Annotated in this window: 204 protein-coding genes and 2 pseudogenes (2 of these 206 cut by a window edge); 119 read left to right on the top strand and 87 right to left on the bottom strand. The window is 72.5% G+C overall.

Annotation, left to right across the window (positions count from 1 at the left end; all coding sequences use genetic code 11):
• The 4 genes in view from AB0B39_RS10010 to AB0B39_RS09995 are tightly spaced (at most 60 nt apart) and all read left to right on the top strand, a layout consistent with a single transcriptional unit that may run on beyond the window.
• Positions 1-96, top strand: partial view of a TetR/AcrR family transcriptional regulator gene (locus AB0B39_RS10010; protein ID WP_234588875.1) — the 3' portion only. 516 nt of this gene lie to the left of the window's left edge; only the last 96 of its 612 coding nucleotides appear in the window; its start codon lies beyond the left edge, outside the window; it ends in the stop codon at positions 94-96.
• 53 nt (positions 97-149) lie between these two features.
• Positions 150-2,936, top strand: a complete 2,787-nt coding sequence (locus tag AB0B39_RS10005; protein ID WP_357574049.1) for an AAA family ATPase — start codon at positions 150-152, stop codon at positions 2,934-2,936.
• 60 nt (positions 2,937-2,996) lie between these two features.
• Positions 2,997-4,145, top strand: a complete 1,149-nt coding sequence (locus tag AB0B39_RS10000) for an acyl-CoA dehydrogenase family protein (RefSeq protein WP_357574048.1) — start codon at positions 2,997-2,999, stop codon at positions 4,143-4,145.
• Between the two features lie 16 nt (positions 4,146-4,161).
• Positions 4,162-4,626 (top strand): MaoC family dehydratase, encoded by a 465-nt coding sequence (locus tag AB0B39_RS09995; protein ID WP_357492377.1) that lies wholly within the window; start codon positions 4,162-4,164, stop codon positions 4,624-4,626.
• A 264-nt stretch (positions 4,627-4,890) separates the two neighbouring features.
• Here AB0B39_RS09995 and AB0B39_RS09990 read toward each other — a convergent pair whose 3' ends face one another.
• From AB0B39_RS09990 to AB0B39_RS09980, 3 genes are all read right to left on the bottom strand, one after another.
• Positions 4,891-6,087, bottom strand: a complete 1,197-nt coding sequence (locus AB0B39_RS09990; protein ID WP_357574047.1) for a cellulose binding domain-containing protein — start codon at positions 6,085-6,087, stop codon at positions 4,891-4,893.
• 270 nt (positions 6,088-6,357) lie between these two features.
• On the bottom strand, positions 6,358-7,368 hold the full coding sequence (locus AB0B39_RS09985) for an acetylxylan esterase (RefSeq protein WP_357492373.1): 1,011 nt from the start codon (positions 7,366-7,368) through the stop codon (positions 6,358-6,360).
• Positions 7,369-7,382: 14 nt separating this feature from the next.
• Positions 7,383-8,417, bottom strand: coding sequence for a substrate-binding domain-containing protein (locus AB0B39_RS09980; RefSeq protein WP_357492371.1), 1,035 nt, complete (start codon positions 8,415-8,417; stop codon positions 7,383-7,385).
• A gap of 316 nt (positions 8,418-8,733) precedes the next feature.
• Here AB0B39_RS09980 and AB0B39_RS09975 point away from each other — a divergent pair, with 316 nt between their 5' ends.
• The 7 genes from AB0B39_RS09975 to AB0B39_RS09945 all read left to right on the top strand — a co-directional run bounded on the left by AB0B39_RS09975 (position 8,734) and on the right by AB0B39_RS09945 (position 19,244).
• Complete coding sequence (locus AB0B39_RS09975; RefSeq protein WP_357492369.1) at positions 8,734-11,124, top strand: glycoside hydrolase family 3 N-terminal domain-containing protein; 2,391 nt, start codon at positions 8,734-8,736, stop codon at positions 11,122-11,124.
• Positions 11,125-11,133: 9 nt separating this feature from the next.
• A complete protein-coding gene (locus tag AB0B39_RS09970) occupies positions 11,134-12,126 on the top strand; it encodes an ABC transporter permease subunit (protein WP_357492367.1) in 993 nt (330 codons plus the stop codon).
• Positions 12,123-13,061 carry a carbohydrate ABC transporter permease gene (locus tag AB0B39_RS09965; RefSeq protein WP_357492365.1) on the top strand — a complete coding sequence of 313 codons (939 nt, stop codon included), beginning with the start codon at positions 12,123-12,125 and terminating at the stop codon, positions 13,059-13,061. Before AB0B39_RS09970 ends, AB0B39_RS09965 begins: the two co-directional genes overlap by 4 nt.
• A 45-nt stretch (positions 13,062-13,106) precedes the next feature.
• Positions 13,107-14,750 (top strand): extracellular solute-binding protein, encoded by a 1,644-nt coding sequence (locus AB0B39_RS09960; protein WP_357492363.1) that lies wholly within the window; start codon positions 13,107-13,109, stop codon positions 14,748-14,750.
• Positions 14,751-14,846: 96 nt separating this feature from the next.
• Positions 14,847-16,379, top strand: a complete 1,533-nt coding sequence (locus tag AB0B39_RS09955) for a xylan 1,4-beta-xylosidase (protein WP_357574046.1) — start codon at positions 14,847-14,849, stop codon at positions 16,377-16,379.
• Positions 16,376-17,062, top strand: a complete 687-nt coding sequence (locus AB0B39_RS09950) for a hypothetical protein (RefSeq protein WP_357492359.1) — start codon at positions 16,376-16,378, stop codon at positions 17,060-17,062. The genes AB0B39_RS09955 and AB0B39_RS09950 overlap by 4 nt, the downstream gene beginning before the upstream one ends.
• Before the next feature lie 43 nt (positions 17,063-17,105).
• Complete coding sequence (locus AB0B39_RS09945) at positions 17,106-19,244, top strand: alpha-glucuronidase (RefSeq protein WP_357574045.1); 2,139 nt, start codon at positions 17,106-17,108, stop codon at positions 19,242-19,244.
• 46 nt (positions 19,245-19,290) lie between these two features.
• On the opposite strand, the gene manD is transcribed toward AB0B39_RS09945, so the two are convergent.
• Positions 19,291-20,499 (bottom strand): D-mannonate dehydratase ManD, encoded by a 1,209-nt coding sequence (gene manD / locus AB0B39_RS09940; protein ID WP_357492355.1) that lies wholly within the window; start codon positions 20,497-20,499, stop codon positions 19,291-19,293.
• A 309-nt stretch (positions 20,500-20,808) separates the two neighbouring features.
• Between manD and AB0B39_RS09935 the strand changes: the two genes are divergently transcribed.
• The 3 genes from AB0B39_RS09935 (at position 20,809) to AB0B39_RS09925 (ending at position 24,116) form a co-directional block, all read left to right on the top strand.
• Complete coding sequence (locus AB0B39_RS09935; protein ID WP_357574044.1) at positions 20,809-22,164, top strand: PHB depolymerase family esterase; 1,356 nt, start codon at positions 20,809-20,811, stop codon at positions 22,162-22,164.
• A gap of 33 nt (positions 22,165-22,197) precedes the next feature.
• Positions 22,198-23,610, top strand: a complete 1,413-nt coding sequence (locus AB0B39_RS09930; RefSeq protein WP_357492351.1) for an endo-1,4-beta-xylanase — start codon at positions 22,198-22,200, stop codon at positions 23,608-23,610.
• A gap of 107 nt (positions 23,611-23,717) precedes the next feature.
• Positions 23,718-24,116 (top strand): MerR family DNA-binding protein, encoded by a 399-nt coding sequence (locus AB0B39_RS09925; RefSeq protein ID WP_357574043.1) that lies wholly within the window; start codon positions 23,718-23,720, stop codon positions 24,114-24,116.
• Here AB0B39_RS09925 and sthA read toward each other — a convergent pair.
• The 3 genes from sthA to AB0B39_RS09910 all read right to left on the bottom strand — a co-directional run bounded on the left by sthA (position 24,113) and on the right by AB0B39_RS09910 (position 27,473).
• Complete coding sequence (sthA, locus tag AB0B39_RS09920; RefSeq protein WP_234583724.1) at positions 24,113-25,516, bottom strand: Si-specific NAD(P)(+) transhydrogenase; 1,404 nt, start codon at positions 25,514-25,516, stop codon at positions 24,113-24,115. The genes AB0B39_RS09925 and sthA overlap by 4 nt on opposite strands.
• Positions 25,517-25,635: 119 nt before the next feature.
• Complete coding sequence (locus AB0B39_RS09915) at positions 25,636-26,274, bottom strand: response regulator transcription factor (protein WP_357492346.1); 639 nt, start codon at positions 26,272-26,274, stop codon at positions 25,636-25,638.
• On the bottom strand, positions 26,271-27,473 hold the full coding sequence (locus AB0B39_RS09910; RefSeq protein WP_357492344.1) for a histidine kinase: 1,203 nt from the start codon (positions 27,471-27,473) through the stop codon (positions 26,271-26,273). The genes AB0B39_RS09915 and AB0B39_RS09910 overlap by 4 nt, the downstream gene beginning before the upstream one ends.
• Positions 27,474-27,620: 147 nt before the next feature.
• On the opposite strand from AB0B39_RS09910, the gene AB0B39_RS09905 reads away from it, so the two are divergent.
• Together AB0B39_RS09905 and AB0B39_RS09900 are read left to right on the top strand one after the other, a co-directional pair.
• Positions 27,621-28,379, top strand: a complete 759-nt coding sequence (locus tag AB0B39_RS09905; RefSeq protein ID WP_357492342.1) for an ABC transporter ATP-binding protein — start codon at positions 27,621-27,623, stop codon at positions 28,377-28,379.
• Entirely contained in the window at positions 28,376-30,910 is a 2,535-nt protein-coding gene (locus AB0B39_RS09900) for an ABC transporter permease (protein WP_357492340.1), read from the top strand. The genes AB0B39_RS09905 and AB0B39_RS09900 overlap by 4 nt, the downstream gene beginning before the upstream one ends.
• 64 nt (positions 30,911-30,974) lie before the next feature.
• Here AB0B39_RS09900 and AB0B39_RS09895 read toward each other — a convergent pair whose 3' ends face one another.
• Complete coding sequence (locus AB0B39_RS09895) at positions 30,975-32,585, bottom strand: ricin-type beta-trefoil lectin domain protein (RefSeq protein ID WP_357492338.1); 1,611 nt, start codon at positions 32,583-32,585, stop codon at positions 30,975-30,977.
• 95 nt (positions 32,586-32,680) lie between these two features.
• Positions 32,681-33,103, bottom strand: coding sequence for a DUF2000 domain-containing protein (locus AB0B39_RS09890; RefSeq protein WP_357492336.1), 423 nt, complete (start codon positions 33,101-33,103; stop codon positions 32,681-32,683).
• A gap of 50 nt (positions 33,104-33,153) precedes the next feature.
• Between AB0B39_RS09890 and AB0B39_RS09885 the strand changes: the two genes are divergently transcribed.
• Positions 33,154-34,017, top strand: a complete 864-nt coding sequence (locus AB0B39_RS09885) for an AraC family transcriptional regulator (RefSeq protein WP_357574042.1) — start codon at positions 33,154-33,156, stop codon at positions 34,015-34,017.
• Here AB0B39_RS09885 and AB0B39_RS09880 read toward each other — a convergent pair.
• On the bottom strand, positions 33,979-34,812 hold the full coding sequence (locus tag AB0B39_RS09880; RefSeq protein ID WP_357574041.1) for a helix-turn-helix transcriptional regulator: 834 nt from the start codon (positions 34,810-34,812) through the stop codon (positions 33,979-33,981). The two genes, AB0B39_RS09885 and AB0B39_RS09880, sit on opposite strands and share 39 nt — an antisense overlap.
• Positions 34,813-35,146: 334 nt before the next feature.
• Between AB0B39_RS09880 and AB0B39_RS09875 the strand changes: the two genes are divergently transcribed.
• On the top strand, positions 35,147-36,730 hold the full coding sequence (locus tag AB0B39_RS09875) for a DHA2 family efflux MFS transporter permease subunit (RefSeq protein WP_357492330.1): 1,584 nt from the start codon (positions 35,147-35,149) through the stop codon (positions 36,728-36,730).
• A gap of 65 nt (positions 36,731-36,795) precedes the next feature.
• Here AB0B39_RS09875 and AB0B39_RS09870 read toward each other — a convergent pair whose 3' ends face one another.
• The 4 genes from AB0B39_RS09870 to AB0B39_RS09855 form a co-directional block, all read right to left on the bottom strand.
• On the bottom strand, positions 36,796-37,248 hold the full coding sequence (locus tag AB0B39_RS09870) for a DUF5709 domain-containing protein (RefSeq protein WP_007461315.1): 453 nt from the start codon (positions 37,246-37,248) through the stop codon (positions 36,796-36,798).
• A 114-nt stretch (positions 37,249-37,362) separates the two neighbouring features.
• Positions 37,363-38,247, bottom strand: a complete 885-nt coding sequence (locus AB0B39_RS09865; RefSeq protein ID WP_357492328.1) for an alpha/beta hydrolase — start codon at positions 38,245-38,247, stop codon at positions 37,363-37,365.
• Positions 38,248-38,361: 114 nt separating this feature from the next.
• Complete coding sequence (locus tag AB0B39_RS09860) at positions 38,362-39,330, bottom strand: sigma-70 family RNA polymerase sigma factor (RefSeq protein WP_357574040.1); 969 nt, start codon at positions 39,328-39,330, stop codon at positions 38,362-38,364.
• Positions 39,327-40,340, bottom strand: coding sequence for a YafY family protein (locus tag AB0B39_RS09855; RefSeq protein ID WP_357574039.1), 1,014 nt, complete (start codon positions 40,338-40,340; stop codon positions 39,327-39,329). Before AB0B39_RS09855 ends, AB0B39_RS09860 begins: the two co-directional genes overlap by 4 nt.
• Positions 40,341-40,404: 64 nt before the next feature.
• Between AB0B39_RS09855 and AB0B39_RS09850 the strand changes: the two genes are divergently transcribed.
• The 3 genes from AB0B39_RS09850 to AB0B39_RS09840 are packed head-to-tail and all read left to right on the top strand — an operon-like array spanning position 40,405 to position 43,477.
• Positions 40,405-41,538 (top strand): epoxide hydrolase, encoded by a 1,134-nt coding sequence (locus AB0B39_RS09850; protein WP_357574038.1) that lies wholly within the window; start codon positions 40,405-40,407, stop codon positions 41,536-41,538.
• Positions 41,535-42,692, top strand: coding sequence for a winged helix DNA-binding domain-containing protein (locus tag AB0B39_RS09845; protein WP_357574037.1), 1,158 nt, complete (start codon positions 41,535-41,537; stop codon positions 42,690-42,692). The genes AB0B39_RS09850 and AB0B39_RS09845 overlap by 4 nt, the downstream gene beginning before the upstream one ends.
• A 14-nt stretch (positions 42,693-42,706) precedes the next feature.
• On the top strand, positions 42,707-43,477 hold the full coding sequence (locus AB0B39_RS09840; RefSeq protein WP_357492318.1) for a DUF2071 domain-containing protein: 771 nt from the start codon (positions 42,707-42,709) through the stop codon (positions 43,475-43,477).
• Here AB0B39_RS09840 and AB0B39_RS09835 read toward each other — a convergent pair.
• Positions 43,471-44,448, bottom strand: coding sequence for an aldo/keto reductase (locus AB0B39_RS09835; RefSeq protein ID WP_357492316.1), 978 nt, complete (start codon positions 44,446-44,448; stop codon positions 43,471-43,473). The genes AB0B39_RS09840 and AB0B39_RS09835 overlap by 7 nt on opposite strands.
• Before the next feature lie 166 nt (positions 44,449-44,614).
• Between AB0B39_RS09835 and AB0B39_RS09830 the strand changes: the two genes are divergently transcribed.
• From AB0B39_RS09830 to AB0B39_RS09800, 7 genes are all read left to right on the top strand, one after another.
• Positions 44,615-45,217: a dihydrofolate reductase family protein gene (locus AB0B39_RS09830; RefSeq protein WP_357574036.1), complete on the top strand. Its 603-nt coding sequence runs from the start codon at positions 44,615-44,617 to the stop codon at positions 45,215-45,217.
• 210 nt (positions 45,218-45,427) lie between these two features.
• A complete protein-coding gene (locus tag AB0B39_RS09825; RefSeq protein ID WP_357574035.1) occupies positions 45,428-46,792 on the top strand; it encodes a hypothetical protein in 1,365 nt (454 codons plus the stop codon).
• Between the two features lie 43 nt (positions 46,793-46,835).
• Positions 46,836-48,062, top strand: coding sequence for a MoxR family ATPase (locus tag AB0B39_RS09820; RefSeq protein WP_357574034.1), 1,227 nt, complete (start codon positions 46,836-46,838; stop codon positions 48,060-48,062).
• Complete coding sequence (locus AB0B39_RS09815; RefSeq protein WP_357574033.1) at positions 48,059-49,297, top strand: VWA-like domain-containing protein; 1,239 nt, start codon at positions 48,059-48,061, stop codon at positions 49,295-49,297. The genes AB0B39_RS09820 and AB0B39_RS09815 overlap by 4 nt, the downstream gene beginning before the upstream one ends.
• Positions 49,298-49,362: 65 nt before the next feature.
• Positions 49,363-50,226, top strand: coding sequence for a hypothetical protein (locus tag AB0B39_RS09810; protein WP_357574032.1), 864 nt, complete (start codon positions 49,363-49,365; stop codon positions 50,224-50,226).
• A 112-nt stretch (positions 50,227-50,338) separates the two neighbouring features.
• The gene (locus tag AB0B39_RS09805; protein ID WP_357574031.1) at positions 50,339-51,769 is read left to right on the top strand and encodes a cellulase family glycosylhydrolase; all 1,431 of its coding nucleotides are present in this window, start codon (positions 50,339-50,341) and stop codon (positions 51,767-51,769) included.
• Between the two features lie 272 nt (positions 51,770-52,041).
• Complete coding sequence (locus tag AB0B39_RS09800) at positions 52,042-53,031, top strand: phosphotransferase (protein WP_357574030.1); 990 nt, start codon at positions 52,042-52,044, stop codon at positions 53,029-53,031.
• 93 nt (positions 53,032-53,124) lie between these two features.
• Here AB0B39_RS09800 and AB0B39_RS09795 read toward each other — a convergent pair whose 3' ends face one another.
• Positions 53,125-54,069: a DJ-1/PfpI family protein gene (locus tag AB0B39_RS09795; protein ID WP_357574029.1), complete on the bottom strand. Its 945-nt coding sequence runs from the start codon at positions 54,067-54,069 to the stop codon at positions 53,125-53,127.
• 52 nt (positions 54,070-54,121) lie between these two features.
• Here AB0B39_RS09795 and AB0B39_RS09790 point away from each other — a divergent pair, with 52 nt between their 5' ends.
• From AB0B39_RS09790 to AB0B39_RS09765, 6 genes are all read left to right on the top strand, one after another.
• Positions 54,122-54,682 carry a DJ-1/PfpI family protein gene (locus tag AB0B39_RS09790; protein WP_357574028.1) on the top strand — a complete coding sequence of 187 codons (561 nt, stop codon included), beginning with the start codon at positions 54,122-54,124 and terminating at the stop codon, positions 54,680-54,682.
• 163 nt (positions 54,683-54,845) lie between these two features.
• The gene (locus tag AB0B39_RS09785) at positions 54,846-57,515 is read left to right on the top strand and encodes a carboxylate--amine ligase/circularly permuted type 2 ATP-grasp protein (RefSeq protein ID WP_357574375.1); all 2,670 of its coding nucleotides are present in this window, start codon (positions 54,846-54,848) and stop codon (positions 57,513-57,515) included.
• A gap of 98 nt (positions 57,516-57,613) precedes the next feature.
• Positions 57,614-59,392, top strand: coding sequence for an N-acetylglutaminylglutamine amidotransferase (locus AB0B39_RS09780; RefSeq protein WP_234583762.1), 1,779 nt, complete (start codon positions 57,614-57,616; stop codon positions 59,390-59,392).
• Positions 59,393-61,228 carry a prolyl oligopeptidase family serine peptidase gene (locus tag AB0B39_RS09775; RefSeq protein ID WP_357574027.1) on the top strand — a complete coding sequence of 612 codons (1,836 nt, stop codon included), beginning with the start codon at positions 59,393-59,395 and terminating at the stop codon, positions 61,226-61,228.
• A gap of 17 nt (positions 61,229-61,245) precedes the next feature.
• Positions 61,246-61,791 (top strand): hypothetical protein, encoded by a 546-nt coding sequence (locus AB0B39_RS09770; protein WP_357574026.1) that lies wholly within the window; start codon positions 61,246-61,248, stop codon positions 61,789-61,791.
• A gap of 107 nt (positions 61,792-61,898) precedes the next feature.
• Positions 61,899-62,453, top strand: a complete 555-nt coding sequence (locus AB0B39_RS09765) for a dihydrofolate reductase family protein (RefSeq protein ID WP_357410352.1) — start codon at positions 61,899-61,901, stop codon at positions 62,451-62,453.
• Positions 62,454-62,468: 15 nt separating this feature from the next.
• Here AB0B39_RS09765 and AB0B39_RS09760 read toward each other — a convergent pair whose 3' ends face one another.
• On the bottom strand, positions 62,469-65,510 hold the full coding sequence (locus AB0B39_RS09760) for a BTAD domain-containing putative transcriptional regulator (protein WP_357574025.1): 3,042 nt from the start codon (positions 65,508-65,510) through the stop codon (positions 62,469-62,471).
• A gap of 59 nt (positions 65,511-65,569) precedes the next feature.
• On the opposite strand from AB0B39_RS09760, the gene AB0B39_RS09755 reads away from it, so the two are divergent.
• The gene (locus tag AB0B39_RS09755) at positions 65,570-66,337 is read left to right on the top strand and encodes an alpha/beta hydrolase (RefSeq protein ID WP_357574024.1); all 768 of its coding nucleotides are present in this window, start codon (positions 65,570-65,572) and stop codon (positions 66,335-66,337) included.
• A 490-nt stretch (positions 66,338-66,827) separates the two neighbouring features.
• Here AB0B39_RS09755 and AB0B39_RS09750 read toward each other — a convergent pair whose 3' ends face one another.
• Positions 66,828-67,469: a GNAT family N-acetyltransferase gene (locus AB0B39_RS09750; protein WP_357574023.1), complete on the bottom strand. Its 642-nt coding sequence runs from the start codon at positions 67,467-67,469 to the stop codon at positions 66,828-66,830.
• 172 nt (positions 67,470-67,641) lie between these two features.
• On the opposite strand from AB0B39_RS09750, the gene AB0B39_RS09745 reads away from it, so the two are divergent.
• The 4 genes from AB0B39_RS09745 to AB0B39_RS09730 all read left to right on the top strand — a co-directional run bounded on the left by AB0B39_RS09745 (position 67,642) and on the right by AB0B39_RS09730 (position 73,266).
• Positions 67,642-69,495, top strand: coding sequence for an adenylyl cyclase (locus AB0B39_RS09745; protein WP_357574022.1), 1,854 nt, complete (start codon positions 67,642-67,644; stop codon positions 69,493-69,495).
• 193 nt (positions 69,496-69,688) lie between these two features.
• Positions 69,689-72,076, top strand: coding sequence for a discoidin domain-containing protein (locus AB0B39_RS09740; RefSeq protein ID WP_357574021.1), 2,388 nt, complete (start codon positions 69,689-69,691; stop codon positions 72,074-72,076).
• A 231-nt stretch (positions 72,077-72,307) separates the two neighbouring features.
• Positions 72,308-72,802 (top strand): hypothetical protein, encoded by a 495-nt coding sequence (locus tag AB0B39_RS09735; protein ID WP_357574020.1) that lies wholly within the window; start codon positions 72,308-72,310, stop codon positions 72,800-72,802.
• A 101-nt stretch (positions 72,803-72,903) separates the two neighbouring features.
• A complete protein-coding gene (locus tag AB0B39_RS09730; RefSeq protein ID WP_357574019.1) occupies positions 72,904-73,266 on the top strand; it encodes a hypothetical protein in 363 nt (120 codons plus the stop codon).
• Positions 73,267-73,394: 128 nt separating this feature from the next.
• On the opposite strand, the gene AB0B39_RS09725 is transcribed toward AB0B39_RS09730, so the two are convergent.
• Complete coding sequence (locus tag AB0B39_RS09725; protein WP_357574018.1) at positions 73,395-73,733, bottom strand: hypothetical protein; 339 nt, start codon at positions 73,731-73,733, stop codon at positions 73,395-73,397.
• A 181-nt stretch (positions 73,734-73,914) separates the two neighbouring features.
• Between AB0B39_RS09725 and AB0B39_RS09720 the strand changes: the two genes are divergently transcribed.
• A complete protein-coding gene (locus tag AB0B39_RS09720; RefSeq protein ID WP_357574017.1) occupies positions 73,915-74,262 on the top strand; it encodes a hypothetical protein in 348 nt (115 codons plus the stop codon).
• A gap of 235 nt (positions 74,263-74,497) precedes the next feature.
• On the top strand, positions 74,498-75,052 hold the full coding sequence (locus AB0B39_RS09715; protein ID WP_357574016.1) for an HDIG domain-containing metalloprotein: 555 nt from the start codon (positions 74,498-74,500) through the stop codon (positions 75,050-75,052).
• On the opposite strand, the gene AB0B39_RS09710 is transcribed toward AB0B39_RS09715, so the two are convergent.
• Complete coding sequence (locus tag AB0B39_RS09710; protein ID WP_357574015.1) at positions 75,040-75,510, bottom strand: NUDIX domain-containing protein; 471 nt, start codon at positions 75,508-75,510, stop codon at positions 75,040-75,042. The two genes, AB0B39_RS09715 and AB0B39_RS09710, sit on opposite strands and share 13 nt — an antisense overlap.
• Positions 75,511-75,522: 12 nt before the next feature.
• Positions 75,523-76,272 carry a helix-turn-helix transcriptional regulator gene (locus AB0B39_RS09705; RefSeq protein WP_357574014.1) on the bottom strand — a complete coding sequence of 250 codons (750 nt, stop codon included), beginning with the start codon at positions 76,270-76,272 and terminating at the stop codon, positions 75,523-75,525.
• Positions 76,273-76,466: 194 nt separating this feature from the next.
• Here AB0B39_RS09705 and AB0B39_RS09700 point away from each other — a divergent pair, with 194 nt between their 5' ends.
• Complete coding sequence (locus AB0B39_RS09700; protein WP_357574013.1) at positions 76,467-76,628, top strand: hypothetical protein; 162 nt, start codon at positions 76,467-76,469, stop codon at positions 76,626-76,628.
• Positions 76,615-77,868: a helix-turn-helix domain-containing protein gene (locus AB0B39_RS09695; RefSeq protein ID WP_357574012.1), complete on the top strand. Its 1,254-nt coding sequence runs from the start codon at positions 76,615-76,617 to the stop codon at positions 77,866-77,868. Before AB0B39_RS09700 ends, AB0B39_RS09695 begins: the two co-directional genes overlap by 14 nt.
• Positions 77,869-77,941: 73 nt before the next feature.
• Here AB0B39_RS09695 and AB0B39_RS09690 read toward each other — a convergent pair whose 3' ends face one another.
• A complete protein-coding gene (locus AB0B39_RS09690; RefSeq protein ID WP_357574011.1) occupies positions 77,942-78,850 on the bottom strand; it encodes an alpha/beta hydrolase in 909 nt (302 codons plus the stop codon).
• The gene (locus AB0B39_RS09685; RefSeq protein ID WP_357574010.1) at positions 78,843-79,310 is read right to left on the bottom strand and encodes a hypothetical protein; all 468 of its coding nucleotides are present in this window, start codon (positions 79,308-79,310) and stop codon (positions 78,843-78,845) included. The genes AB0B39_RS09690 and AB0B39_RS09685 overlap by 8 nt, the downstream gene beginning before the upstream one ends.
• Positions 79,311-79,573: 263 nt before the next feature.
• On the opposite strand from AB0B39_RS09685, the gene AB0B39_RS09680 reads away from it, so the two are divergent.
• The 4 genes from AB0B39_RS09680 (at position 79,574) to AB0B39_RS09665 (ending at position 82,579) form a co-directional block, all read left to right on the top strand.
• Entirely contained in the window at positions 79,574-79,936 is a 363-nt protein-coding gene (locus AB0B39_RS09680; protein WP_255786965.1) for a MarR family transcriptional regulator, read from the top strand.
• Positions 79,933-81,366 (top strand): MFS transporter, encoded by a 1,434-nt coding sequence (locus tag AB0B39_RS09675; RefSeq protein ID WP_357574009.1) that lies wholly within the window; start codon positions 79,933-79,935, stop codon positions 81,364-81,366. The genes AB0B39_RS09680 and AB0B39_RS09675 overlap by 4 nt, the downstream gene beginning before the upstream one ends.
• A 33-nt stretch (positions 81,367-81,399) precedes the next feature.
• Positions 81,400-81,693, top strand: a complete 294-nt coding sequence (locus tag AB0B39_RS09670; protein ID WP_234583779.1) for a DUF1330 domain-containing protein — start codon at positions 81,400-81,402, stop codon at positions 81,691-81,693.
• Positions 81,694-81,805: 112 nt separating this feature from the next.
• Positions 81,806-82,579, top strand: a complete 774-nt coding sequence (locus tag AB0B39_RS09665; RefSeq protein WP_357574008.1) for a hypothetical protein — start codon at positions 81,806-81,808, stop codon at positions 82,577-82,579.
• A gap of 8 nt (positions 82,580-82,587) precedes the next feature.
• Here the strand turns inward: AB0B39_RS09665 and AB0B39_RS09660 are convergent, their stop codons facing one another.
• The 5 genes from AB0B39_RS09660 to AB0B39_RS09640 form a co-directional block, all read right to left on the bottom strand.
• Positions 82,588-82,983: a hypothetical protein gene (locus AB0B39_RS09660; RefSeq protein WP_357574007.1), complete on the bottom strand. Its 396-nt coding sequence runs from the start codon at positions 82,981-82,983 to the stop codon at positions 82,588-82,590.
• A gap of 48 nt (positions 82,984-83,031) precedes the next feature.
• Entirely contained in the window at positions 83,032-83,928 is an 897-nt protein-coding gene (locus AB0B39_RS09655; RefSeq protein ID WP_357574006.1) for an alpha/beta hydrolase-fold protein, read from the bottom strand.
• Positions 83,929-84,074: 146 nt separating this feature from the next.
• A complete protein-coding gene (locus tag AB0B39_RS09650; RefSeq protein ID WP_357574005.1) occupies positions 84,075-84,941 on the bottom strand; it encodes a metallophosphoesterase in 867 nt (288 codons plus the stop codon).
• Positions 84,942-85,008: 67 nt separating this feature from the next.
• The gene (locus AB0B39_RS09645) at positions 85,009-85,293 is read right to left on the bottom strand and encodes a hypothetical protein (protein ID WP_357574004.1); all 285 of its coding nucleotides are present in this window, start codon (positions 85,291-85,293) and stop codon (positions 85,009-85,011) included.
• Positions 85,287-85,598 carry a hypothetical protein gene (locus AB0B39_RS09640; protein WP_357574003.1) on the bottom strand — a complete coding sequence of 104 codons (312 nt, stop codon included), beginning with the start codon at positions 85,596-85,598 and terminating at the stop codon, positions 85,287-85,289. The genes AB0B39_RS09645 and AB0B39_RS09640 overlap by 7 nt, the downstream gene beginning before the upstream one ends.
• A gap of 187 nt (positions 85,599-85,785) precedes the next feature.
• Here AB0B39_RS09640 and AB0B39_RS09635 point away from each other — a divergent pair, with 187 nt between their 5' ends.
• Positions 85,786-86,637 (top strand): alpha/beta hydrolase, encoded by an 852-nt coding sequence (locus AB0B39_RS09635; RefSeq protein ID WP_357492244.1) that lies wholly within the window; start codon positions 85,786-85,788, stop codon positions 86,635-86,637.
• 82 nt (positions 86,638-86,719) lie between these two features.
• Here the strand turns inward: AB0B39_RS09635 and AB0B39_RS09630 are convergent, their stop codons facing one another.
• Genes AB0B39_RS09630 through AB0B39_RS09605 form a run of 6 tightly spaced genes read right to left on the bottom strand, consistent with a single transcriptional unit; the run spans position 86,720 to position 92,338 of the window.
• Positions 86,720-87,736, bottom strand: a complete 1,017-nt coding sequence (locus AB0B39_RS09630; RefSeq protein WP_357574002.1) for a methyltransferase — start codon at positions 87,734-87,736, stop codon at positions 86,720-86,722.
• 42 nt (positions 87,737-87,778) lie between these two features.
• Positions 87,779-88,408, bottom strand: coding sequence for a hypothetical protein (locus AB0B39_RS09625; protein ID WP_357574001.1), 630 nt, complete (start codon positions 88,406-88,408; stop codon positions 87,779-87,781).
• Positions 88,405-89,811, bottom strand: a complete 1,407-nt coding sequence (locus tag AB0B39_RS09620) for a selenium-binding family protein (protein ID WP_357574000.1) — start codon at positions 89,809-89,811, stop codon at positions 88,405-88,407. Before AB0B39_RS09620 ends, AB0B39_RS09625 begins: the two co-directional genes overlap by 4 nt.
• A gap of 15 nt (positions 89,812-89,826) precedes the next feature.
• Entirely contained in the window at positions 89,827-90,558 is a 732-nt protein-coding gene (locus AB0B39_RS09615; protein ID WP_357492236.1) for an ABC transporter ATP-binding protein, read from the bottom strand.
• Positions 90,531-91,364: an ABC transporter permease subunit gene (locus AB0B39_RS09610; RefSeq protein ID WP_357573999.1), complete on the bottom strand. Its 834-nt coding sequence runs from the start codon at positions 91,362-91,364 to the stop codon at positions 90,531-90,533. Before AB0B39_RS09610 ends, AB0B39_RS09615 begins: the two co-directional genes overlap by 28 nt.
• Positions 91,361-92,338 (bottom strand): aliphatic sulfonate ABC transporter substrate-binding protein, encoded by a 978-nt coding sequence (locus AB0B39_RS09605; RefSeq protein ID WP_357492232.1) that lies wholly within the window; start codon positions 92,336-92,338, stop codon positions 91,361-91,363. Before AB0B39_RS09605 ends, AB0B39_RS09610 begins: the two co-directional genes overlap by 4 nt.
• 191 nt (positions 92,339-92,529) lie before the next feature.
• Between AB0B39_RS09605 and AB0B39_RS09600 the strand changes: the two genes are divergently transcribed.
• Together AB0B39_RS09600 and AB0B39_RS09595 are read left to right on the top strand one after the other, a co-directional pair.
• Positions 92,530-93,717, top strand: coding sequence for an LLM class flavin-dependent oxidoreductase (locus tag AB0B39_RS09600; RefSeq protein WP_357573998.1), 1,188 nt, complete (start codon positions 92,530-92,532; stop codon positions 93,715-93,717).
• Between the two features lie 77 nt (positions 93,718-93,794).
• Positions 93,795-95,252 (top strand): hypothetical protein, encoded by a 1,458-nt coding sequence (locus AB0B39_RS09595; protein WP_357573997.1) that lies wholly within the window; start codon positions 93,795-93,797, stop codon positions 95,250-95,252.
• Positions 95,253-95,287: 35 nt separating this feature from the next.
• On the opposite strand, the gene AB0B39_RS09590 is transcribed toward AB0B39_RS09595, so the two are convergent.
• Entirely contained in the window at positions 95,288-95,692 is a 405-nt protein-coding gene (locus AB0B39_RS09590; RefSeq protein ID WP_357492226.1) for a hypothetical protein, read from the bottom strand.
• Positions 95,693-96,089: 397 nt separating this feature from the next.
• On the opposite strand from AB0B39_RS09590, the gene AB0B39_RS09585 reads away from it, so the two are divergent.
• From AB0B39_RS09585 to AB0B39_RS09555, 7 genes are all read left to right on the top strand, one after another.
• On the top strand, positions 96,090-96,392 hold the full coding sequence (locus AB0B39_RS09585) for an urease subunit gamma (protein WP_234583798.1): 303 nt from the start codon (positions 96,090-96,092) through the stop codon (positions 96,390-96,392).
• The gene (locus AB0B39_RS09580; RefSeq protein ID WP_357492224.1) at positions 96,389-96,739 is read left to right on the top strand and encodes an urease subunit beta; all 351 of its coding nucleotides are present in this window, start codon (positions 96,389-96,391) and stop codon (positions 96,737-96,739) included. Before AB0B39_RS09585 ends, AB0B39_RS09580 begins: the two co-directional genes overlap by 4 nt.
• A complete protein-coding gene (locus tag AB0B39_RS09575) occupies positions 96,736-98,439 on the top strand; it encodes an urease subunit alpha (protein WP_234583799.1) in 1,704 nt (567 codons plus the stop codon). Before AB0B39_RS09580 ends, AB0B39_RS09575 begins: the two co-directional genes overlap by 4 nt.
• The gene (locus AB0B39_RS09570; RefSeq protein WP_357573996.1) at positions 98,439-99,245 is read left to right on the top strand and encodes an urease accessory UreF family protein; all 807 of its coding nucleotides are present in this window, start codon (positions 98,439-98,441) and stop codon (positions 99,243-99,245) included. The genes AB0B39_RS09575 and AB0B39_RS09570 overlap by 1 nt, the downstream gene beginning before the upstream one ends.
• Positions 99,235-100,014, top strand: a complete 780-nt coding sequence (ureG, locus tag AB0B39_RS09565) for an urease accessory protein UreG (RefSeq protein ID WP_357573995.1) — start codon at positions 99,235-99,237, stop codon at positions 100,012-100,014. The genes AB0B39_RS09570 and ureG overlap by 11 nt, the downstream gene beginning before the upstream one ends.
• A complete protein-coding gene (locus tag AB0B39_RS09560) occupies positions 100,014-100,730 on the top strand; it encodes an urease accessory protein UreD (protein ID WP_357573994.1) in 717 nt (238 codons plus the stop codon). The genes ureG and AB0B39_RS09560 overlap by 1 nt, the downstream gene beginning before the upstream one ends.
• Before the next feature lie 165 nt (positions 100,731-100,895).
• The gene (locus AB0B39_RS09555) at positions 100,896-101,228 is read left to right on the top strand and encodes a cupin domain-containing protein (protein ID WP_357573993.1); all 333 of its coding nucleotides are present in this window, start codon (positions 100,896-100,898) and stop codon (positions 101,226-101,228) included.
• Positions 101,229-101,244: 16 nt separating this feature from the next.
• Here the strand turns inward: AB0B39_RS09555 and AB0B39_RS09550 are convergent, their stop codons facing one another.
• Complete coding sequence (locus tag AB0B39_RS09550; RefSeq protein ID WP_357573992.1) at positions 101,245-101,709, bottom strand: MarR family transcriptional regulator; 465 nt, start codon at positions 101,707-101,709, stop codon at positions 101,245-101,247.
• A gap of 96 nt (positions 101,710-101,805) precedes the next feature.
• Between AB0B39_RS09550 and AB0B39_RS09545 the strand changes: the two genes are divergently transcribed.
• The 6 genes from AB0B39_RS09545 (at position 101,806) to urtE (ending at position 108,149) form a co-directional block, all read left to right on the top strand.
• The gene (locus tag AB0B39_RS09545) at positions 101,806-102,888 is read left to right on the top strand and encodes a substrate-binding domain-containing protein (protein WP_357573991.1); all 1,083 of its coding nucleotides are present in this window, start codon (positions 101,806-101,808) and stop codon (positions 102,886-102,888) included.
• A gap of 404 nt (positions 102,889-103,292) precedes the next feature.
• Positions 103,293-104,537 carry an urea ABC transporter substrate-binding protein gene (urtA, locus tag AB0B39_RS09540; protein ID WP_234586789.1) on the top strand — a complete coding sequence of 415 codons (1,245 nt, stop codon included), beginning with the start codon at positions 103,293-103,295 and terminating at the stop codon, positions 104,535-104,537.
• Between the two features lie 75 nt (positions 104,538-104,612).
• Complete coding sequence (gene urtB, locus AB0B39_RS09535; protein ID WP_234586787.1) at positions 104,613-105,500, top strand: urea ABC transporter permease subunit UrtB; 888 nt, start codon at positions 104,613-104,615, stop codon at positions 105,498-105,500.
• A complete protein-coding gene (gene urtC / locus AB0B39_RS09530; RefSeq protein ID WP_357492207.1) occupies positions 105,497-106,684 on the top strand; it encodes an urea ABC transporter permease subunit UrtC in 1,188 nt (395 codons plus the stop codon). The genes urtB and urtC overlap by 4 nt, the downstream gene beginning before the upstream one ends.
• Entirely contained in the window at positions 106,681-107,457 is a 777-nt protein-coding gene (gene urtD / locus AB0B39_RS09525) for an urea ABC transporter ATP-binding protein UrtD (RefSeq protein WP_357573990.1), read from the top strand. Before urtC ends, urtD begins: the two co-directional genes overlap by 4 nt.
• A complete protein-coding gene (urtE, locus tag AB0B39_RS09520; protein WP_357573989.1) occupies positions 107,457-108,149 on the top strand; it encodes an urea ABC transporter ATP-binding subunit UrtE in 693 nt (230 codons plus the stop codon). Before urtD ends, urtE begins: the two co-directional genes overlap by 1 nt.
• An 18-nt stretch (positions 108,150-108,167) precedes the next feature.
• On the opposite strand, the gene AB0B39_RS09515 is transcribed toward urtE, so the two are convergent.
• Entirely contained in the window at positions 108,168-109,202 is a 1,035-nt protein-coding gene (locus AB0B39_RS09515) for a LacI family DNA-binding transcriptional regulator (protein WP_357573988.1), read from the bottom strand.
• 130 nt (positions 109,203-109,332) lie between these two features.
• Between AB0B39_RS09515 and AB0B39_RS09510 the strand changes: the two genes are divergently transcribed.
• The 3 genes from AB0B39_RS09510 to AB0B39_RS09500 all read left to right on the top strand — a co-directional run bounded on the left by AB0B39_RS09510 (position 109,333) and on the right by AB0B39_RS09500 (position 112,964).
• Entirely contained in the window at positions 109,333-110,280 is a 948-nt protein-coding gene (locus AB0B39_RS09510) for a LamG-like jellyroll fold domain-containing protein (RefSeq protein ID WP_357492201.1), read from the top strand.
• 37 nt (positions 110,281-110,317) lie between these two features.
• Positions 110,318-112,402 carry a PQQ-dependent sugar dehydrogenase gene (locus AB0B39_RS09505; RefSeq protein ID WP_357573987.1) on the top strand — a complete coding sequence of 695 codons (2,085 nt, stop codon included), beginning with the start codon at positions 110,318-110,320 and terminating at the stop codon, positions 112,400-112,402.
• Positions 112,403-112,493: 91 nt separating this feature from the next.
• Positions 112,494-112,964, top strand: a complete 471-nt coding sequence (locus tag AB0B39_RS09500; protein ID WP_357492197.1) for a molybdenum cofactor biosysynthesis protein — start codon at positions 112,494-112,496, stop codon at positions 112,962-112,964.
• A 53-nt stretch (positions 112,965-113,017) separates the two neighbouring features.
• Here AB0B39_RS09500 and AB0B39_RS09495 read toward each other — a convergent pair whose 3' ends face one another.
• Entirely contained in the window at positions 113,018-113,395 is a 378-nt protein-coding gene (locus tag AB0B39_RS09495; protein ID WP_357492195.1) for a nuclear transport factor 2 family protein, read from the bottom strand.
• Between the two features lie 186 nt (positions 113,396-113,581).
• Between AB0B39_RS09495 and AB0B39_RS09490 the strand changes: the two genes are divergently transcribed.
• Positions 113,582-115,126, top strand: coding sequence for a SpoIIE family protein phosphatase (locus AB0B39_RS09490; protein WP_357573986.1), 1,545 nt, complete (start codon positions 113,582-113,584; stop codon positions 115,124-115,126).
• A 10-nt stretch (positions 115,127-115,136) separates the two neighbouring features.
• Here the strand turns inward: AB0B39_RS09490 and AB0B39_RS09485 are convergent, their stop codons facing one another.
• The 5 genes from AB0B39_RS09485 to AB0B39_RS09465 all read right to left on the bottom strand — a co-directional run bounded on the left by AB0B39_RS09485 (position 115,137) and on the right by AB0B39_RS09465 (position 118,249).
• Positions 115,137-115,532 carry an ATP-binding protein gene (locus AB0B39_RS09485; protein ID WP_357573985.1) on the bottom strand — a complete coding sequence of 132 codons (396 nt, stop codon included), beginning with the start codon at positions 115,530-115,532 and terminating at the stop codon, positions 115,137-115,139.
• A gap of 29 nt (positions 115,533-115,561) precedes the next feature.
• On the bottom strand, positions 115,562-115,894 hold the full coding sequence (locus tag AB0B39_RS09480) for an STAS domain-containing protein (RefSeq protein WP_357492189.1): 333 nt from the start codon (positions 115,892-115,894) through the stop codon (positions 115,562-115,564).
• 181 nt (positions 115,895-116,075) lie between these two features.
• Positions 116,076-116,912, bottom strand: coding sequence for an oxidoreductase (locus AB0B39_RS09475; protein WP_357492187.1), 837 nt, complete (start codon positions 116,910-116,912; stop codon positions 116,076-116,078).
• Positions 116,913-116,946: 34 nt separating this feature from the next.
• Positions 116,947-117,279, bottom strand: a complete 333-nt coding sequence (locus AB0B39_RS09470) for a nuclear transport factor 2 family protein (RefSeq protein WP_234586754.1) — start codon at positions 117,277-117,279, stop codon at positions 116,947-116,949.
• Between the two features lie 163 nt (positions 117,280-117,442).
• Entirely contained in the window at positions 117,443-118,249 is an 807-nt protein-coding gene (locus tag AB0B39_RS09465) for an SAM-dependent methyltransferase (RefSeq protein ID WP_357492185.1), read from the bottom strand.
• 150 nt (positions 118,250-118,399) lie between these two features.
• Here AB0B39_RS09465 and AB0B39_RS09460 point away from each other — a divergent pair, with 150 nt between their 5' ends.
• Positions 118,400-118,786, top strand: a complete 387-nt coding sequence (locus AB0B39_RS09460) for a DUF2267 domain-containing protein (RefSeq protein WP_357573984.1) — start codon at positions 118,400-118,402, stop codon at positions 118,784-118,786.
• An 83-nt stretch (positions 118,787-118,869) separates the two neighbouring features.
• Here the strand turns inward: AB0B39_RS09460 and AB0B39_RS09455 are convergent, their stop codons facing one another.
• Both AB0B39_RS09455 and AB0B39_RS09450 read right to left on the bottom strand, forming a co-directional pair.
• Positions 118,870-121,701, bottom strand: coding sequence for a ricin-type beta-trefoil lectin domain protein (locus AB0B39_RS09455; protein ID WP_357573983.1), 2,832 nt, complete (start codon positions 121,699-121,701; stop codon positions 118,870-118,872).
• Between the two features lie 250 nt (positions 121,702-121,951).
• A complete protein-coding gene (locus AB0B39_RS09450; protein ID WP_357573982.1) occupies positions 121,952-122,785 on the bottom strand; it encodes a copper resistance protein CopC in 834 nt (277 codons plus the stop codon).
• Between the two features lie 102 nt (positions 122,786-122,887).
• On the opposite strand from AB0B39_RS09450, the gene AB0B39_RS09445 reads away from it, so the two are divergent.
• The 3 genes from AB0B39_RS09445 to AB0B39_RS09435 are packed head-to-tail and all read left to right on the top strand — an operon-like array spanning position 122,888 to position 125,555.
• Positions 122,888-123,364 carry a hypothetical protein gene (locus tag AB0B39_RS09445; RefSeq protein ID WP_357492177.1) on the top strand — a complete coding sequence of 159 codons (477 nt, stop codon included), beginning with the start codon at positions 122,888-122,890 and terminating at the stop codon, positions 123,362-123,364.
• Positions 123,365-123,369: 5 nt separating this feature from the next.
• Entirely contained in the window at positions 123,370-124,737 is a 1,368-nt protein-coding gene (locus tag AB0B39_RS09440) for a hypothetical protein (RefSeq protein WP_357492175.1), read from the top strand.
• 50 nt (positions 124,738-124,787) lie between these two features.
• Positions 124,788-125,555, top strand: a complete 768-nt coding sequence (locus AB0B39_RS09435; RefSeq protein WP_357492173.1) for a nucleotidyltransferase domain-containing protein — start codon at positions 124,788-124,790, stop codon at positions 125,553-125,555.
• A gap of 66 nt (positions 125,556-125,621) precedes the next feature.
• Here the strand turns inward: AB0B39_RS09435 and AB0B39_RS09430 are convergent, their stop codons facing one another.
• The 4 genes from AB0B39_RS09430 to AB0B39_RS09415 form a co-directional block, all read right to left on the bottom strand.
• Positions 125,622-127,016 carry an FAD-dependent oxidoreductase gene (locus AB0B39_RS09430; RefSeq protein WP_357492171.1) on the bottom strand — a complete coding sequence of 465 codons (1,395 nt, stop codon included), beginning with the start codon at positions 127,014-127,016 and terminating at the stop codon, positions 125,622-125,624.
• A gap of 187 nt (positions 127,017-127,203) precedes the next feature.
• The gene (locus AB0B39_RS09425; protein ID WP_357573981.1) at positions 127,204-127,980 is read right to left on the bottom strand and encodes a methyltransferase domain-containing protein; all 777 of its coding nucleotides are present in this window, start codon (positions 127,978-127,980) and stop codon (positions 127,204-127,206) included.
• Between the two features lie 158 nt (positions 127,981-128,138).
• Positions 128,139-129,863, bottom strand: a complete 1,725-nt coding sequence (locus AB0B39_RS09420; protein WP_357492167.1) for a hypothetical protein — start codon at positions 129,861-129,863, stop codon at positions 128,139-128,141.
• A 212-nt stretch (positions 129,864-130,075) separates the two neighbouring features.
• Positions 130,076-131,638 (bottom strand): bifunctional NAD(P)/FAD-dependent oxidoreductase/class I SAM-dependent methyltransferase, encoded by a 1,563-nt coding sequence (locus tag AB0B39_RS09415; protein WP_357492165.1) that lies wholly within the window; start codon positions 131,636-131,638, stop codon positions 130,076-130,078.
• A 74-nt stretch (positions 131,639-131,712) separates the two neighbouring features.
• Here AB0B39_RS09415 and AB0B39_RS09410 point away from each other — a divergent pair, with 74 nt between their 5' ends.
• Positions 131,713-132,306 (top strand): helix-turn-helix transcriptional regulator, encoded by a 594-nt coding sequence (locus tag AB0B39_RS09410; RefSeq protein ID WP_234586726.1) that lies wholly within the window; start codon positions 131,713-131,715, stop codon positions 132,304-132,306.
• Positions 132,307-132,439: 133 nt separating this feature from the next.
• On the opposite strand, the gene AB0B39_RS09405 is transcribed toward AB0B39_RS09410, so the two are convergent.
• From AB0B39_RS09405 to AB0B39_RS09380, 6 genes are all read right to left on the bottom strand, one after another.
• Positions 132,440-134,407 carry a discoidin domain-containing protein gene (locus AB0B39_RS09405; RefSeq protein WP_357573980.1) on the bottom strand — a complete coding sequence of 656 codons (1,968 nt, stop codon included), beginning with the start codon at positions 134,405-134,407 and terminating at the stop codon, positions 132,440-132,442.
• Positions 134,408-134,563: 156 nt separating this feature from the next.
• Entirely contained in the window at positions 134,564-134,743 is a 180-nt protein-coding gene (locus AB0B39_RS09400) for a hypothetical protein (protein WP_357573979.1), read from the bottom strand.
• Positions 134,744-134,762: 19 nt separating this feature from the next.
• Positions 134,763-135,641: a carbohydrate ABC transporter permease gene (locus AB0B39_RS09395; RefSeq protein WP_357573978.1), complete on the bottom strand. Its 879-nt coding sequence runs from the start codon at positions 135,639-135,641 to the stop codon at positions 134,763-134,765.
• An 11-nt stretch (positions 135,642-135,652) separates the two neighbouring features.
• Complete coding sequence (locus tag AB0B39_RS09390; protein WP_357492155.1) at positions 135,653-136,627, bottom strand: sugar ABC transporter permease; 975 nt, start codon at positions 136,625-136,627, stop codon at positions 135,653-135,655.
• A gap of 71 nt (positions 136,628-136,698) precedes the next feature.
• Positions 136,699-138,021, bottom strand: a complete 1,323-nt coding sequence (locus AB0B39_RS09385; protein WP_357492153.1) for a carbohydrate ABC transporter substrate-binding protein — start codon at positions 138,019-138,021, stop codon at positions 136,699-136,701.
• A gap of 167 nt (positions 138,022-138,188) precedes the next feature.
• Positions 138,189-139,166: a substrate-binding domain-containing protein gene (locus tag AB0B39_RS09380; protein ID WP_234586712.1), complete on the bottom strand. Its 978-nt coding sequence runs from the start codon at positions 139,164-139,166 to the stop codon at positions 138,189-138,191.
• A gap of 117 nt (positions 139,167-139,283) precedes the next feature.
• Between AB0B39_RS09380 and AB0B39_RS09375 the strand changes: the two genes are divergently transcribed.
• Positions 139,284-141,107: a glycoside hydrolase family 35 protein gene (locus tag AB0B39_RS09375; RefSeq protein ID WP_357492151.1), complete on the top strand. Its 1,824-nt coding sequence runs from the start codon at positions 139,284-139,286 to the stop codon at positions 141,105-141,107.
• A 125-nt stretch (positions 141,108-141,232) separates the two neighbouring features.
• Here AB0B39_RS09375 and AB0B39_RS09370 read toward each other — a convergent pair whose 3' ends face one another.
• Positions 141,233-142,552 (bottom strand): hypothetical protein, encoded by a 1,320-nt coding sequence (locus tag AB0B39_RS09370; RefSeq protein WP_357573977.1) that lies wholly within the window; start codon positions 142,550-142,552, stop codon positions 141,233-141,235.
• Between the two features lie 201 nt (positions 142,553-142,753).
• Between AB0B39_RS09370 and AB0B39_RS09365 the strand changes: the two genes are divergently transcribed.
• The gene (locus AB0B39_RS09365) at positions 142,754-143,734 is read left to right on the top strand and encodes a DUF2804 domain-containing protein (RefSeq protein ID WP_357573976.1); all 981 of its coding nucleotides are present in this window, start codon (positions 142,754-142,756) and stop codon (positions 143,732-143,734) included.
• Between the two features lie 4 nt (positions 143,735-143,738).
• On the opposite strand, the pseudogene AB0B39_RS09360 reads toward AB0B39_RS09365, so the two are convergent.
• Positions 143,739-145,337: pseudogene (locus tag AB0B39_RS09360) on the bottom strand (sulfatase-like hydrolase/transferase); the annotation flags it as partial.
• Positions 145,338-145,699: 362 nt separating this feature from the next.
• A pseudogene (locus tag AB0B39_RS09355) lies at positions 145,700-146,380 on the bottom strand (CDP-alcohol phosphatidyltransferase family protein); the annotation flags it as partial.
• 93 nt (positions 146,381-146,473) lie between these two features.
• Here AB0B39_RS09355 and AB0B39_RS09350 point away from each other — a divergent pair.
• From AB0B39_RS09350 to AB0B39_RS09320, 7 genes are all read left to right on the top strand, one after another.
• Positions 146,474-147,457 (top strand): dehydrogenase, encoded by a 984-nt coding sequence (locus AB0B39_RS09350; RefSeq protein WP_357573975.1) that lies wholly within the window; start codon positions 146,474-146,476, stop codon positions 147,455-147,457.
• A 2-nt stretch (positions 147,458-147,459) separates the two neighbouring features.
• Complete coding sequence (locus AB0B39_RS09345) at positions 147,460-147,858, top strand: 6-carboxytetrahydropterin synthase (protein WP_357573974.1); 399 nt, start codon at positions 147,460-147,462, stop codon at positions 147,856-147,858.
• Positions 147,859-147,920: 62 nt separating this feature from the next.
• On the top strand, positions 147,921-148,949 hold the full coding sequence (locus AB0B39_RS09340; protein ID WP_357493411.1) for a glycosyltransferase family 4 protein: 1,029 nt from the start codon (positions 147,921-147,923) through the stop codon (positions 148,947-148,949).
• Entirely contained in the window at positions 148,946-149,770 is an 825-nt protein-coding gene (locus AB0B39_RS09335) for a class I SAM-dependent methyltransferase (RefSeq protein WP_357573973.1), read from the top strand. The genes AB0B39_RS09340 and AB0B39_RS09335 overlap by 4 nt, the downstream gene beginning before the upstream one ends.
• A gap of 64 nt (positions 149,771-149,834) precedes the next feature.
• Positions 149,835-150,773, top strand: a complete 939-nt coding sequence (locus AB0B39_RS09330) for a lysylphosphatidylglycerol synthase transmembrane domain-containing protein (RefSeq protein ID WP_357493408.1) — start codon at positions 149,835-149,837, stop codon at positions 150,771-150,773.
• 57 nt (positions 150,774-150,830) lie between these two features.
• Positions 150,831-151,565: a GTP cyclohydrolase II gene (gene ribA / locus AB0B39_RS09325; RefSeq protein WP_357573972.1), complete on the top strand. Its 735-nt coding sequence runs from the start codon at positions 150,831-150,833 to the stop codon at positions 151,563-151,565.
• Complete coding sequence (locus AB0B39_RS09320) at positions 151,562-152,269, top strand: dihydrofolate reductase family protein (RefSeq protein ID WP_357573971.1); 708 nt, start codon at positions 151,562-151,564, stop codon at positions 152,267-152,269. The genes ribA and AB0B39_RS09320 overlap by 4 nt, the downstream gene beginning before the upstream one ends.
• Here the strand turns inward: AB0B39_RS09320 and AB0B39_RS09315 are convergent.
• Together AB0B39_RS09315 and AB0B39_RS09310 are read right to left on the bottom strand one after the other, a co-directional pair.
• On the bottom strand, positions 152,236-152,748 hold the full coding sequence (locus AB0B39_RS09315; RefSeq protein WP_357573970.1) for a hypothetical protein: 513 nt from the start codon (positions 152,746-152,748) through the stop codon (positions 152,236-152,238). The genes AB0B39_RS09320 and AB0B39_RS09315 overlap by 34 nt on opposite strands.
• Positions 152,741-154,108 carry a molybdopterin-dependent oxidoreductase gene (locus AB0B39_RS09310; RefSeq protein WP_357573969.1) on the bottom strand — a complete coding sequence of 456 codons (1,368 nt, stop codon included), beginning with the start codon at positions 154,106-154,108 and terminating at the stop codon, positions 152,741-152,743. Before AB0B39_RS09310 ends, AB0B39_RS09315 begins: the two co-directional genes overlap by 8 nt.
• Before the next feature lie 236 nt (positions 154,109-154,344).
• On the opposite strand from AB0B39_RS09310, the gene AB0B39_RS09305 reads away from it, so the two are divergent.
• Entirely contained in the window at positions 154,345-155,409 is a 1,065-nt protein-coding gene (locus AB0B39_RS09305; protein WP_357573968.1) for an NAD-dependent epimerase/dehydratase family protein, read from the top strand.
• Positions 155,410-155,731: 322 nt separating this feature from the next.
• Here AB0B39_RS09305 and AB0B39_RS09300 read toward each other — a convergent pair whose 3' ends face one another.
• On the bottom strand, positions 155,732-157,225 hold the full coding sequence (locus tag AB0B39_RS09300) for a hypothetical protein (protein WP_357573967.1): 1,494 nt from the start codon (positions 157,223-157,225) through the stop codon (positions 155,732-155,734).
• Positions 157,226-157,370: 145 nt separating this feature from the next.
• On the opposite strand from AB0B39_RS09300, the gene AB0B39_RS09295 reads away from it, so the two are divergent.
• The 3 genes from AB0B39_RS09295 (at position 157,371) to AB0B39_RS09285 (ending at position 159,447) form a co-directional block, all read left to right on the top strand.
• Complete coding sequence (locus tag AB0B39_RS09295; protein WP_234591555.1) at positions 157,371-158,045, top strand: glycosyltransferase family 2 protein; 675 nt, start codon at positions 157,371-157,373, stop codon at positions 158,043-158,045.
• On the top strand, positions 158,042-158,722 hold the full coding sequence (locus tag AB0B39_RS09290; RefSeq protein WP_357573966.1) for a DUF2064 domain-containing protein: 681 nt from the start codon (positions 158,042-158,044) through the stop codon (positions 158,720-158,722). Before AB0B39_RS09295 ends, AB0B39_RS09290 begins: the two co-directional genes overlap by 4 nt.
• A gap of 134 nt (positions 158,723-158,856) precedes the next feature.
• Positions 158,857-159,447: a class I SAM-dependent methyltransferase gene (locus AB0B39_RS09285; RefSeq protein ID WP_357574374.1), complete on the top strand. Its 591-nt coding sequence runs from the start codon at positions 158,857-158,859 to the stop codon at positions 159,445-159,447.
• An 11-nt stretch (positions 159,448-159,458) separates the two neighbouring features.
• Here the strand turns inward: AB0B39_RS09285 and AB0B39_RS09280 are convergent, their stop codons facing one another.
• Together AB0B39_RS09280 and AB0B39_RS09275 are read right to left on the bottom strand one after the other, a co-directional pair.
• Positions 159,459-160,472 carry a HAMP domain-containing sensor histidine kinase gene (locus tag AB0B39_RS09280; RefSeq protein WP_357492125.1) on the bottom strand — a complete coding sequence of 338 codons (1,014 nt, stop codon included), beginning with the start codon at positions 160,470-160,472 and terminating at the stop codon, positions 159,459-159,461.
• Positions 160,465-161,157, bottom strand: a complete 693-nt coding sequence (locus AB0B39_RS09275; RefSeq protein WP_007461060.1) for a response regulator transcription factor — start codon at positions 161,155-161,157, stop codon at positions 160,465-160,467. Before AB0B39_RS09275 ends, AB0B39_RS09280 begins: the two co-directional genes overlap by 8 nt.
• Positions 161,158-161,358: 201 nt before the next feature.
• On the opposite strand from AB0B39_RS09275, the gene AB0B39_RS09270 reads away from it, so the two are divergent.
• On the top strand, positions 161,359-164,142 hold the full coding sequence (locus AB0B39_RS09270) for an Hsp70 family protein (protein WP_357573965.1): 2,784 nt from the start codon (positions 161,359-161,361) through the stop codon (positions 164,140-164,142).
• An 18-nt stretch (positions 164,143-164,160) separates the two neighbouring features.
• On the opposite strand, the gene AB0B39_RS09265 is transcribed toward AB0B39_RS09270, so the two are convergent.
• Complete coding sequence (locus tag AB0B39_RS09265; RefSeq protein WP_357573964.1) at positions 164,161-164,592, bottom strand: Rieske (2Fe-2S) protein; 432 nt, start codon at positions 164,590-164,592, stop codon at positions 164,161-164,163.
• Between the two features lie 189 nt (positions 164,593-164,781).
• On the opposite strand from AB0B39_RS09265, the gene AB0B39_RS09260 reads away from it, so the two are divergent.
• The gene (locus tag AB0B39_RS09260; protein ID WP_357573963.1) at positions 164,782-165,354 is read left to right on the top strand and encodes a nucleosidase; all 573 of its coding nucleotides are present in this window, start codon (positions 164,782-164,784) and stop codon (positions 165,352-165,354) included.
• 27 nt (positions 165,355-165,381) lie between these two features.
• Here the strand turns inward: AB0B39_RS09260 and AB0B39_RS09255 are convergent, their stop codons facing one another.
• Complete coding sequence (locus tag AB0B39_RS09255) at positions 165,382-166,557, bottom strand: low temperature requirement protein A (protein WP_357497326.1); 1,176 nt, start codon at positions 166,555-166,557, stop codon at positions 165,382-165,384.
• Between the two features lie 171 nt (positions 166,558-166,728).
• Between AB0B39_RS09255 and AB0B39_RS09250 the strand changes: the two genes are divergently transcribed.
• From AB0B39_RS09250 to AB0B39_RS09230, 5 genes are all read left to right on the top strand, one after another.
• Entirely contained in the window at positions 166,729-167,589 is an 861-nt protein-coding gene (locus AB0B39_RS09250; RefSeq protein ID WP_357497324.1) for a S1 family peptidase, read from the top strand.
• A 94-nt stretch (positions 167,590-167,683) separates the two neighbouring features.
• Positions 167,684-168,700, top strand: a complete 1,017-nt coding sequence (locus AB0B39_RS09245) for a sugar kinase (RefSeq protein ID WP_357573962.1) — start codon at positions 167,684-167,686, stop codon at positions 168,698-168,700.
• 1 nt (position 168,701) lies between these two features.
• A complete protein-coding gene (locus tag AB0B39_RS09240; RefSeq protein ID WP_357497320.1) occupies positions 168,702-169,439 on the top strand; it encodes an IclR family transcriptional regulator in 738 nt (245 codons plus the stop codon).
• Entirely contained in the window at positions 169,436-170,044 is a 609-nt protein-coding gene (locus AB0B39_RS09235) for a bifunctional 4-hydroxy-2-oxoglutarate aldolase/2-dehydro-3-deoxy-phosphogluconate aldolase (protein ID WP_357573961.1), read from the top strand. The genes AB0B39_RS09240 and AB0B39_RS09235 overlap by 4 nt, the downstream gene beginning before the upstream one ends.
• A 236-nt stretch (positions 170,045-170,280) precedes the next feature.
• The gene (locus AB0B39_RS09230) at positions 170,281-173,991 is read left to right on the top strand and encodes a S8 family serine peptidase (protein ID WP_357497316.1); all 3,711 of its coding nucleotides are present in this window, start codon (positions 170,281-170,283) and stop codon (positions 173,989-173,991) included.
• A gap of 101 nt (positions 173,992-174,092) precedes the next feature.
• On the opposite strand, the gene AB0B39_RS09225 is transcribed toward AB0B39_RS09230, so the two are convergent.
• The 5 genes from AB0B39_RS09225 to AB0B39_RS09205 are packed head-to-tail and all read right to left on the bottom strand — an operon-like array spanning position 174,093 to position 179,696.
• Entirely contained in the window at positions 174,093-174,650 is a 558-nt protein-coding gene (locus AB0B39_RS09225) for a GNAT family N-acetyltransferase (protein ID WP_357497314.1), read from the bottom strand.
• Positions 174,640-176,694: a penicillin acylase family protein gene (locus AB0B39_RS09220; RefSeq protein ID WP_357573960.1), complete on the bottom strand. Its 2,055-nt coding sequence runs from the start codon at positions 176,692-176,694 to the stop codon at positions 174,640-174,642. Before AB0B39_RS09220 ends, AB0B39_RS09225 begins: the two co-directional genes overlap by 11 nt.
• Positions 176,691-177,494 carry an ABC transporter ATP-binding protein gene (locus AB0B39_RS09215; protein WP_357497310.1) on the bottom strand — a complete coding sequence of 268 codons (804 nt, stop codon included), beginning with the start codon at positions 177,492-177,494 and terminating at the stop codon, positions 176,691-176,693. Before AB0B39_RS09215 ends, AB0B39_RS09220 begins: the two co-directional genes overlap by 4 nt.
• 26 nt (positions 177,495-177,520) lie before the next feature.
• On the bottom strand, positions 177,521-178,549 hold the full coding sequence (locus tag AB0B39_RS09210; protein ID WP_234582549.1) for an iron chelate uptake ABC transporter family permease subunit: 1,029 nt from the start codon (positions 178,547-178,549) through the stop codon (positions 177,521-177,523).
• A 43-nt stretch (positions 178,550-178,592) separates the two neighbouring features.
• On the bottom strand, positions 178,593-179,696 hold the full coding sequence (locus tag AB0B39_RS09205; RefSeq protein WP_357573959.1) for an iron chelate uptake ABC transporter family permease subunit: 1,104 nt from the start codon (positions 179,694-179,696) through the stop codon (positions 178,593-178,595).
• Between the two features lie 73 nt (positions 179,697-179,769).
• Between AB0B39_RS09205 and AB0B39_RS09200 the strand changes: the two genes are divergently transcribed.
• The 6 genes from AB0B39_RS09200 to AB0B39_RS09175 all read left to right on the top strand — a co-directional run bounded on the left by AB0B39_RS09200 (position 179,770) and on the right by AB0B39_RS09175 (position 187,101).
• Entirely contained in the window at positions 179,770-180,804 is a 1,035-nt protein-coding gene (locus tag AB0B39_RS09200; RefSeq protein WP_357573958.1) for an ABC transporter substrate-binding protein, read from the top strand.
• Positions 180,805-180,808: 4 nt separating this feature from the next.
• The gene (locus AB0B39_RS09195) at positions 180,809-181,666 is read left to right on the top strand and encodes a siderophore-interacting protein (RefSeq protein ID WP_357573957.1); all 858 of its coding nucleotides are present in this window, start codon (positions 180,809-180,811) and stop codon (positions 181,664-181,666) included.
• A 134-nt stretch (positions 181,667-181,800) separates the two neighbouring features.
• Complete coding sequence (locus AB0B39_RS09190; RefSeq protein WP_357574373.1) at positions 181,801-183,339, top strand: aspartate aminotransferase family protein; 1,539 nt, start codon at positions 181,801-181,803, stop codon at positions 183,337-183,339.
• Positions 183,340-183,365: 26 nt separating this feature from the next.
• A complete protein-coding gene (locus AB0B39_RS09185) occupies positions 183,366-184,643 on the top strand; it encodes a SidA/IucD/PvdA family monooxygenase (protein ID WP_357573956.1) in 1,278 nt (425 codons plus the stop codon).
• Entirely contained in the window at positions 184,640-185,260 is a 621-nt protein-coding gene (locus AB0B39_RS09180; RefSeq protein WP_357573955.1) for a GNAT family N-acetyltransferase, read from the top strand. The genes AB0B39_RS09185 and AB0B39_RS09180 overlap by 4 nt, the downstream gene beginning before the upstream one ends.
• A 101-nt stretch (positions 185,261-185,361) precedes the next feature.
• On the top strand, positions 185,362-187,101 hold the full coding sequence (locus AB0B39_RS09175) for an IucA/IucC family siderophore biosynthesis protein (RefSeq protein WP_357574372.1): 1,740 nt from the start codon (positions 185,362-185,364) through the stop codon (positions 187,099-187,101).
• 81 nt (positions 187,102-187,182) lie between these two features.
• On the opposite strand, the gene AB0B39_RS09170 is transcribed toward AB0B39_RS09175, so the two are convergent.
• The gene (locus AB0B39_RS09170) at positions 187,183-188,232 is read right to left on the bottom strand and encodes a S66 peptidase family protein (RefSeq protein ID WP_357573954.1); all 1,050 of its coding nucleotides are present in this window, start codon (positions 188,230-188,232) and stop codon (positions 187,183-187,185) included.
• A 324-nt stretch (positions 188,233-188,556) separates the two neighbouring features.
• On the opposite strand from AB0B39_RS09170, the gene AB0B39_RS09165 reads away from it, so the two are divergent.
• The 3 genes from AB0B39_RS09165 (at position 188,557) to AB0B39_RS09155 (ending at position 192,106) form a co-directional block, all read left to right on the top strand.
• Complete coding sequence (locus AB0B39_RS09165; protein ID WP_357573953.1) at positions 188,557-190,890, top strand: beta-L-arabinofuranosidase domain-containing protein; 2,334 nt, start codon at positions 188,557-188,559, stop codon at positions 190,888-190,890.
• A gap of 152 nt (positions 190,891-191,042) precedes the next feature.
• Positions 191,043-191,777: a hypothetical protein gene (locus AB0B39_RS09160; RefSeq protein WP_357497292.1), complete on the top strand. Its 735-nt coding sequence runs from the start codon at positions 191,043-191,045 to the stop codon at positions 191,775-191,777.
• Positions 191,774-192,106, top strand: coding sequence for a transcriptional regulator (locus tag AB0B39_RS09155; protein ID WP_234582541.1), 333 nt, complete (start codon positions 191,774-191,776; stop codon positions 192,104-192,106). The genes AB0B39_RS09160 and AB0B39_RS09155 overlap by 4 nt, the downstream gene beginning before the upstream one ends.
• 30 nt (positions 192,107-192,136) lie before the next feature.
• On the opposite strand, the gene AB0B39_RS09150 is transcribed toward AB0B39_RS09155, so the two are convergent.
• Positions 192,137-192,601 carry a MarR family transcriptional regulator gene (locus AB0B39_RS09150; RefSeq protein ID WP_357573952.1) on the bottom strand — a complete coding sequence of 155 codons (465 nt, stop codon included), beginning with the start codon at positions 192,599-192,601 and terminating at the stop codon, positions 192,137-192,139.
• A gap of 135 nt (positions 192,602-192,736) precedes the next feature.
• Between AB0B39_RS09150 and AB0B39_RS09145 the strand changes: the two genes are divergently transcribed.
• Positions 192,737-193,297 carry an NAD(P)H-dependent oxidoreductase gene (locus AB0B39_RS09145; RefSeq protein WP_234582539.1) on the top strand — a complete coding sequence of 187 codons (561 nt, stop codon included), beginning with the start codon at positions 192,737-192,739 and terminating at the stop codon, positions 193,295-193,297.
• Positions 193,298-193,351: 54 nt separating this feature from the next.
• Here AB0B39_RS09145 and AB0B39_RS09140 read toward each other — a convergent pair whose 3' ends face one another.
• Together AB0B39_RS09140 and AB0B39_RS09135 are read right to left on the bottom strand one after the other, a co-directional pair.
• Positions 193,352-194,272, bottom strand: coding sequence for an RNA polymerase sigma-70 factor (locus AB0B39_RS09140; RefSeq protein WP_357573951.1), 921 nt, complete (start codon positions 194,270-194,272; stop codon positions 193,352-193,354).
• Positions 194,269-195,459, bottom strand: a complete 1,191-nt coding sequence (locus AB0B39_RS09135) for an FAD-dependent oxidoreductase (RefSeq protein WP_357573950.1) — start codon at positions 195,457-195,459, stop codon at positions 194,269-194,271. Before AB0B39_RS09135 ends, AB0B39_RS09140 begins: the two co-directional genes overlap by 4 nt.
• Positions 195,460-195,592: 133 nt before the next feature.
• Between AB0B39_RS09135 and AB0B39_RS09130 the strand changes: the two genes are divergently transcribed.
• Positions 195,593-196,864 carry an MFS transporter gene (locus AB0B39_RS09130; RefSeq protein WP_357497287.1) on the top strand — a complete coding sequence of 424 codons (1,272 nt, stop codon included), beginning with the start codon at positions 195,593-195,595 and terminating at the stop codon, positions 196,862-196,864.
• Between the two features lie 16 nt (positions 196,865-196,880).
• Here the strand turns inward: AB0B39_RS09130 and AB0B39_RS09125 are convergent, their stop codons facing one another.
• Positions 196,881-197,366 (bottom strand): GNAT family N-acetyltransferase, encoded by a 486-nt coding sequence (locus AB0B39_RS09125; protein ID WP_357573949.1) that lies wholly within the window; start codon positions 197,364-197,366, stop codon positions 196,881-196,883.
• A gap of 152 nt (positions 197,367-197,518) precedes the next feature.
• On the opposite strand from AB0B39_RS09125, the gene AB0B39_RS09120 reads away from it, so the two are divergent.
• On the top strand, positions 197,519-198,178 hold the full coding sequence (locus tag AB0B39_RS09120; protein ID WP_357497283.1) for a fasciclin domain-containing protein: 660 nt from the start codon (positions 197,519-197,521) through the stop codon (positions 198,176-198,178).
• Between the two features lie 173 nt (positions 198,179-198,351).
• On the opposite strand, the gene AB0B39_RS09115 is transcribed toward AB0B39_RS09120, so the two are convergent.
• Positions 198,352-199,425: a LacI family DNA-binding transcriptional regulator gene (locus tag AB0B39_RS09115; protein WP_357573948.1), complete on the bottom strand. Its 1,074-nt coding sequence runs from the start codon at positions 199,423-199,425 to the stop codon at positions 198,352-198,354.
• Positions 199,426-199,518: 93 nt separating this feature from the next.
• Here AB0B39_RS09115 and AB0B39_RS09110 point away from each other — a divergent pair, with 93 nt between their 5' ends.
• The 10 genes from AB0B39_RS09110 (at position 199,519) to AB0B39_RS09065 (ending at position 211,957) form a co-directional block, all read left to right on the top strand.
• A complete protein-coding gene (locus AB0B39_RS09110; protein WP_357573947.1) occupies positions 199,519-200,235 on the top strand; it encodes a cupin domain-containing protein in 717 nt (238 codons plus the stop codon).
• A 241-nt stretch (positions 200,236-200,476) separates the two neighbouring features.
• A complete protein-coding gene (locus AB0B39_RS09105; protein ID WP_357573946.1) occupies positions 200,477-201,439 on the top strand; it encodes an ABC transporter permease in 963 nt (320 codons plus the stop codon).
• 23 nt (positions 201,440-201,462) lie between these two features.
• Positions 201,463-202,467, top strand: a complete 1,005-nt coding sequence (locus tag AB0B39_RS09100; RefSeq protein WP_357497276.1) for an ABC transporter substrate-binding protein — start codon at positions 201,463-201,465, stop codon at positions 202,465-202,467.
• Positions 202,468-202,471: 4 nt separating this feature from the next.
• Positions 202,472-203,266, top strand: coding sequence for an ABC transporter ATP-binding protein (locus AB0B39_RS09095; protein ID WP_234582529.1), 795 nt, complete (start codon positions 202,472-202,474; stop codon positions 203,264-203,266).
• 39 nt (positions 203,267-203,305) lie between these two features.
• Complete coding sequence (locus tag AB0B39_RS09090; RefSeq protein WP_357497274.1) at positions 203,306-204,457, top strand: Gfo/Idh/MocA family oxidoreductase; 1,152 nt, start codon at positions 203,306-203,308, stop codon at positions 204,455-204,457.
• Positions 204,454-205,608, top strand: coding sequence for a dihydrodipicolinate synthase family protein (locus AB0B39_RS09085; RefSeq protein ID WP_357573945.1), 1,155 nt, complete (start codon positions 204,454-204,456; stop codon positions 205,606-205,608). The genes AB0B39_RS09090 and AB0B39_RS09085 overlap by 4 nt, the downstream gene beginning before the upstream one ends.
• Complete coding sequence (locus AB0B39_RS09080; protein ID WP_357573944.1) at positions 205,605-206,408, top strand: sugar phosphate isomerase/epimerase family protein; 804 nt, start codon at positions 205,605-205,607, stop codon at positions 206,406-206,408. The genes AB0B39_RS09085 and AB0B39_RS09080 overlap by 4 nt, the downstream gene beginning before the upstream one ends.
• Positions 206,401-207,606, top strand: a complete 1,206-nt coding sequence (locus tag AB0B39_RS09075) for a hypothetical protein (protein WP_357573943.1) — start codon at positions 206,401-206,403, stop codon at positions 207,604-207,606. Before AB0B39_RS09080 ends, AB0B39_RS09075 begins: the two co-directional genes overlap by 8 nt.
• Positions 207,607-207,662: 56 nt before the next feature.
• Positions 207,663-208,607, top strand: a complete 945-nt coding sequence (locus AB0B39_RS09070) for an acyltransferase domain-containing protein (RefSeq protein ID WP_357497268.1) — start codon at positions 207,663-207,665, stop codon at positions 208,605-208,607.
• 347 nt (positions 208,608-208,954) lie between these two features.
• On the top strand, positions 208,955-211,957 hold the full coding sequence (locus AB0B39_RS09065) for a S8 family serine peptidase (protein ID WP_357573942.1): 3,003 nt from the start codon (positions 208,955-208,957) through the stop codon (positions 211,955-211,957).
• Positions 211,958-212,005: 48 nt separating this feature from the next.
• On the opposite strand, the gene AB0B39_RS09060 is transcribed toward AB0B39_RS09065, so the two are convergent.
• The 4 genes from AB0B39_RS09060 to AB0B39_RS09045 form a co-directional block, all read right to left on the bottom strand.
• Entirely contained in the window at positions 212,006-212,761 is a 756-nt protein-coding gene (locus AB0B39_RS09060) for a hypothetical protein (RefSeq protein ID WP_357573941.1), read from the bottom strand.
• A gap of 55 nt (positions 212,762-212,816) precedes the next feature.
• Positions 212,817-213,242, bottom strand: coding sequence for a pantetheine-phosphate adenylyltransferase (gene coaD / locus AB0B39_RS09055; RefSeq protein ID WP_357497262.1), 426 nt, complete (start codon positions 213,240-213,242; stop codon positions 212,817-212,819).
• Positions 213,239-213,772, bottom strand: a complete 534-nt coding sequence (locus AB0B39_RS09050) for a DUF6817 domain-containing protein (protein WP_357497260.1) — start codon at positions 213,770-213,772, stop codon at positions 213,239-213,241. Before AB0B39_RS09050 ends, coaD begins: the two co-directional genes overlap by 4 nt.
• A 163-nt stretch (positions 213,773-213,935) precedes the next feature.
• Positions 213,936-217,400, bottom strand: a complete 3,465-nt coding sequence (locus AB0B39_RS09045; protein WP_357573940.1) for a ThuA domain-containing protein — start codon at positions 217,398-217,400, stop codon at positions 213,936-213,938.
• A 220-nt stretch (positions 217,401-217,620) separates the two neighbouring features.
• On the opposite strand from AB0B39_RS09045, the gene AB0B39_RS09040 reads away from it, so the two are divergent.
• The gene (locus tag AB0B39_RS09040) at positions 217,621-218,859 is read left to right on the top strand and encodes a hypothetical protein (protein WP_357573939.1); all 1,239 of its coding nucleotides are present in this window, start codon (positions 217,621-217,623) and stop codon (positions 218,857-218,859) included.
• Between the two features lie 50 nt (positions 218,860-218,909).
• Positions 218,910-219,257, top strand: a complete 348-nt coding sequence (locus AB0B39_RS09035; protein ID WP_357573938.1) for a DUF6193 family natural product biosynthesis protein — start codon at positions 218,910-218,912, stop codon at positions 219,255-219,257.
• A gap of 41 nt (positions 219,258-219,298) precedes the next feature.
• Here the strand turns inward: AB0B39_RS09035 and AB0B39_RS09030 are convergent, their stop codons facing one another.
• Positions 219,299-219,940, bottom strand: a complete 642-nt coding sequence (locus tag AB0B39_RS09030; protein ID WP_357573937.1) for a hypothetical protein — start codon at positions 219,938-219,940, stop codon at positions 219,299-219,301.
• 170 nt (positions 219,941-220,110) lie between these two features.
• Between AB0B39_RS09030 and AB0B39_RS09025 the strand changes: the two genes are divergently transcribed.
• Complete coding sequence (locus AB0B39_RS09025) at positions 220,111-220,458, top strand: hypothetical protein (RefSeq protein WP_357573936.1); 348 nt, start codon at positions 220,111-220,113, stop codon at positions 220,456-220,458.
• Between the two features lie 30 nt (positions 220,459-220,488).
• Here the strand turns inward: AB0B39_RS09025 and AB0B39_RS09020 are convergent, their stop codons facing one another.
• Positions 220,489-221,412, bottom strand: a complete 924-nt coding sequence (locus AB0B39_RS09020) for a maleylpyruvate isomerase N-terminal domain-containing protein (protein WP_357573935.1) — start codon at positions 221,410-221,412, stop codon at positions 220,489-220,491.
• Between the two features lie 190 nt (positions 221,413-221,602).
• On the opposite strand from AB0B39_RS09020, the gene AB0B39_RS09015 reads away from it, so the two are divergent.
• Complete coding sequence (locus AB0B39_RS09015; protein ID WP_357573934.1) at positions 221,603-222,085, top strand: hypothetical protein; 483 nt, start codon at positions 221,603-221,605, stop codon at positions 222,083-222,085.
• A gap of 61 nt (positions 222,086-222,146) precedes the next feature.
• Here AB0B39_RS09015 and AB0B39_RS09010 read toward each other — a convergent pair whose 3' ends face one another.
• The 4 genes from AB0B39_RS09010 to AB0B39_RS08995 form a co-directional block, all read right to left on the bottom strand.
• The gene (locus tag AB0B39_RS09010; protein WP_357573933.1) at positions 222,147-222,680 is read right to left on the bottom strand and encodes a GNAT family N-acetyltransferase; all 534 of its coding nucleotides are present in this window, start codon (positions 222,678-222,680) and stop codon (positions 222,147-222,149) included.
• A 95-nt stretch (positions 222,681-222,775) separates the two neighbouring features.
• Positions 222,776-224,011 carry a cellulose binding domain-containing protein gene (locus AB0B39_RS09005; RefSeq protein ID WP_357573932.1) on the bottom strand — a complete coding sequence of 412 codons (1,236 nt, stop codon included), beginning with the start codon at positions 224,009-224,011 and terminating at the stop codon, positions 222,776-222,778.
• Positions 224,012-224,205: 194 nt separating this feature from the next.
• Positions 224,206-225,477 carry a sigma-70 family RNA polymerase sigma factor gene (locus AB0B39_RS09000; protein WP_357573931.1) on the bottom strand — a complete coding sequence of 424 codons (1,272 nt, stop codon included), beginning with the start codon at positions 225,475-225,477 and terminating at the stop codon, positions 224,206-224,208.
• Positions 225,477-225,863, bottom strand: a complete 387-nt coding sequence (locus tag AB0B39_RS08995; RefSeq protein ID WP_357497239.1) for a YciI family protein — start codon at positions 225,861-225,863, stop codon at positions 225,477-225,479. The genes AB0B39_RS09000 and AB0B39_RS08995 overlap by 1 nt, the downstream gene beginning before the upstream one ends.
• Positions 225,864-226,277: 414 nt before the next feature.
• On the opposite strand from AB0B39_RS08995, the gene AB0B39_RS08990 reads away from it, so the two are divergent.
• Positions 226,278-226,721 carry a DUF5980 family protein gene (locus tag AB0B39_RS08990; protein WP_357573930.1) on the top strand — a complete coding sequence of 148 codons (444 nt, stop codon included), beginning with the start codon at positions 226,278-226,280 and terminating at the stop codon, positions 226,719-226,721.
• A gap of 54 nt (positions 226,722-226,775) precedes the next feature.
• Here AB0B39_RS08990 and AB0B39_RS08985 read toward each other — a convergent pair whose 3' ends face one another.
• Positions 226,776-227,595 carry the 3' portion of a LysR family transcriptional regulator gene (locus tag AB0B39_RS08985; protein WP_357573929.1) on the bottom strand. The gene runs 146 nt beyond the window's last position, so 820 of the gene's 966 nt are visible here — the last part of the coding sequence; the start codon falls outside the window, past its right edge; its stop codon occupies positions 226,776-226,778.

Raw genomic sequence — 227,595 nt, 5'->3', positions numbered from 1 at the left:
ATGCTGCGTTACGGCCTCGGGCTCGGCGTGGACCAGGCCCGCGCGGTGATGTCCCGGACGGTGGGCGCGCTGCTGGCCGAGGTCACGACCGACTGATCCCGGCTCGTCCCCTCTTTCCATCCGGTGACCGATGGGTAACACTGGGACGCATGGTTACTGCATACTCAGTGCAAATAACCGTGTTGCGCGGCCGGGACGACCAGTGCCGGGCCATCCGGGCTCTGCTCGACGGTGTGCCCGGCGGCGGCGGGGCTCTGCTGCTTCACGGCGAGCCGGGCTCGGGCCGGACGGCGCTGCTCTCCTACGCCCACCGGTACGCGAAGGACTGCACAGTCCTCGCCGGGGCCGGGCTGCCCGAGGAGGCCACGCTGCCGTACGCCGGCCTGCAACGCCTGCTCGATCCGGTGCTCGACCGGGCCGCCGCCCTGCCCGAGCCGCGCCGGCACCTGCTGCGCCGGGCGTTGGACGGCGAGGGCTGCCCGCCCGAGCGCCGGCTGGCCCTGTCGGTGGCCGTCCTCGGTCTGCTCGCCGCGGCCGCCCGGGAGCGCCCGCTGCTCGCCACAATGGACGACGTCGACCGGGGTGACCCGCAGACCGCGCAGGTGCTGGCGTTCGTCGCCCGCCGGCTCCGGCACCTGCCGGCGGCCGTCCTGCTCACCGCGGACGTCACCGCCACCGTCGACGGCATCGCGGCGCACCGCCTGCCGCCGCTGGGCGAGCGGGACAGCATCGCCGTCCTGGCCGACCGGCTACCCGAGCGACCCGCCGCGCCGGTCGCGGCCACGCTCGCCGCGGTCGGCGGTGGCAACCCGCAGGCTCTCGTGGACCTCGCCGAGGCGCTGAGTCCCGGGCAGTGGCGCGGGGAGGAGCCCCTGCCGGCCGCGCCGCCGGCGGATGGCGCACTGGCCCGCGCCTACCGGGCCCGGCTCGACCGGTTGCCGCCGGATACCCGCCGGATGCTGCTGCTCGCGGCGCTCGACGACTCGGACGAACCGGCGACCTTCGTGCGCGCGGCCGACGCCGCCGGCCTGGCAGTCGAGGTGCTCGCACCGGCCGAGGCCGCCGGGCTGGTCCGGGTCGAGCCCGGGGGAGTCACGTTCGCGCAGCCGCTGGCCCGCACGATGGTCGCGGCCGGTGCCCCGCTGGCCCAGCGGCGCGCGGCGCACCGGTTGCTCGCGGAGGTTCTCGACCCGGACGGGCAGCGGCTGCTGCGGGCGATGCACCTCGCCGCCGCGACGGCGGGCACCGACCCGGCCCTCGCCGACGAGTTGGAGCGAGCGGCGGCCGGTGGACGCGACAGCTGGGGCGTGGCGTCGGCCGCGCTGTGCCGGGCCGCCGCGCTCAGCGACCACCCGCGCGACGCCGCCGCGCGCCTGCTCGCCGCCGCCCGCTACGCCTGGACCGCCGGGCAACCCGGCGAGGCCCGACTCCTGCTCGACCGCCTCCGCGCGACCTGCGCGGACCCGACCGTCACCGGCCACGCCGGGCTGCTGCGCGGCGAGCTGCAACTGCGCTGTGACGACGCCGCCGGCGCGGCGGCCACGCTGGTGTCCGCCGCGCGTGCGGTGGCCGGGACCGACCGTGCCGTGGCCATGGAGGCGCTGGCGCGGGCCGGCGAGGCCGTGTGCTTCGCCGGTGACCAGTACCGGTACGCGGAGGTCGGCCGCCGGGCGGCGGCTCTGCGGCACCCGAACGACCCGCCGGCCGTGGAGCTGACGGGCTGCCTCGTCACCGGGGTGGCCGCCACGCTGCGGGGTGACCACGAGCGGGCCGGGCCCGCGCTACGCCGAGCCGTCGTGCTGGGCGGCCGGTTGGCCGGGCCGGCGCTGACCCCGACCGCGCTCAGCTGCGCGGCGGCGGCCGGGCTGGTGGTGGCCGTGGACGGCGCCGCGCACCGGCTCGCCGAGCGCGCCGTCGGGTTGGCGCGGGAGCGGGGCGAGCTGTCCATGCTGTCCCGGGCGTTGGAGCTGCGCGCGGTCGCCGAGTACTGGCTGGGGCGGCACGAGGCGGCGGCGGAGACCTCCCGTGACGGGCTGCGGGTCGCCCGCGCCACCGGGCAGTTCAACTGCGCCAACGTCCACCTGGGCATGCTCGCCGTGCTGGCCGCCGTCCGGGCCGACCGGGAGGCCAGCCTGCGATGGATCCGCGAGATCGGCCCGACGCCGACGCCGGGCAGCCGACCACACGCGCTCGCCGGGTGGGCGCTGGCCGTGCTCGACCTCGTCGACGGTCGGCACGCCGAGGCGGCGGCCCGACTGGCGTCGCTGGCCCGGCTCGGCACCGGCCGGGGTCAGGTGCTCGTCCAGGTGATGGCGACCCCGTACCTGGTGGAGGCGGCGGCCCACCTGCCGCACCGGCCGGCGGCGACGGCCGCGCTCGCCGCCTTCGACAGGTGGGCGAGCAGCACCGCGAGCCCGCTGCGGCGGGCGCTCTCGGCCCGGTGTCACGCGCTGCTCGCGCCCCGGGGCGGCGTCGAGGCGGAGCAGGAGTTCCGGACCGCGCTGCGACTGCACCCGACGGAGGACGGCGCGTTCGAACGGGCGCGCACGGAGCAGCTCTTCGGTCAGGAGCTGCGGCGCAGCCGGCGTCCGCGGGACGCCCGGGGGCACCTGCACCAGGCCCGGGAGACGTTCACGTTGCTCGGCGCGGATCGCTGGGCCGAGCAGGCCACGGCCGAGCTGCGTGCCGCCGGGGAGTCGGTCGGTCCGCCGGACCTGCCGGCGGCGCGGTTGCTGACCGGTCAGCAGCTGCGGATCGCGCAACTGGTCGCCGAGGGCGCGACCAACCGGGAGATCGCCGCCCGGATGTTCCTGTCCACCCGCACTGTCGACCACCACCTGCGCAACGTCTTTCACCGGCTGGGCATCCGCTCCCGTACCGAGCTGGCCCGTACCTTCGCCGCCGAGCCGCACGCCGGTCTGGCCTCCGACAGGTGAGCGCGCAACGGGGACGGTCCGGTCTGGACGGCGTAAACTATCACCGCTAGTTTATCCGTCATGGAGCTCACCCTGTCCGCCGAGCAGACGGCGGTCCGTCAGCTCGCCGCCGAGTTCGCCGACCGGGAGTTGACGCCGCACGCCGCCGCGTGGGATCGGCGCGAGTCGGTCGACCCGGCCATCGTCGGCAAGCTCGGCGACCTCGGCTTCCTCGGGCTGACCATCCCCGAGTCCGACGGTGGCTCCGGCGGCGACCACCTCGCGTACTGCCTGGTCCTTGAGGAGCTGGGCCGGGGCGACTCGGCCGTGCGTGGCATCGTCTCCGTCTCACTCGGCCTGGTCGCCAAGTCGATCGCCGCCCACGGGTCGGCCGCGCAGCGGGCCGAGTGGTTGCCCCGGCTCTGCTCCGGGGCCGTGCTCGGCTGTTTCGGGCTCACCGAGCCGGACAGCGGATCCGACGCGGCCGCGTTGCGCACCCGCGCGGTCCGCAACGGCGACGACTGGCTGCTCACCGGCACGAAGACGTTCATCACCAACGGCACGACCGCCGACGTCGCCCTGATCTTCGCCCGCACCGGCGGTCCCGGCCACCGGGGGATCACCGCGTTCCTGGTGCCCACCGACAGTCCGGGCCTGACCCGCCGCGAGATCCACGGCAAGCTCGGCCTGCGCGGGCAGGCCACCGGCGAGCTGCGTCTCGACGACGTACGGGTGCCCGACGCCGCCCGCCTCGGGGCCGAGGGCGCCGGCTTCCGGCTGGCCCTGGCCACCCTCGCCAAGGGACGGATGTCGGTGGCGGCCGGCTGCGTCGGCATCGCCCAGGGGTGCCTCGACGCGGCGGTCGGCTACGCCGGGCAGCGGACCCAGTTCGGCAAGCCGATCGCCGGTCACCAGCTCGTCCAGCAGCTGCTCGCGGCCATCGCCGTCGACACGGCGGCCGCCCGCCTGCTGGTCTGGCAGGTCGCCGACCTGATCGACCGCGACCAGCCGTTCGCCACCGAGGCGTCGATGGCGAAGCTCTTCGCCAGCGAGGCCGCCGTCCGCGCGGCCAACAACGCGGTCCAGGTCTTCGGCGGGTACGGCTACATCGACGAGTACCCGGTCGGCAAGTACCTGCGCGACGCGCGGGTCGCCACCCTCTACGAGGGCACCAGCCAGATCCAACAGCTCCTGATCGGACGCGCGCTCACCGGCGTCAACGCCTTCTAGCTCAAAGGACATCCGGATGCGAGTCTTCACCTCTGTCGACGAGCTGACCACCGCGGTCGGCGAGACCCTCGGGCCCGGCCCCTGGCAGCGGATCGAGCAGGACCGCGTGAACCTCTTCGCCGACGCCACCGACGACCACCAGTGGATCCACATCGACCCGGTGCGCGCGGCGGCCGGACCGTTCGGCGCCACGATCGCGCACGGCTACCTGACCCTGTCGCTGTTGCCGGCGTTGGCCGGTCGGCTGTACCGCGTCGAGGGGGTCGCGATGGGAGTCAACTACGGGCTGAACCGGGTGCGCTTCCCCGCGCCGCTGCGGGTCGGCGCCGCCGTGCGGGCCACCGCCGTCATCGCTGAGGTGTCACCGGTCAGCGGTGGGGTGCAGATGGTCACGGCGGTGACGGTGGAGAGTGACGCCGGGGGCAAGCCCGTGTGCGTCGCCGAGACGGTGAGCCGCCTCTACGGCGAGGCGAGCCGCTGACCGGTGCGGGGGCGGGCGACTTCTGTCGCCGCCCCCGCAGCCCGTCGTCTGTCCGGCCCCGAGCGGCGCCGCGTTGGTTGCGCCGCCGCTGCTTGCGCTGCGCTGCCTGGCGTTACCGGCGCGGGGTCAAGGACCACCAGCGGGCCCTTTGCTCTGCTTCAACCGACGCAACAGTGAGAGCCCGTTTGTGTTGCGTGGGTTGAAGCAGAGCAAAGGGTGTGGGGAAGGTGTGCCCGCCCCCGCGTCCCGCTGCCGGTACGAAGGTCAGGCGACCGCGCAGGCGGTGCCGTTGAGCGCGAAGGCGGACGGCCGGCCGGTGTTGCCGGTGTGGGTGGCCTGGAAGCCGATGTCGACAGACGTGTTCGGGGCGATGGTGCCGTTGTACGAGACGTTGCTCGCGGTCACCGCCCCGCTCGACGGGGAGTAGCTGGCGTTCCAGCCGCCGGTGATGGTCTGGCCGCTGGGCAGGGTGAACGTCAGCGCCCAGCCGTTGACCGCGCTGCTACCGATGTTGGTCACCGACACGGCAGCGGTGAGCCCGTTGTTCCAGGCGTTGACCGTGTACGTGACCCGGCATCCCCCGGACGGCGCGGTCGTGGGCGGTGCCGTGGTCGGCGGCGCGGTCGTGGGCGGTGCCGTGGTCGGCGGTGCAGTGGTGGGTGGCGCGGTGGTCGGTGGCGCGGTGGTCGGCGGCGTGTCGCCGCCGATGCTGCCGGGCACCGTGCGCAGCGCGTCGTACCAGGCGACGGCCATCTTGCGGTAACCCGTGGCGTTGGGGTGTACGCCGTCGGCCAGGTCGCTGAGCGTCAGCGCGCGGTACATGTCGACCAGGTGGACGCGCTTGCCGGCGGCGGCCCGGGTCTGCACGATCCCCGGGATCGCCGCGTTGTAGCCGCGGACCTGGGTGTCCGCGCCGGACTTCGGGATGATCGTCGCGACGAACACGTCCGCGTTCGGTGCGGTGTTGGTGATGCGATCGACCAGGGTGGCCAGGCGGGCCGGAGCGCCGGACGTGTCCCCGTACATGTCATTGGTGCCGATGTGCAGCAGCACGGTCCGCGGGTTCGTGGCGCGCAGCCAGTTGACGATGTTGGCGTCGATCTGGGCGATGGTCCAGCCGGAGTGGCCCTCGTGGTCGTGGTCACCGAGACTCGCCGGGCCGTTGAACCCGGAACCGACGAAGTCGATCCGGTATCCGCCGGAGACGAACCGGTTCCAGAGTTCGATGCGGTAGCCACCGGCGACGTTGAAGCCGTCGGTGATCGAGTCGCCGAGGGGCATGACACGTACCCCGCCGTTGGACTCGGCGCTCGCGGGCGTCGTCGCCACCGGGACGGCGGCGGTCATGGCCGCGACGGCGGCCAGGGCCGCCCACCACAGTCGGGCCCGGCGGGGCCTCGACGTCGGCGCGGTGGTGGCGGGCGGTGGGGGGACGGGGTTGCCAAGGGTCGGTTTGCTCATGGGGCTTCCTCAGGTGGTGGGAGCACGACAGCGGCGGCCCACCGACGAGGCGGAACCGCGCGGTACGCGAGAGTGAGCTGCGCGAGGACCAGGAACCCGGACGTCATCACACCGCTGGTCGAACGCTCTGGTCATCGACGGTCGGAGGCGACGGATCGATGAGCCCCGGCCGGGATGTGCCCTGCACCCCGCCTGGACGCACCATAGCTTGTTATCGCTAACACCGGCAATGGATCGAACGTCGACGATGCTCGGGAGTGGACGAGGCGGTCAGTCCCGGCCGGTCGTGTCGGTCGGCGCGAGCCGCGCGGCGAGCCAGCGCAGCTGCCGCCGGACGTGCACGGCCTCGCCGCCCTCGTGGCCGTTGAACGGGTAGACGTGCATCTCCCGCTCGGGCGGGACGGGTTGTCCGGCCGCGGCGCCGTACTGGTTGTAGGCGGCGAAGCCGGTGCTCGGCGGGCAGACGGTGTCGCGCAGGCCGATCCCGAAGTGCGCCGGCGCGGTCGCCCGCCGGGCGAAGGTCACCCCGTCGACGTAGGACAGAGTGTGTCGGACCGCGTCCTCGGCCTCCCGGTGCACCGCCAGGTAACGGCCGATCTCACCGTACGGCGAGACGTCGCTGAGTGTGATGGCGCGCTGGACGTCGCAGAGGAACGGTGCCGTCGCCAGCACCGCCGCGAGGTCGTCGACGAGGCCGGCCACCGCCAGGGCCAGGCCGCCGCCCTGGCTGTTGCCGACCACGGCGATCCGGTCCGCGTCGACCCCGGGCAGGGCGCGTACGGCGTCGACGGCCCGGACCGCGTCGGTGATCAGACGTCGGTAGTGGTAGTCGTGCGGGTCGAGGATTCCCGAGGTGGCCGGCCAGGGGCCGCCGGGCCTGCCGTGCGGGTCGGCCGTGTCACCGGCGCCGTGCTGCCCCGCCTGGCCCCGGTTGTCCATCAGCAGGTGCGCGTACCCGGCGACCGGCCAGGTCAGCCGCTCGTGCGGCAGGCCGCGTCCGCGCCCGTAGCCGGCGTACTCCACCACGGCCGGCAGCGGTCCGGGTACGCCCGCGGGGCGGGTGTACCAGGCGCGCACCGGGTCACCGCCGAAGCCGGCGAACGTGACGTCCCAGGAGTCGAGCAGGCGGAGGTCGGTGGGCTCGGGGCGGACGTCCACCAGCACCGGACGGGCGGCCGCCTCGGCGAGGGTGTTCCGCCAGAACCTGTCGAAGTCCGCGGGCTCGGCGACGGTCGGCACGTATCGCGCAAGCTCGTCGAGGGCGGGGTCGGAGTACGGCACGGGTCCTCGCAGGGTCAGGGCTGCTGGGCGGGGGGTGCGGTGCTCTCCCGGACGACCAGCTCGGTCACCAGGTCGATCCGGCTGGTCGCCGGGCCATTGCCGGCGATCAGGTCGAGCAACATCTGGGTGGCGATGCCCGCCATGTCGCGCAGCGGCTGGTTGATGGTGGTCAGCGCCGGATAGGTCCAGGTGGCGACGGGCAGGTTGTCGTACCCGATCACGGAGAGGTCCTCGGGGACCCGCAGGCCGCACTGCCGGGCGGCCCGGAGCACCCCCATGGCCTGGGTGTCCGAGCCGGCGAATATCGCCGTCGGCCGGTCCGGCCGTCTCAGCAACTCGAGCCCGTGGGCGTGCCCGGCGCCGGCCGAGAAGCTGCCGTAGCGGACCAGCTCGCGGTCGACGGTCAACCCGATCTCCTCGTGCGCGTGCTGGAAGCCCGCGGCGCGGGCCCGGCTGCACAGCACGTCGGGCGGCCCGGAGATGACGGCGTTTCGTCGGTGACCCAGCTCCAGCAGGTGGCGAGCGGCGAGCAGGCCGCCGTTCCAGTTGTTCGACCCGACGGTGGGCACGGAGGCCGAGGTCGCGCTGTCGGTGTCGATCACGACGAACGGGACGCCCTGGCGGCGCAGCTGCTGTTGCTGCGTCTCGGCCAGGTGGCACAGGACGAGCAGCACGCCCAGCGGGCGTTGGCTGAGCAGCGTGTCGAGCCACCGTTGCGGTGGCCGGTGCGCGCCGTCGAGTTGGGACACCGCGAGGCCGATGCCGGCGATGCTGGTCACCGCCTCGGCGCCGCGCAGGACCTCCATCGCCCAGCCGGTGTCGAACTCGTGGAACACCAGATCGATCCGCCCCGCGCCGGACGACCGCCGCGCACGGCGCTGGTACCGGTGCCGGTCGAGACTCTCCTCGACCCGTGCCCTGGTGCCGGCGGCGACATCCTCGTGGCCGTTGAGGACCTTGGACACCGTTGCCACCGACACGCCGACGTCGTGGGCGATCGTCGCGATGGTGGTGGAGGCGGGTGGGTCGAGCGGGCGGTGCTCTGTCATCGCAGCCTCATGCAGCGTCGAAATTTTCGGAAGACCTTAACACGACCAGCCGGTCATGACGGTCGATGTGGCCGCAGGTCGGGCGCGGCCGCAGCGGTTCTGGGGCCCGGTCATGACTGAGCGCTATGGGCGGTGCCACTGGCCGTACGAAGGAGCCGCCTCGCAACCAATCGAGCCCCTTGACTACATCCCGGCGGTGGACTTAGGTTGCCGAAAAGGTTGCTTGGGTTTCCGGAAAGTTTCGGATCGCACACCGTCCGCCACGGACCGGTCCCACGAGGGTGCGGGAACGTGGCCGGAGCTAAGGGGTCTCGGCATGAGAAGTCAGCTGCCCGCCGACGGCGAACCGGCGTCGCGCGACGCCACACCCTGGCGGGACGCGCGGCTGTCACCGGCCGAGCGGGCCGAGGCGCTGCTCCCGCTGATGTCGGTGCAGGAGAAGATCGCCCAGCTCGTCGGCGTCTGGGTCGGCGCCGACGCCTCCGGCGAGGGCGTCGCTCCCCACCAGTCCGACATGGTCGCCGAGACGCCGGCCTGGGACGACGTCATCTCCCACGGGCTGGGCCAGCTCACCCGGCCGTTCGGCACCGCGCCTGTCGACCCGGTGCTCGGCGCCCGGTCGCTGGCGGCGTCCCAGGCACAGATCGTCGCCGCCAGCCGGTTCGGCATTCCCGCCCAGGTGCACGAGGAGTGCCTCACCGGGTTCGCGGCCTGGCAGGCCACCGTCTACCCGACCCCGCTGGGCTGGGGCGCGTCCTTCGACCCCGACCTGGTCCAGGAGATGGCCGGCCGGATCGGCAGGTCCATGCGCGCCGCGGGCGTGCATCAGGGGCTCGCGCCAGTCGTCGACGTCACCCGCGACTACCGCTGGGGCCGCACCGAGGAGACGATCGGGGAGGACCCGTACCTGGTGGGAACGACCGGCGCGGCGTACGTGCGGGGCCTGGAGAACGCCGGCGTGGTGGCCACCCTCAAGCACTTCGCCGGCTACTCGGCCTCCCGGGGTGGCCGCAACCTCGCCCCGGTGTCGATGGGACGCCGCGAACTGGCCGACGTCATCCTGCCGCCGTTCGAGATGGCCCTGCGCCTCGGCGGCGCGCGGTCGGTGATGAACTCCTACGCCGAGATCGACGGCATGCCGGCCGCCGCCGACGAGCAGCTGCTGACCGGGCTGCTGCGCGACGAGTGGGGTTTCACCGGCACCGTCGTGGCCGACTACTTCGCCGTACGGTTCCTGCAGACCCTGCACGGTGTCGCCGAGGGCGCGGCCGACGCCGCCCACCTGGCCCTGCGCGCCGGGATCGACGTCGAGCTGCCCACCGTGGACGCCTTCGGCGGCGCGCTGGTGGAGGCCGTCCGCGCCGGCGAGGTCGACGAGGCGCTGATCGACCGGGCGTTGCGTCGGGTGCTGATCCAGAAGATCGAGCTCGGCCTGCTCGACGAGGATTGGCGCGAGTTGCCCGAGGACGTCGCGGACCTGCGCCTCGACGACGAGGCCAGCCGGGACGTCGCCGTACGCCTGGCTCGCGAGTCCGTCGTCCTGCTGCGCAACGACGGTGTCCTGCCGTTGCCCATCGCGAGCCGGGTCGCCCTGGTGGGTCCGGTCGCCGACGATCCGATGGCCATGCTGGGCTGTTACTCCTTTCCCAACCACGTCGGCGTCAACCACAGCGACCACGGCATGGGCCTGGACATCGCGTCGCTGCGCGAGGAACTGGCCCGCCGCGTCCCCCTGCTCACCCACGAGCCGGGTTGCACCATCACCGGCGAGGACACCTCGGGCATCCCGGCCGCGGTCGCCGCGGCCAGCGCGGCCGACGTGTGTGTGCTCGCCGTCGGCGACCGGGCGGGAATGTTCGGCCGGGGCACCTCCGGTGAGGGCTGCGACGCCGCCGACCTGCGCCTGCCCGGGGTGCAGGCCGACCTCGTCCGGGCCGTCCTCGCCACCGGCACTCCCGTCGTGCTGGTGCTGATGACCGGCCGGCCGTACGCGCTCGGCCCGGAGTTCGACACCGCAGCGGCCGTGGTGCAGGCGTTCTTCCTCGGCCAACTCGGCGCTCAGGCGCTCGCCGAGGTGCTCATCGGCGCGGTGAACCCGTCCGGGCGGTTGCCGGTCAGCGTCCCGCGCGACGCCGGCGGCCTGCCGGGCACCTACCTGTCGCCGCCGCTCGGGCACCGCAGCAAGGTGTCCTCGATCGACACGACAGCGGCGTACCCGTTCGGCCACGGCCTGAGCTACACCAGCTTCGAGTGGTCCGACGCCACGGTCGTGTCGCCGGCGGACGGGACCGAGGGCGGGACGACCGCCTGGCCGGTCGACGGCGAGGTACGGGTGCGGATCACCGTCCGCAACACGGGTGACCGGGCCGGCACCGAGGTGGTGCAGCTCTATCTGCACGACCCGGTGGCGCAGACCACCCGCCCGGTGAACCGGCTCGTCGGCTTCGCCCGGGTGCCCCTGGAGCCCGGGGCGGAGGCGCACGTGACGTTCGGCGTACCTGCCGACATCGCGTCGTTCACCGGTCGGTCCGGCCGGCGCATCGTCGAGCCCGGCGCGGTGGAGCTGCGGTTCGGGCGGTCGAGCGGGGAGATGGCGGCGGCCGTGGCGCTGCTGCTGACCGGGCCCGAGCGCCAGGTCGGCCACCAGCGGGCACTACTCACGTCGGTGCGGGTCGAGCCCCTGGTGGCCGTACCGCACTCCGCATAGGAGGCGAGGATGACATCCGGAACGTTACGGCCACCGCCACCGGCGCCACCCGGCGCTCCGGCGGAGGCCGCCGTCGGGGCGCCCCGCGCGCCGCGCCGTCGCCGCACCTGGCGGCAGGCGCTGCGCCGGGACTGGCAGCTCTACTCGCTCGCCATCGGGCCTCTGCTGTTCTTCCTCGTCTTCCGGTACCTCCCGATGATCGGCAACATCATCGCGTTCCGCCGGTTCAAGCCCGGCGGCAGCATCTTCGGTGAGTACTGGGTGGGGCTGCGGTACTTCCGGATGTTCCTCGCCGACCCGACGTTCTGGGACGTCTTCACCAACACGCTGGTGCTCGGGACGCTGACCCTGCTGTTCTGCTTCCCGCTGCCGATCGTCCTGGCGCTGCTGCTCAACGAGGTGCGCGCCCGTCGCCTGCGGCGGTTCGTCCAGTCCGTGTCCTACCTGCCGCACTTCCTGTCGATCGTGATCGTGGCGGCCATGGTCATGCAGTTGACCTCGGTCGACGGCACCATCAACCAGATCGTGCAGGCCACCGGCGGCGACGCGGTGCCGTTCCTGCAACGGGCCGAGTGGTTCCGGACCATCTACGTGTCGTCCGAGGTCTGGCAGACGGTCGGCTGGGGCACCATTCTCTACCTCGCCGCGCTCACCACGGTCGACGACGACCTGTACGAGGCGGCCCGGATCGACGGCGCCAACCGGTGGCGGCAGACCTGGCACGTGACGCTGCCGGGCATCCGCCCGACAATGGTGACGTTGCTGATCCTCAACATCGGCAGCTTCATGGCCGTCGGGTTCGAGAAGATCCTGCTGCTCTACAACCCGCTGACCTATCCGACCGCCGACGTTCTCTCCACGTACCTGTTCCGGATGGGCTTCGGGTCCAGCAACTTCAGCTACGCCGCCGCCATCGGGCTGTTCGAGGCGGTCATCGGGCTCACGCTGGTCCTGACGGCGAACCTGATCGCCCGCCGCACCGTGGGGACGAGCCTGTGGTGACCGTCGACGCGGCCGACACGGCCAGCGGCAGCGACCTGCCCGCGCGTGCGCGGCCGCGCGGAATCCGCCCGACCCGGGGCTACCGCGTGTTCCAGGCGTGCAACGCGGTAGTGCTCACCATCGTCGTGGTGGTGACGCTGTTCCCGTTCGTCAACGTCGTGGCCCGCTCGCTCAGCGACGAGCAGTACATCATCGCCGGCAAGGTCAACCTCGTGCCGCGCGGCTTCAACCTGGACACCTACCGGCTGGTGCTGAACGACTCGCTGTTCTGGACGAACTACCGCAACACCGTCTTCTACACGGTCGTCGCCACTGTCATCTCGATCGTGCTGACCACCTGTTACGCCTACGTGCTGTCCAAGAAGCACCTGCGCGGCCGTACGGCTCTGATCGGTATCGCGGTGTTCACCATGTTCTTCACCGGCGGCCTGATCCCCAACTACGTGCTGGTCACCAGCCTGGGCATGAAGAACACCGTCTGGGCCATCGCGGTGCCCAACGCGATAAACGTGTTCAACCTGCTGGTGATGAAGGCGTTCTTCGAGAGTCTGCCCACGGACCTGGAGGAGGCCGCGGCCGTCGACGGGCTCAACACGTACGGCATCCTGCTGCGCATCGTGCTGCCGTTGTCGAAGGCGATCGTCGCCACGATGGTGCTGTTCTACGCCGTTGCCTTCTGGAACTCCTGGTTCGCCGCCTTCCTCTACATGGACCAGCAGGAGCTGTGGCCGGTGACCGTCTATCTGCGCAACCTGATCGCGGGGGCCACCGGCGCGGAGAACGTCGGCGTCATCGCCGAGGCCGACGAGGTGCAGGCCGACGCGACGCTCAAGGCCGTGACGATCGTGCTCACGACCCTGCCGATCCTCGCTGTCTACCCCTTCGTCCAGCGGTACTTCGTCCGCGGCGTGATGCTCGGCGCCGTCAAGGGCTGACCGGCACGTCCACCATTTCCCTTCACCGAACCCGAAAGGACCGCCATGCTCCACCGATCGTGGCGCCGCGCCGCGACAGCGGCAGTAGCCGCGCTGCTCGCGGCCAGCAGTATCGCCGCCTGTAGCGAGGACTCGTCCGACGCCAAGGACCTGTCGGAGAACCGGGCCGGTGCGATGGCCGACTACGGCATCGGCAAGCAGTTCAAGGCGAGCGAGCCGGTTTCCTTCTCCATCCTCTACAACAACCATCCGAACTACCCGCTGCGCGAGGACTGGCTCTTCTGGAACGAGCTGAAGTCGCGGGCCAACGTCACGCTCTCGCCGGTCGCCGTGCCGCTGAGCGACTACGAACAGAAGCGCAGCCTGCTGATCGGTGCCGGCGACGCTCCGATGATCATCCCGAAGACGTACCCCGGCCAGGAGGACGCCTACGTCTCCTCCGGGGCGGTCCTGCCGGTCAGCGACTACCTGGACCTCATGCCGAACCTCCAGGACAAGATCTCGCGGTGGAACCTCAAGCCCGAGATCGACACGCGACGTCAGGAGGACGGCAAGTTCTACCTGCTGCCCGGCCTGCACGAGAAGCCGTGGCAGGACTACTCGCTGGCGATCCGCACCGACATCCTCGACGAGCTGAAGCTGAGCCCGCCGAAGACCTGGGACGAGCTGTACACGGTGCTCAAGGCCATGAAGGCCAAGTACCCGAACGTGTATCCGTTCTCCGACCGGTGGAGCAAGCCCAACCCGGCCGGCAACCTGCTCAACATCCTGGCCGTGTCGTACGGACTGCAGGGCGCGGGCTGGAACTTCCAGCACACCTCCTGGGACGCGAACGCCAAGAAGTTCGTCTACACCGGCGCCACGGAGCAGTACAAGCAGATGCTCCAGTACCTCAACAAGCTGGTGTCGGAGAAGCTGCTCGACCCGGAGAGCTTCACCCAGACCGACGAACAGGCCCGGCAGAAGCTCGCCAACAGCAAGTCCTTCGTGATCAGCGCCAACGCGCAGGCGGTCGTGAACGACTACCGGCCCGACCTCGCCAAGACCAACCCCAAGGCGAAGATCGCCAAGATCCCGCTGCCGATCGGGCCGGCGGGTGAGGTCAACCCCGCCAGCCGGTTGGAGAACGGCGTGATGATCTCCTCGAAGGCCCGCGAGAGCAAGAACTTCGTGGCGATGATGCAGTTCATCGACTGGCTCTGGTATTCCGACGCCGGTCAGGAGTTCGCCAAGTGGGGCGTCGAGGGAACGACGTTCGTCCGGGACGCCGCCGGCCAGCCCAAGCTCGCGCCCGACGTCAACGTCATCGGCCTGAACCCGAAGGCACCCAAGCATCTGCAGAAGGACTTCGGCTTCTACAACGGCGTGTTCGCCTACGGTGGCAAGCCGGAGCTGGTGCAGGGCTTCTTCTCCCCGGAGGAGCAGGAGTTCCAGAAGGTGCTGAACGCCCGTCCGCCGGTCGCGGTGCCCCCGCCGCACCCCCTCAGCGACGAGGAGCGCGAGCAGGCGTCACTGTGGGAGACACCGCTGAAGGACGCCGTCTACCAGGCGACCCTGCAGTTCGCGCTCGGCCAGCGCGACCTCTCCCAGTGGGACGCCTACCTGGCCGAGTTGAAGGGCAAGAACATGGACGCCTACCTGACCATGGTCAACAAGGCGTACGACAGGTACCAGAAGGACCACGGCTGACCGTCGGCCGGTCCGGTCGTGCCCGTCACGACCGGACCGGCCGCGCACCGTCAGCCGCGCACCGCACCGGCCGCGCACCGCACCGAAGAGGACGAGATGACGCGCATGACCGTGTCGGCGGATCCGCAGGGCCGCCTGTCCGATGCCTGGCGCTTCGCCGTCGGCACCGGCCGTTTCGAGTTGGCCCTGCGCCGCGACTACCAGGACTCGCTGGCGCTCATCCAACGCGACATCGGGTTTCGGCACATTCGCGGGCACGGGCTGCTCAGCGACGGTGTCGGTGTGCACCGCCCGTACGAGTACGCCGGCGAGCGCCGGGTGCACCACTCGTTCACCTACGTCGACCAGGTCGTCGACGCGTACCTCGACCTGGGCATCCGCCCCTTCGTGGAGCTGGGGTTCATGCCCAGCGGCCTCGCGTCGGGCGACCAGACGGTGTTCTGGTGGCGGGGCAACGTCACGCCACCGGAGTCCCACAAGGAGTGGGCCGACCTGGTCCGCGCCACGGTCGCCCACCTGGTCGACAGGTACGGGATCGACGAGGTCCGTGGCTGGCCGATCGAGGTGTGGAACGAGCCGAACCTCGCCGACTTCTGGGCGGGCGCCGACCGCGACGCGTACCACCACCTGTACGAGGTGAGCGCGCACGCCGTCAAGGAGGTGGACGCGTCGTTGCAGGTCGGCGGCCCGGCGATCTCGCCCGGGGCGGACGGGTGGCTGGCGCCGTTCGCCGAGTTCGTCACCGAGCGGCAGGTGCCCGTCGACTTCGTCAGCCGGCACGCGTACACCTCCGGCCCGGCGCGGCACGTGCCGTTCGGCACCCACCAGTCCCTCGCCCCGGCCACGGATTTGCTCACCCAGTTCGCCGCGCCGCGCCGGCACCTGGCCGGCACCGCGCTGGCGGACCTGCCGGTGCACATCACCGAGTTCAACTCCTCCTACCGGCCGGACAACCCGATCCACGACACGGCGTTCCACGCCGCCTACCTCGCACCCGTGCTGGCCGCCGGCGGCGACCTCGTGGACTCCTTCGCGTACTGGACCTTCAGCGACATGTTCGAGGAGGCGGGGATCCCGACCGCGCTGTTCCACGGCGGGTTCGGCCTGCTCACCCACCGCCAGATCAAGAAACCCACCTACCACCTGTACGCCTTCATGGCCCGCCTCGGCCCGGAGGTGCTGGCGCGCGGCGACGACCACCTGGTCACCCGCCATCCCGACGGGCGGGTGGCCGTGCTGGCGTGGGCGCCGGTGGACGTCACCGGACGGTCACCGGCACCCGACCGACACCCCCTGGCGCTGTCGATTCCGCTCGGCTCGCCCGCGACGACCTCGGCGTTCCTGCTCCGCTCGTCGGTCGGCGAGGAGGCCGGCAACGCCTGGGCGGCGTGGGCCGAGATGGGCCGCCCCCGCTCGCCGGGCGTCCGGCAGCTCGACGCGCTGCGGGAGGCGGCGGAACCGTCGCGGACGCACCGTGCCCTGCCGGTCGCCGCCGGCCGGGTCGAGGTGGACCTCACCCTCAGCCGGCACGAGGTCACCCTCCTCGAACTGACTCCGGTGGTGGACGAGACCCCGCCGTGGTGGGACGCCGACGGCCTGCTGGGCGCCGAGCCGGGGGACGACCGATGAGCACCGCGCACGCCTGGCGGCAGTTCGGCGACGGGCCGCTGTCCCGGTTCGCGTCCCGCGTCTACACGCTGCTCGTGGTCGAGGTGCTGCTCCTGGTCACCACACTGCCCGGCCTGCTCCCGCTGCTGCTGCTCGGCCGCGACCCCAGCAACCTGCCGCTTGTCGCGCTCCTGCTGCTGCCGGTCGGTCCGGCGGTCTGCGCGGCCCTGTACGCCCTGCGCCACCAGCGGCCCGACCTGACGGACCTGCGGCCCGCCGCCCTGTTCTGGCGGGGCTACCGGAGCAACGCCACGGGCGCGCTGCGGGTCTGGGCGCCGACGTTGCTGTGGCTAACCGTGCTCGCGCTGAACCTCGCCTATCGAGATGCGGTAGGCCTCGGGAGGTGGTGGGTGGTGCCGCTGGTCCTGATCGCCGTCGGGGTGACCCTCTGCGCCGCCAACGCGCTGGTGATCACCTCACTGTTCGAGTTCCGCACCCGCGACGTCCTGCGCCTGGCCGTGCACTTTCTCGTCCGTACCCCCGGGGTCACCGTCGGCAACGCCCTGCTGCTCGCCGCGGCGGCCGGGGTCACCGCGGTCTTCTCCGAGGCCGTCCTGGTGCTGCTCGCCTCGGTCGTGGTGCTGGCGGTCCTGCGCGTCGGCGACCCGATGATCCACCTGATCCGGAAGGAGTTCACCGCATGAGCCTGCCCGCGACCGCCGAGGTGCGCTTCGGCCGGGAGGACGCGTGAACGCGCACGAGTCGATGCACCTGGAGGAGCCGGTGTTCGTGGCGGAGCCGGGCGACATCGAGGAACCGCGGGTACACCCCGCCTGGCTCCCACCGGAGGCGTTCCGCGCGCTCGGCGCGCGCCGCGTCCTCGTGCACGGCGACGGGCTGCTCGTCGACACCGTCCTCGACGAGGTGACCCGTGCCTGCGCGCGCTACGGCGGGCGGGTCTGGCATTCGCCCTCCTGGGACGTCGACGTCGACCTGGTGCTCACCCTGCGCGACGCCGACGAGCTGCCCAGCGCCGCGGTCGAGGCGGCGCGGTCGGCGGGGGAGGCGGCGCTCGTCGACCTGGGCGACGGTGCGACGCTCGGCGACGAGGGGTTCCTGCTGGCCCGTGCCGGCGAGACGACTGTGGTGCTCGCCGACGCGCCCGCCGGCCTGCTGTACGGGCTCTTCCACGTCGTACGGCTCTGCGCGGCGGCCTTCGACCCGGCCCGCCCACCCGAGCTGCACCGGCCCGCGCTGCGCCGCCGGATGTTGAACCACTGGGACAACGTGGCCGTGCACCCGGTGATGGGTCAGGTCGAACGGGGGTATGCGGGCGGCTCGATCTTCTGGGCCGATGGCCGTCCGCGCGGGGACCTGGCCCGGATCCGGGAGTACGGGCGGCTGCTGGCCGCCAGCGGGATCAACGCGATCTCGGTGAACAACGTCAACGTGGGTCACGCCGAGGCGCTGCTGCTCACCGACCGGCTCGGCGACGTGGCGCGGATCGCGGACGTGCTGCGCCCGTACGGCATCCGGGTACACCTGTCGGTCACCTTCGCCGCGCCTGTGGTTCTCGGTGGACTGTCGAGCGCCGATCCGTTCGACGAGGAGGTACGCGCCTGGTGGGCGGCCACCACCCGGCGGGTGTACGAGCGCATCGACGACTTCGGCGGCTACGTGGTGAAGGCCGACTCGGAGGGGCAACCCGGCCCGTTCACCTACGGGCGCGACCACGCCGACGGGGCGAACCTGCTCGCCGAGGCCCTCGCCCCGTACGGGGGAGTGGTGCACTGGCGGGCGTTCGTCTACAACCACCACCAGGACTGGCGGGACCGCTCCACCGACCGGGCGCGGGCGGCGTACGACCATTTCGCCCCGCTCGACGGGCGGTTCCGCACCAACGTGGTCCTGCAGGTGAAGTTCGGCCCGGTGGACTTCCAGACGCGGGAGCCGGTCTCGCCGGTGCTCGCCACCATGCCGGCCACCCGGATCGCTGTCGAGTTGCAGGTCACCCAGGAGTACACGGGTCAGCAGCGGCACGTCTGCCACCTCGGGCCCTGCTGGAGCGACGTGCTGCGCTTCGAGCCCTGGGGCCCGGGCGGGCGGACGATCGCCGACCTGGTCACCGGGGAGGCCGGCAAGGGCGGTGGCCTGGTCGCCGTCGCCAACACCGGCGACGACCCCTTCTGGACGGGGCACCCGCTGGCCCAGGCCAACCTGTACACGGTCGGCCGGCTCGCCTGGGATCCGCTGCTCGACCCGACGGCGGTCCTCGACGAGTGGATGACGTTGACGTTCCCGCCGTCGGCGACGGCCGAGCCGGAGCTGGTACGACGGACACTGCACGAGATCATGGACGACTCGTGGCGGACGTACGAGCGGTACACCGCCCCGTTGGGCGTCGGCTTCATGGTCCATCCCGGCGACCACTACGGCCCCGACGTCGACGGGTACGAGTACTCGCGGTGGGGCACCTACCACTTCGCCGACCGGGACGGCGTCGGCGTGGACCGCAGTCGCGCCTCGGGCACCGGCTTCGCCGGCCAGTACCCGCCCCACTGGGCGCAGGTGTACGAGTCGCCCCGCACCTGCCCGGACGAGCTGCTGCTCTTCTTTCACCACGTCCCGTACACGCACGTCCTGCACAGCGGCTCCACGGTCATCCAGCACATCTACGACACCCACTTCGCGGGCGTCGAGGAGGTGGCGGTGATGCGGCGGCGGTGGCAGACCCTGAACGGGATGATCGATCCGGCCGTGTACGAACGGGTGGCCGAGCGCCTCGACGAGCAGCTGCGCTGCGCCACCGAGTGGCGGGATCAGATCAACACGTACTTCTTCCGCAAGTCCGGGGTGCCCGACGAGCGGGGGCGGCGCATCCACTGACCCGGCCGGCCCGGCCGGGCCGGCCGGAGCATCGGCGCCGGCGCGCTCACCAGGGGTGCACGGTCCCGTCCTCCAGCCGGTTCACCGGCAGGTACGCGGGCGCGTACGGGTAGCGGGCCGCCGCCTCCTCGTCGATGTCGACGCCGAGGCCGGGGGTCTCGGCGGGGTGCAGGTAGCCGTCGGCGTAGTGGTAGCCGTGCGGGAACACCTCGTCGGTCTGCGCGGTGTGCCGCATGTACTCCTGCAGGCCGAAGTTGGGGATCGAGATGTCGAGCTGGAGCGCGGCGGCCATACACACGGGCGACAGGTCGGTGGCGCCGTGTGAGCCGCTGCGGACGTGGTGCAGCGCGGCGAGGTCGAAGATGCGACGCAGGTGGGTGATGCCGCCGGCGTGCACCACCGTGGCCCGGATGTAGTCGATGAGCTGTTCCCGGATGAGCTGCGCCGCGTCGAAGACGCTGTTGAAGACCTCGCCCACGGCGATCGGGGTGGTGGTGTGCTGCCGGATCAGCCGGAAGCCCTCCTGCAGGTCGGCGGGGACCGGATCCTCCATCCAGGTCAGCGCGTAGGGCTCCAGGCTCTGGCCGAGCCGGGCCGCCTCGATGGGCGTGAGCCGGTGGTGCACGTCGTGCAGCAGCCGCAGGGTGGGGCCGAACTCGTCGCGGACCCGGGCGAACACGGTGGGCACGTGGGCCAGGTAGCGCGGCGTCGACCAGGTGGCCTCGCTGGGCAGCGCCGCGTCGGCCGGCTCGTAGAAGAGCTTGTCGGCGCTGACCCCGTACGTCTTGGGCAGGCCCGGCACGCCGCACTGCACCCGGACCGCCCGGTAGCCGAGGTCGACGTAGCGGGCGACCTCGACCAGGACCTCCTCGACGGTTTCGCCGTTGGCGTGGCCGTACACCGTGACGCCCTCGCGGGACCGGCCGCCGAGCAGCTGGTAGACCGGCAGGCCCGCCACCTTGCCCTTGATGTCCCACAGCGCGGTGTCCACCGCGGCGATCGCGCTCATCGTGACCGGCCCGCGCCGCCAGTACGCGCCCTGGTACAGGTACTGCCAGGTGTCCTCGATCCGGGCCGGGTCCCGGCCGATCAGCAGCGGCGCCACGTGGTCGCGCAGGTACGACGCGACGGCCAGCTCCCGGCCGTTGAGGGTGGCGTCCCCGACGCCTGTGACGCCCTCGTCAGTGACGATCTTGAGGGTGACGAAGTTGCGGCCCGGACAGGTCACGATGACCCGGGCGTCGACGATCTTCACTCGATCTCCTTCGTGCCCGCGGGAGTCGCGTGAGGACGCTCGCAGGGGGTGCGTGCGAGGGCGGTCTGCCTATCGGGAACGTGCCGATAATATCCCGCCGGCTGCCGGTGGTGAATGGTGTTGCTGAGCGGGGAGTGCGTGCAGGTGACGGCCCAATCCCTTGCACCGAAAGGTTTCCGGGAACCTTGACAATCGAGTGCGCTCGATCGAAGCTGACATCGGTCACGCGAGCCGCGGTCACGGTCGGGCGAAGGGCAGTCCTCGACTCACCCCCCTTCCATGCGCCATTCTCCCGAGGAATCGCGAACCATGACACTGAAGACAAGGCTGCTCGGCGTCCTCGCGGCGGTCGCGACAGTCGCCGCCGCGGCGCTGACGTTCGCCAGCCCCGCGTCGGCCGCGACGCTCACCCAGGTGACCGGCTTCGGCAACAACCCCACAAACCTCCAGATGCACCTGTACGTCCCGGACCGGGTCGCATCCCGGCCAGGAATCCTGCTCGCCCTGCACTACTGCACCGGGACGGGCCCCGCCTTCTACTCCGGCACGCAGTACGCGTCGCTCGCCGACCGGTACGGATTCATCGTCATCTACCCGTCCGCGACCCGCAGCAGCAAGTGCTGGGACGTGGCCTCGCCGCAGGCGCTGCGCCGAGGTGGCGGCAGCGACCCGGTCGGGCTCATCTCGATGATCGACTACGTGAAGCAGCGGTACTCCGCCGACCCGGACCGCGTCTTCGCCACCGGCACCTCGTCGGGCGCGATGATGACCAACGTCATGCTCGGCGACTACCCGGACGTGTTCGCGGCGGGCGCGTCCTTCGCCGGGGTGCCGTTCGCCTGCTTCGCCACCGGGGGCACCTCGGAGTGGAACAGCGAGTGCGCGAACGGGCAGTCCATCAAGACCGCCCAGCAGTGGGGTGACCTGGTCCGCGGGGCGTACCCCGGCTACACCGGCCGGCGACCGCGGATGCAGATCTGGCACGGCACCAGCGACGAGACGCTGCGCTACCCGAACTTCGGCGAGCAGATCAAGCAGTGGACGAACGTGCACGGTCTCAGCCAGACCCCGACGTACACCGACTCCCCGCAGTCCGGGTACACCCGCACCCGGTACGGCAGCAGCGGCCCGATGGCGCCGGTCGAGGCGATCAGCATGCAGGGCGTCACGCACAACATCCCCGTCGACGCGGCCCAGGTGATCCGCTTCTTCGGGCTGGACGGCACGCCGCCCCCGACGACGGCGCCCCCGACCACGCCGCCCCCGACCACGCCTCCGCCGACCACGCCTCCGCCCACGACGCCGCCTCCGACGACTCCGCCGCCGACCACGCCGCCGCCGGGTGCGGGTGCGTGCCGCGTCGGATACACGGTCAACGCCTGGAACTCGGGTCTCACCGCGAGCGTGATCATCACCAACACCGGGACCGCAGCCGTCAACGGGTGGGCGCTGACCTTCACGCTGCCCAGCGGCCAGGCCATCACCAACGGCTGGAACGCCACCTACTCCCCGACGAGCGGAGCGGTCACCGCCCGCAACGTCTCCTACAACGGCACCATCGCGCCGAACGCGTCGGTCGAGATCGGGTTCCAGGCCACCCACACCGGCGGCACCGGCAAACCGTCGTCGTTCGCGCTCAACGGGGCCACCTGCGCCGTCTCCTGACCACCCACCACCATCGACAAACGGAGTCGCACGATGAGCAGAACGAAATGGAAGGCGGCATCGAGAGCCGCGATCGCGCTGACCGGCGCGGGCGCTCTCGCCGCCGGCATGGCAATGGTCCTGGTGACGCCCGCGTCCGCCGGGACCACCCTGGGCGCGTCCGCGGCGGAGAAGGGCCGCTACTTCGGTACGGCGGTGGCCGCGAACAAGCTCTCGGACAGCACGTACACCACGATCTTGAACCGCGAGTTCACCATGGTGACGGCCGAGAACGAGATGAAGATCGACGCGACGGAGCCGCAGCAGGGCCAGTTCCGCTACTCCCAGGCGGACCCGATCGTCAACCACGCGCGCAGCCACGGCATGCAGGTACGCGGTCACACCCTGGCCTGGCACGGCCAGCAGCCGGGGTGGATGCAGGGCATGGAGGGCACCGCGCTGCGTAACGCGATGCTCAACCACGTGACGCAGGTGGTGACCCACTACCGGGGACAGATCTATTCCTGGGACGTGGTGAACGAGGCGTTCGCCGACGGCAACTCCGGAGGACGCCGCGACTCGAACCTGCAGCGCACCGGCAACGACTGGATCGAGGCCGCGTTCCGCGCTGCCCGCGCCGCCGACCCGGGCGCGAAGCTCTGTTACAACGACTACAACATCGACAACTGGACCTGGGCCAAGACCCAGGGCGTCTACAACATGGTGCGGGACTTCAAGTCCCGTGGTGTGCCGATCGACTGCGTGGGCTTCCAGTCGCACTTCAACAGCGACTCGCCGTACGTCAGCAACTACCGCACCACGCTGTCGAGTTTCGCGGCGCTGGGCGTGGACGTGCAGATCACCGAGCTGGACATCCAGGGCGCTCCGGCGAACACCTACCGCAGCGTGACGGAGGACTGCCTCGCGGTGGCCCGCTGCAACGGGATCACGGTGTGGGGCATCCGCGACAGCGACTCGTGGCGGTCCTCGCAGACCCCGCTGCTGTTCAACAACGACGGCTCGAAGAAGGCCGCGTACGACGCGGTCCTCGCGGCGCTGAACAACGGCACCCCGCCACCCACCACGCCCCCGCCCACGACCCCTCCACCCACCACTCCGCCGCCCACGACCCCGCCGCCCACCACTCCTCCGCCCACGACCCCGCCTCCGGGGCAGGGCGGCTGCACCGCGACGGTGACGGTGAACCAGTGGACCGGTGGCTTCGTGGCGAACGTACGGGTGACGGCCGGCTCGTCGGCGCTCAACGGTTGGACCGTGACGATCGCGTTGCCGTCCGGCGCGACGGTCACCAACGCCTGGAGCGCCACCAACAGCGGTAGCACCGGCACGACGACCTGGAGAAACGTGTCGTACAACGGTCAGGTCGGCGCGGGACAGTCCACCGAGTTCGGGTTCCAGGGCAACGGCACCGCCGGCAGCCTCAGCCCGACCTGCGCGGCGGGCTGACGGAGCCCCGGCCGGTGCGGAGGTCGGCCCGGACCCTCCGCACCGGCCGGCACGTCCCGGTCGAGTCCGCTATCTCCGGGCGGCGACGGGAGCGAGTCGGCCTTGGCGTGCACGAGACGGCGGGTCGTGTCCGACTCGTCCGAGTCGATGGCGATCAGGTCCCAGTCCTGGCCGAGCAGCACGGCCCGCCCGCCCGGTGCGAGGACCCGGCGGGCCTCGTCGACGGCTCGCGCCGGGTCGTCGAGCAGGTGGCCTCGATCCTGCGCGCGAAGCAGGCCGGCCTGTCACCGCCCGACATCGGTGCGTTCCTCGCCGCGCACGACCCGGCCGCCCGCAAGGACGTTCTGCGCCGCAACCACAGCGCGCTGCACGCCAGGATGGCGGTGCTGCGGTCGGCGCTCGATCTGCTGAAGGCCGGGTTGGACTGCACGCACGAGGACATCTCGACCTGCCCGAACTACCGCGCCCACCTCACGGAGCTGGTGGACGTCGGCGTCCCGGGCTAACCGTCGATGCGGGTGATGTTGCGGATCTTGTTGGACGCGTCCAACGCGGCCACCTTGTACGCCTCGGCCAGGGTCGGATAGTTGAACACGGCGTCGACCAGGTAGTCGATCGTGCCGCCGCAGCCGATGACCGCCTGACCGATGTGGACGATCTCGGTCGCCGCGGTGCCGAACACGTGCACCCCGAGCAGCCGGCCGTCCTCGGGGGAGACGAGCAGCTTCAGCATCCCGTACGAGTCGCCCACGATCTGGCCGCGCGCCAGCTCGCGGTAGCGCGCGACGCCCACCTCGAAGGGCGTCGACGCGTCGGTCAACTCGGCCTCGGTCTGGCCGACGAAACTGATCTCCGGGATGGTGTAGATGCCGATCGGCTGCAGGCCGTGCATCTCCCGGATCGGCTCGCCGCAGGCGTGCTGCGCGGCCAGCCGGCCCTGCTCCATCGAGGTGGACGCCAACGCCGGGAAGCCGATCACGTCGCCGACGGCGTAGATGTTGTCGACCGGGGTGCGGTAGTTGGCGTCGACAGCGATCCGGCCGCGCCGGTCGGCCTGCAACCCGGCCGCCTCCAACGCCAGGTCGTCGGTCTGGCCCTGCCGGCCGGCCGAGTACATGACGGTGTCCGCGACGATCTTCTTGCCGCTCTTGAGAATGCACAGCGCCGCCGTCTGGTGCTTCTCCACCGCGGCGACCTCCTCGCCGAAGCGGAACGCCACCGACAGGTCGCGCAGGTGGTACTTCAGCGACTCGACGATCTCCTCGTCGCAGAATTCCAGCATCCGCTCGCGGCGCTCCACGACTGTCACCTTGGTGCCGAGGGCGGCGAACATCGACGCGTACTCCATGCCGATCACACCGGCGCCGACCACGACCATGCTGCGGGGGACAGCCTGCAGGTTGATGACGCCGTCGGAGTCCACGATGGTCCGGTCGTCGAAGTCGACGCTGTCCGGGCGGGCCGGGCGGGTGCCGGCCGCGATGATGGCCTTGTCGAACGTCACCTTCGACTCGCGCCCGGAGCCGGCGTCGACCCAGATGGAGTGCGCGTCCGCGAAGCGTCCGGTCCCGGTGATCATCGCGACCCGGTTGCGGGCGAGCTGGTTGCGGATGACGTCGGTCTGTCGGGTGATCACATGCTGGGTGCGGGCGGCCAGGTCGCTGACCGTGATCTCCTCCTTGACCCGGTAGCTGCTGCCGTACAGGTCGCGCTGGCTCAGGCCGGTCAGATAGAGCACGGCCTCGCGCAGCGTCTTGGACGGGACGGTGCCGGTGTTGATGCACACCCCGCCGATCATGTCGCGGCGGTCCACGATGCCGACCCGCCTGCCGAGCTTGGCGGCGGCGATCGCGGCCTTCTGACCGCTGGGTCCGGAGCCCAGCACCAACAGGTCGTAGTCATACACGATCGCTAGCGTCGCAAGATGTCGCCGTCGACGCCAGAGTCCGGACGCGAGCGTTACTTGTCTGCCACCACGCGGACACCGCCGTTCGCCGCAGGCCGGCCAGCTCCTGCGAAAGAGGCCTAGCCGACGAGGCGGCGTTCCCAGGCCCAGGCGGCGATCTCGACACGGTTGCGGGCCGGGAGCTTGGTCTGCACGCTGGCGAGGTGGGTCTTGACGGTGCCGACGGCGATGAAGAGCCGACCGGCGATCTCCGCGTTGGTCAGGCCCCGGGCGACGAGCTTCACGACGTCGAGTTCGCGCGGGGACAGGCCGGCGTCGTCGCGCGGCGCGGTGGGCGGGCTGAGGTGCTCCAGCAGTCGTACGGTGATGGACGGGCTGATCAGCGCGTCACCGGAGACGGCAGCGCGGACCGCCTCGACGAGCAGCGCCGGGCCGGAGTCCTTCAGGAGAAACCCGCAGGCGCCGTTGGACAGCGCGGTGTGCACGTACTCGTCGAGGTCGAAGGTCGTCACCACGACCACCCGCACCGGGTCGGCGACGCCCGGCCCGGCGAGCAGCCGCAACGCCTCCAGGCCGTCCAGGCGGGGCATCCGGATGTCCAGCAGCACCACGTCCGGGCGTAGCCGCCGGACCATCTCGACGGCGGCGACCCCGTCGGCGGCCTCACCGACCACCGCCATGTCCGGCTGCGCTGAAATGATCATGCCGAAGCCGGTGCGGACCATCGCCTGGTCATCCGCGATCAGCACCCGGATCATCGGGTCACCGCCGACCGCAGCGGGAACGCGGCGTCGAGCACCCAGCCGCCGGAGATCCCCGGCCCGGCGGTGATCGTGCCGCCGAGGGCGCGTACCCGCTCGGTGAGGCCCAGCAGGCCGAAGCCGTGCCCCCGGGCGGGAGCGGTACGCGGGGTCGCGCCGTCGTCGGCGACCCGGACCAGGAGCCAGTCCGGCGTACGACGCACGGACACGGCCACCGACCGGGCGTCCGGGGCGTGCTGGCGGGCGTTGGTGAGCCCCTCCATCACCACCCGGTACGCCGAGGTCGACACCTCCACCGGCAGCTCGTCGAGCGGGCCGTCGACGTACAGCCGGGCCGGCGCGTTGGTGGTGTCGTTGTGGCCCTCCACCAGGGGTGCGAGATCGGCCACGCCGGCCAGCGGGGCCAGCGGCGCGTCCGGCGGGGCGTCCGGATTGCGCAGGACGCCGACCATCCGTCGCATGGAGGCCATCGTCTCGGCGCCGGCCCGCTCGATCTGCTCCAGGGCGACGATCACCCGTTGCGGGTCCTGCTCGGCGACGAACCGGGCACCCTGCGCCTGGACCACGATGCCGGTCACGTGGTGGGCGATGAAGTCGTGCAGGTCGCGGGCGAACTCGGCGCGCTGCTCGGCCCGTACCAGCGCGATGGCCCGCTCCCGCCCGGCGGCGACGACGCGCAGGTAGATCCCGACGGCGGCGGCGCCAACCGCGGCGAGCGCCTGGAGCAGCCCGAAGATCACGTAGACGTAGTCGGCGCCGGCGCGCAGCGGCAGCGCGGCGGCGGCGAGCGCGACGAGCACCGCCGCCCACGGCGCGAGCCGCGCGGCGGCCCACCGGGTCACCACGAACACCACAGCGATCATCCCGGCGGACTCGGCCAGCCCCCAGCTGCCGCCCAGCAGATAACTGCCGCTCGCGCTGAGCACCAGGAAGCCGAAGGTGACAGCGAGTGAGACGGTGCCGAGCGCGAGCGCCGCGAGCGGCAGGGTTCGGGACCCCTGCCGGTGCACGGGCAGCCAGACCACGGCGGTCAGCAACGCCAACCCCACCTGCAGGAGGGCGCGCAGGGCGTCGGCAGCGCTCGCCCCGCTGTAGAGGCCGTACCGCAGGTCGAAGGCACCGAGCAGGGCCAGCGCCGCCAGACCGGCGAGCTGACCCAGGCGTACCCACCATGTCGAGAATCCCGGCGCGTTCATCGTGACCCAGCGTAGCCAGACGACCGGCGCGGGCAGATCGGCCGAAAGACAGACCCGGCGCGGGCGTTCCCCGACCGCGGGCCGATGCGGCTCCCACCCGGCGCGGGCGAGGCTTCCCCTGTCACATCGCAGCCCCTGGAGGAACCCATGACAACCCACGCCCCGCCGCCGACCGGGCAGGCCGCCGTCGCCGCGGTCGACCTGGTCAAGGTGTACGGCAGCGGCGACACCGCGGTCCGCGCCCTGGACGGCGTCTCGGTCGGCTTCGGCCGGGCCGAGTTCACCGCGATCATGGGCTCGTCCGGGTCGGGCAAGTCGACGCTGATGCACTGCCTCGCCGGCCTGGACACGGCCACGTCCGGCCGGGTCCTGCTCGGCGGCACGGAGTTGACCGGTCAGTCCGACCGCACGCTGACCCGCGCGCGCCGCGACCGGATCGGCTTCGTCTTCCAGTCGTTCAACCTGCTGCCGCAGCTGACCGCCGCGCAGAACATCACCCTGCCGCTGGACCTCGCCGGTCGCGAACCCGACCGTGACCTGCTCGCGCGCCTCGTCGACGTGCTGGGCCTCGGGCAGCGGCTCGGGCACCGGCCCAGCGAACTCTCCGGCGGCCAGCAGCAGCGGGTGGCGCTGGCCCGGGCCCTGGTGTCGCGGCCCGAGGTCGTCTTCGCCGACGAGCCGACCGGCAACCTCGACTCCCGCTCCGGGGCGGAGGTCCTGGGCATCCTGCGCGACTCGGTACGCGACCTGGGGCAGACGGTCGTCATGGTCACCCACGATCCGATCGCGGCCGCGTACGCCGACCGGGTGGTGCTGCTCGCCGACGGCCGGGTCGCCGGCGAGATCGACGAACCGGACCAGGGCTCGGTCACCGACGCGCTGCGCGAGCTGGCGGTTCCCGCGTGAGGGCCACGGTGCTGCGTACCCAGGTGAGCGCCGCGGCCCGACGCCCGGGGCGACTGATCCTGACCGGCCTGGCGATCCTCGTCGCGTCGTTCGTCGTCTTCGGCACCGTCCTGGCGCAGGACATCACCGAACGGACCGCGCGGGACAACCTCAGTGGCACGCCGGCCGCCACCGACCTGGTCATCGGCGACCCGCAGCAACCCCCGCCCACCGTGGCGGCGCTGCGTGCCGTCCGCGCCGTGGCGGGTGTCACCGAGGCGGTGGGCCGGACGACGCTCGGTGTCTCCCTCGCCGGGGGCTACCTCAACCTGCGCAGCGACCCGGGCGCCGGCCCGCTGGCCACGGTCCGCCTGGTCCAGGGCAGCTACCCGGACCGGCCCGGCGAGATCGCGGTGACCCGCCGTACGGTCGAGCGGCTGGGGTTGGCGGTCGGGACCGTGACCACCGGCACGGGCGGTGACCTCACCACCGGCGCCCCGCTCACCGTCACCGGCCTGGTCGACACCCCCGACGACGACGGCTACAACGCGTACGCCCCGGACGACGCGGTCGTCGCCTGGGGTCACCTGAGCACCGTGGAGCGGATCGACCTGCGTGCGACTGCCGGCACGGCGCAGGCGGTTCGTGACCGGGTGACAGCGGTGGTCCCGGCCGATCAGCCGGTGCGCTCCGGCGCCGAGGTGCGTGACGCCGAGGCCGACGCGGCGGCCGAGCAGGTGGGGAGACTGTTCGCGCTTGTCGGAATGTTCGTCGCGGTCGCTGTGGTCGCCGCGGCGCTGGTGGTCACCTCGACGTTCCGCATCGTCTTCGCCCAGCGGATGCAGCATCTCGCGCTGCTGCGGGCGGTGGGCGCGGGCCGCAGCGGACTGGTGGTCGCGCTGACCGCCGAGGGCGCCCTGACCGGGCTGGTAGCGGGTGTCGTGGGGGTCGTCGGCGCCCTCGCCGCCGGGCAGGTCCTCCCCGTGGTCCTGCGCGCCTCGGGCATGGCGGTCTCGTCGCCCGGCCTGTCGCCGGGGGCGGCGGTCGCCGTGGTGCTCGGCGCGGTGGTCCTCACCGTGGTGGCGGTCCTGGCGCCGGCGTTCTCCGCCGCCCGGGTCTCGCCCCTGGAGGCGCTGCGGGCGGCGAGCGTGACCGCCGGGCGGCGCGGCATTTCAGCGCCGCGTCTGGTGTCCGGCGGGCTGCTGGTCCTCGGCGCGCTGCTGGCCGGCGTCGTCGCGGTGCGGCGGTTGCCGACGCCGGGCCAGGAGTCCTACGACCCGAGCACGCCGCTGTTGCTGCTGGTCACCTCGGGAGCGCTGGCGTTCTTCGCCCTGGTCGCCCTCGGGCCGCTGCTGGTGCGCCCGGTGCTGGCCGTGGCGGGTTGGCCGCTGCGCCAGGTCGGGCCGCTGGGGCGGCTGGCGGTCGGCGGGATCGGTGGCACGCCCCGGCGGGCCGCCGCCGTCTCCGTCGTGGTCGCGCTCGGCGTGACCCTGATCTCCGGGGTGGTCATCGGCGGAGCGTCGATGCGGGTCGTCGCCGATCGGGACATGGCGCTGTCCGCGCCGGCCGACTTCGAGGTGTCCTCCGGTGAGGGTGCCACCCTGCCGGTCGCCGTGGTGACGAGGGCGCGGGCGGCGAGCGGCGCGCTGACCCGGGTGGTGCCGTACCGGATGGTCCACGACGTCGCGCTGATGCGGGGCGCCGATCGGCTCGGCGACGGCGAGTCCGGGTACTCGACGACCGACCTCGACATGTCGGCGCTGCCGACCACCGCGGCCCTGGACGTGGCGCAGGGCACCCTCGCCGACCGGGGACCCGGCCGGGTCGTGCTCGGTGACTGGGTCGCCCGCGACGCCGGGCTGCGGGCCGGTGACACCGTCACACTGGCCCGCGAAGGGCGGACTGTCGACGTACGGGTGTCGGCGGTCCTGCCCGACCGTGGCCCCCTGTACGCGGGCATCGTCGTCGACCGTGCCGACCTGGACCGGATCGGCGGGCCGACGGCGTACACCGGTCTGCTGGCCGACGCGGCGCGGGCGGGTGAGGACGGTCGTACCGCCGGGGTACGGGCGCTGCGGCAGGCGATCGGGAACGGCGCCGGCCTGGGCATCGGGGTGCTCGCCGACGAGCGGGACCGCAACGACGCGGTGCTGAACGCCCTGGTCTGGATCACTGCCGGCCTGGTCAGCCTGACCGTGCTGATCGCTGTGGTCGGCGTGGGCTCCACGACCGCGCTGTCGGTCGTCGAGCGGGTCCGCGAATCCGGGCTGCTGCGCGCCGTCGGCCTGTCCCGGGCGGGGCTGCGCACGATGCTGACCGTCGAGTCCGGTCTCTACGGGGTGATCGGGGCGAGCTTCGGTCTGCTGCTCGGCGTCCCGTACGCCTGGTTGGCGGTGCGGGCGCTCGGGCTCAACGCGCCGCTGTCGCTGCCGGTGCTGTCGCTGGTCGGGCTCTTCGCGGCGCTGGTCGGGCTGACCGCGCTGGCCGGCGTGCTGCCGGCGCGGCGGGCGTCGCGGGTCAGCCCGGTGGTGGCGCTGGGCGTCGAGGGCTGAGCGCGCCCAGGTGCGGGGCGGGCCGGCGTCGAGAGGGTCTCGGCGCCGGCCCGTCGCGGCGCGGTCAGTTGGGGTTGCTCGCGTGGGTCAGCGTCTCCCAGGCGACGAAGAGGTTGTTGGTGCCGGCGGGTCGCTGTTGCAGCGTGAGGGTCTGCGTGTTGGTCATGACATTGCCCAGCCGGTTGCTCAGCGCGTTGAAGCCGACCTCGGTGACGGGGCCGAGGCCCCGGGTGAGGGTGCCGCCGCAGAGCCAGGAGGGTGCCGCCTCGCCGAGTTGGTAGCGCGAGTGCAGGCCGAGCGCCTGCCGCAGCCGCTCACCGACCTGCGGGTACAGGTCGCGGCCCTGGATGCGCGAGGTCTCCGCGACGTGCGAGATGGCGGAGATCCCGTACCCGGTGTGGACGAAGTCCCGGCAGGTCTCCTGCGCGAGGCCGGCGACGAAGGTGGACTGGCCCTGCCAGTAGCCGATGATCTCGCTGCTGGTGTCCAGGCCGCTGCCGGGCACGGTGTACGGCAGCGCGCCGTCGCTGGGCAGGTAGATGAAGGCGCGGGCGCGGTTGAGGAAGCGGGTGACCGCCGCGTCGTAGGCGGTGCGGTCCTCCAGGAAGACGGCGATGCCGACGGCGGCCTCCATCATCGTCAGTTCCCAGTTGCCGTTGCTGTTCGACCCGTTGCGGACGACCGGCAGGTAGACGGTGCGCAGCATGGTGGCGAACCGGTTGGCGTTGGGCCAGCTCCCGTAGGTGTACTTGATGATCTCGGCGGCGCGGGGCCAGGTCGAGGCCGCCCAGCCGGTCTGCAGGGGTCCGTTGCTGCCGGTGTGCGAGGTGATCGTCGCCGACCAGGCGTCCATGATCTGGATCGCCTTCTGCGCGTACCGGGAGTCACCGGTGAGGTACCAGGCGAGCGCGTCGGTGTACGCCGCGATGGCGTCCTCGCGCTCGTCGGTGCAGCCGTTGTTCGGGTTGGAGTAGGAGCCGCACTCGACGACGGCGCGGGGCGCCGGGGTGCGCGAGAGCGAGGCGTACCGGCTGCTCATCATCTGGTTGTACGCCGCCGCCCACGGCTGCGCGCCCGCCTGCACCCGCCCCCGGACGAAGTCGAGCTGGCCGCGGCTGACCAGCACCCCGGGGTGGGTGAAGCCGCTCGACGGCGGTCCAGTGGTGCCACCGCTGGGCAGGGTCCAGAGCTGGTTGGCGCTGCCGGTGCAGCTCCAGATCTGCAACGGCGTGCCGTCGGCCGAACTGGGGCCGGTCGCGTCGAGGCACTTGCCCGAGGTCGGGTTGACCACCTGTCCGGCGCTGGACGACCACTGCTGCGCGCCGGTGCCGTTGCAGTCGTAGATCTGCACCCGGGCGCCGTTGGTGGTGCTGGCGGCGGCGATGTCGAGGCACTTGCCCAGGGCTCTGATCGTGCCGTCGTCGGCCACCGTCCACTGCTGTGCGGTGGAGCCGTTGCACGTGTAGAGCTGCACGGCTGTGGAGTTGGCCGGGTTCGCTGCGGCCACGTCGACGCACTTGCCGCCGTAACCCGTGATGGCGCCCGTGGTGGCGGCCGTCGCGGGGGAGGCGCCGACGAACAGCCCGGTCGGCACGGCGAGCAGGGCCGCGGCGAGCGCGGCGGCGAACCTGGTACGGGGGTGGCGGGGCGCGAGCCCGGCCAATCGTCGCGCCATGTCGGGGTCCTTCCGGGCGGCGAAGACAACTGTAAAGTGTGTTAATCATTACAGTCGTACCCATTGATATCAATGTCTTCGCCGCGACGGTGCGCTCACGGATGCATGGCCGCGCCCTTGAGGACCTTGTCGACCACGGCGCGCGGCGCGTGCAGGGCCAGCCCCACCAGGTCCAGCTCTTCCCGGCCGACCGCCTGCACCGCCGCCCGGTTGTCCCGGTCGTTGCCGGTGGCGAACAGCTCGGACGTGAAGATCGCCAGGCGCAGCCCGCGGGTGAGCGCCCGCGAGTGCGCGGCGGTGAGGGTGGCCCGGTCACCGGCGAAGACCAGCACCGGCTGACGGAACATCGGCAGGTACGAGGTGCCGTCCGCGTCGCGGTACTCCTCACCGAGCAACTCCGGCTCGGTGCTCGCGACACCACTGACCAGGAAGGCGGTGACGTTCAGCCGCTGCCAGCCCGCCAGGTCGTTGCGGAGCAGCACGGCGATCTTGGTGGGGAAACGGATCGGTTCGGTCATGCCGTCGAGCCTGCCCGCCCGGCGCCCGGCCGTTCTTGTACGTTCTTAGCGTGGTCACCCGACCGACCGGCGCACAGGTCAGCGCGTGGCGACCCGCTGTCGCCGGGGTCGCCGAGGTGTTCCACGCCCACTTCCCGGATCACGCGTACCCCCTGCACACCCACGACGTGTGGACGCTGCTGATCGTCGACGACGGCGCGGTCCGCTTCGACCTGGACCGGCACCGCCACGGCGCGCTGCGCACGTCGGTCACGCTGCTGCCGCCGCACGTGCCGCACGACGGCCGGGCCGCCACGCCGAACGGCTTTCGCAAACGGGTCCTGTACCTCGACACCACGGCGCTCGACGCCGCGCTCGTCGGTCCGGCGGTCGACCGGCCGGACCTGGCCGATCCGCGCCTACGGGACCGCATCCACCACCTGCACCGGGTGCTCGCCGCGCCGGGGGACGAGTTCGAGGCCGACAGCCGGCTCGCGCTCATCCTGGACCGGCTGCGCCAGCGGCTGCGCCCGCGCTCCCCGGCCGGCGACCCGCCGGCCGCGCCCGGCCTCGCCGTACGACTACGCGAGCTGCTGGACGCCCGGACCGTCGAGGGCCTCACGCTGCGCCAGGCCGCCGAGCTGCTGCACGCCCACCCGACCCACCTGGTCCGGACGTTCACCCACACGCACGGGCTGCCGCCGCACTCGTACCTGACCGGTCGTCGTGTCGAACTGGCCCGCCGTCTGCTCCTCGCGGGGCAGCGCCCCGCCGAGGTCGCCGTCGCGGCCGGGTTCTTCGACCAGGCGCACCTGACGCGCCACTTCCGGCGGCACCTGGGCGTCAGCCCGTCCCGCTACGCGGCCCCGCGCGCGCTCCTGGCGAGCCGGCCGCGATCAGACGAGCTGGCCGCCGATGACGGACAGCAGGCGTAGCTTCTCGTCGCTCTCCGACCCGGGCGCGGCGGTGAAGACCAGCAGCGTCTGGGACCCGTCGGGATCCACGAGCGTCTGACAGTGCAGCTCCAGCGGGCCCACCTCGGGGTGCCGGAGACGCTTCGTCGGGCAGGGGGCGTCGGGCACCGGGTGCTCCCGCCACAGGCGGGCGAACTCCGGGCTGCGAGCCAGCAGGTCGTCGACGAGCGTCGCCGCCCGCGAGCCCCGGCCGTCGCGGGTGTACGACGCGTGCAGGTGCGCCACGAACAGTCGGCTCTGCGTCTCGTGGTCGTCGCCGGGGTGCAGCTGTCGCGCCGCCGGGTCGGTGAACCAGCGGTGGTGCGCGCTGCGCGCCAGCCCGGTGTACCGGGTCTCGTCGCCGAGCAGGGCGATGGCCGGCGCGGTCTGCACCAGCGTCTCGCCGAGGTGGTTCACCACCTGGGCGGGAGTGTCGTGCATCCGGTCGAGGATGCGCATCATCCCGGGGTTGACGTGGTCGGCCCGGACGGCGCGGTGCGGAACGGCGTGACCGGCGAGTCGGAACAGGTGGTCCCGTTCGGCGAGCGACAGCCGCAGGCCGCGGGCGAGGGCGGCCAGCATCTGCTCGGAGGGGTGCGGCCCGCGCTGCTGCTCCAGTCGGCTGTAGTAGTCGGTGGACATACCGCTCAACGCGGCGACCTCCTCGCGCCGCAGGCCACCGGTGCGTCGGCGCTGACCCCGGGGCAGACCCACGTCCTCGGGTTGCAGCGCCGCACGTCTGGTGCGCAGGAAGCTGGCGAGCTGGGCGCGGTCCACGGCATCTCCTTCTGCCACCCGGGGTGGATCGGTGTGGGCCGGCGGTGCACCGGCACGTCGGGTGCAACAGCCGGGGCCGGCCGCGCTGTTCCGCGGACGTTCCCGTGCCGGGTCGGTCCGCCGGCTGATCGACACCCCGACTACCGGTTCCAATCGGGCGGCCGATCGGTTCCGCCACGTGGTCGTCACGAAATCCGGCCGCAATCCGTCACAGTCCCCGGATAGTCTGCCTCCGCGCGTCGTCGCCCCGGCACGTCGCGTCCCGCGCCTGGTCGGCGTGGCATACGCCGCCACCGCCCACCTTCCGCCGGATCAACCGACCTCAGGAGAGTCAGTGACACAGCAATCCGTCGCGACATCGGACAAACTCGACGCCGCGGTGCTCAAGGTGGCGGGCGTCGTCGTCCTTGGCGCGATCATGTCGATCCTCGACGTGACGGTGGTCAGCGTCGCGCTGCCCACGTTCCAGACCGAGTTCGACGCGTCCTACGCCCGGGTGGCCTGGACGATGACGGGCTACACGCTCGCCCTGGCCACGGTGATCCCCCTCAGCGGATGGGCGGCCGACCGGTTCGGCACCAAGCGCCTCTACATGGTGGCGCTCGCCCTGTTCACGATCGGGTCCGGCCTCTGCGCCACCGCCGACTCGATCGGCCAACTGATCGGCTACCGCGTCCTTCAGGGCCTCGGCGGCGGCATGCTCATGCCGCTCGGCATGACGATCATGACGCGCGCGGCCGGGCCGCACCGGATCGGCCGGCTGATGGCGGTCCTCGGCATCCCGATGCTCCTCGGCCCGATCGGCGGCCCGATCCTCGGCGGCTGGCTGATCGACACGGCGAGCTGGCACTGGATCTTCCTGATCAACCTGCCGATCGGTGTCGTCGCCCTCATCTACGCGCAGCTGGCGCTCCCGAAGGACGCCCCCGAGCCGTCGGAGTCCTTCGACTTCCTCGGCATGCTGATGCTCTCCCCGGGCCTCGCGCTCTTCCTCTACGGCGTCTCGTCGCTGCCGGAGGCGGGCACCTTCTCCGCGACCAAGGTGTGGGCCCCGATGCTGGTCGGCGGCGCGCTGGTGGTGGCGTTCGTGCTCTACTCGTTCAAGCCCCGGCACCCGCTGCTCGACCTGCGGCTGTTCCGCAACCGCAACCTGACCATCGCCTCGGTGACGCTGTTCGTGTTCATCATCGCGTTCATGGGCGCCGGCCTGCTGTTCCCGAGCTACTTCCTGCAGGTGCGCGGCGAGTCGACGCTGGCCGCCGGCCTGCTGATGGCGCCCCAGGGCCTCGGCGCCATGATCACCATGCCGATCGCCGGCACGCTCGCCGACCGGGTGCCCATCGGGCGCACCGTCCCGTTCGCGCTGGCGTTGATCGTCGCCGGTTTCTTCGGCTTCACCCAGGTCGACGCGCAGACCTCGTACTGGCTGCTCGGTGGGTCGTTGTTCGTGATGGGCCTGGGCATGGGCGGCACGATGATGCCGATCATGACCTCGGCGCTGCGGACGTTGCAGGCACAGGAGGTGGCGCGCGGCTCGACGCTCGTCAACATCCTCCAGCAGATCGGCGGTTCGGTCGGCGCCGCGGTGATGTCGGTGATCCTCACCAACGAGCTGAACGGCTCCCGGCCGATCCCCGGCGCGGTGGACCCGAGCGGCAAGCCGATCACCGAGGCCGGGCTGGCCATCGCCGCCCAGCAGCGGCCGGAGCTGCTCCAGCAGATGCCGGTGGATCCGTCGATCATCGAACGTGGTCTCGACTTCGCCGCGCGGTCGTTCGCCCACACGTTCTGGGTGGCGTTCGCGCTGGTGCTGGCCACGTTCATCCCGGCCGCCCTGCTGCCGCGCCGGCGCACGCCCGCGCAGCCGCTCGGCGACGAGCAGGCCGAGCTGGCCAAGGCGCCGGTCGTCATCCACTGACCGACGCGCTCGACCACCCGCCGCGCTCGGCACCCATCGTGGTGTCGAGCGCGGCGGTGTGTCGATCAGCGCAGCGGACCGTCGCCCGGCCCGTCGGGGTCCTCGATTACGTGGACCGCCGCCTCCTCGGCACTGGCGGCACCCGCGTCGATCCCGGCGTCCCACGCCACCGACTCGGCCTCGTCGTCCTCGCGGACGCCCTCGTCGTACTCGACGAGACGGCCCGCGCGCGCCTCGGTCTCGTACCCCCGGCGGGTCAGCTCGTCCTCGTCGTCGCCGCCCTCGGCGTACGGGTCGACGTCCGGCTCCTCCTGGGCGAGGTACTGATCCAGCGACTCGCCCGCCCGCTCCTCGGCGGGGGTGGTGCCGAACCGGTTCGCCGCCGTCCAGTGGTCCGCGGCGACGATGCCGGTGTCGAGGGGGTCGCCGACACGGTCGTCGTCCAGGGTGTCGGAGGCGTCCAGCACCCCGTCGTCCTCGGCCACGTTCCACTCGTCGACGGAATCCGTCTGGCTCACGGCGGTATCTCCTTCGTCACGGCGCAGCGAAGTGCCAAGCCTATGACCGTCCAACGCCGCCGCCCCCCGGGGTCTGCCCGCTGTGACGAACGGACCTCGGGGCGCGGCGCGCGCTCAGCGCTTCAGCAACTCCGCAACGGCGTCGGTGAACTCCGTCGGCTGCTCGACGTGCGCGAAGTGCCCGCTGCGCTCCAGCACCACCAGGCGCGAGTCCTTGAGGCCCGCGTGCAGCTCCTCGGCGTACCGAGGGCCGCAGATGAAGTCGTACGCGCCGACGATCACCACGGCCGGCACGGTGATCTCAGCGAGCCGGTCGCGTACGTCGAAGGGCGTGGGGTCCTGCGCGCCGGCCGGCGCCGCCGAGATCCGCACGGCCGCCTGGAACGGGACGAACTCGGCCTGCCGACCCCAGAAGTCCGCGAAGTACACCGGAAGGGCGGCGCGCAGGGCGCTTCCCAGGGACTCGTCGTCGGTGGCGGCCCCGATCTGCGCGAAGGCGGCCGGGATCTCCGCCGCCTCCGGGCGGTCCGGGTGCCGCTGCGGGTACGCGGCGAGGTTGGCCATCGCCTCGGCCCAGAAGTCGGCGCCGGTGACGGGTGAGGTGTCGTACAGGGCGAGGCCGGCGACCCGGTCCGGGTGGTCCAGGGCGTACCGCTGGATGACGAATCCGCCGTACGAGTGGCCGAGGAGGTACACCCGGGGCTCGCCGAGGTGCGCGATGACGGCGTCGAGGAACCGGACATACGTGACGAGGCGATAGTCGTCGACGGTGTCGAGCCGACCCGACGCGCCGGTGCCGACCGGCTCGACGTACACCATCGTGAAGTGCTCCTCGAGGCCCGGCGTCCGCAGGTAGGCCCACTCGATCCCGGGGCCGCCGGAGTGCGCCACACACACCGGGCCGCTGCCGGCGACGTGGTAGACCTGCCGGACGCCGTCAACGGTGAAGGTGTGCGTGCCCGGTGCGAGGGCGTCGACGTCGTGGCCTGTGGAACCCATGAATCATCTCCCGATCCGTGACCCGCGCGGCGTGTGCCCGCCGCGCGGCTGGTGACTGACACGGACCAGATGCACGGGTCGAGGAGAAAGTTCGCTCGGTCGGCGAACGTTCTGTCAGACCAGCGCCGGGACGGGGTGAAAGAGGGTGATCCGGCGGACCCGGCCCCGGTGCAGTTGCTGCAACCACAGCGCGCCGGGTGGGCAGTGCTCCGGGTCGTCCGGCGGGCTGATCAGGTCGGTCTCCCAGATCAGCACGTCGCCGCTGGCGACCACGTTGCGCAGCCGCTGGCGTACCCCGGCTTCCAGATCGGTGGTCATGCCGCGGATCGCCAGGTCACGGCCGCCGCGGGGCCCACCCGGCACGACCATCTCGGCGTGCGGCCACCAGCTCTCGTGCACGACCCGGTCGAAGTCGCCCCGCATCGCCGTGGCGATCATGTCGCGGCCCTCACGCCAGCGGGCGTCGCCGGCCGCGCTGACATCGGCGTGCGCGGTGGTCGCCGCCGTCCGCAGGCCGCCGGCGAGGGCCCGACGGGCGTGGCTGAGGCGGCTGCGGACGGTACCGACCGGCACGCCGCACACGGTCGCGATCTGCTCGTACGAGGAGGCGTCGCTGAAGTACCGCAGCAGCGTGACCAGCCGGTCCGGCTCGGACAGCTCGCCGATGGCGTGCCACACCCAGTCGCGCAGCGCGCCGGAGTCCAGGGCCTCCTCGGGGGTGGGGCTGGTAGCGGGCTGGGCGAACCACTCCGGCTCGGCGACCGGGAGGGTGCGCGGCCCGCGCCGGGTCGTCCGGGCGTTGTTGCGCACGATCGTGCGCAGCCACGGGCCGACGGCGGCCGGGTTGCGGACCTCGCCGATGCGCCGCAGTGCCGTCACCATCGCGTCCTGCACCGCGTCCTCGGCGTCCGGCCCGTAGCCCAGGACGCCCAGCGCCACGGCCCGCATTCCGGCCTCGTGACGGGTCAGCAGCGCACCGAGCGCCGCCGCGTCTCCCGCCTGCGCGAGCGCGACCAGCTCCGCATCACCCTGCGTCACGTCCAGTTCCTCCCCGAACCGCCCGTTCTGAACGCTTCTGCTCATTCAAGCGTACGGCGGACCGGCGTGCCCCCGGGGCGGCCCGTCTCCGCAGCCTGCGGGCCGGCGGCGCGGGTGGCCCGGACCCCGATCTGCCGCAGGTACGCGATCAACTCCGGCGGCTCGTGCACCTCGATATCGCAACCCAGGGTCAGCAGGCGCCAGGCCAGCCACTCCAGGGTGTCCGCGTCGCTGCGCAACCGGCACGAGGTGGCGTCGATCGGCTCCAGGTCGACCCCGGCGCCGCCGAGCGGGCCGGCGACCCGCTCTACCGGTGCGTGCAGCGTCACCACCGCCCGGTGGACGGGCGTCAGCTCGAGCAGCTTCTCCGCCATGAACGACGCCGCGTCGGTGGCCGGCAGCCGACGGGCGGCGACCCGGGTCCGGGTGACCCGCGGGTCGGTGATCCGGTCCACCCGGAAGATCCGCCAGTCGGCGCGATCGTTGTCGTAGCCCACCAGATACCAGCGCCGGCCCGCCGACACCAGCTTGTACGGCTCGACGAGCCGTTCGCCGTCCACGCCGTCGCGACGGCGGTAGGTGAACCGCAGTTGCGCGCGGCTGTCGACGGCGGCTGCCAGGGCGTTCAGGTGTTCGGGGTCGACGGGCGGCGGACCCCAGGTGAGCAGCGGTTCGGTGGCCGCCCCCAGCGCCCTGACGCGCTGTCGCAGCCGGGACGGCAGCACCTGTTCGAGCTTCGCCAGCGCCCGTACCGAGGCCTCCTCGATACCGGCCACCGCGTGACCGGCGGCGGTCCGCAGACCGACCGCGATCGCCACCGCCTCCTCGTCGTCGAGCAACAGTGGTGGCATCGCCTTGCCCGCGACCAGGCGGTAGCCGCCGATCACGCCCATCGTCGCCTGCACCGGGTAGCCGAGGTCGCGCAGCCGCTGGACATCGCGGCGAATGGTGCGCAGGCTGACGCCGAGCCGGGCGGCCAGTTCGCTGCCGGGCCACTCCCGGGACGTCTGCAACAGCGACAGCAGGCCCAGCAGTCGGGCGGGGGTGTCGGACATGGCCTCCACCATGCCAGCGATGTGTGCCAGATCCTGACCTATATCGGCCCTAGCGTTTCCCGGCATGACGCCGTTTCGCATCGACATTCCCGAGTCCGACCTCGACGACCTGCGCGAGCGGCTCGCCCGCACCCGGTGGCCCCGCCCGCTGCCCGGCGCCGGCTGGGACCGAGGGGTGCCGGTGGACTACCTCCGCGAGCTGACCGGGCACTGGGCACACGGTTACGACTGGCGGGCGCACGAAGCGCGCCTGAACGATTTTCCCCAGTTCGTCACCGAGATCGACGGCCTGGACGTGCACCTGCTGCACGTACGCTCGCCGGAACCCGACGCGCTGCCGCTGCTGCTGACGCACGGCTGGCCCAACTCGGTGGTCGAGTTCACCGAGCTGATCGGCCCGTTGACCGACCCGCGTGCCCACGGCGGTGACCCCGCGCAGGCGTTCCACGTGGTGGTGCCGTCGGTGCCCGGCTTCGGTTTCTCGCAGGCGCCACCGGCCGGGTTCACGATCGACCGGCTCGCCCGGATGTGGGCCGAGCTGATGGCCCGCCTCGGCTACGACCGCTACGGCACCCAGGGCGGCGACCTCGGCGCGTACGTCGCGCCCCGGGTGGCGGCGGTGGCGCCGGAGCGCGTGGTGGGCGTGCACATCGACGGCGGATTCGGCTTTCCGACCGCCGCCGACGAGCCCGACCTGAGCGAGGCGGAACGCGCCGAGTGGGAACAGATGCAGCGGTGGATGAGCGGTGGGGTGGACCACCACGCCCTGCTGCGGGCCGCGCCACAGACCGTCGCGTACGCCTGGACCGATTCGCCGGTCGGGCTGCTGGCCTGGATGATGCAGAAGTTCAAGGAGTTCACCATGACGGTACCGACACCCGAGCAGGCCATCGACCGGGACCATCTGCTCACCAACGTGAGCCTCTACTGGTTCACCGGCACCTCGGGAACCTCCTCGTGGCCGATGTACGAGCGGCTCACCCTCGCCGACGACGGCGGTTTCGCCTGGCCCCGGGGTCAACGGCGGGTGCCGTCGGGCGTCTACGGCGGCGGGACCGCGCTGATGCGCCGCCTCGCCGCACGGGACAACACCATCGTGCACTGGCCGCAGGGCAACCCGGGCAGCCACTTCGTGGCGATGGACGAGCCGTCGGCGCACGCGGCGGACATCCGCGCCTTCTTCGCGAGCCTGCGATGACCGACCTGAGCTGGGCGCAGGTGGCCGCCCGGCGTCTGGCGCGGCACCGGCTCACGACTCCGACACCGGACACCACGCCGGACGTCGACCGCGTCGCCGACGTGGTGTCCGTGATGTGTGGCGCGCACGCCCAGGTCGCCTCCGCCGCCGAACTGTCCGTCGGGCTCCGCGCCCCCGGCGCCACCCGGGCCCTGGTGCGCCAGGCGCTCTGGCGGGACCGCACAGTGGTCAAGACCCGTGGACCACGCGGGACCGTGCACCTGCTCGCCGCCGCGGACCTGCCGATGTGGACCGGCGCGCTGAGCGCGATGCCCACTCCGCCCCGGGAGCGGAGTGTGGCCCTGTTGACTCCCCGGCAGACCGAGCGGGTCCTCGCGGCCATCGCCGAGGCGCTGGCCGAGGCCGAGCTGACCACCGCCGAGCTGACCGAGGAGGTCGTCGCCCGCACCGGCGAGTGGGCGGGCGAACGGGTCATGGAGGCATTCCAGGACAGGTGGCCCCGATGGTTCGCGGCGATGGGGCAGGCAACCCGCAGCGGAATCGTCTGCTTCGGCCCGAACCGGGGCCGCGCCGCCACGTACACCAGCCCGAACCGCTGGCTACCCGGGTTCGCCCCGATGGCCGGCCGGGCCGCGCTGGCCGACCTCGTGCGTCGCTACCTGTACGCGTACGGTCCGGCCACGCCGGCCCAGTTCGCCCAGTGGCTGTCGGCGCCCCGGCCCTGGGCGACATGGCTGTTCACCCTGCTGGACCTGACCGAGGTGACGGTCGAGGGCACGCCCGCGTGGGTGGCCGCCGACGACACCGACTTTCCGGACGACCCGCCGTCCGGGTTGCGGTTACTGCCCTACTTCGACGCGTACGTGGTCGGCTGTCATCCGCGCGACCGGCTCTATCCCGGTGCGGCCGCCGAGCGGGCGTTGGCCGGTGGACAGGCGGGTAACTATCCCGTGCTCCTGGTGGACGGGATAGTCGCCGGAGTGTGGCACCAACGCCGCTCCGGCCGCACCACCCGCGTCACGGTCGAGCCGCTGCGGGCCCTCGACGCCCGTCGGCGGCGAGAGTTGGCCGTGGAGATCGAGCGGGTCGGCCACATCCTGGAGGGGGACGCCGCACTGACCGTCGGGACGGTGCGTGTCGGTCCGCACGCCTGAGTCAGGATGAGGGGGTGGACATCGAACCGGTCGACGACGCGCCCCGCCGAACGTTCGTCCCGACGGTCCTGCGGCAGCGCTGGGAGGACCTCACCTTCCTGCACTGGGCTGTCGCTCCGGAACTCGTCGCGCCGCTGCTGCCCCCCGGCACTCGTCCGGACACGCTGGACGGCGTGAGCTTCGTCGGGCTGATCGGCTTCCGGATGGTCGGGCTGGGCTTCGGTCGCGGCCCGGGGGTGCCGTACTTCGGCACGTTCGCCGAGACGAACGTCCGGCTCTACTCGGTCGACGACACCGGCCGACGGGCGGTCGTGTTCCGCTCGCTCGACGCGTCCCGCCTGGTGCCGGTGCTGGTGGCACAGGCGACGCTGCGTCTGCCGTACCTCTGGTCGTCGATGCGGTTGGACCGCGACGGCGACCGACTCACCTACCGCTGCCGGCGTCGCTGGCCCGGTCCTGCGGGTACGACGAGCCGGATGGCGGTCCGGGTGGGGGAGCCGATCGCCGACCCCACCCCCCTGGACCACTTCCTCACCGCCCGGTGGGGGCTGCACACCCGGGCGTACGGTCGCACGCTGCACCTGCCGAACTGGCATCCCCGCTGGCCGCTGCACCGGGCCGAGCTGCTGCATCTGGACGACGGGTTGGTCGCCGCCGCCGGGCTGCCGGCACCTGTCGGACCGCCGGTCAGCGTGCTCTACTCGCCAGGTGTCGGGGTGCGGTTCGGCCCGCCCGTGACGGCCCGGCGGCCCGGTTGGAGCGCCGGGCCGCCGGATGCTCAGTAGCGCCCGCCCTCGGGTGCGGGCAGCGCGTCGAGGTCGGCCAGGTCCTCGGCGCCGAGCCGCACGTCGCCGGCCGCGCAGTTGTCCACCAGGTACTTCGGTGTCTTGGTGCCGGGGATCGGGATGACCCGGTCGCCCTGGGCGACCACCCACGCCAGCGCGACCTGCGCGGGAGTGACGCCGGCCCGGTCGGCGATCTCCCGGACCCGGGCGACGATGGCCAGGTTGGCCCGCAGCGCGTCCTGTTGGAAGCGCGGCAGGCCGCGTCGGAAGTCGTCGGCCGGCAGGTCGTCGAACGACGAGAACCGGCCGGTCAGAAAGCCCCGGCCCAGCGGGGAGAACGGCAGGAAGGCGATGCCGTGCGCGACGCAGTACGGCAGAACCTCGGCAAGCGGGTCCCGGGTCCACAGCGACAACTCGGACTGCACCGACGCCACCGGGTGCACGGCCTGGGCCCGCGCGATCTGGTCCACGGTTACCTCGGACAGGCCGATCTGCCGCGCCTTGCCCGCCGCGACGACCTCCGCCATCGCGCCCCAGGACTCCTCGATCGGCACCTCGGGGTCGACGCGGTGCAGCTGGTAGAGGTCGACATGGTCGGTGTCGAGGCGGCGCAGGCTGTCGTCGATCGCCGTGCGGATGTGCTCCGGCCGGCCGTTGTTGCCGATCTTCGGTGAGTTGCCGGGGCCTCCGGTCAGGGACGTGGCCACCAGCCCGACCTTGGTCGCCAGGACGGCCCGCTCCCGGTGGCCGTCGGCCAGCGCCCGCCCGACCAGTTCCTCGTTGGTGTACGGCCCGTACACGTCGGACGTGTCGATCAGCGTGGCGCCCAGGTCCAGCGCCTGGCGGATCACCGAGATCGAGGTGTCGTCGTCGCGGGGGCCGGTGATGTCGTATCCGTGGCTCATGCCCATGCACCCGAGACCGATGACGCCGACCTCGGGCCCTGCGCTGCCCAGCGTGGTGGTTCTCATGGGCACCACGCTACGACCGCTGCCGCCCGGCGGCATCCGGCGGCGGTCGAACGCGGTCGGAAAGAGTTCGGCGGGCGTGTCGAGGACGGCAGCGCCTGCTTCGACCACGGGGTGAGGGCCGGGCACGACCGGCAGGCTGACACCGCAGAGACCAGGGAGTGGACCGATGACGAAGGTGACGACCGGGGCGACGATGTCGTTGGACGGCTACATCGCGGACGCCTCCCACGGCGGCTTCGAGCACCTCTTCCAGTGGTACGGCAGCGGCGCCGTCGAGACGCCCACGGCCAACCCCGAGATGACGTTCCGGACGTCCGCCGCGAGCGCCCGCCACCTGCGGGACCTCACCGCACGTACCGGCGCGTTGGTCGTCGGCCGTCGGCTGTTCGACATGACCGGCGGGTGGGGCGGCCGGCACCCTATGGATGTGCCCGTCGTGGTCGTCACGCACACCGTGCCGCAGGGCTGGGAGCCGGAGAACGACTCCTTCGTCTTCGTCACCGACGGCATCGTCAGCGCCATCGACCGTGCGAAGGCGCTCGCCGGTGCCAAGGAGGTCGGCGTCAACGGCGGCACCATCGCGGCCCAGGTCGTCGAGGCTGGCCTGCTCGACGAGGTGCACGTCGACCTCGTCCCGGTCGTGCTCGGCGCCGGCATACCGTTCTTCGCCGGCCTGACGATCGCGCCACTGCACCTCGACGGCCCCTTCCGCGTCGTCGAGGGCGACGGCGTCACGCACCTGGCCTACCGCGTACGCCCGGCGGCCTGACCACCTCGGGGCCGGCCGGCCTGGGCCGGCCCCGCACCGTACGCCGGCGTCGAGCGTGACCGGAATTGGTGTGGCGTGCTGGGGCGTCGCCACCCAGTGACGATGGCGACGCGGCCATGGCGGAGCCGGCGTCCCGGCGGTATGCTCCGGCGTGATGATCACTTCCTCTCTCTTCAGATTGGGGGTCCGATCCGCGAACGGTGAGTGCTGATGCACTCCCGGGCCGCGAATGCGGATTCTCGACTGTCCTTCTGGCGGTGCGTGCGCGAGTTCGCCGTGCCGCCGTCCATGATCGAGCGTGCGACAGCTCGGCGTCTGGTCGGTGACTGGGCCGGAGCATGCGCCGCCGCCCGCGTCGACCCCGACATCAACCTGCGAGCCGTGGCCGGCCGCCACGGGCGGGAGCTGGCGGCCCGAGTCCGGGCCGACCTTCGTCAGCTGGCCCCGGATCTGCTGCGCTGGCATCTGCCGAGGACCGCTCCCGACGGTCTGCTGCGCCCGAGCCTGATCGTCCCGCTGGCCCGGTACGGCCAGGAGCGGCCCGGCGGTGGCGCGGTGCACCTGGTGGCCCGGACACCACCGGCGTGGGCCGATGCCGGGCAGCGGATCAGCCTCGGGTTGTGGGACGGGACGCGCGACGGATCCGGCGCCCATCCCCACCCCGACCGGCGGTTCCGGCTCGACCTGCACCGCCACCTGTGGGACGCGCGTCGGGCGGGCGAGTTGCGGACCCGATCCGGTGCGGACCGGCTGCCGTGGGACACCCCGCCCTCCGTCGTCCCCGGCGAGTGGGGAGAGGCGTCCGGGCACGCGACGGACCGATGGGCGGCCGAGGCCGCGCTTCTGCTGCGGGTCGAGGGGCGTACCGGCGGAGCTGTCGCGGTGCGGCTCGGCGGCGGGCGTCGGCTGGTCCTCGAGGTGGCCCCTGGTGGGCACGACGGGCCGCCTTCGGCCCGGGCCTTCAGGTCGGACGACGGGCGACTGCCGGTGCTGCCCGACGCGGCGACGTGGGTGCTGCCCGACCTGGCGCTGCTGCGTGCCGGGCTGATCGAGGCGGATCGGCTGCATCCCCTGGTCGCGTCGGCACTGGTGCCTGAGCATCAGGTGTCGAGCGCACCGGCCACGCCGGACCCTGCCGCGCTTCCGCGCGTGGTGCTGTGCCGGGGCGCTCATCATCGCATCGGCCTGGTCGACGGCGTGCTCACCGCGCTGGATCACGACGCGGCAGAGATCCGCCGGGAGGAGTTGCTGGCGGCGCTCACCGGGTCGCCGCTGCCCTGCCTGCGGGAGATCGACGAGGCGCACCGGCAGCCGGAGTGCCTGCCCGACGTGCGGGCCCGCCTGGACCACGGGGACACCGCCGGGGCACTGGCCACCGTGGAGGCGCTGCTCGGCCCCCGGGCGCTGCTGCGGGACGGCGCCCTGCGCGACGAACTCGAGACCGCCGCGCAGCGGCGGATAACCCACGGCCTGTTCCGGGCCGGCCTGATCGGGGCCGAGCCGGGCCACACCTCCGCGGAACCTCGCCGCGTCGGCGTGCGCCGCCGGCGCGCGCGGCACGCGACACACCGCTGACCGCGGTACGCCAGCACTTCACCCACCACGACCTCACAAGGTGATGACCATGTCTGCAACCAGTCCTCAGCTCGACGTCGCCGAAGATCTGCTCGCCCTGCTCGGCGCGACCACCACCGAACCCCGTTCCGACGACCAGTTGGCGGCCCTGACCCTGACCGTGGCCGCCGACCTGCCCGTACTCCTGTGGGGTGAGCCCGGCATCGGCAAGACGGCGGCGCTGACCCACCTCGCCGCCACCCTGGACCTGCCCCTGACCACAGTCGTGGCGAGCGTCCACGAGCCGTCCGACTTCTCGGGACTGCCGATCATCGGCGCCGACCCGGCGACCCAGGGCGTCCCGATGGCCCCACCGGACTGGGCCGTGCGTCTGGTGCGGGCCGGTCGAGGGCTCCTGTTCCTCGACGAACTGTCCACCGCCCCGCCCGCCGTTCAGGCCGCCCTGCTGCGCCTCGTGCTGGAACGCCGCGTCGGTGCCCTGCGGCTGCCGCCCGGCGTACGGATCGTGGCCGCCGCCAATCCACGGTCGTCGGCGGCCGACGGATGGGAGCTGAGCCCGCCGCTGGCCAACCGCTTCGTCCACCTCCAGTGGAGGCACGACCACGAGGTCGTCGTGCGCGGACTCGGTGGCACGTGGCCCCGCGCGGCGCTGCCCCGGCTCGACCCGGCGCTGCTGCCGGAGGCCGTCGCCTTCGCCCGCCGCGCGGTGTGCGGACTGCTGGCGGTCCGCCCGGATCTCGTGCACCGGCTGCCCGCCACCGACGTCGCCCGGGGTGGACCGTGGCCGTCGCCGCGCAGTTGGGAGATGGCGCTGCGGCTGACCGCCTTCGCGAGCGCGGCCGGCGTGTCCCGCGAGGTGCTGTCCACGCTGGTGCGGGGCACGGTCGGCGACGGTCCGGGGCTGGAGCTGCTGGCCAGCATGGACCGGATGGACCTTCCTGATCCGGAGGACCTGTTGGCCGACCCGGCGGCGGCCGTACTGCCCGAACGGGGTGATCTGCGCCAGGCGGTGCTGGACGCCGTCGTGGCGGCGGTCCGCAACCGCCCGGAACGGTCGCGCTGGGACGCGGCGTGGGCGCTGCTGGCCCGGGCTGTGGAGACCGGTGCGCCGGATCTGGTCGTGGTTCCCGCGACCACCCTCGCCACACTGCGCCGCGAGGACTGGGACGTCCCGGACACGATCGAACGCCTCGGCGGGGCGGTGTCGCTGTCCCGGCGGGCCGACCAGGCCGCAGCGCGCGTCGCGGCGGCCGCCGGGGTGCGACGGTGAGCGCCCCGAGCACGTTCCGCCTGGACGTCGACAAGCTGTACGCGGCCCGGCTGCACGCCGCCCGCGCACGGCCCTACCTGGCGACGGCGTTGTTCGCCCTGCACCCGGTGGCGTCTTCGCAGGTGCCGACAATGGCGGTGGACCGGTACTGGCGCTGCTACGTCTCGCCCGCGTTCGTGGACCGCACTCCGCTGGAGGAGTTGGCCGGGGTGTGGGTGCACGAGGTGTCGCACCTGCTGCGCGACCACCACGGTCGGGGTGACCGGGTCGCCCGGGCCCGGGGGCTGACCGGCCCGGGGGAGCGGCTGCGGATGAACATCGCCGCGGACTGCGAGATCAACGACGACGCGTTCGGTGACGGGTTGACGATGCCCGAGGGTGCCGTCCAGCCGGCATCGCTCGGGCTCAACCCGGGGGAGCTGATGGAGGACTACCTGCGCCAGTTCGGGCTGGGACCGCGTACGCAGGATCTGGTCTGGTTGGACTGCGGCAGCGGCGCGGACGGCCTGGACCGGCGGTGGGACCTGGGGCCGGACGGCGCGCACGGCCTCAGCGAGCAGGAGCGGGACGCGGTGCGGCACCGGGTGGCGGAGGGCATCACCGGACACCCCGGTTCCATTCCCGGGGGGTGGCGGCGGTGGGCGGAGCAGGCGTTTCACCCGCCGCAGCCGTGGCGGGACCTGCTGGGCGCGGCGATCCGCTCCGCGGCGGTGGCCGCCGGGGTCGGCTCGGACCACACCTACGGGCGGCCGTCCCGGCGGTCCGCCAGCCTGCCCGGTGTGATCCTGCCCAGCCTGCGCCGTCGACCTCCGACGGTCTGCGTCATCGTCGACACGTCCGGGTCGGTCAGCGACGCCGAACTGGGCAGTGCGTTGCTCGAGGTGGCGGCCATCGCCCGGGCCCTGGGCGGCCGGCGCGACCTGGTGAGCGTGCTGCCGTGCGACGCCGCGGCCCGGGTCGTGCACCCGCTGTGCCGCGCGGAGGAGATCCCGCTGATCGGTGGCGGCGGCACGGACCTGCGCAGTGGCTTCGCCCGGGCGCTGCGGGCACGCCCTCGACCGGACGTCATCGTGGCGTTGACCGACGGGCAGACGCCCTGGCCGTCGGCCCGCCCGACGTCGCGGACGGTGGTCGGCCTGTTCCCTCGCGGCCGGGCGTCGTGGAGCGAGGAGGAGGACCGCGTACCGAACGCGCCGCCGCAGTGGGCGCGGGTGGTGACCATCGGGGCGACCTAGAATCGACGAGTCTCACTGCTTTTGGCGGTGTGGGCTGGGGGCGACCACGAAAGGCGGTGCGCACGATGGGACCGGACGAGCGGCGACGGTTGTTCGAGCAGGCGCGGGAGCGTTCGGCGCGACAGGAGACCTGGGCGGAGGCGGACCGGTTGTGGGTCCGGGTGATCGAGGCGTACCGGGAGGCGGTGCGCGGACCGGGTGGGGTCCGCGAGGACCAGCAGCAGTTGGCGCGGGCGCTGTGGCGGCACAGCATGCTGCTCTCGGCGCGCGGCCGGGCCGCCGACGGGATGGCCCCCGGCGGTGAGGCGGTGGTCGTCTTCGAGCGGGTGTACGACGCCGTGGCGGCCGAGGGCGGGAACGTGGCTGCCGCACCCCGGGACGACGCCCTCGCCGAGCTGATCACCGCGCTCGTGGACCTGGCCGAGGTCTCGTTCGCCGCCGGTCAGCCCGCCACGCGCCGGGACCTGCTGGAACGGGCCGTGACCGTGGGTCTGACCTCCGCCGGGAATCCGCCGTCCGCCGGGCCCCGCACCCGCGAGGCGATGGGCACCGCCTACCACAACCAGGCGACGGCGCTGCTGCACCGGCACCTCACCCGGCCGTCGTCGGGCGCCGGCGCCCAGGAGGCGGCGCTGGCCGCGTCGCGGGCCTGCGAGCTGCGCCAGGGGCTGCTCGATCTGGCGCGTCCGCTGACCTTCTGGGAGATGGCCAACACCTACGGGGTGTACGCCCAGTGCCTCGTGCTGATCGGCGACCTCGACCGGGCGGCAATGGTGCTGGCGATGGGCAACCGCTTTGTGGAGACGCTGGGCCCGGCCGCCGCGGAGCCCGCCCAGAAGCTGCGGGTCGCGGCCGAGATGCTGGCCCGGGAGAAGGGTGGGTCGGGAGGATCTGCCGGTTCGCGGCGGTGGGGCTGGCGGCGGGGTTGACCTACCGGGCCTCCGCGCGCCCCGGCTTGCATGACATCGTCGTTGATCGATACTCTGCGTGAAGGCGCCGCCCCGCCTCGGACCATCACCGTCGAAGAGAAGCGGGTTCCGCATGCGCACACTGAGACTTGTCACGTCGCTGGCCGTCGCCGGCCTGCTCGCCGGCGCGGTGGCGATGATCGCCACGCCGGCCAGCGCGGCGACTGTCGTGTTCTCCGTGACCAACAGCTGGGGCAGTGGCTATCAGGGCCAGGTCACGGTCACCAACGACACCTCCGCGCCGATCAGCAGTTGGCGGGTCGAGTTCGACCTGCCGGCCGGCACGAGCATCAGCCAGTCGTGGAACGCCCAGCAGGTGACCTCGGGCAACCACTACACCTTCAGCAACGTGTCGTGGAACGGCACTCTCGGGGCCGGCGCCTCGACGTCGTTCGGCTTCCTCGTCAACGGCTCCGGAACTCCGGTGAACTGCACCGTCAACGGCAACGGCGTGTCCTGCACCGGCGGCACGCCGCCCACGACGCCGCCGCCCACCACCCCGCCCCCGACGACCCCGCCCCCGACCACTCCGCCCCCGACGACCCCGCCCCCGACCACTCCGCCGCCGACGACCCCGCCCCCGACCACTCCGCCGCCGACGACCGGCACGCCGGTGCAGCGGTACGGGCAACTGCGAGTCTGCGGCACGACGATGTGCGACAAGAACGGCGCGCGGGTGCAGCTGCGCGGCGTCAGCAGCATGTGGCTCAACTGGGAGACCGCTCCGTACGCCGAGAACCTGTCCGCGCTGACCTGGATGCGCGACAACTGGAACCTCCAGGTGATTCGGGCGGCGATGGGCGTGGAACCGGCCGGGGCGTACCTGAGTGACCCGGGCCGGGCGCGGGCGCAGGTGGAGACGATCATCAACAACGCGGTCACCGCAGGGGTGTACGTGATCGTCGACTGGCACGCGCACGAGGCGCAGAACAACCAGTCGCGGGCGGTGGCGTTCTTCGGTGACCTGGCCCGCCGCTACGGTCACCTGCCCAACGTGATCTGGGAGACGTGGAACGAGCCGTTACAGTTCAGCTGGACCGGCGTCATCAAGCCGTACCACCAGGCGGTCGTGTCCGCGATCCGCGCCGCCGACCCGGACAACATCGTCGTGCTCGGCACGCCGACGTGGTCGCAGGACGTGGACGCCGCGGCGGCCAGCCCCGTCTCCGGCACCAACCTCATGTACACGCTGCACTTCTACTCGTGCACCCACGGCGGGTCACTGCGCGCCAAGGGCGACGCGGCGATCCGGGCGGGGCTCGCGTTGTTCGTCACCGAGTGGGGCGCCAGCAACGCCGACGGCGGCCTCGACGGCCGGGCCTGCCTGCCGGAGGCGCAGTCCTGGATCGACTGGATGAAGGCGAACGGCATCTCCTGGACCGCCTGGAAGCTGGACGTCGGCACCGACACCACGAACCTGCTCAGCCCCGGGGCGCCGGTGACCGGCGGGTGGAGCAACTACCTGCACGGCCACGCGCCGTTCGTGGTCGCCAACATGAGGTGACCCCGTAGCGCGCTTGATCAACTCCAGATCGCCGATGTCGGGGTATCCGAGCCAGTGGGATGCCCCGACATCGCCGATCCCGTGTCGATCACCCACGCGCGGCCCTCGCCGGGGCGGTCGCTTTGGCAGGCGATATGCCTGTCAGTCATATTCATACCTGTGCGGTATACGGCTCTCGAACCGTGGCGGGTCATCCGATGCAGTCGTCGGGACCGTTCCTTCGCCGGTGCCGAGCGAGCGGCATCCGCCGGCTCGGTGACCGGATACGACACATGACCGAATCGCAGGCGCCGATGTTGGAGATGCTGTGGGAGCCGCACGACCCTTGCCACGCGCTCGACGAACGGTTCGGCTTCGGTGACGCAGAGTCGGCCGGCCGTTGGGTCGCCGCGATGCTGAAGGAGCACTGGGGCGTTCGCATCGACTCCTGTGAGCGAATAGTCATGAGCGGGGGCAACGCGATAGCTTGGGTCGGCGTGCCGTCCGGCCGACTGCTCGCGAAATGGTCGGTGGTGCTCGAGCGATTTCCGCGTTTGATGGAGACGGCGCGTCTCACGTGCTGGCTCCATGGTCGAGGGCTGCCGGTTTCGGCGCCGGTTCCCGCACGAGATGGCCGCCTCCAGGTCGAGGTCGACGGTGTCTCGATGGGCCTGCAGCGCGAGGTCGTGGGCGACCTCCTCGACACCACGGATCTCCACCAGGTGCGGGCGGCCGGAGTCCTACTCGCCCAGTTGCAGGACGCGCTGGCCGCATACCCGGACGCTGATCAGCTTCTCTTCTCCGCCGTTGCGTTCAAGCCGTTGACGGCCCGGGTCACCGACTGGCTGGACTCCCACGCGGACCATCTGCCGATGGCCGCTCGTGACACGCTGCGCGGGCTGGTCATCAGCGCGCCGCCCGACCGGCTTCCCCGCCAACTCGTCCATTTCGACATCCGCTCCGCCAACATCTTGTGGGCACACGGCGAGGTCGCTGCGATCCTCGACTTCGAGGAGGCCCAGCATGATCACCGAATCGTCGAGCTGGCCCGCGCGGCGGTCCTGCTCGGCACCCGCTACCACGACTGGGGGCCGGTGTCGGCCGACGTTCGCGCGGAATTCCTTACCAGCTACCAGTCCGAGCGTCCGCTGACCCCGGCCGAGGCGGGCTGGTTGGACATCCTTCTGCTCTGGCAGGCCCTGGCGATGGTGCCGCCGGGCGACGACCCGACCGGGTGGGGACCGTCCGTCCTGAGCCAGCTGAGCAAGGAAACCGCAGAGTAAGGCGGCGAGCTGCTCGCCGCGCTGGCCGCCGGCCGACTGTCAGGCACCACGCGCCCCTACCGGGGTCACCGGATCCAACCCCGGAGCGTCAGTTCAGGGCGTGAAAGCCCGTCGGTACGCGGTGGGAGTGGTGGCGAAGGCCCGCTGAAAATGCGCACGCAGGTTGGTGGCCGTGCCCAGCCCGGTGCGGCGGGCGACCTCGTCGACGCTGATCCCGTTGTCCTCCAGCAGGGTGCAGGCGGCGCGCAGCCGTTGCTGGATCAGCCAGGCCCGCGGACCCATGCCGAACTGGCTCTGGAACGCCCGGTGCAGTGTGCGGGTGGACATCACCGCCTGTCTCGCGAGGTCCGCGACGGTGATCGGCTGCCGCAGGTTGCTGCTCGCCCAGGCGGTGACCGCGGCCAGCTCGTCGCCCTCACCCGTCACCCCGACCGGGATGAACTGCGCCTGGCCGCCCGCTCGGTGCAGCGGGGTGACCATGTGACGGGCCCGTTCGATGGCGACCGCCTGCCCATGGTCGCGGCCGACGAGGTAGAGGCACATGTCGAGGCCCGCGGCGAGTCCGGCGCTGGTGAGCACCTGGCCCTCGTCGACGTAGAGGGCGTTGGCGTCGACGAGCACCCCGGGGTGTTCGCGGGCGAGCGCCTCGGCGTGCACCCAGTGGGTCGTCGCGCGGCGCCCGTCGAGCAGGCCGGCCTGAGCCAGCGCGAACGCGCCGGTGCAGATCGACGCGATGCGCGCCCCGCGACGGTGTGCCAGTCGCAGCGCCTGGAGAGCGCGCGCCGGTGCCGGGCCGCGGCGGAATCCGGGCACGATCACCGTGTCGGCGTCGCCGAGGGCGTCGAGCGTCGCCGCGACTGTCAGGTTCAGGCCCGCGGTGGTGGTGACGACCTGACCCTCGTCCAACGAACACACAGTCGTCGCGTACCGGCCGTGACCCTCGTGGCCGAAGACATGCGTCGCGATGGTCAGGTCGAAGGCCACGACCCCGGGGAGAGCGAGAACGGCGACCCGATGCGTGGCGGAACTCTTACGCATGATGGCAAGGATGCCACTCGTCAGCTCCTGGTCGACGAGTGATCCTGACCGGGTGCGAATTGACATCGTGGTGTTCGACGGCTTCGACGAACTGGACGTCTTCGGGCCTTTCGAGGTGCTCTCGATCGCCGGGTTGGACGTGCGACTGGTCGCCGTCGAGCGGCCCGGCCCGGTCACCAGCATGCGTGGGGTCGAGCTCCGGGTCCCCGACGTGCTGGGTCCGGCCGACGGCGTGATCGTTCCCGGCGGCGGGTGGCTCAACCGGGCCGCCGAGGGCGCCTGGGCGCAGGCGCAGCGCGGTGAGCTTGCGGCGAAGCTTTCCGCGCTGGCGCCGTCGACGCGGTGGATGGCGTCGGTGTGCACCGGCGCGCTGCTGCTCGCGGCTGCCGGCCTGCTGACCGGCCGCCGGGCGACCACCAACCGCAACGCGTACGACGAACTGCGCGGCTACGACGTGACGGTCCTCGACGAGCGCGTCGTCGACGACGGCGACCGTGTCACGGCGGGCGCGCTCACGGCCGGGCTCGATCTGGGACTGTGGCTCACCGAACGGGAACTCGGCGCCGCCACCGCCAACCGGGTCGCTACCGCCATCGAATACGCCCGCGCCTGAGGCTTGCGGCGCGGTGTCCGAAGAGGATCAGCGGCCACCCGCATGGTCGACCCTCTGCCGGTAGAACGGCGCGTCACCTTAACGCGCCGGAAACGCTCCCGGTACCAAGCCTGGGAACGCTCGTCGGACAGTCGAGACCACCGACACGCGAACCGGGGTGACCATGGTCGACAACACCACGAACGCGGCGACGTACGACGGGCCGGTGGGCCGGTCCGGCAACGGTCGGGCCGCGCCCACGCCCCGGCCCGCCCCGGCGACGGCGGTGCACGACGACCCGGCGGACCTCGCCACCATCGGCGTGGAGGAGGAGTTCCACGTCGTCGACCTGCACACCCGGGAGCTGGTGCCCCGGGCCGGGGAACTGCTCGACCGGCTGCCGGCCACGTCGTTCACCGCCGAACTGCACCGCAGCGTGGTGGAGACCAACACCGAAGTCTGTCGCACCCTGGACGAGATCCGCGCCGAGCTGACCCGGCTGCGCCAGTCGGCGGTCCAGGTCGCCGACCGGGCCGGACTGGGCATCGTGGCGGCCGGCACGGTGCCGCTGCGCGCCGACGGCGACCCGAGCGTCACCCCCACCTCGCGCTACCGACGGATGCTCGACGAGTACCAGATGCTCGCCCGGGAACAGCTGATCTGCGGCGCGCAGGTGCACGTCGGTGTCTCGGACCGGGACCTGGCGGTGGCCGTCACCCGGCGGGTGCAGCCGTGGCTGCCGGTGCTGCTCGCCCTGTCCACCAGCTCGCCGTACTGGATGGGTCAGGACAGCGGCTACGCCAGCGTCCGGTCGCTGGTCTGGCAACGCTGGCCCACGGCCGGCGACCCGGGCGAGGTGACCAGCGCGGCCGACCACGAGGCCCTCGTCGCCGAGCTGATCTCCTCGGAGACCATCACCGACCCCGCCATGATCTACTTCGATGTCCGGCCGTCGGCGCACGTGCCCACCGTGGAGCTGCGCATCACCGACGCCAACGCCGACGTGGAGACGATCGTCCTGCTCACCGGGCTGTTCCGGGCGCTGGTGCGCCGGGAGGTCGCCGCCCTGCGCGCCGGAGTCGAGCGCACCGCCGTCCGCCCGCCGGTGCTGCGCGCCGCCGTGTGGCGGGCCGCCCGCTCCGGGCTGGAGGGCGACCTGCTCGACCTGCCCCGCTCGGCGCGGCCGGTGCCGGCCGCCGAGGCGGTCGGCCGCCTGGTGACCGACCTGCGCCCGCAGTTGGAGGCGACAGGTGACGCCGAGCAGGTCCGCGAGCTGACCCGGTACGCGCTGGAGCGCGGCAGCTCCGCGGCGCGGCAGCGACGGGCGTACGAGCGGCGGGGCCGGCTGGCCGACGTGGTCGACCTGCTGCTCGACGAGACGCGGGGCCGGGCGGCGCGTACGCCCCTGCCCGGTGTGCCGCCACCGCCCGCGCTGTCCGCGTACGCCGACGCGGGCGACGAGGTCTTCGGCCCGGACGGGCCGGAGCCGACGTTCCGGCCGCTGCTCGCCGCCCTGCGCACCCTCGGCGCCGCCGGCCTGCGCCAACGTGAGCACGACCGGGACGAGGAGCAGCGCGCCCGGGGCGTGACCTTCAGCGTGGCCGGTGAGGCCAGCACCCGGCTCTTCCCGGTCGACCTGGTGCCCCGGGTCGTGCCCGCCGACGACTGGCGGGCGCTGCGCGCCGGCCTGGTGCAGCGCGCCCGCGCGCTGGACACGTTCCTGCGCGACGTGTACGCCGACCGGGCGGTGGTCGCCGACGGGATCGTCCCGGCCTGGGTGGTGGAGTCCTCGCCGGGTCTGCGTCCCACCGGCGCGCTGATGAGCCGGCGCGGCGCGCGGGCCCAGGTGTCCGGAACCGATCTCGTCCGTGACCCGGACGGCGGCTGGTACGTGCTGGAGGACAACCTCCGGGTGCCCTCGGGCATCGGCTACGCCGTGCAGAACCGGCGGCTGACCCGTGCGGTGCTGCCCGAGCTGCCGGTGCCGGACGACCTGCTGCCCGCCGACGAGACACCCGCGATGCTGCGCCGGGCGCTGCTCGCCGCCGCTCCCGCCGCCGCCGACGACCCCGCAGTGGTGGTGCTCAGCAGCGGCCCGGGCGACCCGGCCTGGTTCGAGCACCGGCTGCTCGCCGACGAGATGGGCGTGCCGCTGGCCGAGAGCGGCGACCTGCTGGTGTCCGACGGCCGCGTCCACCTGGTCTCCGAGGGCCGCCGCAGCCAGGTCGACGTGCTCTACCTGCGGATGGACGAGGACGCGTTGCTGCACGCCCCGGGCGCCGACGGCGTGCCGCTGGGCTGGCCGCTGCTGGCGGCGGTGCACGCCGGGCGGCTCACGCTTGCCAACGCGCTGGGCAACGGCGTCGGCGACGACAAGGCGTTGTACGCGTACGTGCCCCGGCTCGTCGAGTACTACCTGGGGGAGAAGGCGCTGCTCGGCGACGTGCCGACGTACCTGTGCGGGCTGCCCGAGCAGCGGGCCGAGGTGCTGGGCCGGCTCGACGAGCTGGTGCTCAAGCCTGTCGACGGGTACGGCGGCGACCGCGTGGTGATCGGCCCCCGCGCCGAGGCCGAGGAGCTGGACGCTGTCCGGGAGCAGATCCTCGCCGCGCCGCACCGGTGGATCGCCCAGGAGGTGGTCGCTCTCACCACCCACCCGGTCTTCGACGGTACGGCGCTCGCGCCGCGTCACGTCGACCTGCGGGCCTTCGTGTTCCTCGGTGAGACGGCCGAGGTGGCCCCGGTGGCGCTGACCCGGGTCGCGCCGGCCGGCAGCATGATCGTGAACTCCTCGCGGGGCGGCGGGTCGAAGGACACCTGGCTGCTCGGCGGAACCGATCAGCCCCCGGCGTAACTCACGCTTGATGAAGATGACATCGGGACGCAACCCGGTCCGCCAAGCCTGGACCGGTCAGCGGCCCGAGCGGACCGAGCCGATGAGAGGTGTGTGCCATGTGCGGTATCGGAGGCGAATTCCGCCTCGACGGGGCGCCACCGGATCTGGCGGCGCTGGAACGGATGCTGCCCGTCCTGTCCTCCCGCGGCCCGGACGGCGAGGGACGGTGGCAGCACGGCCCGGCGGCGCTGGTGCACCGCCGGCTGCGCATCATCGACCTGTCCGACGCCGGCGCCCAGCCGATGGTCGATCCCGAGTTGGGCCTCGCCCTGGTCTTCAACGGGTGTATCTACAACTACCGGGAGCTGCGCGACGAGCTGACCACCGCCGGCTACTCCTTCCGGTCCACCTCGGACACCGAGGTGATCCTCAAGGCGTACCACAGGTGGGGGACGGCCTGCGTCGAGCGGTTCTACGGGATGTTCGCGTTCGCCCTTGTCGACATGGCCACGAACACGCTGGTGCTGGCCCGCGACCGGCTCGGCATCAAGCCCCTCTACCTGGCCGAGACGCCCGGCCGGATCCGCTTCGCCTCGACCCTGCCGGCGCTGCTCGCCGCCGGTGACGTGGACACCGACCTCGACCCGGTGGCGCTGCACCACTACATGAGCTTCCACTCGGTGGTGCCACCACCGCGCACCATCCTGGCCGGCGTCCGCAAGCTGCCCCCGGCCACCGTGCGGGTGATCACCGGCGACGGCCGCAGCACCGACACCGTCTACTGGCGGCCGGAGTTCACCCGCGCCGCCGCCCCGGTCATGTCCGCCGGGGAGTGGCAGGAACGGATCATGGCGGCGCTGCGCACCGCCGTACGCCGGCGGATGGTCGCCGACGTGCCGGTCGGTGTGCTGCTCTCCGGCGGCCTGGACTCCAGCCTGATCGTCGCCCTGCTCGCCGAGCAGGGCCAGACCGGCCTCGCCACCTTCAGCATCGGCTTCGAGGCGGCGGCGGGGGAGAGCGGCGACGAGTTCCACTACTCCGATCTGGTGGCCCGCGAGTACGACACCGACCACCACCAGATCCGCATCGGCGCGGCCCGGTTCGTGCCGGCCGTGCACGAGGCCATCGCGGCGATGAGCGAGCCGATGGTCAGCCACGACTGCGTGGCGTTCCACCTGCTCTCCGAGGAGGTCTCGCAGCGCATCACAGTGGTGCAGTCCGGGCAGGGCGCCGACGAGATCTTCGCCGGCTACGACTGGTACCCGCCGATGGCCAACGCGGCCCGCGCGGACGCCGTCGAGGCGTACGCCCGGGTGTTCTTCGATCGTCGCCACGACGCGCTCGCCGGGCACCTGGCGCCGGAGTGGATGCTCGACCACGACGCGAGCCTGGAGTTCGTCACCGCCCACTTCGGCACGCCGGGCGCGGACACCGCGCTCGACGCGGCGCTGCGCCAGGACAGCCTGGTGATGCTCGTCGACGACCCGGTCAAGCGGGTCGACAACATGACGATGGCGTGGGGGCTGGAGGCCCGGGTGCCGTTCCTCGACCACGAGGTCGTCGAGCTGGCCGCCGCCTGCCCACCGGCGCTCAAGCTCGCCCAGGGCGGCAAGGGCGTGCTGAAGGCCGCGAGCCGGGGCATCGTGCCCGACGAGGTGATCGACCGGCCGAAGGGCTACTTCCCGGTGCCCGCGATCCGGCACCTGTCCGGCCCGCTGCTCGACGACGTCCGGGACGCGCTGACCGCACGACCGGCGCGCGAGCGCGGCCTGTTCCGCAAGGACTACCTGGAGGAGTTGCTGGAGGCGCCGAACGCCCGGCGGACCACGCTGGGCTCCAACGCGCTCTGGCAGCTCGGGCTGCTGGAGCTCTGGTTGCAGCGGATCGGGGTTTAGATGAGCGTACGGATGGAGGTGCCGCGCCGGGTCCGTCCCGTACGGCACCGGCCGGCGGTGGCCCCGCCTCCCGGCGAGGACTTCGCGCCCGCGCCGTCACCGGACGGCCGACGGGTGGCGTACCTGTCCGACCGGGCCGGAACCCCTGCCGTCTGGGTCCGCGACGTCGACGCGGCCGAGGCCGTCGCGCTGCCCAGCGGCGACGAACCGGTCCTGGCGGTGAGCTGGTCCCCGGACGGGCGATGGCTGGCGTGCGTCGTCGCGCCCGGCGGCGCCCCCCGCACCGAGCTGTGGGTGCTGAGCCCCGACGGCACGCAGCGCCGCCAGGTCGCCGGGTTCGGCCGCCGCAGCGCCGCCCTGGCCGGTTGGCTGCCCGGCGGCGCGCTGCTGGCGGTCACCGAGACCGCCGAGCGGGGTGCCGCAGTGCTCGTCGACGCCGACAGCGGGCACCGGCGGGTGCTCGCCGAGGGCGACCTGCTCACCCTCCTGGACGTCAGCCCGGACGGCGGGTCGGCCCTGCTGCAACGCGGTCCGCGAAACGCCCGCTGGCTCGAACTGCTGGACGTGGCCACCGGCGACCGGGTACGCCTGCTGCCGGACACCGGTCGGGGCAGCACCGACCAGGGCTGGTTCGGCCCCGACGGGACGAGCGTGCTGGCGCGTACCGACGCGTTCGCGGAGCTGGCCGCACTGGTGCGCGTCGACCTCGCGCGCCCGGATCGGGCCCCGACGCGGCTCGCGGCGCGTCCGGACGCCGAGCTGGAACACGTCGCGCTCAGCGCCGACCGGCGCCGCGCCGCGCTGTCGTGGAACACCTACGGCGGGCGCAGCGAGTTGAGTCTGCTGGATCTCGCCAGCGGCGTGCAGCGGGCCGTCGCCGCCCCGGGCGAGGTGCTCGACGGCGCGGTCTTCGCCGCCGACGGCGGCCTGCTCTGCGTCACCGCGCAGGGGCCGGTGCAGCCGCGGGAGGTCTGGCTGGTCGACCCGGTGACCGGCACACCCCGTCCGCTGCGGCCGGACACCGGCGCCGCCCGTACGGGGGACAGCGGTGTCGCCCCGCAGCTCGTCGACCTGCGCGCCCGCGACGGGTTGCCGCTGTCCGGCTGGCTGTACCGCCCGCCCGGCCCGGGTCCCTGGCCGACGGCGATCAGCCTGCACGGTGGCCCGGAGGCGCAGGAGCGTCCCGGCTACAACCCGCTGTTCCAGGCCCTCGTCGCGCAGGGCGTCGCCGTGTTCGCGCCCAACGTGCGGGGCTCGTCGGGCTTCGGCCGCACCTTCGTCGCCGCCGACAACCTCGCCGGCCGCTACGGGGCCATCGCCGACGTGGCGGCGTGCGCCGACCACCTGATCGACAGCGGTGTCGCGATCCCGGGCCGGCTCGGCTGCCTGGGCCGCTCCTACGGCGGCTACCTGGTCCTCGCGGTGCTGGTGAACTTCCCGGGGCTGTTCGCCGCGGGTGTGGCCGAGTGCGGCATCTCCGATTTCCGCACGTTCTACGCCGGCACCGAGCCGTGGATCGCCGCCGCGGCCGTCAGCAAGTACGGCGACCCGGTGCGCGACGCCGACCTGCTGCGGGACCTGTCCCCGATGACCCGCATCGACCAGCTCGACGTGCCGCTGCTGCTCATCCACGGCGCCAACGACACCAACGTGCCGGCCGGCGAGTCGGCCCAGGTGGCGCAGGCCCTCGCCGCGCGGGACGTCCCGCACGGGCACCTCGTGCTCACCGGGGAGGGGCACGACTTCCTGGCCCGCGACAACGCCGAGGCGGCGCGTACGGCCACCACCGCCTGGCTCACCCGGCACCTCGCCGTGGCGGCGGCCACCCTCGGCTGAGGCGTTATCCTGCGCCGGTGGACGTCACGGCGCAGGGTGAGCGGCTGGCCGCCGACCTGGGCCGGTGGCTGGCCGACGTGACCTTCGTCGACCTGGACGCCGACGAGGTGACCGCGCTGATCATCGACGCGGTGGCGCGGTGGGGGCAGGAGCACCGCTGGCGGGTCTACCGGCGCGCACCCAGCGTCGTGCCGCTGCCGCCGCCCATGCACCAGCGGCACTCCGTCCTCGACGTGGCGTGCGCCCGACCGGACGGCCCACCGGTGGTGATCGAGGTCGACCACACCGACCGGGCGCGTACGGTGCAGAAACTCGCCGTCGAGGCCGACGCCGGCCGAATCCCGATCTGGGTGCGCTGGGGCGTGGGCCGCTTCACCGCGCCGCCACCGCCGGTGCGGATGGTGACCGTCGAGGTGACCCGCCGCGCCGGGCCGGCCGGGCGCGGACGTCTGCACAGCCGCACCGGCGACCGGCCCGCGCCCGCGCACTCGTCAGGCGGCGGCACGGCGGCCCCGCAGGCGCTGCCGATCCCGCTTACCGACCCGCTGACCGACCCGCTTTAAGGACCCGCTTTCGGCCCCTCGCAAGGGGACCTGAAGCGAATCGTAAGCGGGGCTCGGCAGAGTTCTGGGTGTCACCGGAGCACACGACACACACCCAGGAGATTCCGATGCGCAAGCTCATCAACTCGACCTACCTCACCCTCGACGGCGTCATCGAGAACCCGATGTGGACCGCGCCCTACTTCGACGAGGAGGCCGCCGCCTTCGCCGGATCGCAGACCGAGGACGCCGACGCGCTGCTGATGGGTCGGGCCACCTACGACGGCTTCTCCCAGGCCTGGCCGACGATGGACGAGAGCGACCCGAGCACCGGCGCGGCGTTCTTCAACAACGTCAAGAAGTACGTCGCCTCGACCACCCTCACCAACCCCACCTGGAACAACACGGAGGTGCTCCAGGGGGACCTGGTCGAGGCGGTCGCGAAGCTCAAGGCCCAGGACGGCAAGGACATCGTCCAGTACGGCTACGGCTCGGTCACCGCGCAGCTGGTCAAGGCGGGCCTGATCGACGAGGTCCGGTTCTGGATCCACCCGGTGCTGGAGGGCGGCGCCAGCCTGAGCACCCCGCTCACCGACGTGAAGGCGACGTTCGAGCTGATCGACACCCGGGTGCACAAGAGCGGCGTGATCATCGCCTCGTACCGGCCGAAGTCGGCGAGCTGAGCGGCTGAGCGGCGATCAGAGCTGGGCCCGGGCCTCGCCCGGGCTCAGCTTCGCGCCCTCGGCGGCCAGCGCGTCGAACCGTTCCCGGCCGAGCGCGGCGAGCACCCGTTCGGTCACGCGGTCGGTGTCGTCGCGCTCGGCGGGCGCGGCCGGAGTGCCGGCGGCCTGCCGGGCGGCGGCCGCGGCGCCGAGCAGGCGGGCCGCGACCTCGGGCGAACGCACCGCCGACGCCATCCCTTCCAGTGGGCCGAGCGCATCGCGTGCGGTGGCCATCGCCTCGGCGACGTCGAACGCCTCGAGGTGCAGGGCCAGCGCGGCGGCGGGGTCGCCGCTCTGCTCGAGGGCGTAACCCAGCTCGACGAGGACCATCGGCAGGTAGAGCGCCGGCTGGGCCTCGCTGCGCCCCTTCTCGGCGAGGCGGGTGAGGTGGGTGGTGGCCAGGTCGAGCTTGCCGTCGCGGCGGGCGGCGAAGCCCAGGCCGAGCTCGGCGAAGACGATCGCGCTCGGCGAGCCCTGTTCCACCGCCAGCTGGTACGCGCGTTCGGCCAGCTCCCGGGCCTGCGCGTAGTCGCGGGTCTGCACCGCGAGCCAGGCCAGCCAGGACAGCTTGCCGCCCACGTGCGGCCACAGCCCCAGCTCCTCGGCCCAGCGCAGCCCTTCGCGGTGCAGGGCCGCCGCGCGTTCGTACTCACCGCGGATCTCGGCCAGCCCACCCACCCAGTCGCTCGCCTGCAGGCGGCCCCACCGGTCGTCCACCTCGGCGAACAGCGCGGTGCTGCGCGTCGCCGCGCTCTCCAACGCGGCCAGGTCACCGCCGGCGTGCGCGATCATCGCCCGGGAGCTGAGCACCGCGGCCTCGGTCCACGGATCGGTGGTGGCGGTGGGCAGCAGCTCCGACGCCAGCGGCAGGTCGCTGCGCTCGAGTACCGCGTTCGCGGCGAACCAGACGGCTCGGGCGTCGGTGACACCGGCGAGGGCGGCGCGCACCTCGGCCGCTGGGATCTGCTCGCCCTGCAACAGCGCGAAACCGGTCCGCCAGGCCGCGGCGCGGCTCTCCTGCGTCGGGTCGCCCGGCGTCGCGAGGGCCCGCCGCGCCTCGGTGAGCCGGCCCCGCAGGTACCAGTACCAGCTCAGCGCGACGGCCAGCCGCAACCCGCCGCCGTGCGCCAGCGCCGCGCGCAGGTTCACCGTCTCCGCGTCGAGCAGCGCCAGCCACCGCTGCTGCTCGGGGCCGCGCAGCTGCGGGTCGGCCTGCTCAGCCAGGTCGGTGTAGTACGCGGCGTGCCGCGCCCGGGTGTCGTCGGCGTCGACCAGGTGCTCCAGGCAGAACGCGGCGACCGACTCGAGCAGCCGGTAACGGGGGCCGGCGCCGGTGTCGTCCAGCACCACCAGCGACCGGTCCACCAGGCGGGCCAGTGTGTCGAGGTCGGTCCGGCAGACGACCTCGGCCGCCTCCGGGGTGCAGCCGTCGCCGAACACCGCGAGCCGGGCCAGCACCGCGCGGTCGCCGTCGTCGAGCAGGTCCCAGCTCCAGCCGATCACCGCGGTCAGCGTCCGCTGCCGCGCCGGCACGTCACGCTGCTGCGTGGTGAGCAGCCGGAACCGGTCGTCGAGCCGGTCCACCACACCCCGCAGGCCGAGCGCGCGGACGCGGGTCGCGGCCAGCTCCAACGCCAGCGGCAGGCCGTCCAGGCGACGGCAGAGCTGCGCGACCGCCGCCGCGGTGTGCTCGTCGAGACGAAAGCCGCGGTGCTGGGCGGCGGCGCGGGCGGCGAACAGCCGGGCCGCCGCCGAACGCCGGACCGCGTCCGGGTCGCTGTCCGAGGGCAACGACAGCGGGGGTACCTCCCAGAGCAGCTCCCCGGTCAGGCCGAGCGGCTCCCGGCTGGTGGCCAGCACGCGCACCCCGGGCGCGTCGCGCAGCAGCCGGGCCACCAGCGCGGCGACCGGCTCGATGACGTGTTCGCAGTTGTCCAGCACCAGCAGCAGGTGCCGCGACCGCAGCGCCGCGACGAGTCGGTCGGTGGCCGACAGGCTCGTGCCGGCGGCCTCGCGCACGTCCAGCGCGCCGAGCACCTGCTCGGCGACGCCCGGGTCCCCGGCCGGCAGTGGCGCCAGTTCGACCAGCAGAACGCCGTCCGGAAAGGACTGGGCGCGGGCGCTCTCGGTGGCCAGTCGGGTCTTGCCGACGCCGCCCGGCCCGATCAGCGTGACCAGGCGCTGCGCGGGCAGCAGGGCCCGCAGCTCGGTCAGCGCCTCGGCCCGGCCGACCAGCTCGTCGAGCTGGGCCGGCAGGCTGTTGCGGATGATCGCGGCCTTGGGCGGCGCGCTCAGGCCGGCGTCCTGTTCGAGGATCCTGCGGTGCAGGGCGACCAGTTCGGGGCCGGGGTCGAGGCCCAGCTCGTCGGCGAGCCGGTCCCGCAGGTCGGCATAGCTGTCCAGGGCCTCGGACTGGCGGCCGGCGGCGTACAGCGCGCGCAGGTGCACAGCCCGCAGGCCCTCGCGCAGCGGGTGTCGTGCGACCAGCTCGGCCAGGTCGGCCGCGACGAGGTCGTGCTCACCCCGGGCCACCCGGGCCTCGGCGAGCCGCTCGTGCACGGCGAGGCGCTGCTCGGCGAGTCGGGTCGCCTCGGCGCGGACGAACTCGGCGTCGGCCACGTCGGCGTACGCCTCGCCACGCCACAGTCCGAGCGCCTCGGTCAACCCGTCGACGTCGGTGTGCCGGGCCAGCTCGGCGAACCGGTCGGCGTCGACCGTGTCGGCCCGCAGCAGGTAGCCGGGAGCGCGGGACTCGACCAGGTCGCGGGCGCCCGGCTCGGCGTCGTTGAGCGCCTTGCGCAGCTGCGACACCCGCACCTGGAGGGCGCCGGCGGGGTTGGCGGGGGAGTCGTCACCCCACAGGTCGTCGATGAGCCGGTCGGCCGAGACGACCTGGTTGCGGTTGGTCAGCAGGTCGGCCAGGAGGGCGCGCACCTTGGCGCCGGGCACCACCACCGGCTCGCCGGCGTCCGTGGTGACGGCGAGCGGCCCGAGCACCCCGAACTGCACGGCGGACATCCTATCGCCGGTAAGGCGACCTGAAGCAGACCGTAAGCGGGCCGGCGCACCGTGTGGGCATGGAGATCTATCACGAGACACATGGCAGTGACGAGGGCCGGCCGCTGGTGCTCATCCACGGCGCGCTCTCGGGCATCGGCACCTCGTTCGGCACGATCCTGCCGTTGCTGGCGAAGTCGCGGCGGGTGATCGCCGTGGAGTTGCAGGCGCACGGCCACACCCCGGACGTCGACCGTCCGCTGACGGTGGAGCACTTCGCCGCCGACGTGGTCGAGCTGCTGGACCGGCTGGGTGTCGAGCGGGCGGACGTGTTCGGCTGGAGCATGGGCGCGGCGGTGGCGCTGCGGCTGGGGACCGACCACGCCGAGCGGGTCGGGCGGCTGGTCCTCGCCTCGGTGAGCTTCGAGGACGACGGCCTGCACCCCGGGCTGCTCGACGGGATCCAGGATCTGCGGCCGGAGCACCTGCACGGCTCGGAGTTCCACGAGGAATACCTGCGCACCGCGCCGGACCCGGCGGGCTGGGCCAACCTGGTCACCAAGATGAAGGTGCTGGACGCGAACCTGCCGCGCTGGACGCCCGAGCAGATCAAGGCCCTGGCCGCGCCCGCCATGATCGTGCTGGCCGACTCGGACATCGTCCAGCCCGAGCACGCGGTGCTGATGTTCCGGCTGCTCGGGGGCGGGGTGCCCGGCGACCTGACCGGTCTGCCGGCCTGCCGGCTGGCCATCCTGCCGGGCACCACCCACACCACGATCCCGCAGCGCGCCGAGTGGCTGGCGCCGATGATCGACGAGTTCCTGACCGAGGCCAGCTCGCAACGCTAGAGCGCGCTCATCTCCGCACCTCGCCCCACAAAGTCGATCATGGACTTGTGGTGGCCGTTCTGGCGGCAAATGTCTGTCTCGTGCACCACCACAACTCCATGATCGACGGGTCGGGGAGGGCTATCGCTCTTCGGGGGAGCGTCGGAGTCGCAGCCAGCTGCGGCGGGGGGTATCTGGGGATGGAGAGTGGAGGACGGCGGACGTTCGGGTCGCGCCCTTTGCTCTGCTTCAACCCACGCAACAGTTTGGGTCTCCCGGTGTTGCGCGGGTTGAAGCAGAGCAAAGGGCGCGATGGGCAGGTGCCATCCACTAGCTGCTGCCGTGACATCAGGGGCGAAAGCCGCGTGCCGGCCCGCCCAGAAGCGCAAGACCGTGGGAGTGGGCGGGTCAGGTCTGGTCGGGGGCAATGAGTCGATAGGCAGGCTGCTCGGCGGGCTGGCGCGATGATCGACGAGTTCCTGAGCGACGTGTGACACCAGCGCCGGAGTGGCTACTTCTCGAGAAGCAGCGCTTCGGCGCCCACCGGTCGGAAGCCGGCCGCCTGGAAGGCACGCACGCTGCGCGCGTTGCCGGCGGCCTGCTGCGCCCAGACCGGCTGGCCGTCGGGCACCAGGTGCCGGGCTGCCGTCGCCAGCGCCCGGCCCAGGCCCCGGTGGCGAACGTTCTCGTCGACCTCGATCGCCGCCTCCCAGCGACCCGCCACGCCACGGCCGAGGACTACCACGCCGCCCTCGGCCGCCCAGACGCGCACGTCGTCGCGACGCCTGCGCGCCCTGGCCTCGCGGGGGTGATCGGTGTCGGTCAGCTCGCGCAGCGCCAGCGGGGGCGCTCCGGCGAGCGGGGCGGCGACGGTCAGCAGGTCGATGGTGTCCGTCGACCGTCCGGTGCGGTCGAGCAGCGCAGCCAGGAAGCGCGGATTCATCGTGGCTGCCAGCGAGTCGCAGTCGAGGGCGGCCAGGGTGCGGCGGACCCAGTCGGGGTCCTCGTCGGTGAACACCACGGAGTGGGCGGTGAACGCGATGACTCCGGCGTCCCGGGGGCTGTGCTGCGGCACGATGGTGGTCCCGCCGTCCGGGGGCGGGAAGTGCCCGCGTGCTGCCGCGTCCAGGACGTCGGCCAACGTGCTGCCCACGATCGTCGCCTCCTCGGGTTGCGCGCCACCGTCCATTCTCGCCGGGCCGGCCCGAAGTTCGCCGCCCTGTGGTCATGGCGTGGGGCCGCCGGACCGGGTAGAAACACCAGAGAGCGCTCTCACGCCCCAGCTGCGCCGGGAGTACCACCCGGTCGCGGAGAGGACGAACCACATGACAACCCCGTCCCGACGTATCCTCCTGCTCGCCCTTCTGGTCACCACCGCCCTCGCGGCGAGCGGCACCCCTGCCACCGCCGGCCGCCCGACGCACGGCGCACCCGACTTCGGACCGAACGTGACGATCTTCGACCCGACCATGCCGGTCGGCGAGATCCAGCAGACCCTCGACGCCGCGCACGCCCGCCAGGTCGACAACGAGATGGGCACCGAGCGGCACGCCTACCTGTTCAAGCCGGGCGCGTACGGCACTGCCGAACAGCCGTTGCAGGCCAAGGTCGGCTACTACACCGAGGTCGCCGGCCTGGGCGCGTCGCCCACCGACGTCGCCGTCAACGGCAAGATCGAGGTCTACAACCGCTGCCTGGCCGACGGCGGCACCGGCAACTGCCTCGCGCTTGTCAACTTCTGGCGCACCCTGTCCAACCTCTCGCTCACCGTCAACGCCGCCAGCCAGGACGGCTGCCGGTCGACGGCGAACTTCTGGGCGGTGTCCCAGGCGGTCTCGATGCGCCGGCTGAACATCACCGGTGGCGGGCTGTCCCTGATGGACTACTGCACGGCCGGCCCGCAGTTCGCCAGCGGCGGCTTCATCGCCGACTCACGGCTGCCGGCCACCACCAACGGCTCCCAGCAGCAGTGGCTCACCCGCAACAGCGAGGTCGCCGGGTGGTCCAACGCGGTGTGGAACCAGGTCTTCGCGGGCGTCGAGGGCGCACCTGACGACGCCACGTTCCCGGACCCGCCGTACACCACCCTCGACACCACGCCGGTGAGCCGGGAGAAGCCGTACCTGTTCGTCGACGGCAAGGGCCGCTACAACGTGCGGGTGCCGTCGGCGCAGCGCGACAGCCGGGGCGTCTCGTGGGCCGACGGCCTGACCCCCGGGCGGACTCTTCCGATCGACGACTTCTTCATCGCCAAGCCGTCCGACCCGGTGCAGGTGATCAACAGTCAACTCGCGCGCGGCAAGCACCTGCTGCTCACCCCCGGCGTGTACGACATCGCCCGCAGCATCGAGATCCGCCGGGCCAACACGGTGGTGCTCGGCATCGGCCACGCCACCCTCACCGCGGTGAACGGCGCCGTCCCGCTCGACGTCGCAGGAGTGCCCGGTGTGATCGTCGCCGGCGTCACGATCGACGCCGGCACCGTCGAGTCGCCGGTCCTGCTGCGGGTGGGCCGTCAGCACGGCCGCGACGCCAGCAGCCCGGCCAACCCGACCACGCTGTCCGACGTGTACTTCCGCGTCGGCGGCCCGCACATCGGCCGGACCAACACGGCGCTGGAGGTCAACAGCGACAACGTGCTCATCGACCACACCTGGGTGTGGCGTGGCGACCACGGCGTCGAGGGCTTCACCGAGGGCGTCAACGGCGACACCGACCGCTGGCGCACCAACACCGGCCGCTACGGCGCTGTCATCAACGGCGACCACGTGACGGCCACCGGCCTGTTCGTCGAGCACTTCCAGCGCTACAACACCGTCTGGAACGGCGAGCACGGCACCACGATCCTCTACCAGAACGAGCTGCCGTACGACCCGCCGACGCAGGCTGACTGGATGAACGGCCCGGTCGAGGGCTACGCCGGCTACAAGGTCGGGGACCGGGTGCGCCACCACGACCTCTACGGCGGCGGGGTGTACGTCTTCAACCAGAACAACCCGTCGATCCACACCGAGAACGGGTTCGAGGTGCCGAACCGGCCAGGTGTGCGGCTGCACCACATCATGACCGTCAACCTCAGCGCGGGCACCATCGACCACGTGGTCAACGGTGTCGGCGACGCGGCCGACACGACGAAGGTCGGCGTGCCGGTCTACATCGCGCAGTACCCGGCGTCGTAACGCTTCCGGGCGTACCACCGAAAGGGCCGGCGCCGGTGTGCGGCGCCGGCCCTCCGCGTGTGCCCGACCGTGACGCTCGGTTCCTTCCGATCCCCTGACTTACATTTTCATCGATCAGTCGCACTCTTGCGGGACGGCATCCACTGCTGCCACGATGGCCGTCAATGCCTTCCGTCCCGAAGGAGTGGTCCCCATGGCGGTCTCCCGCCGCAGGTTCGTCACGTCCGTGTTGGCGGGCTCCGCCCTCGCTGCCGCCTCCACCACCGAGCTGCTCACCACCCTCGCCAGCCCCGCGTCCGCCGCCAGCCCGGTCGGGGACGTGGTGGGCAAGGTGACGGTCGGCTACCAGGGCTGGTTCAGCGCTCCCGGCGACTCCGCGCCCATCGGCGGCTGGTGGCACTGGAGCCGCGACCGCTTCCAGCCGCCGTCGCCGTCCAACACCACGATCGTGTCGTGGCCGGACATGCGCGAGTACACGCGCAGCTATCCCACCGCGTACCCCAACCTCGGCAACGGCTCGCCGGCCACCCTCTTCTCCTCCTACGACCAGCAGACCGTGGACACCCACTTCCGCTGGATGCAGGAGTACGGCTGCGACACCGCGGCGCTGCAACGGTTCAACCCGACCGGCGACGAGGGACCGACGCGCGACGCGATGACGCAGAAGGTCCGCTCGGCGGCCGAGCGCTACGGCCGCAAGTTCTACATCATGTACGACGTCACCGACTGGCTCACCATGCAGTCGGACATCAAGACCGACTGGACGACGAAGATGTCGGCGCACACCGCGTCGAGCGCGTACGCCCGCCAGAACGGCAAGCCGGTCGTCTGCATCTGGGGCTTCGGCTTCAGCGAGCCCAGCCGGCCCTTCACCCCCGGGCCGTGCCTGGAGGTCATCAACTGGTTCAAGGCGCAGGGCTGCTACGTCATCGGCGGCGTGCCCACCTGGTGGCGGCAGGGCATCGAGGACTCCCGCGCCGGCTTCCTCGACGTCTACCACGCGTTCCACGCCATCTCGCCGTGGATGGTCTACCGGGCCCGGACGGTGGAGGAGCTCGACTCGTACTACAACAACGTCAACGTCGGCGACATGGCCGACTGCGCGGCACGCGGCATCGACTACCTGCCCTGCGTGATGCCCGGTGACCTGGCCGGGGGGCACCGCAAGCACGGCGACTTCTACTGGCGGCACATCTACAACATGGTCCGACTCGGCTCGCAGGGCCTGTACGTGTCCATGTTCGACGAGTACAACGAGGGCAACCAGATTGCCAAGACGTCCGAGACGCAGGCCACCACCCCGGCCGGCGCAAACATCCGGGCCCTGGACGAGGACGGCGTGGCCTGCTCGTCGGACTACTACCTGCGCATCACCGGCGACGGCGGCCGGATGCTCAAGGGCCAGATCGCCCTCACCGCCGTACGTCCGACCCCGCCGACGGTCGGCACCCCGCCGCCGGCCAGCGGGAACCTCGCCGCCGGCCGGTCCACCTCGGCGAGCAGCCAGAACGGCTCGTTCGCGGCGTCGAACGCGGTGGACTCCGACGCCAACAGCTACTGGGAGAGCGGCGGTGGCTCGTTCCCGCACTGGTGGCAGGTCGACCTCGGCGCCAGCCAGCAGGTCAACAAGCTCGTGGTGCGGCTGCCCGCCAGCTGGGGCGCGCGGACCCAGACCATCACCGTGCAGGGCAGCGTCGACGGCAGTTCCTTCTCGACAATCGCCGGGGCCTCCGCGTTCGCCTTCGACCCGGCGACGGGCAACACCGTCACGCGCACGCTGACGACCACCACGGCCCGCTACGTCCGGCTGAGCATCGCCGGCAACACCGGCTGGGCGGCGGGCCAGCTCTCCCAGGTCGAGGTGTACGCCGCCAGCGGCACCACCGACAACCCGCCGAGCACGCCGAGCGGCCTCACGGTGACCGGCAAGACAGCGAGCAGCGTGTCCCTGGCCTGGACGGCATCCACCGACGACAAGGGCGTGACCGGCTACCAGGTACGCCAGGGCGGCACGGTGGTCAGCACGGTCACGGGCACCACGGCGACCGTGAGCGGGCTCGCCGCGTCCACCGCGTACACCTTCACGGTCGTGGCACGCGACGCCGGCGGCAACACCTCGGCGGCGTCGAACGCGGTCACCGTCACCACCGACGCCCCGGCCAACTCCGACCTCGCCCGCGGCCGATCCACGAGCGAGAGCAGCCACGTCCAGAGCTACGGCTCGGGCAACGTGGTCGACGGCGACGCGAACAGCTACTGGGAGAGCGCCAACAACGCCTTCCCCCAGTGGGTGCAGGTCGACCTGGGCGCGACACGCACTGTCGGGCGGGTGGTGCTCAAGCTGCCGCCGTCATCGGCCTGGGGTGCTCGGACGCAGACCGTCGCCGTGTCGGGCAGCACCGACGGGGGCAGCTTCGGGACGCTGGTCGGGGCCGCGGGGCGGACGTTCGACCCGTCGACGGGCAACCAGGTGGCGCTGACCTTCAGCGCCGCGCAGACCCGCTACGTGCGGATCACGGTGACCGGTAACACCGGCTGGCCGGCCGGGCAACTGGCGGCACTGGAGGTGTACGCCAGCTGACCGGACGTGGGGCGGCCGCCGGACGCCGACCGGCGGCCGCTCCTTCCGTCAGCGCCGGACACCCACAGGGCTGTCCGAGAACCCCGGCCAGGTCAGGCCAAGCCGCTACGCGGCCGCCTCCGGCGAGCCTTGCCCCGACGGAGAACCTCGGGCAGGGGCGAGCCTGCCCGACCGAGGAAACCCCCCAGCGCAGGGGAGCGTGAGCAGCCAACAACCAGGCACAATCCGACCGTGCCGATCACGATCAACAACTACCGAGAACTGTTCGCCAACATCCGCAAGCGCCCCAGAATGTGGCTCATCCGAGAAGATTTCGCCACCGTCGTGGCCTTCATCGAAGGGTGCAACCAGGCATACGCAGGGAACTTGCTGACCGGATTCCAACCATGGCTAGTGACGCAAGCCGGCTGCCTCGACAACCACGTCTGGTGGAGCATCGTCGCTCACCTAACCGAACCCACCGGTCCCAAGAACTTTCGCGACATGGACCACGACCTCGACGCCCGCACCGTCGAGACCCTGTTCGACCTACTCGACGAGTTCCTGGAACTACGCGATGAGCACGACGGCCTGAACCGTATTTTCGCCGCTCACGAGCAGTGGCGCCGCCTCCGCGAACAGAACGGATGCAACGCCACCGACGCACCTACCTGCCCCACCGTCTCATGGCCCAGAGCCGCAAGCCGGATCAAGCCAAATAACCCCAGCCTTGACATCGACCATTGAGACTCGTCCGATAGGGCGCTCCACCTTGCCCCGTCCGGGGAGGCTGGACGGTCTGGCGACTGCCCGACGAGGAGATCCGCCACCACTGGCACACTCCCCACATGACTTACGACCTGGCGGTGTGGGAGGGCGAGCAGCCCGCAGACGATGTCGAGGGCGGGCGCATCTTCAGCCAGATCTACGACGACTACATCGACGCGGACCACGATAGGCCGCCGACTCCTCGCATCCGGGCCTACGTCGACGCGCTGCTCGACCGGTGGATCGACATGACCGAGGACGAAGAGGATGTGAGCCCTTGGTCGGACGGCCCAATGATCAATAACGCTTCGGGACCGATCATCTACTTCGGCATGCGCTACAGCATGTGTGAGGAGGTGTCTGCCGAGGCAGCGAGGATGGCCGCGGACCGAGGTCTGATCTGTTTCGACGTCCAGTGGGACCGTCTCCGACCGGGCCAGTAACGAGTCTCCCTAGCGGGCACCACGGGCACGAACTGTCAACGCGTCAGGTTCCCTCGGGGGGCGATTCCGGCATTTGGGCCGGTTGAGCACGCTCTTCCAGACTGACGGTGCGGTGAGGGTGGCCGTTACTAGAGAGTGTGCAGGTCATCGATGGTCAGCTTGATCGCGCCGGCCTCTTCCCAGACCGTCACCTGCAAGGTCATGTCGCTTCGCCCTTCCTCCTGAGACCACAGGTCGACATCGACTTTCCAAACGTCGTGGCCAGCAAGGAAGTAGGCGTCGACGTGGTGCCACGCCTCGGGCGGCATTGGGATGAACGTTGCGGGGTACTCGCGGGCCCAGACGCCCAGGTCGTGGCCCGACCGCGAGTAGTCCCGCGCTAGGCCGTCGAAATCGCCAGCGGCAATCCGTTCGACCACCTGCTCGATGATGGGCCTGAACCGGGCTGGAAGATCCGCAGCAGTCACCGGTCGAGTATGAGAAGCGGGGACGACGGCTGTACACCCATCCGTACAGCCAAGCCGGCCGACAGACCGGAGCGAGAAGCGGCAGCGGCCGACAGACCGACCAGGTCAGCCGCAGCAGCGGACGCCCGTCGATAGACCGCATGATCTTTAAAATGTGGGGGTCCGGTGGAAGGCTCCTAGCGTGACCAGCAGCTACATCGAAGGCACGGGGCTTGACTTAGACGAGGTCAACCGCTTGTTCCAACGGATCCTGGTTGCGGACCGCGCCTACGAGGCGGCGGCCGACCTCTGGGAGGAGGTGGGGCCTCCGGAACTCGACGACGCGCTGAGGATGAGTCTGTACCTCCAGTGGGCGGCGTTCACTGACTGGGTGGAACTCAAGCCAGAGGAAGAGGAGAAGGCGAGCCTAGAGATGGTTCGTGCGGCTCAAGAGTGGCTGGCTCTGGACCTCGCGGACGACGCGGCGTTGGACCGGTACTTCGATCACTGGCTTTACGCGGTTCTTGGGTACGCTCGCAGGTCGGCATGACATCGGCTGCGCATCGCCTCGGCCCCGACGTGCCAGTCCGCATCTGGTCCACAAGAGGTCGACGGACGGCGAGGGAGCGGTGAGAGGTGTCGAGAGGCGTTTCCGCTGTTAGGAGCTGACTTTGGCACGTCGCAGGATCACCCATCTTGGTCTCGTAATGCGTAGGCCACCGCACCTTCTTATCAGGGCGTTTCTAGGGCGTCAGGGGCGCCGGCCAGGGTTCTAGACTTCCCGCGTGAGTCCGTCCTTCGGGTTAGCCGAGACAACTTCGCAGCGTCATCTGCAAGATGCCCTACCCCGTCGCTGGCTTCATGTGAAAGCAGTGGCGGCGAAGGCGGAAGGGCTTGCGCGCCTGGTCGGAGATGATGCGGAGTTGCTAACGGCGGCTGCTTGGCTGCACGACATCGGGTATGCCCCCGACGTCGCCGACACGGGCTTCCACGCGCTTGACGGTGCGCGATGGCTTCGGAGTCATGGCTTCGGAGACCGTGTCGCTGCTTTGGTTGCCCACCACTCCTGCGCTGTCTATGAGGCAGACGAGCGCGGTCTGGGACAGGCTCTAGCCAATGAGTTCCCGCGCGAGGAGACGGCGACCTCGGATGCTCTCTGGTACGCGGACATGACGACTGGCCCGGACGGGCAGGATCTCACCGTCGATGAGAGGCTGGCGGAGATTCGGCAGCGCTACGGGCCGGACGACGTCGTGACGCGGTTTTGGCAGAGAGCTGAGCCAATGCTCCAAGACGCCGTACGCAGGACCGAACGTCGCCTGTCAGCTCAGCCGATGTAGGGGACCGGGCGCCGCTGCAATCCGTGGTCGACCCTGAGCCGCATCGAAGGGTGCATCGGGAGTCGGTCCAGATGGTCACGGGCCACCCACACCACGGACGAGGACTCATTGCTGGTCGTCGGATCACCGGAAAGGTACTGGGCGCGGAAGCAGATCGAGAACTGCTGCCGTACCTCGCCGTCGCTGTACTCCACCACGTGCCGAGGGTCGGAGTAGATCCCGACGATCTCGGTCACCTCGACCTCGATGCCGGTCTCCTCACGCGTCTCCCGCACGGCTGTCTCGGCGATGTATTCGCCGAAGTCCTGAGCGCCGCCCGGCAGCGCCCAGAGGCCGTTGTCGGTCCGCTGGATGAGCAGCACCCGGCCCTGGCCGTCCTGGACGAAGACCGTCACTGCGACGACGATCCTGTTCGGCCTGGGAGCTTTCGGGTTGTCGAAGTGCTCGATCCGCGCCATGGCTCCAGCCTGTCAGTGTTCAGGCCACACAGCCCGCTTCTGCCCGAGCACGCGGTTGAAGCTGGCGACGTAGCTGTCGAAGAGGTCCCCGCCGCCGAGACGTCGCAGGTGGAGCACCGGTGAGTACGCGGCCGGTGTGCCGTAGAGATGAGTGTTGACCAGCATCTCGTCGTCGAAGCGGTAGATGGAGTTGTAGAGAATCGTGTCGTGGAAGTAGATCCCGACGTTGTCCAGATCCCGAAGCTCCTTGTAGAAGGCCAACGCGTTCAGGATCTTGTTGGACATCGCTGGGCCGATGCCCTCGGCGTTTCCACGCTCGGCGATGTGCACGCCCTCCGGGTCGCCGAATAGCAACTCCACCTGCGCTCCGGCCAAAGCCTTCTCGCGCAGGGTCGCGATCCAGCGGTGGTTGAACTCGGGCAGAAACAGCCCTCCGTAGACCAGGACACCAACCTGCCGGGTGGCCTGCTCCAGAAGCCGCTGCCAGAGATCGGTCGGAACGGCTCCGCGACGCGGGTAGATGTGGACCAGTTCTGACTGGCTGATCTGCACGGCTCGCTGCGTCGGAAGCGCATCCGGCCAGAGATACGACTCGCTCTCCTCCAGTAGCTCAGCGATGGAGTGGCGATAGCGCGGGTACGGGATGCGAGCCTGGGTGACCCACCGCTCGACAGTCTTCGGGTCGACACCGACTCTCTCGGCAAGTGCCGATGCCGTCAGGCCCTTCTTGAGCATCCCGTTGCGAAGGCGGTCGTTCGGCATCGCGTCTCCTGCTCACTCGGCTCGGGGACGGCATCGGGGACGACTCACCCTAGCAAGGACGTCCCCATTCGTCCGTAACTCACGGTGAAGTCGTCATCACGAGTTCGCAGAGCCTGAATTCACAACACGTGCCATCCAGGTAGGACGCGACGAGCCAACGTGATCGCCGCGCCGATGGCCTTATGGAGGTGGCTATGCGCGGCGACGAGACGGCGAGCAAGGGTGAACAGGTTGAGGCGAGCGAGCGGGAGGCTGCCAAGCAGCGCCTCCTGGATCAGGCCGAGGCGGAGCGTGTACCTGTGGACGACACGACCCGTGCGGTCCCGGACCGGCGGTGGCAGCGTGAGCAGCGATGACCTCCCCATCGGTCGCCGGGTGGCCGGTTGGCGGGTGCGACGGTCGATGACGCAGCAGATGCTTGCCGATCGGTTGCGCAGGTCGAAGAGCTGGGTGGACAAGGTCGAGCGGGGCGTCCGGCCTCTGGATCGGTACTCGGTGATCCAGGAGGTGGCCGGCGTCCTGCGGGTCGATCCAGAGGTGCTGCTCGGTCAACCGCCCAGCGCCCCGGCGAGCACACCGGCCGGAGTGGACGACATCCGAGCCGCCCTCGCGCGCTACGACACCCCGCCGACCTCGCTACACATGCATGAGCTGAGGCGTCAGATCGGGCACGCCTGGTTGGCCTACCAGCACGCGAACTACCCGCAGTTGGTGCGGGCGGTGCCGAGCCTGCTCGACGCCGCCCAGGGCGCGGGGTCGCCGGAGGTGCTGACGCAGGCGTACCGCGTCACCGCTCTGCTGCTGGTCAAGCTCGACGAGGCCGACCTCGCCTGGCTGGCCGCCGACCGGGCCATGGGTGCTGCCCAAGACGCCCCAGTCCTCGCGGCGACAGTGGCTGTCGCAGTGGCTCAGGCGCTGCGCGCGTCGGGCCGGGACCGCCTGGCCCTGTCGGCGACCCTGACAGCGGCCAACCGAACCCTTCCACCGGCACTCCACGTGGGTGATCAAGAGGTTTGCGGCACTTTTGGAGATCAAAGTCGACCCGAACCTCTTGATCAGCGGGGCGGGAGCGAGGGCGGGGGACAGCGCCGGGGAGACCGTCGAACCTGGGCGGTCGGTGGGACGTTGCTGGTCCAGGCCGCGCTGGCCGCCGCTGGGTGCGGCGAGCACCGCCGCGCAACCGAGCTGATCGACCGGGCCGCGGGCGTCGCCGTCGACCTGCGGGGGTACGACGACTCGTGCGGCACCAGCTTCGGGCGGCCGGTCGCCGTCGACATGGCTCGGGTGCTGGTGGCGGCGCAGCGGGGTGACGCCGACAGCGCACTGGCACGGCACACGACGATCGTTCGACGGGAGGTGTGGCGGCGGTTGCCGGCCGAGTATCGGGGCGCCTACCTGCTCGACGCCGCGCGGATTTACCTGCACGCCGGTGATCTGCGCGGGGCGGCGCGAGCGCTCGTCGACGCGGACAGTGTCGCGCCGGCCGAGGTTCGGTGGCGGCCGTTGGCGCGTACTCTCATCGCCGATGTCGCCCGTGCCAAGCCGGCGCCGGCCGGCGTGGCCCGACTGGCGACGCTGGTCGGGCTTACCCGGTGACGGACGTGCGTCGGCTTCCATCCGCCACGCCGTCTCGACCTTCGCCAGGAGGCGGGCTCCTGCGGGGTCGCCCTCAGTCCTGAGGGCTGAGGAAGTCGGTGATGAGAGTAGCGAGCTCCTGTGGGCGTTCGGCGACCATCGCGTGGCTGGCGCCGGCGAGGTGCCGCACCCGCAGAGACGGGTTGTCCACAGTGGCAAGCCGATCGGCGGTGACCTTGCGGTACGCCTCGTACAGGCTGTGGAACGGCTGTTGTTCGGGCAGGTCCTCGGTGGCGAGGACGAGCAGCAGCGGGCAGCGGGCGTCGCGGTAGGCGGGCATCAGGTCGAGGGAGTCCATGGCGTCCCGGAGCTGCCGGGTGAGGTCCGGGGCGGGCCGCAGCTGGCTGCGGCCGTCGTCGCCGGGCACGAGGTTGCGTTCGAAGGCCGCGACCCAGTCGTCGGGTGCGGCTCCGTAGCGCTGGGCCATGGCCCGCTGCCCCGCACGCATGGCGGCCACCTGTTCAGCGGTTAGCGGTTCGGCCAGCATCGCGGCCATCCCGTCGAAGACGGCCCGCAGCTTTGCCAGCTCGGTCTCGGCCTGCTCCGGATCCAGCCCGGCGAGCTGGTCCGGACGGTTGAGCGGCGGATTGCCGTCGAAGCTGACGACGCCGGGGCACTCCGGGTGACGCTGCGCCCAGAGGGTGGCGAGCATGCCGCCGAGGGAGACGCCGACCACCGCTGGGGACGTGAGGCCGAGGTGATCGGTGACGGCGGCCAGGTCGGCCAGTACGTCGTCCCAGCGCCACGGGCCGTCTCCAGACCGGCCGTGACCACGCAGATCGACGGTGACCACCCGGTAGGTCGGGCGCAGGTGCTCGGCGAGGGTGGTCATCTGGGCGAGGTTGCCGCCGGCGCCGTGAAGGAGCAGCAGCGGTTGTCCGGGTCCATCGAAGTCGCGGATCGCGATGGGCACGGACCCGGAGTCGACAAAGGTTTCAGGCACGTCGGGTTCCTTCGTTGAGCAGTCGGTCGCGTACGGAGGTCGAGCGCACGCCGCCTTCGGGGTGGCGGGCGAGCTTGTCGCGGGAGACCAGGTCGTGGACGCCCTGGCGGGTGATACCGAGCATGGCGCCGGCCACCGCGTACGACACGGATTCGGCGGTCGGGTGGCCGACACGTCGCGCGACGGCCTGGCCGAAAGGACTGCGCCACCAATCGATGGGCGGGTCGAACGGTCCGTCCCCCGGGTAGAGGGTGGAAATCGCGCGCATGATCACGCCGACGGCGGCCCGGTCGTCGCCGCTGACGATCGTGGCGGCCCAGGATCGCGCCCGCTCCCGGATGACGGCGCGCAGCGGGTCGATGGCGTCGTGGCCGTCGACCAGGATTTCGAGGGGGTCGAGCAGGCGGATGTCGATCAACCGGATGAGATGCTCGGTCAGTTCCTCGTCGGTTGGCGCCATGCTGCCTCCTCCGCCGCTACTTGACGCTCATCGTCAAGTACTTGACGTCGAGCGTCAAGCACGGTGGCGTGAGCACGGTGGGCGGTGCGGTCGACCGGCGCCCCGTTCACCGACGACTGACACGGCATTTCCATAAAGGCTGAATATAAAACTGCTATGCTTCGCGTGTGAGTCATCACGACACCACTGCTGAGGCGTCCGCCGCTATCGGGGCAGCCCTCTACGCCCTGGCCACCAGGGCCGCGAGACGCCTGCCCCGGGACATGAGCCTGACGTCCGCCGCCACCCTGGCCACCCTGGACCGGACCGGCCCGCGGCGCATCACCGATCTGGCTGCGGTCGAGGGCGTCACCCAGCCCGCGATGACCACCCTGGTCCGGGTGATGGAGGAGTCCGGCCTTGTCGAGCGGCGCAGCGACCCGTCCGACAAGCGGGTCACGCTGGTGTGCCTGACCGAGGCCGGCGCCTCCTATGTCCGGACGCGCCGCCAGGCGGGCGTCCACGCGTTCGAGCGGTTGATCGGCGAGCTGACCGGCGACGAGGTCGAGGCGCTGGTGGCGGCCCTTCCGGCGCTGAAGCATCTGGCAGAGCTCGAAAGCCAGGACCGTGAAGGGTCGAGGCGGTGACCGGGCAGCCGGTCGGCGGGGGCGCGGTGCAGGCGGTCCCGGTGGCGCGGTCCGAAACGCCGCTGCTGGTCCCCGCCCTGGTGTTCATCGCTCTGGTCGTGGCGGCGGTCGCCAGCCTCGGGACGCCGCTCATCACCAGCGTGGCGACCTCGTTCCACGTCTCGCTCGGCAGTGCGCAGTGGACGCTGACCATCGCGCTGCTCAGCGGCGCCGTCGCCACACCGGTCCTGGGCCGGCTCGGAGCCGGCCCGCACCGGCGGGCCACCATCCTCGCCACGCTGGCTGTCGTCGTCGCGGGCAGCGCGCTCACCGTGCTGCCGTTGCCGTTCGCGTGGCTGCTGGTCGGCAGGGCGGCCCAGGGCGTCGGGCTCGGGCTGACGGCGCTGATGATGGGCGTGGCCCGGGACCACCTTCCGGAGGAGCGCGGCGCGGCCGTGATCGCCCTGATCTCGGTGGTCTCGATCATCGGGGCCGGCGTCGGCTACCCGCTGGCCGCACTGCTCGCCGAGCTCGGCGGGGTACGGGCCGCCTACGGCCTCGGCCTGGTCGTCACCGCCGCCGCCCTCCTGACCGCGTGGCGCTCCATGCCCGAAGCCCCCGAAGGCCGCTCCGCCCACGTCGACGTGACAGGCGCTGTCGTCCTGGCCGCTGCGTTGCTCCTGGTGCTGTTCCTCGCCGGCGAACGCAATCTGTGGAGCAGGCACCTCGCCGTGGCGGCGGGCCTCGCCGTCGTCGCGGTGGTGCTGCTCTGCGTCTGGGCCGTCATCGAGCTGCGCAGCACGACGCCTCTGGTCGATGTGCGGGCGGTGCGGCACCCGGCGGTCGCCGGGGCGAACCTCGCCATGTTCGTCGGCGGGATCGGCATGTACCTCCTGCTCACGCTCATCACCCGGTACGCGCAGACGCCGCACGGCGCCGGTTACGGCTTCGGGCTGACGACCTTCGTCGCCGGGCTGGTCCTCATTCCGTTCTCGGTGCTGGGGTTCGTCGCCGGCAAGCTCACGCCACGGGTCCGGACGCGGATCGCCGACCCCCTGCTCCTGGCCGGCAGCGCCGTCGTGGTCGGCGGCGGGTTCGCCCTGTTCGCGGCGACCCGGTCGGACCTGATCGAACTGTTCGTGGCGATGGGCGTGCTCGGCTTCGGCGTCGGCGGCTTCTCGGCCGCGATGCCCGGCGTCATCCTGGCCGTCACCCCCAAGAGCGAAACGTCCAGCGCCATGAGCTTCAACTACGTCGTCCGCAGCGTCGGGTACTCCCTGGGCAGCGCCATCGGCGGCCTGATCCTCGCCGCGGGCACCGGCCCCGGCCACCGCTTCCCCGACGACAGCGCCTACACCACAGCGGCGCTGGTCGGCATCGGCGCCATGGCGATCACCACGCTGACGAGCCTCGCTCTCGCCCGCCGACGCTCGTCCGAGACCAACCCGTAAGCCAGACGCACTCATCCCCACACTGGAGGTTCCATGCCCAAGGGCTACTGGGTCAGCGCCTACCGCACCATCTCAGACCCGGAGAAGCTGGCTGCCTACAACGCGCTGGCCGCTCCGGCCGTCGCGGCCGGGGGCGGTCGGGTCCTCGTCCGTGGCGGTCGGGTCGTGGCGCATGACGCCGGAATCGCCGAGCGCACCATCGTGATCGAGTTCGACAGCTTCGCGCAGGCCGTCGCGGCGCACGAGAGTGCGGCCTACCAGGAGGCGCTTGTCGCCCTCTCCGACGCCGTCGAGCGCGACTTCCGCATCGTCGAGGGCATCGACTGACCGACCGAGATGTCGGCGCGGGCGCCATCCTGCCTGGTCCAAATCGGTTGTTCACTCGGTAGCCGCTGGTTACGGTGCCTCGCGTGCCTGGCGCGGATTGGCGGTGAGGCGAGTGGCGAAGAACAAGCCGCCGTTCAGGATGAAGGCGATGCTCAGGCTGGAACGCGGCACCGCGACCGCCGCCGACACTCTGCGCCGCTACGCTCCGCTCGCCGACGAGCTCGGCGCTGACGGGATCGACATCGACGTCGACCGCGCGGACCTGCTGCTGTCGGGCTACCGGGTCGCCAGGAACGAGGAACGCGCCATGCACGCCCTGGCGCAGCCGCTGCTGCACCGCTTCGGCTGGCGCGATCAGGATTTCCGCTACTCGCGCAACGTCCGCTACGCCGAGACCGACGTACCCCCGTCCGGGCCGCCCGCCACCCGCCTGGTGATCGATCGGGCCGACCAGGAGCTGGGCTGGGAGGGCGCGACCCACGGCTCCGGCCTCACCCCCGACCGCACCCTGGACATCGGGCCGACCGAGGCCGAGGTTGTCGCCCGGCTCTTCGTCACCGTTCCGGCGGACACGATCGCCGGGAGCGTGCAGGAGCTGGGGCCGTGGCTGACCCGCGTCGAGCCGGCCGCCGTCAGCGTGGACCCGGGCCGTGCGGCCCTGCTCTACCTCGCCCGCGCCGACCTGCGCACCGAGGCGGAGAGGCTGGGCATGGGCCCGGTCGAGACCGGCCGCATCGAGGCGGACGCCGAGCACGTCATCGAGACCGCGACGGCCACCGACGGCACGACCCTCTGGCTGCGCCGGGGCACCGACCCGGTCTCCCGGCACTGGCCCGGCATCATCGAAACCCGAGAGCTGGTCATCCGCGACTCCTACCCGGACTAGTCAGCTCACTACCCGCGGAACCACCCGATCGCCGGCGCGCTGGAATGGTCGGGCCGCAGCTCCCAAGGATGATCGCGGTGCCAGGCAGCAGCCGCGTCGGCATCAACCGGACCATGGGCACAAGCGGGCGTGTGTACGCACCCAGGCCCACCCACCACTGCCACAAAATCGCGGTGCTCCGCCCACTCCGCTCTTGCCTGCTCCTCGGAGATCGCATGGAGCACGTAGCAGCGCCGTTCCTGATCAACGGGACAGTCGCGCTCGTCCGCAACGGCGATGAACCAGTACTCCCGGCCGTCGAGCAGCGCGAGACCATCCAACGGTCCGTCGTAATAGTCGGCGAACCACAGCATCTGCACGCCGGTCATCTCCGTCAGACCGTCCAGCACGGATGGCTCATGCACCGATGCACCGTATACAACGCCCCGAGGGCCGGCGGATGGTGCTACGGGTCAGCCGGCTAGCGCGGCGCCGATCGCCCGCACCTGCGCCGGGGCGACCGACGCCCAGTAGTCGCCGTCGTGGCAGCCCACCCCGATGGTCACCACCTCCGGGTCGGGCAGCCGGTCCCGCAGTGTCTCGACCGCGCCCGCGAACGGGTCGGCCGCGCCGATCGCGATCCGCACCGGCAGGCCGGCGAACTGCGCGGCGCGGGCCGTCACGTCGTACCGGGCCCACTCGTCGGGACCGTCGAACGCGCCGGCGTTGACCCGCTCCGCGTCGGCGTACGAGCGGAAGATCGCCGGTGATGTGGCAACCACCGTCCGGAACCGGTCCGGATGGGTCAGCGCGGCGAGCAACGCGCCGTATCCGCCCATCGACCAGCCGGCCACCGCGACCCGGTCGGTACGCAGGCCGCGCCCGGCCAGCAGCGGCAGGAACTCGTCGACGAGCATGCCGAGCGGGTCGTCGGTGGCGTGCGGATGCCAGTAGCCGTCCCCGCCGTCCGGTGCGGCCAGCGCGAACGGGGGCACCCCTGCCGCGAGCGCGCCGGCCAGGAACTCGGGATACCGGGCGGCGGTGACGGCGGAGCGGGCGTCGGCCGCGTACCCGTGCAGGGCCAGGCAGACGGGTAGCCGGGCGCCCGGGGCGTACCCGGGTGGGTAGGAGATGGCGAAGGCCACCTCCCGGCGGCGTGCCGCCGAGCAGAAGCTGCCGGTGACCGGCGGTTGGGGTGTGCCCTGCGGCGCGGTCGGCGGTGCGGCGTCGCAGCGACCCAGCGCGTGGTCGAGCACCGACCGGCCGGGCAGCACCTCGGCGTCGACCAGGGCGATGCCGGCCGCGCCGAGCGCGGTGACGCCGCCGCCGGCGGCCACCAACTGGAGGATTCGGCGTCGACTGATCGGCATCCGGTCACCGTAGTCGCTGCGCTCAGCTCAGAGGGGTGTTGAACTTGAGGTTCGGTGGCGGCTGTTGGCGCGTACCCTCATCGCCGATGTCGCCCGCGCGCAGCCGGCGCCGGCCGGCGTGGCGCGGCTGGCGTCGGTGGTCGGCCTCACCCGCTGACGGACTCGCGTCGGCGCAGGTCCTCGGCGGGGTTGATGGTGCGGACGGGGTCTGGGACCGGGCCGCGTCGCCGCCACTCACGCGGGTAGCCCAGCGAGACCTCCTCGAACCGGACGCCGTCGTAGAACGTGGTGCGGGGGATGTGCAGGTGCCCGTAGACCATCGTGGACGCGCCGAAGCGTAGGTGCCAGTCGCGGGTGCGGACGGTGCCGCACCACTGGGCGAACTCCGGGAACCACAGGACGTCGGTGGGTTCGCGCACCAGCGGGTAGTGGTTGACCAGCACGGTCGGCAGCGCCGGGTCGCGCTCGGCCAGCCGGCGTTCGGTCTCGGTGATGCGGGCGTCGCACCACGCCTCCCGGCTCGGGTACGGGTCGGGGTGCAGCAGCGCCTCGTCAGTGCAGACCACCCCGGCCGCGTACGCCAGGGCCAGCGACTCCTGTTTCGTGCTGGCCTGGGGGACCCGGAACGTGTAGTCGTAGAGCACGAAGAGCGGGGCGATCGTGGCGGGCCCGCCCTCGCCGTCCCACACCGGGTACGGATCCTCCGGGGTGACGACTCTCAGGCGCCGGCACAGCTCGACCAGCTCGCGGTAGCGGGTCTCGCCGCGCAGGTGCTCCGGGTCGCCGGGTGGCGTCCACAGCTCGTGGTTGCCGGGCGCCCAGACCACCCGGGCGAAGCGGTTGCTCAGCAGGCCGAGAGCCCACTCGATGTCGGCGAACCGCTCGGCCACGTCACCGGCGACGAGCAGCCAGTCGCCGGGGTGGTCCGGCCGGAGCTCCTGGACGAACGCGCGGTTCTCCGCGTAGCTGATGTGCAGGTCGCTGACGGCTCGCAGCCGGGGCGAAGGGCTCACGCATCGAGGCTAGGCCGCCGCGGCCGGATCGGGGCACTCCGATCGGGTCGCGTCGCCGGCCGACCGCTCAGCAGAACCAGCCGTCCTGCACCCAGCCGCGTCGGTTGATGTACCCGTAGGCGAAGCCGTAGACGTAGCCGCCGCTGCGGGGACCTTCGACCAGGAACGTCTGACCCGCGTAGAGGGTGCCCATCCATGCGCCGTTGGGCTGCGTGCGGACGAACAGGTCACTCGCGCACACCGTCTCCCGCTGACCGATGGTGCCGTTGGCGGCCTGCGCCGGCGCCGGTGCGGCGAGGGTCGCGGCGACGATCCCGGCCAGCACGCCGGCCGTCACCCGGGCCCTCACCATGAGTCGTACCCGCCGATGCACTCGGAGCGCAGGTAACCCCAGTCGTTCGGGCTGAAGTCGAAGGTGGCCGCCCACCCGTTGTAGACCGGATGCGCGCCCGGGGTGTGGCCGATCTTGTTGCCGTAGACGAGCGTGCGCTTCAGGCCGGTGGGGCCGCCGGCGGAGTCGTAGTTGGCGTAGAAGCTGGCGCTCTGGCAGATGACTATGGCGTGCCGTGGCACCACCGGGTCGGCCTGCGCCGGCGTGCCGCCCAGGGCGGCCACCGCCGCTCCGACGGCCAGCGCCGCGGGGACTTTTCGAAGCATGCCCACCTCCCGTACGCCGAAACTTTCCTACCGGCGACCCTACCGACGAGGTTGATAAATGTCGATGCCGGGACCGGCCGTCCGGAGCGGGCCGGCGGGCCTGGGCGACGGCGCTCGGCCGCATATCCGGCGACCCGACGGGAAAGCGCGGGGCGTCCGACAGCCCATACCGGAGCAGGAGAAAAACATGCCTTTCATTACCGTGGGGACGGAAAACTCCGCACCCATCGACCTGTACTACGAGGACCACGGATCCGGTAAGCCCGTGGTGCTCATCCACGGCTTCCCGTTCAACGGGGCAACGTGGGAGAAGGAAACCAGCGTGCTGCAGAACGCCGGATACCGGACGATCACCTACGATCGACGCGGTAACGGCAACTCGGCGCAGCCGGCCTTCGGCTACGACTACAACACGTTCGCCGCGGACCTCGACGTGCTGATGACCGAGCTGGACCTCAACGACGCCACCCTGATCGGTCACTCGATGGGCACCGGCGAAGTCGTCCGCTACCTGGCCAACTACGGCTCCCAGCGGGTCAGCCGAGCCGTGCTGCTCAGCCCGCTGCAACCGATGTTGGCCAAGGCCGACGACAACCCCGAGGGCGTCGACCGCAAGCTCTTCAAGGGCTTCCAGGACGCCATCATCAAGGACCGCTTCGCCTATCTGACGTCGTTCTGCGACGCGTTCTTCAACCCGGACCAGAACATGGGCAAGCGGGTCAGCGAAGAGGCGTACCGGGCGCACTGGCAGATCGGCGCCATGGCCTCCGGCAAGGCCACCCACGACAGTGTGGACGCCTGGCAGGAGGACTTCCGGCAGGACCTGCCGAAGATCAATATTCCGGTGTTGATCGTGCAGGGTGACCAGGACCGGGTGCTGCCCTACCCGGTGACCGGCCAGCGGCTCGGCCCGATGATGCCGACCGGCACGCTCATCACGCTCAAGGGGGCGCCGCACGGCATCCCGTGGACGCACGCCGACGAGGTCAACAAGGCGATCATGGACTTCATGAAGCAGCCGGCCAAGGCTCGCGCCTGAGGGGTACCGGTAGCCGATCGGACGCCAGCGTCACGATGACGCTGCGGCACCCGACCCTCTCCGGGTCGGGTGCCGTCGGCGTTCAGGGCCGGCGGGCCACGACAGCGCCGTTGGCGCCGGGGGCGTCGAATGGCACGGTACGGACGTCGACGAACCCGGCGTCGGTGAGCCACGCGCCGTACTCGGCCGCCGAGTAGTTCCGGCCGCCCTCGGTCTCGACAAGCATGTTCATGCCCATCAGAGCGGCCTCCGGTGGCCCGGTGCGCTCATCGTTGAGCAGCAGCTCGCAGACGACGATGGCACCACCGGGCGGCAGCGCCGCGTGACAGCGGGCCAGCAGCGCGCGGTTAGTCGGCTCGTCCCAGTCGTGCAGGATCATGCTGAGCAGGATGACGTCGTGCCCGTCCGGCAACGCCGGATCGGCGAGGAAGTCGCCGGGCACCGCGTCGATGCGATCGGTCAGACCGGCCTCCGCGATCCGCTCCCGCGCCCGTACGCAGACGTGCGGCAGGTCCAGGACTGTCGCCCGCAGCTCGGGCAGCCGGCGGCAGAACTCGATCGGGAACGCGCCGGCCCCGCCGCCCACGTCGAGCAGCCGGCGGTGCCCGGAGAAGTCGTACGCCTCGGCCAGCGCGCTCGCCGTGAAACTCGACGTCGAATACATGGCATCCCAGAACTGCGCCAGCATCAACGGATCCTCGGTGTCGAACATGGACTGCTGGGACTCCGGGTCCCAGGTCAACGGCCGATCGGTGCGCAGCGCCTCGCCGATGCGGTGCCACGGCAGGTAGGTGCGCAGGTCGGAGTAGCGGATCTGGGCGCCGAAGTAGTAGGGCCGACCCTCGACCAGGAACTGCTCGGCCAACTCGGAGTTGCGGTAGCCGTCGCCGGCCTTCTCCAACAGGCCGAGCGAGGCGCACGCGGCGAGCAGCAGGTCCGCCGGCCGGTCCGGCAGCCCGAACTCGGCCGAAGCCTGCTCGACTGTCATCGTCCGTCCACCGGCGAGCCGGGTGAACAGACCGAGGTCGACGCCGGCCGCGAGGGTCTTGAACCCCCACACGCCGGCCACCAGCTGCATGAGGGGAGTCGGGGTGACCATGGCGACATGAGATCACACATCACGCGTTTCCACGATGGACTGTCACGCCCGGATCAGCGTCACCAACCCCGCGGCCACCAGCACGCCCGCCCAGAGCCGGTCGACGTTGAACCACGCCCGACGCAGCACCCCGACCCCGAGCACCTGGTAGACCAGCACCGCCACGACCAGAGCGGTGCCCAGCATCGCCACTGTGTGCACGCCCGCCGCGGCCAGCCCGGGCAGCGCACCGAGCGGCGCGGCGGCCAGGTGCCCGGAGTGACCTCCGGGCACCGGCTCGGCGACCAGCACCGGCAGCAGCATCAGCCCGGCGCCGTGCGCGGACGACATGAGGAACGACCATCCGGTGAGCTGCGCCGCCGACAGCCGCATCCCCGCCCAGCGGAAGTGCCGCTCGGAGAGCAGCCGCCACAACCCGAAGCCGACCAGCAGCAGGCCGCCGACCACTGCCAGGGCGGTGCTCGCCGTCACCGACCTGGTAGCGGTGACCAGGGCCGCGACGATCGCCACCGAGGCGAGATGCCCCGCCGCGATCGGCGGCAGGGCGCGCAGCAGCGCCATCCGGCTGCGCTCCTGCAGGCCCCGGGCCACCGCGAACAACCACCCCATCGCCGGGTTCAGACCGTGGAACGCGCCGAGCGCCGCCAGCGTCGCGAGCGTCCCGAGGGTCACGGGAAGCAGTACGAGTCGGAGGACGCGTCCCCACCCTGCAATCGCGTCTGGTGCACGCGCAGCCCCCGGAACTCGTCGCCGTGCGGGAAGAACCGCACGTCGGGGGTGAGGCCACCGGCGTCGACATCCACGTCGAGCTTGGCCAGCCAGGCGCCCACCCCGTCGGGATAGAACTGGTCGTCCCACGAGCCGTAGAGGGAGTTGCTGACGTAGACCCGCCGCCCGTCGCGGCTCACCTCGACCATCTGCGGCCCACCGGCGAGGGCCTCGTCGGGCGCGGACGGGTGCGCCGCGCGCCGGACGATCCCGCCGAGGTGCACCGAGCCCGTCTGCACCGGGTGCAGCGGGTCGCTGACGTCGTACTGGCGCAGCTCACCCGTGCCCCAGCAGGAGACGTAGAGGAATTTGTCGTCCACCGACAGGTCGATGTCGGTCACCAGCGGCGGCACCGCGCCGAACGGCTTGAGCAGGTCGGGCAGCTCTGCCGGGTCGGCCGGCTCGGCCGGAATGTCGATCACCTTGGTGACCGCCCAGGCATCCCCGTCGCGGTGCCACAGCCAGATCGAGGCGGACAGGTCCTCGACGCTGATCACCACCCCGACGAACCCGTACGACTTCGTCGGATCGTGCGCCGGGCGCAGCTCCAGCGGCATCTGGTACTGATCACCCAGGTCGACCCGCTGCACGTGCCGGCGTTTCGCGAGGTCCCAGAAGTGGATGGCGTGACCGTAGCGCCGGCCCAGCAGCAGCTCGCCGACGATCCCGTCCTCGATCATGGACGGGGTGCCCCACTCGCTGGTGACCAGCACGTCCTGGGTGAGGTGCCACCACACGTCGTACGCCAGGAACTGCGGGCCCCGGTCGGCCTCCCACGCCCCGCGCACGTCGAACGTGGTGTGGTCCAGGATCGCGATGCCGCCCGGGCCCTCGGCGCCGTCCGCGCCACCGAGGGCGGAGAGGTAGATGCCGTCCGGGCCGCAGTGCACGGTGTGCGGCCGGGAGTAGCCGGCCCGCTTCGCCAGCTCCTCCGGCCCGATCACCTTGACAACCTGCGGCTGGCGCGGGTCGGGCTGCGTGTCGATGACGTGGATCCGCGACGAGCGCAGGCCGGGCACGATCAGGTAGCGCCGCTCGACGTGCGGGTGCGGGGCGGTGGGGCAGAGCGCGCTGCTGCACGCGTTCCACCCGAAGTGGTGCACCTCGTCGCCGAGGTGGGGCAGGTCGGTCCAGCCGACGACCCGGCCGTAGTCGGGGGAGTCGGGGTCGGTGTCCAGCACCGCGATGGCGTCGGGGCGGCTGGCCGTACGGTCGAAGGCCGCCACGTAGGCGAGCTTCTCCGCCGGGGCGGTCGCGGCCTGCGACGGTGACGGGTAGAAGGTGGGGTCGGGCGTCCAGCGGGTCATCGTGTCTCCGCTTCCTCAGGTGGTGGGAACGCCGAGTCGGTCGAGCAGGTGGCGGCGCAGCGCGCCGAAGCCCGGGTCGTCAGGCGTACGGGTGGGTGCGAGGTCGACGGGCAACTCCGCGGCGATGCGGCAGTCGTCGAGGAGCAGAATCCGGTCGGCGAGCAGCAGTGCCTCGTCCACGTCGTGGGTGACCAGCAGGGCCGCGAAGCCGTGCTCGGCGCGCAGCCGGCGCAGCAGCACCTGCATCCTGAGCCGGGTGAGCGCGTCCAGGGCGCCGAACGGCTCGTCGAGCAGCAGCAGGTCCGGTTCGCGGACCAGGGCGCGCGCGACGGCCACCCGCTGCGCCTGCCCGCCGGACAGCTCGGCCGGCCAGGCCCGGTGCCGCTCGGCCAGGCCGACCTCGCGCAACGCCCGGTCGATGCGCCCGGCGGTGTCCGGGCCGGACAGGCCGAGCCCGACGTTGGCCGCCACCCGCTTCCAGGGCAGGAGCCGGTGTTCCTGGAAGACCACTGCGGCGGTGCCGTGCACGACTGTCTCGCCGCTGGCGTCACCGTCCAGGCCGGCGAGAACCCGCAGGAGGGTGCTCTTGCCGGAACCGCTGGAGCCCAGCAGGGCCACCACCTCGCCCCGCGCGATGGTGAGGTCGACCCCGGCCAGCACGACCGTCGGCCCGAACGCCCGGTGGATCGCGTGGGCGGTCAGCACCGGCGTCGTGCCGATCAGGTGGCCCGCAGTCCGCGTCGCCATGTCAACATCCTCCTCTCCGCAACGCGCAGGGCAAGGTCGGATATCAGCCCGAGCAGCGCGTAGACGAGCAGGCCGAGGACCACGACGTCGGTCTGGCTGAACTCCCGCGCCTCCATCATCAGAAAGCCGATGCCGGTCTGGGCGTTGACCTGCTCGCCGACGACGAGGCTGAGCCAGGCGGCCCCGATCGCGAGGCGCAGGCCGAGAAAGAGCGACGGCAGCGCGCCGGGCAGCACCACGTGCCGCAGCCGGGCGGCCGGCCCGAGCCCGCAGGCGCGGGCCGCCTCCACCAACCGTTCGTCGATGTCCCGGATGCCGGCGTAGGTGTTGAAGTAGATGGGGAAGAACGCGCCCAGGGCCACCAGGCTGATCTTCAGCGACTCGCCGATGCCGACCCAGATGATCAGCAGGGGAACGAGGCCCAGGTGCGGCAGCATCCGGGCCATCTGCACCGGCGGGTCGACCAGGTCGTCGCCGAGGCGCAACAGCCCGGCCACCGCGCCCAGGACCAGCGCCAGGACGCCGCCGATGAGCAGCCCCGCCCCGGCCCGGGTGAGGGAGTCCACGAGGTGGACGGCGAGCGTGCCGTCGCGGGACAGCCGCCAGCCGGTGGCGAGCACGTCGCTCGGCGCGGGCAGCTTCTCCGGCGCCAGCACGCCGGTCCGGGCGGCCAGCTCCCAGCCCAGCACCAGCACGACCGGGCTGACCAACCGCCGCCACCGCCGCGCCGGCCGGGGCCGCCGGGGGTCGGGCGGAGCGGCGGCAGCGGCCTCCGGCGGCGTTTCCAACAGCTGTGTACGGCTCACTGGAACACCGCGCTGAAGCGGTCGTCCACCCGGCTCCTGATGTCGACCGGTCCCGGTATGAGGTCCAGTGCGATGAAGCTGTCGGTGATCGCCTGGAGCTCGTCGCCGATGGCCGGGGTGACCGGGGCGAGCGGCTTGGCACTGCGGTCCAGGGCGCGACTCGTGACGTCCTCCGGAATCTTCAGCTCCGGCGCGAGCGTGCGGGCCCGCTCCTGCGGGTTGGCGATGCCCCAGTCGGTCACCTCGCGGTAGCGCTGCAGGAAGGCCCGGATGTCGTCCGAGCGCTTGGCGACCGCGTCGGGGGCGGCCAGCACGTACTCGCGGTTGCTGGCCAGGCCTGTCGCGTCCGCGAGCACCCGCACGCCCGGCTGCTCGGCAAGCGCGAAGTACGGGTCCCAGATCACCCAGGCGTCGACCTGCCCGCTGTCGAACGCGGGTCGCCCCTCGGCCGGCTTGAGGTACTTGACCTTGATGTCCTGCAATGTCATCTTGTTGGCCTCCAGCAGCCGGACCAGCAGCCAGTGCACGTTGGAGCCCTTGTTGAGGGCGACCGTCTTCCCCTTGAGGTCGGCGAAGCTGCGGTAGCCGCTGTCGGCCTTGACCAGCACCGCCTCACCCTGCGGGATCGGCGCCGAGGTGCCGATGATGGAGAACGGGATCTTCCCGGCAGCGGCGAAGACGGGTGGCGCCTCGCCGACCTGTCCGATGTCGATCGACCCGGCCTTGAGCGCTTCGGTGAGCGCCGGCCCGCTCTCGAACAGCGACCACTCGACGCCCGGTGTCTCGCCGCGCGCCTTGACCAGACTCAGCCCTCCGAAGCGCTGATAGCCGATCCGCAGCTTGCCCGCGCTGCCTCCGGCGTCGGCGGACCCGCCGCAGGCGCTCAGGGCGACTGCGGCAAGCAGGACCACTGCGGTGAACGCGGCTGTCAGCAGGCGGCGACGCGGGGGATGACTCGGCGAGGGGGTGCGCATGGCGGCTCCTTGGGTCGGGCAGGTGTGCCGGGCCGCATCGACCGGCGTGGGGTGGCGTGGGCGGTAGCCTACTAACCCGATAGGTTTTATGGGTAGGCTGTCGGCGGGATCGTCCCACCCCTCAGGAGGTGCCGCCTCACCGCGCGCGCCGCCCGCACCCGCTCCGCCGCGCACTGGAGGAAAGAGCCCCGATGACCCTCACCTTCCACTGGTTCCTGCCCACCAACGGCGACAGCCGCGACATCGTCGGCGGCGGCCACGGCGTGCCGACCGGAGCCGCCGGAGGCGCCCGCCCGGCCAGCGTGGCGTACCTCGGGCAGATCGCCCGCACCGCCGAGCAGCTCGGGTTCGTCGGGGCGCTCACCCCGACCGGTGCGTGGTGCGAGGACGCCTGGCTGTCCACGGCGATGCTCACCGAGGTCACCGAACGCCTGAAGTTCCTGGTGGCCTTCCGGCCCGGCCTGACCTCACCCACCCTCGCCGCCCAGATGGCCTCGACGTTCCAGCGGCTGTCCCGGGGCCGCCTGCTGCTCAATGTGGTCACCGGCGGCGAGTCGCAGGAGCAGCGGGCGTACGGCGACTTCCTGGACAAGGACGCCAGGTACGCGCGGGCCGACGAGTTCCTGCACGTCATCCGCGCGCTGTGGCGGGGCGAGACCGTCGACCACCACGGCACGCACCTGCGGGTCGAGCAGGCGCGGCTGCACCGGCTGCCCGACCCCGTGCCGCCGGTCTACTTCGGCGGCTCGTCCGCCGCCGCCCTGCCGGTGGCGGTCCGGCACAGCGACGTCTACCTGACCTGGGGCGAGCCGCCGGCCCAGGTCGCCGAGAAGCTGGACCGGGTGCGGGCGCTGGCCGCCGACGCCGGTCGGGACCTGCGCTTCGGCATCCGGCTGCACGTCATCGCGCGCGACACCGCCGACGAGGCGTGGGCACAGGCCCGCCGCCTGCTCAACGGCATCGCCGAGGCCGACATCCGGGCCGTGCAGGACGGGCTGCGCCGCAGCGAGTCCGAGGGGCAGCGCCGGATGCTCGACCTGCACGGCGGCTCCCGCGACAGCCTGGAGGTCTCGCCCAACCTGTGGGCCGGCGTCGGACTGGTCCGGGGCGGCGCGGGCACCGCGCTCGTCGGCAGCCACCGCGAGATCGCCGACCGGATCGCCGAATACCACGCGCTCGGCATCGACGAGTTCATCCTCTCCGGCTATCCGCACCTGGAGGAGGCGTACTGGTTCGGCGAGGGCGTGCTGCCGATCCTGCGCGAGCGCGGACTGTGGCGGCACCCCGACGGCCAGCCGGGGCCGGCGGACGACGTCGACATCCCGTTCGCCGGGACGTCGACACCGCGCCCGGCCCCGGAGCCCGTGGCGGCCCGCTGACCGGCCCACCGCCGGGACCGTCGGACTTGTCGTGCCGTGCTATCACGGAGGCACATCCGCGAGCTGGTGGTGATCGCGTGGACGAATGGGCAGCCGACGCGCCCGCACCCGACGACAGGCAGCTGCCTCGACGCGCAGTTCGTCCGCCGCGCGTCGTCCTGTTCCGCGAAGACCTGATCGAGGTCGCGGACGACAGTCCGGTATCCCGGGAACGGTGGTCCGCATCGTCCGCCGACGATGACCTGCTGTTCGTTGACGACGAGCCCGACAGCACGAGGGCCGACGTCGTCGACTGGTCGGACGAGGGCGACCCGGTCGACGCGGCCGAGGCCGCCGACGGACCGTACGCCGTCCCGTGGTGGGTCACCCATGGGGAGCACATCGACGCGACGACGCGGTCCAACCGCAGGGAGCATGGGAACCGGCTGCACGGCATCGTCGCGGGCTACGACACGTTCTGGGACCACGTCGACGTTGATCCGCAGTCGGTGGTCCCCACCGTACGGGACGCGAAGATCGCGCTGGCCTGGCGGGACGTCTCGCTGCAGTTCCTGCGGACGCCGGGACCGCTACCGCTCCTGTTCGGCGCGGTGGTGGCCGCCGTCGCGGCGTTCGCCATGGTCGGCGGGCCGCTGGCTCACCGGCTGGTGGCCGCCGCCACGAGCCTGTCCGTCGGGGTCGTCCTCGCCCTGGCCGTCTCGCGCCTCGCCGTCCCGTATCGCGGGGCGGCCGTCGGCGGCGGTGCCGCGGTCGCGGCGTGCGTCGCGGCGTCGGCCGTCCCCACGATCCAGGCGACCCGCTGGTACGACGTCCTGGTGGGGCTCGCCTTCGCGGGCGCTGGCCTGCTCTTCGTCGCGCTGTGGCCGGTCGTGCGGGCGTGGCGCGTCGAGCGGGAGCACTGGACCCGCCCCGACGTGGCCCTGATCGCCGCCCTCCTGGAGTTCGCCGACCACGTCGAGTCGGATCCGGCACCACCGGAGCGGCGTCGTGTCGTGGAGGCACTGGACCGCGCCGCCACCACGTTCGAGTTCGCGTGGCATCGCGTCAACCGGACGGGTGTCGACGCCACCGACCGGCAGCTGCGGGCCTGGGCCGGCCGGATCCGCGCCGAGACACGGGAGCTGCAACGGTGGTACGCGTTCGACGCCCCGTCGAAGGTCTACCTGCTCCTGCGTACCTACCTGCTCATCCAGGCGATCGTCAACCGCTACTCCCTCGACGACCACGAGGAGGGCTGGGTACGGCACGGCAGCTGGCGCCGGCCACCGACATCGGCGATCGCCCGGCTGTGGGTACGCGGCAAGCGGTCCGGTCGGTACGTGCGCCAATGCCTGCTGGCCGCCGTTCTCGCCAGCGTCGCCCTGCTGCTGCTCGCGGTCACGGTGTGGAGCGCCGTGCCGACCTTCGTCGGCGTGCACATCTCCCGCGACCTCGGCTCGGCGCTGAACTTCGACCCGACGATGCGCGTGTTCGTCGCCACGATCAGCGTGTCGTTGTTCGCCGTGGCCGGGCGCGCGTTCACCCACCGGCGCTGAACCGACCGGCCGGTGCGTGCCCGACAGGCCACGTCCTAGCCGGAACGCCCGACCCGGGCACGGGCGATCCGGCGTGCGGCGAGGCTCACCGCCGTACTGCCCACCGCCATCCCGACCAGCACCAGAACCGCCCCGACGACCCACAGCCCGCTGTCGTCGCGCGACGCGGCCTGGCGTGACCAGGCGGCGGTGAAGGCGACAGTCATCACGGGGGCCACCAGCCACGGGCTGAGTCGCCACGCGGCCAGGGCGGCCAGCAGCACGAGCGTCAGCACGCAGCCGATCACCTGCCACGGCTCGTACGGGCCGCTTGTCGCGCCGGTCCGCGCGTCGACCGTGTAACCGGTGTCCCAGCCCAGCCAGAGCAGCCACACCCCGACCGTGGCCACCGCCAGGAACAGCGCACCGAACAGTGCGTGCGTACGCCTCGTCGCCGTCATCGGGCGATCATCTCCCGCCGTGACCCGGGCGGGAATGAGTACCCGTACCCCGTCGACGGCGTCAGGCGCCCGGTGGCCGACGCGACGTAGCCCGCGTACGCCTGGGCGGGGTTGCCGCCGTAGCCGGGGCGTCGCCGCCGATCCCGAACGGACTGTTGCCCCGGCCGGTGACGATCCTCTACGGTCTGCTCAAGCGGTGGGCGGTGCGGTCCGCATCCGACCGGACACCGCCGGATGCCCGTCGCGCGGGCCGGGATGGTGGAGTCCCGGGCCACCCCGTCGACTGTGGTTCCGGCGGTCGTGTGACTCCAGCTCGTCCCCGGGTGGCTGCTGCCCGGCGCGGCTCCGTACGGAGCCGACGGCGAGCCGGACACGCCGATCCCCACCGGAGAGTCCCGTGTTCCTCAGCCCCCACGAGCAGGACCGCCTGCTCGTCCACGTCGCGGCCGATGTCGCCCGCCGCCGCCGCGAACGCGGCCTGCGCCTCAACTATCCCGAAGCCGTCGCGATGATTACCGCCTTCCTGCTCGAAGGCGCCCGCGACGGTCGGTCGGTGGTCGACCTCATGTCGGCCGGCCGGACCGTGCTCGACCGCGACGACGTCCAGGACGGCATCCCCGAGCTGCTGAGGGAGGTGCAGGTGGAGGCGACGTTCCCGGACGGCACCAAGCTCGTGACGGTGCACCACCCGATCCCGTGATCCCGGGGGAGATCCTGCCGGCGGCCGGCCCGGTCGAGATCAACGCGGGTCGGCCGGTGACCACGGTGGTCGTGGTCAACACCGCCGACCGGCCGGTGCAGGTGGGCTCGCACTACCACTTCGCCGAGACCAACCCGGCCCTCACCTTCGACCGGGTCGCGGCCTGGGGGCAGCGCCTGGCCGTACCGGCGGGCACCTCGGTCCGTTTCGAGCCGGGCGTGAGCCGCAGCGTCGACCTGGTCCCGCTCGGCGGCGCGCGCATCGTGCCGGGCCTGCGCGGGGAGTGCGCCGGGCCGCTGGACGAGGCGTCCCCGACCGGGCCGACCAGCGACGGGCCGGCGCGATGAGCGCCGTGCGGCGGGACCGCTACATCGACCTGTACGGGCCCACCACCGGCGACCGCATCCGACTGGCCGACACGAGCCTGCTGATCGAGGTGGAGACCGACCACTGCGTCGGCGGCGACGAGGCCGTCTTCGGCGGCGGGAAGGTGATCCGCGAGTCGATGGGGCAGTCGCGGGCCACCCGCGCCGACGGCGCCCTCGACACCGTCATCACCGGCGCCGTCGTGCTGGACCACTGGGGTGTGGTCAAGGCCGACGTGGGGCTGCGTGACGGGCGGATCGTCGCCCTCGGTCGGGCCGGCAACCCGGACACCATGCCCGGCGTCCACCCCGACCTGGTCATCGGCCCGGCGACCGAGGTGATCGCCGGCAACGGCCGGATCCTCACCGCCGGTGCCGTCGACACCCACGTGCACTTCATCTGCCCGCAGATCGTCACCGAGGCGCTGGCCAGCGGCATCACCACGCTCGTCGGCGGCGGTACGGGCCCCGCCGAGGGCACCCGGGCCACCACTGTCACGCCCAACGCCTGGCACCTGGCCCGGATGCACGAGGCGCTGGACACGCTGCCGGTCAACGTGCTGCTGCTCGGCAAGGGCAACACCGTCTCGCCGGAGGCGCTGTGGGAGCAACTGCGCGCCGGCGCGGGCGGTTTCAAACTGCACGAGGACTGGGGCACCACCCCGGCGGCGATCGACGCCTGCCTGCGGGTGGCGGACGCCTCCGGGGTCCAGGTGTCGATCCACACCGACACCCTCAACGAGGCCGGATTCGTGGCCGACACGCTGCGCGCCATCGGCGGGCGGGCGATCCACTCGTACCACACCGAGGGAGCGGGAGGCGGGCACGCGCCGGACATCATCACGGTGGCCAGCGAGCCGAACGTGTTGCCGTCGTCGACCAACCCGACCCGCCCGTACACCCGCAACACCCTCGCCGAGCACCTGGACATGCTGATGGTCTGCCACCACCTCAACCCGTCCGTGCCGGAGGACCTGGCGTTCGCCGAGAGCCGGATCCGACCGTCCACCATGGCCGCCGAGGACCTGCTGCACGACCTCGGCGCGATCTCCATCATCGGCTCCGACGCGCAGGCGATGGGCCGGGTGGGCGAGGTGATCCTGCGAACCTGGCAGAGCGCCCACGTCATGAAGGAGCGGGTGGGCGCGCTGCCGGGCGACGGCGCGGCCGACAACCACCGCGCCCGGCGGTACGTGGCGAAGTACACGATCTGCGCGGCGATGGCCAACGGACTGGAACGGGAGATCGGCTCGGTCGAACCGGGCAAGCTCGCCGACCTGGTGCTCTGGGACCCGGCGTTCTTCGGCGTACGGCCGCACCTCGTGCTCAAGGGCGGCATGATCGCGTACGCCCAGATGGGTGACGCCAACGCCTCCATCCCCACCCCGCAGCCGATGCTGCCGCGCCCGATGTTCGGGGCGTACGGGGCCGCTGCGGCGGCCACCAGTCTCACGTTCGTCGCGCCGGCCGCCCTGGACGCCGGACTGCGCCTGGACGTACGACGGCGGGTCGTGCCGGTCGCCGACGTGCGGTCCCGGGGCAAGGCCGACCTGCCGGAGAACAACGCGATGCCGCACATCGAGGTGGACCCGGACACCTTCACGGTGCGGATCGACGGCGAGGTGGTGGAGCCGGACCCGGTGCCCCAGCTGCCGATGGCACAGCGGTACTTCCTGTTCTGATGGCGACGTCGAGCCTGCTCCTGTTGCTGGCCGACGGGCGCTTCCCGGCCGGCGCGCACGCGCACTCCGGCGGCCTGGAGGCGGCCGTCGCCGCCGGCCGGGTGAACGACCTGGCGTCGTTGGAGTCGTTCCTGGTCGGCCGGTTGACCACGGCCGGGCTGGTCGGCGCGGCGTTCGCGGCTGCGGCGCACCGGGTGGCGTCGCCGGTCGGCCTTACTGCCGCCGAACGAGCCCCGGCCACCGCCCGGCCGGTCGGCCGCGGCCATCCCGCCGGGCGGGCGGGTACGCCTGCCGATCACACCGGGGGGTCGGGTGCGCCTGCCGATTCCGCGGAACGGGCGGTTGCGCTGGCCCGGCTCGACGCGGAGCTGGACGCGCGGACCGCCGCTCCGGCGCTGCGCGCGGTGTCCCGCCGCCAGGGGCGGGCGCTGCTGCGCGCCGGACGGGCCATCTGGCCACGGGCGCCGTTCGGTGACCTGCCCGCCACACCTCAAGGAGCGCACCAGCCGCTGGTGCTCGGCCTGCTCTGCGCCGCCGCCGGGCTGAGTCGCACCGAGACCGCCACGGTCGCCGCTTACGGGACGGTGACCGGTGCGGCCAGCGCCGGCGTACGTCTGCTCGGCCTCGACCCGTACCACGTCCAGGCCCTGCTGGTCGGTCTCGCCGACCTCTGCGACGGCACCGCCGCCGACGCGGCCCGGGCCGCCGACGATCCACCCGAGCGGCTGCCGGCCGCCGCCGCCCCGCTCGCCGACATATCCGCCGAAGTCCACGCCACCTGGGAGGTGCGTCTCTTTGCGTCCTGACACTGTTGAGCCGACCGCTGTACCCGCCGCTGCATCCGCCGCCGGGCCGGTCCCGCCGCACGACGAGACAGTTCCGCACACCCACCCCGAACCGGGGGTGGACCCGCACCCGCCGCTGGCACGGTCGGGCCGGGCGCTGCGGGTCGGCATCGGCGGGCCGGTCGGGTCCGGTAAGACCGCCCTGGTGGCCGCCCTGTGCCGGGCGTTCGCCGACGAGTTGCGGCTCGGGGTGGTGACCAACGACATCTACACCACCGAGGACGCCGACTTCCTCAAGCGGGCCGGCGTCCTGGACCCGGCCCGGATCCGCGCTGTGGAGACGGGGTGCTGCCCGCACACCGCCATCCGTGACGACATCGGCGCCAACCTCGACGCCGTGGACGAACTGGCCGAGGCGCTCGGCCCGCTGGACCTGGTGCTGGTGGAGAGCGGCGGGGACAACCTGACCGCCACGTTCAGCCGGGGCCTGGTCGACCGGCAGATCTTCGTGGTCGACGTGGCCGGCGGGGACAAGGTGCCGCGCAAGGGCGGGCCCGGGGTCACGTCCGCCGACCTCCTCGTGATCAACAAGACCGACCTGGCGCCCATGGTGGGCGCCGACCTCGCGGTGATGGACCGGGACGCGCGGGCCCGGCGTGGCGACCTCCCGACCGTCTTCCTGTCGATCGTCGGCGACGCGACGGCGGCTCGGGTCGCCGACTGGATCCGCCACGAGTTGGCCCACCACGCGGTCCTGCACCCCGTCGCCGCGCCGGCCGGCCCGGCCTGATGCGAGCGTTCGCCCGGCTGGTGGCCCGGGCCACCAGCCGGGGCGGCACGGTCCTGACCGAGGTGCACGGCGAGACGCCGCTGCTGTTGCGGCAGACGCCGGGCGATGCCGGCGTCGCGACCGTGCACGTCGTGGGCGGGGCCGCCGGCCCGCTCGCCGGCGACGACCTGCGCCTGGAGATCGACGTGGGGCCGGGAGCGGCGGTACGGGTGCACAGTGTCGCCGCGTCGGTGGCCCTGCCCGGCCGGCCCGGCGCGGTGTCGCGGATGGCGGTGCGGGCGGTCGTGCACGACGGCGCCGCGCTGCACTGGCTGCCCGAGCAACTCGTCGCGGCGGCCGGCTGCGCCCACCTGGCCGAATCCCGGATCGAGCTGGCCGCCGGGGCGCGGCTGACCTGGCGGGACGAGTTGATCTGCGGCCGGTACGGCGAGTCGCCGGGCGGTGCCGTCGTGCACACCCGGGTCGACTACGACGGCCGGCCGCTGCTGCGCCAGTCACTGGCCGTGGGACCGCAGGCGCCCGGCTGGGCCGGCCCAGCCGTGCTCGGCGGGGCGCCGGCCACCGGCTCGCTGCTGGTGGTGGACCCGTCGCGGCCCGTCGAACCGGCGGCGGTCGACGGGACCGTCGCCCGACTGCCGCTGGCCGGGGGCCCGGCGACACTGTGGACCGCGACCGCCCCGGACGCGCACACCCTGCGCGCCCACCTTCGTGGGTAGGTGAGCCCTCCCCGGCCCGATGTTCGGCATCTCGGCTCCGGCGGGCTGGGGAGCCTCCTATCCTCGAGAGGATGTGCCAACCGGAGCGACCGCCGTTCGGATGACGGCGCACAGGAGGCCGTGATGAGTGGGAAAGATCGGCCCGAGGGCATCAGTCCGACAGCGGTGGAGGGCGCACCCGGTCTGTGGCGTGTCGATCTTCAGAGACACGATCTCAGCATCGAGGGCCGCGAGGTCATCCAGAGCCGGGTGGAGTTCACGCCGGACTCTCCGCCGTTCAAGCACTTCCATCCCGGCGAAGAGATCATCTGCGTGCTACAGGGATCGCTGGAGTACACGCTCGAAGGCCAGCCACCTGTGGTGTGCACCGTCGGTGACGCTCTCACCGTGCCGTACGGCGTCCACCATCAGGCCCGCAACGTCGGCGACGGCGTCGCCGTCGAACTGGCGACCTACGTCGTCGAGAAGGGTAAGCCGCTTCTCACCAAGGTGGAGTGACCCGCCGGGCGTCGGGTCAGTGGCGCGGGCCGGCCGCGTCGGCGTGGTCGCGGCGACGGGCCGGGTCGAGGCGGGCGATCAGGTCGCCGAGGTGGTCGAGCAGGGCAGGGTCGGCCGGTACGCCGAGGTCGGCGAGGCTGGCCCGGATCAGCTCGTCGAGGCGGGCGTGTTCGCGAAGACCCCGGGCCGTCAGGTAGGCGCGGATGCGTCGGCGGTCCAGGGGGTCGATCCGCCGGAAGACGAGATTGCGGTCGACGAGCTGGTCGACCAGCTTGGTGAGGGTGCCCGGCGGGAGGGACGCCTCAACTGACACCTCGCTCATCGGGTGGCCCTGACCGTCGGCGAGCAGGCAGAGCACCCGCCACGCCTCGGTGGTCAGATCATCCTCGGCCAGGACGGCGCCCAGCCGGCGGGAGAGCAGCCGTTCGGCGCGGGTGAGCGAGCGCAGCAGGTCGGCTGGCGCCCCGGGCACGTCTGACATGGATCTCCCTGGGCCGGTGGCCCTGCCATGGTACCGAGTCGTCCCGGTCCGTGGTGAGCTCTGGTCTTCCGAGGTGGGCCGGGCAATCATGTGCTCATGTCCGCGCCGGCACCGCCGTGGCTCACCGTCGATCGGGCCGTGGTCAGCATCGCGCTGGTCTATCCGATGCGCGGGCCGGCGGGAATGTTCGGCCCGACCTGCGAACTCTGCGCCCAGCTCGCGGTCGAGGAGATCAACGCCTGTGGCGGTGTGCTGGGCCGCGAGGTGCGGCTGGTGCCGGTCGACGGCGGCGCCCCGCCGGTCGAGGTGGCCGCCGAGGTCGAGGCGCTGGTGTCGGTGGGCGCCGTGCAGGGCGTGACCGGTTGGCACATCTCGTCGGTGCGGCAGGCGCTGGCGCCCCGGGTCGCACACCGGGTGCCGTACGTCTACACCGCCCTGTACGAGGGCGGTGAGCGTACCGAGGGGGTGTTCCTGACCAGCGAGACGCCGGACGCCCAGCTGTGGCCCGCGATGCGGCTGCTCGCCGGGGAGCAGGGCGTACGCCGCTGGTTCGTGGTCGGCAACGACTACGTGTGGCCACGGCGTACCGCGCGGGCCGCCCAGCGGTACGCGGTGCGCGGCGGTGGACGGGTGGTGGGGCAGTCGTTCCTGCCGTTGGAGACGCACGACTTCGGCGACGTGCTGCGCCACATCGAGCGCAGCGAGGCCGACGCGGTGGTGATGCTGCTCGTCGGCGCCGACGCGGTGCGGTTCAACCGGGCCTTCGCCCGCGCCGGGATGGATCAGCGCTGCCTGCGACTGAGCACCCTCATGGACGAGAACATGCTGCTGGCTAGCGGTGCCGGGGCGACGCGGCGGCTCTACAGCACGGCGGGCTTCTTCGCCGGACTGGTGACGCAGGAGAATCTCGACTTCCACGGCGAGTTCGCCCGCCGGTTCGGGGTGGAGGCGCCGCCGCTGGGCAGCCTGGGGGAGTCCTGCTACGAGGGCGTGATGCTGCTCGCCGCGCTGATCGGGCAAGCCCGCACCCTCGACGTGCGGGCGATCGAGACGGCCGCCGACACCGTGGCGTACCACGGGCCGCGCGGTCGACTGCGGCTGCGGCGGCGACACGTGCGCCAGCGGATCTACCTCGCCGAGGCCGACGGGCTCGACTTCACGGTGCTCGCCCAGCTCTGACCGTCGGGTCCGGCCTTGACAGGCCCACCCGGCTCGACCCTAAGATGCTTCCTGCGTGAAGTATCTGGCCGAGGGCCGGATGCCGCGATTGTGTGTCCACCGTCGGCGCAATCTGTTCGCCGACCATTGTGGTGGCCATTATTCTTCGAATTCCTCATGGCCGGCGCCGTCTCCGACTGACGGCGTCGGCCATTGTGGTGTGCGCCTTCGACCGTGCGCGGGAAACAGTCAATTAAGGGCTGGGAAACACTCACGCAATCAAGTCGGTCGACGCTTTGCGTGCCCGTACCCGATGCGATGGCCACCGGCGACGTCCACCCGTCGACCTCGGCATCGCGCACTTGAGCTCCACCGGACCGCACCGACCGTCCATTCGTCACAAGAGTGCACCGCAGGGAGAATAGATGTCACTTCTTTGGAGCCGCCGCATCCTGGCGGGCGCCATGACCGTCGTCGCCGCCGCCGCGCTGAGCGCGTGCGGCAGCAAGACCAGTGACGAGGGCGGCGCGGCCGGCGTCACCGCCGACGTCTCCGGCGACACCGTCAAGGTGGGCCTGCTCAACTCGCTCTCCGGCACCATGGCGATCAGCGAGGTCACCGTCCGCGACTCCATCATGCTCGCCGTCGAGGAGATCAACGCGGCCGGCGGCGTGCTCGGCAAGAAGATCCAACCGGTTGGTGAGGACGGCGCCTCGGACTGGCCGACCTTCGCGGAGAAGGCCGAGAAGCTGATCTCCGAAGACCGCGTCGCCGCCGTCTTCGGTTGCTGGACGTCGGCGAGCCGCAAGGCGGTCAAGCCGGTGTTCGAGAAGAACAAGGCGCTGCTGTTCTATCCGGTGCAGTACGAGGGGCTGGAACAGTCGCCCTACATCTTCTACACCGGAGCGACGACCAACCAGCAGATCGTTCCCGGGCTCGACTACCTCAAGGCCCAGGGGGTGAAGTCGGTCTATCTGGTCGGCAGTGACTACGTCTTTCCCCGCACCGCCAACAAAATCATCAAGGCGTACGCGGCCGCCAACGGGATGACGGTGGCCGGCGAGGACTACGCACCGCTCGGGTCCACCGAATTCGGCACGATCGTCAACAAGGTCAAGTCCTCCGGCGCGGCTGCCGTGTTCAACACCCTCAACGGCGACAGCAACGTGGCCTTCTTCAAGGAGTACAAGTCGGCCGGTCTGACCGCCGCGGCGATGCCTGTGGTGTCGGTGTCGATCGCCGAGGAGGAGGTCAAGGGCATCGGCACGCAATACCTTCAGGGCCAGCTGACCGCCTGGAACTACTACCAGACCACGCCCGGCGCGGCGAACAGCAAGTTCGTGGCCGCGTACAAGGCGAAGTACGGCGCGGACAAGCCGACGAGCGACCCGATGGAGGCCGCCTACGTCAGCGTCTACCTGTGGAAGGCGATGGTCACCAAGGCCGGCGCGTTCGACGTCGAGAAGGTCCGCACCGCCTCCGACGGGATCACCTTCGACGCGCCGGAGGGCCTGGTCACCGTCGACGGGAAGACCCAGCACATCGCCAAGACCGCCCGGATCGGCAAGATCGGCGCCGACGGTCTGATCACCGAGGTGTGGAACTCCGGCAAGCCTGTCGCGCCGGACCCGTTCCTCAAGACCTACCCATGGGCGAGCGGCCTGAGCTGACGACGCCGGCCCGGGCGGGCCGTGTTGCCGCGCGGCCCGCCCGGGCCACCCGACCAGCAGTACGGAGTACCCACCGTGACAGTCCTTTTCGGTCAACTCTTCACCGGCATCAGCATCGGCGCGGTGCTGCTGCTCATCGCGCTCGGGCTGGCGCTGACCTTCGGGCAGATGAACGTCATCAACATGGCGCACGGCGAGTTCATCATGGCCGGCGCGTACACCACGTACGTCCTGCAGCAGAGCATCACCTCCGCCGGCCTGTCGCTGGTGGTCGCGCTGCCGGTGGCGTTCGTGGTCGCCGGCACGATGGGTGTGCTGCTGGAGATCCTGCTGATCCGCCGGCTCTACGCCCGCCCGTTGGACACCCTGCTGGTCACCTGGGGTGTGTCGCTGATGCTGCAACAGCTCGCCCGCGACGTCTTCGGCAGCCCGAACGTGCAGACCCGCGCGCCGGACCTGCTGACCGGCAACGTGGCGTTGCCCGGCGGGCTGACCATCGCCAACAACCGGCTGTTCATCCTGGCCCTGGCCCTGGCCGCCGTCGCGGCGCTCACCCTGGCGCTGCGGCTCACCCCGCTCGGGCGTCGGATCCGCGCGGTGGTGCAGAACCGCGACCTCGCCGCGGTGTCCGGCATTCCCACCGCTCGAATCGACCGGACGACGTTCTTCCTCGGCTCCGGCCTGGCCGGGCTCGCCGGGGTGGCGCTCACCCTGCTCGGCCCGATCGGCCCGACAATGGGCACCAACCTGATCATCGACGCCTTCCTGGTCGTCGTGGTCGGCGGGATCGGCCAGCTCAAGGGCAGCGTGATCGTCGCCTTCGCCCTCGGCGTGCTGCAGGCCACCGGGGAATACCTGACCACCCTCAGCGTCGCCAAGGTGATCGTGTTCGTGGCGATCGTCGCGTTCCTCCAGTGGCGACCACAGGGCCTGTTCACCCTGCGGACCAGGAGCCTCGCATGACCGCCGTGACACCCGCCCCACCGGACACCGCCGTGCGACAGGCGCCGGCCGGTGCCGTACCGCCGAACCCGCCGGGGGGGCGGTCGCGGCTGCGCGCGGTGGCGGGCTTCGCGTTCGGCGCGGCGTTGCTCTTCGCCGTGGCGCCGCTGGTCCTGTCGGACTTCCGGTTGGCCCTGCTGGCCAAGTACCTCTGCGTCGCCATGGTCGCGGTGGGCATCGGGATCGCCTGGGGCCGGGGCGGCATGCTCACCCTCGGCCAGGGCGTCTTCTTCGGCCTGGGCGGCTACGCGATGGCCATGCACCTCAAGCTCGCCGACGCGGGCCCGGGTGGGATGCCCGACTTCATGCAGCTGTACGGGCAGCTCGACGAACTGCCCCTGTGGTGGCGGCCGTTCGCCAGCCCGTGGTTCGCGCTGCCCGCCACGGTGCTGCTGCCGATGGCGGTCGCCTTCGGGCTCGGTTCGCTGGTGTTCCGCCGCCGCGTGCGGGGCGCGTACTTCGCCATCCTCAGTCAGGCCCTCGCCGCCGCCATGGTGATCCTCCTGATCGGGCAGCAGGGCACCACGGGCGGCACCAACGGGCTCACCGACATCCAGGGCTTCTTCGGCTACGACCTCGACGACCCGGTCAACCAGCGGATGGTCTACTTCATCATCGCCGCAGTCCTGCTGGCGTTGCTCGCGCTGGCCCGCCAGCTCATCCACAGCCGCTACGGCGAGCTGCTGGTGGCGGTCCGCGACGGCGAGGAGCGGGTCCGCTTCCTCGGCTACGACCCGGCGTCGGTCAAGCTCGTCGCGTACGTGGTCGCGGCCGGTATGGCGGGGCTGGCCGGGGCGCTGTTCGTGCCGGCGGTGGGCATCATCTCGCCCGCGCTGATCGGGATCGTCCCGTCGATCGAGTTCGTCATCGGGGTGGCGGTGGGTGGCCGGGCGACGCTGCTGGGCCCGGTGCTCGGCGCGGTGGCGGTGGCCTGGGCGCGTACCGCCCTGTCGGAGCGTTTCCCGGGGACCTGGACGTACCTGCAGGGTCTGCTCTTCGTGGTCGTGGTGGCGTTCCTTCCCGGCGGCCTGGCGTCGCTGTGGGCGCTGGCCCGCCATCGGGCCCCCGGGCCGGCGTCGGACCGGCGTGGATGGTCGCCGCTGGGCCGGCGACGCGGCGATCGAGCGGAGGTGCCGGCGGCATGAGCGGCGATCTGCTGGACGGCCTGTCCGTCCGTGACGTGCGGGTCAGCTTCGACGGCTTCACCGCAGTCGACGGCGTCTCGCTGGAGGTGCCGGCCGGCGACATCCGGTTCCTGATCGGGCCGAACGGCGCCGGCAAGACCACCCTCGTCGACGCGGTCACCGGCCTGGTGCGGGCCACCGGCTCGGTACGGTTCGGCGACCAGGAGCTGCTCGGCCGCCCGGTGCACCGGATCAGCCGGCTGGGCATCGGGCGGACGTTCCAGACGTCCACGGTGTTCGAGGAGCTGTCGGTCGTGCAGAACCTCGACATCGCGGCCGGCGCCCGGCGGAGCTGGGTGACGCTGGCGCGGCGCCGGCGGGGGATACCCGACGAGGTGGCCGCCGCGCTGGAGACCATCGGCCTGACCGGGCGGGCCGACCAGCTCGCCGGGACGCTCGCGCACGGTCAGAAGCAGTGGCTGGAGATCGGCATGCTGCTGGTGCAGGACGCGCGGCTGCTGCTGCTCGACGAGCCGGTCGCCGGGATGAGCCACGAGGAACGCGACGCCACCGGCGCGCTGCTGGAGACGGTGAGCCGGGACCGCACGGTGGTGGTGATCGAGCACGACATGGACTTCCTGCGCCGGTTCGCGCGCAGCGTCACGGTGCTGCACGCCGGCAAGGTGCTCAGCGAGGGCACTGTGGCGCAGGTCCAGGCGGATCCGCGTGTGCAGGAGGTCTACCTTGGCCACCCGGTCGACGCCGGGGCGGTTCCCAGCGGTCTGGAGGCATGATGCTGACCCTGCGCGGGGTGCACGCCGGATACGGGCGTTCGAGGGTGCTGCACGGGGTGGATCTCGCCGTCCCGCCCGACGGGGTGGCCGCGGTGCTCGGGCACAACGGCGCCGGCAAGAGCACCCTGCTGCGGGTCGCGGCGGGCCTGCTGCGCCCCAGCGCCGGCACGGTCGAGCTGGACGGCGAGGACGTCACCCGTCTCGCACCGCACGAGCGGGTGCAGCGTGGGATGGCGTACGTCCCGCAGGGCCAGCAGTGCTTCGGGCACCTGACGGCCGGGGAGAACCTGCGCCTGGTCGCCGACGGCCGGCGTGACGGCGCGGCGGCCACGGCGGAGGTGCTGGACCTGTTCCCGGCGCTGCGCCCGCTGCTGCGCCGGCGGGCCGGGCTGCTCTCCGGCGGCCAGCGCCAGCAACTGGCCATCGCCCGCGCGCTGATCACCCGGCCCCGGCTGCTGATGCTCGACGAGCCGACCGAGGGCATCCAGCCGTCGGTGGTCGCGGAGATCCAGGAGCGGATCGTCGAGCTGACCCGGCAGCCCGGCTTCAGCGTGCTGCTCGTGGAGCAGCACCTGGGTTTCGCGCTGCGGGTGGCGAACCGCTACCACGTGCTGGAGTCCGGCCGGGTCACCTCGGACGGCGACGGCGGCGTCACCGCGGAGCGGGAGGTCCGGGCGGCCCTGGCGGTCTGACCGCACCCCCGCCGCCGGTCAGGTCCTCGGCGCGGGCCCTGTCGAGTCGCGGACGACCAGCAGGTGGCCGGTGGCGCGGCGGCGGGGCCGCGCCGAGCGGGGCTTGAGGGCGAGGGTGAGCGCGGTGCGGCCCATCTCGGCCATCGGCAGTCGGATGGTGGTGAGGCTGGGCGCGAGGTCGGCGGCGACGGACACGTCGTCGAAGCCGACGACGGAGACCCGCGCGGGCACCGGCACGCGGCGCGACCGCAGCGTCGAGAGCACGCCGATCGCCATGGCGTCGTTCAGCGCGATGATCGCCGTGGTCTCCGGGTGCTCGTTGAGGATCTGCTCGGTGGCGGCGCGTCCACCACCGCGGGTGAAGTCCCCGTGGACGACTGTCAGGTCGTCGGGGCGCAGCCCGCGCTGCCGCAGCGCGGACGTGACGCCGGCGAGCCGGTCGGCGACAGTGGTGAGGCCGGCGCTGCCGGCGGCGACCGCGATGCGGCGGTGGCCGAGGTCCATGAGGTGCGTGGCGAGCGCGTGGCCACCGGCCTCGTTGTCCGGCAGGACGGCGTCGACGCCGAGCGCGTGCCGGCCGATGGCGGCGACCCGACCGCCGTGGTCCTGGAACGCCGCCAGCTCGGCGCGGGCCTCGGTCTCGACCCGCGGGTCGTCGTACCCGGAGCCGCTGATCAGGATGATGCCGACCCGTTGGGCGATGAGGTGGCGCAGCTGTTGCAGCTCGTAGCCCGGGTCGCGGCCGGACTGGCAGATCTGCACCAGCAGCCCCTGCTCGGCGGCGAGCTGGATGACTCCGGCGGCGATCTCGGAGAAGTAGGGGTCGTCGACTTGGTGGACGATCAGCCCGACGGTGGACCGGGCGCCGCCGGCCAGGGTGCGGGCGTACGGGTTGGCGACGTAGCCCAGCTCGTGGGCGACCCGCCGGATCCGGTCGGCCACCTCGGTGCTGACCCCCTCGCGGCCGGCGAGGGCCCGGGAGGCGGTGGCCAGCGAGACGCCCGCGCGTTCGGCCACCTCCACGAGGCGGGGCCGCTGGCCAGCCCTGGGCATCCGCAACTCCCCGAAAACATCCATGTCACCCGATCTATTGCCAGTGACGTTCGTCGAAGCCTAGGGTACGTAAGCGCTTACGTAAGCGCTTACGTAGCGGGCACCGGCGTGCCGCGAAACGAGGTGAACGATGTCCAGAGCCCGAATCGTCGCCGTCTCGCTCCTGGTGGTCGGCGTGCTGACCGGCGCGGGCGTACCGCCGGCCCAGGCGGACCGGAGCACCGCCCGCGACGTCCATCCGGCCTTGCGGGCGCACCTGGTCGCCGCGTACGACTTCGACCACCCGGTGCCGGGCGACCCGGCCCTGGAGCGTGACCAGGGCCGCTCGGGCACCGAGATCGAGCTGATCAACGGCGGCGCGGCGATGCGGGTGCCCGATCGCGCCTACCGGGGCAGCGGCAACGCGGTGCAGACCCGGCAGGTCGACCCGGCGACCACCGGCAACGACGACTGGAAGGCCGGGACGTGGTCGGCCAGCGGGGTGCGGACGTTGCGCGCCTTCAGCGCCACCGGCGGCACCACCATCATGGGCTGGTTCAAGCTGAACATGGACAGCCCGGCGCTCAACTCCACCACCGCCGACCCGGACGACAGGTACAACGCGATAGGGCTGGCCGGCCTGCTCACCGGCGACTCCGACGGGCACGGCGTCCGGGCTCTGCTGGAGCTGATCGACGTCGACGGCGAACTGCGCCTCGTCGCGCTCGGCCGCCGCCTCGACGGCGGCAACTCGCAGACGTTCGCCGCGCGGCCGGACTGGCGGGACCTGCTGCCGGTGGGGGAGTGGGTGCACCTCGCGGCCACCTTCGACTTCGGCACCGGCGCGCTGGCCCTCTACCGCAACGGCGAACCCGTCGACGGTTTCTACACCCGCGCCGACGACCCGTGGCTCGTGTCGGGGCCCGGCCTGCACGTGACCACCGCCTCCGACCCGCGGGGCATCAAGATCGGCGGGAGCTTCCCGCAGGACACGCTCGAACGCAACCCCTGCGACTGCCGCATGGACGGCCTGCTGTTCCTCGACAGCGTGGTCTCCGCGCGCGACGTGCGCAGGCAGTACCACCACCTGGCCCGCTGACCACCCTCGGCACCGTCCCACCGAGAAGGAGACACGCGTGCGCACCCTCCACCGCCGACCCACCCTGAGGGCCGGCCTCACCGCCCTCGTGGTGGTGCTGTCCACACTGGTCGCGGCCCCCGCCCGAGCCGCCGACGCGGTCTACGACCCGATCCCCGAGATGCCGACCCAGTCCCGCCTCGGGCTGGTCCTGAGCGAGTACGCGCGCTTCCCGCAGTCGTACCCGACCCCCGCGCCGACGGACCAGCGGCTCATGCGGACCGCCCGGATCAACACGATCATGGAGTTGCCCGACGGCTCCGGCCGGCGCGCGGTGCCCGACCTGAACGGCAACCTCTACCTGGTCGAGAACGGCGTGCCGCACGTCTACCTCGACATGGCGGCCACCTTCGCACCCCAGTTCTTCTCCGGCCGGGGGCTCGGTCAGGGCTTCGGGTACGTCGCCTTCCACCCCGAGTTCGGCGTCAACGGCCGGTTCTACACCATCCACACCGAGCTGGCCTCGGCGACGACCACGCCACCGGACCACGCCCAGGCCGGCACGATCTACCACGGTGTCATCACCGAGTGGACGGCCACCGACCCGGCCGCCGACACCTTCGCCGGCACCCGCCGGGAGGTGCTCCGCATCGGCTTCGGCGGGCAGGTGCACGGCATCCAGGAGATCAACTTCAACCCGACGGCGAAGCGCCACGACCGCGACTACGGCCTGCTGTACCTCGCCGTCGGCGACGGCGGCCTGGGCGTACGCACCACCGACCCGCAGAACCTGGGCCTGCCGCACGGCAAGCTGCTGCGCATCGACCCGCGCGGCACCAACTCGGCCAACGGCCGGTACGGCATTCCCGCCGACAACCCGTTCGTCGGGCGGGCCGGCGCGCTCGGCGAGATCTACGCCGTGGGCTTTCGCGACCCGCACCGGTTCAGCTGGGACCGGGCGACCGGCCGGATGTACCTCGGGCACATCGGTGAGCACGCCATCGAGGCGATCTACGAGGTCCGCGCCGGCGACAACTTCGGCTGGAGCGAGCGCGAGGGCTCCTTCGTCTTCGACAAGGCGGCCACCAACCCCTGCGACCGGCTGTTCCCGCTGCCCGCCGACGACGAGCGCTACGGCTACACGTACCCCGTCGCCGCGTACGACCACGACCCCGCCGCGGACTGGAACTGCACCGCGGACGTCGGCGTCGCGGTGGCCGGCGGGTTCGTCTACCGCGGACGTGCGGTGCCCGCGCTGCGCGGCAAGTATGTCTTCGGCGACCTGGTCGACGGCCGGGTGCTCTACACCGAGGCGAACGAGATGCGCCGCGGTCACGGCCTCGCGCCGATCCACCAGCTCGCGCTCTTCGACGCCGCGGGTGGCCCGGTGCGGATGCGGGACCTCTCCGCGCCGGGCGCCCCCGGCGACCCCAACCGGGTCGACCTGCGCTTCGGCACCGACGCCGCCGGCGAGCTGTACCTCGTCGCCAAGGCCAACGGCACGATCTGGAAGGTGACCGGCATGAGGGAGTTCGCCAGGGGCGACGTCGGCGACACCACGCTGCGCCGCACCGCGGGCGCCGCGAACTGGGCGCCGGTGACGCCCGCGAAGTGGCAGTTCACCCGCGACCAGGTCATCCTCGCCGAGGCCGGGGAGAGCCGGCCGGGCCCGCGCCGGCCCTTCGAGTACGCCGTGCTGACCGCCGGCCCGGCGTGGTCGTCGGTGCAGATCGACGCCCGGGTACGACTCGACACACCTGTGGAGATCAGCAACCGCGACGTGATCATCGTCTTCGGCTGGCGCTCGGACACGGAGTTCTACTACGCCCACCTCTCCACCGACAACACGATCTATCCGCACAATGGCATCTTCAAGGTCAACAACGCCGACCGGGAGCGCATCGACCACCAGTGGAACGGCCGCTCCCGTGGCGCCAACCCGGCGATCACCGACGCCGAGTGGCACCGCGTACGCGTCGTGCACCTGCCGGCCACCGGCGAGATCGCCGTCTACGTCGACGGGCACCGCGACCCGCTGCTCACCGCGAAGGACACCACCTTCGGCTCGGGGCGGGTGGGCTTCGGCTCGTTCGACAACGTCGGCCGGCTGCGCAACCTCACCGTCACCGGCACACCGGCCTGAGACCCGCCGGGGGCGGCGGTCACCCTGCCGCCGTCCCCCTCGGGCGCGCAACCCGCCCGGAGGGCACCGTCGCGTTCGTAGAATCCGTGCCATGGCGCAGATCGTCGAGTTGCTGGCCTCGCCCGTGCACCGCTTCCTGGGCCGGCCCTCCGACGGCCCGGCGCCGGCCCCTCCCGGCGAACTGGTCGACACCGTCGCGCTCCGCGCCGGCCTCGGCATCGTCGGCGACCGCTACTTCGGCAAGCCCGCGCACCGCGACGCCAGCGTGACAGTGATCGCCCAGGAGTCCCTGCCGGCCGGCATCGGCCTCGCGCAGGTGCGACGCAACATCCTCACCGCCGGCATCGCCGTGGACGAGTTGATCGGCCGGGTCCTGATCCTGGATTCCGGCGACGGCCCGGTCAGCCTGCGGGTGAACCGGGCCGCCCGCCCGTGCGCCTGGATGGACGTCACTGTCGGTCCGGGCGCCTGGAAGGCGCTGCGCACCACGGGCGGCATCCGCTGCACCCCGCTCAACGACGGTCTGCTGCGCGTCGGCCCGATCGACGCCACCGTGAGCTGAAGCGGCACATGCCGGCCGCCACCGTGAGCTGGGCGGAACAGCCCGTCCGGCGGTCAGACCGGGCTGATGTGTGCGGCGAGGATGCGCCAGCCGTGCGGGTCGTCGTGGATCCAGGTCCGGGTGTAGCGCAGGCGCGCGGCGAACGGCTCACCGTTGAACACCCCGGCGACCCGGCCCAGGAAGAACGTCACGCCGGTCCGCCCGACGACGAGCAGGTCCAGTTCCTCCTCGACCAGCTCCTCGATGATCGAGGTCCGGTCCCGGTGCGCCGCCAGGTCCTCGGCCTTGCCGTGCTGGCGGCCGTCGGGGCCGATCGCGATGAGCTGGTCGACCAGCAACTGATCGAGGGCCGCGACGTCACCGGCCCGCTGCGCGGCCTGCAGGGTGCGTTCGGCGTCGAGCAGCTCCGCCTCGCGTGCGCTGTCCGGCATGGCCGTCCTCCTGGTCTCCGTCGTCCGACGCCACCGTCCGGACTGACCGCATTGTGGCAGCCGGCACGCCTCGACGTGGGCGCATCGGCGGCGCGTCTCGTCCCACCGTGGCCCCCATCTGGTCCGAGCGCCACCTCGATGCGCCGGCCGTGTGCCGTACGCCTGTCGGTGACTAGGCTTCGTGCCATGGCGGACCACGGTGGTCCCGGCGCGTACGCCGCCGAAGCGACGCGGCCGGTCGAGGCGGTCGTCCGGGAGATCCTCGCGGTCGTCCCGGCCGGGTGCACGTGGCTGGTGCCCGTGCCCGACGATCACCGGGCGGCCGCCGACTTCCGGATCGCGGCCACCAGCGGCCAGAGCCACGACATCTACGGGCGGGGCGTCGACCGGGTGGGCGCCCGGCTCAGCGAGCTGTACCCCAGCATGGTCGGCGGCCCTCTCTGGCAGCTCTACCAGCAGGTCCTCGCCACCGGTTCGTCCGGTCGCCTGGCCGACTTCCGGTACCTGGAGAAGCGCACCGGCGTCGTCGCCGACTCGCTGTTCGACATCCACGTGCACCGCGTCCTCGGCGGTCTGCTGGTGTCCTGGCAGCGTCTCGACGAGGACCGCCGGCGCATGGACCACACCGAGCTGCTGGGCAGCCTCGGCTGGGCGGAGTACGACCTGGCCAGCGGGGTCAGCCAGTGGTCACCCGGGATGTACCGGATCTTCGAGCGCGATCCGGCGCTCGGCCCGCTGTCGCGCACCGAGCAGGCAGCCGCCCTGCTCCCCGACGACTACATGCTCAGCGAGACGGCGTGGCAGACGCTGGACAGCGGCGCGTCCTCGGACGTGACGGTCCGGTTCCAGACGGCGGGCGCGGTGCGGTATCTGCGCATCCTGTCCGACGTCTCCCGCGACGCGGACGGCGCACCGCTGAAGATCCACGCCGTGGTGCAGGACGTGACCGCCCGGGTGGACTCCCGGACCGCCATCGAGCGACTCAGCGACCAGTTGCGGACGCGGGAGATGACAGCCCTCGCTGAGCACCGGCTGGCCGGGCAGTTGCAGAACCTCATCCAGCCGGTGCCCCGCGACCCGTTTCCGCTGGCCGGCCTGGAGGCGGTGGTCAACTACCTGCCGGCCGAGAGCACCGCGCGGGTCGGCGGGGACTGGTACCACGCGCAGTCCCTGCCGGACGGAAAGGTGGTGCTCGCCGTCGGCGACGTCGCCGGTCACGGATTGGACGCGGCGAGCGGAATGGCGCACCTGCGCTTCGCCCTGGTCGCCTGGCTCTCGATCGGCATCCGGGACCCGTCGGTGCTGCTGGGGCACCTCAACCGGCTCTGCGGGCAGCTCTCGATCACCGCAACCGCGGTGGTCGCGGTGTACGACCCGGCCACCCGGGTGCTCTGCTGGGGCCGCGCCGGGCACATGGTGCCGCTGCTGTCCCGCGCCGGCCAGACCGACCCGCTCGACCGCCCCCCGGGTCTGCTGCTGGGCGCCGGGGACGACGCCGCGTACCCGGTGCTCGCCCCGCGCCTGAACCCCGGCGACGTCGTGCTGTTCTACACCGACGGCCTGGTCGAGAGACGCGCGCCCGAGCAGGACCTGCTGCCGCAGGTGCGCGAAACCCTCTCGGCGCTCACCGCGACGCCGGGTGAGCAGCCCCTCGCGCGGCTGCGTGACCTGCTCAACCATCCCAGCCCGGACGACGACACGTGCACCCTGGCCGTGCGCGTGCTGCCCTGAGCCGCCGCGCTCAGAGCGCCAGTCGGATCCGGACCACGGTGCCCTCACTGGCGGTCAGCACGGCCACCTCGTCACAGATCTGCTCGACGATGGCCAGCCCGCGACCCCGTACCGCGTCGGCGGCCGGCATGACCCGGCCGAACGCCCGCGCCGGGCCCCGATCGACGACGTCGCAGAACAACTGGTCACCCTCGGCCCAGAGCCGGACCCGGCCACCGTCGGAGGTGTGCTGCAACGTGTTCGTGGCCAGCTCGCTGACCGCCAGCGCCAGCAGCTCTACCCGCTCGGCCGGCAGGCCCCGGGCGACGGCGCCGGCGCAGACGAACGCCCGCAGCGCCCGCAGGTCGTTCGCCACCTCGTACGCCATGGTGTCGGTGCGCAGGGCGGGCGAGGGCTGCTCGGCCACGGTACGGGTCTCTCGCCGGTCGGCCGCCATCAGCCCGCCAGCCGCGAGTCGTCGGCGGGCGGGCGCAGCAGGTTGCCGATGCCGGTGATGTCGAGGACGGCCGCTACCGGGCCGGCGGCGTTCACGGCGTACAGATGCCGGCCGCTCGCGCGTGCCTCCTGATGGGCGGTCACCAGGCCGTGCAGGCCGGTGGAGTCGAGGAACCGCAGCCCGCCGACGTCGACCACCACCACCGGCGCGGCGCGCACCGCCGCGGACAGCACGCCCGTCAGCTCAGCCTGGGCGGCCAGGTCACACTCACCGGTCAGCGTGACCACGATTCGCCCGGGTGCCGTGGACGTGCGGGCCTCGAAGTGCGCCATCAGACAGCAGCACCCTTCCTCGTAGCGTCAGCTGTTGTCGGCACATCATGTCATCCGCCGGCCGACTGACCACGTCGTCCGTTCGGCGGGTGATCACGAAAACCCGTTCCGGTCCGCTCCGGGGCCCGACGACGGGACGCGGAACGTCCGGCGCGGGTCGCCGATTCGCCCTTGCAGGGGGTCAGGGCGTCGCGTCGAACGCGACGGACTCGCTCAACTCGCGCCACCGCGCGTCGGACGCGGCGAGCGCCTCGGCGACCGTCGAGGCGGCCGCCACGGCGTCGGCGCCGAGGAGCAACCGGGCGGGCGGGTCGTCGACGCGGGTGATCCGGATGATCGCCTGGGCGGCCCGGGTGGGGTCGCCGGGCTGGTTCCCGCTGGTGCGACGCATCCGCTCCACGACCGGCTCGATGACCGGCCGGTACGGCTCGCTGACCGGCAACATGCTCATCGAGGCGCCTGCCCAGTCGGTGCGCAGCGCGCCCGGCTCGACCGTGGTGATCCGGATCCCGAACGACGCGACCTCCGTGGCGAGCACCGCCGAGAAGCCGGCGACCGCCCACTTGGCGGACTGGTAGGCGCCCAGCCCGGTGCTGGCCACCCGGTCGCCGACACTGGAGATCTGCACGATGTGCCCGCGCCCCTGCCCCCGCAGCACCGGCAGGGCGGCGCGGGTCAGGTTGACCACTCCGAAGAAGTTGGCCTCGATCTGCGCCCGGAATGCCTCCTCGGACACGTCCTCGATCGCGGCCACGTCGGCGTACCCGGCGTTGTTGACCAGGACGTCCAGGCTCCCGAACGCGTCCACCGTGCCCTGTACGGCCGTCCGGGCGGCGGCGGGATCGGTGACGTCGAGCGCGAGCGCCCGGACCTGGTCGCCGTACCGGTCGGTGAGGTCGGCGAGCTGCGCCGGGTTGCGGGCGGTGGCGACGAGCCGGTCGCCGTCGGCCAGCACAGCTTCGGCGAGCGCCCGGCCGAGCCCTCGCGAGCAACCGGTGACGAGCCAGACTCGTGCCACGACGTCTCCTCCTGACGGGCGACCCGCGTGGTCGCTACGGGCGGATGTCCAGGGCACCGATCAGGCCGTCGCGCAGGGTGAACCGGTACCGCAGCTCGATCGGGCTGCCCGGAAAGTCACCCGACACCCGTGTGCTGACCAGGTACGAGTCGCCCGCCTGGGGCGTCACCCGCAACGGTTCGGCAGTGTACGAGGAGGCCGCCGCCGTCCGCTGTGCCCAGGAGCGGATCGACGGTCGGCCGTCGTACAGCCGGTCCTCGTCGGCCACGCTCGCGGTGTCCGCGAAGCAGGCGACGAGGGCGTCGAGGTCGTTGTCGCCGACGGCTCGGAAGTACCTGTCGATCACGTCGGGCAGGTCGACAGCCATCTGCTCCTCCTGCGGCACGGGCCGCCCTCGGGCGGCTGGCGTGAACCCGGTCCGACCCCACCGTACGAGACGGGGCTGACCGGGCGCGGAGCAACCGACAGAACCGACCTCGGCGCGCGTGGCGCCGGCGGCGGGATCCGCCACCGGCGCCACGCGGCGCGGGTCAGGGCTTGCGGCCGACGGCGCAGTAGCCGTCCAGGGGTGCCGGGGTGCCGTCGTGCTCGGGCCGCCAGTGGGTGAACGGCACCAGACCGGGCTCGACCAGCTCCAGGCCGTCGAAGAACCGGGCGATCCGCTGCGGACTGCGCAGGTGGTACGGCAGCGCGCCGCTCTCGTTGTACTGGCGGTGCGACTCGACGACGGCCTCGCTGGTGTCGGTGCCGTCGGAGAGCGCCAGGTAGCTGCCGGACGGCACCGCGTCGAGCAGGGCGCGGATGATGGCGACCGCCTCGTCGTCGTCGCCGACGTGGCCCATCACCCCGAACAGCAGGACGGCGACGGGTTCGGTGAAGTCGAGGTGCTCGGCGGCCTGCCGGAGCACCGCCTCCGGCTCGCGCAGGTCGGCGTGGATGTAGCGGGTCAGCCCGTCCGGGCTGCCGACCAGCAGCGCCCGCGCGTGGGCCAGCACCATCGGGTCGTTGTCGACGTAGACGACCCGGCTCCGCGGGTTGACCCGCTGGGCCACCTGGTGGGTGTTGTCGGCGGTCGGCAGACCGGTGCCGACGTCGAGGAACTGGCGGATCCCCGCCTCACCGGCGAGGAAGCGCACCGCGCGGGACAGGAACGCCCGTGACTCGCGGGCGGTCTCGATCATCGCGGGGAACAGCTCGCGTACCTGCTCGCCGGCCAGCCGGTCGATCTCGAAGTTGTCCTTGCCGCCCAACCAGTAGTTCCAGATCCGGGCCGAGTGCGGCACGCTGGTGTCGATCTTGGGCTGGTCGGCGGCCGGCAGGGGGGCGATTTCCGCCATGGGGCGTCCTTCCGCTCGGGGGTGGGCAAGACACGAAGGACAACCATGTTCGCACAGCCCTTCGATGCGCAAAGCGGACGCCCACGCCCTCGGGTTTGCCGCCGGTCGGCCCGGGTAGCCACGCGTCTCGGCAACGGAAAGGGCGGGACCATGGCCGATCTGGGGTTCGTCGACAAGGTCGCGGCACGGGCGGGCATCCCGCCCGCGCAGGCACGCCCGCTGACCGAGGCCGTGCTGCAAACGCTCACCGAGCGCCTCAGCGGCGGCGAGGCCGCCGCGCTCGCTCCGCACCTGGCCGCCGAGTTGAGCCCACTGCTGGTCAAGGCCGCCGAGCCGCCGGAAGCGTTCGGGTACGACGAGTTCCTGCGCCGCGTGGCCGACCGCGCCGGGACGGACCGGCCCGGAGCCGAACGGGGCGTACGAGCGGTTCTGCAGACCATGCACCGGGTGGTCGGGCACCGCGAGTTCACCGACGCCCTGTCCCAACTCCCGGCGGACCTGCGCGCACTGGCCCAACCCCTGCCGCACGGCCCCTGACCGACGCCGTGTCCGGCCTGGCCGTCCAACTGTCGGCGCAAAGCGCGGTCTGACCGGCCGGCGGCCAGACCGCGCCCCGGGCGTCAGCCCGCGGTGACCACCCACTTCTGGTGCGCGCCACCGGCGTACGTGCCGATCTGGATCTGGGTGCCGTCGGCGCTGGCGCCCCCGGCGGCCTGCAACACCTTGCCCGACTGCGGGTTGCGGATCGACCCGTCGGACTGCGGCTGCCACACCTGCGAGCCGGTGCCGTTGCAGGTCCACAACTGCACCTTGGTGCCGTCGGCGGTGCCGGCGTTGTCCACGTCGAGACACTTGCCCAGCGCCCGGTACGTGTCACCGGACCGGCTCCACGACTGCGCGCCGGTGCCGTTGCAGGTCCACAACTGCACCTTCGTGCCGTCCGCGGTGCCGGCGTTGTCCACGTCCAGGCACTTGCCGCCGATGCCGGTGATGCTGCCCGCGCCGCTGGCGGCGCTGCCGTACACCTCCAGCTCGTAGATGCGCGCGGCGGTGTCGCTGGTGCTGGTCGGCGCGGTGACGGCCAGCCGGACGTAGCGGGCGCCGGGCGCGGTGACGTCGTGCGTCGTGGTGCTCGCCGTGTTGCCGGTCACCGTGGCCCGGGTGGTCCAGTTCGTGCCGTCGGGACTGGACGCGATGGTGAAGTCCCGGGTGTTCCAGGCGGCGTCCTCACCACCGGCGCCGGCGTGCTTCACCACCACCCGGTTCACCGCGTAGCTGCCGCCCAGGTCCACCTGGAGGTACTTCGACGTGCCCTTGGAACACCACTTGTCGCCGTTGCCGCCGGTGACGCTGCCGTTGACGGCCTTGGCCGGCCCCTCGGTCGTCGAGCAGGAGCTGTCCGCGGTGGCCGGCTTGTTGAGCGCCAGGTTGGTCCCGCCACCGGGCGGGGTGACGCCCGGGATGGCGTTGAGCGTGTACCACGCCTCGGTGCTCCACAGCGACTGCCCGCTGGTGGAGGTGAACGGGCGGGGTGAGCGCAGGTAGACCACCCGGCCGGCCTTGCGCCCGTCGACGGTCAGGGTGACCTTCCGGCCGTCCGCCGAGAGGGTGGCCCCACTGACGGTCAACGTCTCCTCGTCGATCTTCGGGCCGCCGTAGTTGGACGTCGCCTCGTACCGCCACTGCTTGACCTTGTAGTGGGCGGCCAGGTTGGCGGCGGTCTCCGCCGAGACCGGCTGGGTGTACTCCACCTCGAAACCGGCGGTGGTGGCCCGCATGGCCAGCATCTCGAAGGTGCTGGCGCTGTTCGGGGTGAGCTTCTGCAACCCGTACGTCAGCTTGCCGGTCTGCCCCCAGTTGCCGCCCGCGCCGAGCCCGCCGACGTAGATCGCGCCGTCCGGGCCGAGGTTGACCTCGGAGACGCCCGCCTCCAGGCCCTGGGTGAGGCGGAACAGCGCACCCTGGTACTCGCCGTTGACCTTCTCCACCGACGCGCGCTGGAGGCCGCCGTAGGTGACGTCGCCGATGACGAACTGCCCGGCGTACCGCCCGGTGGTGAGGTAGAGCGGCGTGCTGGGGGAGTTGGCGATCTCGTTCTGCGGCATCCAGAGCACCGGCGGGGTGACCGGGTTGGCGTCGAACGGGCCCGCCGGGGTCATGTAGTGGTTGAAGAAGCGCCCCTGCTTGATGTGCACCAGCTTCGACGACGGCAGCCAGCCGCCCTGGTTGTCGGTGACGAAGATGCCGCCCTCCGGACCCCAGCCGATGCCGTGCGGCGTCCGCAGCCCGCCGGCGATGTAGCTGACCGCGCCGGTGTCCTTGTTGACCCTGATGGTGGTGCCCCGGTTGGCGGCGGGCTGCGGCACCGTTGTCGCGCCGCCGTAGTCGATCGACACCGACAGGTTCACGTAGAACGAGCCGTCCTGGTAGAGCAGACCGAACGCGAACTCGTGGAACTTGCCGCCGTACGGCCAGGTGGCGACGGTGTCCAGGCGGTCGGCCACCTCGTCGCCGGTGGTGTCCACGAGCCGGGTCAGCCGCTGTTTCTCCGACACGTAGACCACGCCGTCGACGACCTTGAGCCCCATCGGTTCCTTGAGCCCGCCGGCGATCTTTTTCGTGGTGACCGACCCGGGACCGGTCGCGCCGCCGGTGTTGCCCATGATGTACACCTCGCCGTCCTGGGAGGTGCCGGACTGGTCGCTGCCACCCCAGGTGCTGATGACCAGCCGGCCGTCGGCCAGCCAGTCCATCCCGGTGACCTTCGGCTGGAAGCCCGAGGGCCGCAGGTTCGTGAGCGTGTAGCCGGGGTGCACGCCGGTCAGCGGCAACCCGTCGCCGGGGGAGTCGGTGACCCCCTCGCACTCCTTGCGCCCCGGTGCGGTGACCCGCACGACTCCGGCGTCGGTGCTCAGCGCCGAGGTGGGCACGACGACGAAGGACGATGAGCCGGGCGTCCGCCACTCCAGGGTGATCTGCTGGCCGCCGGTGCGCTCGAAGTGGTCGATGCGCAGGGGGTGCAGCCCGGACGCGAGGGTGACCGCGCCCTCCTTGGGTGGGGTGGCGCCGTGCAGGCCGTCATGGTTGATCACGACGGTGTTGTCGATGGTCAGCTTGGAGCCGTCGTCACTGCTGAGCCGGAAGGTGTAGCTCCCGGCCTGGGTGATGGTGATGTTGCCGAGCACCTGCGAGACGAAGTTGTCGTCGAAGCCGAAGTCGGCTGGCGACGTCCAGTTGATCGTGGACATCAGCTTGTCCACGTTCGGGGTCTGCGCGGGCTTGAGAGTGCAGATCTCGGAGAGCGGCACCTGGACGTCGTAGACGCGCAGAGTGACGCCCGGTTCCTGCTCGGGGGCGGCGTCGGCCGGGTCGGCCCAGAAACCGACGGCGAGGACGAGCGCGAGCGCGCCCAGGACGGGACTGCGGAATCGGCGCAGCAGCGGTGTGCCCATCGTTCCTCCACAGAGGATAGGAGTGACCGACGGCCGGTGTGCAGCGATGTGAGGCGGTGGCCGCCGGCCCGGTCCGTAACGTCCTCGACGCCGACGAGTGACGATCCGGAAACACCGGGTTGATGGGTCGAGACATTAAGGGCTTTCGATCTGACTGTCCATGCCTTTGCATCGATACATCAAAAGTTCCCGATGTCCGTGCGAAAGGTCGCGGTGCTTGTCCCCGAATGCCCGGAGATGCCCGTCCGGGTTAGCGGCGGCCGCGACGAGCCGGCCGGCGGTCCGTTCCACCGCGCGGACGCGACGCCGCACCCCGTGGACGCGGCGCTGCGCCGCGCGGACGGGCGGTGCCGCCGGACGCGCGTTGCGCCGGCCGGCGACGGGCTGCCACGACGATGATCGTGCCGACGACCACGACGACGGCGGCGGGCACCACCCAGGGCGGAAGACCTCCCGCCGGTGGGGACGCCGGCGGCGCGGCCGCGGGGGTGGCGTCCGCCGGGAGTGTCGCCGCCGGCACGGCGGAGGCCGAGGGGGTGCCCTCGGCCTGGGCGAGGAGGGCGGGCTCGGGGCCGTTCGTCGGTGCCGTCCAGCCGGCCGGGGCGGGCGTGCTCGGGCCCTGGTAGTCGAAGGTGACGGTGCCCCGCACCGCTTCGCCGTCCGACGCGACAGTGAGATAGCTGGCGGTGTAGCGGCCCTTCGCCGGCCAGTGCGCGACGGTAACCATCGCGGGAAAGCCGGTGTGGTACAGCCGCGGCTCGAAGACCCCGTTGACCATGAAGTACTCCTGGACCGGCTTGTCCAGCCGCTTCGGCTCGCCGTGCGACCAGCCGCTGTCCACCCGTGACCCGTTCGGCCCGGTGAGGGTGAAGTGCGCGTTGGCGGCCGGCTTCTCGGTGAAGTACAACCCGATCTGGGTCAGGGGCTTACGGACGACGGTGCCGGTCAGCGGCGTGGAGGTCGCCAACTGCCCGTGCGCCGACGCCGGGGCGGCGGGCAGCGCCAGGGACACCACCAGCAGCGCCGCCAGCACCGCGACGGTACGGCACACAACGTGACAGACAGTGACCAGCCTCGATCGCATTCGTTCATCATGGTCATTTCCCCACCGCCGAACAAGACGTAGAGTTCACCCTCCGACGATCAGCTCGACACCCCGTCCCCCCGCGTCGTTCGGAGTCCGCCCGTGCTCGTCCGTACCCCCGGTGGCCACCGCACCGCCGTCCCCACCGCCCTTTTCGTCACCGGCCTGCTCAGCGCCCTGCTCACCGCCGGCTGCGGGCAGGACGACGACCCGTCCGTCGCCGCCCCCTCGACGCCGGCCACGTCGACCGCCGCACCGAGCGCCTCCGCGCCGGCCTCGGCGGACAGCCCGACTCCCGCCGCCAGCACGCCCGGGGCCGACCGGGAGATCACCGTGACCATCGCCAAACGACGGATCAGCCCGCCCACCGGCCGGGTGACCGTGACCAAGGGGCAACTGGTCCGGATCACCGTCACCTCGGACGTCGCCGACGAACTGCACGTGCACGGCTACGACCTGGGGGCCCGACTGCCGGCCGGTACGCCCGGCTCGGTGGAGTTCCGGGCCGAGAAGACCGGGCTGTTCGAGGTGGAGACGCACGAGACCGAGCTGGTGCTGTTCCAGCTCGTCGTCCGCTGAGCGGGATGCCCGCCGCTCCCGCGCTGCTGGCGCACGGCGTCGGCGGCCGCCAGGACCTGCCCATCACGCTTGCCGAACTCGTCGTCGCCGCCGCGCTGACCCTGGTCGTCACGTTCCTCGCCCTGGGCCTGCTCTGGCGCGAGCCACGCCTCGACCGGGACGCCGCCGGTGGCCGGCCGCTGCCCGACCGGCTGGCCGGCCTCGTCGACGCCCCCGCGTTCCGGTGGGCGCTGCGCGCACTGGGACTGCTCGCCGTCGGCTGGTTCTGCGTCGGCCTGCTCGGCGGGCCGGACACCCCGGACAATCCGACGGCCGGCGCGCTCTACGTGCTCCTCTGGGTCGGGCTGGTACCCGCCTCGCTGCTGTTCGGCCCGCTCTGGCGGGCCGTCAACCCGCTGCGGACCGTGCACCTGCTCGTCGCCCTGGCGGCGCGGCGCGAGCCCGCACGCGGCGTCCGGGAGCTGCCCACCGGCGTGGGCCTCTGGCCGGCCGCGCTCACCCTGTTCGGGTTCGTCTGGCTGGAACTGGTCGCGCCGGACCGGGCCACCCTGCCGGTCATCACCGCGTGGCTGGCCGGGTACGCAGTGGTCATGCTCGGCGGCGCCGCGCTGTTCGGCGCGGGCTGGTTCGACCGGGCCGACCCGTTCGAGGTCTACAGCGCGCTCGTCGGCCAGCTCGCCCCGATCGGCAGGGCCGCCGACGGAGTGCTGGTGTGGCGCAACCCGCTCGACGGGATCGCCGGACTGCGGCCCCGTCCCGGGCTCGTCGCCGTGGTGATCGTGCTACTCGGCTCGACCATGTTCGACAGCCTCTCCAACGCGCCGGCGTGGCTGCGCTTCTCCCAGGAGAACGGCCTGCCCCCGGCGGTCACCGGCAGCGCCGGACTGATCGTGGTCATCGGGGTCGTCGCCGTGGCGTACCTGCTCGCCACCGGCGCCGCCGCCCGCGTCGGCGGTCCCCGACCGCCAGACGCCGCGGGGCCGCCGAACCCTGCGGAGTCGCCGCGGGTGCCGCGCGAACTCGCGCACTCGATCGTGCCGATCGCGGTGGGCTACGTGGTGGCGCACTACTACTCGCTGCTGATCCTGGAGGGTCAACGCACCGTCGCCCTGCTGTCCGACCCGCGTGACACCGGGGCGGACTGGTTCGGCACGGCGGGCTGGCAACCGCACACCGGGCTGGTCACCCCGTCCGGGGTGGCCAACCTCCAGATCACCGTCATCATCGTCGGGCACCTGCTCGGGACGCTGCTCGCTCACGACCGCGCCCTGTACCTGTTCCCCCGGGCGCGGGCGGTGGCCGGTCAGCTCCCGCTGCTCGCGCTGATGGTCGCGTACACCGTCGCCGGCCTGCTGCTGCTCTACGCCGGTTAGGGCCGCCGGCCCGGTGCCGACGCGCCCGCGCCCACGGGTGAGGATGGGGCGTGGACTCTGCCCTTCGGCGCTACCTCGACGACCTCGTTGACACCGCCCGGGACGTGCTCGGCGGCGATCTCGTCGGGGCGTACGCGGCCGGGTCGGTGGGACTCGGCGCGTACCAGCCCGGCCGGAGCGACGTGGACGTGGCGCTGGTCTGCGCCGACCCGCTGACCGAGGCGGCCAAGCGGACCCTCGTGGCACGGCTGCGGCACGAGGCGCTGCCCTGCCCGGCGCGCGGGCTGGAACTGGTCGTGTACCAGCGGGCCGTGGCCGCGGCCGGCAGCCCCGAGCCCGGCTTCGAGGTCGAGCTGAACACCGGGCGCGCGATGCCGTTCCGCCGCACCCTCGACCCGGCGGACCGCCCGAGCGCCGACGGCCGGTTCTGGTACGGGCTGGACCGCAGCATCCTGCACCAGAGCGGGATGGCGCTGCACGGACCGCCGGCGGCGGAGGCCTTCGCCGACCTCGACCCGGCCGACCTGCGCCGCCTGCTGATCGAGGCGCTGACCTGGTGGCTGGCCCTGCCGACGCCACCGGGCGACCGGCCCGCGCCCGGCGCGGAGGACGCGGTGCTCGGCGCCTGCCGCTCGCTGGTGCGCCACCGCGACGGTGCGTGGTTGTCCAAGGTGGACGCCGGCCGGCGGCTCGTCGACACCGGCGACCCGGATGAGGTGATCCGCCGGGCGATCGCCGCGCGACACGGTGGGCCACCGCCCACGGGTGCCCAGGCGCGTGCCTTCCAGCAACGGGTACGCGCCGAGATCGCCGGCTGACCTCGCCCGGCGGGACGTGCTCAGCGCACCGGGCGGGACGTGCTCAGCGCACCGGGCGGGACGTGCTCAGCGCACCGGGCGGGACGTCAGCGACGCGAAGAGCAGGTTGAGGCCCTCGGCCATTGTCGGATGCGTGATGACCGCGTCCCGCAGCGCGGTCCACGGCATGCCGGCGAGCATTGCCAGCTGCACCGACGTGATCACCTCGCCCGCCTCCGCGCCGAGCAGCGCCGCGCCCAGGATCTGGTCGGTCCGGGCGTCGATCACCGCCTTCCACATGCCCTGCGTCTGGCGCAGGGTGCGGGCCCGGGGGATCGCGGCGACGGGCAGGTGGGCCACCTGGACGTCGTACCCGGCGCGGCGCGCGTCGCTCTCGCTGAGACCGACCCGCGCCAGCTCCGGGGTGGTGAAGACGGTGTACGGGATGAGCCTTCCCGCCGTGCTGCGCTGCGCACCGGCCAGGTTCGCCCGGATGATCCGATAGTCGTCGAGAGAGGCGTGGGTGAACTGCGGGCTGCCCGCGACGTCCCCGGCCGCCCACGTCCGCTCGGCGCTGGTGCGCAGGTACTCGTCGACCAGCACGAAGCCACTGTCATTGAGTCGGACACCTGCCGCGTCCAGCCCGAGCCCGTCGGTGACCGGCGCCCGGCCGGCCGCCACCAGCACGTCGTCACCGGTCACCACGCTGCCGTCGTCGAGCGTGATCCGGGCCGTACCGTCGGCGTCGCGGTCGACCCGGGCGACAGTCACCCCGACGCGTACGTCGATGCCGTCGTCGAGGAAGACCCGCATCATCGCGTCGCCGATGTCGGGGTCCTCCCGGGTCAGCAGCTGGGGACCTCCCTCGATCACCGTCACCGCGCTGCCGAACGACGCGAACATCTGCGCGAACTCCACCCCGACGGTGCCACCGCCGAGCACCACAAGTCGTGCCGGGAGCCGGTCCAGGCGCAGCAGGTCGTCGCTGGTCAGCACCCCGGCCTCGGCCATTCCGGGTACGGACGGCAGGTACGGCCGGGTGCCCGTGTTGACGACCACGTCGTCGCCGCGCAGCAGTCGTTCGTCGCCGTCGGCCAGTGACACCCGCACGGTCCGCGCGGCCACGAAGCGGGCCTGACCGATCACCAGGTGCAGGCCCGAGTCGAGGAACTGCTGCCGGTTGGCGGCGACCATGCCCTCGACGACGTCCTGCTTGTGCGCCCGCAGCAGGTCCACGTCGACGTGCCCGCCCTCGACCACGACGCCGAGCGCGGCGGCGTGGCGCAGCTGGCGGGCCGCCCGCGCGCTCGTCACCAGGGCCTTCGTGGGGATGCACGCGACGTTGATGCAGCTACCGCCGATCATGCCGCGCTCCACCATCGCCACCCGACGGCCGGACCGGGCAACGTCCATGCTCAGCGTCTTGCCGGCCTTGCCGCCGCCCACGACGAGCAGGTCGAAGTCCTCCGGTTGGTCGGTCACTGGCGCTCCTTCCGGCCACGAGGCGCTCCTGGGTCGCCAGTCGGGCCAGCGGCGGTCGGTGCGTGTCGGCCAACCCAGCCTGCCAGCTCCGGCGCCACGTTCGGGATGGTTCGGTGCAGAATCGTCCCCGGTGCGTCGTGCCCGACGACGGGGCGGCGCCGAGTCGGGACCGGCCCGCCGCGCGGCGTCAGGCTTCGGCCGTGACCAGGTACAGGGTGAACCCCGCCAGCAGGGGACCGTCCGTGAGACGTCGCAGCCACGGCTGAACGTCCGCGTCGGTCAGCTCGCCGGCCGCGACGGCGCGGGCCGAATTGCGCCGCAGCCCCAGGATCCGGTCCGCCGTGTCGAAGTCCCGAAAGACGACGGCGATCGCCTCGACCGATCTCACCCGCAGGCCAGCCCGCGCCGACAGCCGGACCAGCTCCCGTCCGACAGTAGCGTTCCGCACCCGCCCCGCGACGAAGCGGGCGAAGCCGCGGCTCGTCCGCACGTCCTCGTCGGCGACCGCGAGGGTGTCCCAGTCCGGCTCGGTCAGCGCGAGCACACCACCCGGGCGCAGCACCCGACGAACCTCCCTCAGCACCATCGCGGGATCCGCGACGTGCATGAGGACCCGGTCGATCCGGGCCCGGTCCATGCTGGTGTCGTCCAGCGGAAGCGCGTGCGCGTCGCCCGCGCGCAGGCCGATCGTCGGCCGGTCGGCCAGCCGCCGACCGGCCTCGGCGAGCATCCGCGCGTCACTGTCGACTCCGACAACCCGGCCGCCGGCCTGGACGGCGTCGGCAAGCCGTCCGAGGTCGGTCCCCGGGCCGCAGCCGACGTCCACCACCGTGTGCCCCGGCCGCAGATCGAGGGCGTCGAGGGCACGCCTCTTGTAGTCGCGTCCGACAGCGGTGGCCGCGGCCGTGTCGAGGTACGCGATCTGATCGGCGGCGGTGGGCGTCGCATTCGGGTGGTGGCTCATCGGCCCATCCAAACAGCGGATTGTGGGCGTATCGCGAACGCGGCGTGCAGATCCGGTGTAGGCCACCGTCGACGACGGGCCGGCCTGGCCGGGCGCCGAACCGTGACGCCGGGCCCACGCGCAGCTGTGCGTGGGCCCGGGGCCAGTCGCCGACGAGGTCAGTGCCGGGCGGTGCCGTTGTCGCTGACCGGCTGTCCGAAGGCCAGGAACGGTACGGGCGTCGGCGGCTCGGGCCGCGTGAAGATCCGCTCGGCGTCGTTGGTGGGCGACCCCGACGTGGCCGTCTGATCGGCCGGCTCCACCGGGTACCGCAGGGGCGGCCGACCGGGCCGCTCGCCGTCGGCGTGGTCGACACCGACGTGCTGACCGTTGGCGTGCTCGGCGTCGGCGTGCTGACCGTTGGCGTGTTCGGCGTCGGCGTGCCGACCGTTGCCGTGCTCGGCGTCGGCGTGCTCGACCTCGGCCCGGGTGTCGTCCGCGTCGGTCCGGTCGGTGTCGGTCCGGTCGGTGTCGGCGCGGTCGGCGTCCACGCGGTCGGCCTCGGCGCGATCGTTCGCGGGCCGGTCCACGGGGAGCAGCTCCACATTCGTGCGGGACGGGTTCGACCGGGAGCCGACCATCGGGTACTCGGCGGTCTCCGTGCCGCCGGCCGCGGCGGCCATCACGGCGGCGGCGGCCAGGTCGGCCACCCGCTTCGCCTCGCGCTGCACCCGGGCGCGGACCTCCTTGGCGTGCCGCTCGGCGGAATCTCCGGCCCGTCGCGCCTCGTCCAGCCGGGTCGCCTCGGCGGTCAGGTCCCGACGCACCTCGCTCAACCGCTGCTGGAGGCGGGACAGCTCGTTCTCCAGGGTCTCGCCCTCGTGGCGGACCTCCGCGAGCTGCTGCTGGGCGGTCTCCAGCTCGGCGTGCAGCTGGTCCGACTCCTGCCGGCGCTCCTCGATCTCCTGCTGGAGCGCGGTCAGCTGCTCCTGGTGGCTGGCCGCCTGCTCGTCGGCCCGGTTACGCAGCTCGGTCACGTGCTGCTGCGCCTCGGCCAGCAGCGCGGCGATCTGCTGCTCGGTGGAGCTGCGCTGCTCGGCCAGCTCCTCCTGGGCCGCGGCCTGCAACTCGGCGATCTCCTGCTCGGCGGCGCTGCGTCGCTCGGCGACCTCGCGCTCCACCCCGGCCTGCCACTGGGCCATCTCCTGCTGGTTCTTGGCCCGGGCGGCCTGGACCTCCTGCTGGATCTGGGTGCGGGCCGACTTCATCAGGGCATCGGCGGCGACCCGGGTCTGGTTGAGCTGCTGAGCGCTCTGTTCGGTGGTGCGCTTCGCCTCGTGCTGGGCGCGCTCGTGCGCGGCCTCGCCGTCGGCCCGCAACTGCTCGGCGCGCTCCCGGATCGCGGTCAGCTCGGCCTCGGCCACGGCACGCCGCTCCTCGTACGCCTGCTCCTGCTCGGCGCGTCGCGCGGCCAGCTCCTCCGACAGGTCGTGGCGTGCCTGCGCGGCCCGCTCGCGGGTGTCGGCGAGGATCTGCTCGGCCTCGGTGCGCAGCTCGTTGGCCCGGTCGCTGGCCGACTCGGTGATGAGGGCGGCCTGCTTCTCGGCGAGGGTCAGAATCTCGCCGACCATCGGGCCCAGATCCTGGAACGAGGCGCGGTCCACCTGCACCGGCTGCTCGTGCAGCTCGGCCAGCTCGGCGCGCAGCCGCTGCACCTCGGCGGTCAGCTCACGAACCCGCACCGCGGAGCGTCCGTGCTCGCCGCTGAGCATCGCGATCTGGCCGTCGAGCTGCTCCAGGTGTCGGTCCACCTGGCGTTTGTCGTAGCCGCGCAGGGTGAGCTCGAAGCTCGGCCGCGAGGCCGCGTCGTCGCGTGCTGCGAGCGGCTCAGCGCCGATGGACATGCACCATCCTCCGTACGATCGGGGCGTCAGGGTCGGCGGTCAACCGCCCCTGCGGGCCGTGAGTGTGGCGCAACGCTACCGCCGAGCCCACCCCCGTGCGAAGGCCCGCCCCGCCTCCGCCCCGCTCCTTGGTCGATCATGGAGCCGTGGTGCCCGGAAAGCCCTGATCCGCGGCTCTTGTCGTCCACCACGACTCCATGATCGACGCGGGCTCAGCGGCGGCGGGCCAGCAGGACCGCGTCGTGGTGGACGACGTCGTGCGGTCCGGGACGGGGGCGGGTGTCGGTGACGAGCACGTCCCACCGCGTCGGGTCCAGCGAGGCGGCCACGTCCTCGGCGGTGTACATCATGTCGGGCATGTGCATCCGGTGCCCCGACGTCCACAGGTCCGACGGGTGGTGCCCGACGATCAGCAGCACGCCGCCCGGGGCCACCGCGTCGGCCAGCCGGGCGAACAACTCCCGCCGCTGCGTCGGGGGCAGGTGCATGAACTGCGCCGACACCAGGTCGTACGCCTCCTCGGCGGGCGGCTTGTCGCGCAGGTCGGTGTGCGTGAACTCGATCCGGTCGGCCACCCCTGCGGTCTCGGCGTGCTCGGCGGCCCGGGTCAGCGCGGTGGTCGAGATGTCCACCGCGGTCACCCGCCAGCCGCGCTCGGCCAGCCAGACCGCGTCGGCGCCCTCGCCGCTGCCCACCTCCAGCGCCCGCCCCGGGGCCAGGTCCGCGGCCTCGGCGACAAGTTGCGGATTTGGGCGTCCACTCCAGACGGCCGGCTTGGACTGGTAGCGCTCCTCCCACGCCGGCTCCTCGAAGGTGGTGGCCACCAACTGCCGGTACGCGGCCACCGCGTCGCGGGTGTCCTCGGCGATCAGGTCGGCGTTGATCGCCGCCCCGGCCATGAGCCCGGCGGCGGCCGAGGTGATGACCTGACCGCGCAGGTCGGCCACGTTACCGGCCACCCACACCCCAGGAACTGTCGTCGCCCCGGTCGCGTCGGCCGGGATCTGGGTGCCGACCACGTGCCCACCCATCGTCACCTCCTCCGGGGCCAGGCCGAGCCCCACCAGCAGGTCGGCGCGGGGCGCCGTACGGGTCGCGACCACCACCACGTCGAGCGCCACCACCCGGCCGTCGGCGAGGCGGACTCCGCTGAGCGCGTCCCCGCTGACCTCCAGTGCGGCGACCGGGCCGGGCACCACAGCGATGCCCCGGGCGGCCAGCCGCTCGGCCGTCTCCTCGTCCGGGGTCGGGGCGTCGTGCAGCAGGAGCAGCACGTCGGAGGTCCACTGCCGCCACATCTCGGCCTGGTGCACGGACATCGGCCCGGTCGCCAGCACGCCGACCCGCTGGTCCCGCACCTCCCAGCCGTGGCAGTACGGGCAGTGCAGCACGTCGCGGCCCCACCGCTGCGCCAGGCCGGGCACGTCGGGCAGCTCGTCGGTGAGCCCGGTGGCCACCAGCAGGCGGCGGGCCCGCACCGAGGCCCCGTCGTCGAGGGCGAGCCGGAAGCCACCGTCGTCGCGGGTCGCGGCCTGGACCCGGCCGGCGCGGAACTGTCCGCCGTACCCGGCCACCTCGGCGCGTCCGGCCGCGAGCAGCTCGCCCGGCGGCGTCCCCTCCCGGCCCAGGTAGTTGTGCACGTGGTCGGCCGGCGCGTTGCGCGGCTCGCCGGAGTCGATCACCAGCACCGACCGTCGGGCCCGGCTCAGCGCCAGGGCTCCGCTGAGCCCGGCCGCGCCGCCGCCCACGACCACCACGTCATATGTCTCGTCCACCGGAATGTCCCCCTACTTGTCGGCTGAGCCCACCATCCGTCGTAGCCGTTCGGGTGGCAAGTATCCTTGCCGTTATGGCAAACGAGGACAGCGCCGCGCTGGCGGCCGTCGGCCCCCGGCTGCGTGCCCTGCGCCACCAGCGCGGCACCACGCTCACCCAGCTCGCCGAGCTGACCGGCATCTCGGTGAGCACCCTGTCCCGGCTGGAGTCCGGCACCCGCCGACCCACCCTGGAACTGCTGCTTCCGCTCGCGCGGGCGTACCAGGTGGCGCTCGACGAGCTGGTGGACGCCCCGGCCACCGGCGACCCCCGCGTACGCCCCAAGCCGATCGTCATGCACGGCGTGACGTACCTGCCGCTGACCCGCCGACCGGGCGGCCTCCAGGCGTTCAAGCAGATCTTCCCGCCGGACCCGTCCGCCGGGGGGCGGACCCCACAAGCCCACGAGGGGTACGAGTGGCTCTACGTGCTCTCGGGCCGGCTGCGCCTGCTGCTCGGTGACCGCGACCTCATCCTGACGCCGGGAGAGGTGGCCGAGTTCGACACCCGGGTCCCGCACCTCTTCTTCAATCCCGGCCCCGGCACCGCCGAGGCGCTCAGCCTCTTCGGGCCGCAGGGGGAGCGGCTGCACGTCCGCGCCCGCCCCGCGAAGGCCGAGGAGCGGTAGGCGCTGGCTCGGGCGGCCGTGGGCCGGTGGAACGCGGTCCGCAACATAACGGGCCGAAACCCGCGAACGTCACCGGCGGCGTGCACGCAGGGAGCCTCCGGCGCGATGCCGGAGGCTCCCTGGTCTGCCCCGGTCAGTTGAGCGCGTAGATCTCCGCGGCGGTGGTCCACGGGTTGCCGTTGACCTCGCTCAGGGCGCGCAGGCGCAGGTACTGCCCGGTCTTGGCGGTGAACCGGACCTCCTTCTGGCTGGCGTTGTTGGCGAAGGTGCCGGTGGCCACGGCCGTACCCCAGTTGGCGCCGTCGGTGCTGACGTAGACCTCGTACTGGCCGATGCGCCCGTTGGCGGCGCCGGAGCCGCTGTCCTGCCGGGGCAGGTAGCGGATTCCGGAGACGGAGTAGCTGGCACCCAGGTTGATCTGGATCTCGTGGGGCATCGGGGCGTTGCCCCCGGTGTACTTCGTGTGCCAGATCGTGCTGAGGTTCCCGTCGAAGGCGTTGGTCGCGGCGCCGTTCTCGGCGGTCGTCTCCTGGCTGTCCACGTACTTCAGCGACCAGCCGGTGCGGGAGATGACGCCGGCGCTGGGCACGCAGACGGTGCTCAGCTGGTGGGCGCCCCGGTCGGGACGGCACCCCTGGGTGACGGCGCCACCGAAGTAGTCCCGGCTGCCCGGGTTGGTCATGGCCTGACCACTGGCCAGGGCCGGGGAGCCGGCGCGCAGCCGGTAGCCACCGGCGTCACTGATCGAGGTGGCGGTGCCCGGCGCGACGAACAGCGGGTCGGCGGTGATCTTGTTCGAGTCGGTGGGCTCGCCGGCCGGGTGCTGGCCGTAGAACACGTTGGAGTCGAACAGCAGAGCACCGGCGTTGTAGGTGGCCTGGGTCGTGGTCACGTAGAAGATGTTGTTGTAGAACTCCACGTTGGCGCCGGCCGAGCCGTTGCCGTTGTTGATGATCTGGGCCGCCTGGCCGACGTAGAAGACGTTGTTGTAGATCTTCGTGTTGGTGAGCTTGCCGCAGACCAGGTCGAAGATCTGGCCACGGTCGTTCTGGCTGATGTTGTAGCGCACGATGTTGTCCGCGGTGGTGGAACCCCCGCCGTTGCACAGCAGGATGAAGCCACCCTCGTTGTCGTGGCTGTAGTTGTACTGGTAAATGGTGCGGATGTTGCCCTCGTCCAGGTCGAGGCCCTGCCCGTCACAGGTGCTCCGGCCGCCGCTCACCTCGTTGAACTGGAACAGGGCGTCGTTGATGTTCCAGCCCCAGATGCCTGCGGCGCACTGCGCGGGCTCGCGGACCCGGAAGCCGTCGACCCGGTTGTTCTCCACCAGGGCGCTCTGGGTGTGGTGCACGTCAATGGCGTCGCCGCCGATGTCGGTGACCGTGTTGCCGCGTACGACGACCCGGGTCTGCGGAAGCCAGGTGCCGCAGGTGGAGCCGCAGTTGGGGTTGGCCAGTTCGGGCCGGACCATCCAGCGGGTCCAGAAGTGGATGCCGTAGCGGTCGACGGTGGCGATCGTGTTGTTGTTGATCAGCACGTCGTCGAACTTCGTCTGCGTGGTGTAGCCCAGAACCTCGAAGAAGATGCCGGCGCTGGCGTCGTCGTCCTTCTTGGTCTGGTTGCCGTTGACGTCGTGGACGCTGAGCCCGGTCACCCGGTAGTAGGTGCCGGTGCCGGAGTTCTCGCGGATGATGTGCACGCCGCGACGGGTGGCGACCGCCGAACCCTTGTTGGAGATGTCCAGGTTGCGGATCTCCCAGTACTGCTGGTTGTAGAGCTTCACGACGTCGACGACCGCACCGTTACCAGCCAGCACCGGCTTGGCGCCGCTGCCGTACGCGTCGACGATGATCGGTGCCCCGGAAGCGCCGGAACCCTTGGGGAAGAGCTGCTGACCGGCGCAGGTCGTACCCCGCCGGATCAGGATCTGGTCGCCGGCGGCGAACGTCCTGGCGTTCACCGGCGTGAAGCTGTTCCAGGGGCTGGCCTGGGTGCCGCTGCCCGACGTGCTCGCGGAACAGTCGACGTAGTAGTTCGTTGCGGCTGCCGCGGCGGGGGGCGCGGCGACAAGTACTGCGGTGGCTAGCGTGGTCAAAGCCACCAACGAGGACCTGAACAGGTGCATCGAGAGTCCTAACCGTGGGGGTGGTTGGGGGAGTCGTTCACTTCCTGGGAGATGTCCGGCGCGCACGACCGGGAGATGACGCCGGCGACGGAACCGGTGGACTGCGGGCCCGTCCGCCGACGGGGGTCCGAGTCACCGGAACTTGCGGTTGTAGTCCGCGAGAAGACCGATCAGAACGGCGAGCGCCACGAGCATGATCGCGAGGCTTCCCCAGCCGACAGTGGGCCGGACGACCACCACCGTGACGACGCAGGCCAGCGCGACCAGAATCCGGGCGACGACGAGCAGTACGACAGGCGTCGGTTCCTTCATGACATCCCTTTCTCGGGCCTCAGCCCTTGACGCCGCCGGCGGCCATGCCCTGGATCAGGCGGCGCTGGATCAGCGCGTACAGGAGCAGCACCGGCACGATGACGATGACCATGCCGGCGTAGAGCCGCCCGGGGTCCGCGGCCGCCTTCTGGGCGGCCATCAGGTTGAGCAGGCCGACCTGCAACGTCTTGCCCTCGCCGGGCAGCAGCGTCAGCGCGATGACGAAGTCGTTCCAGTACGCCAGGAAGTTGAACAGGATCACCGTGGTGACCGCCGGGCGGGCCATCGGCAGCATCACCCGCGTCATGATCCGAAAGCGGGATGCCCCGTCCAGCAGCGCCGCCTCCTCGAAGTCCCCCGGAATCGACCGGAAGTACGCGCTCAGCAGGTAGATCGTGAACGGGATCGAGGTGGCCGCGTAGACCAGCGCGAGCATCGCCGGGTTGTCGAGGAAGAACCCGTCCGGGAACACGTCGACGAGCGCGCGGTCCCAGTCGACGAGCATCAGGAAGATCGGCACCACGATGTAGTTGACGTTGACGAAGAGCCCGGCGAGCAGCGCCACCTCGACGATGCTCTTGCCGCGGAACTCGTACCTGGCGACGACGTACGCCGCCGGCACCGAGACCGCCAGCACGAAGACCAGGCCGAGCATTGTGACAAGTACCGAGGTGGCGAAGTAGCGGCCCATGTGCGCGCCGCCGAACGCGTCGACGTAGTTGCGCAGGTGCAGGCCTTCGGGCAGGGTCCAGGGGCTGCCGAAGAACTCGCTCTTGCGCTTGAGCGAGGCCACCAGCACCCAGGCGACGGGGATCACGATGAGCAGGGTGATCCCGCCGACGAGCAGGTGGGTGAGGCCACGGCCGGGCCGCGAACCGGATTTGTTGATCGTGGTCATGGAAGTGTCCTCTAGAACTGGAGGGGCTCACGCCGGGTCGCGCGGCTCACCAGGAGCGACACGAGGAACGAGAAGGCGAAGATCACCACGCCGATGGCCATGCCGTAGCCGTAGGCCGAGTTGGTGTACGCCTGCTTGTACATGTAACTGAGCAGCACCTCTGAGGCGCCGTCCGGACCGCCGCCGGTCATCGCCCGTACCAGCACGAAACTGAGGTTGACGGCGCTGAGGATGAAGAAGGTGAGTGTCGTGCGCAGGTTCTGCCAGATCAGCGGCAGCGTGACGGCGAAGAACTGCCGGGCGGCCGACGCGCCGTCGAGCGCCGAGGCCTCGTACAGCTCCTCCGGAATGCTCGCCATGCTCGACATGTAGATGACCATGTAGTAGCCCAGCGACTGCCACAGCATCGCTGTCGCGACCGAGTAGAGCACCAGCTTCTGGTCACCCAGCCACACCTGTTGCAGGCCGTCCAGCGAGAGCAGCCGGAGTGTGCCGTTGAGCAGGCCGTTCTCCTGGTCGTAGACGGCCGAGAAAATGGCCGCGATGACCACTACCGAGAGCACGTTCGGGACGTAGAGCACGAACCGGTAGAAGGTGTGGCCGCGCAGCTTCTGCCGGGTCATGACGGCCGCGAGGAACAGGCCCATCCCCATCGTCACCACTGTCACGACGACGAGCAGCGCGACGGTGTTCTGGAACGCGCGCAGGAACTGCTCGTCGTCGAGCAGCTTGCTGAAGTTGTCCAGGCCGACGAACCGCATCTGCGTCGAGAAGCCGCTCCAGGTGTAGAGCGACATCCGGAACACGCTCACCGTCGGCCAGATCATGAACAGCGCGAACAGTGCCAGCGCCGGCAGCAGGCAGACGGCGACGAACCGGCCGTCGCCGCGCCGGCCACGCGCGGCGCCACCGCGCGTCGACGTCGGGGATCGACCGGGCGCACGTTTGCTGGCGCCCGGGGTTGGTGGAGTGAGGGTCGTCGTCACCGTGACCAGTCCTTGGCTCTCGCAGGGGGAAGGGAACGGCGGCAGCCCGGATCCCGGGCTGCCGCCGGGTGTCACTTGCCCGCCTGCCGCAACTTCTCGCTGGCGTCGTTCAGGGCGGTCTGCCACTGGTCGACGGTCTTGTCGCCGCTGATGATGCTGTTCGCGGTGTCGAAGAGCGTGCCCTTGATGTTCACGCCCTCGACGGGGGCCGTGCTGGCGAAGCCACCGACCAGGGCGGTGATGCTCGGGTCCTCGTAGAGCTGGTAGAACGGCGCGATCTCGGCGGGCAGCGTCGAGGCGATGCCCTTGATCGGCTGGATCGCGTTGGCCTTGGCGAAGATGCCGGCGGCCTCGTCGGAGTAGAGGTACGCGACGAAGTCCTTCGCGGCGTCCTTGTTCTGGGCGCCGCTCGGCACCCAGGCCGACTCGACGATGGTGGTCAGGTAGCGCTTGCCACCGGCGGTGACCGCCGGCAGCGGGGCCATCGCCCACTCGAAGCCCGTGGCACGCGGCGCGTCCTTCATCTCGCCGACGACCCACGTGCCGTTCGGCATGAACAGCGTCTTGTTGTCGAGCAGAGACTGCTGGTTCTTGGTGAAGTCCTGCTCGTTCGCGTACCCGACGGTGGTCTTCGCCGCGTAGGTCAGCAGCTTGGCGGTGATGTCCAGGACCTGGCGTGCCTGGGCGGTCTTCCAGACACCCTCGGAGTAGGTCATCGCCTCCTTGTAGAACTGCTCACCGCCGACATCGGCGAGCAGGGCGAAGAAGAACGAGTCCAGGTAACCCGCGGTCGGGTACGTGAACAGCGCGATGCCCTCGGCCTTGGCGGCGTCGCCGAGCTTGAACATGTCGTCCCAGATGGTCGGGACCTGCCAACCCTTCTGCGCGAAGAGACCCTTGTTGTAGACCAGGCCGGTCGGCGCGTAGTACATCGGCATCAGGTAGGTCTTGTCGTCGTTGTACGGGTTGGTGCTGAGATTGCCGACGATCCCGTCGGCGAGCTTGGACCGCACTGTGGACTGCTCGCCCGGCACTGTCATGTCCAGAACGCCGGTGAGGTCCTCCAGCGCCTTGTCCTTGACCAGAGTCTCGGCGAGCGCGGCCTTGCGGCCCTGGGGCAGCACCACGACGTCGGGGAACTTGCCAGCCTTCATGTTGGGGCTGATCTCGTCCTCAAGGGTCTTCGAGAGCTGCAGCTGCACATCCACGTCGGGGTGCTTCGCCCTGTAGGCATCGACGACCTGGACGTACATGTCCCGGCCGTAACCGCCCTCGAAAGCCGCGATCTTCAGCGTCTTCTTGCCGTCGGCGTCGTCGTTCCCTCCGGAACAGCCGGCGAGCAGGCTCAGCGCTGTCGCCGCGGCGACCGCAAGGACGATTGGTCGTCTCAACATGGTGGGGGGCCTCCAAGGGCGGTGCACACGGCGGTGCGGAATTGAGCGGCGTGGACGAGGCACGGCATCGGCCCACAAGATCGCGGGCGGGCCTCGCGTTGTTACTGTGGCACCCGTAACATGAGTCGTCAAGAACGATGTGCCAACAGCGCGGAGGCGCTCAGGGGTCAGCGGGACCGCGGTGCGGCGGTCGACTCCCGGACGATGAGGCTCGGCTGCGCCACCGATTCGCCGGCGCCCTCGCTGCCCAGAAGGAGCGCGACGGCGGCCGCCCCGGAGCGGTAGAAGTCCTGGCGGACAGTGGTGAGGGGCGGGTGGCAGTACGCCGCCAGCTCGATGTCGTCCACGCTCACTATCGACACGTCCGCAGGCACCGACCGGCCGCGCTCGCGCAACGCCCTGATCACGCCGAACGCCATCTCGTCACTGGCCACGAAAATGGCCGTGACCTCGGGAATCATCGCGAGGATCTGCCCCTGGCGGTAACCGGATTCGGGCGACCAGTCGCCCTCGAGCGCTGGCGGCGCGTCGATCCCGGCGGTGGTCAGACACTCCTGCCAGCCCTGCCGGCGCTGCCGTGCCTCGATCCACTCGTCCGGCCCGGCCACGTGCCACACCTGGCGGTGCCCGGCGTCGAGCAGGTGCTGGGTGGCGATGCGCCCGGCCTCGTGCTGGTCGATGCCCAGCACCCGCGCACCTGTGGTGCGCGAGCCGTCGACAGTGACGGTGGGGATGTCCCGGGTGATGTCCTCCATCCGCTGGGTCACGGAGATCAGCGGGACCGCGATGATGATGCCGTCGACGCCCTGGTCGGACAGCTTGAGCAGGGACTTTTCCATCATGGCGGTGTCCAGCTCGGCGAGGGTCGCGATGCTCACCGAGTAGCCCGCCTGCCCGGCCGCGGCCTCCACCCCGGCGGTCACCGCGGAGCGCGAGTAGTAGCCGCCGGCCTGGAGCAGGACCAGGCCGAGGGTGAAGCTGCGCCCGGACGACAGCAGCCGGGGGGCGCCGTTGTACCGGTATCGGAGCTGCTCGACGGCGGTGAGCACGCGCCGACGGGTCTCGGCGTTGACGTTCGGTGAGTCGCGCAGGGTGCGCGAGACCGTCTGTGCCGACACGCCGGCGGCCCGTGCCACGTCAGCCATGCTCGGCTGCTTGCCACTCATTGTCGCCTCGGTCATCCCCGTCGCCCTCCCGGAACGTGCTACGGGCGCATCCTACCGGCATTGTTACGAATGGCACGGGTAACATAGGCTGCCACCATGATCGAGACCACCCGGCGGGGCAGCGCGGTAGCGCCGCCGACGAGACCCTCTCCCGCACTCGGCTGGCACGACCGCCAGCTCTACCGGCACGGAGTCCCGCACCGCATCCTGTCCGGCGCCCTGCACTACTTCCGGGTCCACCCCGAGTTGTGGCGCGACCGGATCCGGCGGCTCGCCGACCTGGGTCTGAACACCCTCGACACGTACGTGCCCTGGAACTTCCACCAGCCGTACGCCGATCGCGCGCCGCGCTTCGACGGGTGGCGCGACCTCGAGGCGTTCATCGCGCTCGCCGGCGAGGAGGGTCTCGACGTCGTCCTGCGGCCCGGCCCGTACATCTGCGCGGAGTGGTCCAACGGTGGACTGCCGGCCTGGCTCACCGCCCGCGACGTGGCCCTGCGCACCTCCGACCCGGCGTTCACCGGGCCGGTCGGGCGGTGGTTCGACGAACTCATACCCCGCATCGCGCGGCACCAGGCACACGCCGGTGGGCCGGTCGTGGCCGTGCAGGTCGAGAACGAGTACGGCAGCTACGGCGACGACGAGGCGTACCTGCTGTGGAACCGCGCCGCCCTGCTCGACCGCGGTATCACCGAGCTGCTGTTCACCGCCGACGGCCCCACCGAGCTGATGCACGACGCGGGTACGGTGCCGGGCACGCTCGCCGCCGCCACCCTCGGCTCGAAGCCCGAGGCCGCCCGTGCCCTGTTCGCCCAGCGCCGACCCGACGAACCGTTCGTGGTCGCCGAGTACTGGAACGGCTGGTTCGACCACTGGGGCGAGCGGCACCACGTCCGCGCAGTGGACAGCGCGGTCCGCACTCTGGACGCCATCATCGCCGAGAGCGGAAGCGTCAGCCTCTACATGGCGCACGGCGGCACCAACTTCGGGCTCTGGGCCGGCGCCAACGCGGAACGAGGCAGGCTCCAGCCCACCATCACCAGCTACGACTCCGACGCGCCGATCGCCGAGGACGGGACACTCACCGCGAAGTTCCACGCCATGCGCCGGGCGCTCGGCGCCACCGGGCCGCTGCGGGTACCCGAGCGGATGCCGGTCCTCGCGCCGGCGCGGGTGCCGTTGACCCACCACGCCGACCTGATCGCCGGCCTGCGTGCGGTGCCGGCGCCGGAGTCGACCGGGCCCCGGCCGGCCACCTTCGAACAGCTCGGCCTGGACGCCGGGATGGTGCTGCTCACCGCCCACCCGAAGATCCCCCCGGGCGAGCACACGATCATCCTGACCGACGTACGCGACCGGGCCGTCGTCCTTGCCGACGGCGTGCCGATCGGGGTGGCCGACGGTGCGCATCCGGAGATACCGATTCACGGCACCGGGGCGGCCGTGCGCCTGGAGGTCCTGGTGGAGAACCTGGGCCGCGTCAACTACGGCCCGTTGGTCGGACAGCACAAGGGCCTGCTCGGCCCCGTGCTCGTCGATCGCCGGATGGTGCACGGCTGGACGAGCTCGGCTGTCGCCCTGACCGAGTGGACACCTGACGACCTGCGCCGTGCGGCGGGTGCCGGACCGGCCAGCACCGGTGCCGGCTTCGCCGTCGCGACGGTGCGCCTCGACGAGCCCGCTGACACCTTCCTGGCCCTGCCCGGCTCCGTGCACGGCCTGGTCTGGGTCAACGGGTTCCTGCTCGGCCGCTACTGGGACATCGGCCCGCAGGTCACCCTCTACTGTCCGGCACCGCTGCTGCGCAGCGGCGAGAACACGGTTGTCGTCCTGGAGACCGACCGGCTCGGCTCGGTCCTGGAGTTGCGCGACCGGCCCGAGCTGGGCCCCACCGAGGAGTACGTCGAGGAGTTCGACTGACCGTCGGCCGGTGGTCAGCGCGCCGGTCGCGCGGCGTGCCTGCGCACGACGTCGGTGCCAGGACGGCGGCGGCAGCGCGTCGGGCCCCGGACGCCGGCGTGGACGTCCGGGGCCCGACCGGCTAATCAGTGGCGCCTGCGGTGACGGCGCTTGGTGAACAGGAATGCCAGGCCGACAGCCAGCAGCGCGGCACCGCCTCCGGCGGCGGCGAGCGGCAGGGCCGTCGAGCTGTCCTCGGCGGCGGCGGTGAGCTCCTCCGGGCCGGTCTCGGTCACCGGTTCGGAGCTGTCGCCCATGGCCTCGGTGGCGGCGCTCGCGCTGGGGGTGGGGGTGACGGCGCTGGGGGTCGGGGTAGCGGACTTCGAGGGGGACGGGTCGAGGGAGGCCAGCGAGTCGCCGTTGAGCGCGACCTTGACCTTGGCCTGGCCGCCGCCGGAGGAGACGACGGCGACGGACAGCTTGCTCGCCTTGTCCGTCAGTTTCGTGATGGCGTCCGTGTTGGGCGGTGCGTTGTTGGCGGCGGTCTTGTTCGCCGTCGTGGTGTCGATGAGGGACGAGGAGCCGTAGGAGCCCTTGGGGACGCGGTAGGCGTGCACGCCCTCGAGCTTCGCGTCGAAGTTGCCGGCCGCATGGCGGTACTCGATGACGAGCCGGTCGCCGCCCAGGGCGATGTCCAGGACGCGGACTCCGCTGCCCTTGCCGTGCAGGGAGCGCAGCGTGTAGACGCCGGACTTGGTGACCTTGACTGATGCCCCGCCGCCGAGCCATCCGGCACGGATCATCTCCGGCGCGGAGAAGCCGGCCGGCCGGTACCCGCCGGCCATGATGCTCGTGTGGCTGGCGCCCGCCTCCTTGCACGCGCCCAGGTTGCCGCCCGTGCACTGGACGCGACCCTGGTGACCGAAGCCCAGGTTGTGCCCGAGTTCGTGGCCGACGACGTCGATGCCACTGGCGGTGCCGTACAGGTTGATCCAGGTGGTCGGGCCGGGCAGGGTCGCGAGGCCGGCCCAGGGGCATTCGGTCTTCTGTGCCGGAAAGACGATCGAGAGGCTTTCGTAGTCCTTGCCCGCGACCAGTCCTCGTTTGGCGAGTTCGTCCCGGGTCATCTGGTTGATCTTGCCCTGTGGGCAGCCGGCGGCGCTCAGGTCCAGCTTGATCGGGCCGAGGAACTGCTCCTTGATGGCGGGTACCACCGTGTACTGCCCGCGCGAGACCTCGGACAGGAACGACGCGGCCGAGTCGCTCTTCGCCCCGAAGTAGGTGTCCGGCGTGGACGCCTTCACCTTGTCCGGGAACTGGAAGGACGCGTCGTTGAACTCCACCAGGACGGGGAGGATCTTTCTCTTCACCGGTGCGGCGGACGCGGGGGTGCCGGGGAGCATGGCGGTGGTCAGCACGGCGATGCCTGTGGCCAGAGCGATGCGGCCGAGGGCAGACAGCTTCATGGGGTCCGGTTCCTTCGAGGGGATGCAGGGCGCCAGGGACGCCGACGTCCGTGACACTGTCGCTTCGCCTGGATATCCACTGTGGAGTCCCAGGGAGAGTCAGTTAATCGGACATCCAATGTCTGATGTCGTATGACCGTAGGGCGCATCAATATCTTCGTCAAGTGCTCGCCGAGAGCGGCGGGGGATATCGTGCACGTCGTGACGCACGAACGTGAGCTGCTCTCACCTGTCGATCTGTGCCAACGGAACGGGCGGCTCAATCCCGCGGCGGTGGGCTGGACCCGCCGACCCCTGCACACCGCGAACCTGCGCGGCTGGGGCCGGACCAAGCGGTGGGAGTACTGGGGCATCGTGACCCCACGGCACATCGTCGGGCTGGTCGCCTCGTCGCTGGACTACGCCGGTGTGCACAGCGTCTACGTGCTCGACCGGGATAGTGGCACCGAGACGAGGGCCGACGTGGTGATCCCGCTGGCGCGGGGGACGACGCTCCCGCCACGGTGCGGCGTGGGCGAAGCGGGAGCGCGGGGCGGTGACCTGGCGATCCGGATCACCCAGCGCCCGGACGGCACCGCCATCTCGGCGAGTGCCCCCGGCGTACGGCTGGCGGTGGACGTGCCGTTGCCGGCCGGTCACGAGTCGCTCGGCGTGGTCGTGCCGTGGAGCCCCACGCGATTCCAGTACACGGTCAAGGACGTCGGCCGCCCGGTCCTCGGCACGCTGGACCTGCACGGCCGGACGTACGAGATCGGCGGACCCGACGCGTTCGCCGTGCTGGACCACGGGCGCGGCAGGTGGCCGTACTCGATCGCGTGGAACTGGGCCGCCGGCGCCGCGCCGGGACGGGCGATCCAACTCGGCGGTCAGTGGACCGACGGCACCGGGGTCACCGAGAACGGCCTGTTCGTCGACGGCCGCCTGCACAAGATCGGCGAGGAATTGCGCTGGACGTACGACAGGTCCGACTGGCTCCGCCCCTGGCGGATCAGCGGGGAACGGGTCGAGGCCGAGTTTCAGCCGTTCCACGAGAAGGTGGCCCGCACCAACCTGGGTGTCGTCGCGAACGAGACGCACCAGTGTTTCGGGCACTTCTCCGGCTGGGCGACGACGGACGACGGTACGACTGTGCGCCTCGACGGGCTCGTCGGCTGGGCCGAGGAGGCACGCAACCGCTGGTAGTGGGTCAGCGTGGGGCGGCGATCGGTGGCGTCGACGGCCCGAAGGTGGTCAGGAACCGGTCCCGGAAGGTGTCCATGGGCCACACCGGAGCCTGCGGGCCCGGGCGCAGGCCGTCCTGCCAACCCCAGCCGCTAACCCGGTCCAGCACCGCCGGGTCGCGGGCCACGATGGTGATCGGCACGTCCCGACTGGCGCCCTCGCCGGTCACCACCGGGGCCGGCTGGTGATCGCCGAGGAAGACCAGCACCAGATCGTCGTCACCGTAGGTCTGGACGTAGGAGATCAGGGCCTGGAGCGAGTAGGCGACGGCCTGGCGGTAGCCGGCCCGGATCCGGCCGGTGTCCCGGTCGTCGGCGTCGCCGTCGTCCTTCGCGCCGGAGTCGCCGTGGTAGATCGAACCGTCGCCCACCTCGTCCCAGCCGATCATGCGGGGCACCGCCGTCCACGGTGAGTGGCTGGAGATCAGCGGAATCTCCGCCATGATCGGACGGTCCGCGCCGGCGCGCACCCGCCGCTGGAAGAACGACAGCGTGTACTGGTCGGGCATCGGCGCGTAGCTGAACTTCGGGCCCCGGTAGCCCAGCGCCTCGGCGTCGTAGTACCTGTCGTACGAGAAGAAGCCCTGCTCCGGCCACGGCTGGGTGGCCGCCGGCAGCACCCCGACGGTCTGCCAGCCTGCCCGGCGGAACGCGCCGTTGAGGGTGAGCCGGTCGCTGGCCAGCAGGCTCCGGTGCCGCTGCTCGTTGTCCGTCCACAGACCGGACAGCAGCGTGTCGTGCGCCAACCAACTGCCCCCGCCGAAGGTGGGGGAGGTGAGAAAGCCGCTGCGCGCGCCGTACCCGGCCGCGCGCAGCCGCTCGGTGCCGGTGTCCAGCACCGCGTTGACCTGCGGCGCCAGCTGCGGATCCTCGACGGCGTCGCGCCCGTAGCTCTCCACGAAGGCGAGGACGACGTCCTTGCCGCGCAGCCCGGTCAGCAGCTGGTCACCCGGGACGTCCTGGAACGGGTCGGCGTCGATCTGGGCGGTGAACCGTTCCCGGTCGTGCAGCCGCGCGTCCACCTGCTCGGCGTGCGCGCCGACCAGCGCGGTGGTCCCGGCGTCGGCAACCGGCACGCCCGGGACGATCCGCACGCCGACGACGGCGCAGAGGACCCAGGCCACGGTCAGGGCGGCCACCGCCCGGGTCGCCACCCGCTCGTGGCCGACCAGCAGCGCCGCCAGCCGCCGCACCGCCGCGGTCGTCGCGAGCAGCAGCACACCGACCAGCAGGACGACGCCGACCACCGCGCCGATCGCGCCGGCCCGCCCCGCCGAATCCCGCACGAAACCGAACGCGTCGTCCAGCAGCAGCCAGTCCAGCACCAGATCGAACGGCCGGTCGAGGGCCGTGCGAAAACCCAGGTCGGCGAGCTTCACGATGGCCAGCAGACCCAGCAGCGGCCCGAGCACGGCCACCACCACCCGCCGTGGTCGCGGCGGCAGCGCCAGCAGCAGCGCCGCGACCAGCAGACCCTCCAGCGGGATCCGCACGAACGCGCCGGGCGTCAGCTCGCCGAGCCGGTCCGGGCCGACCAGGACGGCGTACACCAGCAGAACCGCCAGCACCGTGCCCACCCGCCCCAGCGTCCGCCGCGCACGGCCGCGCGGCACCGACGACACCACTGGCGTACGCGCCGAAGCGTCACCGCTCGACGCGGGGCTCGGGCGTCGCCGGCCGGTCAGCCGGCGCAGTCGGGCGGGAAGGGTCATCACTGCCTCCAGTCGGAGTGGACCGTACCGCCCGAGCGGGCCGCCAGCGCGGGCGTGGGCACCGGCAGCAGCGGCGGTACGACGACGGGTGCGTGCCCGCCCAGCGGCAGCAGGGGCACCGCCACCGGCGCGGCGATCGGGGTGCTCGGCGGTGGGGCGGGCGCGGTGGTGATCGCCACGACCGGCAGCGGGTGGGACCGCCGAGGGGCCGGGCGGCGACGCCGCAGCCAGGCCACGTCCCGGCCGAACGACTCGACAAGCAGCGTCAACGCCGTCACCAGGACCACTGTGGTCCACGGCTCCGGCAGCACCCGCGCGGCAGCGACCGCCAACAACACGCCCTGCGCGGCGGCCACCACCTTGCGCCAGTAGCGCGGCGGCAACGTACCGCGCAGCCAGGGCAGCACGGCGCTGGCCGCGACGAAGGCGTACCGCATCGCGCCGATGGCCAGCACCCAGCTCCCCGCCGCCGGGGCGACGTACACGCTCAGGACCAGGATGAGGAACGCGTCGACCTCCATGTCGAAGCGGGCCCCGAGCGCGCTGACCGTGCCGGTGCGCCGGGCGACCTGACCGTCCACCGCGTCCAGCAGCAGGGCCACCGCGCTCAGCGCGACCAGCAGCCCCACCGGCGTCGGGTGGCCGAACGAGTCCACCACCAGCGCGGTGACCGCGCCGACCAGAACGGCCCGGGTCAGCGTCACCCGGTCGGCGGGGCCGAGCCGCGACGCGCCGGACAGGTGCAGGCCCCGGCTCAACGCGAGGCAGGTGAGCGCGGCGTAGCCGGCGCCGGCCAGCCAGCCCGCCGTGCTCAGACCCACGGTGGCGGCCAGTGCCGCCAGCACGACCAACTGGGCGCTCAGCCCGATCACCGGACCGCTTCGAACTGTGGGCACCGTACCTCCGTGTTTATGATCGACGACCCCGACAGGGAACACGGAAATCAGGGCCGTTCGGTTCGACCGGGACAAAAGGTGAGGTGTGCGAGGGTGATCCGCGAGGCGTACGCCTGCTGGGTGCGCGAGCCCGGCGCGGCGGAGATCCGGCCGGTGTCGCTGCCCGTGCCGGGGCCGGACGAGGTGCTGGTGCGGGCCCGCTACTCCGGCGTCAGCCGGGGCACCGAGACGCTGGTGTTCGCCGGCCGGGTGCCAGTGGACCAGTACGCGTCGATGCGCGCCCCGTTCCAGGAGGGTGACTTCCCCGGCCCGGTGAAGTACGGCTACCTCAGCGTCGGCGTGGTCGAAGAGGGTCCGCCGGAGCTGCTCGGGCGTACGGTGTTCTGCCTGCACCCGCACCAGAGCGCGTACGTCGTGCCGGCGACCGCCGTCGTCCCGGTGCCGGACGACGTGCCGCCCGCCCGCGCGGTGCTCGCCGGCACCGTCGAGACCGCCGTGAACGCCCTGTGGGACGCCGCGCCCCTGGTCGGCGACCGGGTCAGCGTGGTCGGCGCGGGCATGGTGGGCTGCTGCGTCGCGGCGCTGCTGGCGCGTTTCCCCGGCGTGGACGTCGAGCTGATCGACACCGACGTACGCCGGGCGGGGGTGGCCGGGGCGCTCGGTGTCCGGTTCGCCCGGCCGGGCGACGCGACCGGCGACCGGGACCTGGTCGTGCACGCCAGCGCCACGTCCGCCGGGCTGCAACAGGCGCTGGACCTGCTCGCGCCCGAGGGCACGGTGATCGAGTTGAGCTGGTACGGCGACCGCCCGGTGCAGGTGTCGCTGGGCGGGGCGTTCCACTCCCGACGGCTCACCGTGCGCAGCAGCCAGGTCGGCATGGTCGCGCCCGCGCGGCGGGGCCGCCGCAGCTACGCCGACCGACTGGCGCTGGCCCTGGACCTGCTCGACGACCCGGCGTTCGACGCGCTGATCACCGGCGCGTCCCGGTTCGCCGAGCTGCCCGACGTACTCGCCCAACTGAGCACGGGTGACCTGCCCGCGCTCTGCCACCTCATCACCTACGACGACGGGGAGTGACAGTGTTCAGGGTGACAGTTCGGGATCACATGATGATCGCCCACAGTTTCCGGGGCGAGGTGTTCGGCCCGGCCCAGCGCCTGCACGGGGCGACGTTCGTGGTGGACGCGACGTTCCGCAGGCCCGACCTGGACGCCGACGGCATCGTCGTCGACATCGGCCTGGCCACCGAGCAGCTGCGGGCGGTGGTCGGCGAGCTGTCCTACCGCAACCTCGACGACGAGCCCGCGTTCGCGGGGATCAACACCACCACCGAGGTGCTGGCCCGTACCGTCGCCGACCGCCTGGCCGATCGGGTGCACGCCGGTGAGCTGGGCCCCGGGGCGCGTGAGCTGGCCGGCATCACCGTCACCCTGCACGAGTCACACGTCGCCTGGGCCAGCTACGAGCGGTCGCTGTGATCGACGCGGGCCGGCCGACGCCGGCCCACGCCGCCAGGGTCGTCGGCCCGCACCGCCGTACGGTGCACGTCGTCCTGCCCGGCGACATCGACGACCCGGCGGCGCCCAGCGGCGGCAACACGTACGACCGGCGGGTCTGCGCCGGGCTCGGCGAGCGCGGTTGGCTGGTGCACGAGCACCAGGTGCCCGGAGCGTGGCCGCACCCCGACCCGGCCGCGCTCGCCGCGCTGGCCCGGCTGCTCGCCGCCGCGCCGGACGACGCCGTGGTGCTCGTCGACGGCCTGATCGCCTCGGCCGTGCCGGAGCTGCTCGCCCCGCACGCGACACGGCTGCGCCTCGTCCTTCTGGTGCACATGCCGCTGGACGACGAGGCCGAGGGCCGGGCGCTGGCCACCGCGCGAGCCGTCGTCACCACGAGCGAGTGGACCCGCCGTCGCCTGCTGGCCCGCCACCGGTTGCCGGCCGACCGGGTCCGGGTCGCGCCGCCGGGGGTGACGCCCGCACCGCCGACGCCGCCCGGCTCGGCAGCCGGCCACCGGCTGCTCTGCGTCGCCGCGGTCACCCACCACAAGGGTCACGACGTGCTCGTCGACGCCCTGTGCGTGCTGGCCGGGATGCCCTGGACGCTGGTCTGCGCCGGCACGCTGGCCCGGGAACCCGAACTGGTGCAGCGGCTGCGCGACCGGCTCGCCGGCGCCGGCCTGTCGGAACGGGTCCGGCTGGCCGGCCCGCTGACCGGCCCGGCGCTCGACGCCGCGTACGCCGCCGCCGACCTGCTGGTGCTGCCGTCGCGGGGCGAGACGTACGGGATGGTCGTCACCGAGGCGCTGGCCCGCGGCGTGCCGGTGCTGGCCACCGAGGTGGGGGGCCTGCCCGAGGCGCTGGGCCGCGCCCCCGACGGTGACCTGCCCGGGCTGCTCGTGCCGCCGGACGACCCGGCCGCCCTGGCCGGGGCGCTGAGCTGGTGGTGGGGGGACGACGAGCTGCGGGCGCGGCTGCGCCGGGCCGCGCTCGCCCGGCGCGACACCCTGACCGACTGGCCGGTGACGACCGCGCGCCTGGCCGCTGTGCTGGAGGAGGTGGCGGGATGACCGTCGAGGAGACCCTGCCGTTCGCCGACTGGCTGCGTCTGCGCGAGCCGGCCGACGCGGCGGCCCGCGCCGAGGACCTGGTGGACGCCGTGCGGCCCCGACTGGCCGGCGGCGATCCGATCGTGATCCACGACCTGGGCAGCGGCACCGGCTCGATGAGCCGCTGGCTCGCGGCCCGATTGACCGGGCCGCAGCACTGGGTGCTGCACGACCGGGACGCCGACCTGCTGGCCCGGGCCGCCGACGGCATGGCCGGGGTGACCGCCGCCGACGGAGCGCCGGTCACCGTCGACACCCGCTGCGGCGACCTCACCCGGCTCAGCGCCGCCGACCTGTCCGACGGCGCGCTGGTCACCGCGTCCGCGCTGCTGGACATGCTGACCGCCGAGGAGGTCGAACGGGTGGTCGCCGCCTGCGTCGACGCCGGCCGTCCCGCCCTGTTCGCGGTCTCGGTGACGGGCCGGGTCCGGCTCACCCCGCCCGACCCGCTCGACGCCATCGTCGAGGAGGCGTTCAACGCGCACCAGCGGCGTACCGTCGACGGCCGCCGGCTGCTCGGCCCGGACGCGGCCGACGCCACCGCCGCCGCGTTCGCCCGCCGGGGCGTGCCGGTGCGGGAGCGGCCCAGCCCGTGGCGGCTCGGCCCGGAGCAGGCCGACCTGGCCGCCGAGTGGTTCCGCGGCTGGCTGGACGCGGGCTGCGAGCACCGCCCGGAACTGACCGGCGCAACCCGGGCGTACGCCCAGCGCCGGCTCGCCGACGCCGCCGCCGGCCGGCTCGGCGTGCTGGTCGAGCATCGGGACCTTCTGGCCGGCGGATGAACCGTCGACGCCCTGGGTACGTGCACTAGAGAGAGTGGACGATCTTCAGGGAGGACCGGCGTCGATGGTGTGGGCCTGGGCACGAGTGGTCGGCGGGGTGGGCCTGCTCGCCGCCCTGCTGTGGCAGGTGGGCGGCGGCCCGTTCCTCGCGGGCGTACGGCTGATCAACGCGCCGGCGCTGGCCGCGGCCCTGCTCATCGGTGTGCTCACCACTGTCTGCGCGGCCTGGCGGTGGAGTCTCGTCGCCGGCGGCCTCGGCGTACGACTGCCGCTGGCGACAGCGGTGGCGCACTGCTACCGGGCGGTGTTCCTCAACGCCACGTTGCCCGGCGGGGTGCTCGGGGACGTGCACCGGGCGGTACGCCACGGCCGCGACGCCGGCGACGTCAGCCGGGGCATCCGCGCGGTGGTCTGGGAGCGTACCGCCGGTCAGGTGGTCCTGGTGGCTGTCGCGCTGGTGGTGCTGGCGGCGTTCCCGTCGCCGGTGCGGCCGTACCTGCCGGCCGCCGCCGGCCTGCTGCTCGCGCTCGGGCTGGCCGTCGTGCTGCTGGCGCGGTGCCTGCCCGACGCCGGTAGGTCCCGGTGGGCCCGCGGCGTCCGCACCGCGGTGGCGGACGTGCGGTCCGGGCTGCTGGCCCGGCGGACCTGGCTCGGCGTGCTGGTCGCCTCCGCAGTGATGGTCGCCGGGCACCTGGCCACCTTCCTGCTCGCGGCACGGACCGCCGGTTCGGACGCTCCGCTGACCCGGCTCCTGCCCCTGACCCTGCTCGCCCTGCTCGCCATGGGCCTGCCCCTGAACGTCGCCGGGTTCGGCCCCCGCGAGGGCGTGGCCGCGTGGGTGTTCGGCGCGGCCGGACTCAGCGCGGCCGAAGGTGTCGCCACCGCCACCGTCTACGGCGCACTCGTGCTGGTGGCCAGCCTGCCCGGCGCGGCCGTGCTGCTCGCCCGCCGGGCCCGCAATCCCACCACCACTCGGGAAGCCGCCTTGCGCGGTGGCTGTTGAGTCGTGGTGAGACGGTACGCGTCGCCGTCCCCCGACGGCGCCGGACAAAGGAGTCCCATGCCCGAAGCACTGCCGGTCGCCACGGTCCGTACGCAGGTCACGGTGCCGTTGGCGTTTCCCGACGGCTACACCACCACCGTCCGGGTGTTCACGTTCAAGGGCCTCATCGACGGTCGGGAACACCTCGCCCTCGGCCTGGGCGACTGGGCCGGGGCGCTGGACCGGCTCGTCGCCGGTGGCGAGCCGCCGCTGGTCCGCCCGCACAGCGAATGCCTCACCGGCGACGTGTTCGGCAGCCAGCGCTGCGACTGCGGGCCGCAGCTGCGCGAGGCGGTGCAGCGGATCGCCGAGACCGGCGGGTTCCTGCTCTACCTGCGCCAGGAGGGCCGGGGCATCGGCCTGTACGCCAAGCTCGACGCGTACGCCCTGCAGGACGCCGGGCTGGACACCTACCAGGCCAACGTGGCGCTGGGCCGGGGCGAGGACGAGCGTGACTACAGCGCCGCCGCGCAGATGCTGGCCACCCTCGGCGTGCCGCGCGTGCGCCTGCTCAGCAGCAACCCGGACAAGGCCGAGCAGTTGACCCGGCTCGGCGTGGACGTCGTCGAACGCGTCCCCACCAGCATCTTCCTGTCCCCGGCCAACGCCGAGTACCTCGCGGCGAAGGCCGCCAAGGCGGCGCAGGTCGAGGCGGCGGAGGCTGAGGCGGCGGAGGCCGAGGCGGCGCAGGTCGAGGCGGCGCCGGCGCCGGCGCCGGCGGGTCGTACCCCTGACGGGCCCGTCTCCCGATGAGCTGCCGGCCGGCGTCACCACGGCCGTACGTGCTGCTGAGCTGCGCCACCAGTATCGACGGGTACATCGACGACGCCTCCGAGCAGCGGTTGCTGCTGTCCAACGAGGACGACCTCGACCGCGTCGACGCGGTCCGGGCCAGTTGCGACGCGATCCTGGTCGGTGCCGCCACGGTCCGCCGGGACGATCCCCGCCTGCTGGTGCGGTCCGCGTCCCGCCGGGCCGAGCGGGTGGCGTGTGGGCGGCCCGACTCGCCCACGAAGGTGACCCTGACCGCCCGGGGAGACCTCGACCCGACCGCCCGGTTCTTCACCGCCGGCGATCCCGACCGGCTGGTCTACTGCGCCAGCGGAGTACTGGACAAGACCCGCGAGCGGGTCGGTCGGCTGGCCACCGTCGTCGACGGAGGCGACCCGGTCGACCTCGCCTGGATCCTCGCCGACCTGGCGGCGCGGGGCGTGCGCCGGCTGATGGTCGAGGGGGGCGGAACGGTGCACGCCCAGTTCCTCACCGCCGGTCTCGCCGACGAGCTGCACCTGGTGGTCGCCCCGTTCTTCGTCGGCGACCGCCGGGCGCCCCGGTTCGTCGGGGAGGGGAGCTTCCCCTGGCACCCGGGACGCCGCGCCCGACTGGCCGAGGCCCGCCAGATCGGCGACGTGGTGCTGCTGCGCTACGCGCTCTCCGACCGGTGCCGCGATGCCTGACGGCGGCGCAGCAGGTACACGATCGCGCTGAGCAGGAAGAGCGCCGCGCTGAGCACCAACCAGCGCACGAGGTACGGGCGCTGGGTCTGGCCGGTGGCCGCCTCGTGGGTCGTCTCGCCCCAGCGCAGGATGCCGGGGGAGTAGACGACGAACAGCAGCGCCGTGCCGAGCGCCGGCACCCGCAGGTGGTTGAGCAGCGTGACCCGGTCGCGTACCACCGCGCGCAGCACCCGGTCGACGCTCGCGTACACCGGGAACAGCACCAGGTCGTGGGCGATGACCGCGCCGACGAACCAGAGCAGCATCCGGCCGAACGTCGCCTCCTGTGCCAGCCGCAGCGCCACCCAGCCGGCGAGCACGATGACCGCCGTGACCAGGACGAGGTGCCACGGCGCGGCGCCGTAGGCGGCGCGCAGTCGGCCGGCCCGTCCCGCGGTCGGCCTGTCTCGTCCCGTGGTCGGCCCGTCCCGCTCAGCCATCGGCCTGACCCCGGAAGTCGATCTCGGCGACCCACTTCGTGCAGTGCACCCCGGGCAGGGCCGGCACGATGACCCGAGCCGGGTAGCCGTGGTCGGGGGCGAGGTCGACGCCGTTGACCCGCAGGGCGAGCAACGAATCCGGATCGAGGATCTGGTTGGGGGCGAGCACCGCCGTGCGGAACAGCCCGGCCTTCTCCAGCGACGACACGCGCGCCGAGGCCGGGTCCGCGACACCGGCGAGCGCGGCCAGGTCACGAAGACGGACGCCGGTCCAGGTCTGCCGGGTCGACCAACCCTCCACGCAGGAGATGGGTAGGTCGGCGGTGTGCTGCGCCATGGCCAGCAGGCCGGGCCGGTCCAGGGTCACGGTCCGGCCGCCGCCCCGCAGCGTCAGCCGCCAGGACGCGTCGGTCTGCTCGGGGAGTACGCCAGCGGCGGCGACGGTGCGGTTGACCGGGAAGCCGTTCGGCCCGGTGCCGGGCTGTCGTCCGCGGGGCAGCAGCAGCGCCGTGCGCCGCAGCGGGCCGTCCAGGCTCTGCCCGATGGTGACGACGGCGAGCAGCAGCGCCCCGCCGCCGACCAGTCCGACCGCGCCGCGCCGGCTGACCGTCGCCGGCGCGGGTTCGGTGGCGACCAGGCCGTCCGGGTCGGGCGGTTCGGGTCGGGTCGCGGCGCGCGGGGTGCGCAGCTCCGTGCCCAGCGGGCGGGACCGCAGCGCGGTCACCAGCCGGGGAAACTTGATGATCACGTGCGCCACGAAGGCGCCCGTGAAGATCCACGCTCCGAAGTAGTGGGCGGTGTAGAAGTCGAAACCGAACACGTACGAGTACTGGATGTTGAGCAGGCCGGTGGCGATCTGGAACAGGATCCCGCCGACCAGCAACAGCAGCGTCAGCCGTTCCAACACCTGGGCCAGCGAGCGGGCCGGTGGCCAGTCGAACAGCTTCGGCAGCACCGACCACAGCTTGCCCAGCACCACCGGGACGAGCACGATGCCGAGCGTCACGTGCAGCCCCTGGGTGACCCGGAACAGCCACGACGGCCGCGTCGGCCAGTCGAACGCGGGCAGCCGCAGCCAGCCCACGTTCGTCGGGAACGCCTGGTCGAACTGCGGGCCGTAGGCGGCGTAGTCGAGCAGGCCGGTGATGATCAACAGCGGCAGCGCCACCAGCAGCACCGAGCCGTAGAGGGCGGTGAGCCAGGGGCCGCGCAACGGGCTGCGCCAGCTTCGTTCGACGGCGTCCACACCCGGTGGGGCGTGCTGCGCCAGCCCTCGCCAGAACCGGCGCGGAGCGCCGTAGCCGTCCGCGTCCGTTGCCCGGGTCCCGCTGCCGCTCGGGCCGGGTCTGCTAACCGGCACCCGCTGCCCCTTCCTCGCCGTCACACGCCTTGTCGTCCACACCGGTCGGCCCGGCCGGGCGCGTGGGGCGGCGGCGGGCACTGCCGGCAGGTTAGACCGCGGGGGTACGGCCGGGCCGGGTTTACCGCATTACCGAACGCTTACCGGGGCGCGGGCACCCGCCGAGCTGTTGCGAACTCCTTACGGGTCCGCCGAACCGGCCCGCCGGGCGTCCCGTCCGCCCTAGCGTGACCGGCATGCGCGTACTGGTCACCGGCGCGGCCGGGTTCATCGGGTCGCAGGTCGTCGACCTGCTTGTCGAGCAAGGCCACGAGGTGGTGGCGCTGGACGCGCTGCTGCCCCAGGCGCACGGCGGTGAACTGCCTACCTGGTCACGCGGGCACCACGTGGTCCACGGCGACGTCCGCGACGGCCCCCTGCTGGACCGGCTGCTCGTCGGCGTGGACGCGGTCTGTCACCAGGCGGCGATGGTCGGCCACGGCCTCGACCCGTCGGACGCCCCCGACTACGTCACGCACAACGACTACGGCACGGCGGTGCTGTTGGCGGCGCTGCACCGGGCGGGCATCGGCCGGTTGGTGCTGGCCAGCTCGATGGTGGTCTACGGCGAGGGGCGCTACGCCTGCCCCGAGCACGCCACGGTGCGCCCCGCGCCCCGCCGGTCCGAGGACGTGACAGCCGGCCGGTACGACCCGACCTGCCCACACTGCGGCCGAGGACTCGATCCGGTGCTCGTGCCGGAGGACGCGCCGCTGGAACCCCGCAGCACGTACGCCGCCAGCAAGCTCGCCCAGGAGCACCTGGCCGCAGCCTGGGCCCGGCAGACCGGCGGCGCGGTGTGGGCGCTGCGGTACCACAACGTGTACGGCCCCCGTATGCCCCGCGACACCCCGTACGCCGGGGTGGCATCGATCTTCCGGTCGGCGCTGGCGGCCGGCGTGGCGCCCCGCGTGTTGGAGGACGGCCGGCAACGGCGGGACTTCGTGCACGTCACCGACGTGGCGCGGGCCAACCTGCTGGCCCTGGACAGCAGCGCGCCGCCCGCCACGCTGGTGCCGGTGAACGTCTGCTCGGGCGAGCCGCACACGGTCGGGGAGCTGGCCGTCACCCTGGCCGAGGCGATGGGCGGGCCCGCCCCGCAGGTGGTGGGCGGGGCCCGCACGGCCGACGTGCGGCACGTGGTGGCCGACCCCCGCCGGGCCGTGGAACTGCTCGGCTACACGGCGCGTGTCGGCTTCGCCGAGGGTGTGGCCGGCTTCGCCACCGACCCGCTCCGGGAACCAGCCGCCGTCGCAGGCTGACCGACCGCCGCCTGCCGCCCGTCCACGCCGAGTGGTGCGCGCGCTGGGGATGCTCGCGCCGCGCGGTGCTTGACGGGCGGTGGTGCTGGCTCGGGCGGTGGTGCTCGCTCCGGTTGGCGCGCGCGGTGACGAGCCGGTACTGCCGTTGAGCGGTATGACGGTGAGTCATAAATATTCCTCAGAGTCATACCGCTCAACGGAGTGGCGGGGTGGCCGATGGGGCTGCGGCGGGGCGGCCAGGCCATGCGGCGGCGGGACCAGGCGGCCGGGTGGTGCGGCGGTGCGGCCGGGCGGTGCGATGGCGCCTCGGCGCGGCCGTTGGTCAGGAGACCGTCCAGACCAGGTGGTTGACGGCCAGGGCGGTGAGCGCCTGCGCGGCCAGCCACCAGCGCCGGGACCCCGTCTCCAGGTGGGCGGTGGCCACCAGCAGCCACACCACGAACGGCAGCCAGATCCGCTCCACCTCGGCCTTGCTCAGCCCGGACAGGTCCGCGCCGAGCACCGCCACCAGGGCGGCCAGCGGTAGCAGCACAGTGGGCCCGGCTGCGCGTACCGCTGCTGCCGCAGGCGTGGCCAGCCGGCCGACGGCCCGCCACCCGCTCGCGGCCGCGCCCGGCCCGAAGCGCGGCCCACCCGGCGCCGGCCCGCCCGCCGGGGTGGGGGCGGCAGCCGGCAGCGCAGCGCGCAGCCCCGGCCACGGCGACCGTGCGCCCGACAGCACGCGGCGCAGCGCCGGCCCGAGCACGGGCCCGGCGCTGAGCAGCAGCGCGGCCAGGTTGGCCCACACCCAGTAGGCGTACGGACGGTCGGCGGCCCAGCCCTGGTAGTACCGCTCGACGACCAGGTGGTAGCCGACCCACCAGTGAAAGCCCGCCGCGCTGAAGGTCGCGATCACCGCCGCGACCCCGACGGCGGCGGCGAGCAGCGCGCCCCGACGGTGCGTACGGCGCAGCGTCACCACGGCCAGCGCGAGCACACCGACCAGGAGAAACCCGTACGACAGGTACAGCGCGAACCCGAGCAGCACCCCGCCGGCCAGAGCGGCGACGCGGCCACGGACCGCCAGCAGCGCGAGGCCGGCCGCGACCACGGCGGCGAAGATGCCGTCGGCGGACGCGCCCACCCAGACCGCCCCCGGCAGCAGCACCAGGAACGGGAGCACCGCGCGGGCCGCGTCGGGTGCGCCGAGTGCCCGCAGGGTCACCGGCACCGACACCGCTACCGTCGCGCCGACGAGCACGCAGGCCAGCGCGGCGGCGGCACCTCCGCCGAGACCGATGCGGTCCAGCCAGACGAAGATGAGCAGCGCGCCCGGAGGGTGCCCGGCGGTGTGGGTGGACCACGCGTCGGGTTGGAAGTCGACGATCCGGCCGGCGAAGCCGGCCAGCATCGCCGGGATGTCGGTCACCCCGGGGACCTCGTGCAGGTACTCGGCCTGCGGGGTGAGCCGCCGGGTCAGCCCCGCCGTCCAGCCGTCCACCAGGGCCAACGACAACGTCCAGGCGACAGCGGTCGACCACGCGGCAGCCAGCAGGACACCCCACCGGGCGGTGCGCGCCCACCGGGCTCCCCAGCCCACCACCGCGACGGCCACGGCCAGTGCGGCGGGGCTGCCCCAGCCGACGTGCGGCCGCCACGTCGCGTACAGCGGAGCGGCGTCGGCGTGCAGCCCGGCGCCACGCGCGTTGAGCACGGCACCCACCAGCACGGCGGCGGCGAGCAGCGCCGCCTCCACGCCCAGCACCAGAAGGTCCCCGGCCCGGCGGCGGGGCGGGGTCCGCCCAGGGGCGGCGGCGAGAGCGGTGGTCGAGGCCATGACCACCGGACGGTACGGCGACAGCCCGCCTCCGCGCTCGCCAATCGGCGGCCCGTCACCGGACGGTAAGAAATGCCCAGGTGGTAAGGGTTCGGTAAGCACATTTGCGCCTCCACCGCTGGCTTGTCGCCCTAGCGTCGGCGGTATGCCGACTGAGATCGACGTGGTGCTGCCCTGCCTGGACGAGGCGGCCGCCCTGCCCGGCGTGCTCACCGCGCTGCCGCCCGGCTACCGGGCCATCGTGGTGGACAACGGCTCGCGCGACGGCTCGCCCGAGGTGGCCGCCCGGCACGGCGCCCGGGTGGTGCACGAGCCCCGGCGCGGCTACGGCGCAGCGGTGCACGCCGGCCTGGAGGCCGCCGATGCCGAGGTGGTGTGCGTCCTCGACGCCGACGGATCGTTCGACCCCACCGAGCTGCCGGCCCTGGTCGCGCCGGTGCTGGCGGGCACCGCCGACCTCAGCGTGGGCCGGCGACGCCCGGTCGGGGCCGGGGTGTGGCCGTGGCACGCCCGCGCCGGTACGGCGCTGGTCGCCGCGCTGCTGCGCCGTCGGGGCGTACCGCTGCGGGACCTCAGCCCGATCCGGGTGGCCCGCCGCGAGGCGCTGCTCGACCTCGGCGTCACCGACCGGGCCTTCGGCTACCCCCTCGAACTGCTGATCCGGGCCGCCGCCGCCGGCTGGCGGATCCACGAGCTGGACGTCACCTACGCGCCCCGGGCCGTCGGCACCCGCTCCAAGGTGTCCGGTTCGGTGCGGGGCACCCTGCGAGCGACCCGTGACTTCGCCGGCGTGCTGCGCACCGTGGAGGGCCCCCGGTGACCGTTCTGCTGGTGGTCGCCAAGGCGCCCGTCGCGGGGGCCGTGAAGACGCGGCTCTGCCCGCCGGCCACTCCGGCGCAGGCGGCCCGGATCGCCGCCGCCGCGCTGCGCGACACCCTCGACGCCGTCCGCGCCACCCCCGGTGTCACGCCGGTGCTGGCCTGGACGGGCCGGCTGACCGAGGCGGAGGACGCCGACGCGTTGACCGCCGCGCTGGCCGGCTGGTCGGTCCTCGACCAGCGCGGCGTCGGCCTGGGCGAGCGGCTCGCCAACGCGTACGCCGAGGTCGCGGCGGCGTACCCGGGACGGCAGGTACTCCAGATCGGGATGGACACCCCGCAGGTGACGCCGACCGGGCTGGCCGCGGCGGTCGTGCGGCTGGGTGCCACCGACGCGGTGCTCGGCCGGGCGCGCGACGGCGGCTGGTGGTCGCTCGGGCTGCGCGATCCCCGGCACGCCCGGGTGTTGCGCGACGTGCCGATGTCGACGCCGGACACCGGCCACGACACGTGGGCGGCCCTGACCGCACGCGGCCTGCGTTCCGCGCCGCTGCCGGTGCTGCGCGACGTCGACGAGTGGTCCGACGCCCTCGCGGTGGCCGTCGAGGCGCCCGAGGGCCGGTTCGCCCGACAGGTCGCGGCGGTCCGCTTCGCCCTGCTGCCGGGAGGTCGTCGGTGAACCCCGTCGACACCGCCCCGATCGAGACGACGTCGACGAGGTCGCTGGCGCGGGGGCACGACGGGTCGGCGGCGGGCACGGTGGCGGATCCGTTCGCTGCCGCCCTCGCCGACCGTGCGGCCCGAGGACGGTGGCTGGTGCACGGCGACGGTGTCCGCAGCCGGCTACCGGTGGACCGCTGGCACGGACCGGCCGAGCCGGCGGTCGTCGGCTTGGTCGACCGGTGTGCCGGGCCGACCCTCGACCTCGGTTGCGGGCCCGGGCGGCTGACCGTGGCGCTGACCAGGGCCGGCCGGACGGCGGTCGGTGTGGACGTCTCCGCGACGGCGGTACGGCTGACGCGGGCCCGGGGCGCGGTGGCGGTGCACGGTGACCTGTTCGAGCGGCTGCCCGGCGAGGGCCGGTGGGCACACGCGGTGCTGATCGACGGGAACGTCGGCATCGGCGGCGAGCCGGTGGCGCTGCTGCGCCGCTGCCGGGAACTTCTCGCTCCAGGCGGCACGGTGCTGGTCGAGCTGGAGCCGCCCGGCGCGGGGCTGTGGCAGGGCCTGGCCCGGGTGGCCGCCGAGCAGCGCGCCGGCCGGATGCTGCTCGGCCCGGCCTTCCGCTGGGCCCGGCTGGACGCGCGCGCCGTGCACCCGGTCGCCGACGCCGCCGGGCTGGCGGTGCGGGACGTGTTCCGGCGGGGGCGACGCTGGTTCGGTGAACTGGCAACGGGCCGCTGACGCCGCGGGCGTCAGGCCGCCGGGAGGCGGACCACGAATCGGCAGCCGCCGACGACGTTCTGCACGTCCACCCGGCCGCCGTGGGCCTCGACCAGCCCGCGCACGATCGCCAGCCCCAGCCCGCCGGAGCCCTCCCCACCGGAGCGCGGCGTACGGGCCGGCTCACCCCGGAACGCCACGTCGAACAGCCGGGGCAGGTCGTCCTCCGGAATGCCACCGCAGGTGTCGGCGATCGCCAGCCAGGCGGCGTCGCTCTCACACCCGGCGTCCACCCGTACGGTGCCGTCGCTCGGCGTGTAGTGCACCGCGTTGAGCAGCAGGTTGCCCACGACCCGGGCCAGCTCGGGCTCGCTGGCCAGCACCGTGGGCCAACCCGACTCGGCGGCCACCAGGCGGATGCGGCGGGCCTTTGCCAGCGGCGCGGTGCCGGCCAACGCGTCGGAGACCACCTCACCGAGCGGCACCGCCGACAGGGTCAGGCGCAGCGCCCCCGCATTGATCCGGGACAGCTCGAACAGGTCGTCGACGAGGCGGGTCATCCGGTCGGTCTGCAGGCGGATCCGCCGGTGGTACTCGGCGACCGTCGCCGGGTCGTCGACCACCCGGTCCTCCAGCGCCTCGGCCATCGCCCGCAGGCCGGCCAGCGGCGTCCGCAGGTCGTGTGACACCCAGGCCACCAGGTCCCGGCGGCCCTTCTCGACCCGCCGCTCCCGCTCCCGGGCCTGGGCCGCCCAGACCGCGGCCACGGCCAGTCGACGCCCGAAGTACCAGCCCACGCCGAGGCTCACGACCGCCGCCGCGGCGACCGTGAGCAGGACCACCTGGAGGTCGTGCGGAGACAGGAACATCGCCTGGGCGACCACCACCACCCCGGCCACCACGGCGGCCACGGTGACGGTGAGCAGGACACAGACGTGCACGGTGATCGACCTGTGGCGCAGCATCCGCAGGGCTGCCGCGCCCAGCAGGCCCACGCCGAGCGCGGCCGTGAGCGCCGCCCCGAAGATCAGCGCCAGGTCACGCATCGGCCGGCTCGTACCGGTAGCCGACGCCCCAGACCGTGACGATCCGTCGGGGTTCGGCCGGGTCGTCCTCGATCTTCTCCCGCAGCCGCCGCACGTGCACGGTCACCGTGGACTGGTCGCCGAAGTTCCACCCCCACACCCGTTCCAGCAGCTCGGTGCGTTTGAACGCTCGCGTCGGGTGCCGCATCAGGTGTGCCAGCAGGTCGAACTCGCGCAGAGTCAGGGCCAGCTCGCGGCCGTGCAGCCGGGCGATCCGTGGCCCGGTGGCCACCTCCAGCCCCGCGTCGGCCAGCAGTTCGGCCGCCGGCGCGGCCGGCTCACCGGCGCGGCGCAGCACCGAACCGACCCGCAGCACCAGCTCCCGCGGCGAGAACGGCTTGCCCAGGTAGTCGTCGGCGCCCAGTTGCAGGCCGAGCACCCGGTCCGCCTCGTCGCCGCGCGCGGTCAACATGATGATGGGTACGCCGTCCGGCCGCTCCCGCAGCCGCCGGCACACCTGCAACCCGTCCAGCCCGGGGAGCATCAGGTCCAGCACGACCAGGTGCGGCGGCCGGTCCTGGACGGCCTCCAGAGCGGCCAGACCGTCCCCGACGTGGCTCACCTCGTACCCGGCGTGTTCCAGGTAGCGGCACACCACGTCGCTGACGGTGCGATCGTCGTCGACCACGAGCACCCGCTGCGCCACCGGCCACCTCCCGGGCCAGCCTAGCCAGCGGAGCGGACGGCCCCGAGCCGGGAGATCTTGCGGTTCGCTTACGTCCCGGCCGCACCACCAGGGCCGGTCTGTCGGTGCGACGCGGCTTGCGCACCGACCGATCGGGCCGGCGGCGCGGACTGCGTACGATGCGGGGCTGAGTTTCCCTCGTCGCGGCGGAGGTATCGGCAGATGGCAGGCCAGCACGAGGGTTACGCCCTCGGTGTCGACCTCGGTACGTCCAACACGGTCGCCGTGCTGCGGTGGCCGGACGGGCGGACCCGTCCGCTGCTGATGGACGGTCAGCCGGTCAGCCCGTCCGCCGTGTACGCCGACCCGGACGGCACCCTGCACGTCGGGATGGACGCCCGGCGGTTGGCGCAGGCCGACCCGGCCCGGTTCGAGGCGAACCCGAAGCGGCGGGTGGACGAGCCGACCGTGCAGCTCGGTGACCGCGCGTACGCGCCGGCGGAGCTGCTCGCCGCGGTGCTGACGGCTGTCGGTCGGGCCGCGGTGGACGCCGTCGGCTTCCTGCCTCCGGCCGTGCTCACCTGCCCCGCTGCCTGGGACGACACGCGCCGGCAGGTGCTGGCCGACGCGCTGCTGCGGGCGGGTTGGCCGCAGGCTGCCGAGCACACCCTCGCCGGGCCGACGCCGCCGGGCACCCGGCTGCTGCGCGAGCCGGTGGCCGCCGCCCGCTACTACACGCAGGTGCTGCACCGGCCGGTGCCGGTCGGCGGCGCGATCGCGGTGTTCGACTTCGGCGGCGGCACGCTCGACGTCGCGGTGCTGCGCAACGAGGGCGCCGACCCGTGGGGTGACTCCGGCTTCCGCGTGGTCGCCGACGGCGGCCTGCCCGACCTGGGTGGACTCGATCTGGACGCGGCGCTGGTGCGGCGGGTGGGCGAGCTGCTCGGCGAGCGGCACGCCCGACGGTGGGCCCGGCTGGTCCGGCCGTCGGATGCGGCGCAGCGCCGCGACCAGGTCCGGCTGTGGGACGAGGTGCGCGGTGCGAAGGAGACGCTGTCGCGTTCAGCAGTGGCCCCGGTCGCGGTGCCGGGGGTGGCCGAGGCGGTGCGGTTGACGCGGGAGGACGTCGAGCGGGTGGCCGCGCCGCTGCTGCACCGGGCGGTGCAGCGGGCCCGGGAGGTCATCGCCGCGGCCGGCCTGCGCCCCGACCAGCTCGCCGGGTTGTTCCTGGTGGGCGGCTCGTCGCGGATTCCGCTCGTCGCTCGGATGCTGCACGCCGAGCTGGGGGTGGCGCCGACGGTGCTGGACCAGCCGGAGCTGCCGGTGGCCGAGGGCGCGCTGACGGACCTGCCGCTGCGCCGAGCGCTGCCGGCGTACGCGGGACCGCAGGCAGCTGCGCCCGCGCTGCCCGTACCGTCATCGGCCGGCCCGCCCGCCCCGGCCGCGCCGGCCTTCGCGGGTCCGCCTGCGCCGGCTGCGGCGTCGAGCGCGCCGACCGTACCGTCGCAACCCGGGCCGGCGGCGGCCCGGCCGGGCGGCCCCGGCTGGCCGCCGGCGCTCGCGCCGACCGTGCCGGAGCCGCCGGGCGCCGGGGGCACGCTGGTCGGCGCGGCGAATGCCACGCCGACGCCCACCCCGCCCGGCGGTACGACCTGGCGGCGGGCCCGGTGGGTGGTGCTCGGGGCGGTGCTCGCCCTGGCCGGGGTGGCCACCGCGGCCACGCTCTACCTGCTGCGGGACCGCTACCCGGACCTGGAGTTCGGAACGCTGCGCGAGCTGTCGAGGGTGCCGGCCGGCGCCGAGCGGCCCGGCGGCATGTGGACAGCGGTGCTCGGCGACCGGGCCTACCTCGGGTACCCGCTGCCGGACGACCGGCTGGAGGTGATCGCCGTCGACACCGGCACCGGCGACGAGCTGTGGCGCCGGCAGACCGGTGTCACCGCCGACGACTGGGCCGGCCTGGTGGCCGTACCGGGGGCGGTCGCGGTCCTCGCCGACGCGCCGGGCGACAGCACGCCGCGTGAACTGGCCGTCCTGGACGCCCGCTCCGGCGCCCAGCGCTGGCACCGGGCGGTCCGCGGTGACGACGACGTCTACTTCTCCGACGACACCGCAGTGCTGGTGGACCGGGCCGCTGGGCGGCTGGTCGGCCTGAAGCTGGGCGACGGCACCGACAAGTGGAACAGGCCCAACCCGCGTGACCAGTACGGCGGCGCGCGTACCGTCGTCCGGCCGGTGGGCACCGACGAGGCGGCGGGTGGGCCGGCGTACCTCGACGGTGGGGCCCGCGACCCGTGGACGGGCAAGGGGCGACGGCTCGTGCAGATCGGGGCCGACCGGTCGGCGCGGCTGCTCGACATGTCCTCCGGCTCGGTGCTGCGCGAGTGGGGCAACGTCGCCGACCTCGACGACCTGGTGGTGGCGCACGAGGACCGCCTGTACGTGGCCCCAACCGACGGCGGGTACCAGGTGCTGGCGTACGACCTGGGTTCCGACGCGGCGCCGGTGGTCCTCTACCGGGCCGGGAACGCGGAGTACCGGCCGAAGACGCTGGTGGCCTGCGGCGAGCGGCGGGCCTGCCTGGTGCAGGTGCGCAACAGCGAGGCCGAGCGCACCGAGGTGGTCGCGGCGACCGAGGGGAAGCCGGCGATCTCCTGGTCGGCGCCGGGCGCGACAGGTCTGGTCCCGGTCGGCGAGCAGGTGCTGACCCAACGGGAGTACCCGAAGGCGACAGTCACCCTCTTCGACGCCGCCGGCAAGGCGGTGCTGACCGACCGCCCCGGCGTGGCGGCCCGACTGGACGCCGGCAACCTGCTCGTCTTCGCCGAGCCGACCAGCACGGTGGCGGACAACCGCAGCGTGGCCGGCGTGTGGGCCGAGTCGGGCGACGTCGACGAGTTGGGCCAGCTCGTCGACGTGCGCAGCGCGTCCTGTTCGTGGAACACCCGGGTGATCGCGTGCGGGGCGGACAAGGACTTCGTGCTGTACCGGTTCACCGACGACTGACCGCCCGCGGGACGGCGGTCAGGCGCGGACGATGTCGGTGCCGTCGACCCGTACGGGGATCTCGGTGAGCCCCCGGGTGGCGGGCCCGCCCAGGCGGGAGCCGTCGCCGACCGCGAACGTGGAGTTGTGCGCCGGGCAGGTGATCACTCCGTCGCGCGGTGCGCCGACCCGTACGCCCTGGTGGGGGCAGGTCGCGTCGTACGCGGTGAAGGTGCCGGCCTCGGCCTGGACGACCAGGACCCCGTCGACGACAGTGCCGCCGCCGACCGGCACGTCGCCGGTGTGGGCCAGGACGGTGCCCGGGGCGGCAGCCGTCCGGTCGGCCGAGCTGTCGCCGGCACCGCAGGCGCTCAGCAGCCCCGCCGCGCCGAGTGCGCCGGCTCCGGTCAGCAGCGTCCGCCTGCTCAGGCACCAGCGCTTGTCGCGGAGGAACTCCTGTCCGTCGTACACCCTCGTCACCTCTCTCGTCGGCGGCCCGGACCCCCGGGCGGCGTCGCCGGTGGTCGGCGGCGGTGTGGCCGGGCGGGTCCGATGGTCGCGGGCCCAGCCTGCCGCACGAGTCTGGACGTGCGGTGGGACGAACCTGGATGGTGACTGGGTGCACAGCGGGCCGTCGACGACGGCCCTTAGGATGCTCCGGTGATTCTTCGGGGTACGGTCCGCGCTGATCGTCCGCTGGTGGTGCTCGCGGTGGGGGAGGAGGCCCGCTACCTGCCGCCCGACCTGCCGGTGCTGCTCACCGGCATGGGCAAGGTCAACGCCGCCAGCGCGGTCGCGGCGGTGCTTGCCGCGGGGCCGCGCCCCAGCCTGCTGCTCAACCTGGGCACGGCCGGGGCGCTGCGTCAGGGGTGGGCGGGCATCCACGAGGTCGCCACAGTGCTCCAACACGACCTGGACACCGACCTGCTGCGCACGCTCACCGGCGAGACCTACGGGGCGCCGCTGGCCCTGGCCGCCGAGGGGGCGGTGCTGGCCACCGGCGACACGTTCGTGGCCGACGACGACGCGCGGGACCGGTTGGCCCAGCGTGCCGACCTGGTCGACATGGAGGGGTACGCGGTGGCCTGGGCCGCCGCCCAGGCCGGTGTGCCCTGCCGGTTGATCAAGCAGGTCAGCGACGAGGCGGGCGACGGCGCTGCCCGCACGTGGCGGGAGTCGGTGGACGCCTGCGCCCGGGACCTCGCCGACTGGGCCGGTCGGCACCTCGTCTGACCGTCGCGGGTCGTCCGGCCCGGCGGGTCATCGTGGTCGGAGCCCGCGCGTGGTTTCCCGGTCGCCGGCACCGGGGATCAGGACGTGCCCGGCCAGCGCGAGGGCCACGATCGCGGTGACCAGCACCGGTGGCCAGCCGCCGGCCCAGGGCAGCAGCAACAGGGGCAGCAGTTGCGTCGCCACTCGCCGCCACGGCACGTGTGAGGACAGCAGGTAGGTGAACAGCGCGCGGCCGAGCACGAACACCAGCGGTCCGCCGATGATCAGCATCAGCCACCGTGCCGGGGTCGGTCCGGTCGGCCGGTCGACGACCAGGTCGAAGGAGGCCGCCGTGACGGCCACGCCGACCAGCAGCACCAGATGGGTGTACGGAGCGATCCGGGTGGACCTGCCGGGCACCGACGCGGCAGCGGTCTCGAGCAACTCGCCGGCTCGGAAGACGTAGATCTGCCAGAGCAGCAGCATGATGGCGAACGCGCAGAGCAGCGAGGTGACCCGGAGGCGGTCGAATTCGCTGCGACTGACCTCCAGGGTGGGCACCAGGATGATGTCGCCGAGGGCCAGGATGACGAACTGCTGGTACCGCTCGCCCAGGTGTGCCGTGGTCCGGTTGTACTGGTCGAGCGGCACCCGGCCGAGCCGCGGTGTGGGATAGCGCGCCGCCGCGGAGAGCAGGTCGATCGCGATCGCGATGATCCAGATCCACCACCGCGCGGTTTCCGCCAGCGCGCCGATGATCCAGAGGACACCGGACACCAGGAACCAGAACAGGAACCGGGTGGCGCGCGCCATGGCCGCGTGGTGCTGCTGCCGGTACAACGTGCTGACCAGGACGATGCCGCGTACCACGTGGGTGCCGACGTAGGCGAGCGCGAAGACCATCGCCTGCCCGGTGGTGATCATCGGCAGCGATGCCGCCATCCCCACCGAGCCGACCATGGCGATCATCAGGATGGCCTGGATGGGGCGCTGCTGCGGGTCGTAGAACTCGGTGGTGGTGGTGGTGACCGACCAGGTCCACCAGATGGCCGTCAGCATCAGCAACGCCGCGCCGCTGTGGGCCCAGGACTCCTGGTCGGCGAGGAGCTTCGAGGTCTGCGCGAGCGCGGCCACGAAGACCACGTCGAAGAGCAGTTCCAGCAGCGTGGCCCGGGTCGACCCGTCCAGCCGGCGTACCAGCGCCCCGGTGCCTCCGGTGGTCATGCCCGGCCTCCCGCCGTGTCTTGCGAGGATTATCGGCGGCCTCGGCGCGGGCCGTCCCCGGATCGGCGATTCCCACCGGTCGGGGAAGAGGACGACCGGAGGTTGCCTCGGCGTCGGACGCCGGGCGATGCTTTACCGCATCCATCAATCTCGATCTCTTCGGAGGTTCGGATGCGCCGCTCCCCGCTGGTCGCCCTCGTCCTGACCGTCCTGCTGCTCGTCGCGCCCGGCGCGGCGCAGGCTGCCGTCCCCGACCGGGCCGCCGCGCCCGCCGCCGACCCGGCCGCCCTGCTGACCGGGGTACGCACCGCGGGCACCGCCTGGGGCCTCGACCCCGCAACCGGCCGGATGACAGTCACCGTCGACGACACCGTGGCCCCCGGCGAGCTGACCGTGCTGCGGGCGGTGGCCGACCGGGCCGGTGCGCTGCTGCGCCACGAGCCCGGAACGCTGCGTCCCCTGATCGCCGGTGGGCAGGGCATCTACGGCGGCGGCGCGCGCTGCTCGCTCGGCGCGAACGCGCGCAGCGGCAGCACCTACTACGTGATCACCGCCGGCCACTGCACCACCGCCGCCGCCACCTGGTACGCCGACAGCGCGCAGACCACGGTCCTCGGCACCCGTACCGCCACCAGCTATCCCGGCGACGACTACGGGCTGATCCGCTACACCGGCCGGATCGCCCACCCGAGCGCCGTCTACACCTATCCCGGGCTGCTCACCATCAACGGCCCCGGCACCGCGTACGTCGGTCAGGCGGTGTGCCGCAGCGGCGTCACGACCGGGGTCCGCTGCGGCAGCGTCACCGGCCTCAACCAGACCGTCAACTACGCCACCGGCGTGATCTACGGCCTGATCCGCACGAACATCTGCGCCGAGGCGGGGGACAGCGGCGGCCCGCTGTACGTGGCGTCCACCGGCACCATCCTCGGCATCCTCTCCGGGGGCAGCGGCAACTGCACCTCCGGCGGCACCACCTACTACCAGCCCATCGCCGAGGTGCTGGCCGCGTACGGGCTGACCCTGCCCTGACCTGCGTTGCGCTCAGCGCAACGGGTTGCTCGGCTGGCACAACGCGCCTAGGCTCGGCGGCGCCCCGGACCCTTCCCCGAGGACGTGTGCCGCCATGTCGAGCAAGCCCCGACCCGACCCCGCTGCCGCCCCGGCCGGCTCCCCGCCGGCCGAGGTCGTCACGGTGGGGGAGACCATGGTCGTGCTGTGCCCACCGCCGGGCGAGCCGCTGGAGCACGCCGGGCGGGTCGCCGTCTCGGTCGGCGGCGCGGAGTCCAACGTGGCCGGTTACCTGGCCCGCCTCGACCACCGGACGACCTGGGTGAGCCGCGTCGGCGACGACCCCTTCGGCCGAGCCGTCGTCCGACACGTCGCCGACGCCGGCGTCCGCGTCGACCTGGTGGGTGTGGACCCGGCCGCCCCGACCGGCCTCTACCTCAAGGATCCGGGCCCGACGAGCACCGCCGTGCACTACTACCGGGCGGGCTCGGCCGCGTCCCGGATGGACGCGAGCGCGCTGGCCGACCCACGGCTGGCCGGCGCGCGGGTGCTGCACCTGTCCGGGATCACCCCGGCGCTCTCCGCCTCCTGCCGGGCGCTGGTCGAGCACGCGGTGACCGACCGGCCGCTGCCGGGCGCGCTGGTCAGCTTCGACGTCAACCACCGGGCGCGGCTCTGGCCCGCCGAGCGGGCCGCGCCGGTGCTGCGTGACCTCGCCGACCGCAGCGACCTGGTCTTCGTCGGCCAGGACGAGGCGTACGCCCTCTGGGGCGCCGCCGACGCCGCCGCGGTACGCCGGCTGCTGCCCGGCCCACGGACGGTGGTCGTCAAGGACGGCGCGGTGTGCGCCACCGCCCTGTCCCGCGACGCCGCACCGGTGATCGTCGCGGCGCCCCGCGTGTCGGTGGTGGAACCGGTCGGCGCCGGAGACGCGTTCGCCGCCGGCTACCTGGCCGGGCTGCTGCGCCACCTCGACCCGGAGCGGCGCCTGCGCCTCGGCCACCTCGTCGCCGCGCAGGCGCTGGGCAGTGCCGGCGACAACGCGCCGCTGCCACAGTGGCCCTGGTTTCAGCGGCTGCTCGACGGCCCCTGGTCACCACCCGACCTGACCCGCGTGCCGGCGGAGGGCTGAGGTGTCCGAGGGCGTCGACCGGGCGATGCGCGTGCTCGAACTGCTGGCGCGCGAGCCCGCGCAGCTCGGTGGTGTGGCCGCCGACCTGGGCGTGCACAAGTCCACCGCGCTGCGACTGTTGCAGACCCTCGAGTCGGGCGGCTTCGCCCGCCGCACCGACGGCGGCTGGACTGTGGGCCTGCGACTGATCGACCTCGCGCAGCAGGCACTGGACTCCCTGGACGTACGCGCGGTGGCGCGTCCCCACCTGGCGGCGCTCGGCCGGGACTGCGGGCACACCATCCACCTGGCACAGCTGGTCGACGACGACCTCGTCTACGTGGACAAGATCGAGGCCCGTGGTCAGGTGCGGATGTACTCCCGGATCGGCCGCACCGCGCCCCTGCACGCCAGCGGGGTCGGCAAGGTGGTCCTCGCCTATCGCCCGCAGCTGACCCGGCTGGTCGAGGGCGCCGCGCTGCGGGTGTACACCCCGGCCACCATCTGCGACCCGGCCGCCCTGCGCGCGGAGCTGGCGGCCGTCGCCGAGCAGGGCTGGGCCGCCGACGACGGCGAGTTCGAGCCACTGATCACCTGTGTGGCCGCGCCGGTGCGCCAGGCCGACGGATCGGTCAGCGCGGCGGTGTCGGTGACCGCCCCGACGGTGGTGGCCACCCTCGCCGACCTGCGCCGCCTGCTACCCCGACTGCTGGCCACCACCCAGCAGATCTCCCGTGACCTCGGATGGAGTGGACCATGACCACAGCGGACTTCGCGCACATCTTCGGCGGTGCCCGGGTGATGGCGATCCTGCGCGGCCTGCCGGTCGCCGAGACCGTCCGGCTCGCCGAGCGCGCCTGGGACCTCGGCATCCTCGTGGTGGAGGTGCCGGTGGCCACCCCGGACGCGGTGCCCGCCCTGTGCGCCGCCGTCGAGGCGGGCGCGGCGCGGGGCCGGATCGTCGGCGCCGGCACCGTGCTCGACGCCGAGCAGGTCGCGGCGGCGGCCGACGCGGGCGCAGGCTTCACCGTCGCGCCCGGTCTGGACCTCACGGTCGCCGACGCCGCCGCCGCCCGGGGCCTGCCGCACCTGCCCGGCGTGGCCACCCCCACCGAGGCGCAGCAGGCGCTGCGGCACGGCCTGACCTGGCTCAAGGCGTTCCCCGCGATCTCCCTCGGGCCGGCCTGGTTCCGGGCCATGGCCGGCCCCCTGCCGCAGCTGCGCTTCGTCGCCACGGGCGGCCTGGACGCGGGCAACGCCGCCGCGTTCCTCGACGCGGGCGTACGCGTGGCAGCCGTCGGATCAGCCCTGGCAGACCCGACCCAGCTGGACCAACTGGCCAAACTGACCACCCACCACCCCTGACCCCCACCCCTCTCCCCGCGCCGATCTTGCACTTTCTGTCCCCACGAAAGCCGTGAATCGGGATAGATCGACGACAGTAAGTGCAAGATCGGCGGGGGAAGGCGCGGAGGGAGGGGCGCGGAGGGGGTGGCGGGGTTGCGTCATGGCGTCAACGCGCCTGGGGGCGGCGGGGTACGGGGGGTGGGCGTTGCCGTGATGCTGTGCTGCGTACCGCTCCTCGACACAAAGAGGTCATCGTGGCTCTGTCTTCCAGGCGCCGCCGATCCGGGCTGATCGCCCTCGGTGCCGCCCTCACACTGGCCGCCGGGTTCACCCCACCCGGCACGGGGGCGTCGGCCGCCCCGCCGAACAACCCGGCCCGCCCCGTCGGCCAGCCGCCGGCAGCGCCGGGCCGGGCGTCCACCGTCACCCTGATCACCGGCGACATCGTCACCGTCACGACCGCGGCCGACGGCAGCACCGTCTCGACCGTCCGCCGGCCGGACGGCAGCACGCCGACCTTCCACCGTACGGTGCTCGACGGCGACACCTACGTCTACCCGGACGCCGCGCTGCCGTACGTCACCGGCGGTCTGCTGGACCGCAAACTGTTCAACGTCACCGACCTCATCGCCGACGGGTACGACGACGCGCACTCGGACGCGTTGCCGCTGATCGTGACGCTCACCGACGCCGCGGCCCGCGCCCGCACCCGGCCCACCGTGGACGGTGCCGAGCTGGTCCGGCCGCTGGACAGTGTGCGGGGCGCCGCGCTGACCCGCCCGCGTGGCACCGCCGAGAAGTTCTGGGGCGCGCTCACCACCGGCACGGCCCGCCGCGCCGGTGCCGCCCCGACGCTCGCGGGCGGCATCGCCAAGGTCTGGCTGGACGGCCGGGTGCACGCCGACCTCGCCGAGTCCACCGCGCAGATCGGTGCGCCGGCCGTCTGGGCCGGGGGCAACACCGCCGCCGGTGTCGACGTCGCGGTGCTCGACTCCGGCGCGGACGCCGAGCACCCGGACCTGGCCGGGCAGATCACCGCGTCGAGCAGCTTCGTGCCCGAGGAGCCCGACATCCTCGACTACAAGGGACACGGGACGCACGTCGCGTCGACGATCGCCGGGACCGGCGCCGCGTCCGGTGGTGTCGAGCGGGGCGTCGCTCCCGGCGCCCGGCTGCACGTCGGCAAGGTGCTCAACAGCGAGGGCAGCGGGCAGGACTCGTGGATCATCGCCGGCATGGAGTGGGCCGCCCGCGAGCAGAAGGCCCGGGTCGTCAGCATGAGCCTGGGCGGTGAGGCCACCGACGGCAGCGACCCGATGAGCCAGGCGGTCGACCGCCTCAGCGCCGAGACCGGCGCGCTCTTCGTGATCGCCGCCGGCAACAGCGGCCCGGCGAGCATCGGCAGCCCGGGCGCGGCGAACTCCGCGCTCACCGTGGGCGCCGTCGACTCCACCGACCACCTCGCCGACTTCTCCAGCCAGGGTCCGCGCGCCGGTGACGGTGGGCTCAAGCCCGAGATCACCGCGCCCGGCGTGGACATCCTGGCCGCCCGCTCCCACCAGGTACGCGGGTCCGGGGACTACACGCTGATGAGCGGCACGTCGATGGCGACGCCGCACGTGGCGGGCACGGCCGCGCTGGTCGCCGCCGCGCACCCCGACTGGACCGGTCAGCGCATCAAGGAGGCGCTGGTCAGCACCGTCAAGGCCACCCCGGACTACACCCCGTACCAGGCCGGCGCGGGCCGGGTGGACGCGGTCGCCGCCGTGCACGCCACCGTCTTCGCCACGCCGAGCGCCTACTCCGGCTTCCAGGCGTGGCCGCAGCAGCCCGGCGGGACTGTCGACCGGACGGTCACCTACACCAACACCGCCAGCACGCCGATCACGCTGACGTTGTCCGTCGACGCGCCGACCGCGCCGGCCGGCCTCTTCGCCCTGTCGGCCGACACGGTCACCGTGCCCGCCGCCGGCACCGCGACGGTGACGCTCACCGCGGCGTACGACCGGCTGCCGGTCGAGAAGCAGGTCAGTGGCGCGATCATCGCCACCGACGGTGCCGGTACGGTGCGCGGTCGCACCCTGATCGGGGCGGGCAAGGAGGGCCAGCGGCAGAACCTGACGCTTGTCGCGAAGGACCGGGACGGCAAGCCGCTCGCCGGCAAGGTCATCCTCACCACCGACGGCCTGTTCACCGCCGTTGACCTGCCCGAGAGCGGCACCGCGACGCTGCGGCTGCCGGTGGCGAACTGGTCCGGTTGGCTCACCACCGACGTGCGCGGTGTGCACGGGCCGCGCTCCAAGGGCATGGCGATGCTCGGCTTCACCGACGTCAACCTGAACACCGACCGCACCGTCACCCTGGACGCGCGGGCCGCCCGCCAGGTGCGCGCCGAGGTGCCGCAGGAGGCCACCGCCACCGCGCTGCGGATGGACATCCACCGGTCCACCGCGAACGGCCTCACCGAGAGCCAGGTGCTGCCCGACGACTCGTACGACAGCATGTGGGCGCTGCCGACGGGCCGCGCCGTCACCGACGGCGAGTTCGAGTTCGGCGCCCGGTGGCGGCTGGAACAGCCGGCGCTGACCGTGGCGGCCGGCGGCCGGTCGTACGACGATCTGCTGGTCAAGCGGGCGACCCCCGCACTGCCGGCGGGTCGCCGCCAGATGGACGCGGTGTACGTCGCCGACGCGTCGGCGGCCGGGCTGGCGAAGCACCCCGTCCGGGACCGGGCGGTGGTTGTCCGGCGCAGCGACACCGTGGACATCGCCGCCCGGGCGCAGGCCGCCGCGGCGGCCGGGGCGACGCTGCTGCTGGTGGTCAACGACGGCGTCGGCCGGCTCCAACCGTGGGACGAGGCGGCGTGGAGCCCGGAGAGCCCGGCCCCGGTGACCGTGGCGACGCTCGGCGCCGACGAGGGCGACCAGCTCATCGCGGCGCTGGGGCGCGGCCCGGTGCGGCTGACCGTCGACTCGCACCCGGAGACGACCTACCTGTACGACGTGGCGCACCACTGGAGCGGCGCGGCGCCGGCCGACCCCACCTACCGGCCGACGAAGCGGCAACTGGCCCGGGTCGACGTGGAGTTCCGCAACTACCGGCAGGGCAAGGCGCTGGAGTTCCGCACCGACGTCTGGCGGGGTTGGGCGTCGAGCAACCAGGAGCCCGCTCCGGCGCAGGGCCGGCGGACCGACTGGGTGAGCGCCGACCAGCGGTGGGTCGACGACGCGTTCATCGCCGGTGAGACCGGCCAGCACCTGATGGCGGTGGCCACCTACCCGGCGGACCGGTCGAGTCGGGTCGAGTGGTTCGGGCCGATCCAGCGGCCCCGGATGGGCGGGGGTTACGTGCCGGTCCGGTACCTGGACACCGTCTACCTGCCCGCGCCCGGCTGGGGCGACGGTGGTGGGCACATCGGTGAGGCGTACGCCAACTTCGACATGGTCAACCGGACCACCCTCTACCAGGGCGACAAGGAGCTGAACTGGGGTAACGCCGAGTACCTGCAGGTGGGCGGTCTGCCCGCGCAGCGGCTGCCGTACCGGTTGGTGGTGGAGAACGACAGGGCGGCGTGGACCAACCCGTACTCCCGGCAGACCCGCACCGAGTGGGGCTTTCGCTCGGCGGCCACCGGCGCGGAGTCCTCGGAGGTGCTGCCGATGATCCAGCTGGACTACCAGGTGGCCATCGACCGCGACGGTACGGCGTCGCGGCGGGTGCCGCTCACCGTGGTCGCCTCCCACCTGCCCGGGGTGTCGGGCACGGTGGGTCCGGTGACCGTCGAGGTGTCCTACGACGACGGCAGGACCTGGCAGAAGCCGCGGCTCACCCGCCACGGCGACGGTTGGCGTACCACCCTGGACGCCCCGGCGAAGGCCCGCTTCGTGAGCCTGCGGACCAGCGCGCGGGACACGGCCGGCAACACCGTGAGCCAGAGCATCACCCGGGCGTTCGGTCTGCGGTGAGGGCGGCTGGCCGCCGGTCGGGGTGCCGCACGCATCCCGGTCGGCGGCCGGCGTCGTCGCGGGCTCAGTCGGCGGTGTGGCTCAGTCGGCGGCGGTGTGGCTCAGCCGGTGCCCTCCGGGCGGTCGAGGAAGTGCAGCCGCGCCTGCTTCTCGGGCAGGTCGATCACCGGGCCGGCCCGGAACCCGCTGCGCAGGAGCCGCCGCAGCATCCGGTCGTTGCGGACGTCCGGTTCCATCACGACCCGCAGTCGGGTCGGGTCGGTGAAGACGAACTCCAGGATCGCGCCGAACAACGCGCCGGTGAAACCCCGCTCGACGCTTCCCGGGGGCCCGACGAGCAGGTGGACGCCGATGTCTCCGGGGCGCACCTCGTAGCACCCGCCGACCGGATCGGCTCCCGGCTCGTACGTCTGCACCAGCGCCGCCGGCACGCCGTCGCGGTGCGCCAGGTACGCGTGATGCGTGGTGAGCGAATCCAGGTACGCGTAGATCTCCCGCACCCGCTCGCGGCTGGCCTCGCGCATTCCCCAGAACCGGGCCCGCTCGGTCGTGACCCAGCCGTGCAGCAGGTCGGCGTCCTCGTCCGGGCGCACCGGGCGGATGGTGACCACCCCGAACCCGGGGACGTCGCGCCGGTGGTGCTGACCGTCAGTGCTCATCGGTCTCCTCGGTGAGGCGGTCCCAGTCCGTGGTGACCGGCAGCAGTTCGCCGGCCAGCCACGCGGGCTGCTGGTCGTCGTGGTGCGGATCGCCGGGCACGCCGCTGGCGCCCAGCGGGACCACCCAGCGGCTGTCCTGGCGGCGGGCCAGGTCCCAGACGAACCGCGCGGCCGGCCCCCGGAAGCACGCGTGGGTGACCCCGGGCACGCTGGAGGTGGCCAGCACGCAGTCGTGGTCGCCGTCGAGGCGGGGACCGGGTGTCGCGTCCGGGTCGGGCAGCGCCCGCCAGGCCGCCAGCCGGTGCAGGTCACCCCAGGGCACCGGGCCGGCCGCCGCGGCGGCGACCTCCTCGGCCGCCGCGCGTACCTCCGCCGCCGGGTCCACGCCGGGCAGCGACCTGCCGGCGAGCAGGTGCTCCAGCGCGTAGCCGACCCGCGGCGTCAGCGCCAACCAGGGCGCGAACACCTCGGGGTACGCGGGCGGCTCGGCCAGCGTGGCCAGGGCCGGGTGGGCGGCGATCCGCCGGACGACAGCGGCCCGCAGGAGGGCGAACTCCGCCGCGTCGGTGCTGTCGGCGCTCATCCGGCGGTCCCAGCGCAGCAGCCGGTCGCGCAGCGCGGCGGCGGCGGGGCCGAGCCCTCCCAGCCCGTCGAGCACCGCGAGCAGCGGTCCGGCCGACCCGAGGTGCGTGTCGGTGTGCACGGCGGGCATCTGCGCGGCCGTCCAGTCCCGGCCCGCGTCGAGCAGCTCGGTGATCCGGCGCGCGCGGTGCCCGGCGGCGAACTCGACGCCGAGCGGCGCCGCCAGCCCCCGCTCGTTGGCCATCACCGCCCGGCCGGTCACCTCGGCGCGGGGCATCGGCGCGTGCCAGCCGCGCCAGGCGTACGCGGCCTCCCAGGCCGGGACCACACGGCGGCAGTTGTCCGGGTGCCGCAGCGGCACCACCCCGGCGACCCGGTGCAGCAGCCCGCCGGCGGTGTCCGCCGCCTGCACCACGTTGACCGGCTCCACCCAGTGCCGCAGGGCGTTGTCCACATCGGACACGGTGCGGGCACGCAGGAGCTCCGGTAGCGCTGCGAACCCCAGCTCGCCGCGCACCCGGGGCGGGTAGCGCAGGCTCGCCGCCGTCTCGTCGTCCGGCCCGCCGGCGATCACCGGCCCCCGGTCGGTCTCCACCACCTCCACCTGGACCGGTTCCGCGCCGGCCACCTCGATCGTCTCGACGTGGACGTGCGCCTCGCGCCAGCCGTCCGGGCCGAGCGCCTGCACCCCGGTGTCGTGCCGGCGCAGCCGCTCGGCGTAGACGTCCTGGTAGTCGGCCATTGCGTTCGTGATCGCCCACGCCACCGCCTGGGTGTGGCCGAAGTGCGCGATGCCCGGGACGCCGGGCACGGCCAGGCCGACCACGTCGTACTCCGGGCAGGCCAGCCGGATCTGCTGGTAGACGCCCGGGTCCTCCAGAATCCGGTGTGGGTCGCCGGCGAGCAGCGCGGCGCCGGTAGCGGTGCGGGAACCGGCGAGCAGCCAGCCGTTGCTGCCGGCGACGGCCGGCCCGTCGGTGGCGAACACCTCGACCGCCGCCGGGCCGAGGCAACGTGCGACGTGCTCGCGCCAGAGCTTGCCGGGGAACCCCGCGAACAGGATGTGGTGCCCCAGCCACACCGCGAGCGGCGTCCACGGGTCCCACCGGCCCGGGGTCAGGCCGGTGGCGGCGAACTCCGGCGCGCGGGCCGCCCCGGCGGCGAGGCCGGCGTTCACCCCGTCCACGTACGCGCCCACCCATTCGGCGGTCGCCGCGTCCAGGTTGGCGTGGCAGCGGCGGGCGGTGTCGTCGAGCCGGACCTGGCGGGCGAACCGGTCCCAGGCGAGCGCGTCGACGCCGAGGAAGGCCGCGCTGGTGCCCGCCGACCGGTGCCGCTCCACCTCGATCTGCCACGCCCGGTCGTACGCGGTCACCCGACCCTGTGCCGTCGCGAGGGCGAGCGGGTCGTCGGCGCGTACGTGCGGCACGCCCCACCTGTCGCGAAAGAGCCGCGTGCTCATGCCGGCTCGGTCGCGCGTCGACGGGCTGCGGGGACGACAAGCGGGGTGCCCGTCTCCGGGTCGTCGATGACCCGGCAGGGCAGCCCGAACACGTCGGCCACCAGATCGGCGGTGACCACCTCGCGGGGATCGCCGGCGGCCACCACCCGCCCGTCACGCATCGCGATGAGGTGGGTGGCGTACCGGGCGGCGTGGTTGAGGTCGTGCAGCACCGCGACCAGCGTACGGCCCTGCTCCTCGTGCAGCCGGGCGCACAGGTCCAGGATCTCGATCTGGTGGGCGATGTCGAGGTACGTGGTCGGCTCGTCGAGCAGCAGCAGTGGTGTCTGCTGGGCCAGTGCCATGGCGATCCAGACGCGCTGGCGCTGGCCGCCGGACAGCTCGTCCACCGGCCGGTCGGCGAGGTCGGCGACCCCGGTGGCGGCCATCGACTCGTCGACGATCCGTTCGTCCTCGCGCGACCACTGCCGCAGCAGACCCTGGTGGGGGTAGCGGCCCCGGGCGACCAGTTCGGCGACGCCGATCCCGTCCGGCGCGATCGACGACTGCGGCAGCAGGCCGAGGGTGCGGGCGACAGTGCGGGCGGGCTGGTCGTGGATGTCCCGACCGTCCAGCAGCACCGCGCCGGCGCTCGGGCGCAGCATCCGCGACAGCGCGCGCAGCAGCGTCGACTTGCCGCACGCGTTCGGTCCGATGATCACCGTGAACGACCGGTCGGGCACCGCCACGGTCAGATCCTCGGAGATGGTGCGCCGGTCGTAGGCGAGGGTCAGCGCGGTGCCGCCGAGGCGGGATGTCATGGGGGCTCCTTCGACGAAAGGGGTGTTCACAGCCGACCCGCCCGGCGTTCGACAGCCAACAGCCAGACCAGGTAGCCGCCGCCGAGCACTCCGGTCACCACGCCGACCGGCAGTTGGTGCCCGGTGAACGCGCGTTGGGCCAGCAGGTCGGCGCCGACCAGCAGGGCCGAGCCGACCGCCATCGAGGGCAGCAGGTTCGGGCCGGGCGCCCGGGTCAGCCGCTTGGCCACGTGCGGCGCGACGAGCGCCACGAACGACACCGGGCCGGCGGCCGCCGCCGCGAACGAGACCAGCAGCACTGCCGCGGCGAGCAGCACCAGGCGCAGCCGGCGGACCGGCACGCCGAGCGCGTTGGCCGTGTCGTCGCCCAGCTCCATCATCCGCAGCGCCGGGGCGCAGGCGACGAGCAGCAGCGGCGCCAGCACTGCGGTGACGGCGAGCAGCGGCCCGGCGTTGGCCCAGCCCCGCCCGTCCAGGCTGCCGGTGAGCCAGAGCACCGCGCGGGCGGCGTCCATCAGCGGGGCCCGGGTCAGCAGGTAGCCGTTGACGCCGGTGAGGATCGCTGCGACGCCGATGCCGACCAGGACGAGCCGGTAGCCGTGCACGCCGCGTCGCCAGGCGAGCGCGTAGATCAGCAGGCCGGTGGCGAGCCCGCCGACGACCGCGGCGCCGGCCAGGGCCAGGCTGCCGCCGCCCAGGACGACCACCACCAGCGCGCCGGTCGACGCGCCCTGGGTGAAGCCGAGGATGTCCGGGCTGCCCAGCGGGTTGCGGACCAGCGACTGGAACACCGTGCCGCCCAGCGCCAGCGCGGCGCCCACCAGCAGGGCGGTGACCAGCCGGGGCAGGCGCAGCTCGGTCACGATGAACTGCTCCGCCGCGCTGCCGCCGCCGGTCAGGGTGCGCAGCACGTCGGTCGGGCCCATCGGGTAGTCGCCGCTGCCCATCGCGACCAGACCGAGGCCGGCGGCGAGCACCGCCGCGCCGACGCCGACGGCCAGGGCGCGGGGGCGGAACCGGACCGACAACCCACCGGGGGTACGGATCACGGTCACGTCACCGCTCCACTTCGCCGCGCGGGACTGCTGGTGCGCGCGCTCACGGGTGCGCCACCCGTCCCCGGGTGACCAGCCACAGAAAGAGCGGGCCGCCCAGCACTGCGGTGACCATGCCGACCTGGAGTTCGCCGGGGCGGCCGAGCACCCGGCCCAGCACGTCAGCGCCGAGCAGCAGCACCGGCGCGAGCACCGCGCAGTACGGCAGCAGCCAGCGCAGGTCGGGCCCGGTCAGCGCGCGTACCAGGTGGGGCACCAGCAGGCCGACGAAGACGATCGGGCCGCAGGCCGCGGTCGCCGCGCCGCAGAGCAGGGTGACCGCGACGATCACTGCGGCCCGGATCAGGGCCGGTCGGGCGCCCAGGGCCCGGGCCGCGTCGTCGCCGAGCGCGAGGGCGTTCAGCGGACGGGCCGCGCCGAGCGCGACGAGCAGGCCGACCAGGATGAACGGCGCCACCCGGGTCACGGTCGCGGAGTCCGCGCTGGCCAGCGAACCGACCGTCCAGAACCGCAGCCGGTCCAGCGAGGCGGTGTCCAGCAGCATGACCGCGCTCACGAACGAGTACAGGGTGGCGTTGAGCGCCGCGCCGGCCAGCGCGAGGCGGGCCGGGGTGGCGCCGCGCCCGCCGCCCACGGCGTAGACCAGCGCGGTGACCACTGCGGCGCCGAGCAGCGCGAACCAGACGTACCCGCCGATGGCGGTGACGCCCAGGAAGGCGGCGGTGGCCACGGCGGCCGACGCGCCCGCGTTGATACCGAGCAGCCCGGGGTCGGCGAGGGGGTTGCGGGTGAGTGCCTGCATCACGGCGCCGGCCGCTCCGAGCGCCGTGCCGGCGAGCAGCCCGAGCAGGGTGCGGGGCAGGCGCATCCGGTGCACCACCGCGTACTCGGCGGCGTCGCGGTGCAGCAACCCGGACCAGACGTCGGCGAGCGGCAACGACTTCGCGCCGACCGCGATGCTGAGCACCAGGATCACGCCGAGCAGCGCGACGGCGCCGAGCAGGCCGGCGGCGCGGGCCGCCCGGTGTCGCTTGGGGTGAGGAGCCGTCGACCGGTCCGGCACGGAGGGTGCCGGTGCGGTGACGGTGGGTGTGGCGTCCAGTGTGGGCTCCGGGGGTGTGGCGACACGGCGAACCGCTGTTGACAACAAGCGAGGTTAGGCTAACCTAACCCCGCTGTCCCGGTCGACCCCGACCTTCCCTTGATCGAAAGACGACACCATGCCCGATGCACTCTCCGCCCGTCGCCTCTCTCGTCGTGGCCTGCTGGCCGCCGGCGGTGCCGCCACGCTGGCCGCGCTGCTCGCCGGCTGCGGCAAGGATGACGCCGCCAAGCCCGCTGGCAACAGCAACGCTGGCGGCCCCTGGTCGTTCACCGACGACCGCAACAAGAAGATCGAGGCGGCGGCCCGCCCGACGCGCGTGGTGGCCTTCACGGGAGTGGCGGCAGCACTGGTCGACTTCGGTCTCGACAAGCAGCTTGTCGGGGTGTTCGGGGAGACCAAGCGGGCCGACGGCACCGCCGACCCGCAGGCCGGCGACCTGAACATCGAGGGTGTCGAGATCCTCGGCAACGTGTGGGGTGAGTTCAGCCTGGAGAAGTACGCGGCCCTGCGCCCCGACCTGCTCGTCACCCACATGTACGACCCGGACGCCCTCTGGTACGTGCCGGACGAGAGCAAGGACAAGATCCTGCCGCTCGCGCCCAGCGTGGCGGTCACCACCGCCCGGGTGCCGATGACCAAGCCCATCGAGCGGTACGCCGCCCTGGCGCAGTCGCTCGGCGCCGACCTCTCGGCCAAGAAGGTCACCGACGCGAAGACCCGCTTCGACGCCGCCGCCGACGCCGTCCGCCAGGCCGTCAAGGCCAACCCGGGCATCAAGGTGATGGCCTGCTCCGGCAGCCCCGACCTGTTCTACGTCTCCAACCCCAAGATCAGCACCGACCTCATGTACTTCGCCGAGCTGGGCGTCGACATCGTGGTCCCCACCAAGCTCGAGGCCGGCGACTACTTCGAGGCGCTCAGTTGGGAGAACGCCGGCAAGTTCCCCGCCGACCTGATCCTGCTGGACAACCGCAGCACCGCCCTGCAACCCAAGGACCTCACCGCCAAGCCGACCTGGCAGCAGCTGGCCGCCGTACGGGCCAACCAGGTGACCCCGTGGGACGCGGTGCCCCGCTTCTCGTACGCCGGCGCCGCGCCGCTGCTGGAGAACCTCGCCACCGCCATCCGGAACGCGAAGAAGGTCAGCTGACGCCATGAGTACCAGCACCGTCGAACCCGTCGCCCTGCAGTACCGCTTCTTCGCCGCGCACGTCGTGCGGGCCCGACAGGTCGGCGCCTCGCTGATCCGGGTCACCTTCGGCGGCGCGGAGCTGACCGGCTTCGCCGGCGGCGGCCGGGACCAGAGCGTCTCGCTGTTCCTGCCGCAACCCGGGCAGGACGCCCCGGTCGTCCCGGTCGAGCGGGGCGAGGACTGGTTCGGCGCGTGGCGGGCCCTCCCGCCGGAGGTCCGGGCGGTCATGCGCTCGTACACCATCCGGGAGCACCGCCCGGCGGCCGGCGAGGTGGACATCGACTTCGTCGGCCACGGCGGCACCGGTCCCGCCTCCCGGTGGGCCAGCCTGGCGGGGTTCGGTGACCGGGTGCTGCTGCTCGGCCCGGCGGTGTACGACAACCGCAGCGTCTGCTTCCGCCCGCCGGACGACACCGACCTCGTGGTGCTGGCGGCCGACGAGACGGCGTTGCCGGCCACCGCCGGGATCCTGGCCTGGCTGCCCGCCGGCACCCGGGTGCGTGCCTGGATCGAGGTCCCGGACGCCGCGGACATCACCGACCTGCCCACCGAGGCCGCCGCGGAGATCCGCTGGATCGTGCGCGGCAGCACCGCACCCGGCAGTGACCTGCTGGTCAGCGCGCTGCGCGCCGCGCGGCTGCCCGCCGGCACCCCGTACGCCTGGATCGCCGGCGAGTCCGGCGCGGTGCGGGCGCTGCGCCGGCACCTGGTCGGCGAGCGCGGCTTCGACCGTCGACGGGTGACCTTCGCCGGCTACTGGCGGCGCGGGCGGTCCGAGGAGGACCTGCGCGCCGAGGCGCTGGCCGGCGCCACCGCCTGAGTAGCGACTCACCACACACGCAGCACGGCCCCCGGCGCGGACGCGCCGGGGGAGGGTTCCGGCTGCCCATCGTCGAGAACGTGGAGGACATCTTCGTGACCGTGCCGACGTACCCCGTCGAGACCGACCCGCCCGTGCCGGCCGGGGCGCAAGCCGCCGCACCACCGGTGCCGACCGGCGCGCTGCCCGCGGCCCGGGCGCAGCTGCTGCACGACGGCTCGGTCGAGCAGTACCGGCGGGCGATCGCCGACGGCGTCGACCGCGTCGCCCGCCGGGTCGCCACCGTGGACCGGCCCGTCACCGGCATCGCTCCGGCCGAGCTGGCCTCCCTCGTGAGCACCGTCGACCTGGACCGGCCCCTTGGCGACGCCGGCGCGGCCCTGGACGAGCTGGAGGACGTCTACCTGCGCGACGCCGTCTGGTTCCACCACCCGCGCTACCTGGCCCACCTCAACTGCCCGGTGGTCATCCCGGCGCTGCTCGGCGAGGCGGTGCTGAGCGCGGTGAACTCCTCCCTGGACACCTGGGACCAGAGCGCCGGCGCCACGCTCATCGAACGTCGACTGATCGACTGGACCGCCGCCCGGGTCGGCCTCGGCCCGGACGCCGACGGCGTGTTCACCAGCGGGGGCAGCCAGTCCAACCTCCAGGCGCTGCTGCTGGCCCGGGAGGAGGCGTGCGCCGGCGCGACCACCCCGGCGGCCCGCACGGAGCTGCTGCCCCGACTGCGTGTGCTCACGTCCGCCGCCGGGCACTTCAGCGTGCAGAAGTCGGCCAAGCTCCTCGGCCTCGCCCCGGACGCGGTGATCGCGGTGCCCACCGACGCGCAGCGGCGGATCCAGCCCGCCGCCGTCCACGACGAGATCGCCCGGTGCCGGCAGGCCGGGCTGGTGGTGATGGCCGTCGTCGGCACCGCAGGAACCACCGACTTCGGCTCCATCGACCCCCTGGCCGAGCTGGCCGGGATCTGTTCGGCGGCCGGCGTCTGGCTGCACGTCGACGCCGCGTACGGCTGCGGGTTGCTCGTCTCGTCGACGCGCCGGCACCTGCTCGACGGCATCGAGCGGGCCGACTCGGTGACCGTCGACTACCACAAGTCGTTCTTCCAGCCCGTCAGCTCCAGCGCCCTGCTGGTCCGCGACCGGCGGGCGCTGCGGCACGCCACGTACCACGCCGACTACCTCAACCCGGCGCGGATGGTGCAGCAGCAGATCCCCAACCAGGTCGACAAGAGCCTGCAGACCACCCGGCGGTTCGACGCGCTCAAGCTCTGGCTGACCCTGCGGGTGATGGGCCCGGACGCGCTCGGCGCGCTCTTCGACGAGGTGGTCGACACCGCGGCCGTGGCGTGGCAGCTCGTCAGCGAGGACCCGCGTTTCGAGGTGGAGACCCCCTCGCAGTTGAGCACCGTGGTCTTCCGCTACCTGCCCACCGGCCCGGGCCGCGAGCTGGCCGACGCCGCCAACCTGTACGCCCGGGAGGCGCTGGCCGCCTCCGGCCTCGCCGTGGTCGCCGGCACCCGGGTTGACGGCCGGCACTTCCTCAAGTTCACGCTGCTCAACCCGGCCACGACAGTCGACGACGTCGGCCAGGTGCTCGAACTGATCGCCGGCCACGCCACCCGGTACGTGCGCGACACCCTCGCCGCCGACCTGACCTGCCCCGTCGGCTGACCCCTAACCCGCGCCTGGAGAAGAAGATGTCCACCCACGACTTCGTCGCCATCGGGCTCGGCCCGTACAACCTGGGCCTGGCCTGCCTCACCGCGCCGATCGACGAGCTGGACGGGGTGTTCCTGGAGGCCCGTCCGAGCCTCGCCTGGCACCCGGGCATGCTGCTGGAGTCGGCCCGGTTGCAGACCCCGTTCATCGCCGACCTGGTCAGCCTCGCCGACCCGACCTCGCCGTACTCGTTCCTCAACTACCTCAAGGGGATCGGCCGGCTCTACCCGTTCTACATCCGGGAGAGCTTCTACCCGCTGCGCAGCGAGTACGACGCGTACTGCCGGTGGGCGGCGGCGAAGCTGCCGAACCTGCGCTTCGGTCAGACGGTGACCACAGTGGAGTACGACAGCGCCGACGAGCGGTACGTGGTGCGGGCCACCACTGGCGGGTCCGAGACCGTCACCTACCGCGCCCGGCACCTGGTGCTCGGCACCGGCACTCCGCCGCACCTGCCGGCCGCCGTGGCCGGGCTGAGCGGGTACGCCGTGCACAACTCGCGCTACCTGGAGCACCGGGACGCGCTGCGTACCAAGCGCAGCATCACCGTGGTGGGCAGCGGGCAGAGCGCCGCCGAGATCTACCACGACCTGCTCGGCGACCTCGACCGGTACGGCTACCAGCTGAACTGGGTCACCCGCTCGCCCCGGTTCTTCCCGCTCGAATACACCAAGCTGACGCTGGAGATGACCTCACCGGACTACGTGGACTACTTCCACGCGCTGCCCGAGGCGACCCGCTACCGGCTGGAGGCCGAGCAGAAGGGTCTGTTCAAGGGGATCAACGCCGACCTGATCAACGACATCTTCGACCTGCTCTACGCGCACAGCGTCGACGGGCCGGCGCGCACCCGGCTGCTGACCAACACCGAGCTGGTCGACGCCGCCCACCGCGACGGGGAGTTCACGCTCGGGTTGCGGCACGTGGAGCAGGAGCGGGACTTCACCCTGCGCACCGAGGGGCTCGTGCTGGCCACCGGCTACCACTACCGGGTGCCGAAGTTCCTGGCCCCGGTGCGCGAGCGGATCCGCTGGGACGCGCACGGCCGCTTCGACGTGGCCCGCAACTACAGCATCGACCACAGCGGGCGGGGCATCTTCCTGCAGAACGCGGGCACCCACACGCACAGCATCACCTCACCGGATCTGGGCATGGGCGCGTACCGCAACTCCTGGATCATCCGCGAGCTGCTCGGCCGGGAGCACTACCCGATCGAGAAGAGCATCACCTTCCAGGAGTTCGGGGTGATCTCGTGAGCGTGGTCTTCACCCGCGTCGACGACCGGCTCGGCGCGTTCGCCCTGCGTACCCTCGATCCGGAGGCCGACGCCCCGCTGCTGCACGGCTGGGTGACCCACCCGAAGGCGGCGTTCTGGCTGATGCAGGACGCCGACGAGGCGCAGGTGATCGAGGAGTACCGGCGCATCGCCGCGCACCCGCACCACGACGCGTACCTCGGCCTGTGGCGGGGGAGCCCGGCCTTTCTGGCCGAGCGCTACGACCCGGCCCACGTCGAACTGGTCGGCCTGTACGACCACCAGCCCGGCGACGTGGGCATGCACTTCCTGTGCGCACCCGCCGGCGCTCCCGTGCACGGTTTCACCCGCGCCGTGATCCGCACTGTCATGGCGTGGCTCTTCGCCGACCCGGCGACCCGGCGGGTGGTGGTCGAGCCGGACGTCCGCAACACCGCAGTGCACGCCCTCAACGCCGCCGTCGGCTTCGAGGTGGTCGGCCCGATTGCCAAGCCGGAGAAGGACGCGCTGCTCAGCGTCTGCACCCGCGCCCGGTTCGAGGCCGCCGCCGGCCACGCCGGGCTCAACGCCGCCGCCGATCCTGCTGCCGCCACCCGAGAAGAAGGAGCCCCGGCGTGACCACCACCGCCGTCCCCACCCCGCCGACCGTCGCCGGCCACGCCGCCCCCGGCGACCCGGTCGCGCACCTCACCCCGCAGCGTTGGGCGCGGGCCAACCGGATGCTGGTCCGCAAGGCGCTCGCCGAGTTCGCCCACGAACGGCTGCTCACCCCGGAGCCGGTGCCGGGCCCCGACGACAGGCAGTGGTACGAGGTCCGCAGCGACGACGGCGCCGTCACGTACCGGTTCGTCGCCCGGGTGCTCGCCCTGGCCCACTGGCAGGTCGACGCCGACAGCATCACCCGGCACCGGGACGGCGCCGCGCTGGCGCCGGACGCCGTGGACCTGATCGTCGAGCTGCGCGGCACCCTCGGCCTGTCCGCGCGGGTGCTCCCGGTCTATCTGGAGGAGATCACCTCCACCCTCGCCGGTACGGCGTACAAGCTGGCCCGGTCTCTGCCGAGCGCCGCCCAGCTGGCCGGGGCGGACTTCCAGACCATCGAGACGTCGATGACCGAGGGGCATCCCTGCTTCGTGGCCAACAACGGCCGGCTCGGCTTCGGCGTGGACGAGTACCACAGGTACGCCCCCGAGGCCGCCACCCCGGTGCGCCTGGAGTGGCTGGCCGCGCACCGGGACCACTCGACGTTCAGCAGCGCCGCCGACCTGGACTACGACGCGCTCATCGCCGGCGAATTGGACGCCGGGACCCGGGAGCGGTTCGCCGCCACGATGGCCGACCTCGGCCTGGACCTCGCCGACTACCACCTCATCCCGGCGCACCCGTGGCAGTGGTGGAACAAGCTGGCCGTGACGTTCGCGGGGGAGTTGGCCCAGCGTCGGCTGGTGCACCTCGGTCCCGGGCCGGACTCGTACCTGGCGCAGCAGTCCATCCGCACCTTCTTCAACGTCACCGAGCCGCGCCGGCACTACGTCAAGACGGCGCTGTCGGTGCTGAACATGGGCTTCATGCGCGGGCTGTCGGCCGCGTACATGGCCGCCACCCCCGCCATCAACGACTGGCTGGCCGACCTGATCGCCGGCGACGAGGTGTTGACCGGGTCGGGCCTGACCGTCATCCGGGAGCGGGCCGCGGTCGGCTACCGGCACCGACAGTACGAGGCGGCCACCGAGCGCACCTCCCCGTACCGCAAGATGCTTGCCGCGTTGTGGCGCGAGAGCCCGGTGCCCGGCCTGGCCCCGGGGCAGCGGCTGTCCACGATGGCCGCGCTGCTGCACGTCGACGACGACGGCGGCTCGTTGGCGGCGGCGCTGATCGACAGGTCCGGCCTGGCGCCGGAGGTGTGGCTGCGCCGCTACCTGGACGCCTACCTGACCCCGCTGCTGCACAGCTTCTACGCCCACGACCTGGCCTTCATGCCGCACGGCGAGAACGTCATCCTGGTCCTCGACGAGCACGACACCGTCCAACGGGTGATCTTCAAGGACATCGCCGAGGAGATCGCGGTGCTCAGCGCCGACGTCGAGCTTCCGCCGGAGGTGGAGCGGATCCGGGTCGACGTGCCCGACGACACCAAGCTGCTGACCATCTTCACCGACGTGGTGGACTGCTTCCTGCGGCACCTCGGCGCGGTGCTGGTCGAGGCCGGCGTGCTCACCGAGGACGCCTTCTGGGGCACTGTCGCGGCCTGCGCCGCCGACTACTTCGAGCGGGTGCCGCACCTGGCCGAACGGGTCCGCCACTACGACCTGTTCGCCCCCGAGTTCGCGCTGTCCTGCCTCAACCGCCTCCAGTTGCGCGACAACCAACAGATGATCGACCTGACGGACCCGTCGGCCGCCCTCCAGTTCGTCGGCACCCTCACGAATCCGCTGGCCGCCCACGCCCCGGGCCGCTGACGCGCTGCCCACGCCCCGAACCGCTGACGCGCCGTCCGCGTCCCGGCCGGCTCTGCGGGTCCGTCCGCCGGTCGGGACGCGTCATCGGTAGTCGGCGATGATCCGGCGCTCCACACCGTCCACGGTGATCGGGCCGCCGTGGGGGAGGATCCACTGCGGCCTGGTGTGGCCGAACGGGACGCCGACGCAGACGACCGCGTCCGGGTTGTAGCGGCTCACCACGTCGACGACCGTGTCGCGCTGCTCCTCGCGTAGGCGCGTCCGCTGTTCGGCGGCGGGCCGGCGGGTGTGGTCGGAGACCGGGGGACGGGCGACCAGGACCGCGTCGACGGCGCCGAGGAGACCGCGTTCACCCATCGCGCGGACGATCCAACCGACCTCGCGGGCGGGAAGGAGTTCCTCCGACGTCTCGATGATCAGCACACCGCCGCGCAGGACCTCCGGAGGAAACGGGAAGCGTCCCGCCGTGAGGGTCCACTGCAGGACCTCCAGGCACCCACCCCAGGCGGGGCCGGTGGCCGTGCGGCGCGGCCCGTACCAGCTCCACGGCTCCGTCGGTTCGCGCTCGCCGAACGACTGCAACGCCCGTGGGTCGGCCCAGTCGATTCCGATGTCCTCGGACTCACCCGGATCGGTGATCTCCAACCGCTCGCCGGTGAGGAGCGCGGCCCGCAGCGACCGGGCGTGGATGTCGTCCACGGCGGGACCGGCGCCGAGGTGCACCTGGGAGGACCCGCCGTAGAAGCTCGCGATGCCGAGCCCCCAGAGCCACTGGTGCAGGTTGGTGTTGTCGCTGGTGCCCAGGAACGGCTTCGGGTCGGCGCGGGCGAGATCGGCGTCCAGGTGGGGGATGACAGTGATCTGGTCCTCGCCGCCGATGACGGCGAGAATGGCGCGTACCCGGGGATCGGCGAATGCGGCGTTGATGTCCGCCGCGCGTGCCTGCGCGCTCGCGCCGACCGTGCGGGTGGTCGGGTACTCGACCGGGACGAGGCCGGTCAGGTCGGCGAGCCGTCGCATGGCCTGCTCGTGGATCTCGGGATAGGCGCCGGCAGCGGCGAAGGACGGCGACAGGACCGCGATGCGGTCACCCGGTCGTGCCTTCGGGGGACTCACAAGATCATGCTTCATCCCGAGATTCCACCAGCGACGCCCTCGGCGCGCATCCCGTTTTGGGTGCGCCGACCCGGGGACACCGGCCTCGCCGTCTTCGCTGGGTGTTATCGATAACACGAGGTGGCACGCCCTACCGTATCCCCTTCACGGCACCCGCCCTCCCGGCTTCGTACAGAGGTGTACGGCGTACGACTACAGTCATCATCTTGAATTCGTGGGTCGGTGGGCCGTAACATGCCGGACACGGATGTGAACGCTAACGTTCGGACCCCTGCATCCCACCGAGCCCGTCCCGCCCGGTTGTCGCCCCGTCGCCGGTAGCGCTCATCTGGAGGTCCCATGTCGTCCCTGCCCCTCAGCCGACGCCGCGTGCTGCAGGCCGCCGGCGCCACCGCCGTGCTCTCCGCCACCGGAGCCACGACGCTCGGCGCGGGCCCCGCCGCCGCTGCCGAGGTCCCGCCAGCGCGGTCGGACATCGGCGTCGGCGCCTACCCCTTCGAGCTCGGTCAGGTGCGACTGACCGCCGGCCGCTGGCTCGACAACCAGACCCGCACCCTGAACTACCTGCGCTTCGTCGACGTCGACCGGATGCTCTACAACTTCCGCGCCAACCACCGGCTCTCCACCAACGGCGCCGCCACCAACGGTGGCTGGGATGCGCCGAACTTCCCGTTCCGGACCCACATGCAGGGGCACTTCCTGACCGCGTGGGCGCAGGCCTACGCGGTGCTGGGCGACACCACCTGCCGGGACAAGGCGAACTACATGGTCGCCGAGATGGCCAAGTGCCAGGCGAACAACGGCGCGGCCGGGTTCGGTTCGGGATACCTCTCCGGCTTCCCGGAGTCCGACTTCACCGCGCTCGAAGCGCGCACGCTGTCCAACGGCAACGTGCCCTACTACTGCATCCACAAGACGCTCGCCGGCCTGCTCGACGTCTGGCGCTACACCGGCAACACGCAGGCCCGTACGGTGCTGCTGGCCCTCGCCGGCTGGGTCGACACCCGCACGTCCCGGCTCAGCTCCAGCCAGATGCAGTCGATGCTCGGCACCGAGTTCGGCGGCATGAACGAGGTGCTCACCGACATCTACCAGCAGACCGGTGACAGCCGGTGGCTCACCACCGCCCAGCGGTTCGACCACGCCGCCGTGTTCAACCCCCTGGCCTCCAACTCCGACCAGCTCAACGGACTGCACGCCAACACGCAGGTGCCCAAGTGGGTGGGCGCGGCCCGCGAGTTCAAGGCCACCGGGACGACCCGCTACCGGGACATCGCCAGCAACGCGTGGAACATCACCGTCCGGGCGCACTCCTATGTCATCGGCGGCAACAGCCAGGCCGAGCACTTCCGGGCGCCCAACGCGATCGCCGGATACCTCAGCAACGACACCTGCGAGCAGTGCAACACCTACAACATGCTCAAGCTGACGCGGGAGCTGTGGCTGCTCGACCCGAACCGGACCGACTACTTCGACTACTACGAGCGCGCGACGATCAACCACCTGATCGGCGCGCAGAACCCGGCCGACAGCCACGGTCACATCACCTACTTCACCCCGCTCAAGCCGGGCGGCCGGCGGGGTGTGGGCCCGGCGTGGGGTGGCGGCACCTGGAGCACCGACTACAACTCGTTCTGGTGCTGCCAGGGCACCGGCGTGGAGATCAACACGAAGTTGATGGACTCCATCTACTTCTACAGCGGCACGACGCTCACCGTGAACCTGTTCGTGCCCTCGGAGCTGGACTGGTCGCAGCGAGGGATCACGGTCACGCAGAGCACCACGTACCCGGTGAGCGACACCACCACGCTCACCCTCGGCGGCACGATGAGCGGCTCGTGGAGCGTCCGCGTCCGCATTCCGGCGTGGACCAGCGGCGCGACGATCAGCGTCAACGGTGTGGCGCAGTCCGTCACCACGACGCCCGGCAGCTACGCCACCGTCACGCGTACCTGGGCCGCCGGTGACACCATCACGGTGCGTCTGCCGATGCGTGTCGTCGTGCAGCCGACCAACGACAACCCCAGCATCGCCGCCGTCACCTACGGCCCGAGCGTGCTCAGTGGCAACTACGGCAACACCACGCTGAGCGCGCCGCCGGCACTCAACGTCTCGTCCATCGCGCGGACCAGCACCAGCTCGTTGGCGTTCACCGCCACCGCGAACGGGTCCACCGTCAACCTCGGGCCGTTCCAGGACGCCCACGGCTTCAACTACACCGTCTACTGGAACACCAGTGGCAGCAGTGGTGGGGGCAGCCACCGGCTGGTCAACGTCGGCAGCGGGATGGTGCTCGGCATCCAGAACATGTCCACCGCGGACGGTGGGCTGGCTCTGCAGTGGGACGACAGCGGCACCGCCGACCACAACTGGGTGGTGGTGACCGACGGCAACGCCGTCCGGTTCCGCAACGTCAACAGCGGCAAGGTCCTCGGCGTGGAGAACATGTCCACCGCCGACAACGCCCGCGTCCTGCAGTGGGCCGACAACGGCACCGCCGACCACCGGTGGACCCTGGTGGACAACGGCGACGGCACCTACAAGATCCGCAACGTCAACAGCGGCAAGCTGCTCGGCATCCTCAACGGGTCCACCGCGCGTGGCGCGCAGGCCGTCCAGGACTCCGACAACGGCAGCGCGGACAACCGCTGGCGGCTGGTGGCCAACGCCTAGACCGTCACGTCGGCGGCTCGGCCTGTCCGGGGCGTGTGTCGAAATCCTGAACCGGGGACTTCGACACACGCCCTCGGTGCTGTCTGGGCACGGTTCGGGAGATGTTTGCGCACTCTCTTGCGCGGATAGGTCTGTAATGCAAAGCTAACTTCATGACACACGAATCCGCTCCGCAGGCAGACGGCCCTCGCGAGCTGTTGGCGGCCGTGCGCGACCTGACCCGCCAGGTCCATGTCGCCCAGCGCGGCACCTGGTTTCCGCTGCTGGTTCTCGCGGCGGTCACCCTGGTCGCGATACCCGTCTACCGGTACGCCCCCTACCTCGACCTGTTCGGCACCTGCCGGTCCCGTCAAGGGCAGACGGTCTGCATGGAGCCCAGTCCGACGCAGCTCGGATACTGGACCGTCGCGCTGGTGCTCGCGTACGTGGCGATCGCCGGCTTCTACGTCAAGCAGTCCCGACGACGTGGCGTGGGCACCCCGATCCGCCCCTACGTCGTCGTCGGCGTCGCGTTGGCCGCTCTGATGGCCGCCGTGTCGATCTGGCTGACGTACCACCCGCTCGTCCCCGTCCCCGCCGACCCCTTCTCCGTCGACCCGGTCGAGATCGAGGTCGGGCCGACGGCGTGGCTCGTCAACGGGCTGGCCAGTCCCATCGCGGTCATCGCGCTGGCGCTGCTGGTGCTCGCGTGGGTCGAACGCAACCGGGCACTGCTGGCGTACACCCTCGTCTACCTGGCGATCGTGCTGGTGCAGGGCAGCCAGGTCATCCACTCGACCTCGCGGTGGTTCTTCCTGCCGCACCTGCTCGTCCCGGCGGCGCTGCTGCTGCTCGGCAGTGCCGCGTTCGCCCTGTTCAAGCCGAGCACCGAGGTTCCGGCGCGATGACCGACCATCCCACCAACGGTCTCGACGACGTGGTCCACCAGCGCGTCCGGCTGGGCATCCTGGCCATCGCGCACCAGGCTCGCCAGGTCGAGTTCGGCTTCCTGCGCACCACCCTGCAGTTGACCGCAGGCAACCTCGGGCAGCACCTGACCGTCCTGGAGAAGGCCGAGCTGATCCAGATCGAGAAGGGCTACGAGGGCAAGCGCCCGCGCACCTGGGTGACGCTCACCGCTGCCGGTCGGGCGGCCCTGCGCGTCGAGATCGCCCACCTCAAGCAACTCATTCAGGAGGTCGAGCAGGGGGAGGCGGCGCCGGCCGCCGACCGGTGACCGGCGGGCTGAATCACCTCGACGAACCAGCTAGTCGACTGCTCCCGCGCGCCCGAACGCGCGGGCCAGCTGGGCCAGGTCGAGGCCCTCGAAGTGGCGCAGGAACCGCCGGCGTACGGCGGCGAGGTGGCTGGGCCAGGACTCCTGGAGCCGGGCGAAGCCCGCGTCGGTGAGCACCGCGTTCCAGCCGCGCGCATCCTCCTCGCACCGCTCCCGCCTGACCAGGCCCTGCGTCTCCAGCCGGATGATCGTCCGGGTCATGCCGCTCAGGGAGAGGTAGCAGGCCGCCGCCAGCTCATGCATGCGCATCCGCCGGTCCGGCGCCTCGGAGAGGTTCATCAGGGCGGTGTACTCGGTGAGCGGCAGCTGCCGGTCGCTGACCATGTCGGCGTCGATCGTGCGGGGCATCACGTACATCACCCGGCCCAGGGCGCGGACGAGCGCCTCCTCGTCGGAGTCGAGGGGCCGCAGCGGCTCTGCGGTGGGGTCGGTCATGGTCCCAGCGTAGTTGCTTGATTGAGCAATTGCTTACCCAGCGTGTGATCACGCCCATAGGTCCGTCATTTGCTTGACCAAGCAAGGACCGGCTAGCGTTCCGGCGCCAGGTTCGGACCACTGAAAGGCGCAGCCATGACCAGGATCGGGATCATCCTCGGAAGCACCCGCCCGGGGCGCAACGGCGAAGCCGTCGCCCGTTGGGTCCACGAGATCGCCCAGCAGCGCACCGACGCGCAGTTCGAGCTGATCGACCTGCTCGACTACAAGCTGCCGCACCTCGACGAGGCGTACCCGCCCGCGATGGGTCAGTACAGCCAGCCGCACACGCTGCGCTGGGCCGAGACCATCGCGTCGTTCGACGGATTCGTGATGGTGACGCCCGAATACAACCACTCGACCTCGGGTGCGCTGAAGAACGCCATCGACTTCCTCTACGCGGAGTGGAACAACAAGGCGGTCGGCTTCGTCAGCTACGGCTCGGTCGGCGGCGCCCGGGCCGTCGAGCACCTGCGCCTGATCGCCGGTGAGCTGCAGATGGCCGACGTGCGCTCGCAGGTCGCGCTGTCCCTCTTCACCGACTTCGAGAACTTCAGCGTCTTCAAGCCCAACGACCACCAGCGGGACGCGCTCAACGTGACCCTCGACCAGGTCGTGGCCTGGAGCGCCGCGCTCGCGCCGCTGCGCCAGGGCTGACCCGCTGCGCGTACGCCCCTGAAACGGCCCCGGGAGTCCCTCCCCGGGGCCGTTTCAGGACGACCAGACGTCGTGGGCGGCGCCGGTGGCGACGGCCCGCAGCTTGTCGGGATTGGCGACGTTGTGGATGGCGGCGACCCGACCGTCGGCGTCGACATCGAGGGTGACGGTGGCGATCACCCGGCCCGCGCCGCGGAACACCACGCCCGGCCCGCCGTTGATCTCGGCCAACGCGACTGTCATGTCGGCGGGCTGGACACCCTGGTAGGGCACCGTGCCGATGGCGGCGAACCAGGTGGCCACCGTGCGGGCGCCCACGATCGGCCGCAGGGCCTGGCGGACCTTGCCTCCGCCGTCGGTCCACAGCGTGACGTCCGGGGACAGCAACTCCAGGAGGGTGTTGATGTCCCCACCGGTGGCGGCGGCGACGAACCGTTCGGTGACCCCGCGCTGGCGGGCGCGATCCGCCGGGAAGCGGGGACGTCGGGCCCGGACGTGCTCGCGGGCGCGGTGCGCGGCCTGGCGCACCGCGGCCTCGGAGCGCTCCACCGCCTCCGCGATCTCGGCGTGGCTGAAGTCGAAGACCTCCCGCAGGACGAACACCGCTCGCTCCAGTGGGCTGAGTGTCTCCAGCACGACCAGCATGGCCATCGACACCGACTCGACGTCCGTGACGGCGTCGGCGGTGTCACCGCTGGTGAGGATCGGCTCCGGCAACCACGGCCCCACGTAGGTCTCGCGTTGACGCTGGGCCGAGCGCAGACGCTGCAACGCCACGTTCGACACGATCCGCGCCAGGTACGCCCTCGGGTCGGCGACCTGCGAACGGTCGGCCGCCGACCAGGCGATCCAGGCGTCCTGCACCGCGTCCTCGGCGTCGGCCGCACTACCGAGGACGCGGTAGGCCACCGCGAACAGCAGGTTGCGGTGGAGGTGGAACACCTGCTGGTCGGCGCCGTCGCCGGGCCGGGTCACCGCGCGTCCCGCAGGCGGGTGAAGCGGCCACCGCGCGGCCAGAACGCGCCGGACGCCGGCATCCGCGACATGCGACGGTACGTCGGCCAGGGGGAGGCACTCACCGTCTCCTTGTACCAGACGGCGGTACGGCCGGTGAGGCACAGCCGGCGCGGGCTGTCGTCGGGGTGGGTGAACTGCACGAGGGCGTCATGCCGTCCCAGGCTCACCGGTGTGTGGTAGTAGCCGAAGCGGAACGGCTGCGGCTGTCGACCCCGCACGCTGCGGGCGATCGACACCCCGACGTGCACACCTGTCGGCATGCCGCTCTGGCACGTGCCGTGCAGAACGCCGTAGCCCTGCCGGACCGCCGCGGCGTCGCCCACCGCGTACACGTCCGGATGTGAGACCGAGCGCAGCGTCGCGTCGGTGACGACGCGACCGCGATCGTCGACGGTCAGCCCCGCGGCTGCTGCCAGCGGCGACACCCGCGTGCCGCCGGTCCAGAGCACGACCGCGGCGGCCACCGTCCGCCCGTCGGCCAGTTCGACCCCGTCCGGCAGCACCCGCGTCACCGCCGCGCCGGTGTGCACCTGGACGCCCAGGCGCGTGAGGGCGTGACGCAGGTAGGCCCGTGCCTTCGCGTTCATGCCCGCCCCGGGCTCCCGCTGGCCGACGAGCACGACAGTCAGTTCCGGGTGCCGCTCGGCGATCTCGGCCGCCGCCTCGACGCCCGTCAGCCCGCTGCCGGCGACGACGACGGTGCCCGCGCCGAGCCGCGCCAGCCGGTCGGCGAGCGCCGCCGCGTCCGCCGGGCTGTCCAGGGTGTACGCGTGCTCCTGCGCGCCCGGCACCGCTGCCGTGTCGGCGACGCTGCCCAGCCCGTAGACGAGGGTGTCGTAGTGCAGCACCTGGCTGTCGTCGACCCGGACGGTCCGCGCGTGCGCGTCCACAGCCGTCACCCAGCCGCGGACGAACCTCGCGCCGGTTTCCGCCAGCAGGGTGGGGATGGTCAGCTCGGCGACGTCCTGTCCGGTCGCCGTCATGTGCAGCCGCAACCGCTCGGTGAACCGTTCCTGCGCGTTCACCACGGTCACCCGCACGTCGGAGCGTCGCCGGGTGCGCGCCGCGAGTTGGATCGCCGTGGCCATGCCCGCGTAGCCCGCGCCCAGGATCACGACCCGGTGCGGGGTCTGTGCTGTGCTCATCGTGGTGCCTCTCCGCTCGCCGTCCCTCGCCGATCGAGGTGACGACCACGAGATGCGGTACGCCGACCGGTTCGTGACATCGGCCCGGTGTGACGGTCGGCACGGCGCTGCGAGGGCCACTACCCTCGACGGGATGAGCCGAGCTGCCAGCCCTCGGCGGGCTCCGCTGTGGCGGGACCGCTCCTTCGGCACGTACTGGATCGCGCAGTCGCTCTCCGCGGCCGGTGACGCGTTCGCCTACCTGGCGGTGCCGCTGCTGGTGTTGCAGGCGACCGGGTCGGTGGCGCAGATGGGCCTGCTCACCGCAGTCGCCGGCGCGGCGTCGGTGGTCGCCGGGATCTTCGGCGGGGTGCTGGTCGACAGGTACGACCGCCGTACGCTGATGATCGTCGCGGACCTGGCCCGTCTGGTCCTCTACGCCCTGGTGCCGCTGGCCTGGCTCGCGGGCCCGCAGGTCTGGCTGCTCTTCGTCGTGCTGCCGATCTGCGAGGCGGCCGGCATGCTGTTCCAGGTCGCGGCGGTGACCGCGGTGCGCAACCTCGTCGACTCCGACCGGCTCACCGAGGCCAACGGCCGCCTCCAGGCGACGTTCGCGGCGGCCGCCGTCCTCGGACCGCTGCTCGCCGGCGTGGTGTCGGCCCGCTTCGGTCCGGCGGTCGCCATCGCCGTCAACGCGGCGAGCTTCGCGCTCTCGGCGGCCGGCCTGCGGCTCATCCGCTTGCGCAGCGCTCCGGCCGCCGACGTCGCGGTGCCGCGGGAGCGCCCGCTGGCCGAGTTCCTGGCCGGGGCGCGGTTCCTGTGGCGACAGCCCGTGCTCCGCGCGCTGACCGTCCTGCTGTCGGTGTTCATCTTCCTGACCTACGGCTTCACCGATGTGCTGATCTACCACGTCACGCACGACCTCGGCGGCACCGAACGCACGGTCGGCGCGGTGCTCGGCCTGGCGGCGCTGGGCACTGTCGCCGGGGCGCTGCTGGTGGCCCCGCTGCGCCGTCGGCGTGGCTTCGGCGCCACCTGGATCGGCGCGCACGCCGTCTGCGGGTTCGCGGTGGCGGGCGCCGGCATGGCGACGACAGTGCCGGCGGTCACCACGCTCACCGCCGTCTACCTGTGCTGTCTCAGCGTCGGCGGGATCTGCTCGATGTCGCTGCGCCAGGAGATCACCCCCGACCATCTGCTCGGCCGGGTCACCTCGGCGTTCTGGAGCACGCACTACGCCCTCGGGCCGGCCGGCGCCGCCATCCTGACCTGGGCCGCCGGCCGGTACGGCGTCGCGGCTGTCGCGTTCGCGGCCGGAGCGGGCTGCCTGCTGGTCGCCGTCGGCGGGCTGTTCACCCCGATCCGCCGCGCTGGCGCGCAGACACATCTGTCGCCTCCGGCCGTCCCGGTGGGTCAGGCCGGCTGACCACCGGCGGGGGCGGTCAGAACTCCTGGTACATGACGTGCAGACCGACCCGGCCGAGGGTGGGGTGGCAGAAGGCGCCCGACACGGTGCCGACCACGTCGAAGCCCTCCCTGCGGTACAGCTCGACCGCCACCCGGTTGGTCTGCACCACTGCGTTGAACTGCATGCCTGCGTACCCCCGGCGCCGTGCCCAGGTCAGGGCGTCGCGGCACAGCGCGGTGCCCACACCCCGGCCCCGCGCGTCGGCGGCGACCAGGAAACTGGCGGTGGACACGTGCGCGCCCGGCCCGGGCCGGTTGGTGCCCATCTTCGCCGTGCCGAGCACCCGCTCGCCGTCGACCGCGACGACGGTCCGGCCGGGCGGGGCCTCCACCCAGACGCGGTACGCCGTGTCCGCGGTCATGTCCGGGTCGTAGGGGAAGGTCTCCTGTGCCCGGACCACGTCCTCGATCATCGGCCACACGTGCGACCAGTCCTGGTCGTCGAAGTCACGGATCAGCACCGGCGCAGGCTACGCGGGGCGCCCGGGCGGGGACACCGGATTTCGGCTGCCGAACTTTCCCGGCGACGGCTGCATCCGGGCGGTGTGCCGGCCGCGAAGCATGTGTCGTGACGAGACGTCACGGATCCGTCGCTTCGACGAAAGGCCCGCTGATGAAGATCGCACGATTCGCCGCCCGGATGGCGGTGGGCGCCGTGGCCACCGCGCTCGCCACCACCGCAGTGGCCGTGCCGGCCCAGGCGACCGGTAAGGCCAAGCCGCTCGGCACGACGTCGCTCGCCCAGGTGCTCACGAAGGACACGAGCGGCTTCGACCGCAACTCGCGGGACTTCGACGTCCTGACCGCGGCCGTGCTGGCGGTGCTCGAGGCCAAGCCGGACTCGCCGGTGAAGGTCCTCACCGACGGCACCGTCGCACTGACCGCGTTCCTGCCCAACGACGCCGCGTTCCAGCAACTGGTGCAGGAGCTGACCAAGGCCAGGAAGCTGCCCGGGGAGAGCGCCGCGTTCGCCGCGGTCGCCGGGCTGGGTATCGACACCGTGGAGACGGTGCTGCTCTACCACGTCGTGCCGGGCTCGACGATCGACCGCAGGGCGGCCCTCAAGGCCGACGGCGCGGAGCTGACCACCGCCCTCGGCCCGAGCGTCAAGGTCGACGTCCGCACCTACTGGTTCATCTTCCGCCAGCTGCGACTGGTCGACGCCGACACCAACGACCGTGACGCCCGCGTGGTCACGTTCGACGTCAACAAGGGCAACCGGCAGATCGCGCACACCGTGGACCGGGTGCTGCGCCCGATCGACCTGCCCTGACCCACCCCGGTGGCGGCCGACCCCGCGTCGGCCGCCACCCGCACGGGCCGCGCCGTGCGCCGTGATCTGCTCGTTCGCGCGCCGCCGGGAGGACGTACCGCAGCCGGTTCGTCCTCGATCCGCAACCCAGCTACGCCGTCCGTCCTGACCGGACTCCGCGGGGCCGAGCCCGGTCAGGAGGCGGCGTCGGCTCGCCGGGCGCGGGGCGCCGACGCGGTCGCCTCGCGCCGCTGGGTCGGCGCCGGCCCGGACGTGTCCCGGCGGATCAACTCGGCGGACAGCACCTCGACCCGGGGAGCCGGCGCCTCCGCGCCGAGCACCAGGGACATCGCCCGGACTCCCATGTCGACGAGCGGCAGCCGTACGGTGGTCAGCGCGGGCGTCACGTCCCGGGCGATCGGCATGTCGTCGAAGCCGACCACGGAGACCTGCCGCGGCACCGCCAGCGAGCGGGCCCGCAGGGTGGCGAGGGCGCCGATGGCCATCGAGTCGTTGAGGGCCACGATCGCGGTCAGCCCGGCGTCGGCGTCGAGTAGCCGGGCGGTGGCCTCGGCGCCGCCGTCGCGGTCGAACTCGGCGTACCGGATGCGGTGCTCGGGCAGCTCGCGGCCCTGCTCGGCGAGGGCCTGGCGGAGCCCGGCCAGCCGATCGGTGGTGGTGGTGAGGATGCGGGGGCCGGCGACCACGCCGATCGCCCGGTGCCCCAGCTCGCACAGTTCGCGACCGGCGAGGTGACCACCGGCCCGGTTGTCCGGCATGACGGCGTCGCCGGAGTGCTCGTGGCGACCGATGACCGCGACCCGCCCGCCGGTCGCCTCGTACGCGGCGAGCTTCTCGTTGAGCTGCCGGGTGAACGCCTCGTCGTGGTAGCCGGAGCCGGCCAGGATCAGCGCCGCCACCTGGTGGCCGCGCAGCAGCTCCACGTACTCCAGCTCGCGGTCCGGGTCGCGGTAGCTGTTGCAGATCATCAGCAGCCGGCCCTGGTCCGTGGCGACCCGTTGGAGCCCTCGGGTGATCTCGGCGAAGTACGGGTCGGAGACGTCGTGCACGATCACGCCTACCGCGCTGCGGTGCGAGCGGGCCAGCAGTTGGGCGTGCGCGTTGGGCACGTACTGCAACTCGGCGACGGCGGCGAGCACCCGCTCGCGCAGCTCGTCGGTGACCGGTTTGCTGCTGCCGTTGATGACGCGGGAGGCGGTGGCGGGTGAGACGCCCGCGCGTCGCGCCACGTCGGACAGGGTCGCCATGGCCCGCCCCCTCGGTCTGTTGACGGCGTTTCGCCGCGCCGGCTAGCGTCACCGTACCGCAGAGAAAGCCCTTTCCCGCAGGGAGGCCCGGCCATGTCCGATCGCTTCGCGGCGCTTCCCGGCGGGATCGGCGTCTCCCGGCTGCGCGTCTACGACACGGGCGCCCCGGACGGCGTCGTCGGTGGCACCCCGCACGTGCACCTGTGCTGCACCGAGGGGTACGTGGTGACCGACGGCGAGGGCGCGGTGCAGACCCTGACCACTGCCGGGTTCCGGGAGACGCCGCTGCGGCCGGGGGCGGTGGTCTGGTTCGAACCGGGCACCGTGCACCGCCTGGTGAACACCGGTGGGCTGAGCATCGTGGTGCTCATGCAGAACAGCGGCCTGCCCGAGGCCGGCGACGCGGTGCTGACCTTCCCACCCGAGGTGCTGGCCGACCCGGCGGCGTACGCCGCGGCGGCGGCGCTGCCCGACGGGGGAGCGCCGGGCGCGGACGTGCGTGCCGCGTACCGCCGGCGGGATCTGGCGGTGACCGGCTTCTCGGCGCTGCGGTCCGGCGGGCCGGCGGCGCTGGCCGCGTTCCACGCCGCCGCGATCGCGCTGCGCCAGCCGTTGCTCAGGCGGTGGCGGCAGCGGTGGGAAGCCGGCGCCGGCCGCGCCGCCGCCGACACCGCCGTGCAGCTCGACGCCCTCGGGCGGGGGGATCCCGGACACCTGGGCGACGCCGGGGTGTACGCGGTGCCCGAACCGGTCGAGCGGGGCCGGCTCGGCATGTGCGGCCTCCTCGACACCTACCCGGCCGGCGACTGACGGCGCTCGTCGCGTCGTCCGTCCGGAGTGGAGGGTCCCGATCCGCCGCTGTCTCGCTGACGGCGGGGTGTGCGCGGGCCGCCGGTGGCCCGGCGCGTGCGGGGCCGGGCTGATCGACGAATAGATCGAGGAAAGGCCTTGCCCGGCGTGAGGGGGCCGCCTACGCTCCAGGAAAGCGTTTGCCTGATCCGCCGACCGGCCCGCTCCACGAGTGCCGTGCCGGGCCCCGAGGAGGTTCCGCGTGACCGAGAACTCTTTGGACACGGCGGGCCGGTCGGCCGCCGCCGACCAGGTGAGCGGTGCGCGGGCAGCCGCCTCCGCGCCCGAAAAAATCGGTGCGGCAGTCGTCGACGGTCCGTCCGGGGTGGCACAGCCGCCGTCCGGTGGTGGCCGTGCACCACGCCCGACGCTCGGTCGGCGCGCGGCGGGCGTCGCCGACTCGCTGTGGCGACCGGCCCTGGTGCTGGTCGCCTTCTTCGTCGCCTGGTGGTTCGTCGCCGCCCGGGAGTACGTGCCGAACTACCTGGTGCCCACTCCCGGCCAGGTCTGGACCACGATGACCGGCCAGTGGTCCGAGCTGGCCCGGCACACCATGGTCACGCTCTACGAGACGGTGCTCGGCTTCGTGCTGGCCGCCGCCCTGGGGCTGGCCACCGCTGTCGCCATCGCCTACTCGCGCACCCTGGACAAGGCGCTCTACCCGATCGTCCTGTTCGCACAGGTCATCCCGAAGATCGCCATCGCGCCGCTGCTCGTGGTCTGGTTCGGTCTCGGCCTCACCCCGAAGATCATCCTGGCCGTGCTCATCGCGTTCTTCCCGGTGGTCATCTCCGGGGTGGCCGGCCTGCGGTCCACCGACCCGGAACTGCTCGACCTCTCCGCCACCATGGGCGCCGGGCCGTGGCGCACCTTCCGCAAGATCCGTTTCCCGAACGCGTTGCCGCACCTGATGGCCGGCCTCAAGGTGGCCGTCACCCTCGCCGTGGTCGGCGCCGTGGTCGGCGAGTTCGTCGGGGCCAGCGAAGGGCTCGGCTACGTCCTGTTGCTGGCCAACGGCAACCTCGACGCCCCGCTGCTGTTCGCCGACCTGATCCTGATGTCCGCCATCGGCATCGTCCTGTTCGTCCTGGTCGAGATCGCCGAGGCACTGCTCATCCCGTGGCACGCCAGCCGCCGTGCCGGCGTGTCCCTCACCACCTCCTGACCGACCCCATCACGGAGGCACCGATGAAACGCACCGCCACCACCATCCTGGCCACCACCGCCCTGCTCCTCGCCGCCACCGGCTGCGGTGCCGACGACTCCACGGGCACGACCGGCGCCGACGGAAAGAAGCAGGTCACCCTCACCCTCAACTGGGTGCCGTACGGCGAACACGCCCCCTTCTACTACGGCCTGCAGAAGGGCTACTACTCGGCCGAGGGCATCGACCTGAAGATCCTGCCCGGCAACGGCTCCGGCAACACGGTCAAGCAGGTCGCCCAGAAGCAGACCGACTTCGGCTGGGCCGACAGTCCGGTGCTGCTCAAGTCCGTGGCCAGCGGGATGCCGGTGCGCAGCCTCGGCGCGTACCTGGAGAAGGGGCCCTCCTCGGTCGAGTTCTTCACCGAGGAGAACATCAAGACACCGGCGGACCTGAAGGGCAAGACCGTCGGCGGTACGCCCGGCGACGCCCTCTACGCGACCTTCCCGGCCTGGCTGGAGAAGAACGGCGTCAACAAGAACGACGTCAAGGTGGTCAACGTCGACGCGGCCGGCAAGATCGCCGCGCTCGCCGAGGGCAAGGTCGACGCCATCATGGGCTTCTTCCACGACCAGGCCCCGACCATCGAGAGCAAGACCGGCAAGAAGGTCGACGTGCTGCTCTTCGCCGACTACGGGATGAACCTGCTCGGCACCGGCCTGATCGCCAACACGCAGACCCTGCAGAAGGACCCGGAGCTTGCCCGCAAGTTCGTCCGGGCCACCCAGAAGTCCTGGGCCGACGCCGCCCGCGACCCCGCCGGCGCGGTGAGCGCCATGGCGGCCCTCGCCGAGAACGAGCCCGCCCCCGAGGTGCTCACCAAACAGCTCACCCTCAACCTGCCGCTGCTCGGCGGGGACGGCCCGCCCGGAGTCAACACCGAGGCCCAGTGGTCCGAGACCATCGACCTGATGTCGCGCTACGCCGAGCTGAAGGACCCGGGGGCGCCCAACGCGTACTGGGACTCCTCGTACGCGGCGCAGGGGTGACCCGGTGAGCGCCGCGCCGGCAGCTACCGGCACCGCCATCGGAATGTCCGGGGTGACCGTCCGGTTCACCACCCGACGGTCGCAGACCACAGCCCTCGACGACGTGTCGCTCGACATCGAGCCGGGGGAGTTCGTCACCATCGTCGGCCCGTCCGGCTGCGGCAAGTCCACCCTGCTGAAGATCGTCGCCGGGCTGGTCAAGCCCACCAGCGGCGAGGTGTCGTTGCTGGAGCGCCCGGTACGCGGCCCGCAGAAGGAGATCGGCTTCGTCTTTCAGAAGGCCGCGCTGCTCGAGTGGCGCGGCGCGCGGGCCAACATCCTGCTCCAGGCCGAGATGCGCGGCATGGACCGGGCGCAGGCGGCCCGCCGCGCCGACGAGCTGATCGAGATGACCGGCCTGACCGGTTTCGAGAAGGCGTTACCGCACGAGCTGTCCGGCGGCATGCAGCAGCGGGTGGCGCTGTGCCGCGCGCTGCTGCACGCCCCGCCGGTGCTGCTCATGGACGAGCCGTTCGGCGCCCTGGACGCGCTGACCCGGGAGCAGATGAACGCCGAGCTGCACCGCATCTGGCGGGAGACCGGCACCACCGTCGTGCTGGTCACCCACTCCATCGCCGAGGCGGTCTTCCTCGGCACCCGGGTCGTGGTGATGAGCGCCCGGCCCGGCCGGATCATCCGCACCTTCGCGGTCGAACTGCCGGCGCACCGCGACTACGCGCAGGTGATGTCGGACCCCCGCTTCGACCGCCTCGCCACCGAACTACGCGGGTTGCTCGGCAGCGCGGCCGCCAACCACTGAACGCGGATCGGCACCACCCAGCACGACGGAAGGAACACCATGACCCGCAGGTCCATCGGCATCATCGTCAACGGCGTGACCGGACGGATGGGCTACCGCCAGCACCTCGTCCGGTCCCTGCTGGCCATCCGCGAGTCCGGCGGCGTGCCGGTGGCCGACGGCACGACCATCTGGCCGGAACCGGTCCTGGTCGGGCGCAACGAGACGAAGCTCCGCGAGCTCGCCGAACGGCACGGCCTCACAGACTGGACCACCGACCTGACCTCGGCGCTGGCCCGGGACGACGTCGAGATCTACTTCGACGCCCAGGTCACCCAGCAGCGGGAGAAGGCGATCCGTCAGGCGATCGAGGCCGGCAAGCACATCTACACCGAGAAGCCCCTGGCCGAGGACACCGCCGGCGCGCTCGACCTGGCCCGGGCCGCCGCCGCGGCCGGCATCCGCACCGGCGTCGTGCAGGACAAGCTGTTCCTGCCCGGTCTGCGCAAGCTCAAACGGCTCATCGACGGCGGCTTCTTCGGCCGGATCCTCTCGGTGCGGGGGGAGTTCGGCTACTGGGTCTTCGAGGGCGACTGGCAGCCGGCCCAGCGCCCGTCCTGGAACTACCGGGCCGAGGACGGCGGCGGGATCACGTCCGACATGTTCCCGCACTGGCATTACGTCCTGGAGGAGCTGTTCGGCCGGGTCAACGCGGTCTCCTGCGTGACAGCCACCCACGTGCCCGAGCGCGTCGACGAGGACGGCCGCACCTACGCGGCCACCGCCGACGACGCCGCGTACGCCATCTTCGAACTCGACGGCGGGATCATCGCGCAGATCAACTCGTCCTGGGGCGTGCGGGTGTACCGCGACGAGCTGGTGGAGTTCCAGGTCGACGGCACCGAGGGCAGCGCCGTCGCCGGGTTGCGCAACTGTCGGGTGCAGCACCGGGCGGTCACTCCGAAGCCGGTGTGGAACCCGGACCTGCCGGTCACCGAGGACTTCCGCGCCCAGTGGAGCGAGGTGCCCGACAACGAGGAGTTCGACAACGGCTTCCGGGTGCAGTGGGAGGCGTTCCTGCGGCACGTCGTGGCCGGCGAGCCGTTCCAGTGGGACTTCCTGGCCGGCGCGCGCGGCGTGCAGCTCGCCGAGCTGGGGCTGCGCGCGGCCCGCGAGGGCGTCCGCGTCCAGGTTCCGGAGCTGCGCGCGTGAGCGCCGCCGACGTGGTGCTGCCGGGCGGGCGGCGACACCGGCTGGCCGGGGGGACCGGCTTCGCCCGCCCGGCCGCCCCGGCGACCGGCCGGATCGCGTACGCCGCCGCGCACGTGGTCGCCGACCCGGGCGCGGAGAACGTGCCGGGGGCCCCGGCGGCCGTGGACTGGGACACCACACTCGCGTTCCGGCGGCACCTGTGGTCGTACGGGCTGGGGGTCGCCGAGGCGATGGACACCGCCCAGCGGGGGATGGGCCTGGACTACCCGGCCACCCGGGAGCTGATCCGGCGCAGCGCCGCCGAGGCCCGTGCCGTGGGCGGCCGGATCGTCGCGGGCGTCGGTACCGACCAGCTGCCGCCCGGCCCGGCCACCCTGTCGGCGGTCGCCGCCGCGTACCGCGAACAGCTCGACGACGTCCGCGCGGCCGGCGCCCGGCCGGTGCTGATGTGCAGCCGGCACCTGGCCGCCGCCGCCCGCGGCCCCGAGGACTACCTCCGGGTGTACGACGAGCTGCTGACCGCCGCCGACGAGCCGGTGGTGCTGCACTGGCTGGGCCCGATGTTCGACCCGGCGTTGACCGGATACTGGGGATCCGCCGATCTGGACCTGGCCGCCGACACGGTCGTCGAGCTGATCAAGGCGCATCAGTCCACCGTGGACGGCATCAAGGTGTCACTGCTGGACGCCGGCCGGGAGGTCGCGTTGCGCCGCCGGCTACCGGCGGGGGTACGCCTCTACACCGGCGACGACTTCCACTACCCGGAGCTGATCCGGGGTGACGAGGTGGGCCACTCGGACGCGCTGCTCGGGGTGTTCGCGGCGATCGCACCGGCCGCCGCCGCCGCGCTGGCCGCCCTCGACCGGGGCGACCTGGCGACGTACGACGAGATCTTCGCGCCGACCGTGCCGCTGGCCCGGCACCTGTTCGCGGCGCCGACCTGGCACTACAAAACGGGGATCGTGTTCCTGGCCTGGCTGGCGGGTCACCAGGACCACTTCACCATGGTCGGTGGCGCGCAGTCCGGGCGGTCCCCGGCGCACCTGGCGACGCTGCTCACCCTGGCCGACGCGGCCGGGTTGCTGCCCGACGCCGACCTGGCCGCCGCCCGCGCGCGGGCGTTCTTCACCGTCGCGGGCGTGGCCCAATGAGTGTGGAACGGTTCTCGTTCAACCAGGCCACCGCCCAGCACTGGGCGCTGCCCGACGTGGTCGCCGGTTGCGTGGCGGCCGGCGTGCCGGGCATCGGGTTGTGGCGGGAGCCGGTGGCCGGGTACGGGCTGGCCCGTTCGGCGAAACTGGTCCGCGACGCCGGGCTCGTCGTCACGTCCCTGTGCCGGGGCGGCTTCTTCACCGCCGACGACTGGCGTACGGAGAACCTGCGGGCCATCGAGGAGGCCGCCGCGCTGGGCGCACCCGAGCTGGTGCTGGTCTCCGGCGGTCTGCAGCCCGGCAGCCGGGACATCGACGGCGCCCGCCGTCGGGTCGCTGACGCGATCGGCGAGCTGGCCCCGCACGCGGCGGCGGCCGGCGTCCGGTTGGCCATCGAGCCGCTGCACCCGATGTTCGCCGCCGACCGGTGCGTGATCGCCACCCTCGGCCAGGCGCTGGACATCGCCGAGCGGTTCGACCCGGCGGTGGTCGGCGTGGTCGTCGACGCGTACCACGTGTGGTGGGACGACACGGTGTACGCGCAGATCGCGCGGGCCGGCGCGCGGATCGCCGCGTTCCAGGTCTGCGACTGGGTGACCCCGCTGCCCGAGGGGGTGCTGCTCGGCCGGGCGCTGCCCGGCGACGGGTGCATCGAGTTGCGCCGGCTGCGCGAGGCGGTCGACGCGGCCGGCTACCGCGGGCCGATCGAGGTGGAGGTCTTCTCCGCCGAGGTGTGGGCGCGTCCCGGCGCACAGGTGCTGGACGAGGCGATCGCCGGTTACCTGCGCCACGTTGTCTGAGCGACTGCCCGACGGCGGGTTGGCCGGCGCGCGGACGTCGTCCCGGGATGACCCACCCGGACGGCGCTGGCCGTCGGCGGCCGGCGCCTGGCTGGGCATCGGCACCGCGCCGGCCACCCTGGTGCTCGGCGCGGCGATGGCCGCCCGGCACGGCGGCGCGGTGCCGGTGACCGGGCTGCTGGTCGGCGGGGCGCTGATGGCGGCGCTGCTCTGGGGGCAGGGCCGGATCGGCCTGCGCCGGCCGCTCGGTGACGGCGGGACGTTGACGGCGGTGCTGCCCGCGTACCTGGGCGACACCTCACGGCTGTTGTTGGCGGCCGTGCTGACCGTGTCGATGATCGGCTGGAACGGGTTCAACGTCGGGCTCGGCGGCGCGTCCCTCGCGGCGTTGGCGCACCTGCCGGGCTGGGCCGGGCCGGCGCTGCTGGAGGTGGCGGTCCTCGCCGTCTCCTGGGCGCCGGCCCGGTACGGCAACCGGGTCGCGGTGCTCACCACGCTCAGTGCGGTGGTGCTTGTCGGCTGGTGCCTGACCGTGCTGCCGCCGCCCGGTGCCCCGGTGCGTCTCGCCGCCGGTGGGCTGGCCGACGGTGCCGCGCTGATCGGCTACGCGGCGGTGTTCGCGTTGCGGGCGCCGGACTTCAGCGTGGGTCTCGCGCGGCGGCGGGACCTGGTCTGGTGTGTGGGGCTGCTGATCGGGCCGGCGTTGCTGGGTGTGCTCGCGGGTGCCGGCCTGTGGCTGCGTACCGGCTCGGCGGACGTGGTCGCGCTCCTCGCCGCCGGGTCGGGGCTGGCCGCGTACGCCAATCTGTTCGTCGCGGTGGCCGTCTTCGCCGCGGCGTTGACCACCACCTACTCCGGGGCGCTGGCGGTGCGCGGCCTGACGCCGCGGGTGCCGGCGCGGCCCGCGATGGTCGCCGTCGCGGTGCTCGGCGGGCTGCTGGCGGTGGCGCGCTTCGACCGTCTCGTGCTGCCCTGGTTGACGCTGCTGGCCGCCGCGCTGCCGGTGCTTGTGGTGCCGATGGCGACCGAGGCGGCGGCCCGCCGTCGCGGCCGGACCGCGCGGAGGGTGCCCGCCTGGTGCTGGATGCCGCCGGCGCTTGTCGCGGTCGCCTGCACGCTCGCCGGGATCGGCGTCGCCCCGCTGCTCGGCCTGGGCCTCGCCGCACTGCTCACAGTGCTCTGGAGGCGTCTCGCGTGACGCTGGCGAGAAGATGCCGGCCGCGCGGGAACGCCGCCCGGCGGTAGAGTCGCCCGGTGGACGTGGACGACACCGCCGCCCGGCTCGGGGTGCCCGTCGAGGCGGTCGAGCGTGTGCACCGCCTCGCCGGCGACCGGCCGTCGGCCCCGCTGCCCGCCAAGGCCGACGCGCTCGCGATGCTCGACCGGCTCGCGGTCCGTCCGGACGACGCCGCCGAGATCATGGCCGGCTGGCCCGACCCCGACTCGCCACTGTGGACTCCGGAGCTGCGCTGGCTCCTGGACCGCTCGATCGCCCTGGTCCGCGCCGATCTCGGCGGCTACGTCTGGCTGCCGCCGGGCCCGGAGCTGCCGCGCGAACGGGGCCCGGCGTGGCAACACCTCTACGTGTACGCGTACCTCGCCCTCGTCGGTGTCGTTCGGGACTACCACCGCGACCACGGGGTTCCCGACGCCGTGTCCTGGGCGACCCTCGCGGACCTGGGTCGCAACCTCGCCGTCGACCGGCGGATGCGCCGCGAGGGGTGGCCGGTCATGCAGAGCTGGTTGACGCTGCACGTGCGGGGCGCCGTCTACGAGCTGGGCCGGTTGCAGCACCACCGTGGTGACGGCGCCATCGGCCTGCACATCCCCGACTCGGGGCCGCTGACCCCGCAAGCGGTCTCGGCGTCGCTCGACGAGGCCCGCGCCTTCTTCCCGCGCCACTTTCCCGACGAGCGTTACACGGCGTTCTCCTGCGGCTCGTGGCTGCTCGACCCGCAGCTGCGGGACTACCTTCCCGAGGATTCCAACATCGTCCGCTTCCAGCGACGATTCGAGCTGGAGCCCTACGAGGAGCCCGAAGGGCTGGACGCCGACGTCGAGGTGCGGCGCTTCGTGTTCCGCACCCTGAGCACGCCGCTCGACCAACTGCCGCGCCGCACCGCCCTGCAACGGGCGATCGTCGACCACCTGACGGCCGGCCGTCACTGGCAGTGGCGTCAGGGCCGCTTCGCGATCTGAGCGGGCCGGTCGTTCCGGCTGGTGCCGTGGGTGCTTCTGGTGCGCCACGTTTTACTGCCCGCGATCGTCATCGCCGTGGTGTGGTTCCGGCCGCAGCAGGCGTGACCTGCGACCGGAAACATGATCTAGGCACGGCTGACGCATCGTGATCTTATGTGCACCAGCGATCCGTAACACCGAGCAAACCCTCGATTAACCGTCGCGGGCTTAGGTGGGGGAGCGCTCCCATGAGCGGGTCGCGATCGATGAGGCAGCTCCACAAGGGAGCGATGGAAAGGAGTCTCGTGTCTTCACGCACGAGCGGGAACAGGCTGCGAAGGCTGGCGATACCGACGCTGGTCGTCGCGATGATCACCGGCACAACCGGTGTAGCGGGATCGGCGTCGGCGGCCCCGGGGGACCGGCCAGCCAGCAGCGGGCCGGGTTACTTCTCCACCGGATCCGACCGGCGCACCACCCTGACCGACGGGGCGGACCGTCGCCCCGGCAACAGTGAGACCAGCCCGAAGGCCGCCGTGGACGCGTCCGGCTCCGGCGTCTACATCGTCGAGCTGGCCGAGGCCCCGCTGACCACGTACGTCGGTGGGACCTCCGGGCTGGCGCGAACCCGCCCGACGCCGGGCGGCCGGCTGGACGTGACGTCCGCGCCGTCGCAGGCGTACCGCCGGCACCTCGACACGCAGCGGGCCGCCGTCGCCGCCGCGGCCGGTGTCCAGGTCAAGGCGGCCTACACCGCCGCCTTCAACGGCTTCTCGGCGAAGCTGACCGCTCAGCAGGCGACCGCGTTGCGGGCGGACAAGCGCGTTCGCGCCGTCACCGCCGCACGCGCGCTCGGCACCCGATCGACGTCGCCACTCGCGACCACCACGACGGCCCCCACCCCGACCGCCGCCACCCCGGGTGAGGCCGAGCGGTCCGCGGCCGAGCGCACCACCACCAAGCCGGTCAAGCCCGGTCCCGCGACCGGCGCGGGCACGGTGATCGGCGTCCTGGACACCGGCATCTGGCCGGAGAGCGCCTCGTTCGCCAAGAAGATGCCCGCACCCCCGACCTGGCACGGCACGTGCCAGACCGGCGTGGCCTTCGTGGCCGAGCACTGCAACGGCAAGATCGTGGGTGCCCGGTACTTCGCCGACACGTGGCTCGCGGGCGGCGGCTCGGTGCCCGAGGGTGAGCTGCTCTCTCCCCGCGACATGGAGGGGCACGGCACGCACACCGCCTCGACTGCCGCCGGTCTGCCGATCTCGGACGTCACCATCGACGGTCGGCGCTTCGGCCCGATCTCCGGGGTGGCGCCGGACGCCCAGATCGCCGTCTACAAGGTGCTCTGGGCCGGGATGGGCTTCGACGCCGACATCATCGCCGGCATCGACGCGGCCGTCGCCGACGGCGTGCAGGTCCTGAACTTCTCGATCGGCTCGCAGCTGGGCGACTGGGAGGCCAACACCCCCATCGGTGTCGCCTTCCTCAACGCCACCCTGTCCGGGGTCTTCGTGGCGGCGTCGGCGGGAAACACCGGCATCGTGAGCGGCGCCATCAGCAACGCGGCACCCTGGGTCACCACCGTCGGCGCGGCGGTAACGAACCTCGACGAGGCGACGCTCAAGCTGGGCGACGGCACGAAGCTGGTCGGTGGCTCGCTGGACGCGCTGCCCGGTGGCGCCACGCGGCCGATGGTCTTCGGTGACCAGGCCGGATCGCCGGAGCTGGGCGCCGTCTACTGCGAACCGGGCAGCCTGGACCCCGCCAAGATCAGGGGCAAGGTCGTCGCCTGCGCGCTGTCCGACACGTTCGCTTCCGCCGCCGAGGTCAAGACCAAGGGCGGGGCAGCGATGGTGCTGTTCGACCCGGTCGGCAACTACCGGGTCAACTCGATCTACAACTTCCCGGTGGTGTACCTGCCGACCGAGAAGCAGGCCGGCACGCTGTTCAACTACCTGATGCGGCACCCCACCGACGCGACGGTGTCCCTGCGCACCGGCGGTGACGGCTCCAGCGTTCCGGGCGTCCCCAGCGTCGCGGACTTCTCCTCCACCGGCCCGGACAAGGTGACCTTCGGCGTCTTCAAGCCGGACCTGGTCGCCCCGGGGTCGGACATCATCGCCGCCGTCTCACCGGCGGGCAACTTCGGGCGGGAGTTCGACGCGTACTCGGGCACCTCGATGGCGTCGCCGTACGTGGCCGGCGCGGCGGCGGTCCTGCGTGCCACCCACCCGGACTGGACGCCGGGCCGGGTCGCCTCGGCGCTGCGGACCACCGCGACCGACACCGTCGGCACCACCAGCCCGCTGGACCAGGGCAGCGGCTTCATCAACCTGAACCGGGCCACCGACCCGGGCCTGGTCATCGAGCCGACCGCCGCGGAGCTGGTCGCCTTCAGCCAGACGGCCCAGCCCGACGGCAAGGAACTCAACCTGCCGGCCATCTCGCTGCGCGAGTACGACGGCACCCACCCGGTGACCGTCACGCGCACGCTGACCAACGTGGGCAAGGCGCGGGAGACCTACCGGTCGTCGGTGTCCGGCCTGCCCGGCATGAAGGTCACCGTCACCCCGGCGTCGGTGACGCTGGCGCCGGGCAAGTCCGCGACGGTGACCATCACGCTGCGCCGGGGCAACGCCCCCTGGGACCGGTACGTGACCGGGTCGATCACCTGGAAGGGCAAGGGGCACAGCGCCCGCATCCCGGTCGCCGCCCGCCCGTGGGGGATCAGCGCCCGGCCGTACGGTGACGACGGCGAGGAGTTCGGTCGGATGACCAGCGGCTCCTTCGGCTTCGTCCAGCCGGGCTTCACCGGGCCGCTCGCCGGTCGCAGCACCGGTTACACGCCGATGCTGCGCAAGTCGTACTCGATGCCGGCCGGCGTCTACGGCGGCGTCTTCGACCCGAGCGCCTCCGGCGTGAAGGCTGTCGACTTCACCGTGCCGGCGAACACCGCGGGCATCATCGTCGAAGCCAACACCGAAGACCCGAACACCAACCTCGACCTGTACCTGTACAAGGGCGACACCCTGGTCTACAGCAGTGACAGGTACTGGACCAGCTTGGAGCAGGCGTACAAGTTCCTGCCCGAGCCGGGGCGCTACACCGCGTACGTGTTCGCGCAGGTGCCCGGTGGCCCGGTCGTCGACTTCGAACTGCGGCACGCCATCATCGGTCGTAACGCCAAGTATTCGCCCGCCACGCTCACGCTGCCGTCGACGACGGAGCGCGGTCAGAGCGTCAACTTCACGTTGAAGCCCAACGGGCCGCTGCCCGAGGGCGACTTCTGGGCGTACACCGAGTACAACACCAACGGCACGATCATCCCCGGCAATCTCGTCTCCACCCAGCAGAGTGCCTGGCAGTAGTTCCTGACGGAGCGTGGGGCGGTGCCGTCGGCGCCGCCCCACCTTCCGTTATCGCTGCCAGGCGTCGATGGCCCGCACACCGTCGCGCACGGTCCGGTCCAGGATGGTCGGGTTGCCGCTGCTGCCCTCCCAGCCCTGGTCGTGGAACACGGTCACCGCCCCGTCGACCCGGGCCACGGCGATCTGGGCGGAGGACTCGCCCTCGCCGGTACGCTCGCCGCTCAGACTCGTGGTGGCCCACGTGCGGGTCACCAGCAGCGCCTCGTCCCCGACGCCGGGCAACGCCTTGCTCGTGACCGTGACGGGGTTGCCGCCCTGGTCGTATGAGGGGCACGCCCGCACCGCGTCGCGCAGGCGTCGCAGGTAGTTCGAAGCGCCGTCACCCTCGAAGGTGAAGATGGTCTGGTGGATCATGCCCTGCGGCGTGTTGCTGTCGGCCTCGCCGGCCTTCTTGTAGGTCACCGTCATCGCCGCGCTCGCGGTGACCTGCCGGCCCCCGGTGCCGAACTCGTTGCCACACAGCGTCGGTAGGGCCTCGGTGACGGGCGTCGTGCGGCGGGGGGACTTTCGCAGCTCGGCGGGCAGCTCGACGAACGCCGACGTGGGGATGGTGACCGGCCCACTGGCGCTCGCGGATGGTTGCCCTGTCGGGCTCGGGGTGGCGACCGCGCTCGTCGACGACCCGGTCGACGACGCCGCGTCGGGCGTGTCCCCACCCGTCGTGCAGGCGGTGGCCAGCGCGACGGTGGCCAGCAACGGCAGGATCAGCGCCCGGGTGGTCGGCGACAGTACGTACCGGCTCATCTTTTCCCCTCACCTCTACCCCGAGCAGTTCCCCGCGCCGAGCCGGCGGAAACGGTCAGCGCTCCAGCGCGCGCACCGCTGTCGACGAGACGGCGGCCAGTTCGGGCTGCGCGGGCAGGAACACCGTAGGAACACCCAGCGCCTGGTTCATCGCGGCGAGTTGGTGCTCGTACCGGAGATCGGTGGTGTTGCGCACGCCTCGAACGATCACTCCCACGTCGTGCCGGTGGCAGTACGTGGAGGTCAACCCGTTCCAGGCCACAACGGTGACGGACGTCCACTCGACCGGCAGGACGGCCCGTACGGCGGCCGCCCGCCGCACCTCGTCGGTGCCCGGACGCTTGCTGCTGTTGACCGCGACGAGCACGACCACTTCGTCGAAGAGCTCGCGTGCCCGGCTCACCACGTTCACATGCCCGGGGGTGAAGGGATCGAAGGTGCCGGGGTAGACGGCTCGTACGCGTACGCGCCCGGGTGTCACGCCCCCAGGACCCGCTGCGCGTCGTGAATGACCGATGCGGAGGCCGCCGGAGCCCAGGAGGCGAACAGCGCCCGGAAGTAGGCGCCGTGCCGCTCAGCCACCGCGCGATCGTGCTCGATGACGTCCAGTTCGTTGACGATGCTCAGGTCGATGAGCGACCGACGTCGATCCCCACCCGTCGTTCTCACCTGACCGACGAACCTGTCGAACACCTGGCCGGTCGTGGCCAGCTCCGGCCAACTGCGTTTCCGGTCGCAGGCGCCGTACAGATAGACGAGTTCCTCGGCGTCCGCGCCGATCAGATCCCGCAGGACCGCACGATCGGCCCGGTCGAGCAGGGTGCGGTCGAACCCGTCGGTGCCGTAGACGGCGTGGGTGAGGCCCGCAACCTGTACGTCGCCGTCGCAGCCGAGCGCGGCGAGTCGTTCGCTGACGCGACAGAGGTGGGCGTACAGATTGCCGCCGGGATGTGCGATCTGCTCAGCGCCCCGGTCGCGGAGCCAGACCCGCACGGCGGTGTCGGTGCTCATGGCCCGACTGTAGGTACCGACTGCCGGAACCCGCTGCCCCCGGACGGGGGCAATATGTCACAGCGCCTGGGTGGATGTCGCCACGATCTCTGCCGGCAGCGGCTCCGCGCGGCCGTCTCGCCGGTGGCGGACGGGGTGTGGCCCGTCCGCCACCGACCTGTGATCAGCTGACCGTGACGGTCAGGTTGATCGAGCGGGTCTCCCCGCTGGTGTAGGTGGTCGTCACCCGGGCGGTGTAGGTGCCCTTGCGCGGGTAGCTGTGAGTCGTCGACCGCAGGGTCGCGCCGTGCGAGACGGCGCTGTTGTCGCCGAAGTCCCACGCGTAGTCGGTGATGCTCTGCCCCGACGGTGCCGTCGCGGTGGCGGTCAGCGTGGTGGTCAGCGGCGCGGTGCCGCTGGCCGGGTTGGCCGCGAGCGACAGCGTTCCGCCCGGTTCCTGTTTGACGCCGGCCCCGTTGAACCGCAGCCAGTCCAGCGAGAGCAGGTCCGGTGTGCCGCCGACCTGGGCGGCGTTGACGAACTTGGCGTACAGGACCGTGGTGCCGGCGGGTTTGTTGGTGAGCGTGACGGTCGGCGAGACCAGGTTGTCCCACCCGCCGGTCGAGCCGATGGTGGCCGAGCCGATCAGGGTGCCGGTGGGGGAGCCGGTGCGCAGCTCGATGACGCCGCCGAGGCCGCCGTTGGTCACCCCGAGCGTCACCGAGCCGACGTTGCGCAGGTCCACCGGCCCGTACGATGCCCAGTCGTTGTGGTCGACGTCGCCGAGCCGCTTGCCGGCGCGGGCGGTGGTCCGGTCGTTCACGGTGAGACCGGACTGGGCGCTGAAGTGCTCGGCCTCCTTGCTCTTGGGTTGCAGCTGCGCCCGGGTCGAGCCGGTCAGCGCCGGTACGCCGCCGGCCGCGCCGCCGTCGGTGTACTGCGCGGTGACAACTGTGTAGAGGTTCTGCCCCGGCCCGTGGCCGTCACCCGCGTCCGCCTCGGTGGCGAGCAGGCCCGAGCAGCCGGTGTAGACGTCCAGCGGGTGGGCGTGCGTGTCGTGGCCGAGCTGGGTCTGGACTGTCACCTTGGCGCAGTCGATGGTGGCGTCCTCCGGGTCGGTGACCGTCACCGTGTAGGGGATCTTGTCGCCGAAGTCGAAGAACCCGCCGTCGGGCACGGTGATGGTCACCGTGGGCCGGGTGTTGCCGACCACCACGTCGGTGACGGCGCTGGCGGCCAGGCCGTTGCCGGTGTTGCGGACGGTCAGCCGTGCGGTGAACCTCCCGGCCGCCGCGTAGGTGAAGCTGGGATTGGCGGCGGTGGAGTCGGTGGTGCCGTCGTTGGTGAAGTCCCAGGCATAGCTGAGCGCCGAGCCGTCACCGGCCGCCGTCCCGGCCGAGGAGAAGCTGACCGCGAGCGGCGTACGTCCGCTGTCCGGGGTGGCGGCGATCTTCGCGGCCGGTGGTCGGCCGTTGGCCACGTAGTCGATCCGGTAGATGCCGGCGCCGGCGTTGCTGCCGCCACGACCGCTGCCGGTGCCCTCACCGAAGTCGATGACGTAGAGCGAGCCGTCCGGGCCGAACTCCGCCTCGAAGGGCTGGATCCAGCTCATGTTGTCGAAGATTCCGTTGATCGACTGGAGGTCGCCGACGGCGGTGGGACCGAAGCGCGAGTTGGTGAAGGTCTGCGCGGTCCGGTGGATCGAGAGCGTCTTGAACCACTTGCGGGTGAACTCGTAGGTGATCCACTTGCCGTCGAAGTACTCCGGGAACTTCGTGGTGCGGCTGTTGGCCGGGTCGTAGTCGTAGACCGGCCCGCTCATCGGGCCACCGCCCCCGGTGCCGACCTCCGGGAACTGGCTGGAGGCGGAGTACGCGTACCAGACCAGTGCCGGCTTCGCCGCCGGCAGGGCGGTCAGACCGGTGTTGTTGGGGGAGTTGTTCGTCGGTGCGGCGCAGGTGAACTTCGCCCCGGAGGTGCTGGTGGCGAAGTTGTAGTCGGTGAACGGGATGTTGTTGCCCACGCAGTACGGCCAGCCGTAGTTGCCGGCGGTGGTGATGCGGTTGAACTCGACAGTCCCCTCCGGACCGCGGTTGGGGTCGGCGGCGCGGGCGTCCGGGCCGTAGTCGCCGACCAGTACCGCGTTCGTCTGCGGCTCGATGGTGATCCGGAACGGGTTGCGCATGCCCATCGCGTAGATCTCCGGCCGGGTCTTCGCCGTGCCGGCCGGGAAGAGGTTGCCGCTCGGCACGGTGTACGTACCGTCGGCCTGCGGGGTGATGCGCAGGATCTTGCCGCGCAGGTCGTTGGTGTTGCCGGCGGTGCCCTGCGCGTCCCAGGCGGCCCGACCGGCCTGCTCGTCAATGGGGGTGTAACCGCTGGAGGCGAACGGGTCGGTGTTGTCACCGATCGCGGCGTACAGGCGACCGGCCGCGTCCATGGCCAGCGAGCCGCCCATGTGCGAGTTGGCGCGACCCACACCGCGGTACGTCGGAACGGTCAGCAGCCGCTTCTCCGAGGACAGCGCGACGCTGTTGTTCGCCACAGTGAACCGGGACAGGTTGAGCTGTTTGAGGGTCTTGTCCGACCAGAGCAGGTAGACCCAGCCGTTGCTGGCGAAGTTGCGGTCCAGGGTCATCCCGAGCAGCCCGTCGGACTGGTCGGTCATCGCCGAGGTGTAGGCGAAGTCGAGCAGCGTGGTGACCTGGAGCGTGTCCGAGTTGACCACCTTGAGCGCGCCGGTGCGCTGGATGTAGTAGACCTTCCGGTCCGGGGCGACGGCCAGCTCGAAGGGGTCGGCCAGGTTCTCGGTGACCAGGCCCACCCGCTCGAAGTTTCCGGTTCTGGTGGCCGAGCAGTCGCCGGCGACCGCGCCGGCGGCCCACTCGATGCCGTAGCGCAGATGCTCCAGGAACGCCGGCTCGCTGAACCGGGAGCTGGCGTGCCCGCCGGCGGTGAACCACGACCGGCCGCCGTCGTAGCGCTGACACCAGGAGTACGCGTGGTCGACGCCCTCGTCCAGGCCGCTGACCCCGTCGCGCACCTTGATCTGCGCGAGGGTGTGCACGTTGCCGGTGGGGTTGGTCCGCCAGTTGTACCACTCCTCGCTCTGCTCCCACAGCTCCGGCAGGTTACGGGTGGAGGGGTGGGCACGGTCCAGGACCTTGACCCGGCCCGGGTACGTGCCGCCGGTGGCCGAGAAGTCGGGGTGGTGGTCGAAGATGGTGCCGACCAGGCCCTCGTACCACGGCCAGTCGCGTTCGCTTGCCGAGGCGGCGTGCAGGCCGGCCCAGCCGCCGCCGTTGCGGATGAACGTCTGCAACGCCGCGCGCTGGCTGGCGTTGAGCAGGTCGCCCGAGGCGGGGGTGGAGTTGGTGTTGTTGAAGACCAGGGCGTCGAAGGTGGCGAGGTTGGCGTCGGTGAAGGCGCCCGCGTCGGTGGTGGCGACCACGTCGAAGTTGTGCGTGGCGCCGAGCTGCTGGATCGCGGCGACGCCGGCCGGGATCGAGTCGTGGTAGAAGTTGGTGATCTTCGAGAAGACCAGCACCCGGAATCGCGGCGCGGCCTGGGCGGGCAGGGCGGTGGTGGTGCTCAGCACGGTGGCGATGGTGAGCAGGGCAAGGCAGATCGCGCGCAGGTGTTTGGGCATGGGGGCGCTCCCTGTCGGACGGTGAGGGTCGGAAAGCGCTTTCTCGCTGCCCGCATCACGGTACTGAGAGCCAACGATGACCGTCAATAGCCGTCGGGTAAGCGGTTTCCTGCGGTAATGGCCGCGCCCGCGAACCCTGGTCGGGTCTCGGACGGATCACCCGCGTGCCGTCGGGTCGAGGGGACAGCGGGCGTCCGCCGGTCGATGGCAGGATCGGCCGATGCGCGTTCTCTTCGACGGCCCGGCGCCGGTCGCCTACGGGCAGATCTACGTGACGAGTCGTGAGCTGCCGGACATGAGCGGGGCGTTCGCCGGGCAGGCGAACGGCCTCTGCGGGGCCGGCCAGGCGGGCGCGCTGTTCCTGATGACCGGCACGCACACCGGGCGGGTCCACTTCCGAGTCGAGGTGTACGACGGTGAGCCGTCGGCCGCGGCGCAGGAGTGGGAGGAGGTGGTGGAGGCGTCGTTTCTGCCCAGGGCCCCGGTGGTCGACCTGGTCCCCTGGGGCGACGGGTCACTCGCCCCGTTGCCGCTGACCCCCGAGGGGCAGGACGCCGGCCGGCTGCCGGTCTACCGCGTGCGGTACTGCGCCACGGGCATGGACGAGGGGCGGGACCCGTTCGGCGGGTTCGACCCCGACGAGCTGGACGACGGCGATTACACGTACATGGATCGGCGTCCGGACCGCTACCTGCTGTGCCTGTGGCCGGAGGGCTCGACGGGCGAGGGTTCCCGAGTCGCCGTGCCGCGCGCCGACGCGATCGTGCGCCAGACCAGCCGGGCCGCCGCGTACTGGCACGGCTGGGCGGCCGGGTTGCCACCCCCGCCGACCCTGTGGGAGCAGGTCGAGGCCGAGATGCTCAGGCGGTTGGAGCGGGAGCGCCGCGATCAGGAGTACCGGAGGCGGGACGAGCTGCGGCGCTGGGGCGGTGGTGCGCCAAGTGAACGGCTCCGGCAGGTGCGCGGCAACGTCCACGGCATCGCCGTGCTGGACCGCGACCTGGTCGACGGGGTGGCGGCGGCCGGCGCCGGCATTCAGCGCCAGATCGCGATCTGGGCGGCACGGCGGGCGTTCACCGTCGCCGGCATCGCGGACCTGGACTGGATGACACCGGCGTGGACGGCCCTGGATCGGGGCGAGCCGCTACCCGCCGAGTTCGCCGATCACACGGCACTGTGGACGCGAATCCGGGGCGAGCCGCCCGTCATGTTCTCCACCGTCTCGCTGCGCCCGGCGGGTCACGGCCCGGCCGATTCGCTCGGCGCGGTTCTCGACGCCCCGGTGGACCCGGTCCCGATGGCGCTTCCGGCACTGATGGCCGCCGGCGAGGCGGACCCGCTGCAGGCCGCGCTGGAGGCGCTGTGGGCGGCGGTCAGCACGTACGCCGCACGGCGGGACGAGTTCCTGGCGGAGGTGCGGCGGGCCTTTCCGGTCATCAACGAGCCAGAGCGGCACTGACCCCGTCAGGTGTCCTGCTCAGCCTGGCCCGGCAGTGGGAGGATGGCTCGATGGAGGAGAACGGCGAAGCCGCCGAGACGTGGCGGGATCTCGTGCACGGCACACCGGGGTGGTGGTCCGGCGAGCCGGTCGTCACCGCCGCCTACGAGCACCCGACGTTGCGAACGCTCTTCCCGCTTCCCACGCACGGAACGCTGAAGTTCTTCCGGACCGCCCGGCCACCGTACCCCGCTGTCCGCACCGACGACCTGCCCTTCATCGTGGGTGGCGGCCCTCCCTACCAGGTCTACACCCCGGGCTATGGACGGCTGCTCGGTGAGGCCACGACAGCGGCGGAGGCCGTCGAGCTCGTCGTCGCGAGCCTTCCCGGGTCGGCGTCCCCCGACCCGAGGGACTGATTGCCACTCATCGCGGCGGCCGCACCGTCTCGCGGCGAGGGTCACAGGGTCCCGGACTCCGGCCAGTGGGACCAGTGTGTGTTGGGTGGTAGGTCTGGCGCGTACCGACTCACGTCTCCCGTCGCCAGCACGTCGGCGAGCTGGCGGAAGGTCGTTGAGCCGCTGGGAAGGGTGTCCTGGACAAGGTCCGGGTGGTGCCATCGATCCAATCGCATGATCTCGGGGAGGTCGGCCGGGATCCGCCGCCGCAGCTCGACGTCGTCGGCCAGGAGCAGCTCCCGGTGTTCGGGGACGAGCCGGCGAAACACGTCGATGAGTTCCTCACCCGGCTCGGCTGCTACGGCGATCCGCCGGCCTCGTACCTCGATCGGGTTTCCGCAGTAGATCTCTGGCTCGTCGACATCCTCGATCTCGTCCCAGTTGTCGATCCGGCTGAGGAAGTCTTCGTTGCCAAAGCCCGGCTGTCCCGTGGTGAGGCAGTTGCCGAAGACGTGCAGGACGTCGATGAGGTTGCCGGCCCTGGGCGAATATCCCAACGCCTCCACGATGAGCGCCCACCGGTGCGCGTCGCGATAGGCGTGCAGCCGTGCGTCGACCGCGTAGTAGTAGCCGTGGCCCAGGTCCGGGAACCGGAAGTCCTCGGCCGCGGCGTCGAGCTGGTCGAGGATCTCGGCGGAGAGCATGGTCGTGCAGTGTAGCCACGGGTTCACCGACACGATCATGCGCGAGTGTCTGCTGCGATCCGTGCCGCAGGGTATCCCGGATGGATTACGACATCGATATATGTCAGTCTGAGTCTGGACCGAGTCAACGTCCGGTCCGCCCTCTGACCACCGTCCCGAAAGGACCACCCATGCGCACATCCGCCCGCCGGACCACCGCGAGTCTCGCCGCCGTCCTGATCGCCGCATCGGCCGTGACGCTGCCGGGGTCGCCTGCGGTGGCTGGCGAACCGTTCCAGAGCCCGGACCAGGGCCTGGTCTTCTACTCGAGCTACCCGACCGAGGTGGCCGGCAGGCTGGCCACGCCCGACGGCATCTGCCATCAGGTCCCGGCCGACGCGGCCTGGATGCTCACCTGGAGCGGTGGCTTCCGTTCGGTGCCCGGCTACCAGAGCACCGACTGCAGCGGTCCGGCAACCGAACTCAACAACTTCCACAGCTGGACAGAGGGCCGCTACCTCACCTACCGGGCCAGCTGACAGCCGGCCGGCCGTCGCGGCGTACGACGATCAGCCGGCGCCGTCGTCGTTCGGCCTGTCCCGCAGTGGTCGGTCTGCCCTCTGCGTTCCCGCCGGCGCCAGCCGACCGTTGGGCATGTGCACGACCCGCAGGAACGCGGGCAGCCGCCACGGCCGTGGCCCGCCGATGACGACGTCGCGCCGCAGCACCGCCTGCGCGATGCTGATCCGGCCGAACATCATCAGGTTGAACCGGGCGGGCCGGAACGTCACGCGCGCGTCGAACGGACCGTCGGGCGGCGCGATCCACACCCTGCGGTCACCCAGCGTCAGCGTCGTGGTCGACGTGAACTCCGACCGGAACTGCACCGACACGTGGTGGCGAGGCATCGGCAGCTCGGTGTTGAGCAGCACTCCGTACGAGTCACGCAGCATGTCGAACATGAAGAGGTCCCAGTAGAGCGCGGCGTGTTCGTCCGGCATTGGCCACGGTCGGCGCAGCGCCCGCGCGACGTCCCAGCCGTGCACGAGCAGCTCGTTGGTCAGATGGGCGAACAGGCCGCCGACCGTCACCCGCGCGTTACCCAGCCAACTCACCGTCGACAGTGGATCCGCAGTCGTGGCCAAAAGGCGGGCGATCGCGGTGTTCAACCGCGACAGCAGGACTTCCGGATCCCGCTCGGTGAAGTGGGCGAGCACGTGGCTGTTGACGTCGGCGACCGTGTCGACGTTCGTGACGGCGAGCATGTCCTCCAGGCCCGGCACCCGGATGGCGACCTCGGTGCCGTCCAGCCGGGAGACGTACAGCGCCGCGATCGACACCACGTGCGCGACGGTGTCGGCGAGGGTCCAGTCGTCGGTGACCATGGCCGTGGGCGACGGCGCGGCGGCCACCAGCTCGGTGAACCGGTCGGCAGCCGAGCGCAGTGCCGTGTTGGCCACATCCCAGCGGCCCGGGCCTGCCGTTTCACTCACGTCGAGCAGTATCGGGCTTTCGCGCCGACCGAACTTCTCCGAACGTGCGCTCATTCGCCACGTCAGCAGTCTGGACAACGTGGGAACCGCTCGGGTGGGTTCCTCGATGGCCTGATCGCCCGCACCGGCGCAGGGGGCGGCCGGCACGCCGCATCGGCGGTGACGCCGGAGGTGTGGCTATCGTTTCGACATGCTCCCCGACTCGTCACTCGCCGTCGGTGCCGCCTTCCTCGCGGACGGTCCGGCCGATGGCGTCGACCTCAGCCTGTTCGGACAGTTCACGGGTTCCTGGGCACTGGACTGCACCGAGTACGACCCCGACGGGTCCTCGTCCGTCCGACGGGGCGAGTGGCACTTCGGGTACGCGTTGGGCGGCCGTGCGACCACCGACGTCTGGATCCTGCCCGGCGTCGAGCACGGCGTCAGCGTGCGCTTCCCCGATCCGACGGCAGGGCCGGGCATCTGGCGTTCGACGTGGGTCGGGCCGGGCCGGCATCGGACGCACACCTTCCGGGCCGCCCGCGTCGGCGAGCTGATCGTGCTCGACGGCGGTGATCTGCGGTGGACCTTCTCCGACATCGCCGCCGACGAGTTCCGCTGGCGCAACGAGGCGCGGCGGCCCGACGGCGCGTGGCGGGTGCAGCAGACGTTCCAGGTGTGGCGACAGGGCTGACCGTTCCCCGGCCACGCTCCGCCGCTGGCACGCCGGGCCGCAGTTCGCCGCGACGATCCGGTCAGCCGGCGGTGGTGAAGGTGAGGAAGGTGTCGGGGGGCCGCGTCTCGGCGGCGGGACCGTCGTGGACCTCCCACGCGTCCCCGACGACCTGGTCCGCCACCCGCGACCAGAACGCCTCGACGCCGGGGTTGTAACGCTGGAAGCCGATGCTCCACCTGCCGGGGAACAGCGAGATGACCTGCACGGCGGCGGTACGGCCGACGCCGGTGCGGCGCAGCGCGCGGACGACGAAGAAGCTGGTGACGGACGTGCCGCCGTCCTCGGTCGGCGTGGTCATCACGAACCCCGCCGTACGGCCGGCCGCGGTGATCAGCCAGGCCCGGCGCTGCGGGTCGACGCCGGCGAGAAACCGGTCGAGTGGCCGGTCGTTGAATGTGCCGTCGTCGTTGGGCAGGTGACCGTACGCCTCGGACAGGTCATGGCGGTACAACTGCCCGAGGTTGCCGAGCACCGCCCGGTGCGACCGGTCGACAGGTGTCAGCGCGACGGGGTGCGAGGGCGGGCGGGGCGGCGTCGTGGCTTCCCAGGGCACCGCGGCAGTCTCGCATGCCGACCGGTGCGCCCTGACGGCGCGCGACAGCTCTGCGGGCCGGTGCCAGCGGCGCCGACCCGCAGAGCTGTCCCACGTCAGCTTCCGGCGCAGGTGGCGGTCGTGCCGCTGCCGTTGCCGGTGCCCTGGAACCCGAAACTGGCGCTCTGGCCCGCCGCCAGTCGTCCGTTGTAGCTCTGGTTGGCCACGGTGATGGTGCCGCTGGTACCGCTGGCGACGCCGTTCCACAGCGAGCTGACCGACGCTCCGCTCGGCAGGGTGAGGGTGACCCGCCAGCCGGTGAGCGCGGCGGTCCCCGCGGTGACGGTCACGGTGGCGACGAATCCGCCGTTCCACTGGTCCTGGACGGCGTAGACCGCGGTGCAGGCCGGGGTGCCGGTGGGCGGCGGCGTGGTCGGCGGGGGCGTCGTGGGTGGCGGTGTGGTGGGCGGGGGCGTCGTGGGTGGCGGCGTGGTGGGTGGCGTGCCGCCGTCGAGCGTCAGGTTCTTCTGCTGGACGGTCCACTGGCTGCGGCACAGGCCGCAGTCGGGGCCGACGAAGGTGGCGCCGGCGGTGGTGTCGCCCTTCAGGCGCCACTTGAGGTAGAGCACCGCGACGCGGCCGAACTCGCCGCCGTTGGCCTGGTCGTAGGTGCCGCCATGACCGACGTTGAGGTTGCCCATGAAGGCGGGGAGCCCGGCGGGCAGCTTGCCCCAGTCGTCCATGGCGTTGGGGTAGGCGATGTCGCTGGGCCCGCCGATGAAGTAGGCGATCGGCTTGGTCAGCCGCCTGAGCTGGTAGTCGTCGGCGTCGTTCAGCAGTCCGCTGCTGAAGATGCCGGTCGTGGTGACGCGCGGGTCGGCCGAGACGGCGTACGCCTCCAGTCCTCCGCAGGAGAAGCCCGCGACGGCGACCTTGGTGGTGTCGAGCTTGTTGAAGTACTTGCTGCCCTGGCGGGAGTTCTCCGCGACGGCCCAGTCGATGGACTGGGTGAGCATCTGGGAGGTGGTGGAGCCCGATCCGTTCGGGGCGCCGTTGGCGATGGCGAGAAAGCCGTGGGAGGCGATCTCGCGCAGGAAGTTGCCCTGGGAGAGGCCGTTGGCCGAGCACCCGCCGTTGCCCCAGACGAAGATGGGGAGGCGTTCGGACGGGAGCGTCTGGGGCCGGAAGATGGTGTGGTTGGCCAGGCTGGCCGAGGTCTCGTAGTCGGCGGGATAGGGCCCGGAACCGCCGACGGCGGCGTCGGCAGGCGTCGCGCCGAGCATCACGATCACCGAGGCGACCGGGACGATGACGCTCACCAGCCCGGCGTAGATCTTCGATCTCCTTCTCATGCACCCCTCCAACGGATGTCACGGTGGGCTCCCTGCGGCGGCGGTGGCGGCTGTTCGTTCGCGCTGCGACCACAGCGGTCAGCGCAGGCCACGGGCCAGGTCGAGGCGCGATCGCGTCGACCACCCGGCGGGGTCCCCACAGGCGATCCGATGGGAGCGGTACGCAGTTACTATCACCGTCGTAACGAAAAGTGTCAATCGATGGGGGCGCGCTGCGCCGGTCCTGGGTCCGCTGACTCCGACGCCTTGCGCAGCAGCACCGAGCGTTCCCGCTGGTTGGCGCACAGCTGTGCGGCCAGCTCCAGCTCGGCACGCGCTTCCGCCCGCCGTCCGAGCCGGGCCAGCAGCTCTCCGCGTACGGTCGGGACCAGGTGCGACCCGGGGAGCCGGTTCGCGGCGATCAGCTCGTCCACGATGGCCAGGGCGTGCGCCGGGCCCGAGGCCATGGCCACGGCGACGGCCCGGTTGAGGTCGACCACCGGTGAGGGGGCGACCCGGCCGAGCGCCTCGTAGAGCACGACGATCCGCTCCCAGTCGGTCGCCTCGACAGACGGCGCCGTCGCGTGGACGGCGGCGATCGCGGCCTGCAACCCGTACGGGCCGAGCCCGCGGGCCGACGCCCTGGCCAGCGAGGCCAGCCCGCGACGGATCGCCGAGACGTTCCACAGCCGTCGGTCCTGGTCCGCCAGCAGGACCGGGGAGCCGTCCGTGCCGGTCCGGGCCGGGAAACGCGCGGCGGTCAGCTCGCACAACGCGAGCAGGCCGTGCACCTCCGGCTCGTCGGGCGCAAGCGCGGCCAGCGTACGGGCCAGCCGGATCGCCTCGTACGCGACGTCGGGACGCAGCAACCTGTCGCCCGACGTGGCGGTGGAGCCCTCGGTGAAGATCACGTACAGGACGCTGAGCACGCCGCCGAGCCGTTCCCGGCGCTCGGCGGCCGGCGGCAGCTCGAACGGCACCCGGGCCGCCGCGATCGTCTTCTTGGCGCGGGTGATGCGGGCCTGCACGGTCGGCACGGAGACGAGGAACGCGCGGGCGATCTCCTCGCTGGACAGGCCGCCGACCACGCGCAGGGTCAGCGCCACCCGGGCCTCGGGGGAGAGCACCGGGTGGCAGCTGACGAACATCAGCGCCAGCACGTCGTCGTCGATCCGGTCGGGGTCGATGTCCTCGTCGACCACGAGCCCGGCCGCTGCGTCACCTGCCGCGTCGGCCGCCAGCAGGGCGTACCGTTCCTGGAGCGCATGTCGGCGACGGATCGCGTCGATGGCCCGCCGTCGGGCCGTGGCCATCAGCCAACCGCCCGGATTGGCCGGGGAGGCACGCCGCCACGACACGAGCGCCTCGGCCACCGCCTCCTGGGCGGCGTCCTCGGCGAGCCCGAAGTCGCCGGTGAACCGGGTCAGCGCGGCGACGATCCGCGCCGACTCGATCCGCCAGACGGCCTCGACGTCGGCCGTACCCATCAGAGGTGGCCGCTGCCCGCGCTGTCCGCCGGGACCTCGTCGGCCCCGGCCACCCGCCGGACCTCGATCTTGGATCCGCGCACCGCGGGGAACCTCCTGGCCCACTCCACCGCCTCCTCCTTCGAGGCGACATCGAGCAGGAAGTACCCCCCGAACAGTTCCTTGGTCTCGCCGTACGGCCCGTCCGTGACCACCGGGGCCTCGCCCCCGAAGTCGACAACGACGCCCCGGGCCGGATCGTCCAGCCCCTCGGCCGCGAGGAGGACGCCGGCCCTGACCATCTCCTCGATGAACGTGCGGGTCGCGACCATCGCCTCGTCGATCGAGGCCATCATGGCGGCGTTCGACTCGTCGGTGCCTCGCATGATCAGCATGTACGTCGACATCGCGTTCTCCTCATCCGGCGGGCCGCCCCTCGGCCCTCACCCCACACGTCGAACGGGCGCACGGTGGATCGACGCGGCGCCGCAAGAATCTCGTCGCAGTCCACCTCGTGGCCTCGCGTTCCGTCCGTCGGACCAGCTCCGAGCGTCGACGGACACGGACGCTCGACAGATCACCCGCGCATTGTCACAGCTCCGCGAAGCGGCGACCCGCAACCGGATCGACAGGGCCGGCATCGACCGCGGGGCCGCCGGCTCCCGGTTGCTTGACAGGCAGACCACCCGGGGGGATTGTTGCATCGACAAATATCGTTCTTATCCGGCGTCGGGTCCAGCGTGTCGACGACCCACCGCCGCTCGGCGGTTGCCGGATCGTCGGTGTTCCCCACCGATGTCGGCCGCAGAGGACAGGAGTCGATGGTGAAGTTCTCCCGCACCGCCGCACGGATCGCCGCCGCCGCGCTGGCGACAACGCTGCTGGCCCTCGTCGGCGGCACGCCCGGTTCGGCAGCGCCCGCCAGGACGACCACGGGAACCCCGTCGACCTGGACGCTCGTCGACCTGCCACAGCGGCTCTGCGCGACCCCCGACGACCCCCGCACCCTGTACTTCTTCGTCGTGCTCGACGGGACCTGGTCGGCGCAGCTCGCCGTCGGCTACACCGGCATGCCCGACGGCGTCGAGGTGTACAGCCCGCTGACCGTGCCGCCCGGCTCCGGGGACGGCCACCTCGTGCAGAGCCTGGCCGCGTTCCGCGTCAGTGGTGTCACGCCCGGCCGGTACGTCCCGCAACTCCGGGTCACGGACGGCGCCGTGACGCAGAGCGCTCCGGTCGTCCTCGACATCCGCTCATCCTGCTAGGGCGCGACAGCGGCGGGTCCGGTCGGCCGGCGAGGTGGTGCCGGCTCCCGTCCGTCAGCTTCCGGGAATGCCGCCCGGCCCGCCGCCGACCGGCTTCGCTGCCCAGGACGGGCGCCACGTCGTCGCCGGGGCTGGCGCCAGGCTCGCGACGTGGTCGATGACCGCCTGGAGCCCCGGGTGCGCGTTCACGCGCGGCAGGATGAGCGAGAGCGGGTACGCGAGCGTCGGGCACGCGATCGGGATGCGGCGCAGGTCGTGGTTCGTCGGCCAGAGGTACCTGTCGCGCGTGCCGACGAAGGTCGCCACGTCGGCGGAGTCCGCGAGGATGTCGAGCAGCACCTCGTCGCCGAAGTGCGGGCCGGCGGCGTCGATGCGCAGGTCGAATTCGGTGGCGAGCTGGTCGTAGAAGTCCGACCACTCGCTTTTCGGCGCGATGCCGGGGACCCAGATCCGGTGCCCGCCCAGCTGGGCCGGTGTCAGAGTGCGCGCGGAGGCGAGCGGGTGCCGCGGGCCGACGAGCAGTTCCAGGGGTGAGTCGAACGCGTGGATCATCCGCACGTCGCGCGGCAGCGTGGCCGGGTCGGTGACCGAGCGGAACGAGGCGTCGATGTCGCCCGCCTGGACGGCGGCGACGGCCGCGCGCGGGTCGTTGACCCGCAGGGTCACCACGTCGAGCTTGGTCTCCGGGTGGGACCGCCAGTAGTCGTGCAGCACGACTGCCTGCGCGGACCGCAGGCCGAGAACGTCGATCCGCAGGGCCCGCGAGCCCGGCCTGATCGCGGCGAGGGCGCGGTCCACCCCGGCCACGATGCCCCGGGCGTGCGGGAGGAACGCCTGGCCGTCGAGCGTCAGCTCGACCCCTCGGGGAGTACGG

The organism is Micromonospora sp. NPDC049114 (assembly GCF_040648635.1).
In the GTDB taxonomy this organism is placed as follows: domain Bacteria; phylum Actinomycetota; class Actinomycetes; order Mycobacteriales; family Micromonosporaceae; genus Micromonospora.
This window is presented reverse-complemented; position numbering and strand designations above follow the sequence as displayed.

What these genes read in the sequence shown, in the direction of transcription:
- AB0B39_RS09975 (WP_357492369.1), top strand. Translation starts at nt 8,734, where the DNA reads ATGAGAAGTCAGCTGCCCGCCGACGGCGAACCGGCGTCGCGCGACGCC.
- AB0B39_RS09560 (WP_357573994.1), top strand. Translation starts at nt 100,014, where the DNA reads ATGCGAGCGTTCGCCCGGCTGGTGGCCCGGGCCACCAGCCGGGGCGGC.
- AB0B39_RS09090 (WP_357497274.1), top strand. Translation starts at nt 203,306, where the DNA reads ATGACCCGCAGGTCCATCGGCATCATCGTCAACGGCGTGACCGGACGG.
- AB0B39_RS09680 (WP_255786965.1), top strand. Translation starts at nt 79,574, where the DNA reads ATGAGCCTGACGTCCGCCGCCACCCTGGCCACCCTGGACCGGACCGGC.
- AB0B39_RS09835 (WP_357492316.1), bottom strand. Translation starts at nt 44,448, where the DNA reads ATGAGAACCACCACGCTGGGCAGCGCAGGGCCCGAGGTCGGCGTCATC.
- AB0B39_RS09130 (WP_357497287.1), top strand. Translation starts at nt 195,593, where the DNA reads ATGAGCCGAGCTGCCAGCCCTCGGCGGGCTCCGCTGTGGCGGGACCGC.
- AB0B39_RS09470 (WP_234586754.1), bottom strand. Translation starts at nt 117,279, where the DNA reads ATGGCTGTCGACCTGCCCGACGTGATCGACAGGTACTTCCGAGCCGTC.
- AB0B39_RS09080 (WP_357573944.1), top strand. Translation starts at nt 205,605, where the DNA reads ATGAGTGTGGAACGGTTCTCGTTCAACCAGGCCACCGCCCAGCACTGG.
- AB0B39_RS09150 (WP_357573952.1), bottom strand. Translation starts at nt 192,601, where the DNA reads ATGACCGACCCCACCGCAGAGCCGCTGCGGCCCCTCGACTCCGACGAG.
- AB0B39_RS09395 (WP_357573978.1), bottom strand. Translation starts at nt 135,641, where the DNA reads ATGACCACGATCAACAAATCCGGTTCGCGGCCCGGCCGTGGCCTCACC.
- AB0B39_RS09370 (WP_357573977.1), bottom strand. Translation starts at nt 142,552, where the DNA reads ATGAAGCTGTCTGCCCTCGGCCGCATCGCTCTGGCCACAGGCATCGCC.
- AB0B39_RS09450 (WP_357573982.1), bottom strand. Translation starts at nt 122,785, where the DNA reads ATGCGATCGAGGCTGGTCACTGTCTGTCACGTTGTGTGCCGTACCGTC.
- AB0B39_RS09800 (WP_357574030.1), top strand. Translation starts at nt 52,042, where the DNA reads ATGACCGAATCGCAGGCGCCGATGTTGGAGATGCTGTGGGAGCCGCAC.
- AB0B39_RS09040 (WP_357573939.1), top strand. Translation starts at nt 217,621, where the DNA reads ATGCGCGTTCTCTTCGACGGCCCGGCGCCGGTCGCCTACGGGCAGATC.
- AB0B39_RS09200 (WP_357573958.1), top strand. Translation starts at nt 179,770, where the DNA reads ATGCCCGATGCACTCTCCGCCCGTCGCCTCTCTCGTCGTGGCCTGCTG.
- urtE (WP_357573989.1), top strand. Translation starts at nt 107,457, where the DNA reads ATGCTGACCCTGCGCGGGGTGCACGCCGGATACGGGCGTTCGAGGGTG.
- AB0B39_RS09955 (WP_357574046.1), top strand. Translation starts at nt 14,847, where the DNA reads ATGACGCGCATGACCGTGTCGGCGGATCCGCAGGGCCGCCTGTCCGAT.
- AB0B39_RS09855 (WP_357574039.1), bottom strand. Translation starts at nt 40,340, where the DNA reads ATGTCCGACACCCCCGCCCGACTGCTGGGCCTGCTGTCGCTGTTGCAG.
- AB0B39_RS09170 (WP_357573954.1), bottom strand. Translation starts at nt 188,232, where the DNA reads ATGAAGCATGATCTTGTGAGTCCCCCGAAGGCACGACCGGGTGACCGC.
- AB0B39_RS09910 (WP_357492344.1), bottom strand. Translation starts at nt 27,473, where the DNA reads ATGAACGCGCCGGGATTCTCGACATGGTGGGTACGCCTGGGTCAGCTC.
- AB0B39_RS09225 (WP_357497314.1), bottom strand. Translation starts at nt 174,650, where the DNA reads ATGAGCACTGACGGTCAGCACCACCGGCGCGACGTCCCCGGGTTCGGG.
- AB0B39_RS09500 (WP_357492197.1), top strand. Translation starts at nt 112,494, where the DNA reads ATGGCGCAGATCGTCGAGTTGCTGGCCTCGCCCGTGCACCGCTTCCTG.
- AB0B39_RS09605 (WP_357492232.1), bottom strand. Translation starts at nt 92,338, where the DNA reads ATGCGCACCCCCTCGCCGAGTCATCCCCCGCGTCGCCGCCTGCTGACA.
- AB0B39_RS09145 (WP_234582539.1), top strand. Translation starts at nt 192,737, where the DNA reads ATGACCAGGATCGGGATCATCCTCGGAAGCACCCGCCCGGGGCGCAAC.
- AB0B39_RS10000 (WP_357574048.1), top strand. Translation starts at nt 2,997, where the DNA reads ATGGAGCTCACCCTGTCCGCCGAGCAGACGGCGGTCCGTCAGCTCGCC.
- AB0B39_RS09270 (WP_357573965.1), top strand. Translation starts at nt 161,359, where the DNA reads ATGGCAGGCCAGCACGAGGGTTACGCCCTCGGTGTCGACCTCGGTACG.
- AB0B39_RS10005 (WP_357574049.1), top strand. Translation starts at nt 150, where the DNA reads ATGGTTACTGCATACTCAGTGCAAATAACCGTGTTGCGCGGCCGGGAC.
- urtC (WP_357492207.1), top strand. Translation starts at nt 105,497, where the DNA reads ATGACCGCCGTGACACCCGCCCCACCGGACACCGCCGTGCGACAGGCG.
- AB0B39_RS09050 (WP_357497260.1), bottom strand. Translation starts at nt 213,772, where the DNA reads ATGAGCACCGACACCGCCGTGCGGGTCTGGCTCCGCGACCGGGGCGCT.
- AB0B39_RS09175 (WP_357574372.1), top strand. Translation starts at nt 185,362, where the DNA reads ATGCTGGTCCGCAAGGCGCTCGCCGAGTTCGCCCACGAACGGCTGCTC.
- AB0B39_RS09135 (WP_357573950.1), bottom strand. Translation starts at nt 195,459, where the DNA reads ATGAGCACAGCACAGACCCCGCACCGGGTCGTGATCCTGGGCGCGGGC.
- AB0B39_RS09000 (WP_357573931.1), bottom strand. Translation starts at nt 225,477, where the DNA reads ATGGGTACGGCCGACGTCGAGGCCGTCTGGCGGATCGAGTCGGCGCGG.
- AB0B39_RS09950 (WP_357492359.1), top strand. Translation starts at nt 16,376, where the DNA reads ATGAGCACCGCGCACGCCTGGCGGCAGTTCGGCGACGGGCCGCTGTCC.
- AB0B39_RS09385 (WP_357492153.1), bottom strand. Translation starts at nt 138,021, where the DNA reads ATGTTGAGACGACCAATCGTCCTTGCGGTCGCCGCGGCGACAGCGCTG.
- AB0B39_RS09005 (WP_357573932.1), bottom strand. Translation starts at nt 224,011, where the DNA reads ATGAGAAGGAGATCGAAGATCTACGCCGGGCTGGTGAGCGTCATCGTC.
- AB0B39_RS09550 (WP_357573992.1), bottom strand. Translation starts at nt 101,709, where the DNA reads ATGTCAGACGTGCCCGGGGCGCCAGCCGACCTGCTGCGCTCGCTCACC.
- AB0B39_RS09215 (WP_357497310.1), bottom strand. Translation starts at nt 177,494, where the DNA reads ATGACATCCCGCCTCGGCGGCACCGCGCTGACCCTCGCCTACGACCGG.
- AB0B39_RS09250 (WP_357497324.1), top strand. Translation starts at nt 166,729, where the DNA reads ATGCGCCGCTCCCCGCTGGTCGCCCTCGTCCTGACCGTCCTGCTGCTC.
- AB0B39_RS09785 (WP_357574375.1), top strand. Translation starts at nt 54,846, where the DNA reads ATGGTCGACAACACCACGAACGCGGCGACGTACGACGGGCCGGTGGGC.
- AB0B39_RS09255 (WP_357497326.1), bottom strand. Translation starts at nt 166,557, where the DNA reads ATGACCACCGGAGGCACCGGGGCGCTGGTACGCCGGCTGGACGGGTCG.
- AB0B39_RS09630 (WP_357574002.1), bottom strand. Translation starts at nt 87,736, where the DNA reads ATGGTCACCCCGACTCCCCTCATGCAGCTGGTGGCCGGCGTGTGGGGG.
- AB0B39_RS09440 (WP_357492175.1), top strand. Translation starts at nt 123,370, where the DNA reads ATGCCCGCCGCTCCCGCGCTGCTGGCGCACGGCGTCGGCGGCCGCCAG.
- AB0B39_RS09030 (WP_357573937.1), bottom strand. Translation starts at nt 219,940, where the DNA reads ATGCTCTCCGCCGAGATCCTCGACCAGCTCGACGCCGCGGCCGAGGAC.
- AB0B39_RS09380 (WP_234586712.1), bottom strand. Translation starts at nt 139,166, where the DNA reads ATGGCTGACGTGGCACGGGCCGCCGGCGTGTCGGCACAGACGGTCTCG.
- AB0B39_RS09765 (WP_357410352.1), top strand. Translation starts at nt 61,899, where the DNA reads ATGCGCAAGCTCATCAACTCGACCTACCTCACCCTCGACGGCGTCATC.
- AB0B39_RS09220 (WP_357573960.1), bottom strand. Translation starts at nt 176,694, where the DNA reads ATGAGCACGCGGCTCTTTCGCGACAGGTGGGGCGTGCCGCACGTACGC.
- AB0B39_RS09295 (WP_234591555.1), top strand. Translation starts at nt 157,371, where the DNA reads ATGCCGACTGAGATCGACGTGGTGCTGCCCTGCCTGGACGAGGCGGCC.
- AB0B39_RS09425 (WP_357573981.1), bottom strand. Translation starts at nt 127,980, where the DNA reads ATGAGCCACCACCCGAATGCGACGCCCACCGCCGCCGATCAGATCGCG.
- AB0B39_RS09615 (WP_357492236.1), bottom strand. Translation starts at nt 90,558, where the DNA reads ATGGCGACGCGGACTGCGGGCCACCTGATCGGCACGACGCCGGTGCTG.
- AB0B39_RS09860 (WP_357574040.1), bottom strand. Translation starts at nt 39,330, where the DNA reads ATGAGCAGAAGCGTTCAGAACGGGCGGTTCGGGGAGGAACTGGACGTG.
- AB0B39_RS09890 (WP_357492336.1), bottom strand. Translation starts at nt 33,103, where the DNA reads ATGACCGAACCGATCCGTTTCCCCACCAAGATCGCCGTGCTGCTCCGC.
- AB0B39_RS09980 (WP_357492371.1), bottom strand. Translation starts at nt 8,417, where the DNA reads ATGACAGAGCACCGCCCGCTCGACCCACCCGCCTCCACCACCATCGCG.
- AB0B39_RS09490 (WP_357573986.1), top strand. Translation starts at nt 113,582, where the DNA reads ATGGCGGACCACGGTGGTCCCGGCGCGTACGCCGCCGAAGCGACGCGG.
- AB0B39_RS09195 (WP_357573957.1), top strand. Translation starts at nt 180,809, where the DNA reads ATGAGTACCAGCACCGTCGAACCCGTCGCCCTGCAGTACCGCTTCTTC.
- AB0B39_RS09060 (WP_357573941.1), bottom strand. Translation starts at nt 212,761, where the DNA reads ATGAGCCGGTACGTACTGTCGCCGACCACCCGGGCGCTGATCCTGCCG.
- AB0B39_RS09110 (WP_357573947.1), top strand. Translation starts at nt 199,519, where the DNA reads ATGTCCGATCGCTTCGCGGCGCTTCCCGGCGGGATCGGCGTCTCCCGG.
- AB0B39_RS09120 (WP_357497283.1), top strand. Translation starts at nt 197,519, where the DNA reads ATGAAGATCGCACGATTCGCCGCCCGGATGGCGGTGGGCGCCGTGGCC.
- AB0B39_RS09280 (WP_357492125.1), bottom strand. Translation starts at nt 160,472, where the DNA reads ATGCGTGACCTGGCGCTGATCTTCGGGGCGGCGCTCACGGCCGCGCTC.
- AB0B39_RS09935 (WP_357574044.1), top strand. Translation starts at nt 20,809, where the DNA reads ATGACACTGAAGACAAGGCTGCTCGGCGTCCTCGCGGCGGTCGCGACA.
- AB0B39_RS09830 (WP_357574036.1), top strand. Translation starts at nt 44,615, where the DNA reads ATGACGAAGGTGACGACCGGGGCGACGATGTCGTTGGACGGCTACATC.
- AB0B39_RS09620 (WP_357574000.1), bottom strand. Translation starts at nt 89,811, where the DNA reads ATGACCCGCTGGACGCCCGACCCCACCTTCTACCCGTCACCGTCGCAG.
- AB0B39_RS09745 (WP_357574022.1), top strand. Translation starts at nt 67,642, where the DNA reads ATGACAACCCCGTCCCGACGTATCCTCCTGCTCGCCCTTCTGGTCACC.
- AB0B39_RS09465 (WP_357492185.1), bottom strand. Translation starts at nt 118,249, where the DNA reads ATGGCGGAAATCGCCCCCCTGCCGGCCGCCGACCAGCCCAAGATCGAC.
- AB0B39_RS09330 (WP_357493408.1), top strand. Translation starts at nt 149,835, where the DNA reads ATGGTGTGGGCCTGGGCACGAGTGGTCGGCGGGGTGGGCCTGCTCGCC.
- AB0B39_RS09705 (WP_357574014.1), bottom strand. Translation starts at nt 76,272, where the DNA reads ATGCCGAACGACCGCCTTCGCAACGGGATGCTCAAGAAGGGCCTGACG.
- urtD (WP_357573990.1), top strand. Translation starts at nt 106,681, where the DNA reads ATGAGCGGCGATCTGCTGGACGGCCTGTCCGTCCGTGACGTGCGGGTC.
- AB0B39_RS09730 (WP_357574019.1), top strand. Translation starts at nt 72,904, where the DNA reads ATGACTTACGACCTGGCGGTGTGGGAGGGCGAGCAGCCCGCAGACGAT.
- AB0B39_RS09100 (WP_357497276.1), top strand. Translation starts at nt 201,463, where the DNA reads ATGAAACGCACCGCCACCACCATCCTGGCCACCACCGCCCTGCTCCTC.
- AB0B39_RS09375 (WP_357492151.1), top strand. Translation starts at nt 139,284, where the DNA reads ATGATCGAGACCACCCGGCGGGGCAGCGCGGTAGCGCCGCCGACGAGA.
- AB0B39_RS09545 (WP_357573991.1), top strand. Translation starts at nt 101,806, where the DNA reads ATGTCCGCGCCGGCACCGCCGTGGCTCACCGTCGATCGGGCCGTGGTC.
- AB0B39_RS09995 (WP_357492377.1), top strand. Translation starts at nt 4,162, where the DNA reads ATGCGAGTCTTCACCTCTGTCGACGAGCTGACCACCGCGGTCGGCGAG.
- AB0B39_RS09335 (WP_357573973.1), top strand. Translation starts at nt 148,946, where the DNA reads ATGACCGTCGAGGAGACCCTGCCGTTCGCCGACTGGCTGCGTCTGCGC.
- AB0B39_RS09400 (WP_357573979.1), bottom strand. Translation starts at nt 134,743, where the DNA reads ATGAAGGAACCGACGCCTGTCGTACTGCTCGTCGTCGCCCGGATTCTG.
- AB0B39_RS09065 (WP_357573942.1), top strand. Translation starts at nt 208,955, where the DNA reads ATGATCACCGGCACAACCGGTGTAGCGGGATCGGCGTCGGCGGCCCCG.
- AB0B39_RS09850 (WP_357574038.1), top strand. Translation starts at nt 40,405, where the DNA reads ATGACGCCGTTTCGCATCGACATTCCCGAGTCCGACCTCGACGACCTG.
- AB0B39_RS09810 (WP_357574032.1), top strand. Translation starts at nt 49,363, where the DNA reads ATGGGACCGGACGAGCGGCGACGGTTGTTCGAGCAGGCGCGGGAGCGT.
- AB0B39_RS09795 (WP_357574029.1), bottom strand. Translation starts at nt 54,069, where the DNA reads ATGCGTAAGAGTTCCGCCACGCATCGGGTCGCCGTTCTCGCTCTCCCC.
- AB0B39_RS09460 (WP_357573984.1), top strand. Translation starts at nt 118,400, where the DNA reads ATGGCCGATCTGGGGTTCGTCGACAAGGTCGCGGCACGGGCGGGCATC.
- AB0B39_RS09245 (WP_357573962.1), top strand. Translation starts at nt 167,684, where the DNA reads ATGTCGAGCAAGCCCCGACCCGACCCCGCTGCCGCCCCGGCCGGCTCC.
- AB0B39_RS09645 (WP_357574004.1), bottom strand. Translation starts at nt 85,293, where the DNA reads ATGGTGAGGGCCCGGGTGACGGCCGGCGTGCTGGCCGGGATCGTCGCC.
- AB0B39_RS09685 (WP_357574010.1), bottom strand. Translation starts at nt 79,310, where the DNA reads ATGGCGCCAACCGACGAGGAACTGACCGAGCATCTCATCCGGTTGATC.
- AB0B39_RS09570 (WP_357573996.1), top strand. Translation starts at nt 98,439, where the DNA reads ATGGCGACGTCGAGCCTGCTCCTGTTGCTGGCCGACGGGCGCTTCCCG.
- AB0B39_RS09575 (WP_234583799.1), top strand. Translation starts at nt 96,736, where the DNA reads ATGAGCGCCGTGCGGCGGGACCGCTACATCGACCTGTACGGGCCCACC.
- AB0B39_RS09515 (WP_357573988.1), bottom strand. Translation starts at nt 109,202, where the DNA reads ATGCCCAGGGCTGGCCAGCGGCCCCGCCTCGTGGAGGTGGCCGAACGC.
- AB0B39_RS09600 (WP_357573998.1), top strand. Translation starts at nt 92,530, where the DNA reads ATGACCCTCACCTTCCACTGGTTCCTGCCCACCAACGGCGACAGCCGC.
- AB0B39_RS09510 (WP_357492201.1), top strand. Translation starts at nt 109,333, where the DNA reads ATGTCCAGAGCCCGAATCGTCGCCGTCTCGCTCCTGGTGGTCGGCGTG.
- AB0B39_RS09185 (WP_357573956.1), top strand. Translation starts at nt 183,366, where the DNA reads ATGTCCACCCACGACTTCGTCGCCATCGGGCTCGGCCCGTACAACCTG.
- AB0B39_RS09305 (WP_357573968.1), top strand. Translation starts at nt 154,345, where the DNA reads ATGCGCGTACTGGTCACCGGCGCGGCCGGGTTCATCGGGTCGCAGGTC.
- AB0B39_RS09990 (WP_357574047.1), bottom strand. Translation starts at nt 6,087, where the DNA reads ATGAGCAAACCGACCCTTGGCAACCCCGTCCCCCCACCGCCCGCCACC.
- AB0B39_RS09670 (WP_234583779.1), top strand. Translation starts at nt 81,400, where the DNA reads ATGCCCAAGGGCTACTGGGTCAGCGCCTACCGCACCATCTCAGACCCG.
- AB0B39_RS09115 (WP_357573948.1), bottom strand. Translation starts at nt 199,425, where the DNA reads ATGGCGACCCTGTCCGACGTGGCGCGACGCGCGGGCGTCTCACCCGCC.
- ribA (WP_357573972.1), top strand. Translation starts at nt 150,831, where the DNA reads ATGCCCGAAGCACTGCCGGTCGCCACGGTCCGTACGCAGGTCACGGTG.
- AB0B39_RS09035 (WP_357573938.1), top strand. Translation starts at nt 218,910, where the DNA reads ATGGAGGAGAACGGCGAAGCCGCCGAGACGTGGCGGGATCTCGTGCAC.
- AB0B39_RS09315 (WP_357573970.1), bottom strand. Translation starts at nt 152,748, where the DNA reads ATGGCTGAGCGGGACGGGCCGACCACGGGACGAGACAGGCCGACCGCG.
- AB0B39_RS09930 (WP_357492351.1), top strand. Translation starts at nt 22,198, where the DNA reads ATGAGCAGAACGAAATGGAAGGCGGCATCGAGAGCCGCGATCGCGCTG.
- AB0B39_RS09655 (WP_357574006.1), bottom strand. Translation starts at nt 83,928, where the DNA reads ATGCCGATCAGTCGACGCCGAATCCTCCAGTTGGTGGCCGCCGGCGGC.
- AB0B39_RS09045 (WP_357573940.1), bottom strand. Translation starts at nt 217,400, where the DNA reads ATGCCCAAACACCTGCGCGCGATCTGCCTTGCCCTGCTCACCATCGCC.
- AB0B39_RS09480 (WP_357492189.1), bottom strand. Translation starts at nt 115,894, where the DNA reads ATGGCGCACTTCGAGGCCCGCACGTCCACGGCACCCGGGCGAATCGTG.
- AB0B39_RS09915 (WP_357492346.1), bottom strand. Translation starts at nt 26,274, where the DNA reads ATGATCCGGGTGCTGATCGCGGATGACCAGGCGATGGTCCGCACCGGC.
- AB0B39_RS09155 (WP_234582541.1), top strand. Translation starts at nt 191,774, where the DNA reads ATGACCGACCATCCCACCAACGGTCTCGACGACGTGGTCCACCAGCGC.
- AB0B39_RS09640 (WP_357574003.1), bottom strand. Translation starts at nt 85,598, where the DNA reads ATGCTTCGAAAAGTCCCCGCGGCGCTGGCCGTCGGAGCGGCGGTGGCC.
- AB0B39_RS09015 (WP_357573934.1), top strand. Translation starts at nt 221,603, where the DNA reads ATGCTCCCCGACTCGTCACTCGCCGTCGGTGCCGCCTTCCTCGCGGAC.
- AB0B39_RS09420 (WP_357492167.1), bottom strand. Translation starts at nt 129,863, where the DNA reads ATGTCCATCGGCGCTGAGCCGCTCGCAGCACGCGACGACGCGGCCTCG.
- AB0B39_RS09905 (WP_357492342.1), top strand. Translation starts at nt 27,621, where the DNA reads ATGACAACCCACGCCCCGCCGCCGACCGGGCAGGCCGCCGTCGCCGCG.
- urtA (WP_234586789.1), top strand. Translation starts at nt 103,293, where the DNA reads ATGTCACTTCTTTGGAGCCGCCGCATCCTGGCGGGCGCCATGACCGTC.
- AB0B39_RS09025 (WP_357573936.1), top strand. Translation starts at nt 220,111, where the DNA reads ATGCGCACATCCGCCCGCCGGACCACCGCGAGTCTCGCCGCCGTCCTG.
- AB0B39_RS09165 (WP_357573953.1), top strand. Translation starts at nt 188,557, where the DNA reads ATGTCGTCCCTGCCCCTCAGCCGACGCCGCGTGCTGCAGGCCGCCGGC.
- AB0B39_RS08995 (WP_357497239.1), bottom strand. Translation starts at nt 225,863, where the DNA reads ATGTCGACGTACATGCTGATCATGCGAGGCACCGACGAGTCGAACGCC.
- AB0B39_RS09805 (WP_357574031.1), top strand. Translation starts at nt 50,339, where the DNA reads ATGCGCACACTGAGACTTGTCACGTCGCTGGCCGTCGCCGGCCTGCTC.
- AB0B39_RS09320 (WP_357573971.1), top strand. Translation starts at nt 151,562, where the DNA reads ATGAGCTGCCGGCCGGCGTCACCACGGCCGTACGTGCTGCTGAGCTGC.
- AB0B39_RS09895 (WP_357492338.1), bottom strand. Translation starts at nt 32,585, where the DNA reads ATGGCGCGACGATTGGCCGGGCTCGCGCCCCGCCACCCCCGTACCAGG.
- AB0B39_RS08990 (WP_357573930.1), top strand. Translation starts at nt 226,278, where the DNA reads ATGGTGAAGTTCTCCCGCACCGCCGCACGGATCGCCGCCGCCGCGCTG.
- AB0B39_RS09825 (WP_357574035.1), top strand. Translation starts at nt 45,428, where the DNA reads ATGCACTCCCGGGCCGCGAATGCGGATTCTCGACTGTCCTTCTGGCGG.
- AB0B39_RS09820 (WP_357574034.1), top strand. Translation starts at nt 46,836, where the DNA reads ATGACCATGTCTGCAACCAGTCCTCAGCTCGACGTCGCCGAAGATCTG.
- AB0B39_RS09160 (WP_357497292.1), top strand. Translation starts at nt 191,043, where the DNA reads ATGACACACGAATCCGCTCCGCAGGCAGACGGCCCTCGCGAGCTGTTG.
- AB0B39_RS09410 (WP_234586726.1), top strand. Translation starts at nt 131,713, where the DNA reads ATGGCAAACGAGGACAGCGCCGCGCTGGCGGCCGTCGGCCCCCGGCTG.
- AB0B39_RS09700 (WP_357574013.1), top strand. Translation starts at nt 76,467, where the DNA reads ATGCGCGGCGACGAGACGGCGAGCAAGGGTGAACAGGTTGAGGCGAGC.
- AB0B39_RS09455 (WP_357573983.1), bottom strand. Translation starts at nt 121,701, where the DNA reads ATGGGCACACCGCTGCTGCGCCGATTCCGCAGTCCCGTCCTGGGCGCG.
- AB0B39_RS09775 (WP_357574027.1), top strand. Translation starts at nt 59,393, where the DNA reads ATGAGCGTACGGATGGAGGTGCCGCGCCGGGTCCGTCCCGTACGGCAC.
- AB0B39_RS09865 (WP_357492328.1), bottom strand. Translation starts at nt 38,247, where the DNA reads ATGGGTTCCACAGGCCACGACGTCGACGCCCTCGCACCGGGCACGCAC.
- AB0B39_RS09235 (WP_357573961.1), top strand. Translation starts at nt 169,436, where the DNA reads ATGACCACAGCGGACTTCGCGCACATCTTCGGCGGTGCCCGGGTGATG.
- AB0B39_RS09960 (WP_357492363.1), top strand. Translation starts at nt 13,107, where the DNA reads ATGCTCCACCGATCGTGGCGCCGCGCCGCGACAGCGGCAGTAGCCGCG.
- AB0B39_RS09635 (WP_357492244.1), top strand. Translation starts at nt 85,786, where the DNA reads ATGCCTTTCATTACCGTGGGGACGGAAAACTCCGCACCCATCGACCTG.
- AB0B39_RS09780 (WP_234583762.1), top strand. Translation starts at nt 57,614, where the DNA reads ATGTGCGGTATCGGAGGCGAATTCCGCCTCGACGGGGCGCCACCGGAT.
- AB0B39_RS09760 (WP_357574025.1), bottom strand. Translation starts at nt 65,510, where the DNA reads ATGTCCGCCGTGCAGTTCGGGGTGCTCGGGCCGCTCGCCGTCACCACG.
- AB0B39_RS09710 (WP_357574015.1), bottom strand. Translation starts at nt 75,510, where the DNA reads ATGGCGCGGATCGAGCACTTCGACAACCCGAAAGCTCCCAGGCCGAAC.
- AB0B39_RS09755 (WP_357574024.1), top strand. Translation starts at nt 65,570, where the DNA reads ATGGAGATCTATCACGAGACACATGGCAGTGACGAGGGCCGGCCGCTG.
- AB0B39_RS09590 (WP_357492226.1), bottom strand. Translation starts at nt 95,692, where the DNA reads ATGACGGCGACGAGGCGTACGCACGCACTGTTCGGTGCGCTGTTCCTG.
- AB0B39_RS09970 (WP_357492367.1), top strand. Translation starts at nt 11,134, where the DNA reads ATGACATCCGGAACGTTACGGCCACCGCCACCGGCGCCACCCGGCGCT.
- AB0B39_RS09300 (WP_357573967.1), bottom strand. Translation starts at nt 157,225, where the DNA reads ATGGCCTCGACCACCGCTCTCGCCGCCGCCCCTGGGCGGACCCCGCCC.
- AB0B39_RS09845 (WP_357574037.1), top strand. Translation starts at nt 41,535, where the DNA reads ATGACCGACCTGAGCTGGGCGCAGGTGGCCGCCCGGCGTCTGGCGCGG.
- AB0B39_RS09495 (WP_357492195.1), bottom strand. Translation starts at nt 113,395, where the DNA reads ATGCCGGACAGCGCACGCGAGGCGGAGCTGCTCGACGCCGAACGCACC.
- AB0B39_RS09740 (WP_357574021.1), top strand. Translation starts at nt 69,689, where the DNA reads ATGGCGGTCTCCCGCCGCAGGTTCGTCACGTCCGTGTTGGCGGGCTCC.